The 230,686-nt window shown below is 41.7% G+C and carries 214 protein-coding genes, 3 tRNA genes, 2 pseudogenes and 1 riboswitch (1 of these 220 cut by a window edge); of the genes and pseudogenes, 84 read left to right on the top strand and 135 right to left on the bottom strand.

What is annotated here, in order from left to right; translation table 11 throughout:
• The 6 genes in view from EES38_RS08645 to EES38_RS08620 are tightly spaced (at most 16 nt apart) and all read left to right on the top strand, a layout consistent with a single transcriptional unit that may run on beyond the window.
• On the top strand, nucleotides 1-495 hold the 3' portion of the coding sequence (locus EES38_RS08645; RefSeq protein WP_124936783.1) for an ABC transporter permease. 363 nt of this gene lie to the left of the window's left edge; only the last 495 of its 858 coding nucleotides appear in the window; its start codon lies off the left edge, out of view; it ends in the stop codon at nucleotides 493-495.
• Between the two features lie 2 nt (nucleotides 496-497).
• Nucleotides 498-1,262 (top strand): ABC transporter ATP-binding protein, encoded by a 765-nt coding sequence (locus EES38_RS08640; RefSeq protein WP_124936782.1) that lies wholly within the window; start codon nucleotides 498-500, stop codon nucleotides 1,260-1,262.
• A gap of 16 nt (nucleotides 1,263-1,278) precedes the next feature.
• Nucleotides 1,279-2,595: a histidinol dehydrogenase gene (gene hisD, locus EES38_RS08635; RefSeq protein ID WP_124936781.1), complete on the top strand. Its 1,317-nt coding sequence runs from the start codon at nucleotides 1,279-1,281 to the stop codon at nucleotides 2,593-2,595.
• 1 nt (nucleotide 2,596) lies between these two features.
• Entirely contained in the window at nucleotides 2,597-3,895 is a 1,299-nt protein-coding gene (locus tag EES38_RS08630; protein WP_124936780.1) for a hypothetical protein, read from the top strand.
• A 10-nt stretch (nucleotides 3,896-3,905) separates the two neighbouring features.
• On the top strand, nucleotides 3,906-4,871 hold the full coding sequence (locus EES38_RS08625; protein WP_124936779.1) for a zinc-dependent alcohol dehydrogenase: 966 nt from the start codon (nucleotides 3,906-3,908) through the stop codon (nucleotides 4,869-4,871).
• A gap of 13 nt (nucleotides 4,872-4,884) precedes the next feature.
• Nucleotides 4,885-5,640, top strand: a complete 756-nt coding sequence (locus EES38_RS08620; RefSeq protein WP_124936778.1) for an SDR family NAD(P)-dependent oxidoreductase — start codon at nucleotides 4,885-4,887, stop codon at nucleotides 5,638-5,640.
• Nucleotides 5,641-5,681: 41 nt separating this feature from the next.
• Here EES38_RS08620 and EES38_RS08615 read toward each other — a convergent pair whose 3' ends face one another.
• Nucleotides 5,682-6,818, bottom strand: a complete 1,137-nt coding sequence (locus tag EES38_RS08615; RefSeq protein ID WP_124936777.1) for an alpha-hydroxy acid oxidase — start codon at nucleotides 6,816-6,818, stop codon at nucleotides 5,682-5,684.
• Nucleotides 6,819-6,990: 172 nt separating this feature from the next.
• Here EES38_RS08615 and hutC point away from each other — a divergent pair, with 172 nt between their 5' ends.
• On the top strand, nucleotides 6,991-7,752 hold the full coding sequence (gene hutC, locus EES38_RS08610) for a histidine utilization transcriptional repressor HutC (RefSeq protein ID WP_124936776.1): 762 nt from the start codon (nucleotides 6,991-6,993) through the stop codon (nucleotides 7,750-7,752).
• Nucleotides 7,753-7,764: 12 nt separating this feature from the next.
• On the opposite strand, the gene EES38_RS08605 is transcribed toward hutC, so the two are convergent.
• A complete protein-coding gene (locus tag EES38_RS08605) occupies nucleotides 7,765-9,120 on the bottom strand; it encodes a formimidoylglutamate deiminase (RefSeq protein ID WP_124936775.1) in 1,356 nt (451 codons plus the stop codon).
• Between the two features lie 86 nt (nucleotides 9,121-9,206).
• Here EES38_RS08605 and hutG point away from each other — a divergent pair, with 86 nt between their 5' ends.
• Nucleotides 9,207-9,998, top strand: a complete 792-nt coding sequence (gene hutG / locus EES38_RS08600; protein WP_124936774.1) for an N-formylglutamate deformylase — start codon at nucleotides 9,207-9,209, stop codon at nucleotides 9,996-9,998.
• 35 nt (nucleotides 9,999-10,033) lie between these two features.
• Here the strand turns inward: hutG and EES38_RS08595 are convergent, their stop codons facing one another.
• A complete protein-coding gene (locus EES38_RS08595; RefSeq protein ID WP_124936773.1) occupies nucleotides 10,034-11,149 on the bottom strand; it encodes a 4-hydroxybutyrate dehydrogenase in 1,116 nt (371 codons plus the stop codon).
• Between the two features lie 430 nt (nucleotides 11,150-11,579).
• On the opposite strand from EES38_RS08595, the gene EES38_RS08590 reads away from it, so the two are divergent.
• Complete coding sequence (locus tag EES38_RS08590; RefSeq protein WP_208020418.1) at nucleotides 11,580-12,347, top strand: DUF2076 domain-containing protein; 768 nt, start codon at nucleotides 11,580-11,582, stop codon at nucleotides 12,345-12,347.
• Nucleotides 12,348-12,411: 64 nt separating this feature from the next.
• Here the strand turns inward: EES38_RS08590 and EES38_RS08585 are convergent, their stop codons facing one another.
• On the bottom strand, nucleotides 12,412-13,320 hold the full coding sequence (locus EES38_RS08585) for a LysR family transcriptional regulator ArgP (RefSeq protein WP_124936772.1): 909 nt from the start codon (nucleotides 13,318-13,320) through the stop codon (nucleotides 12,412-12,414).
• Nucleotides 13,321-14,425: 1,105 nt separating this feature from the next.
• On the opposite strand from EES38_RS08585, the gene EES38_RS08580 reads away from it, so the two are divergent.
• Nucleotides 14,426-14,593, top strand: coding sequence for a DUF4223 family protein (locus EES38_RS08580; protein WP_124936771.1), 168 nt, complete (start codon nucleotides 14,426-14,428; stop codon nucleotides 14,591-14,593).
• A gap of 220 nt (nucleotides 14,594-14,813) precedes the next feature.
• Here the strand turns inward: EES38_RS08580 and EES38_RS08575 are convergent, their stop codons facing one another.
• The 4 genes from EES38_RS08575 to EES38_RS08560 form a co-directional block, all read right to left on the bottom strand.
• The gene (locus EES38_RS08575) at nucleotides 14,814-15,050 is read right to left on the bottom strand and encodes an Arm DNA-binding domain-containing protein (RefSeq protein ID WP_124936770.1); all 237 of its coding nucleotides are present in this window, start codon (nucleotides 15,048-15,050) and stop codon (nucleotides 14,814-14,816) included.
• 312 nt (nucleotides 15,051-15,362) lie between these two features.
• Nucleotides 15,363-15,450, bottom strand: a tRNA-Ser gene (locus EES38_RS08570).
• Between the two features lie 131 nt (nucleotides 15,451-15,581).
• Entirely contained in the window at nucleotides 15,582-16,031 is a 450-nt protein-coding gene (locus EES38_RS08565) for an L-alanine exporter AlaE (protein ID WP_124936769.1), read from the bottom strand.
• A gap of 241 nt (nucleotides 16,032-16,272) precedes the next feature.
• Complete coding sequence (locus tag EES38_RS08560) at nucleotides 16,273-18,699, bottom strand: hybrid sensor histidine kinase/response regulator (RefSeq protein ID WP_243694171.1); 2,427 nt, start codon at nucleotides 18,697-18,699, stop codon at nucleotides 16,273-16,275.
• 168 nt (nucleotides 18,700-18,867) lie between these two features.
• On the opposite strand from EES38_RS08560, the gene EES38_RS08555 reads away from it, so the two are divergent.
• Entirely contained in the window at nucleotides 18,868-19,428 is a 561-nt protein-coding gene (locus EES38_RS08555; RefSeq protein WP_124937186.1) for a UPF0149 family protein, read from the top strand.
• 34 nt (nucleotides 19,429-19,462) lie between these two features.
• On the opposite strand, the gene nadA is transcribed toward EES38_RS08555, so the two are convergent.
• The 16 genes from nadA to cysS all read right to left on the bottom strand — a co-directional run bounded on the left by nadA (nucleotide 19,463) and on the right by cysS (nucleotide 33,437).
• A complete protein-coding gene (gene nadA, locus EES38_RS08550) occupies nucleotides 19,463-20,524 on the bottom strand; it encodes a quinolinate synthase NadA (protein ID WP_124936768.1) in 1,062 nt (353 codons plus the stop codon).
• Between the two features lie 150 nt (nucleotides 20,525-20,674).
• Nucleotides 20,675-21,442, bottom strand: a complete 768-nt coding sequence (gene ybgF, locus EES38_RS08545) for a tol-pal system protein YbgF (protein ID WP_124936767.1) — start codon at nucleotides 21,440-21,442, stop codon at nucleotides 20,675-20,677.
• Nucleotides 21,443-21,462: 20 nt separating this feature from the next.
• Nucleotides 21,463-21,981: a peptidoglycan-associated lipoprotein Pal gene (pal, locus tag EES38_RS08540; RefSeq protein WP_124936766.1), complete on the bottom strand. Its 519-nt coding sequence runs from the start codon at nucleotides 21,979-21,981 to the stop codon at nucleotides 21,463-21,465.
• 33 nt (nucleotides 21,982-22,014) lie between these two features.
• Nucleotides 22,015-23,370: a Tol-Pal system beta propeller repeat protein TolB gene (gene tolB / locus EES38_RS08535; protein WP_124936765.1), complete on the bottom strand. Its 1,356-nt coding sequence runs from the start codon at nucleotides 23,368-23,370 to the stop codon at nucleotides 22,015-22,017.
• An 18-nt stretch (nucleotides 23,371-23,388) separates the two neighbouring features.
• Nucleotides 23,389-24,468: a cell envelope integrity protein TolA gene (gene tolA / locus EES38_RS08530; protein WP_124936764.1), complete on the bottom strand. Its 1,080-nt coding sequence runs from the start codon at nucleotides 24,466-24,468 to the stop codon at nucleotides 23,389-23,391.
• Nucleotides 24,469-24,481: 13 nt separating this feature from the next.
• Complete coding sequence (locus EES38_RS08525; RefSeq protein ID WP_124936763.1) at nucleotides 24,482-24,925, bottom strand: ExbD/TolR family protein; 444 nt, start codon at nucleotides 24,923-24,925, stop codon at nucleotides 24,482-24,484.
• Nucleotides 24,926-24,927: 2 nt separating this feature from the next.
• Nucleotides 24,928-25,617 (bottom strand): protein TolQ, encoded by a 690-nt coding sequence (tolQ, locus tag EES38_RS08520; RefSeq protein WP_124936762.1) that lies wholly within the window; start codon nucleotides 25,615-25,617, stop codon nucleotides 24,928-24,930.
• On the bottom strand, nucleotides 25,617-26,012 hold the full coding sequence (ybgC, locus tag EES38_RS08515) for a tol-pal system-associated acyl-CoA thioesterase (RefSeq protein WP_124936761.1): 396 nt from the start codon (nucleotides 26,010-26,012) through the stop codon (nucleotides 25,617-25,619). The genes tolQ and ybgC overlap by 1 nt, the downstream gene beginning before the upstream one ends.
• 145 nt (nucleotides 26,013-26,157) lie before the next feature.
• Complete coding sequence (ybgE, locus tag EES38_RS08510) at nucleotides 26,158-26,454, bottom strand: cyd operon protein YbgE (RefSeq protein WP_124936760.1); 297 nt, start codon at nucleotides 26,452-26,454, stop codon at nucleotides 26,158-26,160.
• Nucleotides 26,447-26,554, bottom strand: coding sequence for a cytochrome bd-I oxidase subunit CydX (gene cydX / locus EES38_RS08505; protein WP_124936759.1), 108 nt, complete (start codon nucleotides 26,552-26,554; stop codon nucleotides 26,447-26,449). The genes ybgE and cydX overlap by 8 nt, the downstream gene beginning before the upstream one ends.
• Nucleotides 26,555-26,572: 18 nt before the next feature.
• On the bottom strand, nucleotides 26,573-27,709 hold the full coding sequence (gene cydB / locus EES38_RS08500) for a cytochrome d ubiquinol oxidase subunit II (RefSeq protein WP_124936758.1): 1,137 nt from the start codon (nucleotides 27,707-27,709) through the stop codon (nucleotides 26,573-26,575).
• Nucleotides 27,710-27,727: 18 nt separating this feature from the next.
• Complete coding sequence (gene cydA / locus EES38_RS08495) at nucleotides 27,728-29,314, bottom strand: cytochrome ubiquinol oxidase subunit I (RefSeq protein ID WP_124936757.1); 1,587 nt, start codon at nucleotides 29,312-29,314, stop codon at nucleotides 27,728-27,730.
• 442 nt (nucleotides 29,315-29,756) lie between these two features.
• Nucleotides 29,757-30,761: a Holliday junction branch migration DNA helicase RuvB gene (gene ruvB, locus EES38_RS08490; RefSeq protein ID WP_124936756.1), complete on the bottom strand. Its 1,005-nt coding sequence runs from the start codon at nucleotides 30,759-30,761 to the stop codon at nucleotides 29,757-29,759.
• Nucleotides 30,758-31,381, bottom strand: a complete 624-nt coding sequence (gene ruvA / locus EES38_RS08485) for a Holliday junction branch migration protein RuvA (protein WP_124936755.1) — start codon at nucleotides 31,379-31,381, stop codon at nucleotides 30,758-30,760. The genes ruvB and ruvA overlap by 4 nt, the downstream gene beginning before the upstream one ends.
• 68 nt (nucleotides 31,382-31,449) lie before the next feature.
• A complete protein-coding gene (gene ruvC, locus EES38_RS08480) occupies nucleotides 31,450-31,971 on the bottom strand; it encodes a crossover junction endodeoxyribonuclease RuvC (RefSeq protein WP_124936754.1) in 522 nt (173 codons plus the stop codon).
• 83 nt (nucleotides 31,972-32,054) lie between these two features.
• A complete protein-coding gene (gene cysS, locus EES38_RS08475; RefSeq protein WP_124936753.1) occupies nucleotides 32,055-33,437 on the bottom strand; it encodes a cysteine--tRNA ligase in 1,383 nt (460 codons plus the stop codon).
• A gap of 156 nt (nucleotides 33,438-33,593) precedes the next feature.
• On the opposite strand from cysS, the gene EES38_RS08470 reads away from it, so the two are divergent.
• The 5 genes from EES38_RS08470 (at nucleotide 33,594) to EES38_RS08450 (ending at nucleotide 37,862) form a co-directional block, all read left to right on the top strand.
• Complete coding sequence (locus tag EES38_RS08470) at nucleotides 33,594-34,088, top strand: peptidylprolyl isomerase (protein ID WP_124936752.1); 495 nt, start codon at nucleotides 33,594-33,596, stop codon at nucleotides 34,086-34,088.
• 61 nt (nucleotides 34,089-34,149) lie between these two features.
• Nucleotides 34,150-34,878 carry a UDP-2,3-diacylglucosamine diphosphatase gene (gene lpxH / locus EES38_RS08465; RefSeq protein ID WP_124936751.1) on the top strand — a complete coding sequence of 243 codons (729 nt, stop codon included), beginning with the start codon at nucleotides 34,150-34,152 and terminating at the stop codon, nucleotides 34,876-34,878.
• A gap of 76 nt (nucleotides 34,879-34,954) precedes the next feature.
• On the top strand, nucleotides 34,955-36,166 hold the full coding sequence (locus EES38_RS08460; RefSeq protein ID WP_124936750.1) for an EAL and HDOD domain-containing protein: 1,212 nt from the start codon (nucleotides 34,955-34,957) through the stop codon (nucleotides 36,164-36,166).
• Nucleotides 36,167-36,170: 4 nt separating this feature from the next.
• Nucleotides 36,171-36,575: a YchJ family protein gene (locus EES38_RS08455; protein WP_166434225.1), complete on the top strand. Its 405-nt coding sequence runs from the start codon at nucleotides 36,171-36,173 to the stop codon at nucleotides 36,573-36,575.
• Nucleotides 36,576-36,644: 69 nt separating this feature from the next.
• Nucleotides 36,645-37,862, top strand: coding sequence for an EAL and HDOD domain-containing protein (locus tag EES38_RS08450; RefSeq protein WP_124936748.1), 1,218 nt, complete (start codon nucleotides 36,645-36,647; stop codon nucleotides 37,860-37,862).
• Nucleotides 37,863-37,884: 22 nt separating this feature from the next.
• Here EES38_RS08450 and EES38_RS08445 read toward each other — a convergent pair whose 3' ends face one another.
• Entirely contained in the window at nucleotides 37,885-38,535 is a 651-nt protein-coding gene (locus tag EES38_RS08445; RefSeq protein ID WP_124936747.1) for a DUF2057 family protein, read from the bottom strand.
• Between the two features lie 94 nt (nucleotides 38,536-38,629).
• Complete coding sequence (locus EES38_RS08440; RefSeq protein WP_124936746.1) at nucleotides 38,630-39,634, bottom strand: porin; 1,005 nt, start codon at nucleotides 39,632-39,634, stop codon at nucleotides 38,630-38,632.
• 505 nt (nucleotides 39,635-40,139) lie between these two features.
• On the opposite strand from EES38_RS08440, the gene dinG reads away from it, so the two are divergent.
• The 4 genes from dinG to xthA are packed head-to-tail and all read left to right on the top strand — an operon-like array spanning nucleotide 40,140 to nucleotide 43,835.
• A complete protein-coding gene (gene dinG / locus EES38_RS08435; protein ID WP_124936745.1) occupies nucleotides 40,140-42,224 on the top strand; it encodes an ATP-dependent DNA helicase DinG in 2,085 nt (694 codons plus the stop codon).
• A 55-nt stretch (nucleotides 42,225-42,279) separates the two neighbouring features.
• Nucleotides 42,280-42,834: a primosomal replication protein PriC gene (gene priC / locus EES38_RS08430; protein WP_124936744.1), complete on the top strand. Its 555-nt coding sequence runs from the start codon at nucleotides 42,280-42,282 to the stop codon at nucleotides 42,832-42,834.
• Between the two features lie 2 nt (nucleotides 42,835-42,836).
• Nucleotides 42,837-42,995, top strand: a complete 159-nt coding sequence (gene rsmS / locus EES38_RS08425) for a pleiotropic regulatory protein RsmS (RefSeq protein ID WP_124936743.1) — start codon at nucleotides 42,837-42,839, stop codon at nucleotides 42,993-42,995.
• Nucleotides 42,996-43,022: 27 nt separating this feature from the next.
• Nucleotides 43,023-43,835: an exodeoxyribonuclease III gene (xthA, locus tag EES38_RS08420; protein WP_124936742.1), complete on the top strand. Its 813-nt coding sequence runs from the start codon at nucleotides 43,023-43,025 to the stop codon at nucleotides 43,833-43,835.
• 45 nt (nucleotides 43,836-43,880) lie between these two features.
• Here the strand turns inward: xthA and EES38_RS08415 are convergent, their stop codons facing one another.
• From EES38_RS08415 to EES38_RS08395, 5 genes are all read right to left on the bottom strand, one after another.
• Nucleotides 43,881-45,110, bottom strand: a complete 1,230-nt coding sequence (locus EES38_RS08415) for a DUF2254 domain-containing protein (protein WP_124936741.1) — start codon at nucleotides 45,108-45,110, stop codon at nucleotides 43,881-43,883.
• 106 nt (nucleotides 45,111-45,216) lie between these two features.
• Nucleotides 45,217-45,894, bottom strand: coding sequence for an ABC transporter permease (locus EES38_RS08410; RefSeq protein ID WP_124936740.1), 678 nt, complete (start codon nucleotides 45,892-45,894; stop codon nucleotides 45,217-45,219).
• 2 nt (nucleotides 45,895-45,896) lie between these two features.
• Complete coding sequence (locus EES38_RS08405) at nucleotides 45,897-46,637, bottom strand: ABC transporter permease (RefSeq protein ID WP_124936739.1); 741 nt, start codon at nucleotides 46,635-46,637, stop codon at nucleotides 45,897-45,899.
• A 98-nt stretch (nucleotides 46,638-46,735) separates the two neighbouring features.
• Nucleotides 46,736-47,512 (bottom strand): ABC transporter substrate-binding protein, encoded by a 777-nt coding sequence (locus EES38_RS08400; RefSeq protein WP_166434224.1) that lies wholly within the window; start codon nucleotides 47,510-47,512, stop codon nucleotides 46,736-46,738.
• A 45-nt stretch (nucleotides 47,513-47,557) separates the two neighbouring features.
• A complete protein-coding gene (locus tag EES38_RS08395) occupies nucleotides 47,558-48,328 on the bottom strand; it encodes an ABC transporter ATP-binding protein (protein WP_124936737.1) in 771 nt (256 codons plus the stop codon).
• Nucleotides 48,329-48,942: 614 nt separating this feature from the next.
• Between EES38_RS08395 and pflB the strand changes: the two genes are divergently transcribed.
• The gene (gene pflB, locus EES38_RS08390; RefSeq protein WP_124936736.1) at nucleotides 48,943-51,219 is read left to right on the top strand and encodes a formate C-acetyltransferase; all 2,277 of its coding nucleotides are present in this window, start codon (nucleotides 48,943-48,945) and stop codon (nucleotides 51,217-51,219) included.
• An 82-nt stretch (nucleotides 51,220-51,301) separates the two neighbouring features.
• Here pflB and EES38_RS08385 read toward each other — a convergent pair whose 3' ends face one another.
• Nucleotides 51,302-53,182, bottom strand: a complete 1,881-nt coding sequence (locus EES38_RS08385) for a methyl-accepting chemotaxis protein (protein ID WP_124936735.1) — start codon at nucleotides 53,180-53,182, stop codon at nucleotides 51,302-51,304.
• 210 nt (nucleotides 53,183-53,392) lie between these two features.
• On the opposite strand from EES38_RS08385, the gene pflA reads away from it, so the two are divergent.
• The 5 genes from pflA to EES38_RS08360 all read left to right on the top strand — a co-directional run bounded on the left by pflA (nucleotide 53,393) and on the right by EES38_RS08360 (nucleotide 60,009).
• The gene (gene pflA, locus EES38_RS08380; RefSeq protein ID WP_124936734.1) at nucleotides 53,393-54,133 is read left to right on the top strand and encodes a pyruvate formate lyase 1-activating protein; all 741 of its coding nucleotides are present in this window, start codon (nucleotides 53,393-53,395) and stop codon (nucleotides 54,131-54,133) included.
• A gap of 206 nt (nucleotides 54,134-54,339) precedes the next feature.
• Nucleotides 54,340-54,840, top strand: a complete 501-nt coding sequence (locus EES38_RS08375; RefSeq protein ID WP_124936733.1) for a YfbU family protein — start codon at nucleotides 54,340-54,342, stop codon at nucleotides 54,838-54,840.
• A 285-nt stretch (nucleotides 54,841-55,125) separates the two neighbouring features.
• Nucleotides 55,126-57,060 carry a PrkA family serine protein kinase gene (locus EES38_RS08370; protein WP_124936732.1) on the top strand — a complete coding sequence of 645 codons (1,935 nt, stop codon included), beginning with the start codon at nucleotides 55,126-55,128 and terminating at the stop codon, nucleotides 57,058-57,060.
• Between the two features lie 134 nt (nucleotides 57,061-57,194).
• Entirely contained in the window at nucleotides 57,195-58,466 is a 1,272-nt protein-coding gene (locus EES38_RS08365; RefSeq protein WP_124936731.1) for a YeaH/YhbH family protein, read from the top strand.
• A gap of 10 nt (nucleotides 58,467-58,476) precedes the next feature.
• Nucleotides 58,477-60,009: a SpoVR family protein gene (locus tag EES38_RS08360; protein WP_124936730.1), complete on the top strand. Its 1,533-nt coding sequence runs from the start codon at nucleotides 58,477-58,479 to the stop codon at nucleotides 60,007-60,009.
• A gap of 56 nt (nucleotides 60,010-60,065) precedes the next feature.
• Here EES38_RS08360 and kdsB read toward each other — a convergent pair whose 3' ends face one another.
• From kdsB to EES38_RS08335, 5 genes are read right to left on the bottom strand one after another with little or no spacing between them, the layout of a single operon-like run.
• Nucleotides 60,066-60,815 (bottom strand): 3-deoxy-manno-octulosonate cytidylyltransferase, encoded by a 750-nt coding sequence (gene kdsB, locus EES38_RS08355; protein ID WP_124936729.1) that lies wholly within the window; start codon nucleotides 60,813-60,815, stop codon nucleotides 60,066-60,068.
• The gene (locus EES38_RS08350) at nucleotides 60,815-60,994 is read right to left on the bottom strand and encodes a Trm112 family protein (protein WP_124936728.1); all 180 of its coding nucleotides are present in this window, start codon (nucleotides 60,992-60,994) and stop codon (nucleotides 60,815-60,817) included. Before EES38_RS08350 ends, kdsB begins: the two co-directional genes overlap by 1 nt.
• Nucleotides 60,984-61,982 carry a tetraacyldisaccharide 4'-kinase gene (lpxK, locus tag EES38_RS08345; protein ID WP_124936727.1) on the bottom strand — a complete coding sequence of 333 codons (999 nt, stop codon included), beginning with the start codon at nucleotides 61,980-61,982 and terminating at the stop codon, nucleotides 60,984-60,986. The genes EES38_RS08350 and lpxK overlap by 11 nt, the downstream gene beginning before the upstream one ends.
• 5 nt (nucleotides 61,983-61,987) lie before the next feature.
• On the bottom strand, nucleotides 61,988-63,736 hold the full coding sequence (gene msbA / locus EES38_RS08340) for a lipid A ABC transporter ATP-binding protein/permease MsbA (RefSeq protein WP_124936726.1): 1,749 nt from the start codon (nucleotides 63,734-63,736) through the stop codon (nucleotides 61,988-61,990).
• A 32-nt stretch (nucleotides 63,737-63,768) separates the two neighbouring features.
• Nucleotides 63,769-66,012, bottom strand: a complete 2,244-nt coding sequence (locus tag EES38_RS08335; protein ID WP_124936725.1) for a DNA internalization-related competence protein ComEC/Rec2 — start codon at nucleotides 66,010-66,012, stop codon at nucleotides 63,769-63,771.
• An 8-nt stretch (nucleotides 66,013-66,020) separates the two neighbouring features.
• Here EES38_RS08335 and EES38_RS08330 point away from each other — a divergent pair, with 8 nt between their 5' ends.
• Nucleotides 66,021-66,530: a DUF2062 domain-containing protein gene (locus EES38_RS08330; RefSeq protein ID WP_124936724.1), complete on the top strand. Its 510-nt coding sequence runs from the start codon at nucleotides 66,021-66,023 to the stop codon at nucleotides 66,528-66,530.
• Between the two features lie 164 nt (nucleotides 66,531-66,694).
• On the opposite strand, the gene lolE is transcribed toward EES38_RS08330, so the two are convergent.
• From lolE to lolC, 3 genes are read right to left on the bottom strand one after another with little or no spacing between them, the layout of a single operon-like run.
• Entirely contained in the window at nucleotides 66,695-67,939 is a 1,245-nt protein-coding gene (gene lolE / locus EES38_RS08325) for a lipoprotein-releasing ABC transporter permease subunit LolE (RefSeq protein WP_124937185.1), read from the bottom strand.
• Nucleotides 67,940-67,948: 9 nt separating this feature from the next.
• Nucleotides 67,949-68,626, bottom strand: coding sequence for a lipoprotein-releasing ABC transporter ATP-binding protein LolD (lolD, locus tag EES38_RS08320; RefSeq protein WP_124936723.1), 678 nt, complete (start codon nucleotides 68,624-68,626; stop codon nucleotides 67,949-67,951).
• Nucleotides 68,619-69,827 (bottom strand): lipoprotein-releasing ABC transporter permease subunit LolC, encoded by a 1,209-nt coding sequence (gene lolC / locus EES38_RS08315; RefSeq protein WP_124936722.1) that lies wholly within the window; start codon nucleotides 69,825-69,827, stop codon nucleotides 68,619-68,621. Before lolC ends, lolD begins: the two co-directional genes overlap by 8 nt.
• Nucleotides 69,828-69,982: 155 nt before the next feature.
• Here lolC and EES38_RS08310 point away from each other — a divergent pair, with 155 nt between their 5' ends.
• From EES38_RS08310 to EES38_RS08300, 3 genes are read left to right on the top strand one after another with little or no spacing between them, the layout of a single operon-like run.
• Nucleotides 69,983-70,549: a PilZ domain-containing protein gene (locus EES38_RS08310; protein WP_124936721.1), complete on the top strand. Its 567-nt coding sequence runs from the start codon at nucleotides 69,983-69,985 to the stop codon at nucleotides 70,547-70,549.
• 18 nt (nucleotides 70,550-70,567) lie between these two features.
• Complete coding sequence (mfd, locus tag EES38_RS08305; RefSeq protein ID WP_124936720.1) at nucleotides 70,568-74,026, top strand: transcription-repair coupling factor; 3,459 nt, start codon at nucleotides 70,568-70,570, stop codon at nucleotides 74,024-74,026.
• Nucleotides 74,027-74,065: 39 nt separating this feature from the next.
• The gene (locus EES38_RS08300; RefSeq protein WP_124936719.1) at nucleotides 74,066-74,836 is read left to right on the top strand and encodes a peptidoglycan binding protein CsiV; all 771 of its coding nucleotides are present in this window, start codon (nucleotides 74,066-74,068) and stop codon (nucleotides 74,834-74,836) included.
• Between the two features lie 27 nt (nucleotides 74,837-74,863).
• On the opposite strand, the gene EES38_RS08295 is transcribed toward EES38_RS08300, so the two are convergent.
• The 7 genes from EES38_RS08295 to hinT form a co-directional block, all read right to left on the bottom strand.
• Nucleotides 74,864-76,153: an NAD(P)/FAD-dependent oxidoreductase gene (locus EES38_RS08295; RefSeq protein WP_124936718.1), complete on the bottom strand. Its 1,290-nt coding sequence runs from the start codon at nucleotides 76,151-76,153 to the stop codon at nucleotides 74,864-74,866.
• A gap of 327 nt (nucleotides 76,154-76,480) precedes the next feature.
• Entirely contained in the window at nucleotides 76,481-77,023 is a 543-nt protein-coding gene (ycfP, locus tag EES38_RS08290) for an alpha/beta hydrolase YcfP (protein ID WP_124936717.1), read from the bottom strand.
• Nucleotides 77,024-77,082: 59 nt separating this feature from the next.
• Nucleotides 77,083-77,943 (bottom strand): phosphotransferase, encoded by an 861-nt coding sequence (locus EES38_RS08285; protein WP_124936716.1) that lies wholly within the window; start codon nucleotides 77,941-77,943, stop codon nucleotides 77,083-77,085.
• Nucleotides 77,944-77,954: 11 nt separating this feature from the next.
• Entirely contained in the window at nucleotides 77,955-78,545 is a 591-nt protein-coding gene (gene lpoB, locus EES38_RS08280; RefSeq protein ID WP_124936715.1) for a penicillin-binding protein activator LpoB, read from the bottom strand.
• Nucleotides 78,546-78,567: 22 nt separating this feature from the next.
• Nucleotides 78,568-78,963: a YcfL family putative periplasmic lipoprotein gene (locus tag EES38_RS08275; protein WP_243694170.1), complete on the bottom strand. Its 396-nt coding sequence runs from the start codon at nucleotides 78,961-78,963 to the stop codon at nucleotides 78,568-78,570.
• On the bottom strand, nucleotides 78,960-80,375 hold the full coding sequence (locus EES38_RS08270) for a COG3014 family protein (RefSeq protein WP_124936714.1): 1,416 nt from the start codon (nucleotides 80,373-80,375) through the stop codon (nucleotides 78,960-78,962). The genes EES38_RS08275 and EES38_RS08270 overlap by 4 nt, the downstream gene beginning before the upstream one ends.
• A 76-nt stretch (nucleotides 80,376-80,451) precedes the next feature.
• Complete coding sequence (hinT, locus tag EES38_RS08265; RefSeq protein ID WP_124936713.1) at nucleotides 80,452-80,802, bottom strand: purine nucleoside phosphoramidase; 351 nt, start codon at nucleotides 80,800-80,802, stop codon at nucleotides 80,452-80,454.
• Between the two features lie 376 nt (nucleotides 80,803-81,178).
• On the opposite strand from hinT, the gene EES38_RS08260 reads away from it, so the two are divergent.
• Nucleotides 81,179-82,339: a DUF1887 family protein gene (locus EES38_RS08260; protein WP_124936712.1), complete on the top strand. Its 1,161-nt coding sequence runs from the start codon at nucleotides 81,179-81,181 to the stop codon at nucleotides 82,337-82,339.
• A 56-nt stretch (nucleotides 82,340-82,395) separates the two neighbouring features.
• On the opposite strand, the gene fadR is transcribed toward EES38_RS08260, so the two are convergent.
• A complete protein-coding gene (gene fadR, locus EES38_RS08255; protein WP_124936711.1) occupies nucleotides 82,396-83,244 on the bottom strand; it encodes a fatty acid metabolism transcriptional regulator FadR in 849 nt (282 codons plus the stop codon).
• Between the two features lie 592 nt (nucleotides 83,245-83,836).
• On the opposite strand from fadR, the gene nhaB reads away from it, so the two are divergent.
• Together nhaB and dsbB are read left to right on the top strand one after the other, a co-directional pair.
• Nucleotides 83,837-85,432 carry a Na(+)/H(+) antiporter NhaB gene (gene nhaB, locus EES38_RS08250; protein WP_124936710.1) on the top strand — a complete coding sequence of 532 codons (1,596 nt, stop codon included), beginning with the start codon at nucleotides 83,837-83,839 and terminating at the stop codon, nucleotides 85,430-85,432.
• Nucleotides 85,433-85,508: 76 nt separating this feature from the next.
• A complete protein-coding gene (gene dsbB, locus EES38_RS08245; RefSeq protein WP_124936709.1) occupies nucleotides 85,509-86,021 on the top strand; it encodes a disulfide bond formation protein DsbB in 513 nt (170 codons plus the stop codon).
• A 33-nt stretch (nucleotides 86,022-86,054) separates the two neighbouring features.
• Here the strand turns inward: dsbB and EES38_RS08240 are convergent, their stop codons facing one another.
• Together EES38_RS08240 and lrp are read right to left on the bottom strand one after the other, a co-directional pair.
• The gene (locus tag EES38_RS08240; RefSeq protein WP_124936708.1) at nucleotides 86,055-88,814 is read right to left on the bottom strand and encodes a DNA translocase FtsK; all 2,760 of its coding nucleotides are present in this window, start codon (nucleotides 88,812-88,814) and stop codon (nucleotides 86,055-86,057) included.
• A gap of 190 nt (nucleotides 88,815-89,004) precedes the next feature.
• The gene (gene lrp, locus EES38_RS08235) at nucleotides 89,005-89,499 is read right to left on the bottom strand and encodes a leucine-responsive transcriptional regulator Lrp (RefSeq protein WP_124936707.1); all 495 of its coding nucleotides are present in this window, start codon (nucleotides 89,497-89,499) and stop codon (nucleotides 89,005-89,007) included.
• A gap of 150 nt (nucleotides 89,500-89,649) precedes the next feature.
• Here lrp and ald point away from each other — a divergent pair, with 150 nt between their 5' ends.
• A complete protein-coding gene (gene ald, locus EES38_RS08230; RefSeq protein WP_124936706.1) occupies nucleotides 89,650-90,771 on the top strand; it encodes an alanine dehydrogenase in 1,122 nt (373 codons plus the stop codon).
• Here the strand turns inward: ald and EES38_RS08225 are convergent.
• Together EES38_RS08225 and cysB are read right to left on the bottom strand one after the other, a co-directional pair.
• Nucleotides 90,768-91,979 carry a methyltransferase gene (locus EES38_RS08225; protein WP_124936705.1) on the bottom strand — a complete coding sequence of 404 codons (1,212 nt, stop codon included), beginning with the start codon at nucleotides 91,977-91,979 and terminating at the stop codon, nucleotides 90,768-90,770. The two genes, ald and EES38_RS08225, sit on opposite strands and share 4 nt — an antisense overlap.
• 61 nt (nucleotides 91,980-92,040) lie before the next feature.
• Nucleotides 92,041-93,015 carry an HTH-type transcriptional regulator CysB gene (gene cysB / locus EES38_RS08220; protein ID WP_124936704.1) on the bottom strand — a complete coding sequence of 325 codons (975 nt, stop codon included), beginning with the start codon at nucleotides 93,013-93,015 and terminating at the stop codon, nucleotides 92,041-92,043.
• A gap of 273 nt (nucleotides 93,016-93,288) precedes the next feature.
• On the opposite strand from cysB, the gene EES38_RS08215 reads away from it, so the two are divergent.
• Nucleotides 93,289-94,050 carry a DNA repair protein gene (locus EES38_RS08215; protein WP_124936703.1) on the top strand — a complete coding sequence of 254 codons (762 nt, stop codon included), beginning with the start codon at nucleotides 93,289-93,291 and terminating at the stop codon, nucleotides 94,048-94,050.
• Between the two features lie 138 nt (nucleotides 94,051-94,188).
• The gene (gene miaE, locus EES38_RS08210) at nucleotides 94,189-94,944 is read left to right on the top strand and encodes a tRNA isopentenyl-2-thiomethyl-A-37 hydroxylase MiaE (RefSeq protein WP_124936702.1); all 756 of its coding nucleotides are present in this window, start codon (nucleotides 94,189-94,191) and stop codon (nucleotides 94,942-94,944) included.
• 47 nt (nucleotides 94,945-94,991) lie between these two features.
• On the opposite strand, the gene pyrF is transcribed toward miaE, so the two are convergent.
• The 13 genes from pyrF to tig all read right to left on the bottom strand — a co-directional run bounded on the left by pyrF (nucleotide 94,992) and on the right by tig (nucleotide 109,150).
• Complete coding sequence (pyrF, locus tag EES38_RS08205; RefSeq protein WP_124936701.1) at nucleotides 94,992-95,687, bottom strand: orotidine-5'-phosphate decarboxylase; 696 nt, start codon at nucleotides 95,685-95,687, stop codon at nucleotides 94,992-94,994.
• 32 nt (nucleotides 95,688-95,719) lie between these two features.
• Complete coding sequence (gene lapB, locus EES38_RS08200; protein ID WP_124936700.1) at nucleotides 95,720-96,889, bottom strand: lipopolysaccharide assembly protein LapB; 1,170 nt, start codon at nucleotides 96,887-96,889, stop codon at nucleotides 95,720-95,722.
• Between the two features lie 25 nt (nucleotides 96,890-96,914).
• Nucleotides 96,915-97,187, bottom strand: a complete 273-nt coding sequence (locus EES38_RS08195) for a LapA family protein (protein ID WP_124936699.1) — start codon at nucleotides 97,185-97,187, stop codon at nucleotides 96,915-96,917.
• Between the two features lie 142 nt (nucleotides 97,188-97,329).
• The gene (gene ihfB / locus EES38_RS08190; protein WP_500691473.1) at nucleotides 97,330-97,695 is read right to left on the bottom strand and encodes an integration host factor subunit beta; all 366 of its coding nucleotides are present in this window, start codon (nucleotides 97,693-97,695) and stop codon (nucleotides 97,330-97,332) included.
• Nucleotides 97,696-97,700: 5 nt separating this feature from the next.
• The gene (gene rpsA, locus EES38_RS08185) at nucleotides 97,701-99,374 is read right to left on the bottom strand and encodes a 30S ribosomal protein S1 (protein ID WP_124936697.1); all 1,674 of its coding nucleotides are present in this window, start codon (nucleotides 99,372-99,374) and stop codon (nucleotides 97,701-97,703) included.
• A 111-nt stretch (nucleotides 99,375-99,485) separates the two neighbouring features.
• On the bottom strand, nucleotides 99,486-100,166 hold the full coding sequence (gene cmk / locus EES38_RS08180) for a (d)CMP kinase (RefSeq protein WP_124936696.1): 681 nt from the start codon (nucleotides 100,164-100,166) through the stop codon (nucleotides 99,486-99,488).
• A gap of 168 nt (nucleotides 100,167-100,334) precedes the next feature.
• Nucleotides 100,335-100,667 (bottom strand): ComEA family DNA-binding protein, encoded by a 333-nt coding sequence (locus tag EES38_RS08175; RefSeq protein ID WP_124936695.1) that lies wholly within the window; start codon nucleotides 100,665-100,667, stop codon nucleotides 100,335-100,337.
• A 132-nt stretch (nucleotides 100,668-100,799) separates the two neighbouring features.
• Nucleotides 100,800-102,662: a peptidylprolyl isomerase gene (gene ppiD, locus EES38_RS08170; protein ID WP_124936694.1), complete on the bottom strand. Its 1,863-nt coding sequence runs from the start codon at nucleotides 102,660-102,662 to the stop codon at nucleotides 100,800-100,802.
• Between the two features lie 155 nt (nucleotides 102,663-102,817).
• Nucleotides 102,818-103,090, bottom strand: coding sequence for an HU family DNA-binding protein (locus EES38_RS08165; protein WP_124936693.1), 273 nt, complete (start codon nucleotides 103,088-103,090; stop codon nucleotides 102,818-102,820).
• Between the two features lie 194 nt (nucleotides 103,091-103,284).
• Complete coding sequence (lon, locus tag EES38_RS08160; protein WP_124936692.1) at nucleotides 103,285-105,636, bottom strand: endopeptidase La; 2,352 nt, start codon at nucleotides 105,634-105,636, stop codon at nucleotides 103,285-103,287.
• Between the two features lie 118 nt (nucleotides 105,637-105,754).
• The gene (clpX, locus tag EES38_RS08155; protein WP_124936691.1) at nucleotides 105,755-107,035 is read right to left on the bottom strand and encodes an ATP-dependent protease ATP-binding subunit ClpX; all 1,281 of its coding nucleotides are present in this window, start codon (nucleotides 107,033-107,035) and stop codon (nucleotides 105,755-105,757) included.
• A 75-nt stretch (nucleotides 107,036-107,110) separates the two neighbouring features.
• The gene (gene clpP, locus EES38_RS08150; protein WP_124936690.1) at nucleotides 107,111-107,740 is read right to left on the bottom strand and encodes an ATP-dependent Clp endopeptidase proteolytic subunit ClpP; all 630 of its coding nucleotides are present in this window, start codon (nucleotides 107,738-107,740) and stop codon (nucleotides 107,111-107,113) included.
• A 105-nt stretch (nucleotides 107,741-107,845) separates the two neighbouring features.
• Entirely contained in the window at nucleotides 107,846-109,150 is a 1,305-nt protein-coding gene (gene tig / locus EES38_RS08145; protein ID WP_124936689.1) for a trigger factor, read from the bottom strand.
• A gap of 488 nt (nucleotides 109,151-109,638) precedes the next feature.
• Between tig and EES38_RS08140 the strand changes: the two genes are divergently transcribed.
• The gene (locus tag EES38_RS08140; protein ID WP_124936688.1) at nucleotides 109,639-111,432 is read left to right on the top strand and encodes a sensor histidine kinase; all 1,794 of its coding nucleotides are present in this window, start codon (nucleotides 109,639-109,641) and stop codon (nucleotides 111,430-111,432) included.
• A 4-nt stretch (nucleotides 111,433-111,436) separates the two neighbouring features.
• Entirely contained in the window at nucleotides 111,437-112,777 is a 1,341-nt protein-coding gene (locus tag EES38_RS08135) for a sigma-54-dependent transcriptional regulator (protein WP_124936687.1), read from the top strand.
• Between the two features lie 58 nt (nucleotides 112,778-112,835).
• Here EES38_RS08135 and EES38_RS08130 read toward each other — a convergent pair whose 3' ends face one another.
• From EES38_RS08130 to EES38_RS08100, 7 genes are all read right to left on the bottom strand, one after another.
• Complete coding sequence (locus tag EES38_RS08130; RefSeq protein ID WP_124936686.1) at nucleotides 112,836-114,197, bottom strand: TRAP transporter large permease; 1,362 nt, start codon at nucleotides 114,195-114,197, stop codon at nucleotides 112,836-112,838.
• Nucleotides 114,194-114,847 carry a TRAP transporter small permease gene (locus EES38_RS08125; RefSeq protein WP_124936685.1) on the bottom strand — a complete coding sequence of 218 codons (654 nt, stop codon included), beginning with the start codon at nucleotides 114,845-114,847 and terminating at the stop codon, nucleotides 114,194-114,196. Before EES38_RS08125 ends, EES38_RS08130 begins: the two co-directional genes overlap by 4 nt.
• Before the next feature lie 64 nt (nucleotides 114,848-114,911).
• A complete protein-coding gene (locus EES38_RS08120) occupies nucleotides 114,912-115,907 on the bottom strand; it encodes a TRAP transporter substrate-binding protein (RefSeq protein WP_124936684.1) in 996 nt (331 codons plus the stop codon).
• Nucleotides 115,908-116,132: 225 nt separating this feature from the next.
• Entirely contained in the window at nucleotides 116,133-117,383 is a 1,251-nt protein-coding gene (locus tag EES38_RS08115; protein ID WP_124936683.1) for an ABC transporter substrate-binding protein, read from the bottom strand.
• Nucleotide 117,384: 1 nt separating this feature from the next.
• Nucleotides 117,385-118,851 (bottom strand): ATP-binding protein, encoded by a 1,467-nt coding sequence (locus tag EES38_RS08110; RefSeq protein ID WP_124936682.1) that lies wholly within the window; start codon nucleotides 118,849-118,851, stop codon nucleotides 117,385-117,387.
• A gap of 2 nt (nucleotides 118,852-118,853) precedes the next feature.
• Nucleotides 118,854-119,576 (bottom strand): response regulator, encoded by a 723-nt coding sequence (locus EES38_RS08105; RefSeq protein WP_124936681.1) that lies wholly within the window; start codon nucleotides 119,574-119,576, stop codon nucleotides 118,854-118,856.
• 51 nt (nucleotides 119,577-119,627) lie between these two features.
• Nucleotides 119,628-121,103, bottom strand: a complete 1,476-nt coding sequence (locus EES38_RS08100) for a protein adenylyltransferase SelO (protein WP_124936680.1) — start codon at nucleotides 121,101-121,103, stop codon at nucleotides 119,628-119,630.
• Nucleotides 121,104-121,315: 212 nt separating this feature from the next.
• Between EES38_RS08100 and EES38_RS08095 the strand changes: the two genes are divergently transcribed.
• From EES38_RS08095 to EES38_RS08080, 5 genes are all read left to right on the top strand, one after another.
• A complete protein-coding gene (locus tag EES38_RS08095; RefSeq protein WP_124936679.1) occupies nucleotides 121,316-122,848 on the top strand; it encodes a bifunctional GNAT family N-acetyltransferase/carbon-nitrogen hydrolase family protein in 1,533 nt (510 codons plus the stop codon).
• 161 nt (nucleotides 122,849-123,009) lie between these two features.
• Nucleotides 123,010-123,147 (top strand): hypothetical protein, encoded by a 138-nt coding sequence (locus EES38_RS22145; RefSeq protein ID WP_166434223.1) that lies wholly within the window; start codon nucleotides 123,010-123,012, stop codon nucleotides 123,145-123,147.
• Nucleotides 123,148-123,238: 91 nt separating this feature from the next.
• Nucleotides 123,239-123,730, top strand: a complete 492-nt coding sequence (locus EES38_RS08090) for a putative pterin-binding protein (RefSeq protein WP_124936678.1) — start codon at nucleotides 123,239-123,241, stop codon at nucleotides 123,728-123,730.
• A 17-nt stretch (nucleotides 123,731-123,747) separates the two neighbouring features.
• Nucleotides 123,748-125,643, top strand: coding sequence for a putative bifunctional diguanylate cyclase/phosphodiesterase (locus tag EES38_RS08085; protein WP_124936677.1), 1,896 nt, complete (start codon nucleotides 123,748-123,750; stop codon nucleotides 125,641-125,643).
• Between the two features lie 4 nt (nucleotides 125,644-125,647).
• Nucleotides 125,648-126,214, top strand: a complete 567-nt coding sequence (locus tag EES38_RS08080; RefSeq protein ID WP_124936676.1) for an alpha-ketoglutarate-dependent dioxygenase AlkB family protein — start codon at nucleotides 125,648-125,650, stop codon at nucleotides 126,212-126,214.
• 7 nt (nucleotides 126,215-126,221) lie between these two features.
• On the opposite strand, the pseudogene EES38_RS22925 reads toward EES38_RS08080, so the two are convergent.
• Nucleotides 126,222-126,590 (bottom strand): annotated as a pseudogene (locus EES38_RS22925) (methyl-accepting chemotaxis protein); the annotation flags it as partial.
• A gap of 177 nt (nucleotides 126,591-126,767) precedes the next feature.
• Nucleotides 126,768-127,529 (bottom strand): annotated as a pseudogene (locus EES38_RS22920) (PAS domain-containing protein); the annotation flags it as partial.
• Nucleotides 127,530-127,856: 327 nt separating this feature from the next.
• Here EES38_RS22920 and EES38_RS08070 point away from each other — a divergent pair.
• Nucleotides 127,857-128,147, top strand: coding sequence for a YrhK family protein (locus tag EES38_RS08070; RefSeq protein WP_124936674.1), 291 nt, complete (start codon nucleotides 127,857-127,859; stop codon nucleotides 128,145-128,147).
• A 30-nt stretch (nucleotides 128,148-128,177) separates the two neighbouring features.
• On the opposite strand, the gene EES38_RS08065 is transcribed toward EES38_RS08070, so the two are convergent.
• Nucleotides 128,178-129,791 (bottom strand): xylulokinase, encoded by a 1,614-nt coding sequence (locus EES38_RS08065; RefSeq protein WP_124936673.1) that lies wholly within the window; start codon nucleotides 129,789-129,791, stop codon nucleotides 128,178-128,180.
• A 355-nt stretch (nucleotides 129,792-130,146) separates the two neighbouring features.
• Here EES38_RS08065 and EES38_RS08060 point away from each other — a divergent pair, with 355 nt between their 5' ends.
• Nucleotides 130,147-130,734 (top strand): class I SAM-dependent methyltransferase, encoded by a 588-nt coding sequence (locus EES38_RS08060; RefSeq protein ID WP_124936672.1) that lies wholly within the window; start codon nucleotides 130,147-130,149, stop codon nucleotides 130,732-130,734.
• A 73-nt stretch (nucleotides 130,735-130,807) separates the two neighbouring features.
• On the top strand, nucleotides 130,808-131,182 hold the full coding sequence (locus EES38_RS08055) for a hypothetical protein (RefSeq protein ID WP_124936671.1): 375 nt from the start codon (nucleotides 130,808-130,810) through the stop codon (nucleotides 131,180-131,182).
• 15 nt (nucleotides 131,183-131,197) lie between these two features.
• Here EES38_RS08055 and cueO read toward each other — a convergent pair whose 3' ends face one another.
• A complete protein-coding gene (cueO, locus tag EES38_RS08050; protein ID WP_124936670.1) occupies nucleotides 131,198-132,715 on the bottom strand; it encodes a multicopper oxidase CueO in 1,518 nt (505 codons plus the stop codon).
• A 158-nt stretch (nucleotides 132,716-132,873) separates the two neighbouring features.
• Complete coding sequence (locus tag EES38_RS08045; protein WP_124936669.1) at nucleotides 132,874-135,309, bottom strand: glucose/quinate/shikimate family membrane-bound PQQ-dependent dehydrogenase; 2,436 nt, start codon at nucleotides 135,307-135,309, stop codon at nucleotides 132,874-132,876.
• A gap of 284 nt (nucleotides 135,310-135,593) precedes the next feature.
• On the opposite strand from EES38_RS08045, the gene EES38_RS08040 reads away from it, so the two are divergent.
• Nucleotides 135,594-137,753, top strand: a complete 2,160-nt coding sequence (locus EES38_RS08040; protein WP_124936668.1) for a TonB-dependent receptor domain-containing protein — start codon at nucleotides 135,594-135,596, stop codon at nucleotides 137,751-137,753.
• Nucleotides 137,754-138,257: 504 nt separating this feature from the next.
• Here EES38_RS08040 and EES38_RS08035 read toward each other — a convergent pair.
• The 4 genes from EES38_RS08035 to EES38_RS08020 form a co-directional block, all read right to left on the bottom strand.
• Nucleotides 138,258-138,707, bottom strand: a complete 450-nt coding sequence (locus EES38_RS08035) for a C-GCAxxG-C-C family protein (RefSeq protein WP_124936667.1) — start codon at nucleotides 138,705-138,707, stop codon at nucleotides 138,258-138,260.
• Between the two features lie 352 nt (nucleotides 138,708-139,059).
• The gene (locus tag EES38_RS08030) at nucleotides 139,060-141,168 is read right to left on the bottom strand and encodes an NACHT domain-containing protein (protein WP_166434222.1); all 2,109 of its coding nucleotides are present in this window, start codon (nucleotides 141,166-141,168) and stop codon (nucleotides 139,060-139,062) included.
• 197 nt (nucleotides 141,169-141,365) lie between these two features.
• Entirely contained in the window at nucleotides 141,366-142,193 is an 828-nt protein-coding gene (locus tag EES38_RS08025) for a 5'-methylthioadenosine/S-adenosylhomocysteine nucleosidase family protein (RefSeq protein ID WP_124936665.1), read from the bottom strand.
• A 429-nt stretch (nucleotides 142,194-142,622) separates the two neighbouring features.
• Nucleotides 142,623-142,699 (bottom strand) — tRNA-Arg (locus tag EES38_RS08020).
• A gap of 202 nt (nucleotides 142,700-142,901) precedes the next feature.
• Here EES38_RS08020 and folD point away from each other — a divergent pair.
• On the top strand, nucleotides 142,902-143,759 hold the full coding sequence (gene folD, locus EES38_RS08015; protein ID WP_124936664.1) for a bifunctional methylenetetrahydrofolate dehydrogenase/methenyltetrahydrofolate cyclohydrolase FolD: 858 nt from the start codon (nucleotides 142,902-142,904) through the stop codon (nucleotides 143,757-143,759).
• Nucleotides 143,760-143,809: 50 nt separating this feature from the next.
• On the opposite strand, the gene EES38_RS08010 is transcribed toward folD, so the two are convergent.
• Nucleotides 143,810-144,781, bottom strand: a complete 972-nt coding sequence (locus tag EES38_RS08010) for a lytic murein transglycosylase (protein ID WP_124936663.1) — start codon at nucleotides 144,779-144,781, stop codon at nucleotides 143,810-143,812.
• 31 nt (nucleotides 144,782-144,812) lie between these two features.
• Nucleotides 144,813-145,088, bottom strand: coding sequence for a YcgL domain-containing protein (locus EES38_RS08005; protein WP_124936662.1), 276 nt, complete (start codon nucleotides 145,086-145,088; stop codon nucleotides 144,813-144,815).
• Between the two features lie 201 nt (nucleotides 145,089-145,289).
• Here EES38_RS08005 and minC point away from each other — a divergent pair, with 201 nt between their 5' ends.
• From minC to minE, 3 genes are read left to right on the top strand one after another with little or no spacing between them, the layout of a single operon-like run.
• The gene (gene minC / locus EES38_RS08000; RefSeq protein WP_124937183.1) at nucleotides 145,290-145,952 is read left to right on the top strand and encodes a septum site-determining protein MinC; all 663 of its coding nucleotides are present in this window, start codon (nucleotides 145,290-145,292) and stop codon (nucleotides 145,950-145,952) included.
• An 18-nt stretch (nucleotides 145,953-145,970) separates the two neighbouring features.
• Nucleotides 145,971-146,783 carry a septum site-determining protein MinD gene (minD, locus tag EES38_RS07995; RefSeq protein ID WP_124936661.1) on the top strand — a complete coding sequence of 271 codons (813 nt, stop codon included), beginning with the start codon at nucleotides 145,971-145,973 and terminating at the stop codon, nucleotides 146,781-146,783.
• A gap of 8 nt (nucleotides 146,784-146,791) precedes the next feature.
• Nucleotides 146,792-147,055 (top strand): cell division topological specificity factor MinE, encoded by a 264-nt coding sequence (minE, locus tag EES38_RS07990; protein ID WP_124936660.1) that lies wholly within the window; start codon nucleotides 146,792-146,794, stop codon nucleotides 147,053-147,055.
• 56 nt (nucleotides 147,056-147,111) lie between these two features.
• Here the strand turns inward: minE and rnd are convergent, their stop codons facing one another.
• Genes rnd through yoaA form a run of 7 tightly spaced genes read right to left on the bottom strand, consistent with a single transcriptional unit; the run spans nucleotide 147,112 to nucleotide 154,449 of the window.
• Nucleotides 147,112-148,239: a ribonuclease D gene (gene rnd / locus EES38_RS07985; RefSeq protein WP_124936659.1), complete on the bottom strand. Its 1,128-nt coding sequence runs from the start codon at nucleotides 148,237-148,239 to the stop codon at nucleotides 147,112-147,114.
• Between the two features lie 59 nt (nucleotides 148,240-148,298).
• Nucleotides 148,299-149,987: a long-chain-fatty-acid--CoA ligase FadD gene (gene fadD, locus EES38_RS07980; protein ID WP_124936658.1), complete on the bottom strand. Its 1,689-nt coding sequence runs from the start codon at nucleotides 149,985-149,987 to the stop codon at nucleotides 148,299-148,301.
• Nucleotides 149,988-150,040: 53 nt separating this feature from the next.
• Entirely contained in the window at nucleotides 150,041-150,889 is an 849-nt protein-coding gene (locus EES38_RS07975) for an alpha/beta fold hydrolase (protein WP_124936657.1), read from the bottom strand.
• Nucleotides 150,886-151,437 (bottom strand): Slp family lipoprotein, encoded by a 552-nt coding sequence (locus EES38_RS07970; RefSeq protein WP_124936656.1) that lies wholly within the window; start codon nucleotides 151,435-151,437, stop codon nucleotides 150,886-150,888. Before EES38_RS07970 ends, EES38_RS07975 begins: the two co-directional genes overlap by 4 nt.
• Before the next feature lie 25 nt (nucleotides 151,438-151,462).
• Nucleotides 151,463-151,774 (bottom strand): chromosome partitioning protein ParA, encoded by a 312-nt coding sequence (locus EES38_RS07965; RefSeq protein ID WP_124936655.1) that lies wholly within the window; start codon nucleotides 151,772-151,774, stop codon nucleotides 151,463-151,465.
• 37 nt (nucleotides 151,775-151,811) lie between these two features.
• The gene (gene tsaB / locus EES38_RS07960) at nucleotides 151,812-152,513 is read right to left on the bottom strand and encodes a tRNA (adenosine(37)-N6)-threonylcarbamoyltransferase complex dimerization subunit type 1 TsaB (protein WP_124936654.1); all 702 of its coding nucleotides are present in this window, start codon (nucleotides 152,511-152,513) and stop codon (nucleotides 151,812-151,814) included.
• A 13-nt stretch (nucleotides 152,514-152,526) separates the two neighbouring features.
• Complete coding sequence (gene yoaA / locus EES38_RS07955) at nucleotides 152,527-154,449, bottom strand: DNA repair helicase YoaA (protein ID WP_124936653.1); 1,923 nt, start codon at nucleotides 154,447-154,449, stop codon at nucleotides 152,527-152,529.
• A 258-nt stretch (nucleotides 154,450-154,707) separates the two neighbouring features.
• On the opposite strand from yoaA, the gene purU reads away from it, so the two are divergent.
• The 3 genes from purU (at nucleotide 154,708) to ansA (ending at nucleotide 158,683) form a co-directional block, all read left to right on the top strand.
• Nucleotides 154,708-155,541 carry a formyltetrahydrofolate deformylase gene (gene purU / locus EES38_RS07950; protein ID WP_124936652.1) on the top strand — a complete coding sequence of 278 codons (834 nt, stop codon included), beginning with the start codon at nucleotides 154,708-154,710 and terminating at the stop codon, nucleotides 155,539-155,541.
• Nucleotides 155,542-155,712: 171 nt separating this feature from the next.
• On the top strand, nucleotides 155,713-157,560 hold the full coding sequence (sppA, locus tag EES38_RS07945) for a signal peptide peptidase SppA (RefSeq protein WP_124936651.1): 1,848 nt from the start codon (nucleotides 155,713-155,715) through the stop codon (nucleotides 157,558-157,560).
• A gap of 109 nt (nucleotides 157,561-157,669) precedes the next feature.
• Nucleotides 157,670-158,683 carry an asparaginase gene (gene ansA / locus EES38_RS07940; RefSeq protein ID WP_124936650.1) on the top strand — a complete coding sequence of 338 codons (1,014 nt, stop codon included), beginning with the start codon at nucleotides 157,670-157,672 and terminating at the stop codon, nucleotides 158,681-158,683.
• Between the two features lie 56 nt (nucleotides 158,684-158,739).
• Here the strand turns inward: ansA and EES38_RS07935 are convergent, their stop codons facing one another.
• Nucleotides 158,740-159,036, bottom strand: a complete 297-nt coding sequence (locus EES38_RS07935; protein ID WP_124936649.1) for a YeaC family protein — start codon at nucleotides 159,034-159,036, stop codon at nucleotides 158,740-158,742.
• Between the two features lie 107 nt (nucleotides 159,037-159,143).
• Between EES38_RS07935 and EES38_RS07930 the strand changes: the two genes are divergently transcribed.
• The gene (locus EES38_RS07930; RefSeq protein WP_124936648.1) at nucleotides 159,144-159,968 is read left to right on the top strand and encodes a DUF2989 domain-containing protein; all 825 of its coding nucleotides are present in this window, start codon (nucleotides 159,144-159,146) and stop codon (nucleotides 159,966-159,968) included.
• 30 nt (nucleotides 159,969-159,998) lie between these two features.
• Here EES38_RS07930 and msrB read toward each other — a convergent pair whose 3' ends face one another.
• The gene (msrB, locus tag EES38_RS07925; protein ID WP_124936647.1) at nucleotides 159,999-160,397 is read right to left on the bottom strand and encodes a peptide-methionine (R)-S-oxide reductase MsrB; all 399 of its coding nucleotides are present in this window, start codon (nucleotides 160,395-160,397) and stop codon (nucleotides 159,999-160,001) included.
• Between the two features lie 332 nt (nucleotides 160,398-160,729).
• Here msrB and gap point away from each other — a divergent pair, with 332 nt between their 5' ends.
• The 6 genes from gap to EES38_RS07895 all read left to right on the top strand — a co-directional run bounded on the left by gap (nucleotide 160,730) and on the right by EES38_RS07895 (nucleotide 165,919).
• Entirely contained in the window at nucleotides 160,730-161,725 is a 996-nt protein-coding gene (gene gap, locus EES38_RS07920) for a type I glyceraldehyde-3-phosphate dehydrogenase (protein ID WP_124936646.1), read from the top strand.
• Nucleotides 161,726-161,856: 131 nt separating this feature from the next.
• A complete protein-coding gene (locus EES38_RS07915; RefSeq protein WP_124936645.1) occupies nucleotides 161,857-162,741 on the top strand; it encodes a D-hexose-6-phosphate mutarotase in 885 nt (294 codons plus the stop codon).
• A gap of 73 nt (nucleotides 162,742-162,814) precedes the next feature.
• Nucleotides 162,815-163,630: a 23S rRNA (guanine(745)-N(1))-methyltransferase gene (gene rlmA, locus EES38_RS07910; RefSeq protein WP_124936644.1), complete on the top strand. Its 816-nt coding sequence runs from the start codon at nucleotides 162,815-162,817 to the stop codon at nucleotides 163,628-163,630.
• 115 nt (nucleotides 163,631-163,745) lie between these two features.
• Entirely contained in the window at nucleotides 163,746-164,111 is a 366-nt protein-coding gene (locus EES38_RS07905) for a hypothetical protein (RefSeq protein WP_124936643.1), read from the top strand.
• A 176-nt stretch (nucleotides 164,112-164,287) separates the two neighbouring features.
• Complete coding sequence (locus EES38_RS07900; RefSeq protein WP_124936642.1) at nucleotides 164,288-165,055, top strand: ion transporter; 768 nt, start codon at nucleotides 164,288-164,290, stop codon at nucleotides 165,053-165,055.
• Nucleotides 165,056-165,220: 165 nt separating this feature from the next.
• Nucleotides 165,221-165,919: an HNH endonuclease family protein gene (locus EES38_RS07895; RefSeq protein WP_124936641.1), complete on the top strand. Its 699-nt coding sequence runs from the start codon at nucleotides 165,221-165,223 to the stop codon at nucleotides 165,917-165,919.
• Between the two features lie 75 nt (nucleotides 165,920-165,994).
• On the opposite strand, the gene EES38_RS07890 is transcribed toward EES38_RS07895, so the two are convergent.
• The 4 genes from EES38_RS07890 to EES38_RS07875 form a co-directional block, all read right to left on the bottom strand.
• Entirely contained in the window at nucleotides 165,995-166,924 is a 930-nt protein-coding gene (locus EES38_RS07890; RefSeq protein ID WP_124936640.1) for a TIM barrel protein, read from the bottom strand.
• A 29-nt stretch (nucleotides 166,925-166,953) separates the two neighbouring features.
• Nucleotides 166,954-168,393, bottom strand: coding sequence for a sugar porter family MFS transporter (locus tag EES38_RS07885; protein WP_124936639.1), 1,440 nt, complete (start codon nucleotides 168,391-168,393; stop codon nucleotides 166,954-166,956).
• A 269-nt stretch (nucleotides 168,394-168,662) separates the two neighbouring features.
• Nucleotides 168,663-169,697: a LacI family DNA-binding transcriptional regulator gene (locus EES38_RS07880; protein WP_124936638.1), complete on the bottom strand. Its 1,035-nt coding sequence runs from the start codon at nucleotides 169,695-169,697 to the stop codon at nucleotides 168,663-168,665.
• Nucleotides 169,698-169,888: 191 nt separating this feature from the next.
• Entirely contained in the window at nucleotides 169,889-170,233 is a 345-nt protein-coding gene (locus tag EES38_RS07875) for a hypothetical protein (RefSeq protein WP_124936637.1), read from the bottom strand.
• A 138-nt stretch (nucleotides 170,234-170,371) separates the two neighbouring features.
• Between EES38_RS07875 and EES38_RS07870 the strand changes: the two genes are divergently transcribed.
• Both EES38_RS07870 and EES38_RS07865 read left to right on the top strand, forming a co-directional pair.
• A complete protein-coding gene (locus tag EES38_RS07870; protein ID WP_124936636.1) occupies nucleotides 170,372-170,779 on the top strand; it encodes a GFA family protein in 408 nt (135 codons plus the stop codon).
• A gap of 159 nt (nucleotides 170,780-170,938) precedes the next feature.
• Nucleotides 170,939-171,733 (top strand): SDR family NAD(P)-dependent oxidoreductase, encoded by a 795-nt coding sequence (locus tag EES38_RS07865; RefSeq protein WP_124936635.1) that lies wholly within the window; start codon nucleotides 170,939-170,941, stop codon nucleotides 171,731-171,733.
• 9 nt (nucleotides 171,734-171,742) lie between these two features.
• Here the strand turns inward: EES38_RS07865 and EES38_RS07860 are convergent, their stop codons facing one another.
• Nucleotides 171,743-172,183: a YcgN family cysteine cluster protein gene (locus EES38_RS07860; RefSeq protein ID WP_124937182.1), complete on the bottom strand. Its 441-nt coding sequence runs from the start codon at nucleotides 172,181-172,183 to the stop codon at nucleotides 171,743-171,745.
• Nucleotides 172,184-172,328: 145 nt separating this feature from the next.
• On the opposite strand from EES38_RS07860, the gene EES38_RS07855 reads away from it, so the two are divergent.
• On the top strand, nucleotides 172,329-172,577 hold the full coding sequence (locus EES38_RS07855) for a YkgJ family cysteine cluster protein (protein WP_124936634.1): 249 nt from the start codon (nucleotides 172,329-172,331) through the stop codon (nucleotides 172,575-172,577).
• A gap of 30 nt (nucleotides 172,578-172,607) precedes the next feature.
• Here EES38_RS07855 and recR read toward each other — a convergent pair whose 3' ends face one another.
• From recR to EES38_RS07825, 6 genes are all read right to left on the bottom strand, one after another.
• The gene (gene recR / locus EES38_RS07850) at nucleotides 172,608-173,210 is read right to left on the bottom strand and encodes a recombination mediator RecR (protein ID WP_124936633.1); all 603 of its coding nucleotides are present in this window, start codon (nucleotides 173,208-173,210) and stop codon (nucleotides 172,608-172,610) included.
• 18 nt (nucleotides 173,211-173,228) lie between these two features.
• Nucleotides 173,229-173,558 carry a YbaB/EbfC family nucleoid-associated protein gene (locus EES38_RS07845; protein ID WP_124936632.1) on the bottom strand — a complete coding sequence of 110 codons (330 nt, stop codon included), beginning with the start codon at nucleotides 173,556-173,558 and terminating at the stop codon, nucleotides 173,229-173,231.
• Between the two features lie 101 nt (nucleotides 173,559-173,659).
• Complete coding sequence (dnaX, locus tag EES38_RS07840) at nucleotides 173,660-175,741, bottom strand: DNA polymerase III subunit gamma/tau (RefSeq protein WP_124936631.1); 2,082 nt, start codon at nucleotides 175,739-175,741, stop codon at nucleotides 173,660-173,662.
• Between the two features lie 21 nt (nucleotides 175,742-175,762).
• A complete protein-coding gene (apt, locus tag EES38_RS07835; protein WP_124937181.1) occupies nucleotides 175,763-176,308 on the bottom strand; it encodes an adenine phosphoribosyltransferase in 546 nt (181 codons plus the stop codon).
• A gap of 166 nt (nucleotides 176,309-176,474) precedes the next feature.
• Complete coding sequence (locus EES38_RS07830) at nucleotides 176,475-176,843, bottom strand: YbaN family protein (RefSeq protein WP_279432213.1); 369 nt, start codon at nucleotides 176,841-176,843, stop codon at nucleotides 176,475-176,477.
• 92 nt (nucleotides 176,844-176,935) lie between these two features.
• Nucleotides 176,936-178,039, bottom strand: a complete 1,104-nt coding sequence (locus EES38_RS07825) for a response regulator (RefSeq protein ID WP_124936630.1) — start codon at nucleotides 178,037-178,039, stop codon at nucleotides 176,936-176,938.
• A 272-nt stretch (nucleotides 178,040-178,311) separates the two neighbouring features.
• Between EES38_RS07825 and EES38_RS07820 the strand changes: the two genes are divergently transcribed.
• Nucleotides 178,312-179,187, top strand: a complete 876-nt coding sequence (locus tag EES38_RS07820; protein WP_124937179.1) for a LysR family transcriptional regulator — start codon at nucleotides 178,312-178,314, stop codon at nucleotides 179,185-179,187.
• Nucleotides 179,188-179,237: 50 nt separating this feature from the next.
• Here EES38_RS07820 and EES38_RS07815 read toward each other — a convergent pair whose 3' ends face one another.
• From EES38_RS07815 to fadI, 3 genes are all read right to left on the bottom strand, one after another.
• On the bottom strand, nucleotides 179,238-179,786 hold the full coding sequence (locus EES38_RS07815; protein ID WP_124936629.1) for an NAD(P)H nitroreductase: 549 nt from the start codon (nucleotides 179,784-179,786) through the stop codon (nucleotides 179,238-179,240).
• A 75-nt stretch (nucleotides 179,787-179,861) separates the two neighbouring features.
• Complete coding sequence (gene fadJ, locus EES38_RS07810) at nucleotides 179,862-181,979, bottom strand: fatty acid oxidation complex subunit alpha FadJ (protein WP_124936628.1); 2,118 nt, start codon at nucleotides 181,977-181,979, stop codon at nucleotides 179,862-179,864.
• Nucleotides 181,979-183,286, bottom strand: coding sequence for an acetyl-CoA C-acyltransferase FadI (fadI, locus tag EES38_RS07805; protein WP_124936627.1), 1,308 nt, complete (start codon nucleotides 183,284-183,286; stop codon nucleotides 181,979-181,981). The genes fadJ and fadI overlap by 1 nt, the downstream gene beginning before the upstream one ends.
• Nucleotides 183,287-183,990: 704 nt before the next feature.
• Between fadI and EES38_RS07800 the strand changes: the two genes are divergently transcribed.
• Nucleotides 183,991-185,238, top strand: a complete 1,248-nt coding sequence (locus tag EES38_RS07800; protein ID WP_124936626.1) for an outer membrane protein transport protein — start codon at nucleotides 183,991-183,993, stop codon at nucleotides 185,236-185,238.
• Between the two features lie 31 nt (nucleotides 185,239-185,269).
• Here the strand turns inward: EES38_RS07800 and EES38_RS07795 are convergent, their stop codons facing one another.
• The 8 genes from EES38_RS07795 to EES38_RS07760 form a co-directional block, all read right to left on the bottom strand.
• Complete coding sequence (locus EES38_RS07795) at nucleotides 185,270-185,734, bottom strand: low molecular weight protein-tyrosine-phosphatase (protein WP_124936625.1); 465 nt, start codon at nucleotides 185,732-185,734, stop codon at nucleotides 185,270-185,272.
• Nucleotides 185,735-185,887: 153 nt separating this feature from the next.
• The gene (locus EES38_RS07790) at nucleotides 185,888-186,244 is read right to left on the bottom strand and encodes a YibL family ribosome-associated protein (RefSeq protein WP_124936624.1); all 357 of its coding nucleotides are present in this window, start codon (nucleotides 186,242-186,244) and stop codon (nucleotides 185,888-185,890) included.
• A 129-nt stretch (nucleotides 186,245-186,373) separates the two neighbouring features.
• Complete coding sequence (locus EES38_RS07785) at nucleotides 186,374-186,934, bottom strand: hypothetical protein (RefSeq protein WP_208020417.1); 561 nt, start codon at nucleotides 186,932-186,934, stop codon at nucleotides 186,374-186,376.
• An 8-nt stretch (nucleotides 186,935-186,942) separates the two neighbouring features.
• Complete coding sequence (locus tag EES38_RS07780) at nucleotides 186,943-187,314, bottom strand: MmcQ/YjbR family DNA-binding protein (protein ID WP_124936623.1); 372 nt, start codon at nucleotides 187,312-187,314, stop codon at nucleotides 186,943-186,945.
• Between the two features lie 16 nt (nucleotides 187,315-187,330).
• Nucleotides 187,331-187,804, bottom strand: coding sequence for a hypothetical protein (locus EES38_RS07775; protein WP_124936622.1), 474 nt, complete (start codon nucleotides 187,802-187,804; stop codon nucleotides 187,331-187,333).
• A 60-nt stretch (nucleotides 187,805-187,864) separates the two neighbouring features.
• Entirely contained in the window at nucleotides 187,865-188,572 is a 708-nt protein-coding gene (locus tag EES38_RS07770) for an SDR family oxidoreductase (RefSeq protein WP_124936621.1), read from the bottom strand.
• Nucleotides 188,573-188,589: 17 nt separating this feature from the next.
• Nucleotides 188,590-189,909, bottom strand: a complete 1,320-nt coding sequence (locus EES38_RS07765; RefSeq protein ID WP_124936620.1) for a DASH family cryptochrome — start codon at nucleotides 189,907-189,909, stop codon at nucleotides 188,590-188,592.
• Nucleotides 189,910-189,979: 70 nt separating this feature from the next.
• A complete protein-coding gene (locus EES38_RS07760) occupies nucleotides 189,980-190,438 on the bottom strand; it encodes a copper chaperone PCu(A)C (protein WP_124936619.1) in 459 nt (152 codons plus the stop codon).
• Between the two features lie 185 nt (nucleotides 190,439-190,623).
• Nucleotides 190,624-190,813, top strand: a riboswitch (cobalamin riboswitch).
• 40 nt (nucleotides 190,814-190,853) lie between these two features.
• Between EES38_RS07760 and EES38_RS07755 the strand changes: the two genes are divergently transcribed.
• Both EES38_RS07755 and cobO read left to right on the top strand, forming a co-directional pair.
• Nucleotides 190,854-191,531: an energy-coupling factor ABC transporter permease gene (locus EES38_RS07755; RefSeq protein WP_124936618.1), complete on the top strand. Its 678-nt coding sequence runs from the start codon at nucleotides 190,854-190,856 to the stop codon at nucleotides 191,529-191,531.
• 154 nt (nucleotides 191,532-191,685) lie between these two features.
• The gene (gene cobO / locus EES38_RS07750) at nucleotides 191,686-192,291 is read left to right on the top strand and encodes a cob(I)yrinic acid a,c-diamide adenosyltransferase (protein WP_124936617.1); all 606 of its coding nucleotides are present in this window, start codon (nucleotides 191,686-191,688) and stop codon (nucleotides 192,289-192,291) included.
• An 87-nt stretch (nucleotides 192,292-192,378) separates the two neighbouring features.
• Here the strand turns inward: cobO and EES38_RS07745 are convergent, their stop codons facing one another.
• From EES38_RS07745 to apbC, 3 genes are all read right to left on the bottom strand, one after another.
• Entirely contained in the window at nucleotides 192,379-194,481 is a 2,103-nt protein-coding gene (locus EES38_RS07745) for an AsmA family protein (protein WP_124936616.1), read from the bottom strand.
• A gap of 86 nt (nucleotides 194,482-194,567) precedes the next feature.
• A complete protein-coding gene (gene udk / locus EES38_RS07740) occupies nucleotides 194,568-195,209 on the bottom strand; it encodes a uridine kinase (protein WP_124936615.1) in 642 nt (213 codons plus the stop codon).
• Nucleotides 195,210-195,374: 165 nt separating this feature from the next.
• Nucleotides 195,375-196,442, bottom strand: a complete 1,068-nt coding sequence (gene apbC, locus EES38_RS07735; protein WP_124936614.1) for an iron-sulfur cluster carrier protein ApbC — start codon at nucleotides 196,440-196,442, stop codon at nucleotides 195,375-195,377.
• A 158-nt stretch (nucleotides 196,443-196,600) separates the two neighbouring features.
• Here apbC and metG point away from each other — a divergent pair, with 158 nt between their 5' ends.
• Entirely contained in the window at nucleotides 196,601-198,634 is a 2,034-nt protein-coding gene (gene metG, locus EES38_RS07730) for a methionine--tRNA ligase (protein ID WP_124936613.1), read from the top strand.
• Between the two features lie 204 nt (nucleotides 198,635-198,838).
• Entirely contained in the window at nucleotides 198,839-199,645 is an 807-nt protein-coding gene (locus EES38_RS07725) for a hypothetical protein (RefSeq protein WP_124937177.1), read from the top strand.
• Nucleotides 199,646-199,706: 61 nt separating this feature from the next.
• On the opposite strand, the gene udp is transcribed toward EES38_RS07725, so the two are convergent.
• A complete protein-coding gene (udp, locus tag EES38_RS07720; protein ID WP_124936612.1) occupies nucleotides 199,707-200,474 on the bottom strand; it encodes a uridine phosphorylase in 768 nt (255 codons plus the stop codon).
• 149 nt (nucleotides 200,475-200,623) lie between these two features.
• Complete coding sequence (locus EES38_RS07715; protein ID WP_124936611.1) at nucleotides 200,624-201,040, bottom strand: CBS domain-containing protein; 417 nt, start codon at nucleotides 201,038-201,040, stop codon at nucleotides 200,624-200,626.
• A 300-nt stretch (nucleotides 201,041-201,340) separates the two neighbouring features.
• Here EES38_RS07715 and yvcK point away from each other — a divergent pair, with 300 nt between their 5' ends.
• Nucleotides 201,341-202,234, top strand: a complete 894-nt coding sequence (gene yvcK / locus EES38_RS07710; RefSeq protein ID WP_124936610.1) for a uridine diphosphate-N-acetylglucosamine-binding protein YvcK — start codon at nucleotides 201,341-201,343, stop codon at nucleotides 202,232-202,234.
• Here yvcK and EES38_RS07705 read toward each other — a convergent pair.
• The 3 genes from EES38_RS07705 to uvrB all read right to left on the bottom strand — a co-directional run bounded on the left by EES38_RS07705 (nucleotide 202,223) and on the right by uvrB (nucleotide 206,264).
• A complete protein-coding gene (locus tag EES38_RS07705) occupies nucleotides 202,223-202,564 on the bottom strand; it encodes an Hpt domain-containing protein (protein ID WP_124936609.1) in 342 nt (113 codons plus the stop codon). The genes yvcK and EES38_RS07705 overlap by 12 nt on opposite strands.
• Entirely contained in the window at nucleotides 202,564-203,973 is a 1,410-nt protein-coding gene (gene luxO, locus EES38_RS07700) for a quorum-sensing sigma-54 dependent transcriptional regulator LuxO (protein ID WP_124936608.1), read from the bottom strand. The genes EES38_RS07705 and luxO overlap by 1 nt, the downstream gene beginning before the upstream one ends.
• Nucleotides 203,974-204,227: 254 nt before the next feature.
• Nucleotides 204,228-206,264 carry an excinuclease ABC subunit UvrB gene (gene uvrB, locus EES38_RS07695; RefSeq protein WP_124936607.1) on the bottom strand — a complete coding sequence of 679 codons (2,037 nt, stop codon included), beginning with the start codon at nucleotides 206,262-206,264 and terminating at the stop codon, nucleotides 204,228-204,230.
• Between the two features lie 513 nt (nucleotides 206,265-206,777).
• Between uvrB and EES38_RS07690 the strand changes: the two genes are divergently transcribed.
• From EES38_RS07690 to EES38_RS07645, 10 genes are all read left to right on the top strand, one after another.
• Nucleotides 206,778-206,853: transfer RNA gene (locus EES38_RS07690), tRNA-Asn, on the top strand.
• 502 nt (nucleotides 206,854-207,355) lie between these two features.
• Nucleotides 207,356-207,937 (top strand): electron transport complex subunit RsxA, encoded by a 582-nt coding sequence (gene rsxA, locus EES38_RS07685; protein ID WP_124936606.1) that lies wholly within the window; start codon nucleotides 207,356-207,358, stop codon nucleotides 207,935-207,937.
• Nucleotides 207,937-208,524 (top strand): electron transport complex subunit RsxB, encoded by a 588-nt coding sequence (rsxB, locus tag EES38_RS07680; RefSeq protein ID WP_124936605.1) that lies wholly within the window; start codon nucleotides 207,937-207,939, stop codon nucleotides 208,522-208,524. Before rsxA ends, rsxB begins: the two co-directional genes overlap by 1 nt.
• 8 nt (nucleotides 208,525-208,532) lie before the next feature.
• A complete protein-coding gene (gene rsxC / locus EES38_RS07675; RefSeq protein WP_124936604.1) occupies nucleotides 208,533-211,145 on the top strand; it encodes an electron transport complex subunit RsxC in 2,613 nt (870 codons plus the stop codon).
• Nucleotides 211,146-212,192: an electron transport complex subunit RsxD gene (gene rsxD / locus EES38_RS07670; protein WP_124936603.1), complete on the top strand. Its 1,047-nt coding sequence runs from the start codon at nucleotides 211,146-211,148 to the stop codon at nucleotides 212,190-212,192.
• Between the two features lie 3 nt (nucleotides 212,193-212,195).
• A complete protein-coding gene (rsxG, locus tag EES38_RS07665; protein ID WP_124936602.1) occupies nucleotides 212,196-212,828 on the top strand; it encodes an electron transport complex subunit RsxG in 633 nt (210 codons plus the stop codon).
• Nucleotide 212,829: 1 nt separating this feature from the next.
• Nucleotides 212,830-213,528 carry an electron transport complex subunit E gene (locus EES38_RS07660; RefSeq protein WP_124936601.1) on the top strand — a complete coding sequence of 233 codons (699 nt, stop codon included), beginning with the start codon at nucleotides 212,830-212,832 and terminating at the stop codon, nucleotides 213,526-213,528.
• A 14-nt stretch (nucleotides 213,529-213,542) separates the two neighbouring features.
• Nucleotides 213,543-214,184 carry an endonuclease III gene (gene nth, locus EES38_RS07655; protein WP_124937176.1) on the top strand — a complete coding sequence of 214 codons (642 nt, stop codon included), beginning with the start codon at nucleotides 213,543-213,545 and terminating at the stop codon, nucleotides 214,182-214,184.
• Between the two features lie 10 nt (nucleotides 214,185-214,194).
• Nucleotides 214,195-214,614, top strand: coding sequence for a lactoylglutathione lyase (gene gloA, locus EES38_RS07650; RefSeq protein WP_124936600.1), 420 nt, complete (start codon nucleotides 214,195-214,197; stop codon nucleotides 214,612-214,614).
• Nucleotides 214,615-214,730: 116 nt separating this feature from the next.
• Nucleotides 214,731-215,168 carry a DUF2753 family protein gene (locus tag EES38_RS07645; protein ID WP_124936599.1) on the top strand — a complete coding sequence of 146 codons (438 nt, stop codon included), beginning with the start codon at nucleotides 214,731-214,733 and terminating at the stop codon, nucleotides 215,166-215,168.
• On the opposite strand, the gene motY is transcribed toward EES38_RS07645, so the two are convergent.
• Nucleotides 215,165-216,019: a flagellar protein MotY gene (motY, locus tag EES38_RS07640; RefSeq protein WP_243694179.1), complete on the bottom strand. Its 855-nt coding sequence runs from the start codon at nucleotides 216,017-216,019 to the stop codon at nucleotides 215,165-215,167. The genes EES38_RS07645 and motY overlap by 4 nt on opposite strands.
• A 213-nt stretch (nucleotides 216,020-216,232) precedes the next feature.
• Between motY and rnt the strand changes: the two genes are divergently transcribed.
• Nucleotides 216,233-216,892 (top strand): ribonuclease T, encoded by a 660-nt coding sequence (gene rnt / locus EES38_RS07635; protein WP_124936598.1) that lies wholly within the window; start codon nucleotides 216,233-216,235, stop codon nucleotides 216,890-216,892.
• A gap of 44 nt (nucleotides 216,893-216,936) precedes the next feature.
• Nucleotides 216,937-218,262 carry a Na+/H+ antiporter family protein gene (locus EES38_RS07630; RefSeq protein WP_124936597.1) on the top strand — a complete coding sequence of 442 codons (1,326 nt, stop codon included), beginning with the start codon at nucleotides 216,937-216,939 and terminating at the stop codon, nucleotides 218,260-218,262.
• 31 nt (nucleotides 218,263-218,293) lie between these two features.
• Here the strand turns inward: EES38_RS07630 and EES38_RS07625 are convergent, their stop codons facing one another.
• The 5 genes from EES38_RS07625 to uraH all read right to left on the bottom strand — a co-directional run bounded on the left by EES38_RS07625 (nucleotide 218,294) and on the right by uraH (nucleotide 222,705).
• Nucleotides 218,294-219,088 carry an ABC transporter permease gene (locus EES38_RS07625; protein ID WP_124936596.1) on the bottom strand — a complete coding sequence of 265 codons (795 nt, stop codon included), beginning with the start codon at nucleotides 219,086-219,088 and terminating at the stop codon, nucleotides 218,294-218,296.
• Nucleotides 219,066-219,860 carry an ABC transporter ATP-binding protein gene (locus EES38_RS07620; RefSeq protein WP_124936595.1) on the bottom strand — a complete coding sequence of 265 codons (795 nt, stop codon included), beginning with the start codon at nucleotides 219,858-219,860 and terminating at the stop codon, nucleotides 219,066-219,068. The genes EES38_RS07625 and EES38_RS07620 overlap by 23 nt, the downstream gene beginning before the upstream one ends.
• 3 nt (nucleotides 219,861-219,863) lie before the next feature.
• On the bottom strand, nucleotides 219,864-220,847 hold the full coding sequence (locus tag EES38_RS07615; RefSeq protein WP_124936594.1) for an ABC transporter substrate-binding protein: 984 nt from the start codon (nucleotides 220,845-220,847) through the stop codon (nucleotides 219,864-219,866).
• 139 nt (nucleotides 220,848-220,986) lie between these two features.
• Nucleotides 220,987-222,138 carry an FAD-dependent urate hydroxylase HpxO gene (gene hpxO, locus EES38_RS07610; protein WP_124936593.1) on the bottom strand — a complete coding sequence of 384 codons (1,152 nt, stop codon included), beginning with the start codon at nucleotides 222,136-222,138 and terminating at the stop codon, nucleotides 220,987-220,989.
• A 210-nt stretch (nucleotides 222,139-222,348) separates the two neighbouring features.
• A complete protein-coding gene (uraH, locus tag EES38_RS07605; RefSeq protein ID WP_124936592.1) occupies nucleotides 222,349-222,705 on the bottom strand; it encodes a hydroxyisourate hydrolase in 357 nt (118 codons plus the stop codon).
• 122 nt (nucleotides 222,706-222,827) lie between these two features.
• On the opposite strand from uraH, the gene uraD reads away from it, so the two are divergent.
• A complete protein-coding gene (uraD, locus tag EES38_RS07600; RefSeq protein WP_124936591.1) occupies nucleotides 222,828-223,358 on the top strand; it encodes a 2-oxo-4-hydroxy-4-carboxy-5-ureidoimidazoline decarboxylase in 531 nt (176 codons plus the stop codon).
• 111 nt (nucleotides 223,359-223,469) lie between these two features.
• Here uraD and purF read toward each other — a convergent pair whose 3' ends face one another.
• The 7 genes from purF to EES38_RS07565 all read right to left on the bottom strand — a co-directional run.
• Nucleotides 223,470-224,981 (bottom strand): amidophosphoribosyltransferase, encoded by a 1,512-nt coding sequence (purF, locus tag EES38_RS07595; RefSeq protein WP_124936590.1) that lies wholly within the window; start codon nucleotides 224,979-224,981, stop codon nucleotides 223,470-223,472.
• 38 nt (nucleotides 224,982-225,019) lie between these two features.
• A complete protein-coding gene (locus EES38_RS07590) occupies nucleotides 225,020-225,511 on the bottom strand; it encodes a CvpA family protein (RefSeq protein WP_124936589.1) in 492 nt (163 codons plus the stop codon).
• Nucleotides 225,512-225,575: 64 nt separating this feature from the next.
• On the bottom strand, nucleotides 225,576-226,166 hold the full coding sequence (locus EES38_RS07585; RefSeq protein WP_124936588.1) for an SPOR domain-containing protein: 591 nt from the start codon (nucleotides 226,164-226,166) through the stop codon (nucleotides 225,576-225,578).
• Entirely contained in the window at nucleotides 226,166-227,434 is a 1,269-nt protein-coding gene (gene folC, locus EES38_RS07580; protein WP_124936587.1) for a bifunctional tetrahydrofolate synthase/dihydrofolate synthase, read from the bottom strand. The genes EES38_RS07585 and folC overlap by 1 nt, the downstream gene beginning before the upstream one ends.
• 44 nt (nucleotides 227,435-227,478) lie before the next feature.
• On the bottom strand, nucleotides 227,479-228,393 hold the full coding sequence (accD, locus tag EES38_RS07575) for an acetyl-CoA carboxylase, carboxyltransferase subunit beta (RefSeq protein ID WP_124936586.1): 915 nt from the start codon (nucleotides 228,391-228,393) through the stop codon (nucleotides 227,479-227,481).
• A 154-nt stretch (nucleotides 228,394-228,547) separates the two neighbouring features.
• Complete coding sequence (truA, locus tag EES38_RS07570) at nucleotides 228,548-229,351, bottom strand: tRNA pseudouridine(38-40) synthase TruA (RefSeq protein ID WP_124936585.1); 804 nt, start codon at nucleotides 229,349-229,351, stop codon at nucleotides 228,548-228,550.
• 73 nt (nucleotides 229,352-229,424) lie between these two features.
• The coding region (locus EES38_RS07565) for a FimV/HubP family polar landmark protein (protein ID WP_279432211.1) at nucleotides 229,425-230,686 on the bottom strand (1,262 nt) is incomplete at its 5' end.

Raw genomic sequence — 230,686 nt, 5'->3', positions numbered from 1 at the left:
GTTAAAGCGGTAGTTGAACCCTTGGTAGACTTCATTCGCTATATGCCGGTTGTGGCATTCGTACCACTAACGATTCTCTGGACAGGTACTGATGACTTTCAAAAATTCTTAGTTATCTGGATCGGTACCTTCTTCCAACAAGTGCTGATGATGATCGACGCTGTGAAGCGTGTGCCTAAGGACTTTATTGGTCTTGGTCGAACTCTCGGCATGAACGACGGTAAGATTTTATTCAAAATTGTGTTACCTGCAGCTCTACCTAATATTTGGGATGCTTTGCGGATCAGTCTTGGTTGGGCCTGGACTTGGTTAGTACTTGCCGAGTTAGTCGCGTCAACATCCGGTCTTGGATATCGCATAGTGGTCTCTCAACGTTATTTCCAAACCGATACGATTATCGGCTACATATTGCTTCTCGGCCTTCTCGGCTTAATCACTGACCAGATCATGCGTGCAGCAGAACGTTTTCTGTTCCGCTACAACAAGCGAGGTTAATCATGGCTACTTTGACGATTAAAAATCTGGTTAAGAGCTATCCAGCAAAGAAACGCGAGCGAAACACGGTATTAAATAACATCGATTTGACTCTGGCGAATAATGAATTTGTCTCAATCGTTGGTTCATCAGGTTGTGGCAAAAGTACCCTCCTTTCCATCGCAGCTGGGCTGGAAGAATTTGATTCCGGTGACGTTCTCGTTGACGGTAATCCAATTCAAGGACCGGGTATAGACCGTGGGGTGGTATTTCAATCCTATACATTACTACCTTGGCTTACCGCACGCCAAAATATAGAGTTCGCTTTAAAAGCCGCCGGCTATAACAGTTCCGAAAGTAGTGATAGAGCCCAGCAACACCTAGAACTGGTAAAACTTGGTAATGCCGCTGATAAATGGCCAGCCGAGCTTTCAGGGGGGATGAAACAACGTGTTGCTATCGCTCGAGCACTCTCCTATCGACCTAAAATATTGCTGATGGACGAACCATTTGGTGCACTCGACGCCATGACCCGTCAGCAGATGCAACAATTGCTCCTAGAGGTGTGGGAAAAACATCGTCTAACGGTGATGTTTGTTACTCACGACATCGAAGAAGCAGTCTTTCTATCCGATCGAATCGTCATCATGAAGCCGGGAGCTATTGATGAAACTTTGGATGTCAATCTCGAACGTCCAAGACCGATATCGATTACTCGTAGTGACGCCTTTGCCGAACTACAACAGCATGTATATGACAGGATTAGTCAACCATTAGAAATGGTATAAAGATAAGGATTTACCCATGAATATTTCATTCTATGATTTAACGAACTCGACTGACATTCCAGCAGAACTACTGGCAAGAACAGAATCTGACTTATCTTTTTTCAGTGAAAAAGTGACGCCTATTATCGCGGCCGTAAAAGAAAAAGGTGATGCCGCTCTTATAGAATTTGCCCGTAATTTCGATGGCGTTATTCCAGAAACCTTTTCTGTTAAAGCGGAAGAAAGCGAATTTGAAGCCGCTTTCGCTAACCTCGATCCTGAATTGATTGAAACTATTAAGTTTTCAGTAGAAAACGTGCGTGCTTTCCACGCAGCGCAAAAACCTGAAGAGATGTGGCTTAAAGAAATGCGTCCAGGTGCATTTGCTGGTGATCGTCATGTTCCTATTGACGCTGTTGCTTGCTATGTGCCGCGCGGTAAAGGATCCTTCCCAAGCGTACTGATTATGACAGCGGTACCGGCTGTCGTAGCCGGCGTACCAAGACCAGTGATTATTACCCCACCAGGACCTGACGGTAAAGTCGATGATGCAACACTAGTTGCGGCTCAGCTGGTTGGTATCAAAGAAGTCTACAAATGTGGTGGCGCCCAAGGCGTCGCAGCTGTTGCTTATGGTACTGAGTCTGTACCAAAATGCTTGAAAATCGTTGGCCCGGGCAGTCCTTGGGTCGTGGCCGCGAAAAAACAACTCACTCACCTTATTGATCCGGGTGTGCCTGCTGGACCAAGCGAAAGTGTTATCTTAGCAGATGACACAGCAGACGGTAGACTTGCGGCATTAGATCTATTAATCGAATCCGAGCATGGTCCCGATTCATCGGCATTTTTGGTCACATCTTCGCAACGTGTTGTTGACGAAGCCCTAAGTGCTATTCCGGGATATTGGCAAGAAATGCCAGAGAAACGTGCAGAATTCTCACAAACAGTTTTATGTGGTGAACATGGTGGTATTGTGCTGACTAAAGATTTCGATGCTGCCATTGAATTTGTAAACCAATACGCGCCAGAACACCTGGAAATTTTAAGCGCTGAACCCATGGCTGACATGACCAAAATACGTAATGCTGGCGAAATTCTTTTGGGTAATCACACGCCTATTTCTCTAGGTAACTTTGTACTCGGTCCCAATGCTGTGTTGCCAACAAACGGCGCCGCCAAAACAGCGGGACCGCTATCAGTCTTTGATTATATGAAGCGCATTTCGGTCGGTTATGTAACCAAAGAAGGCTATTCCGAATTAGCGGAAAATGCGAAGCGATTAGCTGAGTACGAAGGTTTCGCAAGTCATGCACTTGCTGTATCTGACAAACGTACCAAGATTCTCGGAGAATAAGATGTCTGACACCATTCACAAAGAACCTCTCGCGGCTCAGGCCCATGTTTTAAGTAAAAGCGGCGATTGGGATGGTGCTCAGAAGAAGTTGATTGCTCTCATCGGTGAAATTACCGGTGCGAGCGTCACCACTTTGACCATAAACCGTGACCAATACAGTCTTAACTCATTGAATGGCTTGGTTTCAGTAAGTGACGGAAGTGATTATTTCTTCAAATACCATCATGAAGAAGGTGAAGAACAATCTATCGAAGAATACTATCGCGCAGAACTGCTGAAGCGCTATGGATTTCCTGTTGATGTGCCCGTTTTCGCCTGTAAAGAGCCCGGTAGACAAATTCTTCTCTATCGCCAGCGCGATGATAAGCGTCTTGCTGATGTATGTCGAAAAGTCGAATCTGAAGCGGCCTATCAGACGATAGACCCGATTGTGAACGCTCAAATTGAGTTGGATAAATTAACCCTAACTAAAACGCTTGAGTCTTATAAGCCCGTTACAGAAAATGAAGTCGAATCTGAAGCGATTCATCAGCTTTTCTATCGCCGCTTAGTTGACGGGCAACACCCTGATGGCCTAGGTGGTAGAGTTAATAAGTTTTACGTTGGTAAAATCTTTCAACTGGGCGACACAACACTTGACTGGGAAAACTTTTCGCAAGCGAAATGGTGCATTAACGGGGTTAATTACCCTTATTCCATTGAAGAATTGTTTACCCAATCAGCCAATACACTTAAACCAAGTCATCTGGCAGATCACGGCGCCGTGACGGCACATGGTGATGCCCACAACGCAAACGTATGGTACGAGAATGGTGATGTACCCAAATTGTCTATGTTTGACCCAGCCTTCGCCGGCGAACATATTCCAGCGCTGCTTGCTGAAGTAAAAGCAACGTTTCATAACATATTCGCCCATCCGTACTGGCTATATGAACCCAATCTGGTTGAAAAGAATTACCATGTTTCAGTTCAGTTCCACACTGAAAATAATACGATTTACGTCAAGCATGATTGGACATTGACCCAATTACGTCAGGCATTTTTAGACTCGAAAATACGCAATTATTGGCAGCCACTCATCCGTCATCTCGATGATTGCAAGGCACTACCATCTAATTGGCAAGAGATTATTCGTCTGGGTTTATTTTGCTGTCCAACGCTCGTAATGGATTTACGCGCTGATGGATTAAGTAACCATACCCCTTACAGCTCCCCCCTTGGTTTTGCGGTTGCGGTTAGTCTGGCTAATCCATCGCAAGAAGGTCTTAGTGCCTGGGTTGATGAATTACTAATATCTTAAGGAAGAGAATATGAAGGCAGCGAGACTTTACGGTATAGGTGATATTCGTATAGAAGATATCGCAGAAGATGAACTCAAAGATAACAGTGTTAGAGTAAAAGTGACCGCAGCCGGAATCTGTGGGTCTGACCTCCATAATTTCAAGACAGGTCAGTGGCTTGCTTCCGTACCCGTCACACCCGGTCATGAATTTTGTGGAACCATTACCGATATTGGTTCAAATGTTGAAAATTTTGCTATCGGCGACCAGGTTGTTGCGGATTCTCGGGCTTATTGTGGTCAGTGCCCGGCTTGTGAAGCACATCAGTTCAATCACTGCGAGTCACTCGGCTTTGTTGGCGAAGTCTGCAATGGCGGTTTCGCCCAATTTGTCACAATCGATGAGAAATCACTGATAAAAGTACCAACGAATGTCGCGCCTTCTATTGCTGTTCTGAGTGAACCACTAGGTGTCGCGTTACGCGTAGTGAACCAACTCAGTCCTGAACGGGGTGATGCGGTTAAGGTTTATGGGGGTGGTACCATTGGCGGATTAACAGCCCTACTACTTCAAGAACTTTATCAATGTCGTATTGATCTTGAAGAGCCAAATTCAGACCGTAAGCAACTGCTGTCTGATATAATTGATTTGGACACTGTTGAACGCTACCACTGCGCTGTCGATGCTACCGGTGTTCCAGCTGTTATCAACGAAATTATCTCGAATATTCAGGCTGGCGGAAAAGTCGCTCTAGTTGGCTTACCCCATGCGAATAAGGAAATTGATATTTTATCTATCGTCGAGAAGGAAATTCAGCTTATCGGGTGTAGTGTATTTCAGAATGAACAACATCAAATCATCGATTTTCTTGAACGATTAGCGCCTAAACTCGAAAAGCTCATTTCTGCACCAATTGCATTGGACAATATTGGTGAAACCTATCAGATACTGACGTCGCAACAGGTTCCTTACCTCAAAGCCGTCGTACAACCTTAAGCCGGAGTTATTTATGGATTCTTCACTTTTCTCTATCACCGGTAAAACAATCTTAATCACAGGGGCAAGCCGAGGTATTGGCCTTGCTTTGGCAAAAGGTGTTGCAGGGGCAGGAGCAAACGTCATTATTGCAGGCCGCTCTCAAAAGACTCTCGACGTTGCCCAAGCAAGTATTGGCGACGTTGCAGGATCAGTAAGCACTCTTGTTGTCGACGTAACCAGCCAGTCTAGTATTGAGCAGGCGTTTCAAAAAGTAGCCTCAATTGATGTGCTGATTAATAATGCAGGTACTGAACACGTCTGCCCATCTCTCGAACTCACAGAGGAAATATGGGACACCATTATTGGTACAAACCTAAAAGGTGCTTTCTTCTGCTCTCAAGCTGCGGCCAAAAAAATGCTTCCTACCGGACGTGGAGTCATTATCAACCTATGCTCACTCACCAGTGAAGTGGGTGTACCTGGCGCGGTTCCCTACGGTTCTTCAAAATCAGGCGTATTGGGGATGACTAGAGCTCTTAGTACTGAGTGGGCTCCCAAAGGAATCCGAGTCAATGGTATTGGTCCTGGTTACTTCCAAACTGAGATGACCGAAGTTTTCTATGAAAATAAGTCATGGTGCCAATCGATGCTCGAAAAAATCCCTCAGCAACGCTTTGGGGAATTAGAGGATTTGGTCGGAACAGCTATTTTCCTCGCCTCTGATGCGTCAAAGTACATTACTGGTCAGGTGATTTACGTTGACGGTGGCTACCTAGCCGCCATTTAATCCATTCTGAGAAAAACAGGAGGTTCACACCTCCTGTTTTTCTACATCTTGTGCAATAACGACGAATGAATATCGCTGATAGTCTTACAACCTAATTGAGCCATTGTTCGATCGACTTCTTGCTGTAACAGTGTCATCATCTTCTCCGCACCTTGTTGCCGTTCGACGGCCAACGCATACAGGAATGGGCGGCCGATCAAAACACCATTGGCGCCAAGTGCAATCGCTTTAACGATATCCGTACCTCGACGAAAGCCACTATCAACCCACAGCAACATATCATTACCGACTTCGTCGCGAATATCGGCCAACATATCCACTGGGCTAACCGTATAATCAAGCTGACGCCCACCATGATTGGATAAAACGATACCATCACAGCCAGTTTCTACCGCACGTTTCGCATCTGCTCGATTCATAATACCTTTTACAACCAACTTACCCGGCCAAAGCTCTCTTACCCATTTCAGCGTTTCCCAATCTAGGGTAGGGTCCATTTGTTCAGCAAAATAGGCGGCAGCCCCCACCCCTTTTTGATACTCCTTCGGTAAGTAAGGCACCAAATTCCCAAATCCAGGGACACCTTGCGGAACAATCACTTTACTCACCCACCAAGGGTGCATCGCAATATTAAAATAGCTTTTTAACGATAATTGGAAAGGTTTTGCATAGTGTCTTTTATCTCGTTCTCGATTACCAAAATACACTGCATCTGCGGAAACAACCAATGTTGAACAGCCTTGGGCACGTGCTCTATCCAAAAGGTTCTCTGTGACCTTTCTATCTCTTAATACATAGAGCTGAAACCAATGATTGGACAGTTTATGCTGACCAATGTCCTCTATTGAGCTGGTCGAGACCGTACTTTGGATATAAGGAATATTTTTACTCGCAGCAGCAAGTGCTAAATGTTCATCTGCTTTATTGCACAACATGCCATTATAGCCCGTCGGCGCGACGGCGAAAGGTGCTGAAAAAGTTTGGTCAAACCAAGTGACTGAGGTGTCTCGCTTATCGCAATCGACCAAAACAGAAGGGATAAAACCCCATTTAGAGAAAACATTACGATTGCTGGCCATGGCAGACTCCGTCTCTGCACCACCATCAACATAATCAAAAGCAAATTTGGGGAGAATCCATCGAGCCTTGCGGCGATAATCTTCGGAATTTAAATTCATGTACCGTCCTTTTACATGCACCACTTAAATAACAGACAATTTGCGCTCAAATTCATCAACATATGAGTACATCTTTGTCTAAATCATCATATTACACCTAACATGTATATACATCTAAAACTATTTCGCGTTAAGATAAGATTTATAACAATATCAATGAGGATCCACGTCAATGGCTGATAAACCGCTCGCAAAACATCTGGCGATTACAATGGAAGGAAATCCAGCACCAATTTACCAGCGTGTCAAAGATGCGATTGTCCACCAGATCACGAGTGGTGCATGGCAGCATAACCAAAAGATTCCATCCGAAAGCGATTTTGTTAACGAACTGGGTGTCAGTCGTATGACGATCAATAGAGCGTTACGAGAGCTAACTACCGAAGGCTATCTCATGAGAATGCAAGGTGTTGGTACGTTTGTCGCCGAAATAAAAGGCTACACCGCAATGCTTGAGGTTCATAACATCGCGGAAGAAATCGCTCAGCGCGGTCACTCGCACACAAGTAAGTTACTATCTCTTGCCGAAGTCAGTGCAGACCCAGAACAAGCGGCAGTTCTGGGCTTAAGTACCGGTGATAAAATCTTTTATTCTCATATCATCCACTATGAGAATGATATTCCGGTTCAACTGGAAGAACGTCTGGTCAATCCTAAGATGGCTCCTGACTATCTTAACCAAGATTATAAAAACCAAACTCCATACACTTACCTGATGAAAATTGCCCCCCTGACTGCTGGGGAACATATTGTAGAAGCCGTTATGCCGACCAATCGTCAGCGTTCTTACCTCGATATTGATGAATTCGAACCATGTTTACTCATTCGTCGTCAAACATGGAGCGATAACAAAATAGTGACCTACTCGAAGTTGCTGTACCCAGGTTCTCGATATAAGTTACTGGGTCACTTTAAAGGTGGTCACCATAGTTAATTGAAGGACGGCTTAATGGCTTAGCTGAGCCATGACGGCGGCAAACTCTTCTTTTATACGCTTTTCTGCCTGATGGGAACCTTGGTGAATCACACGTTTTCCCGCCACATAAACACTCTCAATCTGTGTTTTATCACCGCCGAATAGCCAGCGATTTATCCATTGTTCTGAAGGTAAATTCGTTAACCATTCATCGCTTTTAAGTTCGAGCCAATCCGCTCGATAACCCACATCCAAGCAACCCAAATCAACACCACATGCTTGCGCTCCGCCTTTTGCAGCCTGTATCCACAACAATTCACCGACCGATTTCTGACTGTCAGTGACCATTCGATTGCGCTTCTGTTGCACTAACCGCTGACCATACTCAAGCCAACGTAGCTCCTCCATGGCGTTTAAGGATACGTGGCTATCTGAACCCACGCCCCAGAGACCGCCTTGCTGAATAAAATCCGTTGCAGGAAAAATCCCATCGCCCAGATTCGCTTCTGTCGTTGTACAAATTCCGGCAATAGCACCGCTATCTGCTATGCGGCTAACTTCGCTATCATTGAGATGTGTTGCATGAATCAAACACCAACGTTTATCTACTGAGATATTGTCGTACAGGTATTCAACCGGACGTTTTCCGGACCAACTGAGACAATCATTCACTTCTTTCATCTGCTCAGAAATATGAATATGAACGGGAGCATTATCACTTAACCGAGCAAGTACCTGTTTAATCTGATCGATATTCACAGCGCGTAAGGAATGAAAACAAATCCCCGTAGTTAATAATCCTTGTTCTGATTTACACAAAGCCTGGCACTGGGCTATGTATTGATCCGTGGTTTGAATAAAGCGCTTTTGTAATGGCTGAGCGGGAAGATCGCCAAAACCACTGTAGGTATAAAGAACAGGAAGTAGAGTCTGCCCGATACCCGCTTGAAGAGCAGCATCACGAAGGGCGACTGACATATCATCACTTTCATACGCAGTACCACTTTGGTCATGATGAAGATAGTTAAATTCGGCGACCTGAGTGTATCCCCCTTTCAGCATATCGATATAAAGATAACTGGCTATCGTCTTTACCTGCTCTGGGCTAAGCCGCTCAACCAGATGATACATTTGTTCACGCCAGGTCCAGAAACTGTCCTGTGGGTCACCTGCGACTTCCGCTAAACCTGCCATCGCTCGCTGAAAGGCATGGGAATGTAAATTGGACATGGAAGGCAAAACGAGCCCTTTAATTTCAGTCGCATTAACATCGAAAGTATTATTAGCACTTACCTGACGAATTACCCCTTGTTCATCAAGGTCAATGATCACATCTTTTTGCCAGCGATCCTGAATAAAGGCATTGTGCATAAAAAAGCGCTTCATATTTTTTGCGTTCCCTGCTAATTTGTATATACATATTTATACTACAGCTATACAAATATGCAATACTCATCAGGAGGAGAATTGTCATGAATTCGTATCACTATATTCCAGGCTCGATTCCATTACTTATCAGTATCCCTCACGCAGGTACACAACTGACAGAAGAGGTCGCAGCGGGATTAACGGACAGTGCAAAACACCTTCCTGATACCGATTGGCATGTCGAAAAACTGTATCAATTTGCGCTGGATATGGGCGCACATATGATTGTCGCTGACTACTCTCGCTTTGTTGTCGACTTAAATCGCCCAGCTGATGATCAACCACTCTACACAACCGCAACAACAGGCCTGTTTCCTTCGACCTTATTTAATGGTGTGGAAACCTACCAAAAAGGTAAAGAGCCCAATCAAGAACATCGCTCCATGTGTCTAGAGCAAGTGTGGCACCCATATCATAAGAAGCTACAAGACGTTCTGATGCAGTTAAAGGCGGAATTCGGCTATGCAGTCCTGTTCGACGCTCATTCGATTGCTTCTAACATTCCCAGACTATTTGACGGCCAGCTTCCCGACCTTAATTTGGGCACCAACTCAGGCCAGAGTTGCTCGCCTTCAGTAGAAAAAACGCTGCAAACGATACTTGAGAAAACCGACTACACCTGGGTTATCAATGGTCGATTTAAAGGTGGCTATATTACCCGTGCCTACGGACAGCCAGACCAACATATTCATGCACTACAGCTTGAACTCGCACAAATCAATTACATGGATGAGAAACCACCGTTTGAATGGCGCGAAGACAAAGCGTCACACCTAATCACTGTATTAGAAGACATCGTTACTCAATACTATTCTACTATTACTACGCTCTATTAACGGTAAACAGCCCCCATGTCGGGGGCGTATAATAATTAGTATGTTTCTTTATAGACACTAGCCAGTTCATCTACTGAGAGGGGAACATAGTTGTTAGCTAACAAACGTACCTGCTTAACCGCAACCCCTTCGGCAAACTCAACGGTTTCGCTTTCGTTCATACCAAAGGTATTCAGTTTCTGTTTCTCCCAGATAAAATCAAATAATTCATCCATCACAGCATACACATCGCTCTTTTCGACGTTCAGAATCGAAGCGATCAACGCATTAAACTGACTGATTTTACCTTCAGGCGCTTTCTCATTATAAAGTTTGAACACGGGAGTGAAGAATTCATAATTACACTCTCCATGAGCGACATGGTAATTAGCCCCTAATGGGTAAGCTAAGGCATGAACTGCTCCAACACCAGTATTGCCAAACGCAATTCCTGCATAATTACTGCCAATCAAAAAATCTTCAATGATTTCAGAATAATACTCTTTACCTTTTTCCTTTAGCGTTAAATAACCTTGAAGAATAAGTGTAATCGCTTTTTCAGCAAACAGTTCTGTATAAGCATTCGAGTTAGGAGAAACGTAAGATTCAGAGGCATGAACCAAAGCATCCAGAGTGCTAAACGCAAATACTTTGTATGGCATGTCTTTAAGTAACTGGGGAATCATAACTGCGTGATCAGGCAGGAATTCGGGTATTGCAGTCCCCATTTTGGTCCCTTTGGACTTAATCTCCGCCACTGAAATGGCCGTCACTTCACTACCGGTTCCACAGGTTGTAGGAATAGCGATAAGTTCACGAATCTTTTTAAATGAGGTCCGATTCTCAAAAACATCCAAACATTCACTAATACCATCCAATACCAAAAATTTCGCAATATCCATTACAGCGCCACCACCGATAGCAATGACTCTTTGATATTGGTACTGAGCAGCTTCTTTAATCACACTATCAATGATTTCGTCAGAAGGCTCACCCTTGCCATATTTCTTAGGAGAGATAAATATGCTATTGAGATTAAGCTGTTTAATAAACTTATTGAAAATAGAATCGTTAACTACGATGACGTCTGTGCTGCTTAGGTTAAACTCAGTGGCAAACTCAGAGAACGCCTCAAATTTGTGAATCGTAGGTTGAATTTTAATTAGTTTCATAATTTCCCTATGTAACTCAGTAAGACTTATTGGTTATGACACCAACATACATGAGCATTTGCTAACGCAATTCACCTTTATGAATAATCTTCCTTTACTCCATTCCCTAGATATTATTGTTATAAATTAAGCAGTAACTGACCTGATTAATTTTACGCCTATAATAACCACACAAACTGTACTTAAAAGTGATGTATTTCCCAGTTAGACGTTATTACGCATAAAATTCTCTATAATTAACCTCTAGCTTCAACAGAATATGTGGCATTGGCACTATCCTAATTACCATTTCTCCCAGCAGGCACGACTAGCACGGAACTTAAGTAAAATTAAGGTCAAAAAATACCTCAACAAATAAAAAACCTTGAACTTCATCACATCAACCCAGACTAATATCAATAGCCGTCCTTGAAATATCGCAGAGGTCAAAATGATGGATAACAAGACACAAAACATTATCGATGGTTTATTCGAACGCCTAGAACAGGCAGAGAAGAACAACCCTGTACGAGACAACGCAGCTCAATCTCTTATCGAGAAGCATCTTGTCGCCCATCCGGCAGCACCGTATTACATGGCACAGACGATGATCATGCAGGAGGCAACGATTAAGCAGCTCAACGCGAAAATCGAAGCACTACAACAACAAACCGAACAAAACCAAAAATCATCGGGTGGCTTCTTCTCTGATCTATTCGGTGGTAATAATCAAAGTAGCTCAAACACCTCGAACAGAAACACATTCCAGAATTCGAATGGTCAACCTAACTATGGTCAAGCTGGCAACCAATATAGCAACGCAGCGAACCGAGGCTATGGCGGTTATAACCGTGGTAGCAGTTTTTTAGGTGGCGCATTACAAACAGCTGCCGGAGTCGCTGGCGGGGTTGTTCTTGGCAATTTAATGATGGATATGTTTAGTCATCATCATCCTGAAGAAATTGTGAATATCATTAATGAAGAGCCTATGCAGGACATGGGGAGTAATGCGGATACAAATTTCACAGACAACAATGATAACGACGCGGATTTTCTAAACGATAGCTATGCGAATTCGGACGTCGACCCCAATGATCAGAGTAGCGGGTTTGATAACAGCTTCACCGATTCGCCATTCGCGGGTGACTCAGACAACACCGATGGCGGATTCTTCGGCGGAGGTGATGGTGGCTTTGATGACTTTGACGACTGGAGCTAAACTATCAGCAACACAGTGTATCTGGTAGACAATCAGGCAGGGCATTATTAACGCCCTGCCAATATTAAACTTTGTCTGAATATAACACTGATGAGGACGCTGAAATAAATGAGTTCGTTATTTGCTTAAGTACTCGCGAACGTACCCCAGCATGTTGCCAATATAGCGGTTCGAATAGAGATATGTCTGGCGCAATATTAATCAGTTGCTTGCTTTCTATCGCATCACCAAGCAACCCTTCCGTCGTCACACACCACCCCATCCCCAATTTTGCTGCTTCAACCAATCCAATAGAGGTGGGCAGGTAATGCACGTTATTAGGCACAACGTCTTGTTTAGTTATCATCTTGACGAAGCGTTTTTGTAAGTAATCTTTATGGTCATAGTCCAACGTTGGCGCTTGCTCAAAGGCCTCTGCGGTTAGACCTTGCTTGAAATAACGTTCGTAGATATCGGGAGAAGCAATAGCACAGTAACGCATACTGCCTAACGGATGGACTTCACATCCTTGTAGTGCTTTCTTCTCCGATGTGAGAGCACCAATGACCTCACCATTTCTTAGATGATTAAGAGTAAAATCTTCATTATCCACGCGGATATCAAACCGGTGACCGTAGCCTTTGTAGAGTTGCGATAACGACGGTAACAACCATGAGGAAAGAGAATCTTCATTAACGGCAATAGAGAACATTTTCGCGTGCGTCGATTCAAGCTCATCAGGCATAAAATCTTCCAACACTTCGGCTTCGAGAAGAGACATGGGTTTTACGCGACTAAGTAATAATTCCCCAGCTGGTGTTGCTTTGCAAGGGGACGTCCGAACCACCAACAACTGACCAACACGGTCCTCAAGCTGTTTAATACGCTGAGAAATGGCCGATGGTGTCACAGACAGCCGCTTCGCCGCTCTCTCAAAACTGGTTTCTTCAATAACCGCAATAAATGCGACAACCTGAGGCGATAACAAACTCATAACGTACCGACATTAAACTTTCTTAATTTATAGCAAAGTATAAAGTATTTCTTAAAAGATGATAATGATACATTTAACTATCTCCCCCACCTGAACTCTCAAGGGAAAAAAGGCATACAATGCTAGAATCAAACTAACTAATGCACTCTGATTTGATTAGAATTATTTTTATTAGACTGATTTATGACATAAAACTGCAGGTAATGAGCAATTAAATAAGGTTGAAGAAAAACAACGGCACAAGCTTGGATAGATATCTGAAAATGACTCGTAATATAATCGTAAAGTCCACCTGTAAAGAGTGCTACTCCCCATGATAAAAGGCAGCAACATATAACGGCAAACTGGACCAAACATAAGACCATAATTGCCTTGGTAACTTTAGCTCTATCAGCAAACAGTGCAAAAAAGAATATATCAGGCATGAATCGCTCGTACTTTTAACTAAATAAAGTGAAGTCACAATCGAAATAGGAACCGCTATCAAAATGCTCATTGCTAGATACAAAGTATTTATGTAAATCGCATTCTCGGTGTGAACATAAAAAAATACTTTTCATTCATCATCACCAATTAATCGACTAAAGCATATTCATAATTTTGGTTAGATAAATCTACTATTTTCGGTGGTTCGTCTACTGAATCTCAATCATGCTACACAAGTAGGTAAACGTTAACAGCTAACGGCTTTATTTGCTCCCACACACTTACTAATCATTTCACTACAACCGTTGATTCATTTTCAAATAATTGCTTATAACTAACAATGAACTTGACTAAATACCTCCATAAATAGATAAAAAAACGGAATGAATGTTGGAATTAAATTTAAAAGCCAGTGAATAATGTGAGAATCACATGCTGCATAAAATATAGTCAAAGCAGAAATATTGATAAAAACAACAATAACAAATCTAAAGAACATATTTTTTAATAACAATCAACACAACTGATAAATAAATTTAAATTGTCCATTTTTAAGATTCTTGTGTTTTAAATATGCGACAAATTCCTATTGATTTTAATTATTTAGCTAAATAATCTGTACTCTCAGAACGTTTTATCCAATAATGCCGCTTCTTATTAATCTAAACGGACAATCAAAATGAAATCTTTCTCTAAACTAGCGATTATCGGTATGGCTCTAGCTGTGTTAGCAGGCTGCACAGGAACAACTTATAACGAAGACAGAAGCTGCTCAACAGATTACTTATTGATTCCAGCGATCTCAATTCCTAATGCAATTGGCGCATGTGATAATACAAACAAGTAATATCACAGAAATAATGAACACCTTTCTAATAGGTGTTCATTATTAATTTCCTCCCCCCTGAAAAAAACAATTTAGTCACACTTGCTGTGACCTCCTCTCTCAGGCAAGCTATAGTCTATTCGAATTACGATATCGCAATACCTTAAGTCAAAGCACCATTTCTAGAAAACTCAATGATAAACTTAGCTATGCGTTAAGCACTTTAGCTTTAGTTATTCTGTCAAATACTTGTGAGTTTAAAACTGACTTCTGCTAGCGTTATATCGGGAAATGTTCCAATCCCTATAAATGTCTTTTTAGAATCTGTAGGCTTCGCATAACGAAACTCCCAGCTTTTATTGCCATTTTTACGGATATAAAGATAAAGACCGCCACCATCAGATATCCGGTATGGTTTCAATTTTGCCTTAGCGCTTGAGACCTCACGAGCAGAGAGTTTATATAGTTTCCCAGCCATAAATCAGCCCTTAAGTGTATGCCGATTTTTAATAAAAACGGGTAAATTTCACGTTATACACTTTCGGTGATAATTCATTGATAATACTTGCTTTTATGATTATTTATTTTGCTAAACGCAGCTAATTCATTAACTCAAGACAACATCAAAAGTGTATGCCAAATCAGAGCCATAATATTAGGCATACGTTTTGGCATACACAAATGGACGGATAGGCGCAAACGGGAACGAACAGTGGCGGACAGTAATTAATTGAAAATCAGGGACTTAGAAAGAAAAAAGTCCGCAGACGAACGTCTACGGACTTGAATGTGGCGGTGAGTGAGAGATTCGAACTCTCGATACGTTGCCGTATACACACTTTCCAGGCGTGCTCCTTCAGCCACTCGGACAACTCACCGTATATTGAACGTGTCGTTCAATGAGCCGCTAATTTAATGATTCTATTCAACTTGGTCAAGTACAAATCTAAAAAAATCGCGTCTAAACGGTTTGATTGACGATATATTAACAACTTTGGTTAAAAATATATCACACGGCAGGTGCATAACCAGGAACACGAAACCAACGACGGCATGTATCAAGAAAGTACCCATATACCACACCCATCGCACATGAGATTGCTGCATTACTTGATACGGCGGTCAAAATTTGCTCAGATGATGCGCCGACAGTAAAAAGTATCGCAGCATACACCGGTGACTGGAATAAGACATAAGCAACGAGGTCACTTACGTTTTTCATGAGTTTTCCCGAAGAAAGTCGGCTACCGAGTTTTAAAATGAAGTCTCTAAAGAAACCATAAGGCCAAGCTATAACAATATTGACGGGAATCGAGAGCATTCGTGATGCAAGAGATTGTTCAAAAGTCATACCTGAAACAAAAATCTCAATTAACATACCAAATACAAAGCAAAAAACGACCATAGCAAAAGTGTCTGCGATAGCATTTCTAATATTGAAAGTACCTTTGATTTTCATACATTCTAATTCCTCAATATAAATCACTATATATTTTTATTATTTCTAGTTAATCAAACTACAATGCGATTTAATAACTAGAATTTATGGGAATTAGAACATAGTATTTTTAGATTTACTCACCAAAGTTAAAACAATTTCATGAATAAACAGCTAAAAAATGAAATGAAATTAGCATGCATAACTGGCATGTTATCAAGTTGTTTCATTTGATAAATAGCGGTATCTAAGACGTAAATTATCATAGGCAAAATTGACTGAGTAACACGGTAAATTGGTCCATACGATCTTTATCAGGGAGCTGTTCTCGAGATAGCATTTGAATAAAATTCTCAACGATGTCCATCGTTTCACTGGGGATATCATCAAACGACTCTAATAGATCTCTAATACTGTTCGCGTGTGTCAACGCTGCTCGAACATCTTTATTTTCGACCGCCATACAAAACCCTACTAATAGCGATTCCATCGATTGCAGCTCTTCAGATAAAGCATCGTAACGAAAGAGTCTCTCTTTATGCTTAATCAATAGAGATTTCAATTGGGCTTCTTCTACCGGCTTAAAAATAATATCGTCTCCGCCCGCCGCTATCATATCTTTCTTAGCGTCTTCTTGTATGTCGGCAGTGCAGCCAATTATTAATACGTCTTTAAAACTTTCCCGGGAATCACGAATGGCTCGGATACACACAATCCCATCCATTACTGGCATGTGGTTGTCCATCATGACTAAATCAATTCGTGTTTGCTTGAGTTCTGACATCGCCTCTAAACCATTAGCCGCAGTTAGGCAAGTAAACCCCATACTGGATAAAAACGTTTTTAAGATAATGGCATTCGTTCTGTTATCTTCAACGATTAGCGCACAAAGATGATGACAATCAGGCAACTCTTGCAGTTCGCTTTTGAGTGAAGGTTTTTCCAGCTTCGCTGGCTTATTCACTTTAAGCAGGACTTCAAAAGTAGTCCCTTTGTCTACCTCACTGGTAAGAGTGATATTTCCATCCATTAAGTCACAAATACTTTTTACAATCGAGAGCCCTAAACCTGTACCACCGAATCGTCTAGTAGTACTAGATTCCGCCTGTTGAAACGGTTCGAATATAAGCCCCTGAGCATTTTTAGGTACGCCTATACCTGAATCAGATACACTGATATAAAGAAATATATCTCCCTGCGTCTCTCTCTCTGAAAAATGTACCTGTATCGATCCTTGATGTGTAAATTTAACCGCATTACTCATTAAGTTAAAAACAACCTGCTTTATGCGAGATATGTCCGACTCGTAACATTGTTCCTCTGCAATATCCGAGGTTATTGTGAGGCTCAACCCTTTTTCTTTACAAAGATTGCGATAAATATTTTCGACTGCGCTTTGGATTTGCGAAAAGCTGAATAAATGAATATCGAGACGGAACTGACCTTTTTCAATTTTTGAAAAATCTAATATCTCGTTGAGTAACGTCATCATATGTTGACCCGAATCGTATAATTGCTTTAATTGCTGGGTCTGCTGATTATTAAGATTACTTTTTAGAAGTATTTGTGCATTACCCAGGATACCGTTCATGGGGGTTCTGATCTCATGTGACAACGTTGCAAGAAAAGCACTTTTTGCTTCCGTCGAGGCTTGTGCTTTTAGCTTTTCTTCTTCTAAATAGATCGTTTTTTCGTTAAATGCCTCAACCAGATAACGTAATTCATCCTTGCCACGAAACGGAAGATCGATTAATCCACCCTGTTTAGATTCCTGGACCTTTTGAGACAAACTGACGATAGGAGAAATAACATGATGACTGATGAAGTAGTACCCTAGCAACATCCCACCAAACAAAAGCGGAATTAACCACAGTTCAATTTCTGTCACAATACCGAATATCTCATCAGAAACGAGTCGATCGGCATTTACAATTTGAATGTACCAATCAAATTTACCAAAGGTTTCGCTACTAATATAGCTCCCGTCTCTGACACGAAAATTATGAGAGGTAATAATATTGCCATCTTGATCTTTAAGAGACACACCTAACCCTGTGCGTTCAGCGTGTTTTGTAATAAATTCGACTAATCGATTCAGAGATAAGTCAACGGTTGCCACTCCAGCGAAAGAGCCATTGATATAATAAGGTGCCGACGCGGTTATCATCTGAACATGAGTGTAAGTATCGATGTACACTGGCGACCAAGATACTGTGGTTTTGGGCTTATCAACAACAGATGTGTACCAGATTTCTTTGTCGTATCCCCCATTTTGTTTGTTATTCCAAGAAAAAATTTGATCAACTTGACCGTCAACTGAACGATTGAAAAACATACTATTGTATTGTTTATCACCGCTTATCTCTTCAGGAACGGGCCACAAACCACCACTGACGACTTCTCCGTCTATACTGCCGAATAAATTCTTGAGCATGACTTCCTGTTGGCTCTGCGATAAATCAGTCTCACCAACACTCGATATCGCTCTGAGAATGCTCAGCGCACTGTCTAGCGGCTCTGAAATCTTTGTTGAAAGTAATTCAGCCCTGGTATCGAGGTTTTGTCTTAGTTCTTCACCTAAAGGGACTCTAATAATTTGATAGGCCAACACTCCAATAACCGTGATAAAAACAAATGAGTATATGACCAATACCATTAGCGTTTTTTGTTTGAGTGAAGTCCTATTCATATACAACAGTTCGAAACCTAAATTAGAAAGATGTGATAGGTAATTTTTTGCCCATAATTAAGCAAATAGCAACATTTATAACGAATTTTCCTAGTGTACGCAGTCTAATTCCAATACCATATTGCTAATCGTATGAATAACAGGTGCTTTGTTTTGACTCAAAACACAATGACATTAAGTGAATTTATTACCACAACACACAATGAGGAATCGGTGTTAAACGAAGCTAAAACACACGGCTTTCTGACAGCTTTAGCAGTTGCACCCAACCTGCTACCACCAACAGAGTGGCTCCCTTATTTATGGGGTGGCACTGAGCAGGCTCCTTTTACTGATGGAGAAATGCTAGAACAGTATATTGATATCATTGTTGCGATGTGGAATGGGCATCGTTCAGCCGTTCTTGATGGTAGTTGGAACTGGCCTGAAGGTTTTGTCCTTGATGAAGATGAGATTGTCTCAGTACCAGTGCGGGATCTATGTGAAGGTATACTCCAGGGCTGGCAATTAACTGCTGATGACTGGAATGTTATCATGCCTGAAGAGACTGAAGATGGCGCTTTACTTGGCGGGTTTCTGTTATCTATTTCTATGCTATTCGATCCAGATACGGCGATGACGACACTCACGGAACACGGCATAGAAGGACTTGACCAATTTGAGGAAATCTATGATGCAGTGCCCCAAATGCTAGTCGGACTGGCGAAGAAAGGTGAACAAGCAGAATAAAAAAAGCGCTGAGCTAAGCTCAGCGCTTTTCCAATTAGGCATTACCTTTTACTTTAAGGTTCAGCTCTTCAGCAAATTTAAGCATCCGGTTTAGAGGAATCAGTGATTTTACACGAACGTCCTCATCGACAAATATTTCATGCTCTCGTCCACCCGAAGTTAACGCATTTTCAATTGCTTTTAACCCATTCATAGCCATCCAAGGACAGTGAGCACAACTTCTGCACGTTGCCCCAGCTCCAGCTGTTGGTGCCTCAATTAGCTCTTTCTCTGGTACCAGTTGCTGCATTTTATAGAAAATGCCTCTATCAGTTGCGACAACCAACTGTTTGTTGGGGAGCGCTTTTGCCGCTTTAATCAATTGACTAGTTGAACCTACCGCATCAGCCAACTCTACAACACTGGATGGCGATTCTGGGTGTACCAGAATTGCTGCATCTGGATAGAGCGATTTGATTTTCTTCAATGATGCAGCAGAAAATTCATCATGAACAACACACTCGCCTTGCCAAAGGAGCATATCTGCACCAGTTTTATGCTGAATATAGGAACCCAAGTGTCTGTCTGGTCCCCAAATAATTTTACGGCCTTCAGAATCAAGGTGTTCCACAATTTCAAGAGCAATACTTGACGTCACAACCCAGTCAGCGCGAGCTTTTACAGCCGCGGACGTATTAGCATAGACCACAACAGTATGGTCAGGGTGTGTATCGCAAAATTCAGTAAACTTATCGACAGGGCAACCTAAGTCAAGTGAACATTCTGCATCTAAGGTTGGCATTAGAATTCGCTTCTCGGGAGTCAAAATTTTTGCTGATTCACCCATAAAACGAACACCTGCAATCAAAAGCGTTTTAGCGGGGTGCTGATTACCGAACTTCGCCATCTCCAAAGAATCACCAACAAATCCCCCCGTCTCCTCGGCTAGCGCCTGGATTTCTGGGTCAGTGTAATAGTGTGCAATTAAAACCGCATCCTGTTTGATTAATAACGACTTTATACTTGCTTTATAAGCCGCCTTTTCATCATCACTAAGAGGAATCGGCTTTGGGGGAAAAGGATATACAGTTTCGATTTGATCAAGAATGTGGCTCATTGCTCTGCTCTATGCAACTTCCGATATTATAAATCCGATCATTGTACTCTGAATGGACCTAGAACCAAAGTGGAGATTGAAAACCAATGAATTTGAATAGATAGAATGAAGGGAGAATACTATTTCTCCCATAATTTACAAAGAGTGAAACTAATTAGCTAGTTTACTCTTAGCCGTTTTGGCTGATGCACTATTCGGATACTCTTTTACAGCCTGTTTATAATACGCTTGCGCTTTCTCTGCATTATTATTTCGTTCTTCTAAATCACCGAGCTTAACTAAAGCATCTGCTCTTTTATTAGAAGATTTAAACGTTAACACAGATTCGAAACTACTGATCGCTTTCGCATTATCCTTTTGCGCAAAGTATAACTGCCCGAGCCAATAGTACGCATTAGGCGTAAATGTGGAGTCTGGATAGTCTTCTCTAAACTTATTAAACGCAGCTATCGCTCCGCTGTAATCACGTTTTTTTAGAATGAGATCGACTGCATCCTGATAAGCCTGCTGTTCTGTACCACTTGCCACGTAGTTACTGCTGTCCCCAGTGTCATCTGGTGTCGGTGTGACTTCTGCCTTCGGAGCTGACTGTTGCTGGCGTAATTTATCCAGTTCAACGAAAAGCTCTTTTTGACGATCTAGGATTTGAGATACGTCGTGCGAATTACGCTCTACCTGACCACGGAGGTTTTGGATTTCTCCAGTCATATCATCCAATTGTTGCTGCATCTGCAGCTGAACATGGTTCTGATTACGAAGAAGTCTTTCGAGTCGTTGTAGCGCAGTTTCCGGCTGGGAGCTGGAATTGCTCGATGAAGAAGAATCAATATCTGTGACTGGAGCAGGTGCAGCGAGCACTGAGCTCGCTGCACTGGCAAGTAACACAAACGCGGTTAATCGCTTGAAGTTACTATACATATCAAAAAACCCAGTAGTAATTAGTATACGATTACTGCACGACGGTTTTTAGAGTAAGCTGATTCGTTGTGTTCACGAACTAGTGGTTTTTCTTCACCGTAGCTTACGATAGACATTTGGCTAGCTTGAACACCTAAAGCCTGAAGGTATTTTTGAACTGCTTCAGCACGACGTTCGCCTAGCGCGATGTTGTATTCTGGAGTACCACGTTCATCAGCATGACCTTCAATAGTCACAGTAATGCTTGGGTGGCTAGTAAGATATGCTGCGTGTGCTGAAAGCATATCTTGATAATCAGAAGAAATAGTAGAGTTATCGAATGCGAAGAACACTGTTTGCTCTTGCATTACTTTGTCTTTTAGTTCTTGCTCTGTTAGTTGTCCGTATGAAGACATTGGAGAAGAAACAGTTGACGCAGATGAAGTTTGGTTAGTTTCCGCACCAGAAGACTTCACAGCATCATCACTTGAACTACATGCAGTCATTGCCAATACTGGAAGCGCAATCAGTAGCCCTTTAAGAACCTTGTTTACTTGCATCTTGTTTTTCCTTACTTTTTATTAATTGTTTAATTATAAAAACGGTGACCACGCTGGCGCGACGACGCGTCCATTGGTTTCGGGTAACCTGGCTTTAAACCGTCCGTCGATGGAAACCATCGATAAAACATTGGTTTTGTTGTAAATCGAACTGTAGATAACCATACCACCATTAGGCGCTATACTTGGAGACTCATCAAGCAAAGTCTTTGTTAAAATTTGCAAAGATCCGGTTTCTAAGTCCTGTTTAGCCAAATTAAAGCCTGAATCACTCTTGTTTACCATTACCAAAAAGCGACCGTCTGGCGTTAATTGTCCACCTAGGTTTTGAGACCCTTTCCAAGTAAGACGTTTTGTCTGACCCGTAGATAAATCTACTTTATAAATCTGCGGTTTACCACCCCGATCCGATGTAAATATTAAAGATTTTCCATCTGGATACCAAAATGGTTCAGTGTTATTCGATCTATCGTTCGTCACTGTTGTTAATTTCTTCGTCGCCAAGTCCATAACGTAAATATTCAGTGAGCCTGATTTAGACAGAACCATCGCTAATTTCTTACCGTCTGGACTGAATTTCGGAGCTCCATTATGTCGAGGATAAGAGGAAATTTTCTCTCTTTTACCGGAATATATATCCATGATATAGATTTCGGCTTTGCCATTCTGGAAACTAACATACGCAAGCTTGCGTCCGTCTGGAGACCAGTCCGGCGACATGATTGGCTGTCTAGAACTTAAAACCAACCTTTCATTGTAACCATCATAATCTGCAATTCTTAATTGATACGGGTATTGTTCTTGCTCGTTAACGACGACGTACGCGATACGAGTCAAAAAAGCCCCTCTTTCGCCCGTTAGCTTCTCATAAACGAGGTCAGATATTCTGTGAGCGTACTCTCTCATCCGACTTGCGGGAACCGTCGCAACGTTATTCAGTAGCAGATGATCTTTTGATGGAACTAATTGCCCATCTGATGTTAAAGATTGCTGACTACCCGTCTGATTAAATTGTCCTTTAATCAAATCAACTAATTGGTAGCGGATGACATAATCGCCTTGAGGATTCTGCTCAATCGTACCTGTTAGTAATGAATCAACACCTAACTTCGTCCAATCAGCAAATTTTACGTCTGACTCAGAATACGGCGTTTGTGGCATTTTATCAGTAGGTACAGGACTAAATTTTCCACTTCGTTGCAAATCTGAAGCAACAACTGAAGATATATCCTCTGGAAGAGCCTGACTACCCTTCCACTGAAACGGCACGATCGCTATAGGGCGCGCTGAATTGATACCATCAGTAATCACCAGCTCTAGCGCAGCGTTCGCAGACTGAGCCACCAACGAGATTAAAAGCACACAACTTAGAATAATACGTTTTAACACGATTTCTTCCTTCAATTCTTATTCCGGTACTACCATCAAATTAATATTTTTTAACTTAGCAACAACATCTGGATCATCTTTTGGCATTGGGAAGGTATCTACCTGAGCGATCGCACGCTTAGTCGCCGCACAGACCGAACTATCACCGTCTAATACACTCACCCCGCCAACAATCCCACCAGTTCCGGTAGGGATCAGTTTAAGATTTACTTTACACGTTCTTCCCTTAAACGAATCTTCGATACGCAGATTTTGCTGAATCAACTGTTTGTAAATCGCACCGTATTTATCAACTTCGCTGGCGACATACTGTCCACGAGCACTATTGATTTTTTGGTTTTCACTCTCTAAACCATCGAAAATATCGCTGAGAGCGTCTTCACGTTCCTTTTTCTCCTGAGCAAGCCGCTTTAATCTTTCCTGCTCTTTACGCGCTTTTTCAGCGGCTGCCTTCGCCGCCTTTTCCTTCGCTATTTTTGCTTGCTCTGCCTTTGCAGCGGCTTCTTTTGCGGCTTTTTCACGCTGAGCTTTCTCTGCAGCTTGTTTGGCCGCTTTTTCTTTTGCCGCCTTTTCTGCAGCAGCTTTCTCTCGAGCTATTTTCTCTTGCTCTGCCTTTGCTGCCTTTTCTTTGGCTAAACGTTCCTGCTCAGCCTTTTTCGCTGCCTGCTCTTCACGAGCTTTCTTCTCTGCAGCGGCTTTGGCTACTTCTGCCTCACGTTGCTTTTGTTGTTCAATTCGAGCATGCTCAGCTTCACGAGCTGCCTGCTCTTCTTTGGCCTGCTGTTCTTTGAGCTGCCGAATTCGCTCTTCTTCTGCTTTACGGTTTGCTTCAAGACGTTCGCTTTCTTGGCGAAGCTTATCTAGCCGGTCCTGTTCTTCTTTTGCAGCCGCTTGTCTTTGCGACTTAATCTGTTCAGCCTGCTTGTGAATTGCATCAGGATCAATCACAACAGCCTGAACCATACTGCCCGAAGGTTGAGGTTTATCGTCAGAAAAATATCCACCGAAAATCAGCGCACCAATTAATACGATATGCAATACCAAAGAAATGATAATTGGCTTGCCTAAATTGTTAAGTCCTTTCTTTTTTAACTTCATATGAAATACAGGCCTACTCCCGAATTTCTGTTAATAAGCCAACTTTAGGTATACCGGCCTGACTTAATTGATCCAATACTTGAACGACATCCGCATAAGGAGTAGCTGAATCCCCTCCTACAGCGACTGGTGATTTAGGATGAAGCGATAACTCAGCTTTCACCATCACGATTGCGTCCTGTAATGAAAGCCCTCGCTTAAATGGATCGTTGTTTAGACTAACGCCTAGGCTGCCATCTTTTGTAATTTCAACAATGATAAAGCCACCATCGCCCTCTTCAGCCAACTCTGATGCTGGTTTCGCAGTTTCAGTTTTAGGTAGGTCAACATCTACCCCCTGCGTGATAAACGGCGATGTCACCATAAAGATGATCAACAACACCAACATAACGTCGATATAAGGAACAACGTTAATTTCTGCTGTCATCTTCCTCTTTTTTGGTTGATAACCAGACATACTTACGACTCCTTAGAACCTGAAATCGTTTGTCGTTGTAAAATGCTATGGAATTCTTCGGAAAAAGTAGCGTAACTCGTCTCAATCTTACCTAGCCGGCTGCTAAGACGGTTGTAAGCCATGACAGCTGGAATTGCGGCGAATAGCCCCATTGCAGTCGCAACTAGAGCCTCAGCTATCCCTGGTGCAACCATGGATAGAGTGGCTTGCTTGACAGCACCCAAAGCGATGAAAGCATGCATAATCCCCCACACCGTTCCGAACAGACCGATATAAGGGCTAATAGAACCCACTGTAGCTAAGAATGGTAAGTGTGTTTCAAGCTCTTCAACTTCTTTTGAGATAGATACTCTCATCGCGCGAGCCGCGCCATCCATCACAAATGTAGGCTCAACCGAAGCGCTCTTACGTAAGCGAGCGAATTCTGTAAAACCATTATAAAAAATTTCTTCACTACCGCTTAAAGAATCACGACGAGCTTTTAGCTCCTGATATAGATTCGTCAAGTCAGTACCTGACCAAAACTTATCTTCGAACTTAGATGTAACGCTTTCAGCATTAGAAAGAATTTTGCTGCGTTTGATAATAATTGCCCATGACATAACGGACATACCAAGCAAAATTAACATGACAAGCTTAACTAAAAAGCTCGCCTGTAAAAAAAGGTCTAAAATTGAAATATCAGAGTTCACTACTTATTCCCCGAAAAGAAATCACTAGGCATTGAGATGGGTTTCATCTTTTTATTATTAATACATGCTACCTTAACTATTGCTTTACACAATACTTCACCTGCATCATTAACTAGCTCCTGACAAAAAGTAAGCGAAACCTTTTTCATTTCACTAATATGTGTCTTGATCGTCAGCTCGTCGTCAAGCACGGCAGCTTTTACGTAATCAATTGTTAAACTTCTGACAACGAAGCCTATATTTTGTTCCAATAGAACTTGCTGTGATATGCCTTCACTACGGAGCATTTCAGTTCTAGCACGTTCAAAATAATTTAAGTAATTAGAATGATAAACAACACCACCAGCATCGGTGTCTTCGTAATAGACTCTTATTGGCCAATCAAAGATTTTCATATTTCTTCTTTAAATTTAAACAACTTAATATCGTCGATTACTATAACCTATTCGTGAAGCACTTTTACAGCCTGTTTAACTTCAATTACGAAAATTGCACAAAAAAAGCGCTGCATAAGTGCAGCGCTTTTACTTCGAAACTATTTTAAAACCGTATTATGGTGAAGTACAGCAAAATTATAAAAGAGATGTAAGGACTGAATATAATTTTAAACAGCGTCATTCTAGGTTTAAAACCAACACCGAAAATCATACTCGAACACATTCCCCAAATCAGAAACCAAACTTTAGCAAGATTAAAACCGCCGATGGTGTCTGCATACACGTTAGGCTCCCACATGAGCAGCCCAACGTGATACATCCCCATTCCAATTAATAGTAGTCTGAAATACCATCTATCAATCGGTTGATAAATTTTGTCTAGTATACTTCCCTCACTCACCGTCTTTATCCATCATCTCACTGTGTTCTAACCACAATGCGTTGATGATGCCAAAAGCACAAGCAAGTAAGACACCTAAAATCCATGCAAAATACCACATATTGATGTTTCCCCTAGCTTAGTAAAGTGAGTGTTTATTGTCTTCAATATATTTGTTATTCAAACGTCCAAACATTTTGTAGTAAGTGAAGAACGTGTAAGCAAGAATAACAGGAACCATAACAGCAGCAACACCAGTCATTAGTTTCAATGTGAGTTCACTTGAAGTGGCATCCCACATTGTCAAACTGCTGTTTGGTGACAAACTTGAAGGCATTACAAATGGGAACATTGCGAAACCAGCTGTTAAAATAACACCAGCGTTAGTCAGGCTAGACGCAATAAACGCTAGCCAGCCCTTCTCAAGGCGAGATGCCAATATAGCGACTAACGGCATCACGACACCAAGTATCGGTGCAGCCCACAATAATGGATACTTATCAAAGTTCGCCATCCACGCTCCAGATTCACGCACAACTTCTTTCGTTAGCGGATTCGATGCTGCAGCTGTATCAACAACACTTTTAATCACATAACCATCGATATTTTGTACCCAAAACCCTGCGATAACGAAGAGCACAGCAACAAGAATTGCGCTTAGTTGAGAAACACCTTTTGCTCGGTCGTGAACCGCTCCAGCCGTTTTCATCTGTAACCAACTAGAACCTTGTAGAAGGAACATGAATAGGCTCACTAGACCACACAAAAGAGCAAATGGATTCAATAAACCGAAGAAAGAACCACGGTAGTAAGAAATGAGTAACTCATCTAACTCAAATGGAACACCTTGCAATAGGTTGCCAAATGCCACACCAAAAATAATCGGTGGAACGAACCCACTAATCGCAATACAAATATCCCAAGTACGACGCCATTTTGGATCTTCAATTTTTGAACGATAATCAAGACCTAGCGGACGCAGCCATAACGCCGCTAACGTAATGATCATTGCAAAGTAGAAGCCAGAAAATGCTGTCGCATATACCTGAGGCCACGCGGCAAATAATGCACCACCTGCGGTGATTAGCCATACTTGGTTACCATCCCAGTGAGGGGCAATTGAGTTAATCATGACACGTCTTTCAGTATCAGATTTTCCTACAACAGGAACTAGAGCACATACACCGATATCAAAGCCATCAGCTACGGCAAAGCCAATGAATAGCACACCGATCAGTACCCACCATATAAATCGTAAGACTTCGTAATCAAACATTATCTTATTCTCCTTGCCTTAAGCTTCTACTTGACGGTTAACTTGATCAGTTGCGGAGTTACCGCCCTGCTCAAAGTGATAGCGACCTGTTTTAAGGCTACTAGGACCTTTACGTGCAAATTTCACCATTAAGTAAACTTCAGCGATAAGGAATGCAGTGTATAACGCCAAGATTGCAAATAGAGATGTCCATAACTCACCAGTAGTTAGCGCTGAGTTTGCAACACTCGTTGGTAAAATTTCACCAACAGCCCATGGCTGACGACCGAACTCGGCAACAAACCATCCCGCTTCAACAGCAATCCATGGTAATGGAATACTGAAAAGAGCTGCTTTTAATACCCATTTATTAGAGGTAATTTTCTGACGGCATACTTGAATAAATGATGCTGCGAACACAAGTAACATTGCAACACCACATGCAACCATGATACGGAAAGACCAGAATAGCGGCCATACCGTTGGAATTGAATCGTCTGCTGCTGCCTGAATTTGCTCTTCAGAAGCATCAACAACGTTGTTAGTATAACGTTTCAAAAGAAGACCATAACCAAGATCGCCTTTCACTTCGTTAAATGCTTCTTTAGTCTGTTCAGATTGATCACCAGAACGTAATTTCTGTAGCAATCCATAAGCGTCCATACCATTACGAATACGGGCTTCATGCTCTGATCTTAGATCTCGTAGACCAGTAACTTGCTCATCAAGTGACCGTGTAGCAATGATACCTAACGCCCAAGGAATTTGAATAGCGTATTTCGTTTCCTGTTCTTCTTGGCTAGGCAGGCCGATTAAGGTCCACGCGGCTGGAGCTGGTTGAGTTTCCCATTCACCTTCGATTGCAGCGAGCTTCACTTTTTGAACTTCACCCAATTCATAGCCTGATTCGTCACCTAGTACGATAACTGACAATACTGCAGCCATACCAAAAGATGCTGCAACAGCGAACGAACGACGAGCAAAAGCGATATCACGACCTTTAAGAAGGTAATATGCACTTACACCAAGAATGAAAATCGCGCCAGTTGTGTAACCAGATGCAACCGTGTGCACAAATTTAACTTGCGCAACTGGGTTAAATACAACATCAGCAAAGCTCACCATCTCCATACGCATACTTTCGAAGTTGAAATCTGAACCAACTGGGTTTTGCATCCAGCCGTTCGCAATCAATATCCAAAGTGCGGAGAAGTTTGAACCAATCGCAACAAGCCATGTTGTCATAAGGTGTTGACGCTTAGATAATCGATCCCAACCAAAGAAGAATAAACCTACAAAAGTGGATTCTAGGAAGAATGCGACTAATGCCTCTATGGCAAGTGGAGCACCAAAGATATCACCTACATAATGAGAGTAATACGCCCAGTTGGTACCAAACTGAAACTCCATTGTAAGACCTGTTGCTACACCAAGAGCGAAGTTAATACCGAAGAGCTTACCCCAAAACTTCGTCATATCCTTATAGATTTGCTTGTCTGTCATCACGTAAAGTGATTCCATGATAGCGAGTAAGAAAGTCATCCCGAGTGTTAGCGGGACGAATAAGAAGTGATACATCGCAGTCATTGCAAACTGCAATCGCGATAGATCCACTATATCGATCATGTGTACTCCTTTGTGTCGGCTGAAGACACTTACTATTAAGAGCAACTTTGGGTTGCTAATTTATACAAAATGAAAATTGAAACTGGGTGTAGAGTCCGAGTAAAACGAAAATTTTTATCTAAAGACACTCGTACTAAATTGGCAAAAATATTACTTGCAAACCTCTTATGTTTCAAAGGATTTATCGGGACCCCACGCTTTGATCTGCATCAAGTCAATCACTCGGATCTGAAACAACAAAACATCAAAATGATTTAGATCAAGCTAATGTACGGAATAATGTTGGTTTTTAGTAAAATTTGAAATAACGAAGCCGATTTTTTCCACATTTGGTTAACAAACACACTATTATTGATATAAATCACAACTTATTTTGGATTCAATTTTTGTGATAATGATCACAAATTATTAGCCATTTGTTGAACGATTCAATTTCAGAATCTTACTTCTCGAAGTTGAAATGCAAATAAGCTCGTTCAGTCGCGATTCTTCCTCGAGGTGTTCTTTGTAAGTAACCTTGTTGAATAAGATAAGGTTCTAATACATCTTCTATGGTATCTTTCTCTTCGCCAATTGCCGCAGCAAGGTTATCAAGTCCCACCGGTCCGCCCGAAAACTTCTCAATAATTGCGAGCAGTAATTTACGATCCATATAGTCAAAACCAAGTACGTCCACATCCAACATATTCAGGGCTAAATCAGCCACTTCTGACGAGATATGTCCATTGCCCTTCACTTCTGCATAGTCCCTTACCCTACGCAATAGACGATTGGCAATACGTGGCGTACCGCGCGCGCGACGTGCAATCTCTAACGCCCCATTGGCATCCATTGACAAGCCAAGACAATCTGAACTACGTTTCACAATACTTTGCAGATCACCAACGTTGTAGTACTCCAGTCGCTGGACAATACCAAATCGATCTCTTAGAGGGGATGTTAATGAACCAGCCCGAGTCGTTGCTCCGATAAGTGTAAAAGGCGGCAAGTCTATCTTGATAGAACGAGCTGCAGGACCTTCACCAATCATGATATCCAGCTGATAATCTTCCATCGCCGGATAAAGCACTTCTTCAACTACAGGACTAAGACGATGTATTTCATCGATAAAAAGAACATCATTCTCTTCCAAGTTAGTCAGTAATGCGGCCAGATCGCCGGCTTTTTCCAAGACTGGGCCAGAAGTCGTTCTTATGTTAACGTTCATCTCATTGGCGACAATATTTGCCAGCGTTGTTTTGCCTAAACCAGGAGGACCAAATATCAGTAGGTGGTCCAACGCTTCGCTACGCATTTGGGCCGCCTTAATAAAAATCTCCATCTGCTCACGAACGTGATCTTGCCCCTGATAGTCGGCTAGAGACTTTGGCCTGATCGCGCGATCAAATACTTCCTCATCTTTAAAAGTCTCCGATTCTGCAGAGACTAGACGATCTGCTTCAATCATAACATGGATCTCAAGGCTTCTTTGATGATGGACTCACTCGTCATATCGGAAGTTGCAACTTGAGAAACGACTTTCGAGGCAACCTGCGGCTTATAACCAAGTGCAATAAGGGCACTCACGGCTTCTTCATCTGGAGCCGTTTCTGGGGCGACTTTAGCCACTCCTTTTGATTGTGGTGAAACCGTGGAAGGCGTCTGGAACAGATCAAATGAATTCCAACCTTTTAAACGATCTCTCATTTCTATAACCAATCGTTCTGCTGTTTTCTTTCCCACACCAGGAAGTTTAACCAGTGTCGATATATCTTCTCTTTCGACACAGTCCACAAACTGACTTGCAGTCATCCCAGATAAGATAGCTAAACCAAGTTTTGGGCCGACGCCATTTGCTTTAATCACTTCGCGAAACAAAGCTCTTTCTTGAACAGTATTAAAGCCATAAAGTAGCTGAGCATCTTCTCTCACGACAAAATGAGTGTAAATCGTAATCTCTTGATTAACTTCGGGAAGCTCATAAAAACAGCTCATTGGCATTTGAATTTCATAGCCTACACCACTCACTTCAACTAATAGCTCTGGTGGTTGCTTTTCTAACAACGTTCCACGCAAACGGCCTATCACGATTAACTATCCTTACTTATTAAGTTATGAGACAGATGATAATAAATAACTGGATAGATAGCCAGTATTTAACGATAACGCCCCCTCTTAGCGCTTGTCGCTTTACCCGCTAATGCTAACAACGTTTTATTTGTATTCGCATGACATATAGCGACACCTAGGGCATCAGCAGCGTCAGCTTGAGGCTTTGCAGGAAGAGATAACATTTGCTTCACCATATGCTGGACCTGAGTTTTATCCGCCGCCCCTGTACCGACAACAGCCTGCTTGATTAACCTTGCTGCATATTCATATACAGGTAAATCCGCATTCACTGCGGCAACAATAGCGCTGCCTCTTGCTTGCCCCAATTTTAGGGCAGAGTCAGCATTTTTTGCCATGAAGACCTGTTCTATCGCAAATACATCAGGCTTAAATTGTAGAATAATCTCGCTCACACCCGCATATATTTGTTTTAAACGAGCTGGTAAGGCCCCGTCTCCAGTGCGGATACATCCACTACCCAGATACACCAGTTGGCGTCCTTTCTGATGAATGACACCGTAACCCGTTATTCGCGAACCAGGATCAATACCAAGTATGATGGACATTCGATTTCTCTTTATATTGACTTATTTTTATTATGACAAAGGGGGCAATGCCCCCCTTTAATATTCAACATGATAACTAGAGATTATTTGCGGCGCCAAGTTGTCCCGCCTGGACCATCTTCTAATATAATGCCCATTTCATTGAGCTTATCTCTAGCCATATCAGCGTTTGCCCAATCCTTAGAAGCTCTAGAATCGTTACGTAATTTAATTAGAGCTTCAATCTCTTGAACATCGTCAGAACCCTCAGCATCACCCTGTAAAAATGCCTCAGGATCTTGGTATAAGATACCAATAACATCTGCTAGTTCTTTAAGTCTAACACCAAGATGACTGGCTTGAAGCGTATCCTGACCTTTTACTCGGTTCACTTCTCGCGCAAGGTCAAATAGCACAGAATACGCTTCCGGTGTATTGAAGTCATCATCCATTGCCTCTTTGAATCGAGCAACAAACTCATCACCACCTCGCGCTTCTACCGTTAAATTTAAGCCACGTAATGAGGTATAAAGACGTTCAAGAGCAGAACGAGCCTGATTCAAATTCTCTTCACTATAATTTAGCGAACTACGGTAATGACCTGACATCAAAAAGTAACGCACGGTCTCGGCATCATAGTGAACTAATACATCGCGTATCGTAAAGAAATTACCCAGCGATTTGGACATTTTCTCTTTATCGACCATCACCATACCACTGTGCATCCATGTATTCACATATTGAGTTCCATGCGCGCAGCAAGATTGTGCGATTTCATTTTCATGATGAGGAAACTGAAGATCAGAACCTCCGCCATGGATATCAAAATGATCACCAAGAATAGAAGAGTTCATCGCAGAACATTCAATGTGCCATCCTGGACGACCTAGCCCCCAAGGAGACTCCCATGATGGTTCTCCTGGTTTAGACATTTTCCATAAAACAAAATCAAGTGGACTTTTCTTACTTAACTCGACCTGGACGCGAGCACCAGCTTGCAGCTGATCTAGGTCTTGTTTTGATAGTTTCCCGTAATCGTCATACTTACTAACTTCAAACATGACGTCGCCGTTATCAGCTACGTAGGCAAAACCTTTGCTAACCAATGTTTCTACCAGTTCGATAATTTCCTTGATAAATCGAGTCGCTCTAGGCTCAACATCAGGCCGCAGAATATTAAGTGCATCAAAGTCTGCATGCATTTCACTGATCAGCCTCTCGGTCAAGCTATCACATGACTCTTCGTTCTCGGCAGCACGTTTGATTATCTTGTCATCAATATCTGTGATATTTCTTACCAGTGTTAAATCATAACCGCTATAACGAAGATAACGAGATACGACGTCGAATGATACGAAAGTACGACCATGACCAATGTGGCAGAGATCATAGATAGTGACACCGCAAACATACATACCTACTTTACCTTCGGTAATAGGTTTAAATTGTTCTTTTTTCCTTGTTAGCGAGTTATATATCTTCAGCATGATCTCTATCTATTAAAGTTAGTTAAACAAAACGACCTCGATTATAGCAATGCTAATTAGGTCCGGTCACCCTTAATCTTCAATAACATTGATTTGCTTGTATAAATAACTACGCTAAAATGTGATTTCAAGACAACATATAAAAAGGTAATAGTTATGATCACCCTTCACACGAACTTCGGTGACATTAAAATTCAGCTGAATGAAGAAAAAGCTCCAGAAACAAGCGCGAACTTTCTTCAGTACTGCAAGGATGGCTTCTACGACAATACGCTTTTCCACCGTGTCATCGATGGCTTTATGATTCAGGGCGGCGGCATGACATCTGGTCTCAAAGAAAAGGCAACAAGAGCACCGATTAAGAATGAGGCGAATAACGGTCTAAGCAACGCAGTTGGCACATTGGCTATGGCCAGAACTATGGAACCTCATTCAGCTAGCTCGCAGTTTTTCATCAATGTAAACAACAACACATTCTTGGATCACCGCGCAGAATCGCTCGACGGTTGGGGTTACTGTGTTTTTGCTGAAGTTGTTGACGGAATGGATGTTGTTAATCAAATTAAAGGCGTAAGCACAGGCTCTTACGGTATGCATCAAGACGTTCCTCTGGAAGACGTTGTAATCACAGGCACAACGATTGAAGAATAAGTGACCTGACTTTTCCCGAGAGAGCACCCTCGTGCTCTCTCTCAGCCAAAATTGAAATTCAATGCATACATTATTTATTTCTGACCTCCATTTATCACCTGATAGACCCGACCTAACAACAGCGTTTTGCTCATTTGTTACAGATTACGCTTATAAGGCAGATGCGCTCTACATTCTGGGAGACCTTTTTGACTTTTGGGTTGGTGATGATGATCAAAGCGACTTTGCAAAGCAGGTAAAAGAAGCGATTTGTCAGCTAATCGACTCAGGAGTTCCTTGTTATTTCTTACATGGAAATCGAGACTTTTTAGTTGGTCAAAAATTCTGCCAAGACACTGGATTAATTACGCTTCCAGAAGAAACGGTGATTAAGCTTTATGGTACTTCAACGTTATTAATGCACGGCGATACACTTTGCACTGAGGACATAAAATATCTGGCATTCAGAGAAAAAGTTCACAAGCCATGGTTACAAAAGCTATATAAATTATTGCCCTTTTCACTAAAACTGAAAATCGTTGCTAAAATAAAGGGGTCCGTCCGGGAAGATAAGAAAACAAAGCAATTGACCATCATGGACGTTACACCATCTGCGGTTTCTAATGTCATGAAAAAATATGGTGTTGATTATTTGATACACGGTCATACTCATCGCCCAGATCATCATGTAGACGGAAAAGATTCGTCAAGTGAGAAGCATCGGATTGTTTTAGGTGATTGGAATAAATTCGCTTACGCTCTAAGGGTCGATAACAACTTTGATATGACCACAATCAAATATGAGATCTAAAACAAAGCGCGCGGTATCGCTTGATGAGATCTTCATGTTTAAACTGTTCGCTAATGTATAACGAGGGAGAGCGAGTTTGCAGTACACATTTATTGCCAGACAACCTATTTTAAGTAAAGATAGTAATCTATTTGGTTATGAGTTGCTGTTTCGAGATGGTCCTAATAATAGCTTCCCTAATATCGATCCGACATTAGCGACAGGTAAAATTATTACTGATAATTTCCTCAACGTTCACAATCGAGTATGTGGGGACACATTTTCCTTTGTTAATTTTACCTATGATAGTTTGATTCAGGAAATTCCTACGCTTCTTCCAGCCAATAAGCTTGTAATTGAAATACTGGAGACTTGCCAACCTACAGATGAACTGCTTTCAGCAGTCAAATCGATGCGTAGTAAAGGGTATCATTTAGCTCTTGATGATTTTATACCCGCCCCTGAGTGGCAACGTTTTTTACCGTACATTGATTTTATCAAATTTGACATATCTACCTTCCCAATTAAGAAAGCACAATCTATCATAAGAAAATTATCGCTAACCAAAATTCGCTTTCTAGCAGAACGAGTCGAAACACATGAAGAATTTCAGGAAGCCATTCTTGCTGGATTTGACTTATTTCAAGGATATTTTTTTAGTAAGCCGGAGTTATTAAAGAATAAAAAGCTCGAAGCAGCTGTGATGAATGTACTCCATCTATTTAAACAAACGACTAAAGCTCCTCTCAATTACGATGTCATCGAATCCATTATATCTCGTGACCTAAGCTTGTCTTATAAACTGTTAGCTCTAGTTAATAACTCTCCCGCCATCCAAGTTAAGATTAACTCCTTCAAACAAGCCATTGCTTATCTCGGAGAAGAAAAACTTCGTAAATTCATCGCTTTGCTAGCAATCACTAATGTGGGTAAAGATAAGCCACAATACCTTTATGGGCTATCAATTCAAACAGCGCGATTTTGTGAAAGAATCGCATCAGAAACGAAAGTGGCTGATTCCGGTAGCGCTTTCCTCACGGGAATGTTCTGCTATTTAGAAACACTACTTGAAATACCACTCTCTTTCATTCTGAATGAACTTCCCATCGAAGACGAGGTGAAGGCCGCCTTGCTCGGAAATGAGACTGTATTAGGTAAACTGCTTAAAATCGCTCTTTGCTACGAGCATGCGGATTGGATTTCATTAGAAGTTCTAGCAACGGAGTTTAGCCTAACAGAAAACCAAATTTCGAATTATTACGCAGAAGCGATACAATGGACGTCTGAATTATTTGTCGATGCCGAGTAAAATTATGCGTAATCAATGTCCTTGTGGCAGTAAAAAAAGATATAAAAACTGTTGTGAACTCATTCACAAGGACCACTCAAAAGCCCAGATACCTGAACAATTAATGCGTGCAAGATATTCAGCTTATGCTTTAGGTCTTATTGACTTTATTATAAATACATACCCACATGAAATTGCCACGACACTTCCACGTAAAGAAATAGAATCTGGCACATTACTCACATGGACAAAACTCGTCATAAAATCCTCATCTCTATCCCAAAATGAAACTGAGGGCTTTGTTCACTTTAAAGCATTTTATATAGAAAATGGCGCATCGTATGCATTAGAAGAATTATCACGTTTTCAAAAAGTTAATGGGCTATGGTTCTACGTTGATGGAACTTTCCCTGAGTCATCTTGCAACTGATAATTTTATTGCCATATGTTCATAAGTTTTATACGATAATTCTATCGTCTTGATATAAGGATCAGTCTGTTGCAGTATTCATACGTCGCCCGACAGGCAATATTTAATCCAGCCAAAAACGTCCTTGGCTATGAATTGCTGTTCAGAGATGGACCTGAGAATTTATTTCCAAAAATTGATTCAGACCAGGCAACCAGCAGATTATTATCAGAGCACTTCTTAACCCTGCATAATCGCGTTGCTGAAGGCCTTCTAACCTTTGTAAATTTTCCCTATAAAAGTTTAGTTTCCCACGTACCAACCCTGCTGCCCAAAGAACGTTTGGTCGTGGAAATATTGGAAGATTGCAAACCAACCCAAGAGCTCTTAGAAGCAATATCTAAAATGTCTGGCATGGGCTATAAATTGGCATTGGATGATTTCATTCCTAGTTCGGAGTGGAAACCATTTTTACCGTTTGTTAATTATATCAAATTTGATATTACAGAAGTTTCTCCCCAGAAAGCTAAAGTGCTTATTGATAAGTTGGCAAAAACCAATATTAAGTTTATCGCTGAAAAAGTAGAAACTTACCAAGAATATCAAGAATGTATCGAAGTGGGATTCCATTTATTTCAGGGTTACTTTTTTAGTAAGCCTGAAATGATTCGTAAAGAGAAAATAGACCCCTCTTTAATTGCAACAGTGCAATTATGTGAGCAAATGGCTAAACCGAATATAGATTTCGACCGCGTTGAAAGTATTATATCCCGAGATGTGAGCTTGTCTTATAAGCTCCTCACCTTAGTTAATAATTCACCCAATGTTCTGGTTAAGATTAAGTCGTTTAAACAAGCGATCACCTATTTAGGCGAAGAAAGGCTTCGCCAATTTGTTTCGCTTATAGCGATTGCCGCCAGTGCAGAGGGAAAACCTAGGCATTTATTTACTCTATCGTTACAAAATGCCTACTTCTGTGAAGAAATATCTAAACTCATCATAACGAAAACAGAACCTGGCAGTGCTTTCTTAACTGGCATATTCTGCTATCTAGATAGCATCATGGATCAATCTTTAGAACAGCTACTCAAGGAAATACCATTATCTAAGGAAGTGAGCAATGCTTTGCTTAAAGGAGAAGGGAGCTTGGGTGACGTTTTGTCCTTAGCTAAAGCCTATGACCATGCAGAATGGAATACCGTACAAAGCATGACCTGTAAACTTGGGATTTCCTTGGAGCTAACCGCTCAGTGCTACGATAGTGCTATCACAAAGGTTTCTGAAGTAAGTCGTTGCCACGCAATTTAAAAGCATGGCAACTTACATCTCACTATTTCTGCGTTGCAATCCACTCTTGAATACGAGCTTTTTGCGTAGGTGTTGCGTTTTTATACAGTAACTGAATTGTTTGGATTAGCGTATCATCGGCAGGATTAGTCTGAATCGATTGATTTGCTATTGCTGGGGCGTACTGAACAGGCACAGGGGCAAATTGATTATTTTGCTTTTTATTGTAGTCAGCAACAGCATCTTCAATGTCAGCAAATGGAGCGATACCATTTCCTTCAAGCTCTTCTGCGGCTAGAACGATATCTTTATTATTTAATTCGGCTTTCCACTCCACATCACGGCGGAAATACGCTTCTGCTTGTGAATATACAGAAAGTCTTGGAGCTAGAATATTCAGCGTATCATCTTGCTTTAGGTCCACTTCAGCTACGTAAGGCAGAGAGCTGTAGACGACTGACTTTTGGCTACCCTTACGAACATTGCCATAATAACGAAAAACGACCTGGTGCTTACCTTGCTGTAGTTGAATGCCATTATGAGCATCGGACGCCTCTACCTCGGCTCCATCTAATGCAAGAAGCTCAATCGAAGAACTGGTCTGAACAGAAGCTGCCTGCGACGTTAGTGAAAATGAACCGAATACAAACCCTAATACAGGAATTAAAAAAGCGAATCGCTTATGAGACTTCATCTGTCTTTCCTTTATTTCAAAAATAGATAACGATCAGGTAAATAAAAAGCCGCCTAAAAAGGCGGCTCTTAGTATAAATCAATTTTACACTAGATTAGAAAGAAACTTCCATACCTACAGTGTAAGCTACGTCAAAATCTGGATCCGCAGCAGTGTCTAGATCTACATCATAGTAACCTAGTTCAGCGTATGCACGTACGTTAGCATTTAGTTGGTGAACAACAACACCGTAAATGTTGTTTGACTCGCCAGCGTTAGTACCTTCGTCTTCGTTAGCATATACGTAGCCTAGAGAGAAAGTATTTTTATCTACTGCGTAAGAGCCAACAACTTCAAATACTTTTCTGTCACTTACTTCAGCATTGTTAACATCTTTATTTTCGTTACCGAAAGATGCAGCCATAGACCATTGGTCATTGAAAGTATAAACAGCTTCTAGGTTGTAAGAATCTTCGTCACCAGTGCCGTAAGAAGTGCCTAGCAAATCGTTACCAAGAGATACAGACTCACCAGAGTAGATGTATAAACGTGCGTCTAAACCACCCATACGAAAACCGAAGCGACCGTCAGTTGAAGTTTCGTCAGCAGTTGAACCTTCGCCTTCATCTAGATCGTGAGAAAGACCGAAGTAGTATTGGCCATTGTCGTAAACGTATTTGATCACGTCAGAACCAATTGTTACGTCTTGACCATACTGAGCTGCACCTACTTCGAAGTCAGCGCCGATACCAGAATCATCAGTGATTAGGTACTGACGACCGAAAGTTAAAGTACCAAATTGAGCACTTGCTAGTCCAACGTATGAACCGTCAGTAGAAACTGTGCCTGTAGCATTGTCATCGCTTTCAAAAGTCTGTTTAAGACCAGCTACTGCAGTTAGGTCTTCAGTCACTTCAACGCCAACCATTACGTTTACTTGAGCGTCGTCGATACGGATTTTTGAAGATACATCGTCACCGTCAGCTTCGTAATCTTGGTAGTATTGAACTTCACCTGCACCAGAAACAGATACAGATACGCCGTCGTTGTTGTAAACTTCTGCTGCGTTTACTGAACCAGCTGCCGCTAGCACAGCTAAAGCTACTAGAGTCTTTTTCATATTAATCCACTGCCTTTTCTTAAATTTAGGAATTCCTTTTTTGGATCCCTTTTCTTTTTTTGATGACAACTAACCGTAATCAGCTGTCTCCTTAAATTCGAAACCTAGATTGCAAGAGAAATCCCCTATTGTCAAATATTATAAAAAATATAAAAAAAATATAAAATAGAACATTAAATCAATAACTTATACAAAAAAGACAACACCACCAAAACTAAAAATAGCGACAGTGTCACAAAAATGACATCCTATTATTCTCATTTATTTAGCATTTATATCTGTTTAACATCATTATTTATATAAATTTTGGGTTTTTATAAAACATTTACCCTGAATGTATAGTGATAATATTTTTTATCCCCTAAATTTATATTAAGTATCTGTCTTAGCGATTTTTTTTGTGAATTAGATCTAATTTTTAACGCCAAATTTGAATTTTTAGGGAACTTCCTCAGTAAAACAGGATTGTGATAATATCCCGAGGCCTACTAAATTGGATTCACTCATGCTCACACCCAAAATTCAAAAGTCGATACAACAGAGTTATCGAAACCTCCAATCGAATCTAGAGAAGTTTGTTCCGCGTCGAGCTCAAAATTATTTGACATCTGAAATCGCAAAAGCCTTATCGGGCGAATACAATAAAACTAATAGAGTGTTGGTGGCAGAAGCCGGCACAGGAATTGGCAAATCACTTTCGTACCTGATGGCAGCCATTCCTGTGGCCGTCCTAAATAATCGTAAACTTATCATTTCGACGGCAACAGTCGCATTACAGGAACAACTGATCAGAAAAGATCTACTTCTTCTACGGCGTATTTGCCCAGTTAATTTTGAGTTTCGTATAGCAAAAGGCAGGCAGCGCTACTGTTGTAAAGAGAAACTGGCCGCGGTAGCCAGGCCGGATGAAAGCGACCAACTTGTGCTTTTGGAGACAAAACCAGACGAAAAGAGTAAAGTTCTTTTTGATGAACTCTACACTGCCTTATGCAAGAGTAAATGGGACGGCGATAGAGATAACTGGCCGACACCTATTCCTGACGATCAGTGGAATCTTATTGTCAGCGATAAACACTCATGCAATCACGGCTTTTCTAACCACCATAATTGTCCTTATTTAAAGGCAAGACAGGAAGTCGAGATAGCTGATGTTATTGTCGCAAATCATCACTTAGTTTTAGCTGATGCTGAACTCGGCGGAGGTATCGTCCTACCAGAACCAGAATCGTCTATCTATATATTTGACGAAGCGCATCATCTTGCTCCCATTTCTCGAGATAGCTCAGCTGCATCAGCAAGTCTAAAAGGTTCAACGAACTGGTTGGAAAACCTGAATAAAGCCACCGCTAAATACCTTTCGCACTTAGACGAATCCCGCTCTTACCGGTTTAGAAATGAGCTAAATGCAGCTCTGCAGGAAATCATTCCGTTGCTACGGGAATTATTATCCTTCGTGTCACCATTACCATATGAAGAGCATGTTTGCCGATTTGAGCATGGTATTCTTCCAGAGTGGCTTGAATCTCGAGCTAAGGATTTAAAAGTTCTCACAAAAAAAGCTAATCAAAATTTATCTAAATTAGCCGATCTTTTCGCGGAACAAATCAAAGAAGGAAAGCTAAGCTCCAGAATAGCTGACCCAATTTTATCAGAATTAGGATTCTACCTTTCACGTACAGATAATTTATCTCGAGTATGGAGTATGATGGCCACGCCGAGTAGAGAGTACGGTGCCCCCTTGGCGCGTTGGATAGAAAAAAGAGATGATGGAAGCGAAGATTATATTATCAGCTCATCGCCATTAGAAGTGGGTTGGAAACTCGACCAACAACTGTGGAGTCGCTGCGTTGGATCTGTATTCGTTTCCGCAACATTGCGTGCCCTAAATTCATTTGATCACTTTTGCTATCAAACAGGAATTAGTACTAAGCCTGAAGATGGAGTACGTTTTCTTTCTCTCGCCTCTCCATTTGACTATAAAAATAACTCAGAGCTAATCGTTCCTACAATGATTAACGAACCTTCAGCCGACCAATTTACAGATGAATTGGCAGAAAAAATACCGACATTTATTCTCGAAAAGAAAGCAAACCTAGTTTTATTTTCATCTTATTGGCAAATGGAATCTGTTGCAAAAAAGATATCAAAAGAACTAAAAAAGAAAGGCTGGAGCCTTTTAATACAAGGTAAGTCCTCTCGAGAATCACTTCTAAAAACACATGCTTTTACTATAAAGATGGGCGGCACATCGGTTTTATTTGGCACAGGAAGTTTTTCTGAAGGGTTAGATTTACCAGGAGAACTGCTAGAAAATGTGATCATCACTAAAATACCCTTCTCGGTTCCAACCTCCCCCATCGAACGAGCGCATGCTGAATACATAGAAAGTAAAGGCGGGAATGCATTTCTGCAAATATCCGTTCCTGATGCGAGTAAAAAGTTAGTGCAAAGTGTTGGTCGTCTGATAAGAAAAGAAAGTGACACCGGGAGAGTAGTTGTTCTGGATCGAAGAATTATTTCAAAGCGATACGGAAAAGCCCTGTTAGATTCATTACCACCAATGAAAAGAGTCGTACATTATACAAACTAGCACTACAACCATTTTCGTGCCATCCTGACCCTAATAACATCGATAATGAAAACTTATGGACAATACCAAGCTCATCGAACTTGCCAACCACATTGATACGCTGAAAAGTCAGGCAAAACATCTTGACGAACAAAAAGGCGAGCATGTTTCAGAACGATTTGATAGAACGCTATTTAAATGTAATTCACGCTTACTGTTACCTTGTGTGAATGAGCTAAAACAAACGCTCGCTGAACTTCAACATGTAGTGACCCAGCGTGGTAGTCAGTACGAGTCATCTGTAAGCTACCTGAGCGATCGGCTCATCAATCAAATGGGCGCAATCCAACGTGAACTTGCGACTCTCAACTTGCGTCAATACGAGCCTAAGTTTCATAGTAAAGACTACTCACTAAACGGATTGTATCAACAACTTGCCCAGCATCAGGATTGGGAGCGACGATTACAGCTCATGTTAATCGACAAACAGGAACTTTTGGTCGAGTCTAAATCGGATAAAAGACAACTCATCCAGCAGCAAATTTTAAACGTCGAGCAACGACTTTCCCGTTGCCAGCAATCTAAAAACAAAATTGAAAATCAAATAGCGAAAAGAGAGCGCAAAGGATAACCATGTCAGATTCCAAACAAAACCTAAAAGATGCGCCAGAAGAAATTCAGTTGGCCGTTGACCTAATTTACCTTCTTGAACAGAATAATATTGAACCAGAGATTGCACTGAAAGCTCTCGACATCGTTAAAAACGATTACCTAAAAAAAATAAATAATTAACAGCATCCGCGAAGGACATTATTACCAATGAAAATCATCAGCTTTAACATAAATGGCCTAAGAGCCAGACTTCATCAACTGCAGGCAATCATTGATAAACACTCTCCGGATATTATTGGCCTCCAAGAAATCAAAGTACATGACGAAGCTTTTCCGCTAGCCGATATAGAAGCCATGGGCTATCACGTTTATTTTCACGGGCAAAAAGCGCACTATGGTGTCGCACTACTCTCTAAAAAGCCGGCATTGTCGATAACTAAGGGGTTTCCGACCGACACAGCCGAGCATCAAAAACGTATGATTATTGGGACATTTGCTACAGAAAATGGTCAGAGTATTTGTGTCATGAACGGCTACTTTCCCCAAGGCGATAACATAAGTCATGAGACGAAATTCCCTTATAAGCGAGCATTCTATTCCGACCTGAATACCTATCTTACTGAACATCACTCGAACGATGAAAACTTAGTCATCATGGGAGATATCAACATCAGTCCGGAAGACAAAGATATTGGCATTGGTGAAGTTAACCGTAAACGTTGGCTAAAAACTGGGAAATGTTCATTCCAACCTGAAGAGCGTGAATGGTATCAAAAGCTATGTGACTGGGGTTTGAAAGATACTTATCGTCTCGTTAATCCAGATGTGACTGAACGTTACTCATGGTTCGACTATCGTTCACGTGGATTTGACGATAACAGAGGGCTGAGAATAGACGTCATTCTCGCGACTGACTCTGTGGCCAAACAATGCGTCGAATCAGATATTGATTATGAGCTTCGAGGAATAGAAAAACCCTCTGACCATGCTCCGATTTGGTCAGTTTTTGCGGACTTATAGACGATATGAAGGGTGGTGACTCACCCTTCCCTCGTTTCATTCATCCTATTTTTGACTTACGCTACAGAGCTTTTTCTTCAGAAACTGCTTTTCTCTACAGTGTAACTCTTCCCAACTAATCGTATCTTCCAGATAGGTGATAATCTCTTTAAACGCAATATTATGTGTTTTATCCATGTTTACCTGAGCAATACGTAAAGCGTCAAATAACGCCGCGAGAACAAAGATATCTTTGTTTGCATAGGATTTTAATGATGCAAACGTATCAAATAAAATATCCCCCATTGGTTTACGCTTCATATGCCAAGAACAATCGTCAGATTTAAAAATAAAATCGCCGTCAGGGATTTCAGCTAACTCTCGGAGCACATCTCCAATGTAGTGAATAGCATGAATGGCAGTATTAGGATCATTAATACCCGGAGAAATAGCTTTCAGAGCCACTTCTGCAAGTTTCTCAACAACGAAAGAGGGATCTTGGATAGAGGAGCGATTTTCTCCAATGGTAAAAAGCGATGTTTGCGTTTTCATTTCATCGCATTTCCAATAGCCTAAAATATCGCCTTTCGCGACAAAATCGCCTACTGCAACATAGGATTCAAAGTCATGCTGTGAGTCTGCCAACTTTTCTTTCAGGAAGAGCTGAATATACCCAGTTTTCTCCGCATAAATAGGAACGGAATCAAACGCGCTTCCGTCAGGCTTTGAATCGATAAAGACATCATTTCTATCCAATGTCTCTCTCTGCTCATGGATAACCGATAGTGCTTCTCTATGAAGAGTAGAAAGCAACCTTTCGGCTTGTATCGAAACACTGATCGTCTGAATAAATTTTACGAAAGCCCAAATAGATAGAATGACCAACGCGACGATAACAACAGAAGCAATAACTGAGCTTTCCTGTTCTGCCCGAATCAAAAAGAGATTCGATATTCCATAGATGGTGGTCAGTATAAAGAGACCCAACGTGTGTTTGGCCGTAGAGTTGGTTAGAAAATTATTGATTGTTCGAGGAGAAAATTGCGACGAATACGTCGTGAGCACCATTAGAATGGTCGAGAAGCTGAACGTCATCATTGTCATGAGGCTAGTAAACGATGCCGTTAGTAGAGACGCAGCGGAATCCTTTTCAATATAAATAAAATGCGGTAAATCATGTCGAAAATAGATGCTGGTTAAGTGTGTAAATATGGTAAGGACAAATCCCCCCACACCATAAAGAAAAGGAACAAACCAGGCACTATCTACGAGGAGTAATCTTATTCTTTTTATCATTGAGTTACTGTCTATTTGGATTCAATATCATTACAGTAACACAGAAAATGTTGCAATGTAGCGACACAACTGAGGTTGTAACACAACACTCAGCTGCACATTTGAGTTAACTTCTTGGACGCATATAAGCCAATAAATATTTCTCTAACTGCTTAAACGTCGCCAGTATGATGAACGTAAGCATCATATAGAATAGTCCAGCAGTGAGAAATGCTTCGAAAGGTGCATAGTAACGAGCATTCACCAGTCTAGCTGCACCAGTAAGATCAATAATCGTTACAATACCCGCAACCGCACTACCATGGAGCATAAATATAACTTCATTGCTGTAAGCGGGTAATGAGCGTCTGAGAGCACTGGGTAATATAATACGTTTGTATATTTGAACGGTTGACATGCCAAAGGCCTTAGCGGCTTCGATTTCTCCCTTAGGAAGACCGTTGATAGCCCCTCTGAATATCTCAGCAGTATAGGCTGATGTATTTAAGACAAAGGCCACTAGAGCGCAAAACCATGCGTTCTCCCACAATGTATCTTTAACGGGTATAAACTGGTCCATGCCATAGTAGATGAGATACAACTGGATAAGTAATGGTGTACCGCGGAAGAAATAAATATAAAGCCAAGCCGGTTGGGATAAAATCAACCAGCGACTATTTCTAGCCAGAGCAAGAGGTATGGCAATTGTAAAACCGATGACAAGCGATAGCGCCACCAGCCAGGTTGTTGTCCAAAGGCCACCCAGGTACATCGGCCAAGTATCAATAATTATTGAGAAATCCATAGCTATTTTATGTGTGCACTGTATTTTCGTTCTACAACACGGAGTAATCCCGTAGAAACGCTAGTAAAAAAGAGAAAAATAATCGCCACTGTCATATAGAAGGTAAACGGCATTTTCGTAGAACCCGCTGCAATAGCGCCCATTCGGACCATATCTTCAAGCCCAATAATGGAAACCAACGCCGTTGTTTTTAGTAAGACAAGCCAGTTATTACCAAAGCCCGGTAAAGCATGTCGTACCATTTGGGGGAATAAGATTCGGCGAAAAGCAAGTGCTGGACTCATGCCATATGCTTTTGCGGCTTCTAACTCTCCCGAATCCACCGCTAGAATAGCGCCACGAAACGTCTCAGCCATGTATGCTCCAAAAATAAAGCCAATGGTTAATACACCCGCAATAAATGGGCTTACATCCAAATAATCAGGTAGGTAAGAAGTCCATTCATGACTTGAATCAAGCATGGATATCGCACCATTTATCCACTCATTAATATTATAAAGGCTACTATTAAGAAAAATCTGACCGCCAAAAAATATCAACATCATCAAGACAAGATCGGGAATACCACGAATAGCGGTGGTGTAGACAGTCGCAATGCCTTTAGCCAAGTGATTTGTGGACAACTTTGCCAATGCGCCCAGCATACCCAATATCACAGCCATGACTAATGATAACAAAGCAACTTCTATAGTTAACAGAGCACCACTGAATATGGCCCCCTCGTATCCTTTAAGATCAAACATGTAAATTATCTGGTATTCATAAATAAAGAAAAACAACAGAGAAGCGTTCTGCTCTCTGTTGTTTGAGACTGTAAAAGCACTTTTAGATTAAAAGTGAACTAGTCGCCGTAAACGTCATAGTTAAAGTATTTCGCTTCGATTTTCTTGTACTCGCCGTTTTCGCGCAACGCCTTAATAGCATCATTCAGCTTCGCGGTAAGCTCTTTATCTTGTTTACGTGTTGCGATACCAAAGCCATCCCCAAACCATTTAGGATCGGTCAAAGATGGGCCAACAAATTCATAGTTATCGCCCCCCTCTTTGTTCAATACGCCTTCTTCAAGCGCAGAGGCATCACCCAGAACAGCATCAATACGACCGTTAGCAAGATCTAAATACGCTTCATCAAAAGAGCCATAACGAACGATATCAACTGAATCGCCGTAATTATCAGTCAAGTACTGATCATGTGTTGTTGCTCTCTGTACGCCAATTTTTACCCCTTTAAGGCCTTCTTTGGTGAACTCTAACTTAGTCCCCTTTTTAGCAATAAATTTGTTAGGAATCAGTGCATATTTATCCGTAAAATCAACTTTCTTTTTACGTTCCTCGGTAATGGACATGGCAGCGATAATAGCGTCATATTTACGAGCTAACAGAGACGGAATAATACCATCCCAATCTTGTTGAACTATTTTACATTTAACCTGCATTTGCGCACATAATGCATTCGCCATGTCCACATCAAAACCTTTCAATGAACCGTCGGCTTCTGTCCAACTAAATGGAGGATAGGCACCTTCAGTACCAAATCGAACAACCTTCCAATCCTTTGCCTGTACGACTCCAGTTGTTGTTACCGCTGCTATCGCAGCCATAAGTAACCACTTTTTCATTTCCATACTCCTGTCTTTATAGTTGTTATTTAAGTTTTAATTATTCTAGTACACTGTCGATATAAATTGTTTTAACCGAGGCGATTTTGGGGAAGTGAACAGTTGCTCGGGAACACCCTGCTCTTCCACTTTACCTTCATGTAAGAACATCACATGATTTGAAACATCCCTCGCAAATGCCATCTCGTGAGTTACCACAAGCATCGTCCGCCCTTCATTGGCCAAATCCTTCATTACTCCTAGCACTTCTCCTACTAACTCAGGGTCGAGAGCTGAAGTAGGCTCATCAAATAACATGACTTCCGGGTTTACCGCTAATGCACGAGCAATTGCTGCTCGTTGCTGCTGCCCGCCCGACAAATGACTCGGATAGTAATCCTTGCGTTCCAGCAGACCCACTTTGAGTAATATTTTTTCGGCGTTCGCTATAGCTTCATCTTTATTAATGCCAAGAACATGTACAGGCGCTTCAATCACGTTTTCTAAAACAGTCATGTGTGACCAAAGATTGAAGCTTTGAAAAACCATCGCTAATCGGGAACGAATTCGTTGAACCTGTTTCTGATTCGTTGGCAAGTACAGTCCTTTACTATTCACTGCCATTTCAATTTGCTCGCCGTTCACCCAGATATCACCAGCAGTTGGCGTCTCTAACAAATTGATACAGCGTAAAAATGTACTTTTCCCTGAACCAGATGAACCTATAATCGATACGACATCCCCTTTAAAAGCTTCAAGAGAGATGCCTTTCAAGACCTCATTGTCACCAAACGTCTTATGTAAATTATTAATAGTAAGCGCTGGACTTCGACTCATGCGCTAGAACTCCCCGATAATATGTTGTGCCTGAGGCTCGATAATATTTTTTAAACTAGCACTCCGCCCAAAAACATTCAACAAATTATTAACCTAGCAAGCCGACATAAGTAAATATAATATATGAGTATATATTCAAAATATGGCATAAAATTTCGATAAAAATGCTCTAAATCAAATTTATCATGATGAATCGATAACGACAGCTAAAATTAATGCAACAATTTTGATACATAATGATAATTTTATACACAACTGGTTGATGCTGTATCAAGATGAGGGTAGAAGTGATCACAAGAAGAGAAATAACACTAGTTGAGTAACAACGCTCAAATAACAACCAAGAATTCTGCGCTTTTTTTAAGATTTATTGATTTAGTTTAAGGTTTGCTCCTTTTTTTTAATCTAACCTAGGTCTCGTGGTTTAGTTACAAAGAATTTATGTGCTTCAACCAATTGAGTTAAGAAAGACAATATCAAAAGTCGATTTCACGTCATATTGACTGTTTATATTGTTTTTTAAATCAGAGAGTGCACTGTTCCTTACTCACAAGGAATGCTTGCTCAACAGCAACAACAGTGCGTGTTTTTTCTACTAATAAGGTAGGTATGTCATGGCAGAGCAATTTGCTAAAGCTTGGGAAGGTTTTGCTGAAGGTGATTGGCAAAACGAAGTAAACGTTCGCGATTTTATTCAAAAAAACTACACTCCTTATGAAGGCGACGAATCTTTCCTAGTTTCTGAAGGTACTGAAGCGACTAAAACGCTTTGGGCTAAAGTAATGGAAGGTATTAAACAAGAAAACTCTACACACGCTCCTGTAGATTTCGATACTTCTGTTATTTCTACCATCACTGCTCACGATGCAGGTTACATCAATAAAGATCTAGAAAAAATCGTTGGTCTACAAACTGAAGCTCCTCTAAAACGTGCGATCATCCCTAACGGTGGTGTACGTATGATCGAAGGTTCATGCAAAACTTATGGCCGTGAACTGGATCCACAAGTTTCAAAAATCTATCATGAATACCGTAAAACACATAACCAAGGTGTTTTCGACGTATATACTCCAGGAATCCTAGCATGTCGTAAATCCGGCGTTCTGACTGGTCTTCCAGATGCTTACGGCCGTGGTCGTATCATCGGTGACTACCGTCGTATCGCTCTTTACGGTATCGACTACTTGATGAAAGATAAATTCGCTCAATTCACTTCTCTTCAAGAGCAAATGGAAAACGGCGAAGACCTACAAGCAACTATCCAACTACGTGAAGAAGTTGCAGAACAACACCGTGCTCTAGGCCAAATCAAAGAAATGGCTGCGAAATACGGTTGTGACATTTCTCGCCCAGCTGAAACAGCTCAAGAAGCTATTCAATGGACTTACTTCGGTTACCTAGCTGCTGTTAAATCTCAAAACGGTGCAGCTATGTCTCTAGGTCGTACTTCTACATTCCTAGACATCTTTATCCAACGTGATATCGACGCAGGTAAAATTACTGAAGAAGACGCTCAGGAAATGATCGACCACTTCGTAATGAAACTGCGTATGGTTCGTTTCCTACGTACTCCTGAATACGATGACCTATTCTCTGGCGACCCAATCTGGGCAACAGAATCTGTAGGTGGTATGGGTCTTGACGGACGTACTCTAGTTTCTAAAACTAACTTCCGTTTCCTAAACAGCCTATACACAATGGGTCCTTCTCCAGAGCCAAACATCACTGTTCTTTGGTCTGAAAAACTACCTGAAGGCTTCAAACGTTTCTGTGCTAAAGTATCTATCGATACTTCTTCTATCCAGTACGAAAACGATGACCTAATGCGTCCAGACTTCGAATCTGATGACTATGCAATTGCATGTTGTGTATCTCCAATGGTTGTTGGTAAACAAATGCAGTTCTTCGGTGCTCGTGCGAACCTTGCTAAAACTATGCTTTACACTATCAACGGTGGTGTTGATGAAAAATCTAAAGCACAAGTTGGTCCTAAAATGCCTAAAATCACGTCTGAAGTTCTTGACTACGATGAGCTTTGGGACAAGATGGACCACTTCATGGACTGGTTGGCAAAACAATATGTTACAGCATTGAACTGCATCCACTTCATGCATGACAAATACAGCTATGAAGCTTCACTAATGGCTCTACATGACCTACACGTGAAACGTACTATGGCTTGTGGTATCGCTGGCCTATCTGTTGCAGCTGACTCACTATCTGCAATCAAATACGCTAAAGTAACACCAATTCGTGACGAAGACGGCGTAGCGGTAGACTTCAAAATTGAAGGTGACTATCCAAAATTTGGTAACAATGACAATCGCGTTGATGACATTGCATGTCAATTAGTTGAAACTTTCATGAACAAAATCCGTTCATTGAAAACATACCGTGATGCAATCCCAACACAGTCAATCCTTACTATCACTTCTAACGTAGTGTACGGTAAGAAAACTGGTAACACACCTGACGGTCGTCGTGCTGGCGCTCCATTTGGTCCTGGTGCTAACCCAATGCACGGCCGTGATGAAAAAGGTGCAGTTGCTTCATTGACTTCTGTTGGTAAACTACCATTTGCGCACGCAAAAGACGGTATATCTTATACTTTCTCTATCGTACCTAATGCACTTGGTAAGGAAGAAGGTTCACAACGTTCTAACCTTGCTGGCTTGATGGATGGTTATTTCCACCATGAGTCTGGAATCGAAGGTGGTCAACATCTAAATGTTAACGTGTTAAACCGTGAAACTCTTCTTGATGCAGTGAAACATCCTGAGAAATATCCTCAGCTAACAATCCGTGTTTCTGGTTATGCAGTTCGCTTTAACTCGCTAACAGCTGAACAGCAACAAGATGTCATTGCTCGTACTTTTACTGAGTCAATGTAAGCTCGCTGAGTTTATAGCAGTAACAAAAAACCCGCAATTTGCGGGTTTTTTATTGTTTCTGAGTTAAGCAGAACAATCTGACCTAAATAGTGAATTTTTGGCAATCTCTAGATAGCCCCGTAGAACGTTCATCAACTACCTGACTCGTTTTGCGCAGTGCTTCGTTATTTGATTCAAGGTCTTTCATCAGCGTCGATATTTCTGACATGTTGTCAGCCATAGAGTGACTCGTCTGCGCCAATTCTTTTATTGAGGAAACTATGACTTCCGTCTGGTACGTTGCCTCTTTAGCTTTCTCAGTAATTTCGCCCAGAGCCTGACGCGCTTCAAGGCCTTTTTCTTGACCTATCTTAACCGTTCCCTCAGACTGCTCAATATACTGAATCACTTCTCCACTCTCGCGTTTCATCGTTTCAATCGTGTGAGTAATATCGGTTACAGCATCTACTGTCCTTACAGCCAAACTTCTTACTTCATCTGCAACAACAGCAAAACCACGGCCTTGCTCACCAGCTCTTGCTGCCTCGATAGCCGCATTCAAAGCAAGTAAGTTGGTTTGCTCGGCAATACTGTTGATAATCTCCATGACCGAATCAACTTTCGCAGACGCCTCTTCCAACTGCTGAGTATGACTGGTTGCTCGTTGTAAAATACTGCCAACTTCTTCCAAACTTTTAATTGCAGATTCGATTACGATACCACCATTTTCCGCAGCAGTAGTTGATTGTCGGCTGACATCTGAAACAAATTCGAGTGAATTAGATACTTCTTGCGCTGTAACACTCACTTCTTCTGTTGCTGAGGCAAGAATTTCTGTTTGATGCAATACGTTCGACTGAGCTTCGACTAACTGATCCAATCCATTATTTAATGATGCCGAATCTCCTGAAAGCTCTTCACTACTTGATTGAACACGACGAACCAACTTGCCCAAATGTTCACAGGTATCGTTAATCGCTAAGGCTAACTGATTAAACTCGTCATTCTTGTTGTCAGACACAGGAAGTCGTTGAGATAAATCCCCCGAGGATAGCTTATCCAGTACCGTCTTGGTTTGCTTTAACGATTTGGTCAATGAGATGCTGATCATAACAAAGATGAGAACGGTAACTACCGCAAGAATAAAGCATGCGATTAGTACGGACAGCTGAGTTTCACTCGCATCGTTACTGGCTTGAGTCTGATATTGATCACTCATACTAATGAGCTTACCCGAGGCTAACTCAATCGATTTAAGTACACGATTTTGGGCAGACTCCACTTGTGAGGTAGTGTCTTTTAATTGATTGGTGAGCTCTACAGAACGAGAAAACGCTTTTTCTAAAGCATCAAGGTCCTTTTCGTACAAATTCAGCATTGCGTAAGTTTTTGAAATATTAATAAATTGCAGCTTTGCTCTTTTCAGTAACTTTTCGTTCTGCTCTGTTTGTGCTTCTAAATATTTTTGCTGAGATTTGACCATCGCTTGGAATTCACTCACGACAGTGACCATTCCAGTTTCCTGAATTTTATTCTCAATAGCTGCGATGTTAGTTTGAATCTGACCAGTAACACCTTCATCTTTGGTAAAGCCTAATTCCGCCTTCATTTTGAGCCATGGCGTCAGAGCCTTGTTATAGTCATCCATGGCCTGTTCAAAATCCTGCCCTTCTTTGGTAAAACCAAACTGATTGAGAAATTCGACATCTTCTTTGACTTCAGTGCGAACATTCTTAATCATTGCCTCAAAATTGGAAACATTGGTGCTTTTCAATTTGTCAGCTTCTGACCCGATCTGGAGCAACTTGGCCTGAGTCTCAAATAAAGTTCCTGCACCTTGAGAAATAGTTCCACTCTGCTCGTACTGCTTAGTCATGTCTGATAATTTGGACGCAATAAAGGTGGCCATGACAATAAAACCAATACAGAGCAAAACTGTAAAAGCAGTAAGCTTTTGTTTTTGCGATAAGTTTTTAACAAACATCGATTGCTAATCTCCCGAGTTTTATTCTATCTACAACACATAATCCAGTATTTTGGTTGATATATTTATAATTAACATTGTTATAACACAAAAAAAACATAATTTTATCGACTACTAACATTAAATATTGAGGAACTGATTTAACTCAGTGCTACATAAAAGTATTTAATTGTAATAAAATAACCACAAATGAAGTATTGAGATTAAGTTATGTCAACGATAGGTCGTATTCACTCGTTTGAATCTTGTGGCACAGTAGATGGCCCAGGAATTCGTTTCATTGTCTTTATGCAAGGCTGTTTAATGCGTTGTATGTACTGCCATAATAGAGATACTTGGGATGTACATAGCGGCAAAGAGGCCACGGTAGAAGAGATTATTACTGAAGCGAAGTCATACAAACACTTTATGAGAGCTTCTGGTGGAGGTATCACGTGTTCTGGTGGTGAGGCGATGCTACAACCAGAATTTGTCCGTGACTTGTTTACTGCTGCGCACGCAGAAGGTATTCATACATGTTTGGATACGAATGGATATATTCGTAAATATACACCAGTCATCGACGAAGTACTGGATGTAACAGACCTGGTGATGCTTGATATCAAGCAAATGAAAGATGAAATACACCAGAAATTTATCGGGGTATCAAACCGAAGAACCTTAGATTTTGCTAACTATCTTCATCAACGTGGGCAAAATACTTGGATTCGCTACGTTGTCGTTCCAGGCTACACAGATGATGATGAATCTGCTCATATGCTCGGCGAATTTATCAAACCAATGACAAACATTACTAAAGTTGAGCTTCTTCCCTACCACAAACTAGGTGCTCATAAATGGGAAGCTCTTGGCCTTGACTACCCACTTGATGGCGTAAATCCTCCGTCTAAAGAGACCATGGATCGTATCCAAAATATTCTCAGTCAATATCAAGAAAACGTAAAATACTAAGACTACTAGAATGTACAGCAGTTGTTACTGGCTGCTGTATCTTTTATCTCACAAATTAAAATTTCTAACCTGTATCAATTTCTCATTAAAAATCCATTTTTATATGCACAAAAGACGTGTTCAGATCATGTTTCAAGCACGTTGTTGACGATATTCTAACTGCAGAAAATTTACCGATTACTAATGAATATTGATAGGTTGCTACTATGGAAATGACGAATGCTCAACGACTCATTTTATCAAACCAATATTATTTGATGTCTCAGCTCGACCCCGAAAATTCAAAGAAATACAAACGCCTACAAACTATTGTGGAACGTGGTTATGAGCTAAATATGAAAGAAATGAACAAAGACTTTGGTTGCCTTCATGACGACGAATGCAAAGAGATACTCGATATTTTAGAGATGTATCATGCAATGCAAGAGAGTCATAAAAATCTGCCTGCAGAACAACAACTAAACGTTGATGTGCGAAGACTTCAATTCTTAGGTTTCGATCTATCCTCGGAACCTCAGCTCGTTAACTACGTACGCTTCTTAATTGATTCAGAAGGTATGTATAATCAATTTGATAGAGGCGATCACTATTTTAATAGCCAAGTCCCTATGCTCGATAAATATCAACGCATGCTAAAGACTTGGAAAAACTGTCCACGACAATATCATCTTTCTCCATCGGAGTTCGGACAAATCTTTTGTGCTTAGTCTAAACAATGAAGAGATTCTGTGAATCTCTTCATTTTCTTATTTCCTCTCCAGTAGTCTACTATTTACTCAAAATATTATTCCCACAACGAACTATTTATACCGTCGATTCTGTTGTAATAGACCTTCTCACCGCATGCCATTCGGTCATCAAATTGATCGGTTTTTTGTAAATAAACACATATTTTTTAAGCAGAATTGGTAAACAAGGACTAGGCTTAAAGTGTTAACGGTTTGCGTTTAAGCGGTTACATGTCATTTCGACATTTTAGAGGGGAATTAACTATGAGTATTTTTGACCATTTCCGATCTCGCTACGAGGCAGCAAAAGAAGAAGAACTGTCTTTGCAGCAATTTCTTGATCTTTGTAAGGAAGACAAAAGTGCTTATGCCAATGCAGCAGAACGTTTGCTCATGGCTATAGGTAAACCCGAGTTAGTGGATACGTCTAAAGATCCTAGATTGAGTCGTCTATTCTCTAACCGAGTGATTGCTCGCTATGACACCTTCAAAGATTTCTATGGAATGGAAGAGGCCATCGAGCAGATAGTTTCATACTTGAAGCATGCAGCACAAGGATTGGAAGAGAAGAAACAAATTCTTTATTTATTAGGTCCTGTTGGTGGCGGTAAATCGTCCCTAGCAGAGAAACTAAAAGCATTAATGCAACTTATGCCTATTTATGTACTCACAGCGGATGGAGTCAGAAGTCCAGTAAATGACCACCCATTCTGCCTGTTTGACGTTAATGAAGATGGTGAATTGCTGCAAAAAGAATATGGTATCGATAAACGTTACCTCAAAACCATTATGTCTCCGTGGGCAGCAAAACGCCTACATGATTACGGCGGTGATATTTCGAGATTCAAAGTGGTCAAGGTGAGACCATCAATTCTCGATCAACTTGCCATTGCCAAAACAGAACCTGGCGACGAAAACAACCAGGATATCTCTTCCTTGGTTGGTAAAGTCGATATTCGCCAATTAGAGCATTTCTCACAAGACGACCCAGATGCTTATAGCTACTCTGGTGCACTATGCCGTGCAAACCAGGGTCTGATGGAGTTTGTAGAGATGTTCAAAGCACCAATCAAAGTGCTTCACCCATTATTAACAGCAACTCAAGAAGGAAACTATAACGGTACTGAGGGGCTGTCAGCATTACCATTTGAAGGGATGATTCTTGCTCACTCAAACGAATCTGAATGGCAAGCGTTCCGCAATAACAAAAACAATGAAGCGTTCCTTGACCGTGTTTACATCGTGAAAGTGCCTTATTGTTTACGTGTTTCCGAAGAAGTTAAAATTTACCAAAAACTCCTGGATCACAGTGAGCTTTCCAACTCTCCATGTGCACCAAGTACGTTAGAAACTCTGGCTCAATTCAGCGTTCTTTCACGCTTGAAAGCACCAGAAAACTCATCTATTTTCTCCAAAATGCGAGTTTATGATGGTGAAACATTAAAAGATACCGATCCTAAAGCGAAAAGCTATCAGGAGTATCGCGACTATGCGGGTGTGGACGAAGGGATGGCAGGGCTATCAACACGTTTCGCATTTAAGATACTTTCACGTGTATTTAACTTTGACCAAACTGAAGTTGCCGCTAACCCTGTTCATTTGTTCTACGTTATTGAACAACAGATTGAACGTGAACAGTTCCCTCAAGAAACAGCCGAACGCTATCTAGAGTTCTTAAAAGGATACCTAGTTCCTCGATTTGTTGAGTTTATAGGTAAAGAAATTCAGACTGCTTATTTAGAGTCATACTCTGAATACGGACAGAACATCTTCGATAGATACGTAACCTATGCCGACTTCTGGATCCAAGATCAGGAATATCGAGACCCTGAAACAGGACAGTTATTCGATCGTGCTGCTTTGAATAATGAATTGGAGAAAATCGAGAAAACAGCTGGTATTAGTAATCCGAAAGATTTTCGTAATGAAATCGTGAATTTCGTTCTACGTGCGAGAGCGAATAACAACGGTAACAATCCAGTATGGACGAGCTACGAAAAACTGCGTACTGTAATTGAGAAGAAAATGTTCTCAAACACAGAAGAGCTACTACCTGTTATTTCGTTTAATGCCAAAACATCTTCTGATGAGCAGAAAAAACACGACGACTTTGTCGCGCGTATGATGGAAAAAGGCTACACAGAGAAACAAGTCCGACTCTTGTCTGAATGGTATCTTCGTGTACGCAAATCTTCTTAATTCTCATCAATAATCATGATGTTGAATTAATGCACTTCACAAAGAAAGGGGGGGACGTCCTCCCCTATCAAGATTGTTTGGAGTGCGTTTCTGAGTAAGAGTCGATCTCAGAAACAGAATATGAGGGGAATTTCATGGCGCAATTTATTGATAGAAGGCTGAACGGTAAGAATAAAAGCGCGGTAAACCGCCAGCGTTTCTTACGTCGCCATAAACAAAAAATAAAAGAGTCGGTCGCAGATGCCGTCAATCGCCGTTCAATCACAAATACTGAAACTGGCGAAGAGGTTTCAATTCCTAAACGCGATATTAGCGAACCTATTTTTCATCAGGGCAAAGGTGGCTTTAAAGAGCGAGTACACCCTGGTAATGATCAATTCATAACTGGTGATAAGATTGACCGCCCTCAGGGTGGTGGAGGTCAAGGCGGCGGTTCTGGTGAAGGTGATGCAAGTCAAGACGGGGAAGGCTCAGATGATTTCGTATTTGAAATTTCAAAAGACGAATATCTGGACATACTCTTCGAAGATTTAGCTTTGCCTAATCTAGAAAAACGCCAAATCAATCGTATCACCGAATGGAAAACGCATAGAGCTGGTTATCAAACCGCGGGTATGCCTTCCAACATTTCCGTTGTTCGTTCTCTGCAGCAATCTCTTGCACGAAGAACAGCCATGACGGCTGGGAAACGCAGGCTCGTTAGCGAACTTGAAGCTGAGCTTGAACGTATCGCGAAATGTGAGCCACCAGAGTTACTGGAGGAAAGGCGACTCAAAGAAGAGATCGAAGAGCTACGCAGTAAAATTGGCAGTGTGCCATTTATTGACACATTCGATTTAAGATATAAGAACTACGAAAAACGCCCTATCCCTTCAAGTCAGGCAGTAATGTTTTGTCTGATGGACGTGTCAGGTTCAATGGATCAGGCAACTAAGGATATCGCAAAACGCTTTTATGTATTGTTGTATCTGTTCTTAACCAGAACTTACAAAAACGTAGAAGTGGTCTTTATTCGTCACCATACCCAAGCAAAAGAGGTGGATGAGCACGAGTTTTTCTACTCACAGGAAACCGGTGGAACCATTGTTTCCAGTGCCCTCAAATTAATGAAAGAAATTGTTGAAGACCGTTATCCAGTCGATCAGTGGAACATTTATGGTGCACAAGCATCGGACGGAGATAACTGGGCAGATGACTCCCCTAGATGTCGGTCATTGCTTACTGACGATATTCTTCCGAGATGCCAATATTATGCCTACATCGAGATAACTCGTCGTTCGCATCAGACATTGTGGCATGAATACCAAAAACTCGAGTCTCTAGATAACTTCGACATGAAAAATATCCAGTCTGTGGACGATATATTCCCTGTATTCAGGGAGTTGTTCCACAAAGAAACTGTTTAAGGGGGACGCAATGGCGACAAAAACGAAAGAAGCTGCTCCAAAGAATAAGAGTAAAATGCTCCCGGATGGTCCTGACTGGACGTTCGAGTTACTCGATCAATATCATACTGAAATAAGACGTGTAGCTGAGCATTACAAGCTGGATTTTTATCCAAACCAGATCGAAATTATCACATCAGAGCAAATGATGGACGCATACTCAAGTATTGGTATGCCTATCAACTATAACCATTGGTCATTTGGAAAGAAATTCATCCAGACGGAGCAAGGATACCGTCACGGTCAAATGGGTTTAGCTTACGAGATTGTTATTAACTCAGACCCCTGTATCGCCTACCTCATGGAGGAGAATACAATTACGATGCAGGCGTTAGTTATGGCACATGCTTGCTACGGACATAATTCTTTCTTCAAAGGTAATTATTTATTCCAAACTTGGACCGATGCCAGTTCGATAATAGATTATCTTCTTTTTGCCAAAAACTATATTTCAAAATGTGAAGAGAAATATGGGGTTAAAGAGGTCGAGGAGATATTGGACTCATGTCATGCCCTGATGAACTACGGTGTTGATAGATATAAAAGGCCTGAAAAGATCTCGATTGCAGAAGAAAAAGCGCGACAAGAAGAGCGTGAAGCTTATCTGCAGTCACAAATAAATGATCTGTGGAAAACACTTCCCAAGGTTAAGGAGAGGGAAGAAGACCAACAATTCCGGTTCCCGAGTGAACCTCAAGAAAACATTCTTTATTTTATCGAAAAACATGCCCCATTACTTGAGTCTTGGCAGCGGGAGATTGTTCGAATCGTTCGAAAAGTTAGCCAATACTTTTATCCGCAAAAGCAGACACAGGTGATGAACGAAGGCTGGGCAACTTTCTGGCACTACACAATACTTAATCATATGTATGATGAAGGACTAGTCTCAGATAAGTTTATCCTTGAATTTCTACACAGTCATACAAGTGTAGTCGCTCAACCGTCCTATAATAGCCCCTACTATAGTGGTATAAACCCCTATGCTCTTGGGTTTGCTATGTTCCGAGATATTCGTAGAATTTGTGAAGAGCCAACAGATGAGGATAAAGAGTGGTTCCCTGAGTTAGCTGGAAGTGATTGGCTAGAAGCAGTTCACTTTGCTATGCATAATTTCAAAGATGAAAGTTTTATAAGCCAATATCTTTCCCCGAAACTTATGCGTGATTTTAAGCTCTTTTCAATCTGTGATGATGATGTTAAAAACTACATAGAAGTCAGCGCAATACACGATGAGATGGGGTATAGAAAAATCAGAGAAAAACTTGCAGCGCAATATAATCTGAGTAATTTAGAGCCGAATATCCAAGTGTATAACGTTAACGTTCGTGGAGACCGTTCGCTAACATTGCAATATGTTCCTCATAACAGAGTTCCATTGGACCCAAGCTATAAAGAAGTATTGAAACACATGCACCGACTATGGGGCTTTGATGTAATTTTACAGGAAAAAATGGAAACGGGACGTTCTGAAATTCTCGCAACCTGCCCTTCAAAGCATGATTAAAGGCATGAACAATTGAGCCAGAAAAAAGGAGCAGATGCTCCTTTTTTATTCTGATGCTATTTGTTCTTAGCGACGTACTGGCGAACTGCTTCTAAATCGGCAGGTGTATCCACACCGGCTGGAGGCGCAATTTCGGCTATATCAACGTGTATTTTCTCACCGTGCCAGAGAACCCGAAGCTGTTCCAAACTTTCGATTTTCTCAATCGGACTTACCGGCATATTTAAATATTGTCCGATAAATCCCGCTCTGTAAGCATATATGCCGATGTGTCTCTTAAGAGGATGAACCACTTCATGCGCAGCGAAATGCTCTCTATCCCAAGGAATTGATGCCCGACTAAAATAAATTGCGTATCCGTCTTTGTCAGTGACTACTTTTACTGCATTCGGATTAAAAACTTCGTCCGTATCCTGTATTTCCACCGCCAAAGTCGCCATTGGCGCAGTACTATTTGCCAAGTTATTCGCGACCTGACGAATAATTTTAGGTGGTATCAATGGTTCATCGCCTTGAACATTAACAATAATGTGACTCTCTGGAATCCCCATTTTATGAACAACTTCCGCTAAACGCTCAGTCCCTGATTCATGTGTAGTTGCAGTCATGCATACCTGACCACCAAACGCTTCAACTGCTGCACGAACCCTTTCATCGTCAGTCGCAATGATGACATCATCAGCACCCGACTGAACTGCCTGCTCATAAACCCATTGAATCATCGGCTTATTATCTATCAATTCCAACGGTTTACCTGGCAATCGACTTGATTGATATCTAGCAGGAATGACAACAGAAAAAGACATTATCGTCCCTCATCCATAGACATGCTTCTTGCTTCCGGCTCTAATAAAACGGGAATCCCTTCCTTAATCGGATAAGCTAAACGGTCAAATTTACAAATCAGCTCCTGACGTTCTTTGTCATAGGTTAACTTACCTTTACAAACGGGACATGCCACAATCTCTAATAGTCTATGATCCATAACTTGCAATGACCTCTTCAATTCTTTTCGTTATTTGTTCTGCTTCCTCAGAACTAAATTGAGCACTCACGGGTAAATACCACCAGTTAGCTCTAGCAAGCTGTTTACATTTTACTGCATCTTTTTCTGTCATGATAATATCACCATCATGCTCTGCAAAAGGCTTTAATGTTTGTTCGTCGAAATCCTGATGATCAGCAAAAGATACCGTTTCGACCGGGTTGGCACCCAATTGGTTTAGTGTAGAGAAAAAACGTGGGGGATGCCCGATACCAGCGAACGCCTTTAGGTTTTGCAGCTGAGACACCGATTTTTTTTCACCATTAACAAGGTTGATAGCGAGTTCAGGTACGAGAATCATCGATAACTCACCCTCATCAGCCACTCCACCATTATTAATAACGAAATCAACCGATGACAGCCTGTCTAGCCCTTCTCTCAGTGGACCTTGCGGTATGAACTTTCGGTTTCCAAAACGTCGCTTACCATCTACAACGACAAACTCGATATCTCTATCCAGAGCATAATGCTGTAAACCATCATCAGAGATGATCACATCGACTGACTCGAGTAAAAGCTGTTTAACTGCCTCAGAACGAACAGGATCGACCGAGACTGGCACCCCTGTTCTACTTGCTATTAACTTTGGCTCATCGCCACATTGGTTAGCGTTAATTTGATCGGTCACATTCAAAGGATACGTGTCAGACTTACCACCATAACCTCGAGAAACGACGCCGGGTTTAAATCCCATCTCTTTTAAACGTTCAACAAGCCATATCACTACTGGTGTCTTCCCATTCCCACCAGCAGTAATGTTGCCAACGATGATAATAGGAACAGGACTCTTGTAACGACTTTTCATTCCTGAGAGGTAAGCATTTCGGCGTCGCTCACTAATCATTTTATAAAGCTTACCTAACGGAAGCAGTATGGGATATAGAAAAAAACCTAATAATGAACGCTCGTACCAAAGTTTTTCTATCACGCGAACTACTCACCAAATTGAATTTTATAAAGCTGTGAGTACGGCCCATCATGAGAAACTAACTCATTGTGAGTTCCTCTTTCAACCACCTCACCTTCATCGATGACCAAAATTTCGTCCGCTTTTTCAATGGTTGAAAGACGGTGCGCTATCACTAGCACCGTTTTATCCTTTTGTAGCTCATCTAAAGCAGCCTGAATAGCTCGCTCAGATTCGGTGTCTAACGCTGAGGTTGCTTCATCCAAAATGAGAATAGAGGCATTACGAAGTAATGCTCGGGCAATAGCAATTCGTTGACGTTGCCCACCAGATAAACTCGCACCATTTTCACCAATCAATGTATCGAGGCCATCAGGCATACGTTCTATAAAATCCATTGCGTGAGCGAGCTTCGCCGCCTTTTCAATTTCCTCTCGAGAATAGGTCTCGGTAGCGGCATACGCGATATTGTTTGCTATGGTATCGTTGAATAGATGCACATTTTGCGAAACAAGGGCAAAGTGACTTCGTAAGTTCGAGAGTCGATACTCCTGAATATTATGTCCATCTAACTTAATCACGCCACTATCAACGTCGTAAAAACGAGTAAACAAATTCGCTATGGTACTTTTACCTGACCCCGAACGTCCCACTAACGCAAGCGTTTTTCCTTTAGGCAACTCAAAGGACACATTATTCAGAGCGGGCTTTTCCTTTCCTGAATACGTAAACGTAACGTTTTCGACACTGATATCACCCTGAATGTCGTCTTTCTTCAGAGTTCCTGTATCTTTTTCGGTTTCTAAGTCCATCAAATCAAACAAAGTTTGACTTGCAGCCATACCACGTTGGAAATCAGACGTAACACTTGTTAGACCTTTTAATGGCCTCATCAGTCCAAACATCGCAGAAAAGACAACCGTAAATGTACCTGCAGTCAGTTGGTCTCGAATGGAATCAACACTGGCAAGAAACAGAACCGTGACAACCGCTATAGAAGCGATCATCTGAATCACAGGGTTAGCAATTGACTGAGCCGCAACGAGTTTCATCGTTTGCTGCCTCATACGATTACTCACCGAATCAAACCGCGCACGTTCAACGGAGTGTCCTCCATAACTCAATACGACTTTATGTCCTTTTAGCATCTGTTCCGCAGAGGAACTTACTTCGCCCATTGCCGATTGCATATTCTTGGAGATATGACGAAAACGTTTTGATACCACACGAATAGCGTAAGCAACCAGAGGAGCGACTACAAGTAATACCAGTGACAACTGCCAGCTGTTCCAAAACATTAGGAATAGTAGACCAATGATACTCGCCCCTTCCCTAACAATACTAACCAGAGCTCGGCTCGTCGCGCCTGCTACCTGCTCAGAGTCGTACGTGATACGAGATAACAACCCTCCAGTGGATTCTTTATCAAAGAAACTGACGGGCATATGCATGAATTTATTAAATACGTTGCGCCGCATTCGCATAACGACATGACCAGACACCCAGCTCAGGCAATAACTGGATACGAAGCCACTTGAACCACGGAGAAATATCATTCCGAGAATAATAAAAGGAAGCGTTCGAAGAAAAGTTGAATCAGCCGATCCAAAACCCTCATCAAGAAGTGGCTTGAGCAATGACACCATATAAGTGTCAGCAGAAGCATTAAGAATCAACGCAATAGTAGCGACAATTAGACCCGACTTATAATCACGAATGTAGGTCCATAGACGCTTAAACGTAGTCCAGGTAGTTTGATCCGTCTCGTTAGACATATATTATCGAATTCTCTTTTTTAATTGAGGCGTTATTCTACCTTTTTACGTAGCATCTGCCTATACCATGGTTGGACAGACATTGAGCGAGAAGTTCCGATTTCATAACCATCTGAATAAAAAGTGATATCAATTGATCCCGACATCCCTGTATCCATCCATTTTACGTTTTCTAGGGCGTAACTTTTCGTCGTCTCTGCAGATGGAAATCCCCAGAAGTTATTGTAAGCCAGATTTGCAATCGCTAATTCGGGTTCAACCAACTCAATGAAGTCTCTCGAAGACGATGTTTTACTCCCGTGATGGGGTACGATCATAACATCAGATTTAACGCGCCTCTTTGAATGAACGAGTGTCCACTCCTCTATTTTAGAAATATCGCCAGTTAACAACACAGAATTCCCGTAAGCATCACTGACTCTAATGACACAAGAATCTTTGTTTCGAGGATTTGCTACGAGGGTAGTTGGCCAAACAACATCAAATGTGAGGCCAAACCATAAAAAAGTATTACCTTGAACACACGGGCGTTGTTCTTGTGTTGATCGGCTCGTCATTAGCCAGTCAGGTTGCCATTCAGATAGAATATCTTTTTCACCGCCTGAGTGATCATTATCATTATGACTGATAATAAAACCATCAAGTTTCTTGGCTCCTCGATAGGTTAATACAGGAGATATAACAGATTCTGCAATGCTACCGCCTTGCCAACTTTTCCCTGTGTCATAAAGGATATAATGACCAAACCGCTCGATAAGCAACGAACTTCCTTGCCCCACATCAAGCACGGTCACCTTCCATACATCTTGTCGTTGAGTATCAACCATCAGTAAAGAAAATACACAGCAGATACTCCACAGTATTATTTTAGGTCCCAATACCCTACGAACCATAAGCAATATAACGATTGCAGCTGTAAATAAGACCAGTGAACCAGATACGGCAATCCAACCAACATCTGCATCTCGGGTTAACCAAGGGCCGATGCTCAATAACCTATCCCAACTTATCCACATCCAATTTGCCATATCTGGCACAAGCACACTGGTTCCCAATAACAAAAATAATAAGGGAATGATCGCCAAAGTATAAAGTGGGATAAGAAGGCTGTTATAAATAGGAGAAAATAAGCTAACACCACCAAAGAAAAAACCTGATATTGGCAGAATAGCGATACTTAGCAATCCATTGAGCAATATGATCCGACCCCAGTGGTTTTTTATATCCGGCATCCACTGTTTTTGAGTAAAGACAACCGCCACAGCTCCGAAAGACAACCAAAAACCTGAAGATAGGAAAGCAAAAGAATCGATGACTAAGACAAATGATAATGTGATGAGCAGTCGAGTCGTAAGAGAAATTTTAACTCGAAATATCAGTATACCAATGTTGACTGATACCATAATGAGAGCTCTTATTGTCGATATACTGAAGCCAGCTAACCATGCATATCCGAGCGCCATTAATGCACCAAAAATAATAGGTATCCATAAAGTGAGGTTACCTGCTCGAACAAATAATTTGCCAAATCCAAAGCCGATCAAGTAAGCGATTCCGATGTGCAGACCAGATATCGCAATTAAATGTGCAATTCCAGCAGACTTTAATGATGTCCATTGCTGCTGAGTGAGATTGGTTCGGTCAGAAAAACTAATGGCATTCGCAAGTGCCTTATTACTGAGTTTAGAGGTTTGACGAGTAAAACAGTCATATAACCATTGACGCAACGAATAGTGACTTTCAATATCTCGATTGAGTTCCTTTACCACAAAGACTTTTGCTAATACTGAATGAGAAAAATAGTAACTTTCAGCATCAAATCCAGTCTCATTTTTTAGACCCACAATGGGTTTGATCTTAGCGGAAAATGAAGCTGTTTGATCCAGTGCTATCATACTCTGAGAGTATAACAAGACCTTAGGTCTCAACCCCACTGGGAATCGGTGTCTATTTACCTGATGTACCTCAAAGATGCCCCTAAAACCAAAGTTATTTTGTTTAAAAAAGCTGCCAGCTTTACCATTTATGATAATATTCTGCCCATTACTGGTAAGGTGTTCGTGTTGGTACTCAATGATATTTCCCTTTGCAATAATAATGATTAGTGCGACACTTATCCCAGATATCCAGTGAAACTGGAAAAATGTCATATTAACGAAGACAAGCAGGCAAATAATAACAATCCATTCTTTAGATGGCATCATGGTCCAATAAGGTATGGTGAAGAACGTCATGCAAAAAGAACTGAGTCTCCAAAAGTTCTTAATAAGAGTCATAATTTCAGATGCCTAGAAAATTTATTAAACGTTTCATGCCAGATCGTGAGTTGATTAAAAAGCAAAAAGCTCTCAGGGTTTTTGGCAGCCTTTTATATAACCCAAATCTGTGGTGCTTAAATCGGCGTTCCGCAGCGGGCGCATTCGCTATCGGTCTGTTTATTGCTTTTGTTCCATTACCTAGCCAGATGATCATGGCTGCAGGAATGGCCGTTCTGTGCGGAGTGAACTTACCTTTATCTATCGCTTTAGTTTGGGTAAGTAACCCAATAACGATGCCCGTTCTTTTTTACTTCGCATATAAGCTCGGGGCTTGGGTTCTCAATGAGCCCCCGGTCCACTTTCACTTTGAACTCACTTGGCAGTTTCTTTGTGATCAAATGTCGACAATTGCGATTCCACTCTTTGTTGGATGTATGATTTGTGGTGCTGTATGCGCGATTATCGGGTACTTTGGTATTCATGGGCTTTGGCGTTACTCTGTTGTGAGAAGCTGGCAGAAACGTCAATTACGCTAGAAATGATGGATAGGATAAGAGCAAGTCGAGTTTCAGTCGTGAAGTGCATTTGCGACTTCGACCGAACAAGAACAAAAATATGCAAGCAATAAGATATTTCAGTAGAGAAGAGCCTTAGATCGCAAAGTCTAAGGCTTTTTTAATGAGGTTTTAAGAAGCGATGGTTACTTACTAGATAACACTCTCGCAGGATTGAGTTGGCTTGCTTTGGACGCAGGATACAGTGTGGCCAGAATACTCAGTAAAATCGCAGTGCCAGAGACAACTGAAATATCGACTAAATGAACTTCGGATGGCAAAAAGTCAACGAAGTAAATATCACCAGATAAGAACTTATGTCCAACAATAAACTCTACGCCACGAATAATCGTTGTTAAGTTAAGTGCAACGACAACGCCAATGGTCGCTCCGGCAATCGAACCAATTGCCCCAGACATGACTCCCTGCCAGACAAAAATCTTTTTAATCAACATGTCGCTGGCTCCCATCGTACGTAAAATCGCTATCTCAGAAGAACGATCTTTGACGGCCATCATAAGAGTCGAAACGATATTAAAAGATGCGACACCGATGACTAAAAACATAACTAAATACAAAATAGTCCTAACCATTTGAATATCGTGATATAGATAGCCGTATTGCTGCTGCCAGTTTTTTAGATAAACATATGTTTCTAGGCGATTACCGAGATCTCTAACAATAGAAGAGGCATTAAATACATTATCAACCTTCAACTCTACACCGGTGACCGCTGCACCTATCCGGGTATAGGCCTGAGCATCAGACAAAGGTAATATCGCCATATTGTGGTCGATTTGCCCACTTAATACTAATAATCCAACTACTTTTAGACGAACTCTGCGCGGAGACTGCAACTTCCCCGACTCATTGTCTTGCGGAATCATCAATGTCATAAAATCACCAACATTGATGCCTAACTTATCCGCAACACCTTTACCAATAATGATAGAGTTCTTACCGGGCTGAAGATTTTTCCAATCATTACCGGCAACAAATTTATATAAGTCAGAGACCGATTCGCTTTTTTCTAAATCGACCCCCCTGACTTCGATCGCTTTCAGTTTATCTGCTTTTTCAGCCAAACCAGTAAATCTAACGTAGGGCGCACTCGCAACAACATGAGAATCTTTTGCAGCTAAATCAATTATGGGCTGCCATTGTTGAATAGGCCCTTTTACACCTTCAAACTCTCCATGAGGGATGACAGCAAGAACTCTTTTTTCTAATTCGGATTGAAAGCCATTCATTGCAGATAAGCCAATAATGATAACTGCAACGCCAAAGGCAATACCTAGAGTAGAAGAAATTGAGATAAAGGAAACGAGCTTATTGCGCTTCCGAGATCGGCTAAAGCGACGACCAATAGTTAACGCTAGCGAATCAAACATCATGACCTCCTAAGCCAATTCGCCATCTTGCATTAAGACTTTACGATCCATCTTATCTGCAAGTTCGTTATCATGCGTAACAATTAAGAATGCTGTTCCAGAATTTCGGTTGAGATCGCGCATGAGGTCATAAATCGCTAGCGCTGTTTTATGATCAAGATTACCAGTCGGCTCGTCAGCCAAAACAACTTTCGGGTTATTAATGATAGAGCGAGCGATAGCAACCCTTTGTCTTTCACCTCCAGATAACTCACTAGGACGATGCTCTCCACGGTGAGTTAACCCAACGAGTTCAAGTAACTCTTTCGCTTTAGACTGGGCCTCTTTCGGTTTTTTGCCCGCAATCATCATAGGCATCGCTACATTTTCTATGGCGGAAAAATCAGTAAGCAAATGGTGAAACTGATAGATAAAACCGATGTGTTCATTTCTCAATTTAGCCTGCTGACCAGATTTCATCTCGGTTAATGATTTCCCCATCAAAAACACATCGCCTGATGTTGGGGTATCCAGCGCACCCAATATATGCAATAGCGTACTTTTACCCGATCCAGAACTACCGACAATTGAAACGAGCTCTCTTTCATCGAGCGAAAAGTTAACGCCTTTCAATACACTCGTTGTCAGGCTGCCTTCCTGATAGTTTTTAACTAAGTTATTACAGTTTAGAAGGTAACGACTACTCATAACGTAATGCCTCTGCAGGTTTAACTGTGGATGCTCGATAAGATGGGTACAATGTGGCGACAACACTTAATAAAATGGTCAAAACTTCAACCACAAAGATCTGAACTGGATTCACCAATATGGGTAATTCACCGCCAAAACTCAGTAAATCAGCACCAACAAACATTAAAATAGGGTTAAGATTCAGGGCTACAATCACTCCTAGCAGACCACCAACAATCGCGCCGACAACACCACTGCTTGCACCCTGAACCATAAAAATCGATTGAATCTGATAGTTCGTCATACCCTGAGTTTTTAAAATAGCGACTTCAGACTGCTTTTCCATTACGACCATGATAAGCGCAGATATGATATTGAAGGCTGCGATAGCAATAATCAGCCCCAACATCAGCCCCATCATATTTTTCTCCATACTAACTGCTTGGAATAATTCTCCACGCTGATCTCGCCAATCGGTCCAATGCCAACCATCGGGTTGCTGTTGATTCGAATATGATGAGATGTCAAAAGGGTCATGAAAATACAGACGCCAGCCTGACACTTGGTTCTCTTTCAGACGCAGTAGCTTTTGGGCGTCACTCATATTGACATACATAATCTGCGCATCAACATCAGAACCCGTATTAAACAGACCAGCTATTTCAAAATTACGTTGACTAGGGATGCGTCCAAGTGGGGTGAAAACGCTGGCATCAGTCACAATAAGTCGAACAGTATCGCCAACGGAAACATTGAGTTGCCGAGCCAAACGATACCCCAACACAACCCGATACTTTCCTGCCTCAAGATTTTTCAGCGAACCTGCTATCATATATTGCTGAACCGAATCATCTTTTTTTGGGTCAACACCTAACATATACCCAGCAGAGAGTTCTTCCGGACTTTGAATTACCGCTTCACCGCGCACTATCGGTGTAGGCTGCTTTGCAACTGACCATTTTGCATACTGCTCTGGAAGAGATTTGGAAAGATCAGTTTTACCGTCAACTTGAGTGACAACAGCCTGAGGCAAAACACCAAGGATTCTTTGTTTGAGCTGGGCTTCAAACCCATTCATAACAGAAAGTACTGTTATCAATGAGAGCACACCAATCGTGATTCCAGCAGTCGACATGTAAGAAACGAACCGACTGAACTTGTCAGTGGATTGCCCTTTGAGGTATCTCAACCCGATAAAAATAGATAGTGGATGATACATGTTTCTAAACAGCTTTAATTATGTGACCTGTACTTTAACGGTTAAATCTAGCAGGTTGTAGCTTTAATTTGGCAAATCCTTGTAAATTCTTAGAGATACCTTGATAAGTTATACTTTTTATTGATAATCACTAAAAAGCCTACAGGATAACACTCATGGTCGATCAAGAATATTTTACAGTACATCATGCTCTTAAAGTAAATATCGAAGCCTTGCAGCATGACTTCACGTTACCTGAACAGGCTATTTTCGAGGCAGAGATCCCAACACCCTTTTTAGTAGCAAACGAATTCAGCCAGCTAGATTCGTTAGGTGATCTGGCTCGACAAGAATTAAAAGACAGTGAGTTTAAACATGTTTTGCAGTTACTCGAAGCTCAAAACAACAAATTAAACCTACTTCTGAATTACATGTTAACTCAAGAGGGAGAAGATGAGTCGCGCTATACAACCCTCTCTTTTGGCGCAAGTCAATTTACCTTTATTAGCAAAGACCCGTTCGAAGTGAATTCGCCTTTACGAGTTAAACTCTTTCTGGAACATCCTGCAGCTGCAATCTACCTATACGGACACGTTGCAGAGATAGCGAGTGACAGTCATGCATACCAGACAACGGTAAAATACGACCTATTAAGAGAAAGTGATCAAGACTTACTCATCAAAGCCGCACTTTTTCAACAACAGAAACTATTACGCCAACGTTCAATAGACAGAAATAAATAAGAGTATCGCCACACTAATATGAACAAGAATCGATCTTTACCTTTCTTAGCGGCGGATAAATCCGGCGACAAAAAAATGAATGGTGGGTTAATTGGTGCAAGTTTGTCTCTTGCTGTTGCAAACGTCGCCAACTCATCACAAAAACATACTTTGGTCATTGTCCCGGACTCACAAAGTGCTGTGCGCTTACAAAATGAAGTGAAGCAGTTCTCCCAAAGTGACGTTAATTTGTTCCCGGACTGGGAAACGCTCCCATACGATAGTTTTTCACCTCATCAGGAAATCATTTCCGACCGAATTTCTCGCTTGTACCAACTTCCAACGCTAAATAACGGTATCACTATCGCCCCGATTAGTACGTTATTGCAAAGACAATCACCTAGAAGTTATCTGCTGCAGCACACGCTAATGGTTAAAGCAGGCGATCTGTTTTCATTAGATAAGCTTCGCACACAGCTAGAACTGTCTGGATATCGACATGTAGACCAAGTTTTTGGGCCAGGCGAATACGCAAGTCGTGGTTCCATACTTGATCTCTTTCCTATGGGCAGCCAACTTCCCTATCGAATCGATTTCTTTGACGATGAAATTGATACTATCCGTACATTTGATCCAGAAAATCAACGTTCGATAGAAGAAATTTCTACGATTAGACTCTTACCAGCTCACGAATTTCCCACCTCAGAATCTGCTATTGAGGAATTTCGCTCTCGCTGGCGCCAACGTTTCGAAGCAAGACGAGAACCTGAATCCGTCTATATGCAAGTTTCGAAAGGCACATGGCCCGCAGGGATAGAATACTGGCAGCCTCTGTTTTTTGATGAAACTGAAACGCTATTTGACTACCTACCAGATGAAACTCGCGTTGTGGTTATTGGTGACGTAGAGCCAGCGATTGACGGTTTCCTGAGTGATGTTGATGCACGTTATGAGCAACGTAAAGTGGACCCTTTACGACCACTCTTACCTCCAAATGAATTATGGCTAAAAAAGGATCAGTTTTTTAGCCAAGTAAATCAGTACCCGCAGACTTTCTTCTTCCGTGATGAAATCGAAGAAAAGTCAGGTCGCATCAACCTATCCATCGCTTCGCTGCCCGATATAAAGGCGAAACACAGCACAAAAGAGCCTCTGGCTGATCTTCGTCGCTTCTGTGAGTCATTTACAGGTAATATTGTTTTTTCTGTTGAGTCGGAAGGACGACGAGAAGCGTTAAAAGAGTTATTAGCCCCATTAAAAATCAAACTCACAGAAGCGAATAGCCTTGATGAAGCTGAATCGAAAAAACTAAAGTTTACTTTAATTATTGGTCAGGCCGAAAAAGGGTTTATTTTCCCTGATGGGAAAACAGCTTTCGTTTGTGAGGGCGATATTCTTGGCGACAGAGTAGTACAGAGACGTCGCAAAGATAAAAAATCAATCAATAGTGACGCCGTTATTCGCAACCTTGCAGAATTAAAGCCCGGCCAACCCGTTGTCCATATTGACCATGGTATCGGTCGTTACATTGGTCTACAGACGCTAGAGGCAGGTGGCATAACGACTGAATATGTTACTCTTGAGTACCAGAACGAGGCGAAACTGTATGTCCCAGTAGCCTCTTTAAACCTGATCAGCCGATATTCTGGTGGGGCAGAAGAAAATGCCCCGATTCACAAGCTTGGAGCTGACTCATGGAGTAAAGCACGTAGAAAAGCAGCTGAGAAAGTTCGAGATGTTGCAGCTGAACTACTGGATGTTTATGCCAAGCGTGAGCTCAAACCCGGCTATAAATTCCACCTTGACCGCGAGCAATACAGTACGTTTCGTGCAAACTTTCCGTTTGAGGAAACCGATGATCAAGCAATGGCCATTAATGCTGTGTTATCGGATATGTGTCAACCTAAAGCGATGGATCGTCTGGTTTGTGGCGATGTGGGTTTTGGTAAAACTGAAGTGGCAATGAGAGCCGCATTTGTCTGTACAGACAATAGCAAGCAAGTTGCGGTCTTAGTTCCCACAACGTTACTCGCTCAGCAGCATTTTGAAAATTTTCGCGATCGCTTCGCAAACTTACCTATACGAGTCGAAGTTTTATCTCGATTCAAAACCGCAAAAGAACAAAAAGCGATTATTCAGGATGTCGCCGATGGCAAAGTGGATATCCTTGTAGGCACGCACAAGCTTTTATCCAGTGACATCCAGTTTAAAGACCTCGGTCTTCTAATCGTTGATGAAGAACATCGCTTTGGTGTAAGACAGAAAGAAAAAGTCAAAGCAATGCGCGCTGACGTAGATATTCTTACACTAACGGCAACTCCTATACCCCGCACACTCAATATGGCAATGAGTGGTATGCGAGATCTATCTATCATCGCGACGCCTCCGGCTCGCCGTTTAGCTGTAAAAACCTTCGTTCGCCCACATGATAATAACGCAACCAGAGAAGCGATATTACGTGAAATCATGCGTGGCGGTCAGGTTTACTATCTCCATAACCAAGTAGAAACGATTGAAAAAGTCGCCTCGCAGTTACAAGAGCTTGTTCCGGAGGCGCGAATTACAGTAGCCCACGGACAAATGAGAGAGCGCGAACTAGAACGAATTATGAATGATTTTTATCATCAACGATTTAACCTTTTAGTTTGTACCACTATTATCGAAACAGGGATCGATGTGCCGACGGCAAATACGATGATTATCGATCGCGCTGATAAGTTCGGCCTTGCTCAACTACATCAGCTCAGAGGTCGTGTCGGACGCTCTCATCACCAAGCTTATGCGTACCTTCTGACGCCACCACCTAAAGCATTAACAAAAGACGCCGTAAAACGTCTTGAAGCATTGGCTTCGCTAGAGGATTTAGGGGCTGGATTTACGTTGGCAACACATGACCTTGAGATTCGTGGAGCAGGAGAGCTCCTGGGAGACGAGCAGAGTGGTCAAATTCAATCTGTCGGCTTTACACTCTACATGGAAATGCTTGAACAGGCAGTTGAAGCACTCAAATCAGGCAAAGAACCAGCATTGGACGACTTGTTACGAGAGCAGACAGAAGTCGAACTGCGTTTACCAGCGCTCCTCCCCAATGACTTTATACCCGATATCAACACGCGCCTTTCAATGTACAAACAGATCGCAAGTGTCGATTCCGTTGATGAATTAAATGACCTCAAAAGTGAAATAATTGATCGATTCGGCAAGCTACCTGATGCCGCATTAAACCTACTGTCAGTGACTAAACTTAAGTTGAATGCGGCTGAGATGAAGATTAAGAAAGTCGAAGCTCATCAAAAGGGTGGATACATTGAGTTCTATCCAAATGCTGACATAGACCCCGGATATTTAGTTAAACTATTACAATCTCAACCGAAGCAATTTGCATTGGAAGGACCGACAAAATTTAAGTTCAGTATTCCTTTGTCAGACAGCGCAGAACGGATAGAATTCGTCAGCAATATCCTGAAAGAATTTCAAAACAACCGGTTGGCAGCATAAGCTGCCAACCATAATAACAAGACCATGTATGGAGCAATAATGAAACGACTGGTCCCACTTCTTATGCTCATGTTTGCGATGCCAGCAATGGCACGTCAATTTGATGTAGAAGTCATTATCTTTAAACGCAATGTAAACGCTGAACAGACCCAAGAGTCCTGGCCTAACAATTTACCTGCTATCTCGCTCGATGGTGTAGGAAGTCTTGGTTCGCAAGCTTATATGGAAAGAAAAGGAGTAACCTTACTACCCCACTCTTCCTATCGACTGAATGAAGCAGAACAGAGACTGCGTAACCACGCAGGCTATCGTGTTTTAATGCATACAGCTTGGCGACAAGGTGACCAAAGTAAATATAGTGCACCAGTTTTTCACATTTTAGCTGGACGCGATTTCTCAGGTCAGTTTAATCATAATGGTACACCAGTCGGCAGTGATAATGATGCTACTCCGATTTCTGGCGTCACAGAGAATAGCGTTCCTTCAGCGTTGTATGAACTTGACGGTAAATTGCAGGTTTATGTGCAGCATTACCTCTATGCTGATGTTGAGATGGACTTGAAAGAGCCTAGCAAACGGGAAGTGGCACTAAGAAGCGTTTCAGCTATCGAGCCGCAAGATACCAATAATAGTACTGGCGATAGCATAGTAAGACTTGGAAATTTGCAAAATGTCACCCCAGAAGTAGAAACTCAAACATTTCTCAAACCTTATCGAATGAATCAGAAACGACGAATGCGCAGTGGAGAGATTCACTACTTTGATCATCCGCTAATGGGAATGATTATTCAGGTCAGAAAAGCCTATTAAAAAAAGCGCCTTAAAGGCGCTTTTTTCTTAGTGTAATTTGAGTTTTGGTTTAAGGACTCGGTTTATCCGACCGACTAACATCATAAGACCGGTTTTAAAATATCCGTGAATAGCAATGAGATGCATCCTATAAAGAGAGATATAAACCACTCTTGCAATTCGGCCTTCTACCATCATTGATCCGCGAGTCAGGTTCCCCATTAAACTTCCTACAGTAGAGAAGCGACTCAGCGATACTAGTGAGCCATGATCCTTGTAGACATATGGCTTCAATGAACGTTCGTTAAGCATGGCAATAATATTCTTAAACGTATTTGACGCCATTTGGTGTGCAGACTGAGCTCGAGGTGGAACAAATTTACCGTTAGGCTGAGTACATTGCGCAAGGTCACCAATAACGAAGATATTATCGTCGACCGTAGACTGTAGCGTATCTTTAACTACAATTTGGTTAATTCTGTTTGTTTCCAAACCACCGATATCTTTCATAAAGTCCGGAGCCTTGATCCCCGCAGCCCAAACCATAATTTGAGCAGGAATTTTTTCACCGTCTTTTGTCGTCAAACCATCAGGTTCAGCTTTGGTAACCATTGTTGAAGTACGAACGTTCACACCAAGCTTAGACAATTCAGAATGCGCTAATCCTGAAATACGTGGAGGTAGCGCAGGAAGAATGCGTTCACCGGCTTCGACAAGGTTAACATTGAGTTTACTTGAATCGAGATCCCCAAAACCATAATTTTGTAATTGCTGTAGGGCATTGTGTAACTCAGCTGAAAGTTCTACGCCTGTTGCACCTGCACCGACAATCGCAATATCTACCGTGCCTTCTCCGCGACGAGCATGAAGTTTAAGAAACTCATTATTCATTTCTGTACGGAAACGATGTGCTTGTTCTGGACTATCAAGGAAGATACAGTTTTCTTTCACCCCTGGCGTATTAAAATCGTTTGATGTTGAACCGATCGCCAAAACCAGAATATCGTATTCAATTTCGCGGCTAGGAACCAAAAGCTCATCGTGTTCGTCCTTCAAGTCATCTAGAACAATCACTTTACGTTCACGAACTATATCTTTCAGGCTCCCCATCTGAAAATCAAAGCTATGATTTTTCGCGTGAGCTCTATAGCTCAGACCGTCAACCCCCTCATCTAGTGATCCAGTTGCTACTTCATGAAGCAATGGTTTCCATAGATGACTTGCCTTGCGATCCACAAGTGTCACATGTGCGCGTTGTTTTCTACCTAAAGTTCGTCCCAATTTGGTTGCGAGCTCTAAACCACCAGCCCCACCACCAACAACTACAATACGAGTCACAAAAAAACCCTCAACAAAATGTAAAAATATTTCGGTCCGGTAAAGCACCAGACCGTTCGAATTCGTTTTTGCTCACGGAGAATTAAGGATATTTGCAGCTCTAACGCAGCAATCTAAAGCGACTTTGTGAACAATTTATATGCAACAGTGAGTTCACTTCTCACTTTCATTTTTTTTGATTAACATCAAGTCTAATTTCTCCGGATATTATATAGAGCTTAATACCCTATGCAACTAAAGATTCATTCGAAAAATGTAAAAAAACGTGGACTTAAAGATAAAAAAAAGCAGCTTAAATGCTGCTTTTTATTTAATAAAATAAAATACTTAATTACTTTCTTTAAATGATTGAATTTCTTTTAGATGTTGAGAAATTTTTTTAAATTTATGACTCTGCGACTCATCCCATATGATGGGGTAATAGTTAGATAATTCCTGCTCTATTCTCTGAATATCAAGTAATTCATCTTGTTTTGATAAAATCGCTAAACAGCGTTTACTATTTTTTTCTCTAAAGTTATCAACGCACTTAGTTGAAATGTCCAGATATTCCTCTGGTCTGTCAATCAAACCAGGCATATTTTCATGAGGGAAAAGATTGGGATTAAAAACGACCTGCTTAATACCACAAAGAAATCCAATTCTTTCTGACCAATAACCACCTAATCCAACACCACAAATTAGTGGCTGCTTATCGTCAGTCGAATCGAGGAGTTTCGACACTTCTTTCAGTAGGTGCTGCATATCATGCTTAGGGTGTAACGTGCTATAACTGATGAATCTGACATCATCGTCAATGAATTGCAGTTGCATGACTTTTTCATGGTTACCCGGGCTTGTCGAGTCAAATCCATGTAGATAGATTATCATTTTGACTACTCCATGTTTTTGATACTTTTAATCTACCACAAAAAGAAAGGATATATTACTTACTCTTGCAGTCGGTTGAATATTTCCTCCGCCGAAGATAAATACTCTTCGCCACACCCATGATGATACGCAACGAGATACCATAACAGAGCCATCAGATTGACCCTTGGCATCCACGCTTGTACTCCATCAATCCAATTATCAATATTGATGTATCCAGCCAACTGACAGTAGCGTGCGACAAAAGAAACCACATCAAAATCTTCCATCGACAAGGTCATCGCTAAATCTAAACGAGGGTCAGCTAGCGTAGAGTATTCCCAGTCAATAGCACACAAGCCTTTTTGATTACGAATAAGGTTATGTTTCCCTAGGTCTAAATGACATAAGGTTGGTTTTAACGCGATAACTGAAGGAGCAACTCTTAACTTGTTATAGAGGTCTTTATAGCGGGATAAATCAATATTATTTGATTCTAACGTTAACCAATAATGGTCTACTCGAGCTGTGTAATTAAATTGAGAGACTGGTGAGTGAAAAAGATCTTGATGATGAATGTCGTGCAACAATCTGACTAGATCCATTTCTTGCACTGTTTTGACTGGCTCACCCGAAAGCCATTCGACAAGTATGCCTTCAGGCTGACGGGATATTGGTTTGGGGCTAAAGTAACAAGCATTTTTTTGCAAAGCCCCCAGAATCAAATACTCTTGCTGACGAGAGATCGCTAACTTACGCGTAAGGCTTGTGACTGGTCTCCAGATAAACTCTTGACCATCATGGGTATGTACCTTCCAACAGCGATTTGTAAGACCTCCAGTAAGCGTTTCAACATTGGGCGGGATTACGTCAAAAACCCGCCCAAGAGCAAGGAGAGTTGGATCAAATTCGCATGCTTCATCCCATGGTATTTTTGCCATAAAACGCTACGTTATAACCCGAGAAAACTTCTCGACTGTTCTTTACGAATTTCTGTCTCATCAGCCCATTCAATGAGACCTGATTTTAAATCCATTAATCGCATCGTCATCTTGTAATATACGTCTTTATCTCGTCCCGCCTCTTTCACGATACTCGATAGATTGCCGTACAACATGTACTGAGCGCCAACCATTTTACCAAACTGAATTGAACTACTTTTATCTACTAGTTCATCGTTGTTTTGGAATTGCAGTTGTTTCCTAACGTCTTCGACTCTATCCATGTCCACAAAACGGAACTTCCCAGAATTCAGCATCTTTGTACTAATAGTATCAGTAATGGACTCGGTATCGATATGTTCGCTAGTTTTGTTTTTTATACCGTCAACAAAAACGATTGGACGTGAATTTTGCGTGATCGCAGCAACAGACCCAGACATCATCATACTATCCACCATGTCTGATGCGATTTTCTGGAGGTCGGTAGAACCAAAGTCAACGGTCTTGGTTTCAACAGATTGAGCATCACCGTATGATACGGTATTTGCACAGCCCGAAAGGACCGAAGCAACGCCTAATAGAATAATTACACTCTTCTTCATTTTATACTCCTTCCTTTCAGGTCTAATGCGAAGCTCTTACCTGAAGTCTAAAATTTTTACCTTTTGGCGAAACAGATACCTGTGATAAAGAACTCATCTCTTTACCGCCAATAATAACCTGCTTCCAAGCTCCGGGCTTGGTATTCACCTCTAACCCATTATCGTCATACCAAGAAAAACGATATTCTAGCGTTCTGGTATAGTCATCCAAATTCTCGAGCTTAACCACGCCTCTGGTGTGGCCGTTTACTTCTTCAGTCGAGATATCATCAACGCGGAGATATGAAGACATTGAACTATCACCGAATAAGACTTTTTGATACTCGCTATCAACTGACAGGCCCGATGATTTCGATCCAGCACACCCTGCCAGCATTACCATACTGATAAAAATAAAAATTAGTGACTTTTTCATCATAGCCTTCCTAATTGTTTATGCCAAATGACACTGTTTGGCCCTTGTTGAGATACCCACACAAAGACGGTTATCCCGCCTTCTACATTAAATTCGTAATTTTTATTACCCAGACTTATTTTCTGTTCTCCTGGCGCAACCATTTTTTCTGAAACTGAAACGCGAGCAGGCAACGTTTGCCAACTTCTCGTATCAGGCTGCTCTGTCAGGGCATTCCATACACTAACCATGAGACTCGCTAATTGATTATCCTTAGCGAGTTGCTGACGTACTTGATCTTTTAAGACCAGTCTCATCACCTGACGGAAAATGGTTTTCACTATCCGCTCTTTTAGTGCATACGCAGCCATCTGATTAACATCAACGAGATCATCGAAGTGTATCGATTGTTGGTTAATCGTTAGAGGGATTGAAGGAACCTCGGTAGAATTACTTGGGTAATAAGGCAACGCAAGAGAATAGATGACTGCACGACCACGACTGTCAAAAATGGGTAAAGATTGCTTCCAGCTACGCATAGCTTCAACTACCCCACTTTCACGAATAATAATAATACGAGACTGGTCGTCTCTTAACTGCTGTCTACCTCTATCTTTATAACGTTTATTGAGCAACGCTAAATCATCTTTCATACCTAGCTTATGTGCACAACGATAGACTGAATCTAAAATAACCTGATTATTGGGTTCAACAGCCAATGCTCTGCGATAATCTACATAGGCATCATTGATGTCTTTATTTGCTTCATACATCAGCCCAGATAGAAAAAACAGATAACCATTTTGGACCGATGAAAGGACCGAACTGCTCCCCGGATAGTTTGCGAGCACGCTAGCAACATTTGGGATAATCCCCTGACCTGATAGAGTTTCCTTTTCCTGATCTAAAGTATCTTCGCGTATTTTCTTTGCTTTCTCTTGGACAGCATTTGCCCGGCGGAATTCGACCATCGCATCTGAAAGTTTATTCTGCTCTATATAATCAAGAGCCATATAAAGATGCAAAAAACCCGTTTCGTAATCTGTAGGTTCATACGTCGTCAAATTATCATTCACTGCAAGCGCACCAACGGATTCAGCGCCTTCACTCAAAGAAATCAGTGCTTTTTCTTGCTGCTTTTTCAACGCAGCATCGCTCTTATCAAAAAAAGACAAACTCTGACTACTGTTTCCAGCCAACAAATTTAGTCTGCCTTTTTCAAAGTTTGAGAGAATATCACCAGCACCGTCTGCATCGAGACTCGAAAGCGCTGCATTGTAATCACCAGAACTCAATTCATGATGCATCTCTTCATTCTGAGCACTATAGTGACTAAAGAAATTACCGGCGCTAAAAGTTGAACAGCCGAATAAGAATAACGACAGGAGGAGAATAGAAAAGGCTCGAACCAAAGATAAGTTAGATGCTTTTGTCATTTGATACCAAAAATTGTCTAAACCTAAGCGTTATCGAAATATCATAGAATAACGCCAGGCTGTAAATCTATAGCACTTAACCCATTAGAAGAGGACCAAGAGGTTTACCACCAAGAAGGTGCATATGAATATGATAAACTTCCTGACCACCATGAGTATTACAATTCACAATTAGACGATATCCATCTTCGGCTATCCCTTCTTCGGCAGCTAACTTTCTCGCGACAGTGAATAGACGTCCAAGTGCCAATTCGTCTTGTTCCTCGACATCATTAACGGTAGGAATAAGCTTATTAGGTACAATAAGGATATGTGATGGCGCTCTGGGGCTAATGTCTCTAAAGGCGGTGACCAATTCATCCTGATAAAGAATATCAGTTGGTATCTCTTTTCGAATAATCTTACTAAATATGGTTTCTTCTGCCATGAAACTCGTCCTCCAGGATGGATTATACACACGATGAAATAAAGCATATGTCGTGTGCTTATAGCGTCAAAAGTATGCGCTAGGCCGATAAAAAGCTCAACTAAAACTCTTAAAAAATATCGAGATACCCCAAATTGAGACTTTATAGATGAATAAATAACCACATAGTTATTCAACTTATGAATGACAAAATATCTTACGTTTTATAATTATTACTAACCTCGTGTAATCATTGTAAATTTGAAGTAAAACATTGGGCAAAATGTGGGATTTATTTAAATCGCTCTTGTTTTTTGGACATAGTGACTTTATATCTAGAGAAGCTTGCTACCTTTTACTTGTCTCCTTTATTGCAAGCGAAATTTGAGGATAATCTATGACCATTCATGTTGGTATCATTGACCAAGATCCCGTTCGTTTGGTAACACCATTACTTGATCATCGAAGTACTGCTACGAGCATTGTTCTTATTGGCGACGCTTCCCAAAAGCCTGTATTTTACCGTATTAAAGGCGTACTCGATCAGCGAAATATCACGACAGAGTTTCATGAAATACCTTGCAGCTCAAATATCATGTCCATCAAACGTTCTATCGATGAGTTGGCAAAAAAACTCGTTCATAGCAGCGATAAAATACGCTTAAACGCAAGTTGCGGTTTAAGGCATCGTCTCTTGTCAGTTTATGAAGTATTTCGTAGCTATGAGTGGCCCATTTTCGTTGTAGAGCCTAATAGCGACCGATTATGTTGGTTATTCCCAGAACATTATCAAGATACTCAAGTACAAGATAGAATCACCATTTCCGATTACCTGACTATGTTTGGAGCGAAGGGTGAATTTTTAGAACCGGAGATTGCTCCAGCCCTTGATAAGACGCTTTATGAACTCGGTGAACGCTGGGCCGGAAATGCGCTAGAGCTAGGTCCAGGGCTTGCAACACTAAACTACCTCGCAACAACATGCCGGAAAGAGCAAAAACTCGATGTCGAACTCTCAGAAAAACAACAGGGTTACCGCGAGCTCAATATGCTTATCACCGATCTTGTTAATGCTGAAATTGCAACTTACGAAAAAGGCATTCTCACCTTTGCCAACGAAGATGCAAGACGCTTTTCTAATGGTGAATGGCTAGAAACATTGGTGCACAGCACGGTTAAGCAACTGCAAACCGATATTCCGACTATTCAGGACCGTTCACTCAACGTACAGGTTTACCGCCAGCTAGGGGAAAGAGAAGTCAGAAATGAACTCGATGTGGCGACGGTTGTGAATAACAAACTGCATATTATTGAGTGTAAAACAAAAGGTATGCGGGATGACGGCGATGATACGCTCTATAAATTAGAGTCTCTAAGAGACTTGCTCGGTGGTTTACAAGCAAGAGCAATGTTGGTGAGCTTCCGACCTTTACGACATAATGATATTACGAGAGCACAGGATCTTGGACTCGCACTAATCGGTCCGGATGAACTTAAAGATCTCAGAACTCACTTAAGAAACTGGTTTATGGAAGCGGGTGGTAGCGATCCTGAATAGTAGTAGAGAATTACTACAAGCATGATAAAAAAACCACCTTAACGGTGGTTTTTTTATCAATGTTCATCTTCAGTAAAACTGGTTGGCAGATCCACTTTCATACTCTGCCAAACTGCAGCACTGTCTCTACCATATTGGCGAATAAGTATATCAAGATCCTCTTTCAGCTCTTTACGCGAACCCTGGCATAACCTCAATAAATCTTTATAGAATCGCAAAGCTAACTCACGCGCTTGAGGATTTGAAAAATAGTAGCTCCCTACTCTGTCATAAAGCTTCTTTAATCCATTAAAGATGAGACCGTAGATCTGATTTCCTGAATGGAATGCAAGTCTCTGAAACAGCATATAGTCATAAAAGTTAAACGCTTTTGCGAAGAGAATCGTTTCCCTTTTATCTGCATCTTTTTCTGTATCTTCTCTCACATGCTGTAATAGCTTCTCAGCATAAGGGAAACTTTCGATGAAGCCTTCCCAAGATGAAGATTCTTCAAGCTTTTCGCAGGAATCAATGACGCGTAGAATCGTTTTTTCAGACTTCTCTGGATTTGCCTTGAGAGCATAACGCATAAAAATAGGACTAATGTTGCTGCGAGCAGCAAGCAAGTCTTCTACTATAGTCGTGGCATTATCAGTATCCAATGTCATGAGTGTATCAAGAATATGCAGACCGGAAGTCTCCATGAACTGATTCACTTTTGTTGGCTTTCCATGTTGGATAGTCAACCAGCCATCTCTCGCTAATCTTTGTAATACTTCACGAAGAGTAGTCCGTGTAACGCCAATCAGCTCAGATAATTCTCTTTCAGCTGGGAGGATCGAACCCGGTGGAAAACGACCATTCCAAATACTTTCAATAATGTATTTTTCAGCAAAACCTGCTGGGCTTTTTGCCTTAATAACCATTAAACACGATTCCAGATGTCTCTCTGTTTGAAAGGCACTCATCATACCACTAGTTTTTACATATCGTAAACTTATGGTCCCAAAGTTAAAACGTAATTTGTCTAATCGTTAATCAAAGACTCTCAACAAAGTCGTTTTTAGGCCAATAAATTGATTTAGCTTAATAACGAGAATTTGAAATAATCCTAAACTCCTAGAGCACTAAATAATAAAAACAACAATAATTAGCCTAAAATTGTGTTGTTTATTTAAAAAATTTGTTATTTAGTTAGATTTCATAAGATCGAAATCAACAAGGAATGCAATAGAATGCTCGTAAATAAGTTGAGTATTCTGTGCTAATATGATCTCGTTTGAAAAATAAAAGTAAATATAACTTTGAATTTTGGTTCTTTTTTGGTCAAGGAACAGAACTAAGTTGATTGTCGCACGTCATTTTGTTGACATGCGAATCGGGACGCGGTAAATCTCAGTAAATTCGCAGAGTTACTGCAAAATCACTACTACTGAATGGATCGTTCGTATTTGTTTCGAAAAAGATTTGACGAGAACGTCGATATCTATTCACAACAACTATAAGAGTAAAAACACCATGCCGATATCGTTAGGAAATGCATTTATCAAAAACTTTCTTGGTAAAGCGCCAGACTGGTACAAATTGGCGATAATTGCGTTTCTAATTATAAACCCTATCATTTTCTATATGGTCAGCCCGTTTGTTGCAGGCTGGGCACTTGTCGTAGAATTTATTTTCACTCTGTCGATGGCGTTAAAATGCTACCCATTGCAACCGGGTGGACTTTTAGTAATTGAAGCAGTCGCTATTGGAATGACATCTGCCGAGCAAGTGAGTCATGAACTTTCATCAAACCTTGAAGTCTTGCTCCTTCTTATCTTTATGGTTGCTGGCATTTACTTCATGAAGCAGCTTCTGCTATTCATGTTCACAAAAATTCTTCTTGGAATTCGCTCCAAAGTTGCACTTGCTCTCGCTTTTTGTGTCGCAGCTGCTTTTCTTTCTGCATTTCTCGATGCTCTAACTGTTATTGCTGTCATTATCAGTGTTGCGGTTGGTTTTTATTCTATCTACCACAAAGTCGCATCTGGACAGAAACTGTCAACTTCTCATGATCATACACAAGACGACCAACTAAACGATTTAACTCGTGAAGATCTGGAACAGTATCGTGCCTTTCTTCGCTCATTATTGATGCATGCAGGTATTGGTAGTGCTCTTGGCGGTGTGATGACTATGGTAGGTGAACCTCAGAATTTAATTATTGCTAACCAGGCTGCTTGGCAGTTTGGTGAGTTCATTATTCGTATGTCACCAGTCACATTCCCCGTTTTCATCTGCGGTATTTTAACCTGTGCTCTGCTAGAAAAGATGAAATGGTTTGGCTATGGTGCAGAACTACCTGATCGTGTCCGTGATATTTTGGTCGAATTCGAGAAGGAATCAGCGAACCATAGAACAAATTTAGACGTTGCAAAGCTTTGGGTTCAAGGCGCTATCGCGGTATGGTTAATCGTCGGGTTAGCGTTACACCTAGCCGCTGTTGGCCTGATTGGTCTGTCTGTGATTATTCTGACCACTTCTTTGATCGGTGTAACCGAAGAACATGCGCTTGGTAAAGCATTTGAGGAAGCATTGCCATTTACAGCCTTACTATCGGTCTTTTTCTCTGTTGTTGCCGTTATTATCGACCAACATTTATTCAAGCCTGTCATTGACGCTGTATTGCACATTCAAAATGCTGATTTACAATTGGTCTTGTTCTATATTGCAAACGGAATACTGTCGATGGTATCCGATAATGTATTTGTCGGTACCGTCTATATAAACGAAGTTAAAACAGCATTGATGGAAGGGATTATCAATCAGCAACAGTTTGAATTATTGGCTGTCGCTATTAACACCGGAACAAATTTACCATCGGTTGCAACACCAAATGGTCAGGCTGCATTCTTATTCCTGCTAACATCAACACTCGCACCACTCATTCGCCTTTCATACGGTCGCATGGTTGTTATGGCATTACCGTATACGATAGTTCTGGCGGTTGTTGGCCTACTGGGCATTATTTTCTTTATTGACCCAATGACAACCCATTTCTATGAGTGGGGATGGCTGAGTGAACCAACTGGCGAAATGCTCAAGAATGCGGTTTCAACCACTGGTCATTAAATGTATTGAGAATTGAACTAATTCGATGTAAAAAGCTCTGAATAATCAGAGCTTTTTTATTAGGACTGAACAAATTATGCTTTCAACATTAAAAAAAATATCAACCGGTAAAACGGCATGGCGACTTCTCTTTATTAGTGCCTTAGCCTTTGAGTTATGTGCGCTTTTCTTTCAACACTTCATGAAACTCGAGCCCTGCGTTATGTGTATCTACGAACGCGTTGCAATGTGGGGAGTGGCTATTGCTGCTTTGATCGGAATGATGGCTCCCAAAGTGTCAGTTATCCGATGGTTAGGGTTGCTTGCTTGGCTAGCGACATCGATAAAAGGAACGACGTTGGCATGGCAGCACGTTCAGTACCAATTACACCCTTCTCCATTTTTTACCTGCGATGTATTTGTCCAATTCCCACAATGGGCACCATTAAATAAATGGATACCATGGATGTTTGAAGCTTATGGCGATTGCAGTGATATCGTATGGACTTTCCTAACGCTTTCTATGCCTCAATGGCTAGTTGTCGTATTTTCTGCCAATGTGCTGTTTGCTGTTATCTTCCTAATCTCTCAGTTCAAGAGCCGTAAATAAAAGAATAGCCAACTTCGGGTTGGCTATTTAATCTTAGTTATTGTCTCTTTTTGGTGATGGGGCGAGCACTTCCCTATTACCATTATGGCCTGGAGGACTTACTATTCCTTGGGCCTCTAACTGCTCAACAATACGCGCGGCTCTGTTATAACCGATTTTAAAACGTCTTTGGACTCCTGACACCGACCCTCTTCGACTCTCAACAATGTACTCAACAACCTGATCGAATAGTGGGTCCATATCTTCGTCGTCTTCCATTTTTTCACCTGGAAGCAAGGCATCAGGCCCTTGGTCGCCATTAGTAATTTCGTCAATATAGTTTGGTTTGCCTCTCGCTTTCCAGTTATTAACCACGGCATGAACATCATCATCTGAAGCAAACGCGCCATGCACCCTGATTGTATGACTGGATCCTGGTGGAAGATAAAGCATATCTCCCATACCAAGCAAAGATTCCGCTCCTCCCTGATCAAGAATCGTTCTGGAATCGGTTTTAGTTGATACCGTAAACGCAACACGTGTTGGAATGTTAGCTTTGATTAAACCAGTAATAACATCAACAGAAGGCCTCTGTGTAGCAAGAATAAGGTGAATACCAGCAGCACGAGCCTTTTGAGCTAATCGTGCGATCAACTCTTCAACTTTTTTACCGACCACCATCATAAGATCGGCAAACTCATCAATAATGACGACAATATAGGGTAGCCTTTCAAGCAACGGAGGTTCTGAATCCATACTGTCGCCTTCTTGCCATAGAGGATCGTGAATCGGGTGACCCGCGTCAGCTGCCATCTTAAGCTTCTCATTAAAACCTTTGATGTTACGTACACCAAGCATCGACATCAGCTTGTAACGCCTTTCCATCTCAGCCACACACCAACGTAGCGCGTTCGACGCATCCTTCATATCCGTGACGACTTCCGATAGTAAGTGAGGTATTCCTTCGTAGATAGAAAGCTCCAACATTTTCGGGTCTATCATAATGAAACGAACATCTTCCGGAGTCGACTTGTAAAGCATACTCAGAATCATAACGTTTACACCAACAGACTTACCTGAACCTGTTGTACCAGCGACAAGCACGTGCGGCATCTTAGAGAGATCGGCGATTACGGCTTCACCGGCAATGTCCTCCCCAAGCACAATTGTCGTTGGAGACTTAGATTTCTCAAACTTCTCGCTGCTGATTACATCGGATAGATACACTGTTTGCCGACTTGTATTTGGTAATTCCAAACCAACATATGGCTTCCCTGGGATAACCTCAACAACCCTTACCGCAGCAGCAGAAAGAGAACGAGCTAAGTCCATAGAAAGACCAGAAATACGGCTTACCTTAACACCTGGGGCCAAGTCTAATTCAAATCGAGTAATAACAGGTCCCGGATAGATACCAACCACTTCAGCCTGTATTTTATAGTCAGCCAACTTAGACTCAACGAGGCGAGCGATTTCTTCCAGAGCCTCTTTATCGATAAAGTTTTCCCTGTGCTCTGGAGAATAGAGTAGCTCGAGGGTTGGCATTGGTTCTTTCGGCTTAGGCAAGTTCTCAGTTGGTCTGGCTAAAAATGGATTCTGCTGTGCAATATTCGCTTTCTGCGCATCCGACACCATATTCTGAAAGGCAACGACATCGTCATCTTCATCATAGTCAGTGTCGTCATCTCCCCCAAATTCGGAAGAATCGTCTTCATCAACATCGGGAAGCGTAGACATTGACGGATAATCATCGTCTTCAACTTCATAAGACGTCATACTTAATTCAGGTTCGTGATCAGATTCAATGCTATCAGTCTCCTGATAATCATTCTGTTGATCTGTTAGGCCGACATATTGATCGGCATAATCATCGTCATCCCGAGCGTGTTGTTCAAGTTCTTCAATTGTTGAACCCAAATCAGGACCGCCAACATCAGATGAGTCAGATTTTTTAAAACTTGGCATATGAATACTAAAACGACGACGGGAATCTTCCTCTACATCGCTCAAATCCATTTTGACGTCGTCGCTTTCGGGGACCTCAGGAGCAAGCTCGAACGCCTTTTTCTCTGAAGCATTAGTTCGCTCCACTATTTTGTTTTTTAAATGCTCTTCCGTATCACGCGTATCAGCTTTGAATAATACATCTTCGTTTGATTTGCGCCCTCTCATGCGCTTGACCAACTTCGCAGCCGCATGAATTGCATTTTCACCAAGCCAATCGACAATTCTTAACCATGATATTCCCGTGAGCAAGGTAAAGCCCGCCCCCCAGAAAAAAAGTAAGATTAGAGTTGACCCAAGAAGATTAAATGTTGGGATCGCAAGTGTCGTAATAACATCACCAACAACGCCGCCAGATGAGAAATACCACAGATCATCAAAGTTGATATCCGCTAAACCACAACTTGTAATAAGCAACACAAATAGTCCGAGAAGGCGCGTTCCCCAAAGCATAAAGTCGAAAGATTCAGATTCGTTTCGCTTACGAAGCGTTACCCAACCTCCGAGCGCTATAAGGAATGGCAACGGATAGGCAAGTGAGCCAAACGTGAAAAACAGCGTATCCGCGATCCAAGCTCCAATGTAACCTCCGGCGTTGTGCAATTGCCCGCCCCAAGAAGTTTGAGACCATGATGGATCAGCCGGACTAAAGGTGAAGAGTGATACAGCGAAGAATATCGCAACAAGCACGGCGATAATAAAGCCACATTCCCGAAGACGTTGAAGACCATTTAACCTGAAAATATCGTCATTTTCGGGTTTAGTTTTTATCACGGTATTGATTGAATTGTTTTTATTCTCTTTGAACATAACCAACTTTACGTTCCTGATTACAGCCTAGTGACAAGAGTATTTTACCACTAAGTTAGGTAAAAACAGTCCGAGCGGCAAATGCCGCTCGGATTAATATTAAGAATTTAACCATATTGGTTAATAAAACCCAATCTGCTTACGTCAGAATCAGGAAAAAGTTATTTAAAAAGAGTAAAAAACCAACAGTTTATCTCGTTTTGATAACCAACTGATTTGACTGCTTAACTTCTTCCATTACCACATAAGTACGAGTATCGTTAACGCCAGGTAAACGCAGCAGCGTGTCACCAAGCAATTTACGATAGGCACTCATGTCAGATACACGTGTTTTTAACAGATAGTCGAAATCCCCCGAAACCAAATGACACTCTTGAATATCATCGAGTTTTTGCACTGCCGTGTTAAATTGTTCGAATACATCAGGCGCACCACGATTTAACGTGATTTCTACAAACACTAGCAATGACGCATCTAAATACTGAGGATTTAGTAACGCTGTATAACCAGTGATGTAGTTTTGACGTTCCAGACGTCTAACACGTTCAAGACACGGTGTTGGGGAAAGTCCCACGCGCTTTGATAACTCGACATTTGAAATACGACCATCTTTCTGTAACTCATTAAGAATATTACGGTCTATACGGTCTAAATCCTTGGACGGCTTTTTATAATTGTCTGCCATTTTTATTCCACCTTATACTTCCTTGCAAAATCCAATTACAACTCATTAGTAAAAGTAGCTCAATTTAAAAGACTATTACTATACTAGTTATATGTTCGTTATCTTATCCAAACATCCAGTGAATACAACCAAAAAAATAAAGGAGCCAGGATGATTATTGGTGTACCGAAAGAAATCAAAGATCACGAGTATCGAGTCGGCTTGATTCCATCAAGTGTCAGAGAGCTTACCGCTCTTGGTCACCAAGTGCTTGTTGAGTCCCATGCCGGGTATGGGACCGGTTTTCCAGACGATGAATACATCGCTGCAGGCGCATCCATTCTTCCTACTGCTGACGAGGTGTTCTCTCAAGCAGAGATGATTGTAAAGGTAAAAGAACCTCAGGCTGTTGAACGAGCTAAACTCCAAAAAGGGCAAATATTATTTACTTACTTACACCTAGCTCCTGATTTTCCACAAACTGAAGAGCTAATCAAGAGCAAAGCTATCTGCTTAGCCTATGAGACTGTAACAGATTATATGGGTAATTTGCCACTATTAGCACCAATGTCTGAAGTTGCAGGCAGAATGTCTATTCAATCCGGAGCATATTCTTTACAAAAAGCAAATGGTGGAAGAGGCCTTCTGCTTAGTGGTGTTCCGGGTGTTGCCCCTGCTCATGTCGTTGTCATAGGAGGAGGTATAGTGGGATCCAATGCAGCTCGAATGGCAATTGGACTCAAGGCAAGAGTGACAATTTTAGATAATAATATCAATACCTTAAGAAAACTAGACCAAGAGTTTTCTGGTCGAGCAGAAGTCATATTCTCTAATAAGGAAAATATAGAGAATAATGTAATGGACGCTGACCTGTTAATTGGTGCCGTACTGATTCCAGGCGCACAGGCACCGAAATTGGTAAATGAAGCACTGGTAAAAAAAATGAAACCAGGCTCGGCAATCGTCGATGTCGCTATCGATCAAGGTGGTTGTATTGAAACTTCTCATCCCACAACACATTCTGATCCAATATATATTAAGCACAATGTTGTCCACTATTGTGTTGCTAATATGCCCGGAGCTGTGGCACGAACGTCAACAATCGCTTTAAATCACGCTACTCTGCCCTACGTGCTTTCTATTGCGAATCAAGGAATCGCGTTAGCTCTGAAAGCGGACGAAGGATTACGAGCAGGAGTGAATGTTTTTGAAGGACACCTAACAATAAAAAGTGTAGCAAGTCAGTTTAGCCTGCCCTTTACACCGTTAGAGGAAGTTCTCTCAATACTCTAGTTTGTATCAGCGCGTATAGCCTGAATTAGATAGTTTCTTGGGGTGATGTGTTCCGGGCAAAAACGACTTACCGACACATCATACCCTTGCTGTTTCAAAAAGAGAGCTTTGTCATAGATAAGCCAAGCTTCAAGAAGTGACTGAAAAAGCGATTGAAGTAAATTTAAGCGCTCCATCACTTTAAACTGACGTATTCCCATATCTTGATAAGGTTTGAGATCGACTTCTGCGTCTAAATCCCAGCCCTTATATTTGAATGCCTCACGACAGAAAGATTCAAATCCATATTTCAACACAGACTTTTTGATACTAGGAAATGGGACATAGTGTTCAGCCAGCCCCTTTTCTTCAATCAAGGCTTGCAAGCCAAGGCGAAAGGTCATCTCGAGAAAACGGTGCTTTTCTACTCGCATCCCTCCTGTCACGACTTTCTGTAATGGAATCCTCAGTTCCTTTTTAGATAGACGGATTCCAGATGCTTGTGCTTCAGACGAAAGAGGTTGATAGAATTCATCTCGAATAAGATGGAAACAACAGGGAGATATCGAGATCGCAGGCAAACGTTTTTTTGTAGCAAGTTTGATTAAGTGGCAATGTAAATCACCGCATGCGTGTAAAGCGACTGCATGCTGGTTGACGTTCATAAGTTGTATTACAGATTCATGGAAAACATCAATTTGCTGAAAGCGAATGTCTAGGTTGTTTTCCTCAGCATAAATCTGCCCTGCTTCGCACAAACTATGTTGAAACTCCAAACTCTTCACAGGCTTGCCTGAATCAAGGTGTAACACCCTTCCCAGATATCCCTTTCCCGCACACCACTCCAACCACTCAGAACCGATGTTTTTCTCGGTTAAGCGATGGGTAAATTCGCGAATCTGAACTTGCTTTCTACCTGGAATACCAGAAAACTCGAAGTTTGATGCTACGTCAGTCTGTAAGGTACCCTCAACGGTTAGGTTGATGGTATCGTGAAGTTCCTTTAATCCTGGCAAAAAGCGGGCTGAATCTTGAATAAAGTCGCTAAGGTCTTGCTGATAACGTTCTATTTCATTATCTGAAGTAGAAAGTAACCAATTTTTTAAATCAGAATGATGTTCAAGAAATTGCTGTGGCAAGTCATGCTGGCAAAGAATAAAGGGTTCAATCGACCAAATATCTCGATAGCGCTGGAGAAACTGGCTTAATTGCGTAAATTCTGGCTGCATTATGACTCGTTCGAACAAAAAAGACGCAGAATTGTAATCACCTCAATTCAGAAATCAAGAATTATCGTATCGGTAACACAATGTCTCGGAACATCTCTTCTATTTCAGCGTTGGATTTCAGAGATACGGCTTGTTCGACGACTGCGCGCGTTAGATGAGGAGCGAACCGTTCGATAAAGTCGTACATGTAAGAGCGCAGAAAAGTCCCTCTCCTAAAGCCAATACATGTCGTACTTGATCCGAAAATTTCGCTCGCATCAATAGAAACCAGTTCACTATCCTCTTCTCTATCTACAGCCATGCTTGCAATAACACCTACACCCATACCCATCTTTACGTATGTTTTGATGACATCGGCGTCGGTAGCGGTGAACGCGACTTTCGGATTCAATCCTGCGCGACGAAAAGCATTGTCTAACTCTGACCTACCTGTAAAACCAAATACGTAAGTAACTAAAGGAAACGCAGCAATATCTTCAATCGTCACAATACTTTTTTTCGTTAACGGGTGATTTTTAGGGACAATAACGGAACGAGTCCAGTGATAACAAGGCAACATTACAGCATCTTGATATAAATGAACCGCTTCTGTTGCGATAGCAAAATCGGCTAAACCTTTAGAGACCGCTTCTGACATTTGCTCCGGAGTCCCTTGGTACATATGCAGAGAAACCTTAGGGTAGCGCTCGGTAAATCCCTGAATAATAGTCGGTAACACGTAGCGAGCTTGTGTATGGGTTGTAGATATAAGTAACTTCCCCATTTCAGGGTGAATATGCTGATTCGCAACCGCTTTAATGCTATCCACTCTAGACAGCACGTCTTGTGCAATATCAATTATCTCTTGACCTGCCTCGGTCAACTGAGTCAAATGTTTGCCACTTCGCTCAAATATCTGTACGCCAAGCTCATCCTCCAACATCCGAATCTGCTTGCTTATGCCGGGTTGTGATGTGTAAAGGCTATCGGCAGTAGCAGATACATTTAAACTATGATTAACCACCTCGACAATGTATCTTAACTGCTGTAATTTCATGCATGGCTCCAGTCAAAGTAAATTAGCACACTGCGTGGCTAGCGAGCTGATATTGCAAAGCTTACTAATAAGAACGCAAATTGTTGTATATACTAAATTGTAAAGATTATTTGAATTTACCAAGTATTTTTCAATACTAACGTAGCTTTTTAGTGAATTTATGCCACAGTTTAGTGAGTTTTACTTTAAATTTTATAAGTTTATTGAATAAATAAATCTATAAATAGTGTATTCTTTAAAAGTACATTTAATTAGGATTAAGAATCAATTGATATGAGTATCGGATTAATCATTACATTGGTGGTCATTCTTCTTGTTTTGGTGTTGGGGTATAACATCATGCTGCAGTTCAAAGTAAAGGCTGACAGCGCCAAGAAACAAGAATCCGCTCGATATGTTGCAATTATTGATGCCACTGAAGATCTAATTGGTAATGCTCACCATGTCCCATTTAGTAAAGATCTTCTACTCTGCTTGAATAATCGCATTCTCGATTCACTACAAAACATGCATGAGCTCGATCCTAAAAATAAATCCCTTGCACAAAGACTCGAAGATGTTAAAGGACAAGTAGCTTCGTTGAAGCAGGCACAAAACTCTGAGAGTACAACGTTTAAGTCTCCAACTAGCGATAAGCAAGCAATCGTGATGCTCAAGCTCGTTAAGCGGCTCCGCGATACTATCCGCAGTGAGCACAACAAAGGAAGAATGGATACTCAGAGCTACGTCTCTGAAAATGCTCGTCTCGAAGGTATTCAAATTCGAATAAATATAGAGAACGTCATCAAACGTGCGAACGAATCTATGGCAAGAGGGCAACCCGGAACAGCAATCCAGTTATTGAAAAAAGGTATTGATGTCCTGAGTACCAAAAACGATGCTTACTCAAATCAGGCTCGTGAGAAGCTCCAGACCATGTACGATGAGCTAGAACAAAAAAGACAGGCCAAACGCTCTGATGAGAATGCTGCAAATGCAGAAACAGAGAGAGATAGTGATATGGAAGCACTGTTTGGTGAAAAGAAAAAATGGTAAACGTCATTATAGATATTTGCTACGAAGCCATCTTAAAGATGGCTTCTTTGTTTCCATACAAGGAAAATTGTTAAGCTATTGCCCGCCTAACCTCGCGTGGTAGAATCCATACAATCAGAATACGAATCTTAGCAACCCATGTACCAAGAACTTTTAGAACCTATCCATCAATTTTTAGCCGTTAAAACACCTCAATCATGGTTAGATAAAGCATCACAACGAGCAAACCTACCAGTCATTCTGCGTGATCATATGCTATGTGAGCTTAAAGCAGCACAAAGCGCGCTATTCTTAATACGTAAGTACGCTGTCGATGATGAGAGTAAGCAAATCCTTCAAGACTGGATTTCACCTTTCGAAAATTATGCTTATCGCTACCTTGGTGACATGGAGTCATTAAAAGGCAAGGCGCAGATTTCCAAAAAACTGCAACCAAAGAGTGATAGTAGCTATAGCCAAGATTTAATAGATAAAATGGTCTTGTTAATAAAAGAAGAATTACACCATTTTTATCAGGTACTCGAGATCATGCAGAAAAACGCGATCTCTTATGAGAACGTGCCTGCAAGTCGGTACGCTAAAGGCCTTATTCGTCACGTGAAAACCTATGAGCCAGATGCTTTAGTCGACAAATTAATCATTGGCGCCTTTATAGAAGCGCGTTCATGTGAGCGATTTGCTAGTCTGGCACCCTATATGGATGAATCGATTAAACGATTTTATATCTCATTGCTTCGCTCTGAAGCGCGTCATTACCAGGACTATCTAGCCCTTGCTCAGTCGATATCAACTAATGATATCTCCGAGCGCGTAGAATATTTCAGAAATATTGAAGCCGAATTAATCACAAACGAAGACGATGATTTCAAGTTCCATAGTGGTACTCCAGTATAAAAAAAGAGGCTTGATTAGCCTCTTTTTATCTATCTGAAAAGCAACAACTATCTCAGCGAGTCATTAATTTTCTGCAAAACATCGAGGGGATTGTCAGCTTTTGTGATCGGTCGGCCAATAACCAAATAATCAGACCCTGATTGAACAGCATCGAAAGGAGTCATGATTCGGCGTTGATCTCCAGCATCTGAACCTAATGGACGGATGCCCGGTGTAACAAGTTTAAAATCTTGGCCTAATGCACTCTTAAGCTGCGAAGCCTCCTGAGCGGAACAAACAACGCCATCTAGACCGGAATCCTTGGTTAATGACGCCAAGCGCATTACCTGTTCTTGAGGCTCACAGGTAATGCCTATTCCACTCAAATCAGACTGCTCCATACTCGTGAGAACGGTAACCCCAATAAGCAGAGGCCTATCGTTTCCGTATGGCTCAATAATGTTTCGCGCAGCTTCCATCATTCGCATTCCGCCACTGGCATGGACGTTTGTCATCCACACACCCAACTCTGCAGCAGCTCTTACAGCTTTTGCACATGTATTAGGAATATCATGAAACTTGAGGTCTAAAAATACATCAAATCCACGACTATGCAGAGAACGGACGAACTCAGGCCCAAAGAGAGTAAACATCTCTTTACCTACTTTTAATCGACACGCTGTAGGATCAATACGATCAACAAACGCTAAAGCGTCTTTTTGGTTATCATAATCTAGTGCAACGATCACTTTAGGGTCGTTCATCTTATCTCCTAATCTTTACTCGATATTATTTTTTATTCACCATCTAAGCCACGAATAGGCTTGATAGTTCCCCATCCTTTGCAAGACGGGCAGTGCCAATACATTGAATGAGTGGAAAAACCACATTGCCTGCAACGGTAGTGAGGCTTTGCTTTAAGCTGTTCTCCAACCAAGATTTGTAATGCAGTTAAACTTTCCTTCGCTCGCCCTTCTTCTGCTTCACTTAAGTGATAGTCCATCAAACGATAAAAACCTTTCATCGTGGGATTTTTTATCAATTGACGAGTCATAAGGTCGAGGGCATCTTCAGTCCCTTCATGTTTCGCGACCAGATTAGACAGCATTAATTCAGCCGTTGCCCCTGCTTTGTTTTGAATACACTCACGCAAAAATTCAACAAGCTCTTTTTCTTGTCCTAAATGGTGATAACATTCAGCAATAATAGGCAGAACTTCCGATATAAAATCAATATCTTGTTCCAAGACATGCTTCAAGTGCTTAATAGTCAGCTTATAATCGGATTTCTCTAGATATAGCTTGCCCAACTCGATAGACGCTCTAACACAATCTGAATCTTCTGAAAGCGCCTTTTTATAAAGATGGATGGCTTTTTGCTCGTCTCTAACAGCATTGGCATCAGCGGCTAATTCGCAATAAAAATGAGCGATATTAGCGCGCATTTTTTTACTTCCAAGTTTGACTAGACTTTGGGCAGCATCAATCGCCTTGTACCATTCCCGAGTTTGCTGATAGATTGAAACTAATTGGAGTAAAGCGGATTCTTTTAAATCTGGTTCATCAAGTAACTGTTCGAAAATTTTCTCAGCTCGGTCAAGAAACCCTGCAACCATATAGTCTTTCGCTAATTGTTGTAGAGCTAAACACTTCTGTTCAACCGTTAAACCGGATCTTGAAATTAGATTCTGGTGGATACGAATTGCCCTATCCACTTCACCTCGTGAACGAAACAAGTTACCTAACGCCAGATGGGTGTCAATCGTCTCATCATCAACCTGAAGCAGCTCAATAAAATGGTCAACTGCTTTATCAGATTGATCAGACAGAAGCATATTCAAGCCGGCCACATATTGGCGGGAAAGCTGATGTGATTGTTTCTGTTTATTCTGTTGCGCACTTCGATGCCCCATGTACCAACCATACGCGGCAGCAATTGGTAGCAACAAGAATAGAATTTCTAACATTAACGAATTGACCTACGTAACGAGTTTATTCGGCTTTAGTAGCGATTTCTGTTCCTTCGTATTGTTTCAGCTTTTTCGCTAATCTTCGAGCTTTAATATTCGCTTTCAGATGCAAGCTACCAAAAATTAACCAAGAAATGAAGAATCCGAAGATAAAGACACCACCTAATAACCACGCTAAGTGAAAATCACTCTTCGCGATCAAATAATTAAACTCAACTAACACTTGATTTTGAGCGCCAAGTGCCAAAGCGATAATAAACACAATCAACAGAAGAATTATTTTTATTGCTTTCATGATTAGAAAACCCTTTTAGTTATTGGCTCCATCGATTATGCAGGAAAAAGTCATGCGAAACCATGTTTAAGATTAAGATGTTTCGCGAAAAAGGCGGCAATCTATTACGATTAGCCGCCTTTAAAAATATCAAAAAATTTGATTATATACCGCTATTTACGCGTTCACGTAGCTCTTTACCAGGTTTGAAGTGAGGAACGTATTTACCTTCCAATTCCACTTTATCACCAGTTTTAGGGTTGCGACCCACACGAGGCTCACGATAGTGCAATGAGAAACTACCAAAACCGCGAATCTCAATTCTATCACCAGTTTCTAATGCAGAAGCCATATGTTCCAGAATATCTTTCACAGCGTCTTCTATCTCTTTTGCTGACAGATGTGTTTGTTCAGCACATAATCTCTCGATTAATTCAGATTTCGTCATAGTTTCCCTCTCATCATTGCAATATCGATAATGACATTGTCGCGAAAAAAAAGGAGCCCATCGGGCTCCCTTTCTAGCGATTATAATTATTCGCTCTTAGCAGCAGCCTTGAATGCATCAGCCATAGCATTACCAAACGCAGCATCATCTTGCTTGTTCAGAGAAGCCATTGCTTCTTGCTCTTCCGCTTCATCTTTAGCTTTGATAGATAGGTTGATTACACGATTCTTACGGTCAACACCAGTAAATTTCGCTTCAACACTGTCACCAGCGCTTAGGATTAGAGATGCGTCTTCAACACGGTCACGTGAAACTTCAGATGCACGAATGTAACCTTCAACACCATCTTCTAGTTCAATTGTAGCACCTTTCGCATCAACTGCAGTAACAGTACCATTAACTAGAGTGCCTTTTTTGTTATCAGCAACATATGCGTTGAACGGGTCGTTTTCCATTTGCTTAACGCCAAGAGAAATACGCTCACGTTCTGCATCAACAGCAAGAACAACAGCAGAGATTTCGTCGCCTTTTTTGTATTCACGAACAGCTTCTTCTCCAGGAACATTCCAAGAGATGTCTGATAGGTGAACAAGACCGTCGATACCGCCTTCTAGACCGATGAAGATACCAAAGTCAGTGATAGACTTGATCTTACCAGTTACTTTGTCGCCTTTAGCCTGAGCTTCAGCGAAATCTTGCCATGGGTTAGTCTTACATTGTTTCAGACCTAGAGAGATACGACGACGTTCTTCGTCGATATCAAGAACCATAACCTCAACTTCGTCGCCAACATTAACAACTTTAGATGGGTGAATGTTCTTGTTAGTCCAATCCATTTCTGAAACGTGAACTAGACCTTCAACGCCTTCTTCGATTTCAACGAAGCAGCCGTAATCAGTTAGGTTAGTTACGCGACCAGTTAGTTTGTGACCTTCTGGGTAACGCTTAGCGATTGCTACCCATGGATCTTCGCCTAGCTGTTTAAGACCTAGTGATACACGAGTGCGATCACGGTCAAACTTAAGAACTTTAACTAGGATTTCATCACCAACGTTTACGATCTCAGATGGGTGTTTAACACGCTTCCAAGCCATATCAGTGATGTGTAGAAGACCATCTACGCCGCCAAGGTCAACGAATGCACCGTAATCAGTAAGGTTCTTAACGATACCTTTAACTTCAGTACCTTCTTGTAGAGTTTCAAGAAGCTCATCACGCTCAACACTGTTTTCAGACTCGATAACAGCACGACGAGAAACAACAACGTTGTTGCGTTTTTGATCTAGCTTGATTACTTTGAACTCTAGCTCTTTGTTTTCTAGGTGAGCAGTGTCACGGATAGGACGTACGTCTACTAGAGAACCAGGAAGGAATGCACGGATACCGTTAAGTTCAACAGTGAAACCGCCTTTCACTTTACCGTTGATGATACCAACAACAGTTTCAGCTTCTTCGTACGCTTTCTCCAGAACGATCCAAGCTTCGTGACGCTTAGCTTTCTCACGAGAAAGTTGAGTTTCACCGAAACCATCTTCAACAGCGTCTAGGGCTACGTCTACTTCAGAACCAACTTCAACTTCAAGTTCGCCAGCAGCGTTCTTGAACTGTTCAGCAGGAATAGCAGACTCAGACTTAAGACCAGCGTCAACAAGAACGAAACCGTTCTCGATAGCAACTACAGTACCTTTAACAATAGTACCAGCTTGGAATTCAGTCTCGTTTAGAAACTCTTCAAAGAGTTGAGCAAAAGATTCAGTCATTTAATTAATCTTCACAATGTGTATAAACAACCACGGGCATCCTACCGCGTGGGGTTATGAATTTCGCCAACCACCATCCTTGCGGTCAACGTTCTACACTGGCAGACTGTATTAATCTGACAGCTTTGATCTTGTATATTTTAGCGCATTTTCGAGAACTTCGTCGATAGTCAGCTGCGTTGAATCTAACACAAGTGCATCTTCCGCTGGTCTTAGTGGTGCCACCGGACGATTCCTATCACGATCGTCACGTTCTTGAATTTCGCTTAAAAGGTCGTCAAAGTTAACATCTAAACCTTTACTTTGCAACTGTTTGAATCTTCTTGACGCTCTTTCTTCTGCACTGGCATCTAAGAATATTTTTACTGGAGCGTCAGGGAATACGACGGTCCCCATATCACGACCATCAGCTACCAACCCGTAACCCTTGGCAAAAGATCGCTGCCTACGTAAAAGTGCTTCTCTTACTCTAGGTAATGCCGCTACTTTTGAAGCCGCCATACCTGTCTGTTCTTTTCGGAGTTCGAGGGAAACATCCTCACCTTCAAGTATCACTTTAACCAGATCCCCTTCTGCAATAAATTCGACATCCACATGCGTCGCTAGAGGAACTAAGGCATCTTCCGATTCAAGATCAACAGCGTGGTGGAGTGCTGCCAAGGCTAAAACACGATAAAGAGCACCTGAATCAAGTAATTGGAAATTAAGTTTCTTGGCCAATAACATACACAATGTGCCTTTACCGGCCCCACTGGGCCCGTCTACCGTGACTACTGATGTAACAGAGGACATATTTTGCTCCAATTTTCTGCTTTCGGATAACAGCTCCGATTAATTCAGCGACAAATTATAATGGCTAAGAAGTTTATGAACCACTCGTTATTGGAATTAGTTACGAAAAACAGATCTTTGAAACAGAAATTGAGCGTACTGCTCAATTTCTTGAATTACGGATAGGTATTAGAGAGTGATACGTTCACGATTTTTGTTAACCGTCGCGGCACCAATCCCTTTAACGTCCGCTAATGACTCGACACTACTAAACAAGCCATGCTCCTGCCTAAAAGTTACAATCGCTTGCGCTTTGGAGGGACCAATACCGATTAATTTAGCTGCGATTTCCTCAGCACTAGCTACGTTAATGTTAACAATAACGTTTGCCTGATTCTCCGATTTTACTTGTTCTGACAGAAGGTGTTCATTTGGACTAGTTTCAGCTTGCTCTCCAGCTTGTGACGCAGAAGAAAAACACACCATGAGTAAAATGGGTAATACTAAAGATATAAATTTCATTAAATTTCTCCGTTGATTTTGACCAGGAGACAATAAATTGAAACCAGCATATGAGTAAGCTAAAGCAGATAAAAAAACGACGAACTCACGAATGTGTCCGTCGTTTATTACATTGTTCTAAACAGAAAGTGCTTAGTTAGTCGCACTTAAATGATATTCGATATCTGCATTCGCGCGTAAAACACTCACAATACCTGTGGCGTCTAGTTGGCGATTAACCCGCACTAACTGACTCTCTACCTGCTTAATGAATTGATCCTGCGGTGAAGACTCAACTTTACTCAATGCAACAATCACAACATTACCCTGCTGATCTTGAGTTTGAGCATAGCTTGTCGATTCCTTAGTAGGCTTTTTCATTTCAAACACAGCTTTGGCTAGTGGTGAATTACGATCAATAACCTCTTCTTCACCGAAAGACAGATTATTCTGTTCTAGCACGGATGAATCGTTTTTATTTAGCGCAGCGATTGTTTTCTGTGCTAATGCTTTTGCTTCTTGTTCTGCCTTAACATTCGATAGTTTTTCTTCCACCTGAGATCTTACCTCTTTGAGCGGCAACACTGTTTCAGGACGAACCTCATCAACTCGAACGACAACGACATCTTCAGGACCAACTTCTAATACCGAAGAGTTCAAACCTTGCTCTTTCACATCATCACTGGTTAATGCGTCTTTAACCGCAGTAGAAGAAAGCAATTCTGGTAAATCATCTAGCGAAATAAAATCAGTGTGCGTTACCTTACCTTTAACCGCCTCAGCCGATGGTTCTAATGAATCCGGACTTTCAAAAGCAACTTTTTCCAAGTCATTTTGCATGGTGTAGAACTGGTCAACCGCTTTTTCTTGCTGGATACTAGCAATAATATCGTTCTTTACATCATCAAATGGCTTAGCTTGAGCGGCTTTAATATCATCTAATTTGATAATGTGATAACCAAAGCTGGACTTAACGACATCTGAAATATCCCCTGTATTTTTAAGAGCAAATGCTGCCTTTTCAAATTCAGGATCCATCACACCTTTCTCAATCCATCCTAAGTCGCCACCTTCTTTTGCACTACCAGAATCTTGCGATTCTTTTTCCGCTACTGCTGCAAAGTCAGCACCATCACGTAATTCTTTAAGCACTGCCTCAGCCTTTTTCTCATCATCACCTTTGATGAGAATGTGGCTAACGTGGCGTTGCTCTTTGGTTGAGTACTGATCGATATGTTGCTGATAATAATCTTTTGCTTCTTTGTCGGTTACTTGAATAGCGTTTTTCAACTTATCTGCAGACAATTCTAAATAAGATATTTTCATCTGTTCAGGACGAGTAAAGTCATCTTTGTGCTCATCGTAATACTTTGATACTTCGTCATCACTTAAGGATACGTTTTTAGCAAGGTCATTGACGTTAAGCGTAATGGTTTTAACCGTTCTTTTTTGAGCGAACAATTCAGCCTGTTGCTTAGCCTCATCTTTTAGAGTGAACTCACTTGCTTGGATTGCACCTAAAAGTTGTTGCTTGAGCAGATCTTTACGCATATATGATGCGAATGAGTCTGCAGAGAATCCAGCGCGAGTAAGCGCGTTCTTATAGAGCTCTTGGTCAAACTTGCCATCAGTTTGGAACTGAGGAATATCCAAAATAGCCTGGCTAACTTGAGCATCACTCACTCGGAGTCCAAGAGATTTGGCATGCTGCTCTACTAATACATCATTAATCATTCGATCTAGGACCGAACGGCGAAGCGACGCTACATAATTAGGATCAGCCAGAAGGTTTGAAAAATAATCACCCAACTGAGACTGCATGCGATTACGTTCGTTCTGGTATGCTTGCTCGAATTCAGCTCTGCTGATTTTAACACCATCAACTTCAGCCGCAGCATTACTGCCACCACCAACTAGGTAGCTGCTAACACCAGCGAAAACGAACGACAGGATAATTATCCCCAAAATAATTTTTATCGCGAGACTACTTGCGCCCTCGCGTAACCGATCCATCATAATAAAACTACTCTCCGAACAGGAAGATTATGGTTAATTTTCTATTTCTATAAACTAAGTCAACGGATGATATCAGAAAAAAGAAATGCGCATCACTAAGATGCGCATTTTTTCAAATGGTTCGATATAAATTTATCCTAAAATCGGAAAATTTATTAGTTACAAGCGTCTTTAAGCGCTTTACCTGCTTTAAAAGAAGGAACTTTAGCTTCAGCGATTTGAATTTCTTCCCCTGTTTTCGGGTTACGTCCAGTACGTGCCGCACGAGTGCGCACGCTGAATGTACCGAAACCTACTAACGCAACTTGATCGTCAGCTTGTAGCGCACCACCAACTGCTTCAATGAATGCATCAAGAGCGCGGCCAGCTGAAGCTTTTGAAATATCTGCGTTAGCAGCAATTTGTTCTACTAATTGAGTTTTATTCACTGTTATACCCCTTTGGCGACCTGTTATTATTTTTTAAGGTGCCTACTAGTTCCATTAATGTTATTAAAACAAGCCTAAAGCCTTGGTATGGCTGGATTTAAGCTGTAGTCGATAAACTTAGCGTCCAAAAAAAACGCTGACAAGCCTTTTTATGCGAATCAGCGTAAAGTTTTAGTTATTTTTGCCACATATCACTATTTTTGTGACACAAATTCAACTCCTGACGGATCTCTTTCAAGCGCAATTTTCAAAACATCATCAATCCATTGCACAGCAATCACATCCAGATCGGCGATGACATTTTGTGGTATTTCTTCCAGATCTCGCTCGTTATCTTTAGGGATAAGAACAGTCTTGATACCGCCACGGTGAGCAGCTAAAAGTTTTTCTTTCAAGCCACCGATAGGAAGAACTTCACCGCGTAATGTAATTTCACCCGTCATAGCAACTTCAGCTTTAACTGGATTACCTGTTAAGCTCGAAACTAATGCAGTACACATGGCTATACCTGCACTCGGACCATCTTTAGGCGTCGCCCCTTCAGGCACGTGAACGTGAATATCACGTTTTTCGTAGAAGTCTTCATTAATTCCCAGCTTAGATGCACGAGAGCGAACAACGGTCATCGCTGCTTGAATAGACTCTTGCATTACATCGCCGAGAGAACCTGTCTGAATTAGTTTACCTTTACCAGGCATAGATTGAGTTTCAATGGTAAGTAAGTCACCACCAACTTCCGTCCATGCAAGTCCAGTCACTTGTCCGATTCGGTTACTATCTTCTGCTTTTCCATAGTCAAAACGCTGTACACCTAAGAACTCTTTTAGATTGTCTTGGTTTACCACGACTGTTTTGCTGTCTTTATTTAGAAGAATTTTCTTAACCGCCTTACGACAGATTTTCGAAATCTCACGCTCTAGGCCACGCACCCCAGCTTCTCTCGTGTAATAACGAATAACACCAACTATAGCCGAATCATCAATGTCTATTTCAGACTCTTTTAGACCATTACGTTTGATCTGCTTAGTAACAAGGTGACGTTTAGCTATGTTCAGCTTTTCATCTTCGGTATAACCCGCAAGACGAATGACTTCCATACGATCTAACAATGGGCCAGGGATGTTCATTGAGTTTGAAGTCGCTACAAACATCACATCAGATAAATCGTAATCCACCTCAAGGTAGTGGTCGTTAAACGAATTATTCTGTTCTGGGTCAAGAACTTCAAGCAACGCAGATGCAGGGTCACCACGCATATCTGATGACATCTTATCGATTTCATCGAGAAGGAATAGCGGGTTCTTAACGCCAACTTTGGACATTTTTTGAATCAGCTTACCGGGCATGGAACCAATGTAAGTCCGTCTATGACCTCGAATCTCAGCTTCATCTCTGACACCACCAAGCGCCATACGCGTGTATTGACGACCCGTTGCAGCTGCAATAGAACGACCTAGAGACGTTTTACCCACACCAGGAGGACCAACAAGACACAGAATAGGTCCCTTGAGCTTATTAATACGATTTTGTACCGCGAGATATTCCAAAATACGCTCTTTTACGCGTTCAAGACCGTAGTGATCAGCATTAAGAATTTCTTCAGCTTTCGCCAAATCCTTTTTAACCTTGGAGCGTTTATGCCATGGAACACTAACCATCCAATCGATATAACCACGAACGACTGTCGCTTCAGCAGACATCGGAGACATCATTTTGAGCTTTTGCAGTTCTTGTTCGGTTTTCTCTTTTGCCTCTTTAGGCATTTTGGAGTCTTCGATTTTCTTTTTCAGTGCTTCAAATTCATCAGGAGCATCATCCATCTCACCAAGTTCTTTCTGAATCGCTTTCATTTGCTCGTTCAGATAGTACTCACGCTGAGATTTCTCCATCTGCTTCTTAACGCGGTTTCGAATTCGTTTCTCAACCTGAAGAAGATCAATCTCCGATTCCATCTGGCCCATCAAGAATTCGAGACGCTCGACTACGTCCAGAATTTCCAGCACATTTTGCTTGTCAGCAAGCTTTAGAGGCATGTGGGCTGCAATGGTATCAGCTAAACGAGCCGCTTCATCGATACCATTTAAAGAGGTTAAAACTTCAGGTGGAATTTTTTTGTTGAGCTTTATAAAGCCTTCAAATTGGCTAATTGCACTGCGAACAATAACTTCCTGCTCTTTTTCATCAAGCTCAGGTGTTTCAAGATACTGGGCGTTCGCAAGGAAGAAATCATTTTCGATAAAAGATTCTATTTTAGCGCGCTGTTGACCTTCAACCAGAACCTTTACGGTGCCATCAGGTAATTTCAAAAGCTGTAGGATAGTTGCAACTGTACCCACTTCATACAAATCGTTCATGGTGGGTTCATCAGTATCAGCCTGCTTTTGTGCAACTAATAAGATCTGTTTATTGACATCCATTGCCGCTTCAAGACACTGGATAGACTTTTCTCTACCTACAAACAACGGAATCACCATGTGTGGATACACCACTACATCGCGCAAAGGTAATACGGGAATCTCAATACGCTCGGAACGTTCCAAGTTCATATGCTTCTCTCTTCCGCTTTTAAGTATATATGGGAGTATATGGGGACTAACTAACTGGTTTCAATGACAGAATTAAAAAAGGAGGAAATTAATTCCTCCTTTTTGAACTTTTTTGTGACTATTCGGCGCCAGCGGCCTGATTTTCGTTACTGGAATAGATGAGCAGCGGTTTTGATTCTCCGTTAATAACGGTTTCATCAATTACAACTTTGCTCACATTCTCTGCAGAAGGTAAGTCATACATTGTTTCAAGTAAAACACCTTCCAAAATAGAACGTAAACCACGAGCACCTGTTTTGCGTTTCATTGCTTTTTGAGCAATTGCCTTCAGAGCATCTTCTCTAAATTCAAGTTCGGCGTTCTCAAGCTCAAACAATGCTGCATACTGCTTGGTAAGCGCGTTTTTCGGCTCACACAATATCTGAATAAGAGCTTCTTCATCTAGCTCTGTCAGTGTCGCAGTCACAGGAAGACGACCGATAAACTCAGGAATTAAACCATATTTAACAAGATCTTCTGGTTCAACCTGACTAAATAGCTCACCAATAGTCTTCGATTCAGATTTAGAACGCACCTCTGCGCCAAAGCCAATACCAGTACCCGTTGCAACTCTCTGCTCAACCACTTTGTCAAGCCCAGCAAATGCACCACCACAAACAAATAGTATCTTAGAAGTATCAACTTGTAAGAACTCTTGCTGTGGATGCTTACGACCTCCCTGAGGAGGAACTGAAGCGATAGTACCTTCGATAAGTTTTAGCAATGCTTGCTGAACACCTTCACCCGAAACATCGCGTGTGATTGATGGGTTTTCAGATTTACGGGAAATCTTATCAATCTCATCAATATATACGATGCCACGCTCTGCTTTAGCAACATCGTAATCGCATTTTTGCAGTAGCTTCTGGATAATGTTTTCAACATCTTCACCAACGTAACCGGCTTCGGTTAGTGTTGTGGCATCTGCCATTGTAAACGGAACGTCCAGAAAGCGAGCCAGTGTTTCTGCAAGTAGCGTTTTACCACTACCTGTAGGGCCAATAAGTAGAATGTTACTTTTGCCCAGTTCAACACCATCACTGGTCTTGTCTCCATTGCGTAACCGTTTGTAGTGGTTATACACAGCAACAGCTAGCACTTTCTTTGCATGATCCTGACCGATCACATAGTCATCTAAATGTTCACGAATCTCTCTAGGGGTAGGTAGAGCAGTTGATTCTTTCTTTGGAAGAACATCTTTGATTTCTTCACGAATAATATCGTTGCAAAGATCGACACATTCGTCACAAATATAAACCGATGGACCTGCGATCAGTTTGCGAACTTCGTGCTGGCTTTTGCCACAGAAAGAACAGTACAACAGCTTGCCACTACCGTTCTCTTTGTTTTTATCTGTCATTCGCTAACCTCTTAGCTTTCACTCATACACTGAGTTTATAACAATTCAAACCAAATTGCGTCACTCTATTTGACTCTATTTGTCAGCTCTATGAGTCAAGACGGCGTCAACTAGCCCATAATCAGCAGATTGTTGCGCAGACATGAAATTATCACGGTCTGTATCACGCTCAATAACTTCAAGTGGCTGACCAGTGTGTTCTGAAAGTAACGTATTCAATTTTTGTTTGATACTTAGGATCTCTTGAGCATGGATCTGAATATCCGAAGCTTGACCCTGGAATCCACCAAGCGGTTGGTGAATCATAACTCGGGCATTTGGAAGCGCATAACGCTTGCCTTTAGCACCACCAGCGAGTAGAAAGGCACCCATTGAGCAAGCCTGACCCATACAAACTGTACTTACATCAGGTTTAATATATTGCATTGTGTCATAAATTGACATACCCGCAGTCACACTACCACCAGGAGAATTGATGTATAGGAAGATATCTTTGTCAGGGTTTTCTGACTCAAGAAACAGTAACTGTGCAACAACAAGGTTAGCCATGTGGTCTTCCACTTGACCAGTTAGAAAAATAACACGCTCTTTTAGCAAACGAGAATAGATATCGTAAGAACGCTCTCCGCGTGAAGTCTGTTCGACCACCATTGGCACTAACGCGTCAATAATTGGTGACATCGCATTTTTTTCTTGGTAGCTCATATTCTTATGTCCCTAAAATAAATGGCCCGGATGATGGGTATCATACGGACCATTGTTAGCAGAATAGTTCACCTAAAGTCAACCATCTACGCTACATATTGCTTATTAAGCCGCAGCTTCAGAGTTCATTAACTCATTAAATTTCATTTCTTTTTCAGAAACTTTTGCTTTAGCAATAAGTGCGTCTACCGCTTGCTCTTCAAGAGCTACGTTACGCATGTTGTCCATAAGCTGTTGATTTTGCTCATAGTAAGCCACAACTTCAGAAGGATCTTCGTAAGCAGATGCCATTTCTTCAATCAGAGCTTTCACTTTTTCGTCGTCAGCTTTGATGTCTTCAGCTTTGATGACTTCGCCTAGAAGGAGACCCACAACAACGCGACGTTTTGCTTGCTCTTCGAACAGTTCGCGAGGAAGCTGTGCTGCAGCTTCTTCATTACCACCAAAACGCTGTGCAGCTTGCTTACGCAATGCACCGATTTCTTGGTCGATAAGGGCAACAGGTACGTCGATATCATTTTCTTTAACTAGGCCATCAATCGCTTGAGTCTTGATGTTTTGCTTAATCGCTTGCTTAAGTTCGCGTTCCATATTTTTACGAACTTCAGTTTTCAGAGCTTCAATGCCACCTTCAGCAACACCAAAACGAGCAACGAATTCATCAGTGATTTCTGGAAGCTCACGCTCTTCAACTTTGTTTACTTTGATAGCGAAAGTCGCCGCTTTACCTTTCAGGTTTTCTGCGTGGTAATCTTCAGGGAAGTTTACTTCGATTTCGAATTCCATACCCGCTTTCTTACCAGCGATACCGTCTTCAAAACCAGGAATCATACGGCCTTGACCCATTTCTAGGTTGAAACCTTCAGCTTTACCACCTTCGAATTCTTCGCCGTCAATACGACCTGTAAAGTCGATATTTACGCGAGTGCCTTCAGCTGCTTCTGCGTCAGACTCTTTCCAAGTTGCTTGTTGTTTACGAAGAGTTTCAAGCATTTCAGCAACGTCTTCGTCTTTAACAGTCACTGCTGGTTTCTCAACAACGATGTTGTCCAAACCTTTCAACTCAACTTCTGGATACACTTCAAAAGTTGCTGTGAATACAAGGTCTTTACCTTCTTCGTTGTCTACAGGAGCGAACGTTGGTGCACCTGCTGGATTAATTTTTTCTTTAACGATAGATTCGATAAAGTGGCGTTGCATTACTTCGCCTAGAACGTCTTGACGTACTGCTTTGCCGTACATTTTTGCAACCATCTTCATCGGCACTTTGCCTTTACGGAAACCGTCGAAACGACGATTTTTAGCGATGTTGCGTAGTTCTGCTGTTACAGCATCTTCGATGTTTGCAGCAGGAACAGTAATATTCAGACGGCGCTCTAGGCCTTCTAGCGTTTCAACAGTAACTTGCATTGTATATAAACCTCAAAACTCGCTCATATAAACGTGAGCATCATGAGCTTTAGTCTCACTCGAACTAAAGCCTCATCCATGTTTTGTACCAAAGGTACTCATTATGATTTTTTACTCGTCCTCAAACACAAGACACGAATAAAAGGGTATTCGATACACGTTTGCGAACGGAGATAAATCGTCTTTAGACAAATTTCCAGACGCGACATTCTAACGACCAACTTTCCAACTGTCGAGCCTAAGCCCGTTCAGAGGTGAATCTCTAAGCAAAAATCAGAAAAAAGTCGTCATTTGGCGCAAAATATAACTTGTATCGCTAAAAAATGGGGACAGTATCTTAATTTTCAAGACAATCGAACGATTTTTTTAACCCTCATTTTAAAAAGAGATCTGGCTCAGATTTTAATTCAAAGTTCGCAATGTTATTTCGTCGAACCATTCCTAAAATTGTATTCTCCTTTAAAGTCGTAACTATACAATGGTGTTATATGTGGTCGATTAAACGAATCAATATTATTTTTGCCTTGTTAGTTGCACTGTTAGTGACTGTCGGCGCCAACATAGTTTGGCACCATAGCTATCGGTCACTAATATCCGAACACCAATTACAACTTGAGCGATTCTCAAGCCATATTACAACCACGATTGATAAGTACTCACATATACCTAAACTCTTATCAAAAGACAGACAACTGATTGATGCCTTGTACCAACCCAAGAACTCAGCTCAAATCGATATTACAAATCGCTATTTGCAGGAGATTAATCAAATCGTTAACGCCTCAGACACGTATCTTCTTGATGCGAATGGTACAACTATTGCTGCTAGTAACTGGCAAAACGATAAAACATTTCTTGGCCGGAACTTCGAATGGAGACCCTACTTCCAACAGGCATCGAAAGGCGAGAGTAGCCAATATTTTGCTCTTGGTTCAACTTCTGGAGAACGTGGTTACTATTACTCAAGCCCAATAGTGCACGCAGGTAGTGTGCTCGGTGTGGTCGTCGTAAAAATGGATCTGTCCTCTATCGAAGAACATTGGAAAAATGATGGTAGCTATTTTGTCGCAACAGACACCAATAATATTATTTTTATGTCGAGCCGAGCGGATTGGCTGTTTAAGAGTTTAACGCCTATAAACGCTATAAAAATGGAAGCCATTAAGCAGTCACGTCGCTACCTCAACCGTGACATTGAGCCATTACAATTAACGATAAACCGCCATATAACCCACAATGAGTGGTTGGATAACCGAATTGACTGGATGCAGGGAGACTACATTGTTTCCAACAAAGCACTAACAAACATCCCTCTCATTATCAGAGTCGTCACACCCAAGATTTCCGTATTTTGGTCGAGTTTCTCATACATATTATTATCTCTCATGGCTTCTCTAATTTTATATCTTTCCATTCTTCTCTTACATAGCCGTCGTGTCCGTCAACGACATATGGAACTATTGCAGGCGGAAGCAAAACAAAAACTCGAATTTCAGGTAATGGAAAGAACGGCTGACTTGCACAGCGAAATTATCGAAAGAGAAAAGACAGAACAGCAGCTACGCAAAACACAAAATGAACTTATTCAAGCGGCTAAACTTGCTGTACTAGGCCAGATGTCTTCAAGTGTAAGTCACGAGCTTAATAATCCTCTTGCCGCAATCCGGAGCTATGCCGAAAACGGAAGGCGCTTTCTGACTAAAGAGAAATACGAGCGGGTTGACGACAACTTAATTCGAATTTCAGCACTGACAGAGCGTATCGCTCAAATTAGTACGCAACTCAAATCCTTTTCACAGAGGTCGAATCAACAACGCAAAAAGTGTCTGGTCCTTCCTCTTATCTTGTCAGTCAAAGATCTCCTGCAACCGCAGCTTAAAAGTCATCGAGTGAATTTAACTCTGGATGAAAACACACCTGATATCTACCTTTACGTGAATCCAGTCGAATTTGAGCAAGTTTTAGTCAACATAGTGACCAATGCTATTCAGGCCGTAGATGAAAAAGAAGATAAAAAGGTTCACATTGGTGTTTCAACTCATCAGGACGAATGCAACATTACTGTTGACGACTCTGGACCAGGAATTCAAGCTGATGACACAGACAAAATATTTGAACCCTTTTACACTACGAAAAAGAATGGACTTGGATTGGGCCTATCTATCTCGATGCAAATTGCAGAGTCCATGGACGGTACAATTATCGCGTGCTCAAATGAAAATGGTGGAGCCAGGTTCATACTTACCCTCCCCTTATTGCGATTAACTAAAACACAAGGATAATTCTATGTGCGATGTGTTTTTTATTGATGATGAAGATGACATCAGAACCGCAATGGAGCAAAGTTTTGAGTTGGCTGAACTTTCAGCATTGTTTTTTGCGAGTGCAGAAGATGCATTAGTTGAGCTTAAACGTGGTATTACCCCAACCGTTGTGGTGAGTGATATTAAGCTTCCGGGCCTGAGTGGCGTTCAGTTGATGAATTCAGTGTTGCATCACGATCCAGACATCCCTGTGATTTTAATTACCGGTCATGGGGACATATCTATGGCCGTACAAGCGCTCCATGACGGAGCTTACGATTTTATCGAAAAGCCGTTTTCAACGGAGCGGCTCATTGACTCAGTTAAGCGAGCTCATGAAAAACGCTCACTAGTTATAGAAAATAATCAATTAAAACAGAGTTTAAAAGAGACTAAAGCGCTAGGTCCAAGAATCATTGGCGATACTGACTCAATAAAAGATCTTCGTAAAACCATTACTCAGATCTCATCGAGCGATGCCGATGTTCTACTCTTCGGTGAAACTGGCACTGGTAAGGAGTTATTTGCTCGTTCTATTCATGAGCAGAGCCCCAGACGCGAGAATAACTTCGTCGCTGTCAATTGCGGTGCAATGCCAGAAAACTTATTAGAAAGTGAACTCTATGGCCACGAAAAAGGCGCATTTACCGGTGCCGACAACAAGAGGATCGGTAAATTCGAGCACGCTCAGGGAGGAACGCTGTTCCTTGATGAAATCGAGTCAATGCCAATGCCGGCGCAAATTAAGCTTCTGCGCGTTTTGCAAGAAAGGATGGTTGAAAGAGTTGGCTCCAATGACCTTATTCCGCTTGATATCCGTATTATCGCAGCAACAAAAGTAGACCTCAAGCAAGCAGCAGAAGCCGGCGATTTTCGCTTAGATCTTTACTATCGTCTTAATATTGTCACACTGAACATTCCTCCTCTAAGGGAACGAAAGGAAGATATCCCTACCCTTTTCCACCATTTTTTACTCGTAGCCGCAGCACGATATGCAAAAACGGCTAATGCGCTATCAAATCAGGAAGTGCACACCCTACTAAGCCATAATTGGCCAGGAAATGTAAGAGAGCTGCGTAATGCAGCAGAACGATTTGTGCTGTTGGGAAAATTGATTCAGTTAGATATGGCTGAACATCCAACCGATAGTGCGTTGAATCTTAATGAACAAGTCGCCGAATATGAGAAGTCACTGATTGAAAATACGCTCATAGAATCTAACGGAAGCATTAAGTTAACTATGGAAAAACTTCAAATCGCCCGTAAAACTTTATACGACAAAATGCAGAAACACCATCTCAACAAGGATCACTATAAACCCTGAATAAAAAACGGTGCCACTCATTGAGTGGCACCTTAGAACGAGATAAAGTTTGTTTAAACTATTTCGTGATAATTTCTGGTCCCATCAATGTCGTAGGTAACCAAGTCGATACCCAAGGTACGTAAGTAACGATAATCAGGAATAGGAACATGATTGCGACCCAAGGCAATGCCGCTTTCACTACGTTCATCATCGACATTTTTGCCACACCCGCGGTAACAAACAGATTGAGTCCCACTGGTGGGGTTATCATCCCTATTTCCATATTCACAACCATCATTATCCCCAGGTGGATTGGGTCAATACCAAGTTCTATAGCGATTGGAAATACTAACGGAGCCACAATGATCAACAGCCCTGATGGTTCCATAAATTGACCACCTATGAGCAGTAAGACGTTCACCACAATTAAGAATGTGATCGGTCCTAAGCCCATGGATAACATCGATTCTGTGATCATCTGTGGAATCCGTTCTTCCGTTAAAACATGCTTCAGAATCAAAGCATTAGCAATGATAAACAGTAACATGATAGTCAACTTACCTGCGTCATAGAGTGTCGCTTTCGTATCTTTGTGCACAAAGGCCTGAGCAACTTTTGCTAATGCTGGAAGACGGTTACTCTTGTCGGCAAATGGACCCATGTCTTTGTAGATGAAGTTTGCAATAAGAAACGAATAAACTGCCGCAACAGCCGCTGCTTCCGTTGGAGTAAAGATGCCTCCATAAATACCACCAAGAATGATCACAACGAGTAATAACCCCCAGACGGCGTCTTTTGCAGCGCTAAACGCTTCACGCCACCCAACAAACGGCTGTTTGGGAAGATTTTTGACCTTAGCTGCAATATAAATGGCGATCATCAACATGACACCAGCAAGCAGACCCGGGATTACTCCCCCAAGAAACATACGGCCCACGGACACGTCTGTAGCCGCAGCATAGACCACCATAACGATTGAAGGTGGAATAAGGATACCAAGTGTTCCAGCATTACAGATAACCCCTGCCGCAAACTCTTTGGTATAGCCATTCTTAACCATCCCAGCGATAACAATACTTCCAATCGCAACAACGGTTGCGGGAGAAGAGCCAGACAAAGCAGCAAACATCATACATGCGACAACCGACGCCATCGCTAAGCCACCTGGAAACCAACCTACCATGGCAATCGCGAATCGGATGATGCGTTTAGCAACCCCCCCAGTGGACATAAAGCTCGAAGCCAAAATAAAAAATGGGATAGCCAGTAATGTGTAGTGACCGGCAAATGCATTAAATAACGTTTGGGCAACAGACGCTAAAGACGCCTCTGAATGCATCATTAGAAATAGGATACTTGATAAGCCTAAAGAGACGGCGATCGGAACGCCAATCAGCATGAAGCCAATAACGAATATAAACAGTAAAAGAATACTCATTTCGAACCTCCGTTATTGTCCTGATCATTTCCATTCAGAACTTGATCTTTTAACTGTTCCAATTCTTCTTCCGCTTCGTGCCCAGCAATTAATCTATCGATATCACCTTTAAGAATTTGAATTGTCATTTGCACAAAACGGAATGTGAGTAATGCCATACCAATCGGCAAAGCGGCATAAGGAATAAAACGGGGTAATTTTTCATATCGTTCCCCTTCATTTAAAACATCCGCTAAAAATTGGAGAATTTCTGGCATGGGAATGTCATCTGTTTCATACCATGCTCGAGTTGTGATAAAAGGATGCCAATAATTCCACGCACCAACGAGAAGCAATATGGAAAAGGTTAAACAGCACAGTGCAGCCAATATTGCGTACGTTTTCCTAAGCCCATCTGGTGCCATATTAATAATAACGTCAACACCAATGTGGAAGTGTTTCTTGACACCGTAAGAGGCTCCAACCAAAACCATCCAGGCAAACATGAATACGGTAAGTTCTAGCGCCCATAAGATGTTGTCATTAAATACGTATCTCAGCACAACGTTAGCAAATGTGAGCAACGTCATTGCCCCCAAAAAAAAGGCAATCAGGAACTCTTCTATAGAGTCCGTAATGGCGCCAACACGATTAAAGAAGTTACTTTTCATCGTCGTAGTCTCATCGTTTTTATAATAGCCTCACCCAAAAATACTTAGGTGAGGCGCAGGAGGATTACTGATTCGATGCGAGTGCAGCATCAATCAAATCGGAGCCAATGTCCTTTTCAAACTTCTGCCAAACGGGTTTAAGCGCCGTTACCCATTCTTCCCTCTGCTCAGGAGTCAGAGTACGAATTGTTCCTCCTGCATCAATGATATTTTGCTTATTCGCAAGGTTTACTTTCATCGATTCTGCGTTACGTTCTTCGGTTACTTCCGCAATGATAGTGCCTAGCTGCTGACGAGTATCTTCTGGAAGATCATTCCAAAAGTCTGTCGATGTGACGACAAGATAGTCTAGAATCCCATGATTGGTTTCCGTTACACTGTCTTGAACTTCAAAGAATTTCTTACCGTAAATGTTTGACCAAGTGTTTTCCTGCCCATCAATTACCTTAGTCTGAAGACCGCCATAAACCTCTTTAAAAGACATTTTTTGCGGATTAGCGCCAAGCTGCTCAAACTGTGCAACTAAAACATCACTGGCCTGAACGCGAAATTTAAGACCTTTTGCATCTTCAGGATGAATTAATGGCTTATTCGCAGATAACTGCTTCATGCCATTGTGCCAAAAAGCAATGCCCTGAAGACCTCTTCGACGCATGGCATTTTTAAGCTTTTCACCGGCATCCGAAGTCTGAAAGCGGTCGACTGCATCGACATCTTTGAACAAGAATGGCAAATCAAAGAGACGATATTTTTTGGTGAACTTTTCGAACTTCGACAGCGATGGAGCAGCAAGTTGGACATCCCCATTAAGAAGAGCTTCGAGGACCTTATCGTCATCGTAAAGAGTGGAGTTAGGGAAGACTTGCATACATGCTTTGCCATTCATTTCTTCGTTTACTCGCTTTTCAAGTAACGATGCAGCAATACCTTTAGGATGCTTGTCAGCGTTGGTTACATGACTGAATTTAATAACCACCTCACCAGGATCACAATTGGCGGAGGCGCCAAAACTGGTAGCAGCTAAAATCGAGGCAGCGAGTAGAGCAAGAGGCTTTTTCATTATTGTTCTCCTTTGATTAACCTTTAAAGCATTGTTGCTAGAGGGTTAGACTTATACAGCAATAGTTAAGCCAAATGACAAAAATGATAATTATTTTAAATTACATCAATAATTTAAATACAAAGGCAATTATTCAGACAGAGCAGTTATGGAAAATATGGGTGGGATTCTACTCGTAATAAAATAATAAATGGGTAGTTTTCCACCCATTTCTAGACAGAGAGATTACATCGCAGCCTGAACAGCTTTAGATAAGCGATAAGCTCCGAGTTTAGGATCGGAGTTAGGGTCATGGAAAAAACTCGAAATAACATCATACATAGCACGTTCGACATAACTGGTTGTTGCCATCCCATGAGCCATGCTGGGTACGAGAGTGTTATTCTGTGATGCTTCAATGAAAGCATAATGAGATTGGAGTGCACATTCATCAAAACCCTCCAGGGAAACATCTTTTCTCACCGGGATAGACCCCTTATTGAAGTTAAAGACTCGTTGAAAATCGGGCGTCAAAACCGTTTTGGCTAACGCTTTTTGTGCTTCAATATCGTCTTGCTTTTCTAACTGAAAGAACACAATACTGTCTACGTTGTAGATAAAAGCACCGCCCGTATTAAACGCTGGAGTACATTCGTAGTCTTCTCCAGCTCTAAGATGAAGCGAGTCAAATTCTCCTTTTGCCCAATCTCCCATAATTTGCATCGCGGCTTTACCTGAAGCAAGTAACGATGACGCTTGGTTCCAGTTTCGACCGCGAGACTTGGTATCGACATAGGATGACAGTTGTTTAAACTTGCTGAAAACCTCAACCATTTTAGGACTATTCAAGGTTGAAGAATCGAGATCGACAAACGCTTTACGGTACCCATCCACGCCCAAGGTATCTAACGCGACAACTTCAAACAAAGTAGCGTCCTGCCATGGTTCTCCTCCGTGGGCAAGCGGCAAAATTCCTTTGGATTTTAGAGTTTTAGCGACCTTGAAAAAATCATCCAATGAATGAGGGACTTCTAAATGAAACTTTTGAAAAATGGCGGAGTTTACCCACATCCAGTTAATACGGTGAATGTTTAAAGGCACCCCAACATAACGGCCATCAGATCTCATTATGTTGGCAATCAGTGGCGGCAATAATTGGTCCCAATGTTGTTGGTTGGCGACATCATTCATATTCGCGAGTAAACCTAAACTCGCCCAATCTTGGATATCTTTTCCTTTAATTTGCGCAGCCGAAGGCGGGTTACCTGATATTGCCCGGGTTGCCAATACGGTCATCGCACTCTCACCCCCACCTCCTTCAATAGCAAAATCTTTCCAATGATGTCCCTGCTGGCGTAATTTATCCTTTAGCAAGTCAATCGATTTAGCTTCGCTGCCTGAAGTCCACCAATGAAGGACCTCCACTTCCCCAGGAAATACACTCGTAGAGAAGCAGATCACAATAATCAACATGAGGATTCTATTCACATATTTCATGTCATTCACTTACTAAAAGACGTTCAGTATTGGGAAGCGTCACGGTAACACGCAAACCTGTTGGCTCTAGGTTATTGAGTTCAATACTACCACCGTGCCCATGAATGATACTGCGACAAATCCCCAGCCCTAATCCATGTCCAGTATCGTCTTTAGCTAACCTAAAATAAGGCTCAAAAACCGCCTCCAGCTTCGATTCATCTATCCCTGGGCCTTTATCGGAAAACGACAAGTATATCCATTGCGGATCGCTATCAACCAGTATATCGACGCGCTCTCCATACTTAATGCCATTCTCAATCAAATTGGCGCACACCCGACGAATAGCCAGAGGCTTACCCATCATTCTGACTGGTGCGTTGGAGTAGAAAAACACTTTTTGCTCATCGATATTATAAGCTTCTGCTATCGACTGAATTTCTCTGACAATATCAATTTCAGCATCATTCTCATGCAAATCAGTATCCCTAAGACACTGCAATGCGCCTTTCACCATCATTTCTAAATCGTCTAAATCATGATTGAATTTTTGTCTTTTGACATCATCATCCAAAAGCTCTGTACGTAGGCGAAGCCGAGTAATTGGCGTTTTTAAGTCATGAGATATAGAGGAAAATAGCTTTTCCCGGTCAGATATATACCGTCTGATTCTCAACTGCATGCGATTAAAAGCTCGGGTTGCCATAATCACTTCTTCAGCACCCTCTTCTTTTAGCAGCGTTGGCTCATCGACCATACTCATTTCATTTGCTGCTCGAGCCAATTTTCTCAGAGGCCGAACTTGACGACGCATCAGAAGAAACGTCAGCATGAGTAACAACAGTGTCGACATTATTAATGAAAATAATTGCTCTTTACCAATGAAAGGGATACTTAAATTCATATAGGGTGACGGTAATAAAGCCGCTATGTAAATCCACTCGTCAGCTTTGAGTTCGATTTGAACGACCAAAACCGGGGGATTGAGAGGCTCAAGGGTTAGCGTTTGATACGCCCATGAGCGAGGCAGATCAGATAGAAAAATATCGTTCTTTATTAACCGTAACCGTTCAGGCTTAGAAAATTCGACATGAATTGACTCGACATTCGCCAATTTCTGCTGCAAAACATCCTTCACAGTACGTATTGATGTCTCTTTCAAAAAAGTATCTGCAACAGGTTCAACAATCAGTTGTTCTTTGTTAATCGAGACAAAAAAACGAGTTCCCCCCATATTGCGCACCTGATCCAGAATAATATGGCGGTATTTTACGGGAAGAGACTGGAAAAACGTCACCGTTGAAGCAAACATACCAGCCATATTCGATGAAACAGACTGAACCCCTTCGATATGTTGCTGCCGAGTATCACGATACATCACTGTCATGACAATAACCTGAGCGATTACCACAGCAGAAAGGGTCAGTAATAAAGTCCGGTTTACGAGTAGATTAGGATTGAATACATACCAAGACGAGTGTTTTGCCATGATTACCGCTCATAAGTGACTGGGACAGATAGAATATAACCACTACCCCTCATCGTCTTGATATACGATGGAAACACCTCACTAGTCCCTAAGCGCTGACGTAACCGACTTATCTGTACGTCGATACCTCTTTCATTGGGTAACGTTTCTCGGCCACGGGTTGCGTAAGAGATTGTATCCTTGTCTAGTACTTCTTTGGGATGTGTCAGAAACAGAATTAAAAGCGAGAATTCACCACCCGAGAGATTATGTTCATTCCCATCAATATCGACCATTCTTTGCGACAGAGTATCGAGAGTCCAGTCACCAAAACGAATGGTTTTAGGTAGCGCAATTTCTTTCTTTTCGCTCATGAGTTGGACGCGACGCAAAACCGCATTAATGCGAGCAACAAGCTGACGAGGATTAAACGGCTTGGCAATATAGTCGTCGGCGCCAATTTCCAATCCTTCGATCTGATCCGCTTCGTCAGATACAGCAGTAAGCATAATAATGGGTACAGATGAGTTCTCTCTTATCTTCTTACATAACTGAAACCCATTGGAATCTGGTAACATCACATCCAATAAAATCAGATCGGGGTATTCATTTTCATCGAGATAGCGGAACAAATGACGACCATTTTCTGCGGTATCGACCAAAAATCCACTTTGCGACAGATATTCCTGCAACAATTCGCGGATTTCCGGATCGTCATCGACGACTAATATTCGGGCACTTAACACGTTCAAACCTTTTGTTATTGATCATCCCTGATGCGCAATATCAACGGATGGCTAAGAAGAGCAGCTGATCTCCAGATGTTTGCCCCAATCAGGTGGCAATTTGGCGTACTCGTCAAATTCGGGCTGTTCATCGAATGGTCGGGACAACACCTTCAACAACCTGTCAATTTCGGAATAATCACCTTCTTCTGCTAATGATATCGCCTGTTGAGCCAAATAATTTCTTAATATGTATTTTGGATTTATGGCGCGCATTTCATCACACCGTTCAAACACGCTTTTTCTTTGATTAGTCACATTTGACTCTGACTCACAGCGCAGAATATACCTGTTTATCCATTTCTCTGCACTGACGCGATCCACAAATAAGTCAATAACATGATCAGCAGACTGCTGGTCCAACATAGATAACTGTCTAAAAAACCTTGTATGATCAACATGGTCTTTTTCCAATAATGCGAAGCAATCTGAGATCAAATCACCATCTCCAGCACTTCGCTCAATCAGGCCAAATTTTTTACGCATGATTTCACTGTATTTATGGTTTAACGCATCATCATATGATGCTAGCGCCTCTTCTAATTGTGTTTTTTCTATTAGTGGGGAAAAAGCCTGAGCTAATGCGGTTAAGTTCCATAAGGCAATTCGGGGCTGCATACTAAAGGAATAACGCCCCTGATAATCCGAGTGATTACAGATAAAATTTGGATCATAATCGTCAAGAAATGCATAAGGACCATAGTCGAAGGTATCACCAATAATAGACATATTATCGGTATTCATTACACCGTGACAAAAACCATAGGCCTGCCACAATGCAATCATATGAGCGGTTTTCTTCACAATAGCCGTAAATAAAGCGTCGTAAGGTGCTTCTGCTTTCGCACATTCAGGATAAAGCCACTCAATAACGCTGTCAGCCAACAACTTTAATTCATCATGTTGCTGGGTGTAATAGAAATGCTCAAAATGTCCAAAACGAATGTGTGTTTTTGCAATTCGGAGCAGCATAGCGCCAGTTTCTTTGCTTTCACGATAGACTGGTGTCTGACTGCTCATCATAGCAAGGGCTCGAGTTGTAGGTATTCCCAAGGCACTCAATGCTTCGCTACCCAGATATTCACGGATGGTTGAGCGCAGCACAGCACGCCCATCTCCCATTCTGGAATAAGGTGTTCGCCCAGCTCCCTTAAGATGAACGTCCCAAATAACACCCTCGTTATCTTCTATTTCAGTCAGCAATAAACCGCGGCCGTCCCCGAGATCCGGATTATAAACACCAAACTGATGTCCTGCGTATTTCATTGCTAATGACTGATTACTTTCTGATGACAGAGGCTCAGAACCAGATAGCTGATTGACCAGCTCTTTCGTAGGTTCTGGAGGAAATCCTAACTTTTTCGCAATAGCGCTATTCCATACCACCAACTCAATATCATCGAGAGGTTCAGGTTGCTGTCGGGTGTAAAATTGAGTCGGTAGAGAAGCATAACGGCGATGGAACTTTAGAGGGAACGAAAGAGTCATTGAAATACACTTAATTGCTAAGAATCTTAATTTCAACACTAGCAAATACCCGAGTAAGTTACTAGGTTATAATGCTTTAAACCTAAGCAGTCGCAGAACACCAATAAAAGGAACATATATTTTCCCACGGCATAATCAATAACAAAACAGTCCTTGAATTAGATGCTTAGGTTGTTCAAGATGAAAAGAGATATTAAAAGGAGTACTCCCGAATGAGAACGGCAACGCCAAGATTAACACTACGCGTTATAGAAAAAAGTGATTACGACGAACTTGCGGCATTGATGGATTTAGTGTTCCCGGATGTCGGCGGAGCGTGGCCAAGAATGACGATTATGGACCTAATCCATCAGTATCCTGACGGTCAAATATGTATCGAAGACGATGGAAAAATCATTGGTGGCGCCCTGACCATCAAAGTTGACTATAATCGTTATTCTTTACCGCACTTCTATACAGACATTGTCAATGAGCATAACGTCATTCAGCACAATCCAAATGGTGACGCACTATACGGCTTAGATGTGTTTGTTCATCCAGATTATCGTGGTTTGCGCCTCGGTAGACGGCTTTACGAAGCGCGTAAAGAACTGTGTCGCAATGATAACTTAAAAGCCATCCTCTCAGGTGGTCGAATCCCGGGCTATAAAAAATACGCTAAGGAGATGGAAGTTATTGACTACATAAAAAAAGTAAAACGCAAAGAAATTCACGATCCTATTCTTTCATTCCAACTTGCGAATGATTTTGACGTAAAACGCTTGATGAAGAAATATCTTCCAGAAGATAACAGTTCTCAGGGTTACGCAACGCTTCTTGAATGGGACAACTTCTATTACGAAGGTGATTTACACTCAATCCACGACGCAGAAAAAACCATTATTCGTTTAGGTATCATCCAATGGCAGATGAGAAAGGTTGCCAGCGTAGAAGAACTGTTGGAACAAGCTGAATTCTTTATACAGTCACTTTCCAATTACAAAGCCGATTTTGCATTACTACCTGAATTTTTCAACGCACCGTTGATGGGTCTACAGCATGGTCAGTCGTCCGTTGAAGCGATTCGATATCTAGCGTCTTTTACCGAGCAAATTAAAAATCGCTTTTCTGAAATGGCTATCACCTACAATATCAATATCATCGCGGGTAGTATGCCAGAAGTGAAAGACGACCAACTTTATAATGTCTCTTACCTTCTTCATCGCGACGGAGATATCGACGAACAGGCCAAAATTCACATTACTCCACACGAGGAGCGTGAATGGGTTATTGATGGTGGCGACAAAATTCAGGTATTTGAAACTGATGCAGGCAAAGTTGGCATCCTAATTTGTTATGACAGTGAGTTCCCTGAGTTAGGCAGAATCATGGCTGAGCAAGGGGTGCAGATTATATTCGTACCATTCTGGACTGATACGAAAAACGGTTATCAACGAGTAAGACTTTGTTCTCAAGCTCGAGCAATCGAAAATGAGTGTTATGTTGCTATTGGTGGTAGCGTTGGCAATTTGCCACAAGTGGATAATGTTGATATTCAGTACGCGCAGTCTGCAGTATTTTCGCCATCGGACATTTTCTTCCCTCATGATGCAACCATCACTGAAGCCAATCCAAATACAGAAATGATTATTTTTGCAGATGTCGATCTGGATAAGTTAAAGCAACTTAATACAGAAGGCTCAGTAACCAACCTGCGTCACCGCCGTTTAGATCTCTACGGTAAAACATCTAATGCAATAAAATAAGCATCCTGAGCATCTACTACAGGCGAGTATGAATAAATTACTCGCCTGTTATTGCAATACCCGTCACCTCTTTTTGGTAATTCTTGACCTCACGTATGGCTTATATTTTGCATTACCTTAACAAAGTGCCGTTAATTCGTTGCAATTTGAGAGAGGTTCTTATGAGATTACATAATAAAGCACCCAAAATAATGACTTGCTCTGCCGCGATACTGATCATTACCGCAGTCACGCTGCCGGTATATCTGATTGAAGATGTTACCTACAAGAAACCATCGGCAATTCACATAGACAAATAAAATCATGAAAGCGAATTGAAGAAATACCAATAGTTGCCTATCAATTAATAATAACAATAACGCTCATTGCATATCACTCAAGGTATCTGTAATGCAAAATATACTCAGCCCGAAATTTTGTCTTTCTCTAGTCATCGCCTTTTGCGCTCTTTTTTCATTTACAATTAATGCAAAAGAAAACTCAATTCTAACTTTTGAGATTAATAATGAAAGTTATCAATATACGTTGGATGATCTTACTCAGATGTCTGATACTGAGTTTAAAACTGAGACCCCGTGGACCGCGGGTAAAACTGACTTCTCCGGTGTATCGTTAAAAAAACTCGCTCAACAGCATAATATCAGCTCCGGAACGTTCAAAGTCATTGCTCTCAACAATTATTGGTCAGAAATACCTTATTCAGACATCGACAACTATGATCCAATCATTGCGATAAAGAAAAATGGCAAATTTATGCCAATACGCGATAAAGGGCCATTATGGATCGTCTACCCATTGTCTCAAAAAGGTGAAGTCAATAATGAGCTTTTGCACAGCCGAATGGTTTGGCAGACCTCAAAAATTGAATGGACCGCAAATTAAAATAGATAACGATAACTATGCTCAGCCGTAAATTATTTGGGTTAGTAAGCCTTCTAACTCTCGTCCTGATATTTTGTCTTTGGACTGTTTATAAGTTAGAAGGTTCTTATAATCTTCTAACCAAACATACTCAGCTTTCCGCTTGGGCTCTCGCCAAAATGGGACTAGAGACAGAAGATTTAGTTCGTGCCATTGAGAAAAACCAATTTGGTGAAGCTGGCGCGCAACAAGACCTGCAGCTGAAATATGATATTTTATGGAATCGCTACTCAACCTTCCTCACCAGCAAAGAAACAGCTCAGATGAGAGCAAAATTTAATGCAAAAGAAGAAGTCACAACCGCATTTAATAAACTCAAGCTATATGAAACCGCTGTAATTACAAACGACCTGAGAGCACAGGCTCGGATGTTAGACGACTTCAATCAGGTGGAGAAAGATATTCGTGATCTGATTATCATCAGTTTCACTAGTGAACAATCTGTCCAACAACGCGAATTACTTTCTAGAAATAAGAATGAAACTTCACTCTATATTCTGGTCATGTTGTTGGTCTTTATCGTTCTGTCTTATATGGTCTACAAAGATGCAAAAGCGCAGCAGTTTCTAGCGTGGAAAGACCCATTAACTAAGCTCGGTAACCGAAATGACCTGATGCGCTTACTCAAAGAAGAGTCTTCTAATTCGAATTTTCATCTTTTGTTGTTTGATATTCATGGTTTTAAAGGACTCAATGATAGTATCGGATACGAATATGGTGACCAGTTATTAGTTTCTGTAGCCAAACAGCTTATGGCTATTTCTGAACAATACGAAATTCACTGTTTTCGTATTGGCGCAGATGAATTTGCCATCACGTCACTCAATCCGGATTTAGAAGTAAAATCCTTTGCAAAACGCTTGTGGAACAAAGTGGACGCCTGTCTCAAAGAACTTGATCCAGCCAAAAGGATGACTTTGTCAATGGGTGTCGTCGCAAGTTCCGCACTCTTAAGTAACTCCCAGCACATTCGTCGCGATAAGCTGATTTTGAACCACGCAGAATTAGCATTAAATCGTGCCCAGAAAGCGTTAAATGGTCCTATAGTTTACTTCGACCAAGACATTGAGCAGGAGACCAGAAAACGGAAAAGATTAACTGATGACCTGTCACTGCTGTTATTAGAAGGCAATACCCAGACTCAGCTCTACCTTTGCTATCAACCGATAGTTGATATTAACCAGCGAGAGAAAATAGGATGTGAGGCTTTACTCAGATGGAGCCACCCAGATTTTGGTATGATTAACCCAGAATACGTTATTTCGATCGCTGAAGAGGCTGGGTTAGGTCAAAAGCTTGGATTGTGGGCTATCCGCTGTGTTAGGGATGTACTTTTGGATAAGTTGAAGCCGTATTCTGAACGAGTCGAAATATCGGTAAACTTGTCAGATTCACTTTTTAATACAGACCTATCCTCGACTGTTTTAGATATCTTTGGCCGAGACAACGAACACCTTTTAAAGTCGGTGATATTTGAAATAACAGAAACAATGACTCTGGATGATTTACCCCTGAGCCAAGCCGTTATACAAGACTTAAAATCAATTGGTATCCGTACGGCCTTAGACGACTTTGGTACTGGATGGTCTTCTATGTATAACCTGAATCACTTGAGTTTCGATAAAGTGAAAATCGACCGCTCTTTTATCGTCAATATCCATGAACTCGATAAGCAAAGCCTGTTCACTTCCTCTATTGTGTCACTATCTCATGGCCTCGGTATCCGCGTCGTAGCGGAGGGCGTGGAGAAAGTAGAAGAGTTAGACAAATTAAAAGAGCTCGGCATAGATGAGTTTCAGGGATTTTATTTCTCAAAGCCAGCCAAGATCGATAAATTTATCACTTATTGCCAGCAATATTTAATAACTGTGTAAGCTCATGCAACGAATTGAGTTATTGGACGGTTACTTGGACTATCAAGAGGAGTGGATAGAAGACCCTCTTAACCTTCTTGCCTCTATAAAGAGAGACCTTGATTGGCAACAAGGGCAGATAACTCTGTTTGGTAAACAACACAACATACCACGACTTCAGTGCTGGTACGGAGAAAAGGCGTATACCTATTCCAACACTACGCTGCCAGCCAAACAATTTGCCCCCCTGTTACGTCCTATTCTTGATAGGGTCAACTCATTCTGTGATAAACAATTTAACAGTGTATTAGGCAACTGGTATCAACATGGTAAACACTCCATGGGATTTCACGCCGATAATGAACCAGAACTCGGTAAAAACCCGATTGTTGCAATGATCACACTCGGAAAATCAAGACCCCTATTATTTAGGCATAACAACGGCATTGATAAGTTTTCGATTTCCCCATGTTCGGGGTCATTGTTGATTATGGGGGGACAAATTCAGCATTTTTGGAAACATGGACTCAATAAAAGCCAGAGAGATATGGATGACCGAATCACTCTGACTTTTCGAACCATTCTAACTTAAATCACCACTAACTCGCCAGGTTAAGCGCACTTACAGAATTAGAGATATTTTCTGCACCGCGATAGATTTCATCAATTACACTGGTAACTTGGCTAATCTTATCTTTGCCTAGCTCCGAAATAGTATCCACTTCCTTCATTGCACTGGTTGCTGAAGCCATAAGGACATTGGTTTCCTGTACGACTTTTGCGATTTCCTCTGTCGATTGCGACGTTCTCGATGCTAACTTACGCACCTCATCAGCGACAACCGCAAACCCTCTCCCTTGCTCACCGGCACGAGCGGCCTCTATTGCTGCATTGAGTGCCAATAAGTTAGTCTGCTCTGCTATCCCACGAATGGTTGAAACAATTTCTTCAATATTCTTTGACTTAGCATTAAGCGACTGAATCTTACTCGATGTTTCCTGTACTTGTAGTGCGATATTTTTAGACACTTCGACAGCATCATCTAGCTGCAATGCACCTTCTTTAGCAATCTGTGTCGTTTCAACCGCAGTGCTTAGCGCAAGATCAGCCGAATGCGCGATAGCAATATTGTGTTCTTCTTTAGCCGTGATATCAGACGCAAATTTAATGACACGGACAACATTACCACTTGCATCAAAAATGGGGTTATAGGTCGCCTCTAACCATATTGTTCTACCTGACGCATCAATCCGTTTAAATTTACCCGACTGATACTTACCAGCCCCCAGATCACGCCAAAAATGAGGATGAGAAGAGAAAAAGGCATCGTCACAGAACATTTTATGATGCTTACCTTTGATCTGCTCTAATCGATATCCTACGGTGCTCAAAAAATTCTGATTTGCATCAATGATGGTTCCATCAGGTTCAAATTCTATCACCGCCATAGAGCTATCTAGTGCTTTAATGATACTCTCAGTAGCATACTTTTCTTCCATTTGAGCGGTAATATCACACGCAATTTTCATAATACGAATGACTTTGCCTTCATGCGTTACCGGAAAATAGTTCGCCTCAAGCCATACGGTATTTCCATTACTATCTTTACGTTTAAAGGTACCTCGCTGTTCAATACCATTCGCAAGCGACTGCCAGAATGTCTTGTATTCTGGTGATGACGTCAGTTCTTTAAAACAAAACATTGAATGGTGTTGTCCAACCACATCTTGCTTTTGATAACCGACCACTTTTAAGAAAAGATCGTTGACGTCCATGATCTTGCCAGACGTATCAAATTCGATGGTCGCCATGCTATTTTGAATCGCAGCAATCGTGCTAGTAAGAAAAGCCTTCTCCTGCTCGCGCGCCAACAATTCTAATTTTTGTTTTTTAAATAATGAAAACATAAGCCACCACCAGTGAATGAATGTTTGAATCAGCGGGCTACAAAAGGTTGTGCCCAACTTTACTAGCTTATGCAAGAAGTGTGACAAAAATTGGTATCACATCACGTTTTAATGAGTAATATTCAATAAATGATTTAAATAACAAATGATTAACATTAACAACATTCAGTTCATCTTTCGGAGTTCACAAAATGACCAGCTACTAAATTACAAAATCGCAAATCTAAATTCGCATATTGCAAATTTAAATTTGCGATTTGATCCAGATGTTTGTGTAATTAAAACAGTGGTGTTAACGTCGATACAATACAAAAACAAGGAGTAATGATGATAAAGAAACCTAGAGACATCGATATTCCCATTGGTCATGAGCACTTAGTTATTCAAAGCCGCTACGATGCATTAGGTGCTCTGAACGATTTTCTTATCGCCGTATGGTTCTTAATTGGCAGTTTTTTCTTTCTCAACGATTCATTGATGCAAAGTGGAACCTGGCTGTTCATTGTCGGCAGTGCCCAACTAATTATTAAGCCAGCAATAAAGTTAACCAGCCTGGTTCACTTAAAAAATATTCGGAATAACTATAGACGCAAGATACCTGGTAGTAATATTGATTGAGGCTCTATCGCCCCAATCAAATGTTAGTCGCTAGCTTTTTAAGTGTTCAACCGCCGCGCGCTCAATTGGTAGTCCTGCTCGATAACGCTCCATAAAGGTTTCAAATCCGACTACGTCGTCTAAATCGGGCTCGACTACGGTTTCGTGGCTATCGACAAAAACATGGCTAGACAGATAATTTTCTAACGTCTGACCCTGCTTTTTATCAATGACGAATTTTGCTAACAGCGCAATGCCCCAAGCCCCACCTTCCCCTGCGGTATCATCCATGACAGCTACAGGCGCATTAACCGCTGCGGCCATGAAACGTTGTCCCACACCGGCCGTTTTAAAGAGACCACCGTGTCCAAGCATTTTATCTAGCTTGACGTTTTCTTCCTTGAGAAGGATATCCATTCCTATTTTCATAGCACCAAGAGAGGTTTGTAAGTTGACCCGAATAAAGTTCGCTAAGTTGAAGTTACTATCTGAGGTACGTGTAAACAGGGGACGTCCTTCTTCAAAGTGCGTCATATGTTCTCCAGAAAGATAACCGTAAGCAAGAAGGCCACCACAATCTTTGTCCCCTTCCAGTGCTTTATTGTATAGCGTGCTATAGAGGGTATTCATATCAACACTAAAGCCGAGTGCCTCTGTCGCTTCCTTGAATACTTTGATCCAAGAATCAATATTTGAAGAACAGTTATTAGAATGGGCCATAGCAACGAGTTTTCCGGTAGGCGTAGTGACCAAGTCAAGTTCTGGATGAAGTTTCGATAAATCTTTTTCTAAAACGACCATAGCGAAAATTGATGTGCCCGCCGAAACGTTACCAGTTCGCTCAGCAACGCTATTGGTTGCCACCATCCCCGTACCCGCGTCCCCCTCTGGAGGACAAAGAACACCCCCTGATTGCAAACAGCCGCTAGGATCCAGTAGTTTTGCTCCCTCTTCCGTTAGTCTCCCTGCCGTTTCACCTGCAACTAACACTCCAGGCATCACATCCTGAACCTGCCAGGAATAATGATGCTGATTCACCAATTCATTAAACTGCTCGATCATCCGCTGATTAAATTGCTGCGTTTCAATATCGATTGGGAACATACCAGAAGCATCACCAACCCCCAGAACTTTTTCACCCGTGAGTTGCCAATGAACGTAGCCAGCCAACGTCGTCATATAGTTTAGATCCTTGACATGACTTTCATTATTTAAGATAGATTGGTAGAGGTGTGCAATACTCCATCTTTGTGGTATCGGGTAATTAAATGTATCCATCAAAACCTGAGTCGCGTCAGAGGTAAAATTATTACGCCAAGTACGAAAAGGGACTAACAACTCATCCTGTTTATTGAAAGCGAGATAGCCATGCATCATGGCACTGAAACCTAAAGCGGCTAACTGAGTCAGTTCAACATCGTACTTACTCTTAACATCAGCAACCATAGTGCGGTAGCTTTCCTGAATACCATGCCAGATGTCTTGCAAAGAGTATGTCCATACTCCCTCTAGATAAGCGTTCGACCATTCATGGCCACCAGTGGCTATCACGTGGCTTTCTGTGTCAAGGAGTACCGATTTGATCCGAGTCGAACCAAGTTCTATCCCCAGAGTTGCTTGGCCATTCAAAATCAGTGCTCGAATTTCAGAGACGGGTAACGTCATAGGAGTGCTCCGTTAAATCATATGTGCAAGTAATAGGTATAACCGAGCGGTTTGCTCAAATGATGGCACGGATAGAATCGACAACAGATAACGTGTTTTTAAAGGCGAAAGAAAGCCCCTCTAAAAAAGTAGAGGTCTACGTTTCTATTGTGTCGGAATTATAATTATGAAATATAAGGAGACATGTGGCGCAGCTTTGCTGCTTTAAATTTAGTTTTTGCTCGACACATTTGGACATTATCAAATTTAGGCGCAGGGTTGTGTGAAGAACCTCTAAAATTCATAAAGCCCCTTAGGTTGAATTCAATATTGTCTCGCCTTACGATATATTAGAAATAACTAATAAGGAATATTTATGTGGGATGATATCTACAATAATGAAGACTACGTCTACGGTAAAAGTGCAAACGACTTTTTAGCCAATAACGTCCACATTCTTCCCGCCAATGGAAAGATCCTCTGTCTTGCAGACGGTGAAGGTCGCAACTCGGTATTTTTAGCCCAGAAAGGGTTTGATGTCACCGCAGTTGACCTGTCCGAGGTCGCTTTAATAAAAGCACAAGCGCTGGCAAACGATCATGGAGTTGATATTAAGTTTATTAAAGCCGACCTAGAACAATTCGATTTAGGAAGCCATGAGTGGGATGGCATTGTTTCTATATTCTGCCATCTTCCTGGTGGTATAAGACAAGCGCTCCACAAGCGAATTGAGCTCGCGCTGAAACCTAATGGAGTTTATCTAGCTGAATCCTATACTCCGAAACAACTCGAATTTAAAACAGGGGGACCGGGTAATCCAGATCTAATGGTCACACAAGAGATCCTATTAAATGAACTACCTAAACTGTCATTCACCCTACTACATGAAACTGAGCGCGTTATACATGAAGGATTTAAGCATAATGGACAAAGTCATGTTGTTCAGGCAATAGCAACTAAGTGATTACTTTAAGCTGTAACACATTTGACATAAACCGTGTAAATTAGATTACGGTTATATCATTGGGAGGAGCTTGATGAACGTACTTAATCTTTTATATATTTCGAGAATATGGCGACTAAGTCTCTTTGTAGTCCTTCTAATTACGTTATTTATAGGCGCATTTTTACCTCAGGTTGGTCAAGCTGCCGGACCATGGCATAGCCAACTTCATATTCTCGCCTACGCTGTTGTTGGCTTCGTTACCTACTGGTCTTTTACTAATATAAAGGCGTTGTGGAGCGGAACCATTATTCTTTCCATCCCAGTATTGCACGAGGTACTTGAAATTTGGGGTCACCATCATCAACTTGAAGTACATGATATCCTACTCAACTTAATTGGCGTCGTATGCGGTTCTCTTATCGCTTATTTCATACTGAACGGTGCGAAATCAGTGTTGGGAAAATAAGTTAGTTCGGGAGAGCTAACTTACCGTAAATGACATCATCATTCCGGTATCTTCATGTTCAAGCAAGTGGCAATGTGCCATATATGCGTGCTGCTGACTTGCTGTATGATCAAATCTAACGAGGATTTTACTCTCAGAACCGTTAATCAACACAGTGTCCTTCCATCCTTGACGGTGTAGCTCAGGAGCGACGCCATTTTCTGATATAATCCGAAACTGTGTTCCATGGACATGAAAAGGATGCAGCATCATTCCAGAAATGTGCCAAACCTCATACTGTCCTTGCTTAACATCAAAAGCAGGCTGTCCCATTTCATAAGGTTTGTTGTCAATAGAATTACTACGTAATAGCTGTTCTGTTGTTGGCTCACTATCATCGCTCATCATCCCCATCATTCCTCGTCCACCTTCATACTGTTCTCGGAACTGGGACATCCCATACATATGTAATTGGTGATTCATGGTTAATTGAATCGTTCTATGTTTTACGTCTGAAGGAATATCAACGTCAGGAACATCGGCCAGCGAATTAGGTAAACTGGTATTATTTCGAGGTAAGGTTGGATTACAATGTAATACCACAACGGGGCTATCAAACGGTGGTAATGTCATTCCGATCTGATTTGTTGGCAACGCAATAAGTTGAAAGGGCTTCCCATTACTCGTATCGATTATAATATCAAATCGTTCTCCCATCATGATTGGTAGTACATTCTGTTTCACTGGACTGGAAAGTAATCCTCCATCACTTGCGATAACATACATAGGCCGTTTATCAGAAGTCGCAATGGCGAGCACCCGAGCATTACACCCGTTTAATAGACGCAATCTAACCCAACCTTTCGGCACTTCTTTTTGTGGCTCGATAACGCCATTAGTTAACATCGTATTACCAAACCATCCTACCGATGCAATAACCGGATCGAGGGTATAATCAACATCCCCACTATCCGTTAGCCTTTTGTCTTGTAGGACTAAGGGGATATCATCAACTCCGTACTCTTTTGGTAATGGCAGCTCCTCGCTGCGCTTATCGTCGATAATAAACATGCCCCCGATACCCATTGCGACTTGGCGTGCCGTCGCATGATGTGGATGCGGATGGTACCAGCATGTCGCTGCCGGTTGGTTAATTCTAAACTCGGTTTTCCAGGACTCTCCAGGCTTTACCATTTGCTGGGGACCACCATCACAATCACCAGGAGCCAGTAATCCATGCCAGTGCATAGTCGTGGTCTCATTTAGACGATTAGTCAGCTTAATTTTGACAACATCATCTTGTTTTACCCGAATTGTTGGTCCAAGAATCGGACCGTTGACACCATAGGTTTTTCCCTCAAGTGTCTCGTCCCAACGGGTGTGCCCTTCTTGAGTGATTAGATGAAAATAACCATCACCGTCTGGCGTCAATATGGATGGAACTGGAAGATTGGGTCGGCTCAATGTATTCGCTAAAGCAAATCGAAAAGGAAGCGGGATTAACCCCATCATTCCCAAAGCTGCCCCACCTCGAAGTACGTCTCTACGTTTCACAAGTTTCCCTTCCTAAAAATATCTTTAGGTTAAGCATAAAGCTTACCCTTGAGGGAAGGTCAATACACCAGAATCAATACTAGCGAAAACAATATTCAATAAAAAACGGCCCTATTAGGCCGTTTATCTTGAAAATGAAGAGGAAAATCTCGTACAAACTACTTATTGTCTAACGCATAAGCAATCACATAATCACCTCGGTCAGGAGACTGTCGAGAGCCACCTGCAGAGATAATAATATACTGCTTACCTGTTTCTGGAGAAACATAGCTCATTGGCGATGCACCACTCCCAACTGGAAGTCGAGCTTTCCACAGCATCTCTCCTGTCGACGAATCGTAAGCACGTAAATAGTAATCCTGAGTCCCAGCAATAAAGACTAAACCACCTTGGGTTGCCAAAGTGCCGCCAAGCGTTGGCATACCAATTGGCATTTTCATACGCATTTTTATGCCGAATGGACCTGTATCCTGAACACTACCAACAGGCATTTGCCACACTACCTTACGAGTTTTCAGGTCGATTGCGGACAACGTACCAAATGGTGGTTTTTGACAAGGAATACCGACCGGTGATGTGAATCTGTTTTTATTGACTCCATAAGGCGTGCCTTTTAGAGGCACAGCCCCCATCCCAGCATTAACAGACTCACCACCATCACTGGTTTTCGCTTTACTATTGTCTTGTGGAATCATTTGTACCCAAAGACCAATTCTCATGTCATTAACAAAGGCGTAATGGTTATTAGGGTCAAATGAAATACTACCCCAGTTCATACCGCCTAGAGAGCCTGGGAAGCTAAGCGATAAATCGGTTCCCGGTGGTGTAAACAAACCATTGTAACGCATTGATTTAAAGCTGATACGACATGCAAGTTGATCGAACGGAGTCGCTCCCCACATATCAGATTCAGTTAATGTCTGATTACCAATTTGAGGCATTTCTACAGAGAAAGGCTGAGTCGCAGAGTACTGCTCATTGGGTATTTTACCAACCTCAACCGGCTTTTCTTCCACTTTAGTCAGTGGCTTACCAGTCATTCTATCTAAGACAAAAATCTGTCCGGTTTTCGTACCCACAACAACGGCTGGTTTGGTCGAGCCATCTTTCATTGGGAAATTGACTAGACTTGGCTGCATTGGAATATCAAAGTCCCACAAATCATTGTGAACCGTTTGATATACCCATCTTTCTTTACCTGTTGTTGCATCTAATGCCAGAATTGACGTGGCATATTTATGATCCAACGGCGTCCTGTCTGCACCCCATAAATCTACCGATGAACTGCCCATTGGAATAAAGACCGTATTCATCTTTGGATCGTACGACATAGCCGCCCATGAGTTTGGTGTACTACGCGCATACTGTTGATTTGGATTGGGTTTTAAAGTCGGGTCTTTTTTACCCGGATCAAATGCCCAACGCATTTCACCAGTAATAACGTCAAATCCACGCATAACGCCACCAGGCATATCGGTTGATACGTTATCGGCGACTCGCCCACCCACAACAACAGTTGTCCCTGCGAGTGTTGGCGCAGCTGTCAGCTGATACTTAGGATCTCCAGCATCACCCAAGCCCTTTTTCAAATCAACAGTACCGTTATCACCAAAATCTTGGCAGGTAGCGCCATTGTCCGCGTTGAATTCCATTAAACGTGCATCAATCGTATTCATGATGATTCTACGTTCACATTTATCGCTTGAAGCTAACTTAGGTAAAATAACCGGGTCTGCATCTTTAATCGTCGGTTGAATAATCGGTTTGGTTGCGTCGAAATAAGCTAATCCACGGCATCGATTCCATACTTTGGATTCCGCATTAACTTTGTGTTCCCAAATTTTCTTACCGCTATCAACATCAACCGCAATTACATTATTATGTGGTGTACATAAAAAGAGTTTATTTCCAACCTGAAGAGGAGTTTGTTGATCTTCTGCACCATTCCCCCCCGGACTTAATGGAATATCTCCAGTATGAAATGTCCAAGCAACCTTTAAATCTTTGATATTATTTCTATTGATTTGGTCTAATGCGACAAACCGGTCACCCTCAGGGGTATTACCATAATTTTCCCAGTTTTTCTGTTGTTGAGTCTTATCTACAGGAATAAGCGGTAATTTTTCTCCAGAAAACGCAACGGTTGGATGAGGTTGAAACATAGAATAAAAAGCAGCCAACAAACCGACCAACAAAATAGCACTACACCCGTAGGATATTTTAGTAAGACTTTGTTTTCCTTCGTATCGACGTAGAACTGGCCATGACAAAAATCCAAATAACATCAAGCCAGCAGGCACCATCAGGCGAGACTCTAATGGCCAAAATTCAAAGCCAGCATCATAGAGAGCCCAAACAACACTATAAATAAACGCTAAAATTAAAAGAGAAATGGATATGGATTTCTTTCTGAATAGAGTAATAGCAGATAATAAGAAAATGATGCCAGAAAGAAGAAAATACCAACTACCTCCTAAAGATATCAGTTCGACGCCACCAATAACAAAGTAGCCGCCGGTAAACAAAAGCAATATCGAGAAAACATAATACCAAAGCGTTAAAAGCGTTGGCCTCCTTTTTGAATCATCATTCATGTTTTACTTTACTCCACTATTTATAATTTAGATTTATACTTTATTTAATTCTTTTATATTATCTTCCTAATTAAAACTAAAATCAAAATTTAAAAAAACAATAAATACCTATATAAATAAAGTGGTTTTTATTTTCTTGATTGAGATATTATCTTGGATATAACATTTAATGACATAATAAAACCAAATAATTTAGAATATATATCATTCAAAAATAAATTATTTTATATTTTTATTGAATACGATATTTATTTTGATTTATTTAAATCACTCATAAAATTAAAATGAAAAAAATACTATTCAGCAGTCTCGCTGTTTTATTTCTACCTGCGGCTCTGCATGCCGAAACGGACCGTACAAAAGATAAAACAGACTCAACACAAAATCTTGATACCATAGTGGTTACCGCATCATCTGGCGCGCTATCTGAATTTGATACCCCCGAATCTGTCACGATCAAATCGGGAGATGAATTAAGAAAAGCCACACCAGCAATCAACTTATCAGAAAAATTAAAAGACATTCCCGGATTACAGGTAAGAAACCGCCAAAATTACGCACAAGACCTACAAATGGCGATTCGTGGCTTTGGAGCTAGTGCGAAATACGGTGTGAGGGGAATAAGAATCTATGTAGATGGTATTCCTGCCACTATGCCCGATGGACAAAGTCAGACATCCAATATTGATATCGACACCATTGATAACGTCACCATATTACGAGGCCCGTTTTCAGCTCTCTACGGAAATTCTGCCGGTGGCGTGATAAACATAGAAACAGAGACAGCGGTAAACCAACCAAATAAGATTGAAACCAGTCATTACTACGGCAGTTACGGCACATGGAAAAGCGGCGTAAAAGCCGTTGGTAAAACGGGAACTGGTAATCAAGCGGGTGATATGACCTACACACTATCCACCTCCAGGTTCTCGACTCATGGATTTCGTGAACATAGTGCAGCGGATAAAGACATCGCCAACGCCAAGTTGGGTTTTATCATCGATAACACTAGTAAGTTAACGCTGATTCTTAATTCCGTGGACCTCGATGCCAATGACCCCGGTAGTTTGAATTATTCTTCATGGCAAGAAAATCCGAGCCAAGCTAGAGATGCGGTCAAATCCTACAACACCCGAAAGTATGTTAACCAAACACAGTTTGGACTACGTTATGAAAAAGAATTAACTGACAACGATAGTCTAAGTTTCACTGGTTATGCTGGTGAACGGAAAATGCGATCCTACCTTGCAATCCCTTATTCAACTCAAGAAAACAACCCTTTGCATGCAGGTGGAGCAATCATATTAAAACGTGACTATCAAGGTATTGATTCTCGTTGGACTCACCAAGGCTACCTATCCGATATTCCAATGACCGTCACAACGGGTATTGATTATGAAACGATGACCGAACGTCGCCGTGGCTTCGAAAATTACACCGAGTCTGATGGTAACTACACAACTGGCGTTCTTGGTAGTCTGCGCCGAAATGAACGGAATTTAATGTGGAATATTGACCCTTATATTCAGTCTAGTCTTAGCCTGACCGACAAATTAAGACTCGACCTCGGTTTGAGGTATAGCTCCGTCTACTTCGATTCAAACGACTATTATATTACCGATGACAATGGTGATGATAGTGGCGACACCAGCACTCATAAACTTCTCCCGGTTGCCTCACTACAATATTATCTCACACCAGACTGGAACGTTTACACGTCCATCGGGAAAGGGTTTCAAAGTCCAACCATTACCGAGCTTTCCTATCGTAGCGATGGTACTGGTGGTTTAAATCTTAATCTAAAACCAACGACAAATACGAGTCTTGAAATCGGAACCAAAAAATATTTTGGTCAAGATTTGCTGTCATTGGCTCTTTTCCAGATTAATACTAAAGATGAAATCGTGGTTGACCAAAGCTCTAATGGCCGCACAACCTATAAGAATGCAGGAAAAACACGCCGCCAGGGAATTGAAGCGTCTTATCAACATGAATTTGCGCCTGACTGGAAACTGCAATTGTCTTGGACACTCATGGATGCAAAATATCGTAGTGATGAATGCAGTACCAGTGATTGCTCTAGCGATACAAGCATTCGCTCTGGCAATAAACTGACTGGAATCGCTGACAACATCGGCAACCTCTCTTTCGGTTTCTTACCTGAAAGCGGTTGGTATGCACAAACCAACATTCAATATGTTGGAGAAGTACAGGTGAATGATGCCAATACCGATCATGCACCAGCCTATTCTGTTACCGATTTTAGTGGCGGTTATAAATACGACTTCAAAGATTGGCAATTGGACATTTACGGCAGAGTAAATAACGTCTTTGACAGAAACTACATTGGTTCCATCGTCGCTAACGATAGCTATAGTCGTTACTACGAACCCGCTCCAGGCAGAAATTACGGCGTCGGACTGAATATGAGTTACAAATATTAAGAGAGATTAGATTATTCTCAGGCTTTGCTCCGTAAAAATGCCTGAGAATGTCTCTCACACTTTATGATCCTGAGAATCAGTTAAAAGAGAATTTGAATCAAAAATAAAATGCTCAACCTAGAGCTTAACTTCCCTCTCCTAAGCAATCCTGCCTTCGAGCTTTTCTATGTATTAGAAGATCAGATGTTAGAAGTTCTATTTGAAATGGATAATAGAGTTCTGCGTAACCTTGGTATCACGACTACTTAACGAATGGGCAAGAACAACGACAGTTACTACCGAAGATATTTTTATTAATGATGCAAACACTATAAACAGCGATTGGCCTTATTCTTCCCACAGGGACAACCGTATCGATGTACATTGAAAAAGGGTTAAGGCTGTTAAGCAAGGAGGAGAATGCCAACACGTTTATGGACAGAAGTGAGTTTGACTGGGTAACGCAATAGTTGCTATTCGGATACCACTAAGTATTTCAAAATCTGGAAAAACCGTAATACTTGGCTAGCTATTTTTGCTCAAAACCTGTACTGCAATCTCTGCTGCTTTACCAGTATATTTAGTACAGTTAACTCGAAGGTTTTGAGCCTTAAATTGTTCCATTCCTCTTTTAGTGCTTATGTCGCAACCCAATAGCTTATGGCAGTCCCTTGCTCCAAACTCATTTTCAAATCGTTGAACCAACTCTTGGGTCGCTTCATATGCTTCTGTCACTGTGTCGTCTTTTGAGTCACGTCCCAAAGCTAGACTTATACCCATAACGGCACCAGATAGAGCACCACATTGTCCACACGTACGTGCCATACCTCCGCAAAATGCCGTTGCCATTTTAGATACGAGTTTATTATCTACACCGTGATAATCCGCAATAGCCGTAACTACACTTTCTGCACATAAAAGCCCATTTTCAAAGTGTGATTCTGCTATTTTTCCAATGTTTTTCGCGTCATCCATGATTGCTAATCCCATATATTTAAGCTATTCCTGTAAGACAAGGTCATTTAATACTGGTCAGAATGTCACCTCATATAACAAATTATATTGATACGGGTCTTAAAACTGAAAGATTATTAAAAAGCTAAGGTGAATGAGGGACATTTGAAAATTAGATATATACAACCGTCAAATTGTAAAGGGGCTGATTCGTGCCAACGAAGACCTCGCTGACACGTTGATGGACAAAACCTTGTTAGTATTTTTCATCTAATCATGAGTTTTAGATAAGGTTTGTTATTGCAAATGTCATAAAACATGCGACCAAACCTCTATTAATATGGCCAAATTCGATTAACCACTATAAGTTAATCTATTTAGCTAAGCAATCTACAATATTATTCAAAGTTTTTGGAAATCTTCCTAAAGTAATGTGTGGTAAATCATCATAGTAATCTTTATTTAATCTAAAATATCCATTTTTATCAACTTGAATAAATCCAAGTTTCTTTAGCTCATCAATAAAACCTTTATGTGATTTGTTCCAATTAACGGTTGTATTAAGTTTTATCAAGTTAAAAGATCTTTGTGTAGTACCTATATACTTTGCAATCGATATTATATTCGATTTTATGTTCTCTTTTTTCTTCTTATTTTCATCAGACTTAGTATTTAAAACACTAACAATATTGCATTTTTCAAATTTACAGGAATTTTCAAAAAAGCAGTTTTCTAAGTCCCCCACTTTAGCTATATTTATATTACTAAAGTTACAAAAAGAAAATATATACTCATTTTCTTTTCCGAAATGACAGTCACTTAATTTATTATACTCATTGAAAGAAGAGTTCATAACCTTATAAGAATCAAAACCAAGTGAATAAAAATCCCCATATATATGCAAACCATCTATAATGTTATTCTTGCCCCCTAATAATTTATAAATATAATCAGATCTTTCATTTTTATCAAATGATGATTTGTTACTTAATAAAGCATACAGCAACGAAGATATGGCTTTTCTATATTTTAATTTATCATAAGTTAATTCTGTTTTAACTTCAGATTCTTTTAGTTTCTTGATAAGCTTAGTAGCATTAAAATCAAAATCAGTGTTATCAACAAATTCTCGTAGAGTATTATAAGTATCTCCAGATCCTTTATAAGAATCTTTCAATATATCACTGATCTTTTCATACCGAGAAATGTCATTTTTTAATAGGTAGATGAGATATCGACTTTTAATTAACGATGTCAACGCTTCTTCTTTTATTGATATAAAGTTATCTCTGACATTTAAAAGAGGATTCTTTAGGAATTTATCACCATTTTCGTTAAAAGTAAGCTCTACATATTCGTTAAGATCATTAATGCTCATTTTATTTTTATAGTCAATGACTATTTCAGAAAGCAACTGAAATAGGCCATCAACTGTAGTATTTAGTTTTTGCTTATCAATTTCTCTAGTTAACATGTATTCTAAAATTGAATCATATACGTGAGTCCCAATTAAGAAATCAGATTCACTTTGATAACCTTGTACTATATGTTCATCAGGACTATCTAAAACCGCTTGACATGCTAAATTGATAATAACTGGCAAAGAGAACCCATTATTTTTAAGCTTATTCACCTCTAGTAATTTATCAAAATTTGCTTTCTGAATATCGTTACTTAATTTAATTTTCTTATATTTTTCTATATCCTTTTCAGTAAACCCTTTTAATTTGAACTTTCGTATCAAAGGGGATGCTGAAACTATATTTTTTTCAAAGTAGTCACGTGTAGTTAGAATTATTTTAGTGTTATGGAAACGGTCATCTAGATCAGACAAAGAGCTAAAAAACTTTTCTAAATTGAACCTTTCACCTAGTGCACTATCAATCTCGTCTAACCCATCAATTATTACCAATATATTTCCACAGGAATAATTAAGGCTAAAATCACTTTTTGATAAAGTAGATAGATTGCTTTCAACTTTAAAAGCTTCAAACAGATCCAAAATAGATTCAATATATATATCATTGAAGTTTACAAGATTACTAATTTGCTCTCCTTTGATTAAAAAGACACCTTTTTTATTTTCACCTGTATCAATTTCATTTTTTAAAGCATCACAGAAAGTTGTTTTTCCTACACCACCTCGTCCAAAAATAACAGAAATACTACTACCAAACTTATCTGACAGAACTCCTTTAAAATAATCGATTCCTTGGCCTAAGTTTTCAGGTTCTTGAAAGTATGTAAACAAGTCTTGATCTATATAGTCGCTTCTTCGATGGTGTTCTTCTTTAATATAAGATCTTAATGTAGAATCCCAAATAACTTCTTCTAAATATGATACACCATCATATATTTTTTTTGATAATCCCCTTTTCGAACACTCTTTGTCAAGGTGCGATATCCTATCGATCTGTCCATTATTATTATACTTTTTATTAACATATAAGTTTAGAATATCCGGAACATCAAAATTATCCACAAAGTGATCTAATGTGTTAGTTATTGTGACATTTTTTCCTATAAATAAAAAACCTTCAACTCTGCCTCGATCTTTAAAATGGAAATATTCATAATAGATTTTCTTTTGGTATATCTTTATTATTTCTTGGGTGTCTAAAACTCTATCTAGATCTCGCCTACTTACAAAGAGGGGCAGAATGTTACTTGCATCTAAATTTACTTCTGGTAGATCCTTTTTTTTTTATGTGCGGACATGTTCAAACTCGTAAAAGCATGACTTGAGTCCAAAACTTTATTAAGAAAAGAGAAGGCTATATGTGCACTTTCTTTTTGAAATGACTTCTCTTTTGTTCCATCAGCCCAATCGCATATAGACTTTAAAATAATCCAAGGAATATTATCATTATTACAAGCTGAATAAACTCCAGCAGCTTCCATTTCTCCGCCAATAGCATCAGGGAATTGAGTTAAAAGTTCTTGTTTAAACTCAGCGCTATCAATAAGCTTTTCTCCAGATAAAATAGGACCAGCTATAACAGCTGCGCTTTTGTCATGACCTTCAAAATGGTACTGATGATTAGTATTTTGAGTAAAACGATTTAAAAGCGTACGATTAGACTCTGGTTTTATGCCTCTGTACTCTACTGTACCATCACTATTTATTCTTGCTTGCTCATAAAACACAAGAGATTTACTAATCAACAAATCACCTAGCTTTTGCTTCGTTTTCGACTTCCCTAGTGCTATTCCCGCCATAATTACAGCTTTGGGCCTAAAAGTATTTATTGCATCTTGAGTCGTCTGCAACGCAGCTCCTGAGGCAATTGCTCCCATATTATTTGTTTTAACGATAGCACAAAGAAATTTTCCATAAATACCAATATAATAGGTATTTGATGAATCATAAGAGACTAAAATTTGCTCATCAATTGGCTTAAGGAAAGATTTCGCAACCTCTAGTTCAATTTGGGTCGCAGTTAATATTACGACGTTAATATCATAAGTGTCTCTTATGTCATTTATATCGATTTCTTGTCCAATCATTTATAAATCTCCTATGCGCCAAATCGAATAACCTTAGAATTATGAAATCAATATAACACAATGACAAGAGTTATCTAACATTCAGATTTCATTGCGAAAGATCTTCAAGCTTCTTGTAGTCTTCGCAATATACTAGTCTCAATGTATCGTACTAGATTTCAAAACAAAATCAGCACTTAGATTAGAAAATATCAGAAGGAGTCTATTGCCGTGCACTTCGCTCATTGCACTAGCTAAGATATGTCAAAACAGCACAATTAGGAAATCAAAAAGGCTTTACTCTAACCAGTAATGGAGCAAAAATAAGTTACGTTGAAATCAAACTCAGTAATAGCACTGTGAGTAGTTAGAGAACTATCGCATTTATAGAGTATCACCATAAACGACAAAACCCCGATAACTCATAGAGCTATCGGGGTTTTTGAATAGTGGCACGCCCTACAGGATTCGAACCTGTGACCACCTGCTTAGAAGGCAGGTGCTCTATCCAGCTGAGCTAAGGGCGCGCTATGGGGATGAATTATACGAGTTAAACTGACGAAATCAATGCATTTATCTAATATTATGATTTGAATGCTTAAAAATGGAACAATACTGTTTTGAGTGCTGAAAAAGCCTCCAAAGCAAACGTTTGCCTATAGAAGTTACTTGCAGAATCTGCGACAATGCGCAAAAATTTTTTTGCTTATTATTTTTTAAAGGAAAGTCATGACTGCTCAAATCATTGATGGAACTCTGATCTCCAAAACAGTACGTTCTGAAGTTGCTGCTCGCGTTAAACAACGTCTTGAAGCTGGCTTGAGAGCACCTGGGCTGGCTGTTGTTCTTGTTGGCGAAGATCCTGCTTCTCAAGTCTACGTTGGAAGTAAGCGCCGCGCTTGTGAAGAAGTTGGCTTCATTTCTAAATCCTATGACCTTCCTAAAACGGCAACTCAGGACGAACTTCTCTCTCTAGTCGATGCATTAAACAACGATCCTGAAATTGACGGTATCCTGGTTCAGCTTCCTTTACCTAAGGGACTCGATTCAACGCTTATTTTAGAACGAATCTTACCAGAGAAAGATGTCGATGGTTTCCATCCTTATAACGTTGGACGCCTAGCGCAGCGTATACCTAAGCTACGTTCATGTACTCCAAAAGGGATCATGACTCTGCTAGAACGTTACGATGTCGATATCAAGGGTAAGCACGCTGTCATCGTTGGTGCTTCTAACATTGTTGGGCGTCCAATGACACTTGAGTTACTGCTAGCGGGTTGCACGACCACAACATGCCATCGTTTCACGAAAGATTTGGAATCTCACGTACGTCAGGCAGATATCGTTGTCGTCGCAGTAGGTAGAGCAAACTTTATTCCAGGTGAATGGATTAAAGACGGCGCTATCGTGGTCGATGTCGGTATCAACAGACAAGAAAACGGCAAACTTGTAGGCGATGTGGATTTTGCAGTAGCAAAAGAGAAAGCAAGCTTTATTACCCCAGTTCCTGGTGGCGTAGGTCCAATGACGGTGGCGAGCCTAATTGAAAATACCCTATTTGCTTGCGAACAATACCATACAAACTAACCATTGTTGGCAGAATCAAGAAAGGACCGAAAACGGTCCTTTTTTGATATCTATAGAATAATACGATCCGCCAGATGCGTTACCGCCAAAGCGAAATAATAAGAACGATTCCACTTCATCAGCACATTGTAGTTATTATAGACCAAGTAGACTCGACCATTCTCATCATCCGGAGCAATTAACCAAGCTTCAACGTCATCGGTTGGCGTCGGTAGTGGCTGACCGTTGTATTTCATTACACCCAGTTTTGCCCACTCACTCAACATCTTACCTTTGCCTTTTTCACGGCCTTGTTGCGACATATCAAACCCTTGTGGGACTTTAACCTGTCTTCCCCAGATATGATGCTTATCCCAACCTGATTGAGCTAGATAATTTGCGGTGGAAGCAAAAACGTCAGCAGGCGTTTTCCAAATGTCTTTCTTGCCGTCGCCATTACCGTCCGCAGCGAAGGATAAAAATGAAGTGGGCATAAACTGACACTGCCCCATTGCACCGGCCCAAGAGCCTTTCATATCTTGCGCGCTAATATGACCTTCATCGATAATTTTTAAGGCTGCCATTGTCTGGTCACGGAAAAACGCTTCTCTACGTCCATCGTAAGCCAATGTACTTAGCGCATTGATCACCTGATAGCCGCCGGTGTACTTACCAAAGTTACTTTCAACACCCCATAAGGCGACAATGTATCTTGGCGATACTCCGTATTGCTCACCAATACGGTTTAACTCAGCTTCATGCTCTCTGTAGAGTTTCTTTGCCTGCTCAACTTTCCAGTCCGGAACGGCTCTTGGGATATATTCATCCAGAGTCAGTCTCTTTTCTGGCTGGTTTTTGTCAGCAACAATCGCTCTGGGCTTGTATTCAACCTTAGCAAAAGCATCCTGAATAGTTTTCTCTGAAATGCCTTTGGCTTTCGCTTCTGTTTTTAAGCTGTTCACATAATCTTCAAAACTGACCTGATTTGCATACGATGAAAAGCTAAGGAGCACTCCCAAACCAACTGACATTATCTTTTTCATTTTTCCTCCTAAGCCGAGGCAACGTTTATGTCTACGATTGCTTTGACTTTAGCGTTTTAAATTCTTCGAGAACATTCTCTGGCGGTGGTGGCAATTGCAGGAAATAGCCTTGTTCTTCCAGAGCCTCTTTTACTTTTTCTGTGTCAACTCTTGCAAGAGTCTTCCCATCCAGCTTCATGGTCATCACCAAGATAGGCTTGCCAAACATGTCTAGCAATGGCTGAGGGACCTTTGTAAAATCATCCTTCTTAACGATGTAGAGGTAAGCACCCTCTTTCTTGGTACTACGATAGATAGAACAGAGCATAATTCGCCTTTAAACAATTCCATTTTGTCGACAGAATTTCACTGTCGCAAAACATAAACTTAACTTAATTTTGGGAAGAAAACAGTCAATTAAAAGTAAGATAACTTGCTGACTTCATTCAGTGACTATAACATGACAGCCCTAATCACAGGCAATGCCATTTGTAAGCGTTATTTTCAGCGTCGAGGTTTTAATTTACCAATGTCAAATACACCTGATTTGAAAGGTAGCAGTTTTACGCTGTCGGTTTTACATCTTCCCGATGGTGACATCAATAGTAGTATCGAATTTTTAAAAGAAAAAGTGGAACAGGCCCCAGCATTTTTTGCAAATGCTCCAGTGGTCATCAACATTGCTCAAGTGAAAAGAGATATCGATTTTGCAGAGCTTAAGAACGGTATTTCTAAATCAGGAATGGTTCCGGTAGGTATTACTGGAACAAAAGATAAAAGAACACAAACTTTAGCTTCAGAAGCAGGATTTGCCGTTATGACGGCAAGTAAATCGCCACAACAAGCTCCACAGCAAATGACGCCAACGAAGGTTGTCACCACACCGATTCGCTCGGGTCAGCAGATCTATGCCAAAGATTGCGACCTAGTTGTCATGAATAATGTCAGTGCCGGTGCGGAGGTCATTGCAGACGGATCAATCCACATATATGGTAGTTTACGTGGCCGTGCTATTGCTGGTGCTAGTGGACTTCAAGAAGCTAGAATATACTGTCATGACCTGCAAGCTGAGTTAGTCTCTATTGCAGGCAATTACTGGTTAAGCGACCAAATTACGAGTGAATATTGGCAAAAGAAAGTGATGCTTAGTTTAGCTGGCGAAACACTACACTTCGAAATATTTACAGCTTAGTTTTAATAAGGGAAACAAATGTCACGCATTATTGTTGTTACGTCAGGAAAAGGCGGCGTAGGTAAGACGACGTCGAGTGCAGCTATCGCGTCTGGTTTAGCACTTAAAGGTAAAAAAACCGCGGTTATCGATTTTGATATTGGTTTACGAAATCTTGATCTTATCATGGGTTGTGAGCGCCGCGTTGTTTATGATTTCGTTAACGTTATTAACGGAGAAGCAACTCTTAATCAGGCTCTGATTAAAGACAAACGCTCTGAAAACCTGTTTATTTTACCTGCTTCACAAACCCGCGATAAAGATGCACTAAGTACCGAAGGCGTAAAACGTGTGCTTGATGAACTGAACGAAATGGGCTTCGACTTTGTCGTTTGTGACTCACCAGCCGGTATTGAACAAGGTGCTTTAATGGCACTGTACTTCGCAGATGAAGCTATCGTTACGACCAACCCAGAGGTCTCCTCGGTAAGAGATTCAGACCGCATCCTTGGTATCCTAGACTCGAAGTCACTACGCTCCGAAAAAGGTTTAGAACCTGTTAAACAGCACCTACTGTTAACGCGTTACAACCCTAGTCGAGTCACTCAAGGTGAAATGTTAAGTGTTAGCGACGTAGAGGATATTCTTCATATTCCGCTTATCGGTGTGATTCCGGAAAGCCAAGCGGTACTGAACGCGTCGAATAAAGGTGTGCCAGTCATTTTTGACGAACAGTCAGATGCAGGCCAAGCTTATCTTGATGCCGTTGATCGTTTGTTAGGTAACGAAGTCGAGTTCCGCTTCCTAACTGAGCCTAGAAAAGGCATCTTTAAACGACTGTTCGGGGGCTAAATTACATAATGTCATTATTACAGTTTTTTCGATCCAATAAGAAAACCTCTGCCAGCCTTGCAAAAGAGCGGCTTCAAATCATTGTTGCAGAACGTCGAAGTCAAAACGACCCGGCACCTAATTATCTGCCACAGATGAAAGAAGACATCTTAAAAGTCATCGCCAAGTATGTGGCAATCGACCCAGATATGGTCGAATTGTCTCTGGAGCATAAAGACGATGATATCTCGGTGTTGGAGCTGAATGTAAAGCTCCCAGACGAAGAAAAGTAATTCATAAGTAAAAGCCGGAGTCGAACTCCGGCTTTTACTTAATTCTTGTCTCGTGATTAGTCTCGATGATCAATCATCGTATTAAGAGTGTCGCCCAACATATCTTTGCGCCAGCTCTGCATTAGCTCAGGCAATGGACCCGTTTGTCTATCACATTTCCATACCCAACTAATAAGCTGATTAATCTGCTTTTTCGATGCCAAAAACTCAGTTGCTAAGCCAGTTGTATGAGAAACCTTCTTAACTTCATCTTTGAGCCGCTTAAACAGGTGCTTATAGCCTCGATAATCATGAATTGGCACAATTAGCTCTGGATATTCGCTTTCAGCTATCTTGTAGCTGTTCGCAACGATTTGACTAAGCGTATTCCCATGACGTTGTATAGAGCGAACATCTGTCGCGACTTCTTCCATTCTTTTAGGGCTCACTAAACCGAGCTTGGCAATAGTCAGTAAATCTTGTTCCTTTACGACAAAATTCAGCGCCAAATCGCGCCTTCTTGCTTCAGAATAGCGCCAGCTCGCCAGCGGTTTTAGCGTAGCCAGTTGCTTTCGATTCAGCTGCCAAGCGCCTTTTACATCCTGATATGCATTATCAATATCGTATTCTGCCACGCGCTTATCAGCCTGGAGCTGTGCTTCATCCAACACAGCTTGCCACCAATCCTGAGCAACAATCTGCTGTTTTAGGTGATCGTAAATAGGTTGAAGGTAATAAACATCACCCGCTGCATAATCGAGTTGCTTATCACTTAAAGGACGAGCTAACCAATCAGCACGAGATTCTGATTTATCAAGCTCGAGATCGACAATATCTTGTACTAACGTCGCGAACCCCGTAGATAAACCATACCCTAAAAATGCCGCCATAATTTGTGTGTCGACGAAAGGCTCTGGTAGACAACCAAAGCTGTTTTGAAAAACCTCTAAATCTTCTCCACACGCATGAAGCACTTTCATGACTGACTTATCCTGCAGGAGCTGAACGAACGCCGTCATATCAGATAGAGCAAGGGGATCAATTAGCGATACCTGATGACCATCATATAACTGGATCAAGCCAAGCTGAGGAAAAAAAGTGCGTATACGGACGAATTCGGTATCAAGCATGACAGCTTCCTGCTGCCTTGCTGCTGTACATACATCTTCTAACTGACTCACTTCTTTAATAATATTATATTTCACGCTTGACTCACTTTAGCAAAAGTCTCAGGTCATCGTTCGTGGATTCACACCAACAATAACTACGCCTGAGCCTGTAAATTTTTTTCGTTTTGTTCACGCAACTCACGTCGCAAAATCTTTCCAACATTCGTCTTAGGCAGTTCAGTTCTGAACTCAACAAGCTTCGGTACTTTATATCCTGTTAGATGCTGACGGCAGTGCTGAATAATATCGTCTTTGGTTACCTTATCATTTTTAGCAACAACAAACACTTTTACTGCCTCTCCTGTCGCATCACTTGCCTGACCAATCGCTGCAACTTCAACCACATGAGGATGCATCGCTACCACTTCTTCAATTTCATTTGGATAGACGTTAAAGCCAGAAACAAGGATCATATCTTTCTTTCGATCAACGATGAACACCATACCATCTTCATCAACTCGAACGACATCACCTGTCGACAGCCAGCCTTCAGAACACATAACTTCTTCAGTTGACTCAGGCCTGTTCCAATAACCTTTCATTACCTGAGGTCCGCGAACTTGCAACTCCCCCGTTTCAGTAAAAGGAACAACATTGCCCTCATCATCTACCAATCTTATTTCCGTTGATGGGACAGGTAGACCAATGGAGCCAGTGTAGTCTTTAACGTCGTAGGGGTTGCCTGTCACAAGAGGTGAACATTCTGTCAGTCCATATCCCTCAAGCAAGTGAATACCCGTAATCGCTTTCCATTTTTCGGCAACAGAACGCTGAACAGACATGCCACCGCCAACGGATAAATGCATGTGTGAAAAATCCATCGACTTAAATTCGTCGTTATGAACAAGAGCATTAAATAGTGTATTGACACCCGTAATTGCCGTAACAGGATGCTTTTGAAGCTCTTTTACAAAACTGTTCATATCTCTAGGATTGGTAATAAGTAGGTTTTTGCCACCCATTTCAATAAATAAAAGGCAGTTAACGCTAAGCGCAAAGACATGATAAAGAGGCAATGCCGTGACGACGAGCTCTTTACCCTCTTTAAGTAGGCTGCCATACGCACCTTTAGCCTGCGCCATATTCGCAACCATATTACGGTGGGTTAAAATGGCGCCTTTGGCGACACCTGTCGTACCACCAGTATACTGAAGAAATGCGATATCATCTCCAGTAATGTCGGGTTTGACATATTGCTGTCGACGACCAATACGAATCGCTTTACGCATAGAGACGGCATTAGGTAAATGATAGCTGGGAACCAACTTCCTTACGTATTTCACTACGAAATCGACCAAAGTCCCCTTAGGCTTCGGCAACATCTGCCCGAGGCTCGTGATCACAATGTGTTCAATAGGCGTCTGCTTGATGATTTTCTGCAATGAATGAGCAAAATTGGATACGATAACGATTGTTTTGACTTCTGCATCGGTTAGCTGGTGCTGTAATTCTCTGGCGGTATAGAGCGGATTTACATTGACTGCGACCATACCTGCTCGCAGTATTCCAAATAGAGCAACAGGATACTGTAATAAGTTAGGCATCATTAACGCGACGCGATCGCCTTTTTGCAGCCTTAGGTCATTCTGAAGATAGGCGGCAAATGCACGACTTCTTTCTTCAAGTTTACGAAACGTCATTACCGTACCCATATTGATAAAGGCAGGCTGATCAGCAAACTTGTTTACTGCATTTTCAAACATCTCTAACAGAGACGGATACATATCTGGATCGATGGTTTCCGGCACACCACTAGGGTAACGACCAAGCCATGGTTTATCCACTCAGATACTCCTCGTAAAAACTGAATCTGTTCTTTCTTATAATATTGATATGTTTAAAGCGAATGACTGGGTACCACACGCCGCACTAAATCTTGAATAATGTTATTTACTGCGTCTGGTGACTCAATATGACAATGATGCCCACCAACAACAGTTTCAACCACAACGTCTTTTTTCAATCTTATCGCTGAAGTCGATTTTAGGTGCTCGTAGCCTGATTCACCCAGTATAATTGCATACGGACACTCGATATGATCCACTATTTCCTGTGCATGCTCGTGTGACATACGAAATAAAGACTGACAACTCAACTTGGGATCTGCACGCCAATACCAGTAGCCATTATCTTCAACCAAACCACGTCGTACTATCGGCTCCACAATTGATTCAGATAATGCTGAACTTTTACTTCGATGAGCCAATGCTTTGGTAAAACTAGGATATCCTTTGCGTGTTTTTTTTCGCATCCGCTCACGATTTTCTAGCCCTTTTCGTAATCTGACCACACTCATTTCCGGCGGTTCACTTAAAGGACCTTTCCCCTCAATCTGAATCAGTCCCTGCACCTTTTCAGGAAAGGCGGCACTATAGCAACTTGCAATCAAACCACCAAGTGAATGTCCAACTAAAATACAAGGATTTTGCTTAAATTCGGCTAAAACCTGATTAAGATCGTCTAAATAGTCGTGAAATGGGTAAAAGTAGTATTCACCTTTATGCATTGAATAGCCGTGGCCTGGTAAATCAAATGCACATAAGTGAAGATCATCTCTGGTAAGGAGGATTTTCTCCATTAAGCGAGAAAAACTGGCGGCATTATCCAGCCAACCGTGGATAAAAATAATGGAGACTTTCGCAGTAGCAATGTCTCCATATTCAATACGTGCTAAGGGGGATCTCATTTTACGACTTGTATCACTCTGGCTCGGTTAAATTGATCATCTCGACACAGCATCGTATGACAAGGTCTCAGATACGAACCCATTCGATCGACAACAACTCTTTCTTCGATACGCCAAAGATGATAACTATCAACGTTCATCACTGGGAACTGACCATTAAACTCGCCCACCTTCGACTCTTCTGGTGCCTGAGAGGTTCCTAACATGGATAATAAGCGCCCCTTGGACAAGGTAACAGGATCGATGAATCCGTTTATGTAAGCAATAAATCGCCCCTGTGGCTCAAAGTTTAGATTCGGTCTTCCAGCGGAGGTCAATGGCAGATTAACCACTTCAATTCGGGTGCGATTCTTAAGATTTGTCACACTAGCGATAACTCCGCCAAGCCTCACTTGTGTTCCTGCCGGCGTTTCTTTTAACCATCTCGAATAATCAGTAATGACATTAGGGTTTGTTGTCGTCAACTCAGTTGGCATTGTAACGCAGCCACTCAAAACCAAAGCTAACGCACTGATGATAACGGTGTGAATAGAAAAAACAGAACGCATCGAACCTACCTCTCGAAATGAGTAATTAAATATAGATATCGACTCCTAACATCTGAGCAAGCTCATCACGTTTCGCTTGATTATAAATGGCATAATATTCTTCCAGAGCTCTCCTAGACTTTCCTTCAGGTAGATCATACTGAATACGATTACCTTCAATTTCAGCCTCATTCATAGTGCGAAGAGACTGAGAAACAGCGCTAGCTACTCTGGTTGGCTGAGTGCTGCTGCTAGCTTCAGAAGATGAAGTCTGAGCATCATGACTCTTCTTTGAACGAGACGCTTTGTTCGTTCTGGATAAGCCTGACGATGGTGGCAAACCATTAATTGAAACCATAACCGTCCTCTTAACTCAGACTACTCTAATAAAATAATTATTCCTTACCGGGCAGCTTTTTCCACGTAACGTTGTCACGGAGGTAGACCGGTGCAGCGTCCTCAGCGGACACAGTGTTTCCATTAAGCCATTCAAATCGTGCAATATTAGCGATATCCTCAGCGTCAGGATATAAAACTTCACTGGCGGTTGTGTCAAATGGGAGTCCGGAAAGCGTATCCCCATAGGTTTCCCAACCCGTGCCGGCGGATACCCACGTTTCACTATCACCAGCTAATGAGTCCACCAACAATTGCGGCGCAATAACAGCTTCTTGATCAATGATAGTCCACTCACCATTATCTTGACGAGCATAACGAGCCCAATAAACTTCAGCCATGCGTGCATCAATAGCGGGCGCTACAAATTTTGCACCAGTGGTTCTAAAGCAACCTTGTGCCATTGCTTTTAAAGTGGAAACTGGAATCAGTGGTAAATCAGCACCAAAAGATAGCCCTTGGGCAATACCAATACCTATACGTACCCCAGTAAAGCTACCAGGACCACAACCAAATGCTAAAGCATCTAAATCCTTAAGGGTCAGCTGAGCTTCTTTTAATAACTCATCTACCAACGGTAATACCTTTTTGGTGTGATCTCTGGGTGCGACACTTCTGCGAACATAGCACTGCTCGTCAATCATCAGTGCTACAGAGCAATTTTCTGTTGAAGTATCAATGGCTAAAATTTTTGTGCTCATTCTGGTCTCTAACTTACTTTTTTTGAGATAGGGTTTCTAAAAATTCTTGAATATTACTTAAATCACGTGTCCTGGGAATCGCAGGAAGACTAGCCAAAAATAAACGGCCATAATCACGTGTCACTAATCGATTATCACAGATAATCAACGCGCCTTTATCTTCGGCATCCCGGATTAGACGACCCACTCCCTGCTTTAACGTAATAACGGCTTCGGGTAATTGTACCTGCTGAAAAGGGTCACCTCCTTGCAGGCGACAATCCTCTATTCGAGCCTTGAGTAATGGGTCATCCGGTGCGGTAAACGGCAATTTGTCGATAATAACACAGCTTAAGGCATCGCCCCTAACATCAATACCTTCCCAAAAAGCACCAGTCGCAACCAACAAAGCGTTCCCCAGGGACATAAATTCAGCGAGCGTTTTCTGCTTACTGGTCTCTCCCTGCATGAGTACCGGAAGATTCAACGTAGCTCTAAACATCTCACCCAGTTGTCGCATCATTTGATGTGACGTACAGAGAAAGAAACACCGACCTTGGTTCGCTTCAATAACTGGCCCGAGCATCTCGGCTAACTTTTGTGCCATTTTCGGGTGGTTAGGTTCTGGCAGATAACGAGGAACACACAAGCGTGCCTGATTTTGATAATCAAACGGGCTGGGCAAAGAGAACTGCTTGACTGGCTTTAGCCCTAATCGATGGGAAAAATGGCCGAAATCGTCGTTTACCGCTAGCGTTGCAGACGTAAAGATCCAACTTCCCTGTTTTTGTTGCATCTGGTCATTAAACTTGTCCGCGACAGATAGAGGTGTGATATGCAAACTAAAATGTCTCGGTGTCGTATCAAACCAATAGGAATAACCTGTGATAGACACATCGCAAACACGGTTCAGTCGCCCCAGAACAGTCGTTGCTCGTTCATAGGCTGAATCAAGCAACTGACTGCGCCCTAAAGCGAGCTTAAGCACGTCTATCGCGAATTGAAGTGTTTCACTTAAACGTTCAATTGCGCGTTGAATTCCTGGGCGTTTAACGACTTCTCGCCAATTACCACGATAGCCAGTTTCTCCGAGCTCCAAACGCATATCCATTGATATCGTACGAAGCTTCTCAGCCACTTTTTGCAATTGACGCATGTCTTTGGCTTCGGTTCTATAACCAATCTCGATATCTTTCGATAGCTCGTGAATTTGTCTGCTAGACAAGGACTGTCCAAAGTACTGACTGGCGATATCTGGTAGCTGGTGAGCTTCGTCAAAGATAAACACATCGGCTTCAGGTATTAACTCACCAAAGCCTGTTTCTTTTATTGCCAGATCAGCAAGGAATAGATGATGGTTAACCACCACAACGTCAGCGTCCATCGCACGCTTACGAGCTTTCGAGACAAAGCAGTCATTAAATTTAGGACACTCTTTCCCCAAACAGTTTTCATTGGTTGAAGTAATCGATGGAATGACCTGACTGTCTTCAGGCAAAGAGTCACACTCACCTAAATCACCTGTTTTCGTTTCTGACGACCACTGTCTAACTTTCACCAATTCAGAAAACTGGCTAGTATCGACTTCGCCAGTGTGGCTCTCCAGAATTTGTCTATCCAGCCTTTCCAAGCACAAGTAATTAGCGCGACCTTTAAGAAGTGCGACATGGCCAAAAAATTCGAGTGCTTTAACGATTAAGGGCAAGTCTCGGTGAAATAACTGCTCCTGCAGGTTTTTTGACCCAGTGCTGATGATAATCTTTTTACCACTTTTCAATGCTGGGACTAAATAGGCAAAGGTTTTACCTGTACCGGTTCCAGCTTCGACGACCAGTTGCTGCTCATGTTCAATCGCTTCATTGACTGCCTCAGCCATATCTATCTGAGCCTGACGAGGCTGAAAGCCAGGGATAACCTTGCCTAACGCACCTTGTGGAGAGAAAATCTTTGCGACCATCGAACCGATTCTTTGACATTAACAGGCCGCAAATTATGGCAGTTTTCAGCGTTTAGAGCGAATCTTAATCTCAGTAAAAAGGCTCATTTTGCAGCAAAACGAATTAAACAAAGATTCATTGATGAAAATTAGTTACGGGATTTTGTTGAATATCGACGCGATTTAGATTAATTATACCCACTATCTTGAGAGCGTATTCTCACCCAATACGCATCAAAACCCTATTTTAGTTTCAAAATTCGTCGGAAATCATCACTAATGGAAAAGAAAACCCTTCTCACGCATTGCAAAGATGCACCAGGTCTGATCGCTAAAATCACGAACATTTGCTATAAGCATCAGTTGAATATCGTTCACAACAGAGAATTTGTTGATACTTCAAGCAGCGATTTCTTTATGAGAACAGAACTGGAAGGCTACTTTAACGATCAAACGTTCCTTGGGGACATCGAGCAAGCATTACCACAAGATACTAAGTACAAGCTCATTAGCTCCGGCCGCAAACGTATCGTAATACTGGTAACAAAAGAAGCGCATTGCCTGGGTGATATTCTGATGAAAACCTTTGATGGTAGTCTTGATGTCGAGATTGCCGCTGTCATTGGTAACTACGACAAGCTACAAGGCCTAACAGAAAAGTTCGGCATTCCTTATCATCATGTTTCTCATGAGGGCGTGAGCCGCGAGGAACATGAACAATTGTTACTTGCGCAAATTAATCAATATGAGCCTGATTTTATTGTGTTAGCTAAATACATGCGCGTATTAACGCCAGGTTTTGTAGAAAGCTTTCACCATCGCATTATTAATATCCATCATAGTTTCTTACCTGCATTTATCGGCGCAAAACCGTATCAACAGGCATTTGACCGTGGTGTTAAAATCATTGGTGCAACAGCTCACTTTGTTACTAACGATTTGGATGAAGGTCCAATCATTTGCCAAGACGTCATTCCTGTAGACCACACGTTTACTGCCCAATCGATGGCTCAAGCGGGTCGCGACGTTGAAAAGAATGTCTTGAGTAAAGCATTGACTAAAGTAATTGACGATCATGTCATGGTATATGGTAACAAGACCGTTATTTTATAATTCCTTTCAAACGGGATGCATTAATGTGTCCCGTACTTCAAACCTTTGTTAATTAATCTATTCTCTCCTGTTCAACTGGTTGTCCATTATTTCGTTATAACGTACGATTACCTTCAGTCATCCATCCCTAGGAAGCGATAGCTTCTCATGGCAAAATCTAACGGAGAGAAAATGAAGCCAATCTTCAGATTTATCGGCCTAATTTTCAAAATACTTTGGAAAGCAATTAATTTTATCCGCAAAGCGTTTTTCAACCTTATTTTTCTCGTCATTATTGGCGCTATTTATTACGCTTATACGGATACCACCAGCTCGCCCGAACCCACTCTAACCAAATCTGCGCTGGTCCTTGATCTAGAAGGTCCTATCGTCGAGCAAGCGAGCTATGCCAGCCCAGTTGAATCGCTGAATCATTCTGTATTAGGTAACTCTCTGCCTAAGGAAAACGTATTATTTGATATCGTCGATAAAATTCGTGCTGCAAAGGACGATAAAAATATTACAGGTCTCGTTCTCTCACTCTCAAAAATGTCTGAGACAAACTTAACCAAGCTCAGATACATTGCAAAAGCTATTAATGAGTTTAAAGCAACTGGCAAGCCTGTGATAGCTGTTGGTGATTATTACTCACAGAGTCAATACTATCTTGCAAGTTATGCTAATAAAGTTTTCCTTTCTCCCGATGGTGCAGTATTACTCAAGGGCTATAGTACTAGCGGTATGTACTACAAAACCTTACTTGATAAGCTCAACATCAACACACACATTTTCAGGGTCGGCACTTATAAATCTGCCGTTGAACCGTTTATGCGTACCGACATGTCTCCTGCAGCAAAAGAAGCAAACCAACGCTGGCTGGGACAACTATGGAACGCTTACATCAATGACGTAACTGGAAATAGGCAAATTGAACCATCGACATTACAGTTCGATATGAATGAGTTTCTGACCAAGCTTAAAGCCGTAAACGGAAATATTGCCCAACTGTCTCTCGATATGGGGTTGGTTGACCAACTGGTTACGCGCCCGCAAGCTCGCCAGCTTTTGGCCAAAACATTTGGTAGTGATGGCAAAGATGGCTTTGAAGGTGTGAGTTTTTATGACTATATGGGTACGACTCAGAAAGGAACTTTCTCTGGTAATCAAATTGCAGTCGTAGTAGCAGACGGCGCAATTATGGATGGCGATCAGCCAAGAGGAACGGTCGGAGGAGACTCAACTGCAGCACTACTACGCGATGCACTAAACGATCCAAGAATCAAAGCAGTTGTGCTTCGAGTGGATAGCCCCGGAGGCAGTGCTTTTGCTTCTCAAGTCATTCGTAACGAAATTCTCGCCCTGAAAAAAGCAGGTAAACCGGTTGTGGTATCGATGTCGAGTTTGGCAGCATCAGGCGGGTATTGGATATCAATGAGTGCGGATCAAATTATGGCTCAACCAACGACCTTAACAGGCTCAATTGGTATATTCAGTGTCATTACGACATTTGAAAAGGCGTTGGATAATATTGGTATCAGCACTGATGGCGTGGGCACAACACCATTCTCTAATCAGGGGCTAGCATCTGGTCTATCAGATGGTGCCAAACAGAGCATTCAAATGGTAATTGAGCACGGGTATCATCGATTTATCAGCTTGGTTGCGCAAAGTAGAAATATGTCTCTTGACGATGTAGATAAAATTGCTCAAGGACATGTATGGACAGGGAAAGATGCACTTGACTTAGGTCTTGTCGATAAACTGGGTGATTTCGATGATGCTGTCGCTTTGGCCGCAAAATTGGCGAAAATTGATCATTACGAACTCGACTGGATGGAAAAACCACTTTCCACATTCGAACAGTTAATGTTTGAATTTACTCAAAGCGCAAAGGCGTCAATTGGCTTCGACATCAGCAGTCTTTTACCTGAGTCATTACAAACTTATGCGAAAGCGGTATCGGGTAATCGCGAGCTTATTGATATGCTCAATGATCCAAGAGGTCAGTACTCGTTGTGTCTCACATGCGATGTTAAATAATGTCAAAGCTTGAGATAACAGAATAAGATACGGGGGGAGTTTGATCTCCCCTTTTTATTACCTGATAATCGGCTATAATTGTCCTCCTGTTCCCTAAATACAATTAGCCATGTCTAGAAAACATATTTATATCGCCTACACTGGCGGCACCATTGGAATGCAAAAATCAGATCACGGATACGTTCCAGTTGCTGGTTTTATGGAAAAACAGCTGGCTGGAATGCCAGAATTCCATCGTCCAGAAATGCCTGAGTATACGATTCATGAGTATTCACCTCTCATCGATTCTTCAGACATGACGCCTGCGCACTGGCAACAAATAGCCAATGATATTCGCGATAATTACGATAATTACGATGGTTTCGTCATTCTCCATGGTACTGACACAATGGCATATACAGCATCTGCTTTGTCATTTATGTTAGAAAACTTGGGTAAACCCGTTATCGTAACAGGCTCTCAAATTCCTATCGCTGAACTTCGTTCCGATGGCCAGGCCAACCTGTTGAATGCATTGCATATTGCAGCTAACTACCCGATTAATGAAGTCACGTTATTCTTTAATAACCAATTAATGCGCGGAAACCGCAGTACCAAATCTCATGCCGATGGCTTTAATGCATTTACTTCACCTAACTTGCCTCCTCTACTCGAGGCTGGCATCAATATTCGTGTCAGTAATGGCGTCGAAATCGACAAAAAGCCTGAAGGCAAGTTCCGTGTAAGTGATATAACACCTCAGCCAGTAGGTGTGATCACAATGTACCCAGGAATCTCATTCGAGGTTATTCGCAATACCCTACTGCAACCAGTTAATGCCATGATCCTGTTGACGTTTGGAGTCGGTAATGCGCCACAAAACCCCGAGATTCTTGAGCAACTCGAAGACGCATCTAAACGTGGTGTTATCGTTGTGAATCTAACTCAGTGTTTGGCTGGGAAAGTAAACATGGGTGGATACGCTACTGGGTGTGCTCTAGCAGACGCTGGGGTTATTAGTGGTTACGATATGACACCAGAGGCCGCTCTGGCAAAATTACATTACTTGCTAAGCAAAGGTCTTAGCTATGAAGATGTTAAGCTAAAGATGCAAGAAGTGCTTCGCGGTGAAATGTCTAAATAGATACCTATCAAAAAAAGAGCCACTCGGCTCTTTTTAACTTCAACACCTCAGAAAACCTACGAATCAGACTCATTTGGATTGATCGATAATATTTTTTCGTGAGCTATATCTTCTTTAAACTGTTGCTTTAATTCAGATTTTGACTTAAAACAGAGTTCGCCACCAGCAGCGACTGTCATATGTTGAGGTTCTAGATTATGCTTAGATTGATAAAGCATAACTGCTTGTAAACAGGAATCTCTTTGCTCTTGAGACAGAATATTGCCTTCAGGCCACTTTCCAGTTTCGACAGCAAAAAGAAGTCGCTGATAAGCTTCGGGAGTAATCGCATCGATTAATTGTTGATTATTCATTGATGATTTTAGGCTCTTTTGTTTCGTATTTATGTCAACTTAAACCCAATGTTCGGTGAGTCAAGAGACGACCTGGAAATTGTAGTAATGGATCACAAGCTTACACTATGACAAAACTAAAATTAACTGTGCTTGCCGTATGTATTTGCTCACTAACAGGCTGCTTTGAAAATACCAGAAATACGGACGAACTCTGCGCCAATAATCCGCAACTAAAATGCGATGAACTCAACATTAATGATGGTCAATGTCGTATTCCTCGAACAAATCTCATCTGGCACCGTTATGAGGTCAGTAAAGATGCAACAGACGCAAACAAAATCCAAGAGTACACGTTAACTCAGGAATACCTCAAATGCTTAGAAGTGGCAGCTCAAATTCAACCTATAGAACAAGCCAAGCTAAAACAGCAACGATTTAATGCCTTGGTGAATGCAGGTGATAGTCTCAAAAGACTCGAAAAGGAACTCCATAATTACAACACGCCCAAATCACTCTATTTCCTTTGGAGTCAAACGGGAGATACCGAAGCTAGAAGAAGCTTTCTCCAGCTAGAAGGAAAAAAAGAGCTGGATACACCGGATATGCAATATGCTTTAGCGACATTTTACATAGACCGAGACCGACAAAAAACGGTCGGGCTACTTAATCGGTCTATCGAACTGACTAAATCACCTGAAAACATTAATGTAAGCGCTTTGGAATCGCTGGCGAGTGTGTATAAATTACTACGCCAGAGGGAAAAATCCTACATCTGGGCGATGACAAGCAAAGCGTTTGGTGCTCCTATCGTTTCTGACAAAGAACTATCTCTCCTCTATGGATTTGATGAAGAGAAGAAAGAAAAACTGGATACGATTGCAAACACAGTAATAGATGCTATCAATGATGGCGATTACCGCTCATCATTGATTCCGGAGACATTTAATTAAATTACAACCGGGTGCAGTTTTTGGTGCTTTTTAGTCATTTTTGTTGAAAACTAACGACACCGAATTAACACAGTATCTCTCACCGGTTGTGTCTTGCGGGCCATCTTCAAATACGTGTCCAAGGTGGCTATCGCATGCATTACAGCGAATTTCTGTCCGCGTCATACCAAATGATTTGTCTTCTAAATATCGAATGGCATCTTCATTAACTGGTGCATCAAAACTTGGCCATCCACAGCCAGAATCATATTTATTATCAGACGTAAATAGCGGCGCATTGCAGCATGTACAATGATAAATACCCGTTTCTTTATTGTGTAGTAAGGTTCCTGTATAAGGGGCTTCTGTTCCATGTTCGCGACAGACACGATAGGCCTCGTCGCTGAGTTTTTCACGCCAGTATTCATCTGGCTTATTTATCTTATCCAACTTACTTTCCTGTTACCTTTTTCGAAAATGATTATTTGTGTAAGGAAAAACTTGCGCTTTACTTCATTTGTGGCACATACTTTCAACCCTTAACATTTTCAGTTAAGATTTAACAAAATACCATGGATTTATTAGGTATTGAAATGAGCTGTTAGTATACAGGGACTGAATAAGTTTAAAAAATAAACATTTGCAAAGGCCAGATAAAAAAAGCAGTGCTTTTTTTTGACTTTGAACAATATAAGTCGGATTATCTGTTGCAGATTTTGCTGGTTTCTGTAATTTTACTACCAGTTATCTTTAATCAGAAATTAAGTTGTGGAGCAACTATAATGACTATCAAAGTAGGTATTAACGGTTTTGGCCGCATTGGCCGTTTTGTTTTTCGTGCGTCTTGTGAACGTGATGACATCGAAGTTGTAGGTATCAACGACCTTATCGACGTTGAATATATGGCTTACATGCTAAAATACGATTCAACTCACGGTCGTTTCAAAGGTACTGTTGAAGTTAAAGACGGTAACCTAGTAGTGAACGGTAACACAGTTCGCGTAACTGCTGAGCGTAACCCAGAAGATCTAAAATGGGATGCAATTGGTGTTGACGTAGTTGCTGAAGCAACTGGTATCTTCCTAACTGACGAAACTGCTCGCAAACACATCACTGCTGGTGCGAAGAAAGTTGTTCTAACTGGTCCTTCTAAAGACGCAACTCCAATGTTCGTAAACGGCGTTAACTTCGACAGCTACGCTGGTCAAGACATCGTTTCTAACGCTTCTTGTACTACTAACTGTCTAGCACCTATCGCTAAAGTTCTTAACGACAAATTCGGTATCGAATCTGGTCTTATGACAACAGTTCACGCTACTACAGCGACTCAAAAAACTGTTGACGGTCCTTCTGCTAAAGACTGGCGCGGTGGTCGTGGTGCTTCTCAGAACATCATCCCATCTTCAACTGGTGCTGCTAAAGCTGTAGGCGTTGTACTTCCAGAAGTTAACGGCAAACTAACTGGTATGGCTTTCCGTGTACCAACTGCTGACGTTTCTGTTGTTGACCTAACAGTTAACCTAGTTAACCCAGCTTCTTACGCTGACATCTGTAAAGCAATGAAAGAAGCTTCTGAAGGCGAACTTAAAGGCGTTCTAGGCTACACTGAAGACCAAGTTGTTTCTCAAGACTTCATCGGTGAAACTTGTACTTCAGTTTTCGATGCTAAAGCTGGTATCGCTCTAACTGACAAATTCGTTAAAGTTGTATCTTGGTACGACAACGAAATCGGTTACTCAAACAAAGTTCTTGACCTAATTGCTCACATCTCTAAGTAATTAGTTGACGTAAAGTCTAAGAATGAAAAAAAGGCGGCCTTGAGTCGCCTTTTTTATATCTCAACTTTGATCTCTACATAACGATAAGTCTAAAGTAGAGGTTTACATCGCCAAACGAAAGGAATGATGTTATGGAATTACAATCATTGCCGGCTATCAGCGTCTTGTCAGACAGCATCAGTGTGGTACAAGTAGACCAAGTTAAAGTCCTTAGAATTTATCATGAAAAAGCCACTGCGGCGATTTCGTTATTTGGTGCACACATCATCTCATTCCAACCCAAAGGGCAAAAAGAGTGTTTGTTCATGAGCAAGCAAGCAAAATTTGATGGTAAGACTGCCCTCAGAGGGGGAATTCCACTCTGCTGGCCTTGGTTTGCGCGCTTAGCAGAACCAAGTCATGGATTTGCTCGTATTACTGAATGGCAGCTAGTCGAACATCGCGAAAATGAAGACGGTGTCATACTAACATTGCGCCTTGAACATAATGAAGAGACTCGCCATATATGGCCTTATGAGTTTGCAGTCTCAATAACGATTGAAATAACAAACTCACTGTCTGTAAGCCTGAGCATCAAGAATACCGATGAACGTCCTTGGACATTCTCCGGTGCCTTGCACAGTTACCTAAATGTTGGTGACATCGAAAAAACTCAAACCAAAGGATTGGGTATTCATTATTTGGATAGTCTGCAAAGCGGAAAAGAGTGTGTTGGTGAAGAGACGCTAGTACTCACTGACACGATTGATCGTGTCTACACTCAGCCAGACCCCGTTATTACCGTGCACGACGAAGAGTGGGATCGTACATTGGTGGTTAAAAATGGTGGTGATAATTCTGCAGTCGCATGGAATCCATGGCAAGCTGGTGCAAAAGGCATGTCGGATATGAACGACGATGGTTTCAAACATATGCTCTGTGTGGAATCCACACTCTATTCAAATTGCCTATCCGCAGGTCAAACGCTGCAACCAGGGGAAACCTATACGCTATCGACTAATATAGCGGCAAAATAATGACTTTTAGGGCGGCAATTTACCGCCCTTTTTAGTAGAATCTCGCCTTAAAAACTCCAATGAGGCAATTTCAGTGTATCAATGTCCTTTATGCCACGAACCTTTAATAAAAAACCAGAATAGTCTGACCTGCAATAATCGACATCAGTTTGATTTTGCAAAAGAAGGTTATATTAACTTAATGCCGGTGCAGCATAAGCGTTCAAAGGATCCTGGTGATAATAAAGAGATGATGCAATCCAGACGGCGTTTTCTGGAAAAAGGATTTTATACGCCCATGCGTTCTCAGGTGACGGCAAAACTCAGTCAATATGTTACCAACCCTTGCGCTAAAGTACTCGATATCGGCTGTGGTGAAGGTTTTTATACCAATGACTTTGCGCTCTCCTTTTCTAATCAACAAGACACAAGTGTTTTTGGCCTCGATATATCTAAAGTCGCCATAAAATATGCCGCTAAACGGTATAAGCATTGTGAGTTCTGTGTCGCTTCAAGTAACCGCCTTCCATTTGGAGATAAAGAGCTTGATGCCGTAGTGCGTATTTATGCGCCATGCAATGGTGACGAGCTACAGCGCTGTATAAAATCGAACGGCATAATAGTTACTGTAACTCCTGCTGGTAGACATCTTTATCAGCTAAAAGAGCTGATCTATAGTGAGGTTCATTTACACGACGAAACCCCAGAGTCTATTGATGGGTTTGAACTAATTGCTGACGATAACTTACATTACCCGATGAGCTTAGATGGCGAATCTGCGTTTGATTTACTACAGATGACTCCGTTTGCTTGGAGGGCATCAGAAGAGATAAAACAAGATTTAAAATCTCGAAGCGAGTTCCACTGTGAAGCCGATTTTTCCATAAGAGTATTTCGCAAGATAAACTAGGCACACATATTGCTATAAATCTTCTATCAGAAATATGTCTTGAATTCGTAAATTTTCATTCAAGTTTTTCAAAAGCGCTCCGATAACACATTTAGGAGATTGGTAGGAGAACGTTATGGATCCAGTAAGAGTTGGTTCATCCACGTCATTATATTCACCTCAATCAGTGAAGTCGCATTCTCTTGCAAAGCCACAGTCGGCAGAGCAGCAAGCAAGTTCACTTATGAAAGTGGAAGACAATAAAGTTACCCTTTCCGATGAAGGGAAGGCGCTTTTAGAAGCTTTAAAGCAAATTGATAAAGAAGGCAAAGTAGAAACAAAAGATAAGACTGTTGGCGACAAAGTTGAATCATTTACCTATGGTGCGCTTGGGATGGAACATCCAGACAAGATGAAAGAAGATGATGACAGCTCTTATTCTGCGGGGCAATATCTTTCCGCAGCGGCAACGGTTGGTACAATTTTACTTGCGCTTGTCTAATGCGCTTTCACTGCTAGTGTATCGTTCAGAGCAGCAGTCCCGATACACTAGTCTTTTTTAATTCATACACCATCCAAAAGCTGTTTTATTTTCTAATTGTAACTGTAAGCGAAACTAGCCGAGTAAAAGTGGTATGCTATCAAGCAAGATATATCGTTCCTTGCAGGAAAAGCACCATGACCAGAAAAAAAATTCACACTCCAGAAGGTGAAATAGGTCCTTTCCAAATTTTCACTCTAATATTGTCCATATATGTACTACTTGCTTTGTGTGCTGAAGCGCTTTTCCCAATATCGACAGATACAAAAAAAATCCTACGAATCACTGATAATATAATTTGTATCTTCTTTCTTATCGATTTTGTCATTCAGTTCAGAGCGGCACCAAATAAACTAAAATTCATGAAATGGGGTTGGATAGATCTCATCTCTAGCATACCAATGCTCGATATGTTTCGGTATGGGCGAATTTTTCGTGTAATCAAAGTATTGCGAGTACTTCGTTCAACCAGAATCATTGTCTATTTTTTATTTCGCAACAAAATGCACGGTACTTTTTCCCTCGTTTCTTGTGTTTCTATCATCCTTGTAATCTTTGGAGCAATCTCCATTTTACAATTAGAAAAAGGAGTGCCGGGCGCCAATATTCAAAGTGCAGGAGATGCTCTGTGGTGGGCATTTGTTACTATAACAACGGTAGGATATGGTGATTTCTATCCAATAACATATGAAGGAAGAATAGTCGCCGTTATCCTGATGACAGCGGGTGTCGGGTTATTTGGTACCTTTACTGGTTTTATCGCATCTTGGTTTCTCGAAGATGATGACAGCAAAAAAGACCGCCATGTTGTTACCAACCTGAATGATCAAATTACTGATCTTAAGCAAGAAATCCAAGACCTCAAGCAACTTATCGAGCAAAACACTCACAATCAACCCAAGTAGATTTGCTTTACCTTACTTATTTAGGGTCCAAATAATAACTTCACACAGTTAAGCTCATGTTTAACTGTGTCTTTACATTAATTCCGACAAAACCCAACACAAATTGAGATGTAAGTGATACGCTACTATCATTAGTTCGACTCACATCACATAAAATAACACTACATGTACAATTTTTTCATTTCATTGATACTTCTTTTAGCGTCATTCTCCAGTGATGCTACGTTGGTTAAGCAATCTAGCAGCGGAATATGCCATGATACAAATTCGCCCTACTACAATTCAGTTAAGTCTTATACGTCATTTAAAACAGTAAAAGCTTGCTTGGCACATAATGGAAGACTCCCAAAATCAATCAAATCCAATAACAAATCGTCCTCTGTATCAAACTCAGGCTACTCTCGATCACAGTTTGGTCATGGCTGGGCTGACAATGATCATGACTGCCAAGATAGCCGTCAAGAAGCTCTTATTCGCCAGAGTACGTCAACCGTGACCTACAACTCATCCAAGCAGTGTCGTGTTATTCGTGGCAAGTGGATATCTCCTTATTCAGGTAAAGTAATTTATAAGGCTTCTCAAATCGATATTGACCATATCGTACCGCTAAGTTGGGCATGGCAACACGGTGCCAATAAGTGGACAAAAGAGAAACGGCAGTCTTTTGCTAATGATCCAGCGAATCTCGTTAGCGTTGAGGCATCACTGAATCGCCAAAAAGGGGATAAAGGCCCTGATGAGTGGTTGCCGCCTAAAAATCGCTGTAGCTACGTAGCTCGATTTGTACGCATTGCTAAGAAATATCAACTCCCATTTAACGCAGCTCATGTGAATACCCACTGTACAACGGCCGCTTTAAACTAAAGCACCACATATAGATATAGGGCTCGTTAGTATTAACGAGCCCTATATTCATCATCCTTATCACTTTCTGGGGGATTAAGCGTTGAATCCAACGGAAGTCAGATACTCTAGACTTGCAGTAACGTCCGCAAGGCTACCGTCTGCATCTCTGGGATCTCTCTCTTGCTCTATGGTAATCCAACCCTGATAACCTTTTTGCTGTAAAAAGGCTTGGATAGCGGGATAATCAATATCGCCTTTGCCTATTGGACACATTACCCCTTCTCCACATGCAGCAAAGAATTCGACTTGACGAGCTAACGCATCTCTATATTTATCTGCATCGACATCTTTAAAATGGATGTAATCAACTTTCTCGAAATATTTATCGAGATAAGTGATTGGATCCATTCCAGAGTAATAAAGGTGTCCTGTATCCAGACATAAACCAGCAACATCGTATGGAATATCTCTTACCAGCTTTTCGATTTCATCAGAGAATTCAATCCAACCACCAGCATGAGGATGAATCACTGGTCGAACGCCATACTCTTCCTGAGCAATCCTCGCGATGATTTTAATGTGCTCCATCATCGTTACCCATTTCTCATCAGCAAGTCGTGGCGAGATCTCCACCTGCCCAGCAAGTTGTGCTCGGTTTTTATCACCCCAGTCGATAATGACGAGATAAGGTGGCTGCTTATTCACCCCATCACAGGTTTGAGCCGTCGGTATCTGAGATAAATTGCGGCAAATATCATGAGTAAGTTGTTTTATATACTGGAAATTACTTTCACTGACCAAATCATCAAATATCGTCCCCGCGACTATCGAAAGACCATACACATTCAAAGAATGTGTTAGCTCTTTTGGATCTGTCGGAAGAAAGGTCCATGGCCCTAATTCGATACTTTTATACCCTGCTGAACTCGCTTCCGATAATACCTTTTGCCAAGATGGCAAATAAGGATTTTGGGGGTCATCAACACCCCAGCTACAAGGAGCATTAGCAATACTGATTGTCATAATAATTTCCAACTTTCTCGATGTTAGGTTTATGAAATAACTCGTTCTGTTGATACTTCTGCTGCTTTATTTGGGTTGTTTCTGTTTAAAACTAAATCCTCCATTTTTTCAAGCTGTATACCTTTGGTTTCTGGGACAAACACTTTCACAAACCACCAAGAAACCAGACAACAAACAGCAAATAATAGGAGTGGAAAACCACCATGAAATTTGTCTGTCAGCCAAGTGCTTTGGTTCATCATTGGGAAAGTTTGGCTTATAACGAAGTTCGCAATCCACATCGTAGCAATTGAGACTCCCATACCAACCGCCCTTAGTCTGTTTGGGAATATTTCACCAATAACCGTCCAAACAATTTGTCCCCAGGTAATGCCGAAAATGAATTCAAAACCAAATAGTCCGATGACCGATGTAAATCCTTTCACTCCGTAGTAAAACGTAATAAAGGTCGCAAGCAAACAAACTGCTGAACCAATTGATCCCCAAAGAAGTAAAACTTTACGACCCAGAGAGTCGATAAGAAACATCCCGACGCAGACCCCGACAAACTGAAGACCTGCGAGGAAAATCGTCATATACATAGCTTGCTGTACTGTATCCGTTACGTTCATCAATAGTGAGGGACCGAAGTACTGAATAACATTAATCCCCGTTAGTTGGTTAAACACAGCCAGTCCAATACCAATTACTAGGAAGATCATTGTTTTACGATTAAATTTTACACTCTCAACTTGCTGCGCACTTTGTCTGTCTTGATGAAGCGACTCTTTAATCTCGGCCAATACCTGCCTTGCATGTTCTGCCCCGGAAATGCGAGTCAGTGTTTTTAGTGCTCCAGCATCATTGCCAGCCATGACACTCCAACGTGGAGATTCAGGAATTAGACCAACAAAAACTAAAAATAGAATACACGGAATAAATGCAGAACCGAGCATCCAACGCCATCCTTCCGAAACTAACCATTCATTGGTCGCACCTTTTGCGATTAAGTAATTGGTAAGAAGAACAAGTACTTGACCACCAACGCAGCAAATCATATTCATTGTCATCGCTCTGCCACGAAAATCTTTAGGTGCAACCTCCGCAATATAGACAGGAGAAATAACAGAAGCGATACCGATACCGAGCCCACCAATCATACGAAATATAACAAAAGCACTAAAATGTGTTGCTAAAGCGGAACCTACAGCCGAGACAATGAACAGTAGTGCTGTCACAACCAGAGTTTTTTTTCGTCCGTATTTATCAGCAATCTTCCCTGCAGAAAAACACCCAACAACACAGCCAATAATAACGTTTGATACAGCCCATCCTTCAGATGCGGGAGTAAGCTGGTAATATTCACTTAACGGCTCGATTGCTCCAGAAATAACAGATGAATCAAAACCAAATAGTAGACCGCCTAACGCAGCGACCAAGCAGATATACATGACATAAATAACGTTATGTCCCGAAGATTGAGATCGCATGGTGTCCTCCCTAAATACAGCGTAATTAAACTCCCACATGCAATGTGGATATTAAATCACCGCAGAAGAAACCAAACAAATGTAAAGCAATCAAACCATGATTGAGATCTTCAAAATTTTTTTCACCTTGATGCCTTAGAATCAAATAGGCGAACCGAAAAAACAAATTCCCTAGAAAGCATGTTTTGCCACCAATCAGTGGATAAGAATATTCATGTGCCACATGTCACAAATAAACAATTTCCTATTTTCAACATGCTAAATAGTCATTAGCAGTTTTCAATCGTAACCAACTCAAAACCAACGCTAACATTTAAAAATCCGCACTCCCGATCACTGAAGACTTTCTTACATGCCGCCATGGTGTAATTAGAGAACTCATCCAAACGATGTAAAAACATCACATCAATTGTCCCGTCAATAAACATTAGCTGCTGTTCATTTAAAGGACCATGACACAATAGTGTAACTTTACGCTGTATCTCTAGCTCTCTAAGAGCTCGTGCAATCCCTTCCACACCACCACATGGCGCATAGATAAGGGTAATATCTGGATGTGCATCAAATAGTTGCATTGTTTCTTTGTATGCCTCCTCGATATTTTCACAGGTCTTTTTAGGTTCAAGTACCAAATGGTGCATGCCGTTCTCGCGCAGATAAGAGCGGAAACTTATCTCACAGCTCTCCTGGCATAGAAAACGGTTATCACCAATAAATATGGCAATTTTCCCTGCGTCTGGATAAAGATGCTCAACCACCCAAGCAGCTGTTCTGCCGGCTTTTTTATTATCCCAACCGATATAAGCAGCCTGTTTACAAGGAGATAGGCCTGATAACATAGTGATGACCTTAGTCCCATCTTCTGCCACTTCGTTCACCGCATGACGGATTAATGGATGATCTTGTGCCACAACGCCTACGATATCGACAGACTTTGAAAAGTTGATAATTGCTGTAGCAGCTTCTTCGATTTGATTAAATGCTAAAAAGACAAACTCAGGCTCAATATTAGTGTATCTTTTTGCCTGCTTTTTCAGAGAATCAGATAGCGTTCTATAAAATGAATAACTTTCTGAAAGCAGAACAAAACCAACCCTAAAAGCCCCTTTTACGTCTTGAGGTTCAGGCTCTTCTACAACCAAGATTTTTGATTGCTTATCACGGTAGCCCAAATCTCTTGCCGCTTTTAGAACCTTTGCAACAGTCGCTGGTTTAGTTGAGCTTCTGCCATTAAGAACTCGATCGACAGTTGCTGTCCCTACCCCCGCAGATTTTGCTATATCGGAAATAGTCACATGTTTCATTTTTATTGCTCTTATGATTTTTTTACATCAAAAATACATCACGTTATTAAGATGTTTAACATCATAGAAACATAGTTATCAATTGTAAAAATTTTATTCTAAAAATGTGGAGTCTGACAGGAACAGCTTCTCTGAAATGAGATCAACCCGCCAGAATGACGGGCTGATCGGAGTATGAAAAGAACAATAAATTAATGCTTAAACGTGTTTGCCCCTGATGGACTAAACGCATTTAAATCTCCTGACGGATTCATGAGATGAGGTAATATTTTGGGTAAATTAAGCTCGATATCCTTATCTGTGACAGGATTAATCACTTCATTATACCAACCGAGTAGACCCAGAACGGCATAGCCAACTGCATCGTCATCCTCACGGTGTTCCAGAATGATCTGTAGAAATCGCAGTATTGCCCTGTCATTTGTTTTTGCCACATCCAGAGTCTCATGGAACACGGCAGTTGACTCTGCAACCAACCCGTCATATTGAGTCTCTATCGCTAGGCGGAAGGAACCACCATCAACGGAAATTTTCATAATATTTAACCTTTTGAGCTAACTATCCATAATGTTATCTCAGTTTGTTTTCACTGTCTTTGAGATCACGACATAAATAAGTTACATCCCCAGATGATTGGAGTATGATTTTTAAACAGTTAAGCAAAAGGACGTTATATGCAAAGGACAATCTCGGGTAGTTGTGTGTGTGGTGCGGTTCGTTTTGAGGTCGAAGACGATTTTCAGCATTTTTATTTTTGCTATTGTGAACAATGTCGGCGAATGACTGGTTCAGATCATGCGAGTAATCTATTTACCCGTATAGATAATATTCGTTGGATCAAAGGGGCGGAGCTTACCAAGCGATATGAGCACCCAACACGAACATTTTCGCAAGTTTTCTGTACTGAGTGTGGCTCCCCTCTTCCCTATCTTTCTAAAAGTGGTAAAGCACTGATTATCCCAGCGGGAAGCTTAGACTCGGAACCAACACGAAAACCAGATGCGCAAATATTCTGTAGTGAACAAACGCAGTGGCATATAGATGGAATCGAAGCGAAAAGGTTTGATGGCTTTCCTGAGTGATAAAGATCAACATGTCGAGTAAAAATCTCACGGCTTTGTGTAATGCGGATTTTTATTTTGTGGATACAGATTGAAGCTTTGCCTAAAGCCTTTGTAAGTCTAAAAGCAATGTTGTTAGCGTAAACGCTTGCAAAAAACAGACTAAAATCAGGACGACAAATGCAATTCTCATTTAATGGAAAAAACTGTCTTATCGTCGGCGCATCGAGTGGCATTGGTTTAGAAATAGCAAAAGAGTTCCGAAATCTGAACGCGAATATGTTCATTGCCAGCGCAAACAAGGCTAAATTGCAGGCCTCATACGAAACTTTGAGCTTAATAGAAAATCAAGGTCATCTATTCCAGCTTCCAGTAGACATCTCTGACAGTGAAGGAATAAAATCTCTCGTAAATCAAGCTGCTCTCGCCATGGGATCCATTGATATACTAGTCAATTGTGCTGGCGTGTCCATTTCTAAAACCATGGACAAGTTAACTGTAAATGACTGGGATAGTGTTCTTAACATCAATCTAAAAGCCGCCTACCTTCTTGCGACTCAAGTTGCTCAAACAATGGTTAATTCGGGTATAGAACATGGCAAAATCATTAACATTTCATCTATTGCTGGAAAGGTTGGTGAATATGGTAATGGTCCCTACTCAATCAGCAAAGCCGGTATTAATAGCCTAACTCAGGTGCTGGCAAAAGAACTTGGTTCTCATGGTATTTGTGTTACGGCAGTCAGCCCTGGTTTTACTGATACTCAGCTGCTGCGAGATGCACTCAGTTCTAGAGCCCCACTAGAAGGCAAAACTCCGACAGAGTATATTGAAGAATTAAAATCCACTGTCGCATTAAAACGCTTCGCCGAGCCAAAAGAAATAGCCTACGCAGTGTTGTTTCTTTGCTCCCGGTATGCGAATTACATATCGGGAACTACGCTGACCATTGATGGTGGGAAATCACTAACATGAAATCACAAGTTAGCGAGAATTGGGATGATTGATGATGTGGTCTTCCCAATCGATCACTTCGATTTCATAGACGACGCGGTTCCTTACGCTCTCTCCAGCCTTATGCATCGCTGATTTCGACCCAGTGATTAACGGATGCCACTGTGGTAAAGGCTGGTCCTGAGCAAGAAGGCGATATGCGCAGGTGTCCGGCAACCAGTTAAACTCACTAATTTTGTCTCTGGTTAATTTTAAGCATTCTTCACCGGACTGAAAACGATTAGAATAATCCTTGCAGGAACATGTATCGCTATTCAGCCAGCTACAAGCTACGTTGGTGTAGTAAACTTCGTCGGTGTCTTCATCCATTAACTTATGCAGACAGCACTTTCCACAGCCGTCGCAGAGAGATTCCCATTCATCCTCGGACATCTCTTCCAGTTTTTTTTGTTGCCAAAATGGTGTATTCATCGACATCGCTCTATTAGTTTTGGGGAGTTCGAGGGGCGTGTTATACCGATCTGATGAAAAAAGTTCAAGCTTAAACATTAACCGTTCATCTTTCTCTACAATTTTGCTAGACTCGCCGCCCTCAGATCATTGTAGCGAGAAAATCATGAATTGCCGACTAGGCTGCGGAGCATGCTGCATAGCGCCCAGTATTTCATCCCCTATCCCTGGAATGCCCAATGGCAAGCCTGCAGGAGAGCGTTGCATTCAGCTAAACGACGACAATCTATGTAAATTATTTGGTAAGCCCGAAAGGCCCAAAGTGTGTCATGAATTTAAAGCATGTGATGATGTTTGTGGTGCCACAAACCAGCAGGCTCTGGACAACCTTATCATGTTGGAAAGTCTTACGTAGTCAGCCACCTAAGCAGCCAACAACGTTGAATTAATACAGCTTTTGTCTACCAAGAATTGAATGTGATAACGTGGTACCATCCACAAACTCTAGCTCACCACCAACTGGCACACCATGAGCAATTCGACTTGCTGGAACTTTATGTTCCTTGCATAACTCAGCAATGTAATGAGCCGTAGCCTCACCTTCTACAGTCGGGTTCGTTGCAAGAATCACTTCCTGAATATCCCCACGCTGCAAACGATAATCGAGTAGGTCAAGGCCTATATCGCTCGGACCAATTCCGTCTAGCGGTGACAAATGCCCCATTAGAACGAAGTATCGTCCTGCATACTGACCTGTTGATTCAACGGCCGCAATATCCGCAGGGCTTTCGACCACACAAAGCTGACCGTTTTCCTGACGCTTGGGATTTTTGCAGATATGACAAACGTCTTCCTCAGTAAAAGTTCGGCACTCTTGGCAATGACCAATTTCAGTCATCGCTTTTGATAGCGCATCCGCGAGCTGTAAGCCGCCTTTTCTATCACGCTGTAACAAATGAAAGGCCATACGCTGAGCCGACTTGGGGCCAACCCCAGGCAGACAACGTAAGGCCTCCATCAATTGCTCCAGCATTTGACTGGTTCGCATTGAATACCTTCTCTAAATTTAGAATGGCATTTTCATACCTGGTGGTAACTGCATACCGCCAGTCACTGAAGACATCTTTTCTTTCTGGGTTTCTTCAACACGGCGAGCCGCATCGTTGAACGCAGCAGCAATCAAGTCTTCTAGCATTTCTTTATCGTCTTCCATCAAACTTTCATCGATTTCAACACGACGGACACTGTGACTACCCGTGATAGTGATTTTAACTAAACCAGCACCAGACTCGCCAGTCACTTCCATATTCGCTATTTCTTCCTGAAGCTTTTGCATACGCTCTTGCATTTGCTGGGCTTGCTTCATTAAGTTGCCCATACCGCCTTTACCAAACATGTGTGTCTCTCTAGTACTATTTGACTGATGTAATAATTGTGGGGGTTATATCGTAAAATTCAACCCTGCTCTATCAAATCGACCTTCTCAATAATTGAGATTTAGATCGGTCTGATGGTGTCTTTATCTAATTCCGCGCCGAACCGCTTTTCAATAAATTGAACTATTTTATCTTGCTGCAGACTTTGATATGCCTGATGCAGATGTTCCTGATAACAAAGCTCTCTCAGTTCAAGAGGCGTCTGCCCAATGTCCCCTATAGAGATATTCAGTTGACACGACTCACCGATGGCTTGAGAAATTGCTTGTTGTAGCTCACCATATGCTTTTTCTGTATTAAGGTGCTGCTGATTAGCTCGTAGTGTGAGATTCACTGAGTTTCCCTGTTTTTGATAGGCAGAGTTAAGTGCTAACTGTTCCACTAGCTTAGGAATTTGCATACTTTGAATCAGTCTGGACCATTCATCTTTCGCATTCACTTCTTCAATCAACTTAGCTGCCATTTCGGGCGTTTTTTCATGCTCTACCGCCTGTTTTAACTCTGATGGCGATAGTGGCTGATTGATCTCTTTTTCAGAAATTTCATCCTCGAACATTGGCATCCAACGATATGCTTCATCGGATGAAATATCATCATTGGCTTCAGTTTGAGGGACCGAAGGGCGCGGCATATCAACATTATGTTGAGTCGCTATATTGGCAAGTCGATCAAATACCGACTCCTCTTGCGATGCCGCTTTAGGCTTTTTTCCCGAGGAATTCCCTTCAGACGAATTACTGTTGCGCTGTGAGCGTAACTGATGTCTTAAACCACTGATTGATGAATGAGCTGTTGCAGGTTTCGACTCTGGATCCACCATGGCTGGAGTCTGTGGCGGCTCAGTAACAGTAGGTCGATTCTGAGCTTCGACCTGTTGCACTGGAGTTCTCTGTGTATCGTACACAGGAATAGAATGAGTCTGCGTACTCTCGCTCGGACGACTGGTTTCGGGTTTTCTCTGTTGCTCAGGTTTAGCTACACGACTTGCGCTCTGTTCAATGTGTGAATCAGACGGATGAATAGAGGATGGCTTCTCTATCGAGCGCAAGGGTGAGGCTGGTACGGGTCTAAAGGCAACCATCCGCAAAAGTACCATCTCCAAACCAATTCTTGGTGTTGGTGACAGTGGGATATCTTGTCGTCCTTTAAGCGCGATTTGGTAATATAACTGGACCTCTTCAGGCGATATAGCCTGAGCAAGCAGACGGATTTTCTCTCCATCCGGAGAAGATTTATCAACAGATGCAGGTAAAACCTGATACATCGCTAACCGATGCAGTTGTTCACACAACGACTTGAGTAGTGAGTCCCAATCAACACCATTTAACGCCAATGATTCGACTTGATCCATAATGACTTGCGGATCATTGTGACTGATTGCATTGAGAATGTGCAAAGCTTGATCATTATCGATGGTTCCCAGCATATGGGATACCTGCTCAATATTGACCTGACCATTTCCAAGGGCTATCGCCTGATCGGACAAGCTTAATGCATCTCGCATACTGCCATCAGCGGCATGCGCTAACAAGCTCACGGCACGAGGTTCAAACGATACCGACTCTTCATCAAATATATGTGCTAATTGCTGCTCTATATTTTCGACGCTGATCGGCTTCAAATGAAACTGAAGACATCTAGAAAGAATCGTAACAGGAAGCTTTTGTGGATCGGTTGTCGCAAGAAGAAACTTCACGTATTCCGGCGGTTCTTCGAGTGTTTTTAACAGGGCATTAAAACTATGACGAGAGAGCATATGGACTTCGTCAATTAAGTACACCTTAAATCGTCCACGCGCAGGTTTATATTGAACGTTATCTAGCAGTTCGCGAGTGTCTTCAACTTTAGTTCGGGAAGCGGCGTCAATTTCTAATAAATCAACAAATCTGCCTTGATCGATCTCTCGGCAAGTTTGACATTGTCCACATGGATGGGACGTAATGCCAGTCTCACAGTTTAGCCCTTTTGCCAACAATCTACCGATTGTCGTTTTACCAACACCACGAGTACCGCTAAAAAGGTACGCGTGATGCAGACGATTCTGGTCTAATGCATTTTCTAATGCCGTTAACACATGTGACTGACCAACAACTTCAGAGAAAGTTGTTGGACGCCATTTTCTTGCAAGTGCTAGATAACTCATCAATGATCCCTGGTGTCTGGATTAATGTCCTTCAAAGTCACAGATACTGTAAACATCCAAACCAAGCGCTTTCAGGCGATCTCCACCACCAATCTCTGGCAAATTAATCACGAATGCAGCGTGAGTCACCTCGCCACCTAAACGACGGATTAGTTTTGTAGTTGCTTCAATCGTACCGCCAGTCGCAAGCAGATCATCGACCACAAGTACTTTATCGCCCTTCTCAATCGCATCAACGTGGATTTCTAACGTATCTTGGCCGTATTCAAGTTCGTAAGACTCCGCAACCGTCGGTCTTGGTAACTTGCCAGGCTTACGAACGGGAACAAAACCAATACCCAGTTCAATGGCTAACGGTGCACCAAACAAAAAGCCACGAGCTTCTGTACCAACGACTTTGGTAAAACCTAGGTCCTTGTACTTTTCAACTAAAAGCTGAATTGTTGAACGGTACGCTTCCGCATCCTCTAAAAGACTGGTTACGTCTCTGAAGATGATGCCTGGTTTTGGATAGTCAGCAATACTTTTGATACTGGCTTTAATTTTTGAGATTGTTTCAGTTGTCATAACGTCATAACTTTCTTTAACAAGGTGTTTCAGTATAGTGCTTCGCACATCAGAGCACCTTAAGCAGAAACAATAAACTTTACGTTCTGCTAAAAACACAAACGCCCACTAAAATCAGTGGGCACACTTCGGCGTAATGCTATTGATTTTTTGCTCTTTGATCAACCTAGTCATTCACCTTGAGTCGAAGAAAAAAGGTTAACCCAATCAACATACCGATAAATAGTGCAATTTTCACCCAGAATATAGGCACAACCCATATGGACCAACAAAAACTGATCAGCATAACAATCGCACCGCGGCGCTTAACTTTAGAACTTACTGAACGGTTCTGCTGCCAGTTATCGATAATCGGACCAAAAGTTGGATGAGAAATTAACCAATGATGGAACCTAGGGCTACTTTTCACAAAGCAAGCACTAGCTAAAAGAAGAAACGGCGTGGTAGGCAAAAGGGGGAGAAATATTCCCAGAATTCCTAATGCGATGGAAAGCATCCCTGTGAGTATAAGTAAAACTCTCAACAATTGAAACAGCCCGCGTTCTACGTTTAGTGTTAAACAATATAACACGTTAGAAACACGCAGTGTGTCAATAAAAATTAACCCACTGGTGCTTCTATTTCCGATTAATGTGTATCACGGCGAGAGAGTTCTAAGACAAATGAGCTACTCCCAATCCGATTAATCGCGAGTTGTGTTTTACTTTTCATCGGGAGATCTTTTGTCATGAAGTTTTTCATGCAATTATCACCAAGATTCCGCCCACCCTCAATACGCAATGATTGACTACCATTCGACCAATTACAGTCCAAACCAGCAGGCATGATCGATAGCTGCCCGTAGGTAAGGTCCGCCAATCCAATCAAAACGGATGCTTTAGTCGTATACTCAGAGCACTGTAGTCCTTTCTCTAAAATTTCTGCTAAGTCTTTCAGATCAGCGCTATACGTTTTTAAATTACGCATGTAGTCGTGGAAAAGAGCCCTAACCATCAACGTCGTCGCAACGGTATTTTCTTCCTCTTCTGAGTCGACTACATAGAATGCATACTGACCATTAATCGACCACACATAGTCAAAGACAATCGGCATCGCCTCTGCAGGTTGCAAAAGGCGATAATTACAATGCCACACACCTTGCGACGAATCGTTATCAGGCATCAACGCATTTAATAAATCTCTGGCGGCACTAGGGTTCGATTGCAAATATTGCAGATGCCAATGAAGCTCCTGCTCTTCTGCTAAATCCCCCCCATCATCAACCCTGAACCATTGACTCGAGAAATCTCGTTGGTCCGCGATATGATTATCACTATCTTCAAGTGTATTGACGATAGCATCGGACAGATGCACAAAATTATTGATTGGTTTGGGCAGGAAATCTTTAATTCCGTACTTTAACGCTTTCGCAACCTCAGACATCTGCTCTGTTGCAGACACTACAATAAGAGGAAGTGATGGATAAGCCATACTTACTTCTTCAACGAATTCCACACCATTTAAAATTGGCATGGCCAAATCACACAGAACCAAGTCCGGGCTTTCGGATTTAAGCTTTCGCAGCCCTTCTAATCCATTTTCAGCCTCGCAAATTTCACAGCCCTGCGCACTTAAAAAACCTCCGGTGATACGTCTAAAGATAGGATCGTCATCAACAATTAAAATCGTTTTACCAGCCAGCACTTCCGCCTTAACCGCAGCCTCACTAGCTATGTGACTAGGTTTCAACATATTACAGCCTCACTAAATGCCAAATACAGAGCACAAGTTTTCAAAAAATTTGTCCGTAGCAGTATAGATTATTGATATTTTTAAAACCGCTATATTAAAAGTAGAACCAGTTGGGTATTTGTACAAATAATCGAGAATAAATGAAAACATTTATCTTGTTTTGTTTTAAGATTGAAAAATGAGTTTTCAGCAAACATGTTGATGTGACTCAAAATTTGACAATTCACTTACGTATACAGTAATTAAACCTCAATAAAGATGTATCAGTGGACATGAAATTAGACGATCTCAATCTATTTCGCTTAGTTGTCGAGAACGGTAGTTACACAGCAACGTCGCGCAAAACGATGATTCCTGTTGCAACCATTACTCGACGTATTCAAGCGTTAGAAGATTCACTTAACCTGCGCCTTCTCAATCGTCATGCTCGCAAGCTTTCGTTAACAGAAGCGGGAGAAATGTTCTTCAAAGAATGTTCTCCATTATTGCAACAGCTTTCCATCACCGCTGAAGAGATAAGTGATGATTGTCGTGGCGCATCAGGCAAAATACGTATTAATGCACCATCAAATCTTACCAAAAGAATGATGATGCCAATGTTTAATGAATTTATGAAACAGTATCCGGACATCAATCTGGAGCTAACAACAAATAACATGGCGGATCAGCTTGATCCGACTGAATGGGATGTCATTTTTAGAGTGGGTCCGCAAAGAGACTCTTCACTCATCGCTCGCAAAATCAATCAAGTAAAAGATATTTTGGTTGCCAGCCCGGATTATCTGGTCAAAAAACCAGCGCCGAGTCATGCCGAGGAGCTTCACGAACATTCATTACTTAAAGGCTACCCATTGATGAAATGGCAGCTGAAGAATAGTAAGGGCGAGACCATTATTAACACGGATAAAGGTCGATTTCAGGCGAATACCCTAGATGTCGTCAGGATGGCATGTTCAGAGGGCCTAGGCATAACATTAATGCCAGATGTCATGATCAAAGAATATCTGGAAAATGGCTCATTGGTTAGAATTTTGGGTGACTGGAGTGCCAACGCCAGAGAAATTTATATGCTTTACAATCACAAAGATCACCTTCCAGAAAAAGTACGCTTATTCATCGACTTTGTCATTTCATATAACATTCATTAACCACCGATGGTGTTGTGCATTAGCACAACACGCGTCGATAACGTTACTCATCAGATATATTTAACGAACTCAGACATGGCTCGTTCTGGCGCTTTCATCGGCTTGATACCGGGTTTACCCAGGTAAAGAAAACCAACAATTTCATCATCGCCATACACATTGAATGCTTCTCTGACAACAGAATGGAACATCCATTTACCTGAACGCCAAATACCCTGATAACCTTGGGCTACTGCAGCCATTTGCATCGCCTGCACCGCACACCCGGCAGACAAGACTTGCTCTAATGCCGGTACTTTTTCGTGAGGGGTAACACGAGCAATAACCGTAATCACCATTGGCGCTCTAAATGGTGCATTTTTAACTTTTGTTAGCGTGGCTTCGTCACCATTCTCTGACTCTACGGCTTTAGTCAGTATCGATGACAACTTTTCCAAACCTTTACCCTCAGCAATAACAAATTCCCAGGGAGTCAGATTTCCGTGATCAGGCGCTCTCATTCCTGCTCGAAGAATGTTTTCCAATGCTGTCCCATCAGGAGCAGGCGCTTCTAATCTTGCCATTGAACGTCGGTTCAGAAGTAAATCTAACGCTTCCATGTCTTTGTCCTTATTATTGAAAACGGAATAATCAACAAGCATACACTATTCGATACCGAGTTCTCAAAGCAAGATCTAATAGAATGACTCTCCTTTCATTTTCATTGACACTAACTCGGTATCGGGCTCGTAAAATGGCCCAAACTTCTTCGAGTGTAACTGCATTTTTTCTACTATTGAGGCTATCCCTCTTGTATTCATAAAATAAAAAGGGCCTCCCAAAAATGGGGGAAAACCAATACCTAATACGGCACCGAGGTCGCCATCTTCTGCTGTTTCAATCACTCCGTCTTTTAAACAACGAGTAGCTTCATTGAGCATCGGTAATAAGCAGCTAAGTACAATTTCTTGCGCCTTCATCTGCGGACTAATATCGATACTTAAAAGTTTATAGATCTTATTATCGACCCTTTTTGTCTGACCATAACGATAAAATCCTAGACCCGATTTTCGACCTTTGCGACCATCCTCTAGTACTGCCTCAAATATTCCGTCGGATGCAAAACGGTCCCCCAATGCCGCCTGTAAAATAGGCGGGATTTTACCTGCCACATCAAACCCAACTTCATCAAGTAACGCAAATGGACCCACAGGAAAACCAAAATCTTCCAGTGCATTATCAATCACATCTATAGGTTCACCCGCTTTGAGACAACGAAATGCACCCTGAATATAAGGTACGAGAATACGATTAACGTAGAAGCCGGCACTATCTTTAACCTTAATCGGAGTTTTCCCTTGTTGATACGCTAATGCGAGCGCTGTAGCAATCGTGGCCGGATTGGTATTTTCGTGAGGAATCACTTCGACCAAGGGCATTTTTTCCACTGGGCTGAAGTAGTGAATACCAATGATTCTCTCAGGATGTATCGCCATTTCCGCTATTTTGCTGATGGGAATGGATGAGGTATTAGACGCTAAAACCGTTTCAGATGAACACACCTCTTCACAGTCTCTGACTATCTGTTGTTTTAAGTCCATATCTTCAAAAACAGCTTCGACAATAATGTTGCTCTTCCCTACCCGAACGTAATCTGTACTACCCGTTAGATTAAGCAGTGTCTTTTTCTGCTCAAAGCGCGTCATTTTTCCTGAGCGAATTTTGCGCTCCAGTCGCTCTGCTGAGTATTTTATCGATTTTGATATTGCGGCATGCTCAAGATCTTTAATGTGAATAGGGAGCTTCGCTACCGCCAGGGTCACAAAGCTAATTCCAGCCCCCATGAGACCGCCACCAATAACCGAGACCTGTTTAATCTCTTGAGCATCCTGTTCGAGTCGATACCGTTTTTTAGCCGCAGTAGTCAGAAAAAATAACCGTCTTAAACTTTCAGAAACCGGCGTCATCGCTAATTCACCAAACGCTTCCGCTTCATTGCGAATGCCTTTCTCAAATCCATTTTCTAGACCAAAAAGAATGCAATCGAGAATTTTATCTATTGCCGGATAATTATAGTGTGCTTTGTTTTGAGCTTTTCGCCTGGCTTGACGAATGATGAATTTACGAACCCAAACATTATTAGATAAATGAGTATTGAGTTTGGCGATAAATGAGATACGTTTTGTAAAGCGGATTTCAGAAACTATAACGTGTTGACAGGTATTGATAAGCGAATCTTTATCAACTATTAGATCGATTAGACCCAATTTCAACGCTTTTTTTGCGGTTATCTGCTTCCCAGTCAGGATAAGATCTATTGAGGGAATTAAACCGATTAACCTAGGTAGTCGTTGAGTCCCCCCAGCTCCGGGTAATAATCCTAGCTTAACTTCAGGTAAACCCAGCATTGTTTTAGGTTCAGTGGTACCAATACGATAATCACAAGCCAAAGCGAATTCTAAGCCGCCACCCAAACATACTCCATCAATTGCGGCAATCGTGGTAAAAGGCATTTTTTCTAAACGCTCAAAAATGGCCTGAGCGCCCGAAGCCAGTAAGTCAGCCTGTTCCGCAGAATCACAACTATCAATCATTTCAATATCGGCGCCAGCGATAAAACAGTTCGTTTTACCCGAATAGATAACCAAGCCCTTTAATTCATGGCAATGAAGATCTAACTGCTCTAAAACTTCGGACATATCATCTGCAAATGATTTGTTGAGTGTGTTAACTGACTGGTTCTCAATGTCAATTTTCAACCAAGCAATCTCTAACTCATCTATCGTGAGTTGGTAATTACGATGCTTACTCATTATTCTGACTCCAGTATTATTGATGAACCAATACCACCAGCAGCACAAGATGCAACAAGACCGATACCTTTACCACTACGTTTAAGCTGATACAGTAATTGGGTAATCATCCTTGCCCCTGTTGCAGCAAAAGGATGCCCGTAGGCAAGTGATCCGCCCTGTATATTCATCAGTGTAGGGTCAATATCCCCCACGGCTTGTGATCGGCCAAGTTGCTGTTGAGCAAATAGATCACTTGAAAGACACGCCAGATTTGCCAACACTTGAGCCGCAAATGCTTCATGCATTTCCATGAGTTCGATATCTTTAATACTCATACCCGCTTTTTCCAATACCCTTGGAATCGAGTATGCCGGACCAAGCAACATATTTTTTTTCACACTTATTGCGCAAAAATCATAAGCACGAATATACCCAAGCACTGGCAGATTCATGGCTTTCGCAGTGTCTTCTCTAACCACAAATAAAGCTGCGCCGCCGTCTGTTAACGCACTACTATTTCCCGCGGTTACTGTTCCAGCGTGACGGTCAAATACCGGACGCAACTTCGCATAATCTGACAACTGAGAACTATGGCGCAGAACGTTATCCTCTGTCAGGTGAAATTGATGTGGGTGGGGATGAATTGGTTCGACTTGCTTACATAACAGAGAATCTTGCCATGCATTACTCGCTAAAATATGAGAGCGATGCGCATATTCATCCTGAGCAAGACGACTGATGGCGAATGTTTTTGCCATCTGCTCGGCTGTCTGACCCATCGATAATCCAGTCGAGAACTCTGCGACTGGCGGAGGAGATGGAATGAGATGGCTTAACTTAAGGTTTCGTAAAATCTGCAGTTTCTGCGGTAGTGTCTTTGCCCTAAAAAGGGATAATGCCATAAGCCCCATTTCAGCCGACCAGGTAAAAGGTAGATTTGACGCAGAATCAGCACCACCTACGATGGCAGATTCTATCGAGCCACTACAAATATTTTGTACCGCACAGATTAATGCTTGTTGACTGGTAGCACAGGCCCGACTGACACTAAACGCATCAACGCGATCCCCCATTCCACAGATCAAAGCAATCTCTCGGGCAATATTAGGCGCATCCGCTTTGGGTATGACCTGACCAAATACAATTTGATCAACTTCATTCTCTTTCACATCATAACGATTGAGCAGTGTCTTTACCGCATGAGCACCAAGATCGATGGCAGACAGCGCCTTCAATTCTGAAGACTGCCTAGCAAAGGGGGTTCTCACACCATCAATAATTGCTACCCTTGAACCTTGATAATCCACGACCTGTTGATTTTTCATTGTTTGGCCACACCGTTACCCTGTTTACAAAAAGCTTAGTAAAAACAAAGGGCCATTCCAGTCAGCAGATAAAGATGAGTGTTAAAGTGAGAGTTAACGTGGATTTTAAGGCAAAAAAAAACCACACAAAGGTGTGTGGTTGGAAAAATTTTATAAAGCAATTAACTTACGCCAATTGAAAATCAGTTTCCTGATTAGGAGAAAGTAAAGTCAGCCTTCAAAAGGAAGTGTCATCTTGCTCAACATGTCAGTCTCACGACTAACCAGATGACAAGGACCAATATACGTCCTTTGAGTTTATGGATATTGAAATAGATCAATTTTATTTCTATTTCGTTCGATTCCGGAAAAAAAGTTTCTTTCAAACCTTTATAAGCCTTGGAATTCAACACAATATCAACTTATGTTTTCATTTTTAAGAGAGAATTTAACTTACATAATATTGATTTTTGTGCACTAATCGCCCTGTATTTTATACGTTAACTCTATATAGAACGGCATTTCAATACACATCCTTATCCCCGTAAAAAAACATACCAACCTATCACTTTACAAACTTTCTTCACCAACTGGTCAATGGTCGGATTTGTAATCGAAGCGTAAAAGAATAGTATCAGCCGCCCAATTGAGTATTTACTCAAATATAAACAAAAATAATGATTTTAGGCGATCTTGCTCGCCATTTTTAGATAGGAACTCACGCAATGAACTCTTCACCTTTATTTCGCCGCTCACTGCTGGCTGTGGCACTATCGATCACAGCTCAGAATGCTTTGGCAGCAGGTTTCCAGGTAAATGCTCAGTCGGCAACTGGACTCGGTCGTGCATTCGCAGGTGATGGAGTTATTGCGGATAACGCATCAGTCATTGCTCGTAATGCTGCTGCGATGGCGCTATTTGATGATGTATCAATGTCGTTAGGTTTCGAAACGATCACAACATTAATCGACGTAAAAAACGCCACCTATCAAAACGTTGCAGGCGTATCAACTGATGCCTCTTACGATGATGCAGGCGACACATCAATTGTTCCTAACTTTTATCTGGTTGTTCCAGTCAATGAACAGTTTGCCTGGGGCGTGAGTGCCTATTCAAACTTTGGTACCAAAACGTCTTTCGCAGACGATTACAAAGGATATGAGTACGGAGGAAATACCGATGTCGCCAGTATGAATTTTGGTCTGACTGGATCATATCGTATTGATGAACAGTGGAGTATCGGTGCTGGAATTGATTTTATTTACGGTAAAGGTAAGTTATCACGCAACGCGCAATCTACTCTGGCAGCGGCTGCTTTCAGTGGACAAGATGAAGCGCTAAATGCTGACGCTGATGGTTGGGCACTAGGTTATAACCTTGGTGCTGTTTATGAACTCGATGAAAATAACCGTTTTGGTCTTGATTATCACTACAGTCCAGATCTGAAAGCAGACGGAGATATCAGCTATATTGGTTATACTGGAGCAAACGGTGCCATTTCAGATACTTTGGTCATGCCACTACCGGATATAGCAGAGTTTTCGGGCTACCATCGTCTTAACCAAAGCTTCGCTGTGCATTACAGTATTCAGTGGATTAACTGGTCTGAATTCGATGTTCTAAACGCGGATACGAGTGGTACGTTGAAAACCTACCAATGGCAAGATGGTTGGCATTATTCCGTGGGTGGTACCTACTACCTGAATAATAAATGGACGCTTCGCGCTGGGTATATGTATGACACTAGTGCCCAAGATTCCATTACTTCGATATCTGTACCAGACTCAGATCGTCAGTGGTTTTCGACCGGATTTACTTATCAGCTAACAGAAAAATCAACGGTAGACTTTGGTTTCACTTACTTGGTAGGTAAAGATGTACATGTTTCTGAGACAAGTACTCTTTCTAGTCTCACCGCAACAACACACGCAGATGCTGTGCTGATGGGTCTGCAATACAGCCGCTCATTCTAAAATGACTAAGCTCGCCTTACGGCGAGCTTTTTTATACCTTGGTCAAAATCGATTCCGCTGCGTCCTCAATTAAATCCAGGACCAACTCGAAGCCGTTCTCGCCACCATAGTAAGGGTCTGGAATTTCTTTATAATCCGAATGACCGTGACTTAAAAACATAGAAAGCTTATGTTGATATTCAGATGGGCACCGTGATTGTAAATCACGTAAATTATCTCTATCCGCCGCTAGTATCATATCGAAATCGATAAAGTCCTGTTCCGTTACCTGCCTAGCTTGCATACCAGAAAAACTGTAGCCACGTTTTTCTCCCGCAGCTCGGGCTCGAGAATCCGGGGGGTTACCCTGATGATAAGCAATAGTGCCTGCTGAATCGATATAAACATCTTTTCCAAGCTCAGCGGCTTTGGCTTTCAGTATCGCTTCTCCTGTAGGAGAGCGGCATATATTCCCCATGCAGACGACTAGAATTGATGTTTTATTTTTGCTCGTCATAGCGCAGCGTTCCTAGGTTTATTGATTTCGTCAATTGCAGAGTATGATATTCCACCATTGAATGGAACCCCTGAATGCATCCAGCTTAGTACCACGCAAAAGCAACAAAAGCGCCCTTAGGCGCTTCTGAATATGGAAATCTAGCTATACGATTTAGAATGGTTTAGGTGCAAAGCCAGTCATAACATCAAGGCGCAGTTCTTTACCCAATTTTGTCATTGGATGAACCACAACTAATCCCTTCACCGATTTTTTTAGCTTGCCTAGGTCAGCCTGTTCTGCCTTGGTAATCTCTCGTGAAAATGGCATATTTAACAAACTCTTACGTTCTTTATTCATGTCGTATTGCTGCTTATGCTTAATCGAGTTTGCTTTTTTAGTCAGCTTTTCCATTTCCTCTGTAAACTTAATGACCATTTCCTGATCGTCACGACTCTTCGCTGCATCTAATTTACGCTGACAGGTTTGAAGGCGATTATGTAAGTTTTGCAATTCTTGCTTGAGGCTCATGATGGTATCTCTCAGAAATGGTAAAGGGCGGCGAGTTTAGCATAACCAAACTCGTCGCCCTAATTATAATCTCATTTCATCAGCCACAAAATACTAAGAGCAGGCAGTAACGATATTTAGCAAATGATATCAGTCTTGGCGGGTCAAACACGCTAACTCAAAATAGTGGTTATCATTGAAGTGGAATTCGTTGATCACGTCGAGTTTCAATTTTCTCTTGTGAGCCTCGTAGGAGCGACGATTATTTTGATTAATAAATGTAACTAATACTGGATAGCGATGCGACATATGAGCTTTCGTAAATGCAAAGATATTTTCTAACACCCCTTCCCCTCGAACTGACTTATCAATACATATCGGTCCATATTGAAAAGAATTGGCGGTATCTAAGTCATATCCTTGATAATGTAAACGAGATAGATCATTGATCATATGTGCGAATAATGGCCAAGCTGACCAGTATTGCCAAGACGCCACCATGATATAAGCCACAACATTTTTTCCAGCTTTAGCAATGACCAAGCCATTTTCTCGTACAATCAACTCAGAAAGCTGCTCTCGACTAAAGAGAGTCGTAACAAAGCCATCCTTTCTATCGTTCTCGTTAATTGAATCAACATGATATTTAGCTTGTAACATCATAACATCATCAATATCCGATAATTTTGCTAGTTGGATACTTATCTCCATAGTCATCCTTATTCAGTCGAAATAGTGAGGCCTAACGTTTCACGTGCTTTTTTACTTAGACCAGCTACAACCAATCGATAGGATTCAGACAGATAATATTTCAGTTCTTCATCTCTTGGTGTAACGCTCTCAATCATTTGAATCCACAGCATTCCCCTACTCGCAAAGTATGGAGCGGGTATATATCCCTCAGACTCTCGCAGAAAATGAAAATTACGTTCAGATACCTTAAACGTATAGGCATCATCACCTTGTTTACTTTTTGTCCCAATGGCAAATACTTTGCCTCCGACTTTCCATACTTCGGAGTTCCCCCATTGCACTACGTGAGTCACAGATGGTAGTGAACTGCAATAAAAGTTAAATTCGCTATGATTCATCAAATACTCACTGTGTTTAATCTTCTGAAATATCTGGCGACTCTGAGCACATGCCCGGCGATTTCTTTAAGTCTGTATTATTCAGACCGACTCTTGCTCCACATGAAAAAATTCGATTACAGTCAAAATTAGCATCTTCAATGTGTAGTACATCACCTTTAAGCTTCATTTCTAACTTACAGTAAATATCGTACTCAGGATCCGACTCGGTATAAATAAGGCTGTCCCCGACGCGGGACATCGATAAAGGATTATCCGTGCCTTCTTCAGTAGACTGAATATAACAAATGTGAAAGTTACCACCCCATAACACGCCTCTAACTAAATAATCCGATTCATTACGAGAGATTTTTACATAGCTGATTTTCTTTTCATGAGAACCGGAAACAACATCCGTTATAGCTTCCTGATGGGCATAACAGCCATCGAATGAAGTTGCGAAGGCAAAACAGGGAAATAATAAGGCAGTTATCGGCAAGTATTTGAACATAGGGGCGCAAACAAGTTAGTGAGGTAATGATGAGGGATAGGCTAGTTACAGCATATTACTCTACCACTCAAGTATCTGGCCATCATAGCTCATAAAAGCCCCACTTTGGATATCAGTACTCCGCTCAATGATATCAATTAGCATTTTTGCGACTTTTCCGGTTGGAAATAGTTTTCCTTCAGGAACATTATGCTGAAATGGTTTGGATAACTCAGTATCCGTAGTTCCGGGATGAAGTGCGAGTACCGTCCCTTTCTTAACAGAACGTCGCCATTCAATAGACATCGTTTTAATGATCATATTGAGCGCTGCTTTTGACGCTCTATAGCTATACCAACCACCTAATTGATTATCGGTGATACTCCCCACTCTCGCAGACAAAACGGCAAATTTAGGTTGAGAACTGAGCTTGAGTATTGGTGTGAAATACTTTGCAAGCAGTAAGGTGGGCAGCGTATTAACCGCAATGTTATGTTGGAAAAAATAGGCATCTACCGCCTGAAGACTCTTTTCCGGCCCCATACTAGAGTGCAACATGCCAACACAGTTGATTAGCCAGTCCAGAGTATCAAACTGCTGACTGAGTATTTCTATTTCTTCAGCATTTGTTACATCAAGCAGAAACCAATGAACCCGCTCATGCTTCTGATCTGCTGGTGGGTGCTGATGGTAGGTTGCATAAATAGTTGCTTCGGGGTATCGCTGGAGAAGGACATCAACGATTGCCGAACCAATTCCACCACTTGCTCCGATAACTAAAACATTCATCGTATGTCTCCACAAAACTATACGACTGGCCAGTCGACCATATCAACATCATCCATCGTTGACAGTCCATTATCCCCTTGCCACTGTTGGATAAATTTATTTTCAGGGTCGTACAGTTCGGTTTGTTTTTGCAGATTAAACTGGCGACTTCCTCTTGGGTCAGCCCCGACTCCGGCCAAATATTGCCAATTACCCCAATTCGAAGCGACGTCATAGTCAATTAACTGTGTTTCAAAGTATGCTGCGCCATAACGCCAATCGAGCTGAAGTTCGTTAACCAAACAACTCGCCACTAATTGTCGTCCCCGATTGGATATAAATCCTGTCGCCTTCAATTGATTCATACAAGCATTGACAATTGGAAATGGGGTTTGGCCATGTTTCCAGGCTAAAAATCGCTGACCATAAAAACTGGTAAGCGGCTTGTCTTGAGTAATACCGGTAAAACTGAACAGGGCTTTTTCATATCGTTTTGCATACCAATAGAAATATTCACGCCACAACAATTCAAAGTAAATCCAGTACGTAGACTCGTTTGCGCCATACTTAGACTCATACATCTGTAGATGCTGATAAATTATTTTGGGCGATAGGCAACCATGAGCCAACCAAAGTGAAAATTTTGTCGTTTCATACTGCCCATCTAAAGCATTTCTCGTCTCTTTGTAATAGCTTGGGTACCGTGTCGAAAAGTATTGAGCACAATGTTCCTCTCCGGATAATAAACCGCCACGATAAGAAGACGAGAGAGTTGAGGGATAAACAAGAGCAACACTCTCTGGCGAATGCTTAGGATAAGGTGGCAAGCGTCCATGCCATTCATAGGGTTTGTTGGGCTTTATATTGGCTTCCACCAACTTACGAAATTGGGTGAAAGAAGTCGGCAGATTCTCTATTGAAAAGGGTAATTGTTCTTCATCGAATAGCGTTGAATTTCCTTGTTGAAATACTTCTAGATCGGATAATTGATGCTGTAACTGTCCAACAATCTTTTGTTCGTCACTACCACTAAAATGTTCGCAGTATAAAGAGGTAACACCAAACCTCTTGATTATGCTGAGTAACTCGATATAAGCATGTTCAGGCGTGGCAATAATCAGCTTTTGACCAAATTTTTCCAGCTCTGCACCCAGCTCCCATAAGGATTCGATGATAAATTGCTGCTTAGCTTTGCCAAAGCTATATTCTTGCGCATATCGGTGAGTAAACGGTGAAATTTTGGGTAGGCAATAAAAACATAGCAATTCATCAACTTGCTGTGCAGCTAACCTTAATAATTGGTTGTCATTCAGTCGTAGGTCATTCGTAAACCAGTATAAGCCAACACGCTTATTCATTGATGCTTATCCCCATGATTCAATTCAACTCATGTACTCATTATGGCACCGCTATTCCAATTACTAAAATTTACCGAATCTTATGTGGAACAACTTCTAACAGAACAAAAAATGTTCCCTGATTTGTCTGAACCACCATCTTCAAAAATTCACCTATATTAAAGGTACGCTTAGGTTGCATGAACATCAAATGAATGCCATTTGCGGTTAACCTTTGACGCTTGCCATCAGCAATCATGAGCTGAGGTATTTCTTCCATTTTCTGTACACCATTCTTAAATGATGTTTTGTGAATCATTACTTTTTCAAACCCTTCACACTCAGCATGGTTAATGAACAAGGGTTTTCCAGTTTGATTTTCTATTGAAAGCCGCGCACTGGTGCTTGTCGCTCGGTCTAACATCTGCAGTAATTGCGGATGAGAAATAACGACGTGCTGTTGTAACCAGGAATCAGTCTGGGCTTGTGATGAGAAAGGTAATATAAGAGACAAAAGAAGAATGAAAGAACCTAATTTTCTCAGACACATAATATCTACACCTTATTTTGCATATACAATAATTTATTGATTAATAAAGAATAAATACTATATCAATCCAATATAAGAAAGGTAATGACTTCAATATAAATAAACGATCACCAAGGTAGTTATTGATTTAAGTCAGCATCGGGAAGTTCTGAAAGAATATACTTCGTGGATGAAATCACGTCGTTTCATATCAGGGATTGAATGATAAGAACCTGTTATCTACTAGGAAAACTGTTCGCTTAATGGATTGAGTCAAACAGTTACTGCCCCCGCAACGGTATGTACATCATGGAAGTAATATAACTGGCCACTGGCAAAGCTGGGAAGGACAGTTAGTGGTACTAAGTCCGGACACTAGATTCAATCTTATCTTCTTTGTTCAAACCTACGGGGATGTAGGAAACAGGAGTCATATATGCATATTGAGCCGGGAATAGTCAGCCCAGATAAAATAATACTCAGCTACGCGACAGCGGCCTTCGCAATCGGCTATCTCACCAAACAAGTCCGATCTGACATCAACAAATCTGGCAGTTTTTCATTTATTCTGAAATCAGTAATTTCAACATTATTGGTCTTAAGCTTTTTCCAACTTCTTCCCCACCAGCCAATTGGCGTATCCGAAGTTCATCTAATCCTTGGTTCATCTTTGTTTCTGATTTTTGGATCTGCAGCAGCCGGGACTGGGTTGACCTTAGGATTACTGACGCAAGGTCTTGTGTTTGCACCGTTCGACCTGCCTCAATTTGGAATGAATGTAACAACTCTACTAGTTCCACTCTTTGCAATGTCAGTCTTTGCCAATAGGATGGTGGATGAGAGTATTGCTTATGTCGATATTAAATACAGTCAGGCACTGCGCCTTTCTGTTGTTTATCAGGGTGGAATTGTTATTTGGGTCGCTTTTTGGGCCATTTATGGACAGGGGTTTTCGACGCAAAATATTCATGATATCGCCCTATTCGGTGGCGCTTATATGAGTGTTATTTTTGTTGAACCTGTCATTGACATTGTCGTCTTGGCAATTGCAAAACGCCTGCATAAACATACTCCTGAGCATCTTGTAGATTACAGGTTATATAATGTTGTTTAAGTTCAAAACTGTCTTTTTCCATTTACGCCCTTTATTAAAGGGCGTTTTTTTAACTTGTTATTTTCTAATCTATAGACCGCGATTATTTCAAGGTTTTTGCCTGATTAAAGTTACGTTAGAATGACACTAGCAGACCGAAGAAAGGATTGAGTTGATGTCGAACGAAGACGCCAAAAGTCAGAGATATAAAGAAAGACAACAAAAAGTAAAAGAGCGCGTAGATGCTAAAGTTGCTGCTGCGCAAGAAGAAAGAGGGCTACTCTTGGTCGTTACTGGTAACGGCAAAGGAAAGTCGACCGCTGGATTTGGGATCATAACCCGCGCAGTAGGTCACGGACAAAAATGTGCAGTTGCTCAATTTATCAAAGGGACATGGGATAACGGAGAAAAAAATCTCCTGGAAAAGCTTGATGTTGAATTTCAGGTGATGGCAACAGGCTTTACTTGGGAAACCCAAAATAAAGAAGCTGACACCGCAGCGGCACAAGCTGTTTGGCAAGAATGTAAGCGCATGCTAAAAGATGAGTCTATTGATGTCATCTTGTTTGATGAGCTGACATACATGGTTAACTACGGTTATATTGAGCTTGAAGAAGTTCTGGAAGCGTTAAAAACCCGCCCAGAAGAGCAGTCCGTTGTGATCACGGGTCGTGCTGCACACCGAGAAATTGTCGAGCTTGCAGATACGGTATCCGAAGTTAAGAACGTGAAACATGCTTTCGAATCGGGTTTAAAAGCCCGCCGAGGCATCGACTGGTAATAGCTAGAAACACGGTTGTACGTTATCGTTGAAAAAAAGCCTGAACATAATGATGTTCAGGCTTTTTTACTCTTATGAAGAGCGGGTTTACTTGAGTAGACCTTTTAGTAAGCTGTTTACAGCCTCTTTTGTTTTTTCATCTTTTATCTTGCCATCCAATTTTTCCAATCCTCGATCCAGTTCTTTGTTCGCTTTTTGTTTAAGCACATCATCAAAAACTAATCGATACTTTGGCTTCGCCCATGGACCAGTGACTTTAATTGGAATCGTTACATCTCTTAGCTCGTCAATACTTTTTCCACCCTGACCTTCCAATGACTTCACGACAGAGGTACGTACAAGGAAGTCAGTCGTTTTCTCAATGTAGTTGGCACTGCCCTCCCCATGTATACGTAAGAGGGGTGATGACATCGCAAGGTTCGATGTTGAAGCTACACCGCCCTTGAGATTGATCGTTGAGGTTAGTGAACTAAAGTCAGTTTTCTTAACCGTATCTTCTTCGGAGAGTGTTTCCCCTTTAAACTTGGCGTAATTCACTCGAATCATTTGAGGGACGTTGATACCGTTGATCGCACCATCTGAGAACTTAACCTGAATCGTTCCAAGTAGGTTTTTCATCAGTTTATCCGAAATTAGACTACTTCCCGTGATAGATGCTGTAATATCTCCTGTTCCTTCCAAAATATCATTATCAGCCGCCGCAACCAGCAATGGTTGAACCTGAACACTTTTGATATCAGCGTCTAAACTATATGTGGGAGTCGCTTTAGTACCATTTAATAATGCTTTCGCTGTGATGGTTCCATCATAGAGATCGGCGCCAAATTTACTCAGCGTTGCTTTACCATCATTAATCTGCATTGCAGTCGTAATATTGCTTAATTCTATGTTGCTCGCCTTAAACTTATCGACTCGTAAAGAACCCGCAATATCAAGTTGCTTCAATATAGAAAGATCCGGCTCTTTTTCAGCCACTTTCGTTGTACTACCGCTTCCGGTCACTTCTTTAGCACCAGTAGATGCTTGACCAGCTCCGTCTTTTTGACCTAATAAGCTATCAACATCAAGTTTATTACTATGAAAATCAAAACGAACTTTAGGAATATCACCAAGCACAGCATTCATTTGCCCATCCAAACTCATATCATTAACAAGGAGCTGAGGAATGGTCACAGACACTTTTTGAGCTGAGTTGTTAAAGCTAATATCCGAATTTAAATCAACTTCTACTTTATTTGTCGGTAACGTATTACCCGACAAATCCCCTTTCAAAGCCAATCCAGATAAACGAATCACATCAAATGCGGAATCAATAGAAAGAGTCGTTTGCCCTTGAATCTTACCTGCAACGCCATCACCTTTCATCGAGACGTTCATCTGAACGGGGCTCGGTTTTCCTAGCTCAAATGAGGCGATACCCAATGTAGCCTCATCGATATTCAAGTCAGGAGTCTTATAGTTTGCACTCAGTTCAACATCTTTAAGAGCATAGTTTTTTACTTGCTGATCAACTTTAAACTCACCCTTGCCTTCGAGACCAAACGTCTGATCGTTCAGGCTTCCAGTAACGTTAAATGAGAAAGGAGACCATGCATCGAACTGAAAGTCCCTAACACTAAAAGTCAGGTCTTTTATGGCTGTTGTACTGTTTGTCGATTTATCAATCATGGCAAACCTGGCATGATTGATAGCAACACCTTCCACTTCAACTGCCCAGGGATTACTTTGGGCGTCAGACTCAGACGTGGTGTTCACAGATGTATCAGAAGTCGATACCTCAGATGTTGCCTTTTTATCTGATGACGAAATCTCGTAGTTAGTTTTACCTGATTTCAATTTTTCTAACTGAATATCAGCCTCATCGAGGTTAACTTCCCCAATTTTTAGCTTGTTATCCATCAAAGGAACCAAAGCGACGTCAACAGAGACATTACCTACTTTGGCTAAATTAGGACGGCTAAACCCCTCAGGGTTCTTAACTTGAATCTCGCCAAGTTCAAGGCCAAATGTTGGGAAGAATTTCCAACTAATATCGCCGTTTATAGCTAAGTCAAACCCAGTGGATTTTTTAACTTCATCTACAATCAAAGGTTTAAATTGATTTGGATTAACAACAAAAACCAGTGTCGTGACCGCAATAACGATGAGACAGACTAAAACAGCAAACGTAATCAGTAATTTCTTTATCATCAGTACCTGACCTCAGCTAAAAAAAGTGGCACTCCACGGTGCCACTATTAAAAACAAAAATAAAGTATTGTTATGTATAAAAAACGTTAAGATTTTAATAATCTTGCTATATGCGCTTTCAGTACGTCAATCGCAATTCGGTTTTTACCACCGCGAGGCACGATAATGTCTGCGTATTGCTTAGACGGCTCAATAAACTGTAAAAACATAGGGCGTACCGTCTTTTGATACTGAGTCAGAACCGATTCCATCGTTCTTCCTCTTTCTTCTACGTCACGTTTAACACGACGCAGAAGGCATATATCGAGTGGCGTGTCCATAAAGATAGTCGCATGCATCAACTTTCTCAAACGAGGATCGGTTAAAAGCAGAATACCTTCAAGGATAATAACTTTCTTCGGTGTCATCGTCTTAGTGTGTGAAGTACGAGTGTGCTCCGAGTAACTGTATTCAGGTACATCAACAGCTTCACCACGCATCAATTGCTCTAGATGTTCACAGAGCAGGTTATGATCGAGTGCACTCGGATGATCGTAGTTTGTTTTAACTCGATCCTCCATACTAAGATGGCTTTGATCTTTGTAATAGCAATCTTCCGTGATCACTCCAATTTGATGGTCGCCGACTTTTGCACGTAATTCGTTATAGATAGTGCTTGCTATAAGGCTTTTTCCTGAAGCAGACGCGCCAGCAATGCCGATAATGACGCATTGATTGTTTTCAGACATGTATGTGCACCCAGTCAGTGATTTGGTGTGGAATGAATTCGCGCGTGATTATAGTAATAACCAACCAGCGATACCAGTTCAGTTTAACTAAAAGTATCAATTAATTATGGTCTAAAAAACACCAGCACGCATACAATCGATTACATCAATATGTGCCTATTTGCATCATACGGTCATAACTGGAATCTCGTCTGGTTTAACCTTGCCTTGCCAGAATAGCTGACTCGCTAATAATTCGGCCAACTCCAGATACATCTGACTATGCTCAGACTTTGGACGACGAATAAGCGTAGGACGCCCTTCATCAATATCTTCTCGAATATCGGTATGCAATGGGAGTTTAGCTAGGACTGGTAGACCAAAATCCTGAGCTAATTTATCAACGCCACCATGACCAAAAATATCGTCATGATGACCGCACTGACTGCAAATATGATAACTCATGTTCTCAATAAATCCGGCCACAGGAACATGAACCTTTTCAAACATTGCTACGCCTTTTTTCGCATCTGCTAACGCCAGATCTTGCGGTGTTGTGACGACAACAGCCGTGGTAACCGGTATTTGTTGTGCCAAGGTCAGCTGGATATCGCCAGTACCCGGCGGCAAGTCGATGACCAGATAATCTAAATCCTGCCACAATGTTTCGTTGAGCAACTGCTGCAGCGCTTTCGATGCCATTGGACCTCGCCATATTGCAGCTTCATCATCGCTCACCAAATAGCCAATAGAATTAGTGTAAATACCATGGGCTAAGATAGGCTTCATCCATTTCTCTTCTACAACCTCAGGGGATTGAGATTTCGTACCCAGCATAAGTGGCACGGAAGGACCATAAATATCCGCGTCAAGCAAACCCACCTTGGAATTAGCTGAAGATAAGGCTAACGCCAGATTGACTGCAGTCGTAGACTTACCAACGCCACCTTTGGCCGAAGAAACCGCAATAATGTTCTTTACACCACGAGTATACTTACCCAAAGAGGTAGTGAGTTGCTTCACTCGGCATGTAACGGAAAATGGGAACGACACATCCAACTCTGCCTGCTGAGCCAATATCCAATCAGTAAGTTCTCCGACTAATGAATCCGCTGCAAAAGGAATCGATATATCAAGTTTGTCATTAGTTATACTTACAAAACCGGGAACCGTTGCCCACCCGGGAATAAGAGAGAAGTGATAAAATTCACTCAACCACTCAACAAAATCTTCTTTGCATTTAAATTGTCGCATACCCGCCCTCCTGTTTCTGGTATGCTACCACCACTCAATGCAATACAGAACCCTGAAAAAATTGAGGTAATCCCCCCGCTGAACCTTGGCGTGTAACGCCTCATCGGTTAGTATTGTCGGACACATTTATACCTATCAAATAAAGCGAATAATTAAGTATGGCAACTGATCCAAGAAAAATTTTGGTAACATGCGCCCTGCCGTATGCAAACGGCTCTATTCACCTTGGACATATGCTTGAGCATATCCAGGCGGATATTTGGGTACGTTACCAACGCCTGCGTGGCAATACCGTAAACTTCATCTGTGCTGACGATGCCCATGGCACGCCAATAATGCTTAAAGCTCAACAGATGGGTATGACGCCTGAAGAAATGATCGCTTCGGTTAGCGCAGAGCACCAGAAGGATTTCGCTGGATTTGATATCAGTTTTGATAACTACCACAGTACTCATAGTGATGAAAACCGCGAGTTATCGTCTCACATATATCTCAAGCTAAAAGAAAATGGCTACATCTCAAGCCGCACAATTTCTCAGCTTTACGACCCGGAAAAGGAAATGTTCCTTCCTGATCGTTTTGTTAAGGGCACTTGCCCTAGCTGTAAATCAGAAGATCAGTACGGTGATAACTGTGACGCCTGTGGTGCAACCTACAGCCCTACCGAACTTATCAATCCGAAATCAGCCGTTTCTGGTGCAACTCCAGTTTTAAAAGACTCAGAACATTTCTTTTTTGACTTACCAAAATTTGAAGACATGCTTAAAGCATGGACTCGTTCTGGCTCACTTCAGGCAGAAACTGCAAATAAGATGCAGGAATGGTTCGAATCAGGTCTACAACAGTGGGACATTTCCCGTGATGCGCCTTATTTTGGCTTTGAAATTCCTGGTGAGACTGGTAAATATTTTTATGTTTGGCTAGATGCGCCTATTGGTTATATGGGGTCGTTCAAAAACCTATGTAATAAACGTGGTGACATTAACTTTGACGAATACTGGAAGCAAGATAGTTCAGCAGAGCTATATCACTTTATCGGCAAAGATATTGTTTACTTCCATAGTCTATTCTGGCCGGCGATGCTTGATGGTGCAGGTTACCGTAAGCCAAACAACGTATTCGTTCACGGCTATGTGACTGTGAATGGTGCAAAAATGTCAAAATCGAAAGGCACTTTCGTTAAGGCTAGCACGTATCTCAACCATCTTGATCCTGAGTGTCTTCGTTACTACTACGCTGCTAAATTAAATAGCCGTATTGATGATCTTGACCTTAACCTTGAAGATTTCACTCAACGTGTCAACGCCGATGTTGTTAACAAGATCGTTAACCTCGCATCTCGAAACGCTGGCTTTATCGCTAAACGATTTGACGGAAAACTGTCTGCAACCTGTGTTGAACCAGCTCTTTACAACGAGTTTGCGGCGGCTGCAGAGCGTATTTCTGAGTTCTACGAAACACGTGAGTTTGGTCGCGCGATTCGTGAAATCACTGCACTCGCTGACAAAGCAAACCAATACGTAGATGATAAAGCGCCTTGGGTTATTGCAAAACAAGAAGGCAAAGATCAGGAACTGCAAGATGTATGTTCAGTTGGTATTAACTTGTTTAAAGTTATCATGACTTACCTCAAACCTGTCATGCCAGAACTTGCGGCTCGTAGTGAAGCATTTTTGAACCAAGAACTTAGCTGGGAATCATTGAGTTCTCCTCTGGTTGACCATGAGGTAACCAAATTTAAAGCTCTATTCAATCGCATTGACCCCAAAAATATCGAAGCGATGATAGACGCATCTAAAGAAGATGCTGCCGCGGAAAAAGCATCGGCTCAGCCAGAAACAGAATTGAGTAAAGATCCCATCGCGGAAGAGATTAGCTTTGATGATTTCGCCAAAGTCGATTTACGTGTTGCAAAAATTGTTTCATGTGAAGCTGTACCAAAAGCTGACAAACTTTTGAAGTTCCAGCTTGATATTGGTGGTGAAATGAGACAAGTATTCTCAGGAATAAAATCAGCATACAAGCCAGAAGACTTGGTGGGTAAACTTACTGTCATGGTTGCGAACCTAAAACCGAGAAAGATGAAGTTTGGTATGTCTGAGGGGATGATACTAGCGGCAGGCCCTGGTGGCAGCGAATTGTGGATACTTGAACCACATGAAGGTGCTCAACCTGGCATGAGAATTATGTAATCGCTAATAAATCCCCGATATATCTAATATCGGGGATTTTCAATTAAGGAGGCACTAATCAAAGCGATCCACAACGTCAACTTGCACCAAAACAAAGCAAATCAATTGTTAACCATAAGTTAAACCATTGATTTGTATAAAGTATTTTCCTGGCACCATCTATGCATAGAAGGAATTAGTATGGATACTAGCAAGGAGTTGGTTATGTTTGTTATCGTTTCGATGTTGATATCAGTAGGCATATTGGGGTTTATGTTCTATCTGGCCAAACAGCGTGAATCAACTCTTCAAAAAAAATTCGAACTCCTTATCGATCTACGACAGGTATTATACCTGTGCCGTCAGCATCGAAGTGCGACTCATCACTCATTAATGTTCGGTGAGCAAAGAGAATCCGAGGTCGAACATCTTCAGGATACTTTGATAGATAAGACGAACCATCTGATATCGATTGCTCCTGGTGACAATAAACCTATGTACCGAGTTTTGCAGTTAAAACTTAAAGCTTTGGTCACGGAATGGGAAGATCGCAATATTGCTCGAAACCAGATGGTTCATGGTAAAGCAATACGGCACTGCATGTTTCTTATGGATGAAGTAATGCTAGCATGGCTGGTCGACGTCAATCGAGAAGACCTAAGTGACGAATACCATATGAACTGGCAGCAGATCATCGATACAATGGATGCTCTCACTCAACTTCGTATCTGCATAGAAGATATGGAAACTCAAGAAGGCAGGGTCCGTTTACAACATTATTCTGATGTAGTAAGACGCAAATTAAATCATATGGCGTTAATCAGCCCACTTTCGATTTCTGCCCCATCCTGCGCAAAAGCGGTTCAAGTTTTAGCTGAATTGCACGATGACGTTAATCTTGAGCTGACGATGAGTGAAATGTATCAGTTAACAGCAGACATATCATTGAGCATTGCTCACGTATACGATCATATGTTGACTGAGCTGACTGAAACTTTGTACCAACCTCTCCCAAAGTTAATGACAGCTTAAACTAGAAAAGCGAAAGGGAGATATGACATATCTCCCTTTTTAATTCATTTCAATGTGCAGTTTAAGCTGTTTTGAGTAACTTAGCTGCTGCTTTTATAACGACCTTAATTGAATTTAACTCTGCTGCTTTTGCCAATTCATGATCGGGCGTTTCGGCTAGAGTACGATTAACAATAACGCCCGCCACACAGCCAGCCCTTAATCCCGAGCTAGCACACATAGTGAAAAGAGTAGCTGCCTCCATCTCGAAGTTAAGCACTCCCATTTCTTGCCACTCTTTCATGGATCCTTGGAATCGTCTAACGACTCTTCCTGAAAACGTATCGTATCGCTCTTGCCCTGGATAGAACGTATCGCTTGATGCCGTAATACCGGTATGACCTTTGAGATTGAGTTCATCAACCGCCGACTTAATAGCAACCATAACATCAAAGTTCGCTACCGCAGGAAACTCCATAGGTGCAAAATGCAAACTGGCTCCATCTAAACGAACAGCCCCTGTGGTAACAATTATGTCTCCAATAGAAATATGAGGCTGAATTGCTCCCGTTGTGCCCACACGAAGAAATGTCTTTACACCCAATTGAGCAAGTTCTTCAACTGCAATTGATGTTGATGGCCCCCCAATTCCCGTTGAACATATGACTACTGGAAGTCCATTAAGTTTGACCAAGTAGCTGTTATATTCTCGATGTCTCGCTAGTTGAACTGGCGAGTCCATATGAGCTGCAATCTTCTCAACCCGATCTGGATCTCCAGGCATAATAGCGAGCTTAGCCCCTTGCAAGTCTTCGCTACTAATTCCAAGATGAAAAACGGTTTGTGACATTAATTCCTCCAAATGCATCAACTATGCTCAAGCACAACCATACCGTTTAGCATGGAGGGATAAAGCACCATAAATCACACTTTCAATTAAACAGAAAAACAGGACGACAATTATATGTGATATATGTCACAAACCCCTCAATATTCAGGTTATACCTGATGAGAAAAACAACTTTTCAGATTTTCATTAATTGCCTTTAGCACCGCACGACGATTGATTAAACCGACTAAACGGGAGTCTGCAACAACTGGGTATACTTTAGGTTTACCCACTTTCATCAGATCAGCCAACTCAATGATCGGCATATCGATGTTGACCGACAATACGTTGTTGCTCATACAGTCACCTACTACATAGCTATCTTGACAGTAGTAACTTACCTTAACGAGTTTATCTAACAGGTCTTGCTCTGAAATAAACCCAATCACATTGCCAATATCATCAACGACCGGACCACCCAGACTGTCAGACTCAATCAGTTTGTCCAATGCAGCAGTTAGCGACATCTCCTTTGTAAAGGTAATTGGATGATGAGTCATGTAGTCTTTAACTTTTAGCGATTCCATATAATCTCCTTAGCACGGTAGATATGCTTTGATCGCTTTAAGTTTGATCGAATTTTGTAAAAATACTAAATGGAATTATCCAATTTCATTGATAGATGTTATCTATAGAACACTTTAAATGTTTACTAAACGTAACTTTTGACACTGATTTGAAATTTAGCACACAGGATTTGGGGAATAATTCTTTAATCTCTGCCAGCAATATCATTTAGCTCTATGTAATTCATAAAATTTATCACTTTTCCTTCAATATCCGCTAATCTATAGCTTAGATAAGTGGGTTGAACATAAATAGAAGAAATGAATAAGAAAATTGTTGCTATTGGTGGCGGGCACGGCTTAGGTCGAGTTCTGTCTGCTTTAAAAGATCACGGAACAAACGTAACCGGAATTGTGACGACAACCGATAACGGGGGCTCAACAGGTAGAATACGTGAAACGCGAGGTGGTATAGCTTGGGGTGACACGAGAAACTGCATTAATCAATTGATTACAGATCCAACGATTCCTTCAATGATTTTCGAATATCGTTTTCGTGGCCATGGTGAACTCGAAGGACATAATTTGGGTAACCTAATTCTTACCGCTTTGGATGATCTTTCGGTTAGGCCATTAAAAGCAATCGAACTGATTCGAGACCTACTCCAGGTCGACGTCAATATCGTACCAATGTCAGAGCATCCAGCGGATCTCACTGGTATCACAAAGACCGGAAAGTCAATTTATGGAGAGACCGGTGTCGATGCAAGTGAAGAAGCACTTCTCCACCTTGATTTAAGTCCCAATATCCCCGCAACAGAGGAAGCCGTTACTGCAGTTAGTTGTGCGGATATTATCATTCTCGGACCAGGCAGCTTTCTGACTAGTGTAATGCCACCACTTCTTCTCAAAGGGATTAGTCAAGCAATTGCTCGTAATAAAAAAGCGAAACTACTATTTATTCAGAATCTTGCACCAGAATATGGGCCTGCAGGAAAGATGACATTTGAAGAAGAAATCAACTGGTGTGAGAACGCATGTCACGGAAGAAAAATAGACCTGATTATCGGAGAAAAAGTCCCCTCTAAGCAGTTGCAGATTCAATTTGTAGAAAAGCCTCTGGCTTCTTCTGGTCGCCGTTGGCGCCACGACCGAGAAAAGTTGCGAGAGGCTCTTAACGAGATAATATTCGAACCTGAAATATTAGCTCACTGAGCGCTCATAGGTCGATCTGGTCTCTTCTATTAATTGGGTCAACGCTTTAACTTCACTGTTAATGTCGCTCAGAGTATCTTGCTTAGCTTTGCTATCAATTGATATCGCGAGCTGACATAATGCATCTGCCCCAAAGCTAGCAGCGCTACTTTTTAATGCATGACTGATGTCCGTTAGATGAGTCACTTTTTGTGAATCTTCGCAGTGATTGAATATATCAAGATACTCAGAGAGCTCATTGAGAAAAATGGCCAAGAGCATAGGAATATTCTCTGCACCAATTTCATTTGCTAATTCATCAATAGTTTGTTGATTCTTGAGTACTTCCATCAATCACTCTCTTTCGCGTTCCAAGACTGTAGTTTACGATAAATTGTTGAGGGACTGACATCAAGAAACCCTGCTGCTTTAGGTATATTCCCATCGCAGGCATCAATAGCTCTCTCTATCGCTAATTTTTCAGTCATCCAAAGCGGCATAATATCCTGAATTGAAATTTTTTTCTCGCCAATCACAGAAGTGAGTTCAGCTTCAGATTTTAACTCTGGCTTAGAAGGTCTATTTAACGGTGGTGGTAACATCTCCAAAGTAATATCTTTACCTTGGTTCAACACTACAACATTTCTCAATACATTCTGTAGTTGTCTAACATTGCCAGGCCATTCATATTGAATAAATCTATCGATAACCTGAGGGTCGAGACGAACAAAATCTTTACCTTCTTCTTTGGCCATATAACCAAGCAATGAATAGGCGATTTCAATAACATCATCGCCACGTTCACGAAGAGGTGGTAGATGCAAAGGAATGACGTACAGTCTGTAATATAAATCTTCCCGAAAACGACCTTCTTCGACTTCTTTCCATGGATCTCTATTCGTCGCGCACACAAACCGAACATTAACGCTCTTCATTTTTGAAGAGCCAACTTTTTGGAACGTCCCTGTCTGAATAAATCTTAACAATTTTGTTTGTAGGTCCAGATCCATCTCACACAGTTCATCGAGAAACAGTGTTCCTTCGTCAGCAAGTTCTGCCGCTCCTTGGCGATCAGTAGCGGCACCAGTAAAGGCGCCCTTCACATGGCCAAAAAGCTCACTCTCAATAAGATCTTTTGGAATTGCGGCACAGTTGATAGCAATGAATGGCTTATCACTGCGTTTACTCGTGGCATGAATTGCCTCAGCACACACTTCTTTACCGGTACCACTCTCTCCAGTGATAAAAATACTGGCTTTACTTGAAGCTGCCGAGTCTATCGTTCGATATACCGCCTGCATTGTTTGGCTGCTGCCAATAAAGCCTTTGTAATTTTGCCCTAAGCTATTTTCACTCTGAGCTTTTATTCGACTGGCCTTACGAATCGCATTATTCACCGTAACACGCAATCGGTCTGCTTCACATGGCTTAATTAAAAAGTCTTGGGCACCAAAACGCATTGCCTGAACAGCAGTATCGATAGAACCATGGGCGGTCATAAAAATAACGGGGACATCTGGGTTACGACGTTTTACTTCTTTTAAAACGTCCATCCCTGTCATATCGGGAAGACGGAGGTCGAGCAGTATTAAATCAGGCTCTCGGAATTCGAGACTCTCCAATGCATCTTTACCCGTACCAACAATATTAATGTCGATATCGAGTGGAGTGAGATAAGAGCGGTATAGTACTGCAACGGATGCCGTATCTTCTACCATCAATACATATTTTGTCTTCTGCGAAACATTTTCGAGTTGCATATTCTAGCCGACTTTTTAATTGCATTTTGCAATATAATTGCATCTCGATTTGCAGTTTGCAAATTAATTTATCAAAAAACTTTGAAACAAGCTCTCATTATGACATTTATTGACAAAAAAACTGGCACGGTAAATGCTTTATATAAACTGACCCGAAAGGGTCACCTAGCCAACTGACGTTGTTAGTGAATAATTATTCACAAAATGATAGCCAATAGAGAGTTTCTATTGGCTTTTTTTTTCGTACGAGATAATTAGCTATTTTCAATAAACTGTTCACGTAGTGCCTGAATCTCATCTCGTTTCTGAGCGGCGAGTTCAAATTCTAAATTTTGCGCATGCTGATACATTTCTCCTTCCATACGCTTAATTTCTTTATCAAGTTCCTGTGGTGACATTGCAGCATATCCCGCAGCGTCTTCAGCAACTTTAGATAATGGCACCACTTTGGATTTGCCACGGCTTTTACCGTGAACTTTCGCCACCGCACCCAATTCCATGATATCTCGGACATCACGCCTTAATGCCTGTGGTTCAATACCTCTTTCTTCATTGTATGCTTGTTGCTTCTCACGACGTCGGTTCGTCTCATCCATCGCTCTTTTCATTGAGCCAGTAATACGATCTGCATACAGAATTGCTTTACCATTGATATTACGGGCAGCACGGCCAATCGTTTGGATTAACGAACGTTCAGAGCGTAAAAAGCCTTCCTTATCTGCATCTAAAATGGCAACCAATGATACTTCTGGCATATCTAACCCCTCACGCAATAAGTTAATACCAACTAAAACGTCAAACTCACCCAGACGCAGGTCTCGTATGATTTCAACCCTCTCTACAGTATCAATGTCTGAATGCAGGTAACGCACTTTAACATCATGCTCTTGAAGGTACTCAGTCAGATCCTCGGCCATTCTTTTAGTTAGCGTGGTGACGAGAACTCGCTCATCTTTAGCTGCTTTAATACGAATTTCAGACAGCAAATCGTCGACTTGAGTAGCAACTGGTCGAACTTCTAACTCAGGATCCAGTAACCCAGTCGGTCGCACGACCTGATCTGCAATCTCACCGTCTGACTTTTCTAACTCGTAAGGACCGGGCGTTGCGGAAACGAAAATAGTCTGTGGCGCCAGCGCTTCAAATTCATCAAATTTAAGAGGCCGGTTATCCAAAGCAGAAGGCAAACGAAAACCAAATTCAACCAATGTCTCTTTTCGAGAGCGATCCCCTTTATACATTGCTCCAATCTGAGGGACGGTAACGTGTGACTCATCGATAATTAAAATACCATCATGGGGTAAATAGTCGAAAAGGGTTGGTGGCGGCTCACCTTCTTCTCGACCACTAAGATAACGAGAGTAGTTTTCAATGCCAGAACAGAAGCCTAACTCATTGATCATTTCTACATCGAACTGTGTTCTCTGACTGATACGCTGCTCTTCTAACAGCTTATTGTTATCTAGAAAATACTGTTTGCGACCACGTAGTTCATCTTGAATTTTATCAATGGCTTCCAGTAAACGCTCACGAGGTGTTACGTAGTGTGTTTTAGGATAGACGGTGAAACGAGGCAAATTATTTTGCACGACGACTCCGGTTAACGGATCAAACAGGCTGATATTTTCGACTTCATCGTCGAACATCTCAATCCTAACCGCTTCTTGATCAGATTCTGCAGGAAATATATCAATAACTTCCCCACGAACTCGAAACTGTCCACGTTCGAAACCCACGTCATTTCGCGAGTATTGCAACTCAGCAAGTCGACGTAACATATCACGCTGATCGTATACGTCACCCCGGCGAATATGTAACATCATTTTAAGGTAAGAGTCGGGATCGCCAAGACCATATATCGCTGACACAGAAGCAACTATAATCGCATCTTTACGTTCTAGTAGTGCCTTGGTTGCCGAAAGTCTCATTTGCTCGATATGCGCGTTTACAGAGGCATCTTTTTCGATAAAGGTATCAGTTGTCGGTACATAAGCTTCTGGCTGGTAATAGTCGTAGTAGGAAACAAAGTACTCGACCGCATTATTAGGGAAGAAGGATTTCATCTCTCCATAAAGTTGCGCTGCAAGCGTTTTATTTGGAGCCAGTAGGATAGCAGGCCGCTGAGCTTCTGCTATTACGTTCGCTAGGGTAAACGTTTTACCCGAGCCAGTAACACCGAGAAGGACTTGATGCGCCAAACCAGAGTCGATACCGTCAAGCAGCTTTGCAATCGCAGTAGGTTGATCTCCCGAAGGTGCATAAGCAGACTTAAGTTCAAACGCTTTACTCATATTTCATCCGTAGCCTAAGATACATAATTGTTCAATTATCCCTGCAGAGAGGAAACCGATGCAACTCTTCTTTGTCAGAAATTTAAATTTTCTAGTTTTTCTTATAGCCTTCCTAATTAAGCTTTGATATTATTCTTTCCCCTTCCGGATATCCTCATCCAATTTTAGAAAAAATAATCCACCGCTTTTCCCCAAAATGACTTAGAAATGTCAGATTCATGTCAATATCTATCTCATAAATACGCATAGTTTAAAATGTGGATAAAAAATTAATAACAATAAAAATCAGATAGATACAAACAACATTACTTGCAAAAACACCTACTCTCTCCTTCTGGCATTTATTTTAATCAGACTTCATCCACACACTTATCCACAAAATCAGTGGATAAGCATATGTAGCTGAGAACACGTAAGGGCTGCAGAAAAGTAAAGAATTATTTTTAACTTTTTTTATTTTGATTTCGTTGACATCTCAGGGTGGGATCGTTAACATTCGCCGCGTTTGAAAATTCCCCCTTAGTTCAGTCGGTAGAACGGCGGACTGTTAATCCGTATGTCGCAAGTTCAAGTCTTGCAGGGGGAGCCATATTCTGAGAGCCCAGTCAGTCGACTGGGCTTTTTCATTTCTAAACTCCGTGTTCAGAAATAATTTTCCGCTGCATGCAATTAAGTCTGTCGAACACTCAATAGTAATATTATTGATTGCTGTGTTGTTTAGACGAGTCACTCTCCATAACTTGCTTATCCGACTCGTTTATCCGACCGATAAATGACGCCCTTTTGATTTCTACTTTTTAGACTGAATATGTTAAACTTAACGCTATACGCATAGGTCATCGCTTAACTACAGATCACAGCTTAAATCTCCATAATTAAATTATGGATTAATCCTTTTTCTGGATAGGAATTTTCTTAGGTGTGTTGCATAGGCGCATGAATCTATTACTACTTTTTTTCTACATCTGTGTATTTATCGTAAGTTTTGCGTTCATTAAATGTTCAGCCGCTAAAACCTTAGTTTTCCCTGGTTGTTATTGACTCTACAAGGCGCGATAATAATGCGATCGGACTATCACACTTAAATAATTATGACCGAATATATTTTGTTGTTAATTGGTACTGTACTGGTTAACAACTTTGTACTGGTAAAGTTCTTGGGCCTCTGCCCATTTATGGGCGTCTCAAAAAAACTTGAAACAGCAATTGGTATGGGGTTAGCAACTACATTCGTGTTAACCCTTGCCTCTGTGTGTTCCTACTTGGTTGAAACCTATATATTGCAGCCCTTAGGGATCGCTTATCTACGAACCATGAGCTTTATTCTCGTTATTGCGGTCGTAGTTCAGTTTACAGAAATGGTTGTCCACAAAACCAGTCCGACGCTCTATCGGTTACTGGGTATTTTCCTCCCCTTGATTACAACCAACTGTGCAGTGCTCGGGGTTGCGTTACTTAACGTCAATGAGAATCATAATTTTATTGAATCGATAATCTACGGGTTTGGAGCCGCACTTGGCTTTTCGTTAGTCTTAATTCTCTTCGCTTCAATGCGTGAACGTATCAGCGTTGCAGATGTTCCTGCTCCGTTTAAAGGTGCTTCCATTGCAATGATTACTGCTGGCCTTATGTCACTTGCATTTATGGGCTTTACAGGGTTGGTGAAACTTTAATGAGTACAATACTAATTGCCGTATTAGCAGTAGTAGCACTCGCTGCTATTTTTGGTGCGATTCTTGGTTTTGCCTCAATTAAATTCAAGGTTGAAGCCGATCCAATTGTCGATCAAATCGATACTATTCTGCCCCAGACTCAGTGTGGTCAATGTGGATATCCAGGATGCCGTCCTTATGCTGAAGCAATTGCAAACGGCGACAACATCAATAAATGTCCTCCTGGCGGTCAAGCAACTATAGAAAAGCTGGCTGATCTAATGGGTGTAGACGTTCCTGAGTCAGCACACGATCTCGAAGAAGAAGTAAAGAAAGTCGCTTTTATTCACGAAGATATGTGTATTGGTTGTACTAAGTGTATTCAGGCATGTCCTGTTGACGCGATTGTCGGAGGGACCAAAGCACTTCATACGGTGATCAAAGACGAATGTACGGGTTGTGACCTGTGCGTCGCGCCATGCCCAACTGACTGTATTGAGATGATCCCTGTCAACACAACACCAGAAACATGGAAATGGCAGCTAAATGCAATTCCGGTTGTTAATGTTACTGAAGCTGAGCAGCACGCTCAGACAAGCGTGAAGTAAGGTCAGGTATGTTGTCATTAATCGAGCAAATTAAATCCGGTAAAATTTGGGACTTTCCTGGTGGGATCCATCCACCCGAAAATAAGAAACAATCCACAAAAAAACCGCTGGCTGTTGCCGAACTTCCCGATGAATTAATTCTTCCTCTAAAGCAACATATAGGCAAAGTGGGAGATCTTCTGGTCCAAACTGGGAGCAAAGTTCTTAAAGGGCAACCACTTACGAAGTGCCTTACCGCCTTCAGTGTTCCTGTTCACGCACCGACTTCAGGCACTGTCACGGCAATTGAGCCAAGAACGGTCGCTCATCCATCAGGACTAGCAGAGCCTTGTATTATCATTAAGCCTGACTTTAAAGATACATGGGGAGATAAACACCCTATACCTAACTTTAAGGATTACTCGGCAGAAGATCTAATAGAAGCTATTCGTCAGTCAGGCATTTCAGGTATGGGTGGAGCTGGTTTCCCTACAGCGAGAAAAATTGAATCTGGCCAATCAAAAATAGAAATGTTGATCATCAATGCTGCGGAATGTGAGCCATATATCACAGCAGATGATGCATTGATGCGAGAACACGCTGAAGAAATCATCGCCGGTATCGAGATCGTAGAGCACATTCTTTCACCTAAACTGACGATAATCGGTATCGAAGATAATAAGCCTCAGTCGATTGCCGCATTGAATAAAGCCGCTGCACATCGAGATGATGTCGTCATTCGTGTCGTTCCAACGAAATACCCATCAGGTGGCGCAAAACAGCTCATTAAGATTCTGACAAACTTAGAAGTACCTAGTGGTGGACGATCCACTGATATTGGGCAGATGGTACTTAACGTAGGAACCGTCCATGCCATTAAGAAGGCGGTACTCGACGGCGAGCCTCTAATACAGCGAGTTGTCACCCTTACAGGTAAAGCCTTTAAGCATCCGCAGAACGCATGGGTACGCTTGGGCACACCAATACAGTCATTGCTGAATCAATTTGGTTACAAAGAGGATAAGAAACTGCCTCGTTTGATTATGGGTGGACCACTAATGGGATTCAGCTTACCTCACAGTCAGGTCCCCATAACAAAAATCGCTAACTGCATACTTGCCCCTACACGACGTGAACTTTCAGGTTCCTCTGAAGAGTTAGCCTGTATTCGATGTACAGCGTGTGCAGAAGCTTGCCCTGCTTCACTTTTACCCCAACAACTTTTTTGGCATGCAAAAGCGGAAGAATTCGAAAAGTGTGAAGAGCTTAATTTAAAAGACTGTATTGAATGCGGTGCCTGTGCGTATGTTTGCCCGAGTGAAATTCCGCTTGTTCATTATTATCGTCAGGCCAAAGCAGAAATACGCACCAGAAAGGCAGACGCTATTGCCGCAGAAAGAGCAAAAGAGCGCTTCGAAGAGAAGAAAGCTCGTATGGAAAGAGAAAAACAAGAGCGAGAAGATCGCTTCCAGAAAGCAGCAGAACAACGTCGACAAAAAATGCAGCAGGAGAACGGTGGTGAGGATGCTATCGCGGCTGCAATCGAACGTGTAAAAGCAAAACAGACTACCGTAAGTAGTAATCAGCCTAAACCGGCTGTAGCTGCAGCTATCGCTAGAGCGAAAGAGAAGCAAAATAACGCAGTAAAAGAAAATTCAGAAATCCCAGACAATTCTGAAATGATGAAGCTCAGAGAAGAGCGAAAACGTCTTGCTCGAGAAAGAAAGGCCGAAAAGGCCAATGAAACATCCGAGTCAGAGACGAACGCAGATCAGGATAAAAAGTCTGCTGTCGCAGCGGCTATTGCGCGAGCCAAAGCTCGTAAGGCTCAGCAGGAAGCAACAACCGAGAGCGACCAACAAGGCGCTACCGACGTAGCCTCATCGGCTGACACTCAAGATGATCCGAAAAAAGCTGCAGTCGCGGCGGCCATTGCCCGAGCCAAAGCTCGTAAGGCTCAGCAGGAAGCAACAACTGAGAGCGGCCAACAAGGCGCTACCGACGTAGCCTCATCGGCTGACACTCAAGATGATCCGAAAAAAGCTGCAGTCGCGACGGCCATTGCCCGAGCAAAAGCTCGTAAGGCTCAGCAGGAAGCAACAACTGAGAACAGTCAGCAAGACGCTACCGACGCGGCATCATCAGCTGATACTCAAGATGATCCGAAAAAAGCCGCTGTCGCGGCGGCTATTGCCCGAGCTAAAGCTCGTAAGGCTCAGCAGGAAGCAACAACTGAAAGCGACCAACAAGGCGCTACCGACGTAGCACCATCGGCTGATACTCAAGATGATCCGAAAAAAGCCGCTGTCGCTGCGGCTATTGCCCGAGCTAAAGCTCGTAAGGCTCAGCAGGAAGCAACAACTGAGAGCGACCAACAAGGCGCTACCGACGTAGCACCATCGGCTGACACTCAAGATGATCCGAAAAAAGCCGCTGTCGCAGCGGCCATAGCCCGAGCTAAAGCTCGCAAGGCTCAGCAAGAAGCAACAACTGAGAGCGACCAACAAGGCGCTACCGACGTAGCACCATCGGCTGACACTCAAGATGATCCGAAAAAAGCTGCAGTCGCAGCGGCTATAGCCCGAGCCAAAGCACGTAAGGCTCATCAGGAAAAAGAAAAAGACTCAGAGGAGAATAAATAAGTGGCGTTTTTCATAACGAGTTCCCCTCACACGCATACAAAAAGAAAAACTTCAGATGTGATGAAATGGGTTGCAATCGCAGCCCTTCCCGGTCTTCTGGCTCAATGCTATTTTTTTGGATGGGGAACGTTAATTCAGCTCATTTTTGCTATTGTATTCAGTTTATTTTTGGAACTAACCATAGCATTACTGCGCAAACGCAAAACGACAGCGTACATTAGGGATTACAGCGGTATTGTCACCGCGTGGTTGTTAGCGGTCTCTATACCACCTCTGGCTCCATGGTGGGTTATCACCATCGGTCTTCTCTTCGCTATCGTTGTTGCAAAGCAACTTTACGGAGGATTAGGACAAAATCCGTTTAATCCAGCCATGATCGGATACGTTGTATTACTTGTTGCCTTCCCGCTGCAAATGACCAGTTGGCTACCGCCCGCTGATTTGCTGGGTAACCCAACGTCACTGTCAGATTGTTTAAAAGTGATTTTTACTGGCTACAGTGGTAGTGGCCTTTCCTTGCAACAGCTTCGTCTTAGCGTGGATGGTATCACAATGGCGACGCCACTTGATACGATTAGAACGTCTTTACACGCCGGGCACTCTATGCAAGATGCGCTTTCGACACCGCAGTTTAACTCACTGGCTGGTATCGGTTGGCAATGGGTAAATATTGCCTATCTCATCGGTGGTTTACTGCTACTTAAACTTAGAGTGATTCAATGGCAGATTCCGACAATGGTGTTAGCTGGCATTTCTCTCTCGAGTGCTATTGGTTGGCTAATCGCTCCAGAAACGATCTCATCACCTCTAATACATTTACTCTCTGGAGCAACGATGCTTGGGGCCTTCTTCATTGCCACTGACCCAGTAACGGCATCAACTACGGTCAAAGGCCGTATTATTTTTGGTTGTTTTGTTGGTGTCATGATATTCGTGATTAGGGCTTGGGGTGGATTCCCTGACGGTGTTGCTTTTTCCGTTTTGCTAGGCAACATGTGTGTTCCGCTGATCGACTACTACACAAAACCAAGAACTTACGGGCACTAACTAATGATTAATGCGATCAAAAAAAATGGATTAATTTTGGCTATTTTTGCCTGTGCCTCAACAGGGTTGGTTGCAGTAACGCAATATTTTACTGCAAACCAAATCAAGGAACAGCAACGAGTACAACTTCTAGCCGTTCTGAATCAAGTCATTCCTAAAACGGAGTTTGACAATGATTTGTATAAGTCTTGTACACTGGTTACTCTCGATTATCTGACTAAGGCCCCCAAAGTTCACGCGTATATAGCGCGCAAAAATGGTGAACCAACAGGTATGGCAATCGAATCCATAGCACCTGATGGATATAACGGTGAAATCAAATTAATCGTTGGCGTCAATAATAAAGGTATCGTGACCGGTACTCGAGTGTTATCACAGCAAGAGACACCGGGATTAGGTGACAAAATTGACCTTAGGGTTTCTGATTGGATTCTTGGATTCACAGGCAAATATCTTACTGCAGACAATCAAGCCATGTGGCATGTACGTAAAGACGGTGGGCAATTTGATCAGTTTACTGGTGCGACAATTACACCGAGAGCAGTAGTCAAAGCGATCAAGAATACTCTTGAATTTGTCGCGAGTAATCGTGACAAAATATATTCGCAGCCTCTTGACTGCTCAACAGGAGATTAAGATGAGCGCAAACAAAGAATTAATGACCAACGGTATGTGGAAAAACAACCCGGCACTGGTTCAGTTGCTCGGCTTGTGCCCGCTTCTTGCTGTGTCATCAACAGTCACAAATGCTCTTGGTTTAGGGGTAGCAACACTTTTAGTCTTGGTTTGCTCTAACGTGACCGTCTCTCTGGTAAAAGATTACGTTCCTAAAGATGTCCGTATTCCGATTTTCGTTATGATTATCGCCTCTCTGGTTACTTGCGTTCAATTATTGATGAACGCCTATGCCTACGAACTATACCTGTCACTTGGTATTTTCATCCCCTTGATCGTAACTAACTGTATTATCATTGGTCGTGCAGAAGCCTATGCATCAAAAAACCAACCCATTCCCGCTGCACTAGATGGCTTTTGGATGGGGCTAGGGATGACCGCCGTATTAGTCGTATTAGGCATGATTCGGGAGGTTCTAGGCCAGGGAACATTGTTTGATAACGCGAATTTACTCTTGGGTGATTGGGCTAAATCCCTCAGAATTGAAGTCGTTCATTTAGATAATGGTTTTTTACTCGCCATGTTACCGCCTGGTGCGTTTATTTTTGTCGGCCTGCTAATTGCAATAAAAAATGTCATCGATAGTGGTGTTGCACAGAGAAAACCAAAAGAAACTAAACCTAAAATTGAGAGAGCACGAGTGACTAACGTTACTCAGTGATATCAACTATTCCTATGAATAAAGAAAAAAGAGTAGAAATTCTCGAACGCTTGCGAGCAAATAATCCAAAACCAGAAACCGAACTGGTTTGGACAAATCCATTTGAGCTTTTGATATCCGTTTTACTAAGTGCACAAGCTACCGATGTTAGTGTCAACAAGGCCACCGCGAAACTGTATCCAGTAGCAAATACACCACAAGCCATTCTTGACCTCGGCGTTGATGGCGTAAAAGACTACATAAAAACTATCGGTTTATTTAATTCTAAAGCTGAAAACGTAATTAAGACCTGCCGAATGCTAGTTGAAAAACATGGTGGTCAAGTTCCTGAGGATAGAGCTGCATTAGAAGCCCTTCCTGGCGTTGGAAGAAAAACGGCGAATGTGGTCCTAAACACCGCTTTCGGCTGGCCAACAATAGCAGTCGATACGCATATATTTCGTGTCTCTAACCGCACCAAATTTGCGGTTGGTAAAAACGTAGATGAAGTAGAACAAAAACTGTTAAAAGTCGTACCGAAAGAATTTAAAGTGGACGTACATCACTGGTTGATCCTTCATGGTCGCTATACATGCATAGCGCGTAAACCACGTTGTGGCAGCTGCATAATAGAAGATCTTTGTGAATACAAAGAGAAAATCTACCCGGAAAGCTAGGAGCAAAGCTATGTCAAATACAAGACTTCTTCATACCATGTTACGTGTAGGCGATCTTGATCGTTCTATCGCATTCTACACTGATGTAATGGGTATGAAATTACTTCGCAAAAGCGAAAACGAAGAATACAAATATACTCTTGCCTTTATTGGCTATTGTGAAGAGTCAGAAGGTGCTGTTATCGAGTTGACGTACAACTGGGGTACTTCTGAGTATGATTTAGGTAATGCTTACGGGCACATCGCAATTGGTGTTGATGACCTTACTGGTACATGTGACCGTGTGAAAGAGATGGGTGGCGTAGTGACTCGCGAACCTGGTCCTGTAAAAGGTGGTACGACAAATATCGCATTTATCAAAGATCCAAATGGTTACATGATTGAGCTGATTGAAAATAAATCAGCAGGGAAAGGTCTCGGTAACGACTAACCAAAAAACGAATTTTTAATCTAAATAAAGCGGCCATCGAGCCGCTTTATTTTTATCTTTACATGATAATGATTATCATTTATTTTATTGGAATCATCGTTAGAGGAGCGAATAAGATGACTATGTTGCAATGGGAACAACACACCCTAATCGCCGAAGATGCGTTAAAGAAGAACGACTTCATGAACAGTATTTTGCATTACCAGCAAGCTCTGGCGATCAGTGATGAATTGCAGCAGTCTCAAGCACTATCCTTAGATGATAAACTCACAGTTTCCATCTACTCTTGCCACAATATGGCCAAGCTATGGCGTAGTATCGGTGATCAAGAGTTCGAATTGAAATACTTGCAACTGGCTTCTGAAAAAGTACTGATGCTAGTGCCACAATGTCAGAATCGTGAGTGTGATTCATTTATTGATTCATTAGGCTGCTGTAAAAAGGCGCTTATCGAATACATGAAGCGCCACCCTAATCCTGCTATCGCAAGTGTCGTACAAAATATAGAGACAGCATCGAACTGTAATCTAATCAAGCGATTTAAACTCAACTAGACTTGTGAACGACCTAAAGAAATAACTACGCGGCGGTTTTTCTCTTTACCAACAGGAGACGCATCGTCAGCAATAGGTCGTCTTTTACCATAACCTTCTACTTGAATACGATCGCCAGGAAGTCCCAACGATTGGAAATATTCTTGTAACACTTCTGCCCGTCGCTCGGATAAATCCTGCCGCTCACTTTTAGTTCCATCGCCATCGGTATACGTGGAAACCAAAACCAAATCGATATCCTGATTGTAACGGATATACTCAGCAATCTGCGCCAAACGCTTTTGAGAAGCCTTATTCACTTGAAGACTATCTCGATCATAATGAAGAATCGTAAAGGAAATATCCTCAAAGCTGTACGGCAGTAAACGACTGATACATTGGCTAAAGTCGTCGTATTTTTGTTGGAAAAGTACTGACGATAATGCTACTTCAATGCGTTTATCCTTCCGTTGCCATTCTTGATAGCTAAAGGTTGGGAAACGGCCTCTTTCTAGTTCGGTCAGCATAAGCCAAGCTGTCTGGCCACCAATATAACCATCGAACTGCTGGAAGAACTTTAGGTTCTCTACTTGTTCAGCACGCTCTCCCGGCCTCCAGGAAGGTGGCATAGACACTAAAGAAACCTGTCTTGTCTCGCCCATCGGACGATTCATCTTTAGTTCAAAGTCAAGGTTGAGCTTTTTGCTTGCTCGGGCTGTAAATTGAGCGGTACCATAATGAGGAATAGGATGGACAAGTTGGCACTCCAGTGGCGTGTCCTTGAGCATATCCCAATGCGACTCAGTAGGTTTGGCGACGTAACGCGTATCCATCGCATAAGCAGTAGTCGCAGATACGACCGCAATTCCTATCGATACTTTTAGAAACCACTTATTCTTCACGTTAAATACTCCAAACAACAACCCAAAGCGGCAAAAAAATGCCGTTACAACTCAACCCATAGAGATATAGCAAGAACCAGACCAAATAAAATAGGCAAAAAGCAGCAATGTTTTTCGATCAGGGTTTTGCTAATCTCCATTATCTGTAATAATGCCTCCCCTATTTTATAATCTAGGGCAATCATGGCAAATCACAGCGATACCTCTCTGTTAAAAGCACGTTTCCGTGGCTATTTACCTGTTGTTATCGACGTAGAGACCGCAGGCTTTAATGCTGAAACCGATGCGTTACTCGAAATCTGTGCGATTACAACCAAAATGGATGAGCAGGGATATTTACAACCAGCCACCACGATGCACTTTCACATAATGCCATTCGAGGGTGCTAACCTAGAAAAAGAAGCGCTTGAGTTCAATGGTATTCGAGACCCTTTTAGCCCTCTTCGAGGGGCGGTCAGTGAAGAAGAAGCGCTTAAAGAAATCTACAGACAAATTCGCAAAGAACAGAAGGATGCAGGTTGCCAACGCGCAATTATTGTCGCCCACAATGCTCATTTCGATCATAGCTTTGTTAAAGCCGCTAATGAGAGAGCAAAACTTAAAAGAGTTCCTTTTCACCCGTTTGCTACATTCGATACTGCAACATTAGCTGGACTGGCTTACGGTCAAACCGTTTTAGCTAAAGCTTGTAAAACAGCAGGTATGAAATTTGACGCAAAAGAAGCGCATTCAGCGCTATATGACACGCAAAAGACAGCAGACTTATTCTGCGGAATCGTTAATAAGTGGAAAGACCTTGGTGGCTGGCCTCTGATTAGCGATGATAACGAAGATAATAATTAAAAATATTTTTTACATTTAGACTAAAAATAACAGACGAGAGTAGTATGAATCCTGTTGTAATATCCGTTTGCATTATGCTGATTTTGGCATTGATGCGGGTAAATGTGGTCGTTGCACTCACATTTAGTGCCATCATTGGTGGCTTATTTTCAGGGATGTCCCTTAATGATGCTGTCGCAGCATTTGAAAGTGGCCTTGGTGGAGGCGCTAATATTGCCCTGAGTTATGCAATGCTCGGAGCCTTTGCTGTGGCAATTTCCAAATCGGGTGTAACCGATTTAGTTGCACAAAGTGTTGTGAGAAAGATTTCTGGTAAAGACCATAATGCAGCTAGTCTAGGATTTAAATACGCTATGCTGTTTGCATTAGTTCTTGTTACTATGTCATCGCAAAACGTTATCCCAGTCCATATCGCATTTATTCCCATTTTAATTCCACCTCTTTTAGGCGTTTTTGCGAAGCTAAAGATAGACCGTCGTCTTATCGCTTGTATCCTGACCTTTGGTTTAATTACCCCCTATATGGTTCTACCAATTGGCTTTGGCGGTATATTTCTTAACGACATACTATTGAAAAACCTTAGAGACAATGGACTCCTTCACGTAACAGCTTCTCAGATTCCTACAGCAATGCTGCTACCAGGAGCAGGAATGGTCTTTGGTTTGCTCATGGCTGTCTTTTTCACTTATCGTAAACCTAGAGAATACGAAGAAAATGATTTGACGGTGGTGAACGCAAGTGACGTTACGATTAATAAGAAAAACATTATCGTTGCAATTATTGGCATCATCGCGGCTCTATCTGTTCAGCTGACTACAGAGTCTATGGTCGTGGGTGCTTTGACGGGCTTCATGGTGTTTGCTTTTGGTGGTGTCATCAAGTGGAAAGAGACTCAAGACGTATTCACTCGCGGCGTACATATGATGGCAATGATTGGTTTCATTATGATTGCTGCTGCGGGTTTTGCTGCAGTTATGAAAGAAACTGGCGGAGTTGAAACACTGGTACATTCTCTATCAGATAGTATCGGTGACAATAAACCACTAGCAGCTCTACTGATGTTAATCGTCGGTCTTTTGGTCACAATGGGCATCGGTTCTTCATTTTCGACCATCCCTATCATTGCCACTATTTACGTACCATTAGCTCTGGCATTTGGATTTTCACCAATGGCAACGATTGCTCTTGTTGGAACAGCGGCAGCACTTGGCGATGCTGGTTCCCCTGCATCCGACTCAACCTTAGGACCTACAGCAGGCCTAAATGCCGATGGTCAGCATGAACATATTTGGGAAACCGTTGTACCCACATTTATACACTACAATATCCCCTTGGTTATCTTTGGCTGGATCGCCGCGATGACTCTTTAATAAGAAGAAGGCTTCCGAGGAAGCCTTTTTTTTATTTTTTCTTTTTGGGCAAGCTCCATGGAAACAACCAAACTTGAATCCATTGTACGGACTTAAACAGCAGTAAGCTGATCGCCGCCAGAAAGAACAAACCGGCAAAGGCTTGCGGTATTTTAAAATAGGACGTCGAGAACTGGATGAAGTAACCAAGTCCTTTATCTGCCGCAACAAACTCCGCGACCACTGCACCGATAATAGCCAGAGTAATAGAGACTCGGACGCCACTAAAAATATGAGGAATCGCATAAGGGATGCGGATTTGCCAGGTTTCTCTGTATCTTGGCGCTCTCAATGACTGACTTAATTCAATTAATTCAGGCGGTGTTTCCAGTAGTCCAGTCGTCGTTGAAACGACTAATGGAAAAAACGTAATAAGACAGGTAATGAGAATCCTTGATGGGTCTTCCGTACCTAAAAGCACAATGATAAGTGGTGCAACAGCGACTACAGGTGTTGACTGAATTACGATTAGTACCGGATATAACGTTCTGTTGAGCAACTCGGATCTCACCATACCGATCGCAAGTGGAATGGCAATGACCAAAGAAACAATAAACCCACTCAATGCCACTCGGAGCGTAGCCCACAAATGATCTAACCAACGAGTGATTGGAACATTAAAAAAGGCATCCACAATAGCACTAGGTGAAGGCAATATGTAACTGGGAACCGAGCCTACTCGACAAATAAACTCCCATGCCAATAAGAGAAAGATAAAGAAAATGACGGGTGCCATGCGATACGTTTGCTGAGCAATCCAGGATTTAGATTGATACGTTTGGCTCATAGATATGCCCCCGAATAGTATCAGTAAGTTCTGCAAAACGCGGATCATTGATCGTTTTACTCGTGCGTGGTCTTGGAATATCAACATCAATTAAATCGAGAACGGACCCAGGACGTTTACTCATGACTAAGACTCTATCGGCCAGCAATACAGCTTCACTAATTGAGTGCGTAATAAATAAAACCGTTTTCGGGTTATCATTCCAAATTTTTAACAAGTCGAACCCAATTTGCTCTCTCGTTAATGCATCTAATGCAGAGAATGGTTCATCCATCAATAAAATATCCGGATTAAGCAATAGCGCCCTTATAATCCCGACTCTTTGCTGCATTCCACCAGACAACTCATCCGGCATCTTATCGGCGAATTGACTCAATCCAGCCATTTCCAAAAGCTCATCCGTACGCTTTTCGTCTTTTTTCGAGTAACTCCCATATTTGTGTTTTAGCGGGAAAAGAACGTTCTTTCTCACAGTCAGCCAAGGAAGTAAATTGGGCTTTTGAAAAACAATACCGACATCTTCTCTCGGTTCAGTCACTGGGCGATTAAAAACCGACACCTCTCCATGAGAGGGAATTAACAACCCAGAGACCATACGTAACAGAGTTGATTTACCACATCCTGATGGACCAACTACTGCAACGAATTCATGACGATAAATATCTAAATCGATATGCTGTACAGCCATCACATCATTGACACTTGGGTCATAACAATGGCCAACATTTTTCATGCTTACGTAAGACGTTGGTGCACTCGTACTACTTTCCATACCCTACTCCGCTAGAAATGATGTATCGATAATTTTGGCTGGCTCCAGAGAATCTTCGCTCAACTCATTTGCAGCCGCGACATACTTCCATGTCTGCTGCACTCGTTGTGGTGAAAAGTGGCCGATACCATCCTTTTCAGATATGTCGTTGTAGACTAATCCTTTGATACTGGTTATTTGAGCTGCGACAATCTTAGCGTCAACTTCTGGGACCATTTTATGTAGATCATCGCCAGCTTTATCGGGATGAGCATAGGTAAACTGAACAGACTTGTTAAATGCTTCTACAAAGCGCTTAGCGACATCAGGTCTTTGTTTTAGAAACGTTTCCGATGCTAATAATGATGAGCTGTAAAGTGAGAGTCCAGCATCAGACCAAGGAAGCTCAACCACTTTCTTGCCTGCGCTCTTAGCTTGATCACGGAATAATGCCGTATTGGTTACCCAGGCAATAATTGCGTCAGTATTACCGGTAATCATCATCGGACCTAACGCACCAGGATCCGTTTTAACAAGATTAATTTGCTTTTCGTCGAGACCATTTTCTTTAAGAACAAGCGGTAAAAAAGCATTAGATGACGTAAAAGGCGAAGTCGCTACTTTCTTACCTTTAAGGTCTTTTATCGACTTTATGCCCGATCCTTCCAGTGCAAAAAATGCGTGAGGGGCTTGGGTAAAATAAGACGAAATAGCGACAACTGGGATATCATCCTGAGCTTTAGCTGCCATTAATGCCCCAATATCAGCCGAGCCAATATCCGCATGGCCTGTCGCAATTTTGGTCAGAGCATCGGTTGAGCCTCGTCCATTTGCAATAGACACATCCAAGCCTTTTTCAGCAAAGAAGCCTTCTTGAATGCCGACGTAAACAGGAGCCTTATCGCCTCCAGGAAGCCAATCAAGTTGAAACGTAACTTTATCTGCGGCATTTGCAATTGAACTGATAGCCAAGCCTGCTAATAGTGATATCCGAAGAACTGATCTCATATATACTCTCCTAGTGTTATTTACCACTCTTCCTGACGCGGTCGTTTCCATTTTATGTACATTAGCAACGAACGTAACATTTCAAGACGCACGACTGCCTGTATCTGTTGTTTTTACTGACTTTACTTATTTAGGTAAGTTATAACGGTCCACCCATAATGGTTTTTTGTAAACCATCCATTATATTTTCGCCCGTTTCCGCTCGTAGTTCCTGATACCAAGCTTCTGTAGCTTTAGGTTCCATTCCATGAGTGACGTCACAGCGCTTACGTGCTTTCAGTACTAAATCTTTAACTCTGTCGACTCGTTGCTCCTGATAGTGCTGAAGCGCTTGTTCCACCGTTACGTTATCTGTAAAACACTTTCCTAATACAACGGAATCTTCTAAAGCTGCACATCCACCCTGCCCGATATCGGGAGTCGTACTGTGTCCAGCATCGCCAAGCAGTGCAACTCGACCTTTGACTAGTGGTTCAAATGGCTCAATATCGTGGATCTCTATCCGGTTTGTTGTTTGCGGATCAATAGCATCGATAAGCGTTTGAACTGGCTGTGACCACCCTTCAAAGTAACGTTTAAGATCGGAAATTAGCGTAGTTCTATCTTCCTTTAACCCCAATGGCAAAGGGACATCAAAGAAAAAGTAAAAACGATTGTCCGCGATAGGCATGACGGATACACGTTTGCCATCAGCAACGAATGTCGTCCATTGGTCTGCCGGTGCGATAGACTCATCTATCTCTACCAATCCATTCCAATTAACGTAGCCTGCATAACGTCGCTCAACTTTATATCCAAGTACATATTCCCTAGCAACTGAATGTGTACCATCTGCCGCAATTAAAAAATCGGCCGTTGCTGTTGAACCATCAGTGAAAGTAACAGTGACTCCTGTAGAATCTTGGTCAATCTCAGCCAGTCTCTTACCAAAATGGATTGATTCGCTACCCCACCAATCAATCATACTTGCCTGTAAATCTGCACGTGAAACCGGACAAGGACGTTCGCCAACTAATTCAACCAAAGGTTTCAGACTAAACTGAGTCATAACTTCGGCCGTTTTACCTTCTTTATAGGCCATATAATGCATCGGTCCACCAAGTGCATCCATAATGCTCCCCATCCCAAGATGGTTCATGCATTTGACGCCATTAGACCAGACCGATATCGCCGCCCCCACCGGCTTAATATCTTTAATTGCCTCAAATATTTCGCACTCAATACCTTGCTTTTTCAATGCCGCGGCAGCCGACATACCACCAACCCCAGCACCAATAACAATTGCTTTCATTCCGATTTCCTTCCTAGATATTTCAAAGCACAAAAGTCTATTGGCAAGATTTGTACCCAAAACGATCGTTTCTTGTATACAATCAACCTGAAACAATGGTTTCAGGGGTTTGGCTAGATTTAAGTGAAATTTAGCGATGAACTATTGGGGATGTGTTTGTAAGGAATTGCACCACTGTTGCACATCAAAGCCCAACAAGGTGCATAAAAATCAACTACCGCGATAGGTACTGTAAGAATAGGGAGTAGCAATGATGGGCACGTGATAATGGCTTAACTCGTCATCGATACCGAAGCGAATCACGATGACATCGAGAAAACGGATTTGCTCGTTTAGGCCTTGCTGCTGACTAAAATATCGCCCCATATCAAATTCCAATTCATAACGGCCTCGCTGAAAGTCATCACCACTCAATAGAGGTTCATTACAACGTCCATCATCGTTAGAAACGGTTGTCTTGAGGAGATGCTTGGTCTGGTTATCCGCCAATCTGTACAGTCGAATCGTCACACCTCTAGCTGCAATACCCTGTGTTGTATCCAATATGTGTGTGGTTAAGTGACCCAAAATACCTCCTTGTTTATCAAAACGTCTTAATTTACTTTAGTAATAAATCACGTTAGAACAAAATGTATGCCATTATCAAGCTATTGTTGAATATCGATACAAAAACAAGAAAAGGAATTTCTATGCAGCTCAACAGCCAGGTAGTTAACGATTTAGATCAGGAGCAGTTTGTAAATATGTTCGGGGATATTTACGAACATTCTCAGTGGGTGGCGAGAGAACTTTGGGAAATAAAGCAAAAAACAGATTGTGAGGAAGTGACTTTATCTCAAGCATGGATACAGTCGACTATGGTTCGAATCGTTGATAATGCCTCTGAGCAAACGATACTGTCGCTGCTTTGTGCTCACCCAGATCTGGCTGGTAAAGCTGCTCTAGCTGGAGACATGACTGATTCGTCTATATCTGAACAATCGGGAGCTGGGTTAGATCAATGTACAGAAGAAGAGCTAACGAGCTTTACTCAGCTAAATGATGCTTATCGAACCAAGTTTGGTTTTCCATTTATTAAGGCCGTGAAAGGAACAACTAAAGATATTATCTTGGAAGACTTCAAATTACGTTTACAGAATACGCCTGAGGTTGAGTTTGAACTTGCTATGAATGAAGTTCACAAGATTGCAGGCTTTCGGTTAACCACACTGTTTAATTAACATAAAAAAACCAGATACAGAAAATGTATCTGGTTTTTCCTGCATCTCAGTATTTTGGCTATTCCATTACTGAGATATATCCGTCGCTAGCCAACAACGTCGTTTTTATAATTAAGCTTCGTTATACAGCTCTAAGTTCGCTAAATCTTGCTGAATTTCACGCTGAACTTTTGCATCATCGCTACGCATAGATTCCAAGAACTCAAGATATTCATGATCGATATCGCCCGTAACGTATTCACCATTGAACACTGACGTTTCAAAACGCTCAACACTTGGGTTACCTTTACCTACAGCTTCGACTAAGTCATCGAGCTTTTGGAAGATTAACGCATCGGCACCAATTTTTTCACAGATTGAATCAACGTCGCGACCATGAGCAATCAGTTCATGAACACTTGGCATATCAATACCATATACATTCGGGAAACGAATTTCTGGTGCAGCAGATACCATGAATACTTTGTTCGCACCTGACTCACGAGCCATTTCTACAATCTGCTCAGATGTCGTACCACGAACAATCGAGTCATCCACAAGTAGAACGTTTTTATCTTTAAACTCTGAACGAATCGCGTTGAGTTTACGACGTACAGATTTAACACGTTGCTGCTGACCTGGCATAATAAACGTACGGCCGACATAACGGTTTTTTACAAAACCTTGTCTGTATGGCTTCTCAATAGCTTGTGCTATTTGCAGCGCAATATCATTTGATGTTTCTGGGATTGGGATAACAACATCAATATCAAGCTCAGAGTATTCAGTCTTGATACGCTCTCCCAACTTTTTACCCATTTCTACGCGAGCCGCGTATACAGAGATCTCATCAATAAATGAGTCAGGGCGTGCGAAATATACGTACTCGAAAATACAAGGGTTCAGAGAAGGGTTATCTGCACACTGCTTTGTAAACAGCTCACCCTCGAATGTCGCGTAAATCGCTTCACCTGGAGCAACATCACTAACAAACTCAAAACCGATCGCATCGAGAGCCACAGACTCAGATGCAACCATGTACTCTGTTCTGCCGTTTTCAATTCTTTTACCTAGGCATAGAGGACGAATACCATGTGGGTCACGAAACGCTATCATTCCATGACCAATTATCATCGCAACAACAGCGTAGGCACCACGGATAGTACGATGAACGTTGGTCACTGCACGGAAAACATCATCGTCGGTAACGTTACCTTTAACCATGTCGATTTCGTGTGCCAGTACATTCAAAAGTACTTCAGAATCAGAGGTAGTATTGATATGACGACGATCTTTCTCGAACAACTTCTCACGAACTTCCTGAGCATTTGTCAGGTTACCGTTGTGTGCAAGTGTGATACCGAAAGGCGAGTTTACGTAGAATGGTTGAGCTTCTGATGCGCTGGAACTACCCGCCGTTGGATAACGAACATGGCCAATTCCAACTGTTCCCTGAAGACGTTGCATGTGCTTTGCAGCAAATACGTCCTTCACTAAACCGTTCGCCTTACGTTGACGAAAACGATTGCTATCTATGGTACAAATACCAGCGGCATCTTGGCCACGATGCTGTAAGACCGTAAGAGCGTCATAAATTGACTGGTTTACAGGTGATGTACCAACGATTCCAACAATACCACACATGTGTTAATCCTCGATTTGCGACAATTAACAGGCACCGTCTAAACAGTACCTGATAGAAAACTTGATGAAGTTTTTAAATGGTCAAAGAACCATACAATTATCCAACTAAATTGTGGCACCAATTGCGAATTCTTCCACCATTCTGAACTTGGGAATGCTGTAAATGCATCCATAAAAAATAGGATCGCGGCGACAATTAAAACGCCCCGTAGCCCGCCAAAGACGACGCCAAGAACTCTATCCGTTCCGGACAAGCCCGTCTTTTGGACTAATTGACCAACCACATAGTTGACAATCGCTCCTACAATCAGCGTAGCAACAAACAACGCTGCAATCGCAGCACCATTACGAAACATTTCGTCTTTAATATTAGAAAAATAAACCGCTAGTTTAGGGTAGTAATGACCCGCAATAAAAAAAGCGCCTATCCAAATTATCAATGACAATGCTTCTTTTGAGAAGCCACGAATCAAGCTAATCAGCGCTGACAGGCCGATCACACTCAAAATGACAATATCTAACCAATTCATATGTGCATTTACATCTTAAGTTGGCGCGCATTTTAACAGAAAAAACGCGCACGCAAACGTTTTCTTAAGGATTTAGTGGTTTAAAATTAATCAATCGACCTTTTGCACCGGTAATTTTTTCCAATTCGGTCAATTGGCGTTCGAGCTTACTCTTTGAAACATCAGGACCTATGATAACTCGGGTAAAGCCATTTTCTACTTTTGTATGGGCTTGGTAACCACGCTTTTGCAAATCAGCTACGAGCTTTTTCGCATTATCGGCATTCTTTAACGCCATCAGCTGAATAATCCACGCACTATCCTGATAATCATTGGCTTCTGGAACATTACGCTCTTGAGTTTCAACAACCTGAGTTTGAGGGTTAGCCAGAACGGGTGCCTTATCTCGCTGAGGCTCTGGAGAAGATTGCACCGACTTATCCTGCTTCGGTTGTTTTTCCGTTACCGGCGCAGGTGGAAGATCCGCTTTATCCGTTTCAGGTTCAAGCATTTCATAAGTCTCTGTACTATCACCCACATCAGGCTTTAGCGGAATGCTTGCTACATCTTCCTGATAATGTGTTTTCTTGCCATCAAACACATCAGGTAAAATAATCACACCGATAGAGACAAGAATAATGGTACCAACTAAGCGACTTTGAAATCGACTTGCCATTACTTATGTTTCTCCTTACTTTGCCAATACTCTAAAACCTCTCCAACAGTATGGAAAGAACCGACGACAACAATGACATCAGTCTCTTTTGCTTGTGTCAGAGCGGCATTAAAAGCGGCGGCTGGATCAATATATTCATTCACTTTACCAGCAATATGACAGCTTATCTCTGATGCTTTCGCTGCACGTGGTCCAGTAAGCGAACAAGGGTACCAATACGAAACAGAAGGAGTTAACTTCGCCATCGTCTCTTTGATATCTTTGTCATGTAGCATACCAATAACAGCATGAACGGTTTTATTCGGGTATCGTTTGCCAAGCTGCTCAGCAAAATATTGTGCAGAATGAGGATTATGAGCAACATCCAGTAGAATCGTTGGAGATTCAGATAACACCTGCATGCGCCCTGGTAACTGAGCCCTTTTCAGTCCGTTTATAATATTTAAATCGCTAATATCTAGACCAGAGCAGCCCAATGCCATTAAGGCTGTCGCGGCGTTAGGCAAAGGTAGACCTGGTAGAGGTAAATCGACCAAATCAAATGCACCACTTTTCCAATCCCAGCTATCTTGTTTAACCTCATAGCTAAACTGAATCCCAACCTGATGAAACTCAGCTTTGATATCGTCAGCATGTGCAGCAACGGTTGCTGGCGGATTAGGCTGTCCACAAATAGCAGGCTTACCACTACGAAAGATCCCAGCCTTTTCAAATCCAATAACATTAATATCACTACCTAACCAATCGACATGATCGACTGCGAGACTGGTAATGACCGAAACATCATGATCAACTACATTGGTTGCGTCTAAACGTCCACCAAGTCCAACTTCTAATACAACCACATCAACCTGATGAGTTCTAAACAACTGTAAAGCTGCCAGAGTACCGTATTCAAAAAAGCTCAGACTTGTCTTTCCACGAATCTCTTCAATATAGTGGAATGCCTCAACATGCTCTTGCTCTGACAACTCAGAACCATTAATACGCACGCGTTCAGTATATCGAATTAAGTGGGGGGAGCTGTATACACCGACTTTATACCCTGCATCAATCAGGATGGCTTCCAGCATGGCACAAGTAGAGCCTTTGCCATTGGTTCCGGCAACAGTAATAACAGTAGGGGCAGGTTTGGTTAAATTTGCTTGATTAGCAACGACTTGAACTCTATCTAAACCGAGATCAATAGCAGACGTATGGATGCTATTAAGATATTCAAGCCACATCGATAGAGAGGATGTGGCTTGAGGTACTTGGATTTTCGTCATCTAACTCTTAAACCATCAGATTATGGATTTCGTTAGCGACTACTTTAACCTTTTTTCTCTTCTTCTGATACATCAGAAGCGGCATCTTCTTCAGTTTGTACTGACGGTGATGCAGAATTAGTCAGCTTAGCAATTAGGCCACCAATCTTGGCTCTCATTTCGCGGCGGTCGACAATCATGTCAATCGCACCATGCTCAAGAAGAAACTCACTACGCTGGAAACCTTCTGGTAAGTCTTCACGTACGGTTTGTTCAATAACGCGACGTCCTGCGAAACCAATCAATGCTTTAGGCTCACCAATATTGATATCACCTAACGTTGCTAAACTCGCTGAAACACCACCCATTGTCGGGTCAGTCATGACTGAAATAAAAGGTAGACCTTTCTCAGACAACTTTTCTAGCGCCGCACTGGTTTTCGCCATTTGCATAAGCGACATTAGAGCCTCTTGCATACGTGCACCGCCACTTGCAGAGAAACAAACTAGACCACAGTTATTTTCAATTGCAGCATCAACCGCTTTAACAAAACGAGCCCCCACGACTGAGCCCATTGAACCGCCCATGAATGAGAATTCGAATGCACAAGCAACCAACGGAAGGCCAAGTAACTCACCTTTCATTACGATAAGAGCATCTTTCTCACCGCTAGACTTTTGAGCCGCAGCAATACGCTCTTTATAACGCTTAGAATCTTTAAACTTTAATTTGTCTTGTGGTTCAAGCTCGTCCCCTAGCTCAACCCGGTTCCCTTCATCTAAGAAAGTCTCTAATCTTTTACGCGCTTTCATACGCATATGGTGATTACATTTCGGACAAACTTCTAAATTACGCTCTAGTTCAGCGTAGTAAAGCACTTGTTCACAAGACGTACATTTCGTCCATACCCCTTCAGGTATTGACGCTTTGCGTGAAGTAACAATGTTGCTTTTCTCTAAAATCTTTTCGAGCCAACTCATGGAAGACCTTTCTCTCCTAACCTTTCATGCTTAAAAAAGGCATTCTTTCGGAATAAAACGCACCGGATTAAACCACATTAATCGCTGCGTGTAGACAAAAAACTGGTTGTACCTATTATGGCACAAATATTACATCTGACTGATTTGAGTTATATTAAACCAAAGAGTTCAGATTATCAGGTAAAAACAAGGGTCCGACATGCTCGCGAGGAAGACCAAATTCGTCAGGATAATCAACCTGCACTAAATACAATCCTTCAGCTTTCGCAGTCGCTGACGCAAGTTTTCTATCTTTCGCACCAAGTAACCACTGTATCCACTCAACAGGCTGCTCGCCTTTACCAACAGTAATTAAACTTCCAGCAATATTACGTACCATATGATGGACAAATGCGTTCGCCTTTATATCGATAACGACGTAGTTGCCAGAGCGAAAAACATTAAGATGCGATATATTACGCCAAGGGCTTTTCGATTGACAGTGCACAGCTCGGAATGAGGTAAAGTCATTCTCACCCAAAAGAAACTGACCTGCTTCATGCATTTTTTTCTCATCAAGCTCACCATGATAATGACTCACTCCTGAAGACAGTATCGCCGGACGGAGTTTATGATTATAAATCACGTACCGATAACGCCTTGCCGTCGCAGAGAATCTAGCATGAAAGCTCTCTGGGACTTCTTTAGCCCATCTAACGGCGACATTATTTGAAAGATGGGCATTGGTCCCCATCATCCAAGCGATTAACTTCCGATCGACATCAGTATCAAAGTGAACGACCTGTCCTGTCCCATGCACACCTGCATCAGTTCGCCCGGCACACGATACCTCTACTGGATGATTAGCAATTTGTGATAATGCTGTTTCGAGTTCTTGTTGAACGCTCACAACATCTCTCTGCCTTTGCCATCCATAGTAATTCGCACCATTATATTCTATGCCTAAAGCGATTCTCATCTAATTTATCTCTAGAAAATGGGGTCGGAAGTATAATATTAATTATTAAAAATATCTAACCTACTTCCGAAACCTAACCTCTGTTAATTCGGTCAATCAGTTTCTTCGCTTCCTGACGTATAGAATCGTCTCCATCAACGATAGCTTCTTCGAGCAGTTTTATTGCTCCCTGCTCATCATTCATCTCCATATAGATTTTCGCTAAATCTAATTTTCCAGATGCTTCAGCATTACTGTCTACATCAATATCACTAATATTGCCGATAACGTCAGGAAACTCATTTAATCCTACATCTAACTTGAGATCTTGCTCTTCGAACTCGCCACCTTCAGCGTCAACCTGAGCCATTAGCTCATCAATGGTCATGTAACGTTTTTCTTTAGGGTCACTGTCAACCACGCTTTCCTGAATAGACCAATTCTCATCTTCCAATTCAGGTTCAGCAGTTTGTACGGCGTCATTCCAGATATCTTGCTCGTCTTCTGGAATATCCGATGGCAAGGAACCCTGATGTTCAGGTGATAGTTTAAAGCCGTTCCAGTCTTCACCATCCATGCCTTCAAGCATGGTATCGATATTCATACCTGCGCTATCGATGAAGTCATCATCCATAGGTTGGGACATACTAAATCTTTCTGAGGCCTCGTCTTCCGAAAGCAATTCATTTAAAGCTTTCTCGTCAAACTCTCCTCTTGGAATTGACTTATCACTTTTCTCCGGCTCAGGTGTAACTAAATCTTCTTCACCAAACTCGGGAAGATCTTCATCCGCAAGTTCTAAACGACTTCCATCACTCTGTTCGAGTATTTCACTATCGTCTTCTGCATCTAACTCATAGCTATCTGCTGCGTCTTCTTCACTGAATTCAGGCAATTCGTCATCCGAAAGTGCGTCTTCTAGCGTTGAACCAAGACCATCATCTTCGAGATCTATTTCCTCATCGATGAGTGCTTCATCATCAGTAAGCTCCGCCAGTACATCTTCCGGCTCGACTTCTGCAGGTGCACTCTCGTCAGCATCCGCTAACTCAGATGGCTCTAATACCGCTTCTTCGAGTAGATCGTCTTCGCTTAATTCTGGTAGCTCTTCACCCGCGATAGCATCAACGTCTTCAGCAGTGGCTTCGTCAGTCTCTTCCTCTGCTTGTGACTCGGCTAACGCATCGCCCTCGTCAAATTCAGGAAGATCATCATCAGCAAGCTCCGCCAGTACATCTTCCGGCTCAGCGTCTCCAGGCTCGCCACTCTCGTCAGCATCCGCTAATTCAGATGGCTCTGATGCCGCTTCTTCGAGTAGATCGTCTTCGCTTAATTCTGGTAGCTCTTCACCCGCGA

The sequence above is a fragment of the Vibrio viridaestus genome (assembly GCF_003856525.1).
GTDB lineage: Bacteria > Pseudomonadota > Gammaproteobacteria > Enterobacterales > Vibrionaceae > Vibrio > Vibrio viridaestus.
This window is presented reverse-complemented; position numbering and strand designations above follow the sequence as displayed.

What these genes read in the sequence shown, in the direction of transcription:
- EES38_RS08640 (WP_124936782.1), top strand. Translation starts at nt 498, where the DNA reads ATGGCTACTTTGACGATTAAAAATCTGGTTAAGAGCTATCCAGCAAAG.
- hisD (WP_124936781.1), top strand. Translation starts at nt 1,279, where the DNA reads ATGAATATTTCATTCTATGATTTAACGAACTCGACTGACATTCCAGCA.
- EES38_RS08630 (WP_124936780.1), top strand. Translation starts at nt 2,597, where the DNA reads ATGTCTGACACCATTCACAAAGAACCTCTCGCGGCTCAGGCCCATGTT.
- EES38_RS08625 (WP_124936779.1), top strand. Translation starts at nt 3,906, where the DNA reads ATGAAGGCAGCGAGACTTTACGGTATAGGTGATATTCGTATAGAAGAT.
- EES38_RS08620 (WP_124936778.1), top strand. Translation starts at nt 4,885, where the DNA reads ATGGATTCTTCACTTTTCTCTATCACCGGTAAAACAATCTTAATCACA.
- EES38_RS08615 (WP_124936777.1), bottom strand. Translation starts at nt 6,818, where the DNA reads ATGAATTTAAATTCCGAAGATTATCGCCGCAAGGCTCGATGGATTCTC.
- hutC (WP_124936776.1), top strand. Translation starts at nt 6,991, where the DNA reads ATGGCTGATAAACCGCTCGCAAAACATCTGGCGATTACAATGGAAGGA.
- EES38_RS08605 (WP_124936775.1), bottom strand. Translation starts at nt 9,120, where the DNA reads ATGAAGCGCTTTTTTATGCACAATGCCTTTATTCAGGATCGCTGGCAA.
- hutG (WP_124936774.1), top strand. Translation starts at nt 9,207, where the DNA reads ATGAATTCGTATCACTATATTCCAGGCTCGATTCCATTACTTATCAGT.
- EES38_RS08595 (WP_124936773.1), bottom strand. Translation starts at nt 11,149, where the DNA reads ATGAAACTAATTAAAATTCAACCTACGATTCACAAATTTGAGGCGTTC.
- EES38_RS08590 (WP_208020418.1), top strand. Translation starts at nt 11,580, where the DNA reads ATGATGGATAACAAGACACAAAACATTATCGATGGTTTATTCGAACGC.
- EES38_RS08585 (WP_124936772.1), bottom strand. Translation starts at nt 13,320, where the DNA reads ATGAGTTTGTTATCGCCTCAGGTTGTCGCATTTATTGCGGTTATTGAA.
- EES38_RS08580 (WP_124936771.1), top strand. Translation starts at nt 14,426, where the DNA reads ATGAAATCTTTCTCTAAACTAGCGATTATCGGTATGGCTCTAGCTGTG.
- EES38_RS08575 (WP_124936770.1), bottom strand. Translation starts at nt 15,050, where the DNA reads ATGGCTGGGAAACTATATAAACTCTCTGCTCGTGAGGTCTCAAGCGCT.
- EES38_RS08565 (WP_124936769.1), bottom strand. Translation starts at nt 16,031, where the DNA reads ATGAAAATCAAAGGTACTTTCAATATTAGAAATGCTATCGCAGACACT.
- EES38_RS08560 (WP_243694171.1), bottom strand. Translation starts at nt 18,699, where the DNA reads ATGAATAGGACTTCACTCAAACAAAAAACGCTAATGGTATTGGTCATA.
- EES38_RS08555 (WP_124937186.1), top strand. Translation starts at nt 18,868, where the DNA reads ATGACATTAAGTGAATTTATTACCACAACACACAATGAGGAATCGGTG.
- nadA (WP_124936768.1), bottom strand. Translation starts at nt 20,524, where the DNA reads ATGAGCCACATTCTTGATCAAATCGAAACTGTATATCCTTTTCCCCCA.
- ybgF (WP_124936767.1), bottom strand. Translation starts at nt 21,442, where the DNA reads ATGTATAGTAACTTCAAGCGATTAACCGCGTTTGTGTTACTTGCCAGT.
- pal (WP_124936766.1), bottom strand. Translation starts at nt 21,981, where the DNA reads ATGCAAGTAAACAAGGTTCTTAAAGGGCTACTGATTGCGCTTCCAGTA.
- tolA (WP_124936764.1), bottom strand. Translation starts at nt 24,468, where the DNA reads ATGAAGTTAAAAAAGAAAGGACTTAACAATTTAGGCAAGCCAATTATC.
- EES38_RS08525 (WP_124936763.1), bottom strand. Translation starts at nt 24,925, where the DNA reads ATGTCTGGTTATCAACCAAAAAAGAGGAAGATGACAGCAGAAATTAAC.
- ybgC (WP_124936761.1), bottom strand. Translation starts at nt 26,012, where the DNA reads ATGAAAATCTTTGATTGGCCAATAAGAGTCTATTACGAAGACACCGAT.
- cydX (WP_124936759.1), bottom strand. Translation starts at nt 26,554, where the DNA reads ATGTGGTATTTTGCATGGATTTTAGGTGTCTTACTTGCTTGTGCTTTT.
- cydB (WP_124936758.1), bottom strand. Translation starts at nt 27,709, where the DNA reads ATGTTTGATTACGAAGTCTTACGATTTATATGGTGGGTACTGATCGGT.
- cydA (WP_124936757.1), bottom strand. Translation starts at nt 29,314, where the DNA reads ATGATCGATATAGTGGATCTATCGCGATTGCAGTTTGCAATGACTGCG.
- ruvB (WP_124936756.1), bottom strand. Translation starts at nt 30,761, where the DNA reads ATGATTGAAGCAGATCGTCTAGTCTCTGCAGAATCGGAGACTTTTAAA.
- ruvC (WP_124936754.1), bottom strand. Translation starts at nt 31,971, where the DNA reads ATGTCCATCATACTTGGTATTGATCCTGGTTCGCGAATAACGGGTTAC.
- cysS (WP_124936753.1), bottom strand. Translation starts at nt 33,437, where the DNA reads ATGCTGAAGATATATAACTCGCTAACAAGGAAAAAAGAACAATTTAAA.
- EES38_RS08470 (WP_124936752.1), top strand. Translation starts at nt 33,594, where the DNA reads ATGATCACCCTTCACACGAACTTCGGTGACATTAAAATTCAGCTGAAT.
- lpxH (WP_124936751.1), top strand. Translation starts at nt 34,150, where the DNA reads ATGCATACATTATTTATTTCTGACCTCCATTTATCACCTGATAGACCC.
- EES38_RS08455 (WP_166434225.1), top strand. Translation starts at nt 36,171, where the DNA reads ATGCGTAATCAATGTCCTTGTGGCAGTAAAAAAAGATATAAAAACTGT.
- EES38_RS08445 (WP_124936747.1), bottom strand. Translation starts at nt 38,535, where the DNA reads ATGAAGTCTCATAAGCGATTCGCTTTTTTAATTCCTGTATTAGGGTTT.
- EES38_RS08440 (WP_124936746.1), bottom strand. Translation starts at nt 39,634, where the DNA reads ATGAAAAAGACTCTAGTAGCTTTAGCTGTGCTAGCGGCAGCTGGTTCA.
- dinG (WP_124936745.1), top strand. Translation starts at nt 40,140, where the DNA reads ATGCTCACACCCAAAATTCAAAAGTCGATACAACAGAGTTATCGAAAC.
- priC (WP_124936744.1), top strand. Translation starts at nt 42,280, where the DNA reads ATGGACAATACCAAGCTCATCGAACTTGCCAACCACATTGATACGCTG.
- rsmS (WP_124936743.1), top strand. Translation starts at nt 42,837, where the DNA reads ATGTCAGATTCCAAACAAAACCTAAAAGATGCGCCAGAAGAAATTCAG.
- xthA (WP_124936742.1), top strand. Translation starts at nt 43,023, where the DNA reads ATGAAAATCATCAGCTTTAACATAAATGGCCTAAGAGCCAGACTTCAT.
- EES38_RS08415 (WP_124936741.1), bottom strand. Translation starts at nt 45,110, where the DNA reads ATGATAAAAAGAATAAGATTACTCCTCGTAGATAGTGCCTGGTTTGTT.
- EES38_RS08410 (WP_124936740.1), bottom strand. Translation starts at nt 45,894, where the DNA reads ATGGATTTCTCAATAATTATTGATACTTGGCCGATGTACCTGGGTGGC.
- EES38_RS08405 (WP_124936739.1), bottom strand. Translation starts at nt 46,637, where the DNA reads ATGTTTGATCTTAAAGGATACGAGGGGGCCATATTCAGTGGTGCTCTG.
- EES38_RS08400 (WP_166434224.1), bottom strand. Translation starts at nt 47,512, where the DNA reads ATGAAAAAGTGGTTACTTATGGCTGCGATAGCAGCGGTAACAACAACT.
- EES38_RS08395 (WP_124936737.1), bottom strand. Translation starts at nt 48,328, where the DNA reads ATGAGTCGAAGTCCAGCGCTTACTATTAATAATTTACATAAGACGTTT.
- pflB (WP_124936736.1), top strand. Translation starts at nt 48,943, where the DNA reads ATGGCAGAGCAATTTGCTAAAGCTTGGGAAGGTTTTGCTGAAGGTGAT.
- EES38_RS08385 (WP_124936735.1), bottom strand. Translation starts at nt 53,182, where the DNA reads ATGTTTGTTAAAAACTTATCGCAAAAACAAAAGCTTACTGCTTTTACA.
- pflA (WP_124936734.1), top strand. Translation starts at nt 53,393, where the DNA reads ATGTCAACGATAGGTCGTATTCACTCGTTTGAATCTTGTGGCACAGTA.
- EES38_RS08375 (WP_124936733.1), top strand. Translation starts at nt 54,340, where the DNA reads ATGGAAATGACGAATGCTCAACGACTCATTTTATCAAACCAATATTAT.
- EES38_RS08370 (WP_124936732.1), top strand. Translation starts at nt 55,126, where the DNA reads ATGAGTATTTTTGACCATTTCCGATCTCGCTACGAGGCAGCAAAAGAA.
- EES38_RS08365 (WP_124936731.1), top strand. Translation starts at nt 57,195, where the DNA reads ATGGCGCAATTTATTGATAGAAGGCTGAACGGTAAGAATAAAAGCGCG.
- EES38_RS08360 (WP_124936730.1), top strand. Translation starts at nt 58,477, where the DNA reads ATGGCGACAAAAACGAAAGAAGCTGCTCCAAAGAATAAGAGTAAAATG.
- kdsB (WP_124936729.1), bottom strand. Translation starts at nt 60,815, where the DNA reads ATGTCTTTTTCTGTTGTCATTCCTGCTAGATATCAATCAAGTCGATTG.
- EES38_RS08350 (WP_124936728.1), bottom strand. Translation starts at nt 60,994, where the DNA reads ATGGATCATAGACTATTAGAGATTGTGGCATGTCCCGTTTGTAAAGGT.
- msbA (WP_124936726.1), bottom strand. Translation starts at nt 63,736, where the DNA reads ATGTCTAACGAGACGGATCAAACTACCTGGACTACGTTTAAGCGTCTA.
- EES38_RS08335 (WP_124936725.1), bottom strand. Translation starts at nt 66,012, where the DNA reads ATGACTCTTATTAAGAACTTTTGGAGACTCAGTTCTTTTTGCATGACG.
- EES38_RS08330 (WP_124936724.1), top strand. Translation starts at nt 66,021, where the DNA reads ATGCCTAGAAAATTTATTAAACGTTTCATGCCAGATCGTGAGTTGATT.
- lolE (WP_124937185.1), bottom strand. Translation starts at nt 67,939, where the DNA reads ATGTTTGATTCGCTAGCGTTAACTATTGGTCGTCGCTTTAGCCGATCT.
- lolD (WP_124936723.1), bottom strand. Translation starts at nt 68,626, where the DNA reads ATGAGTAGTCGTTACCTTCTAAACTGTAATAACTTAGTTAAAAACTAT.
- lolC (WP_124936722.1), bottom strand. Translation starts at nt 69,827, where the DNA reads ATGTATCATCCACTATCTATTTTTATCGGGTTGAGATACCTCAAAGGG.
- EES38_RS08310 (WP_124936721.1), top strand. Translation starts at nt 69,983, where the DNA reads ATGGTCGATCAAGAATATTTTACAGTACATCATGCTCTTAAAGTAAAT.
- mfd (WP_124936720.1), top strand. Translation starts at nt 70,568, where the DNA reads ATGAACAAGAATCGATCTTTACCTTTCTTAGCGGCGGATAAATCCGGC.
- EES38_RS08300 (WP_124936719.1), top strand. Translation starts at nt 74,066, where the DNA reads ATGAAACGACTGGTCCCACTTCTTATGCTCATGTTTGCGATGCCAGCA.
- ycfP (WP_124936717.1), bottom strand. Translation starts at nt 77,023, where the DNA reads ATGATAATCTATCTACATGGATTTGACTCGACAAGCCCGGGTAACCAT.
- EES38_RS08285 (WP_124936716.1), bottom strand. Translation starts at nt 77,943, where the DNA reads ATGGCAAAAATACCATGGGATGAAGCATGCGAATTTGATCCAACTCTC.
- lpoB (WP_124936715.1), bottom strand. Translation starts at nt 78,545, where the DNA reads ATGAAGAAGAGTGTAATTATTCTATTAGGCGTTGCTTCGGTCCTTTCG.
- EES38_RS08275 (WP_243694170.1), bottom strand. Translation starts at nt 78,963, where the DNA reads ATGATGAAAAAGTCACTAATTTTTATTTTTATCAGTATGGTAATGCTG.
- EES38_RS08270 (WP_124936714.1), bottom strand. Translation starts at nt 80,375, where the DNA reads ATGACAAAAGCATCTAACTTATCTTTGGTTCGAGCCTTTTCTATTCTC.
- hinT (WP_124936713.1), bottom strand. Translation starts at nt 80,802, where the DNA reads ATGGCAGAAGAAACCATATTTAGTAAGATTATTCGAAAAGAGATACCA.
- EES38_RS08260 (WP_124936712.1), top strand. Translation starts at nt 81,179, where the DNA reads ATGACCATTCATGTTGGTATCATTGACCAAGATCCCGTTCGTTTGGTA.
- fadR (WP_124936711.1), bottom strand. Translation starts at nt 83,244, where the DNA reads ATGGTTATTAAGGCAAAAAGCCCAGCAGGTTTTGCTGAAAAATACATT.
- nhaB (WP_124936710.1), top strand. Translation starts at nt 83,837, where the DNA reads ATGCCGATATCGTTAGGAAATGCATTTATCAAAAACTTTCTTGGTAAA.
- dsbB (WP_124936709.1), top strand. Translation starts at nt 85,509, where the DNA reads ATGCTTTCAACATTAAAAAAAATATCAACCGGTAAAACGGCATGGCGA.
- EES38_RS08240 (WP_124936708.1), bottom strand. Translation starts at nt 88,814, where the DNA reads ATGTTCAAAGAGAATAAAAACAATTCAATCAATACCGTGATAAAAACT.
- lrp (WP_124936707.1), bottom strand. Translation starts at nt 89,499, where the DNA reads ATGGCAGACAATTATAAAAAGCCGTCCAAGGATTTAGACCGTATAGAC.
- ald (WP_124936706.1), top strand. Translation starts at nt 89,650, where the DNA reads ATGATTATTGGTGTACCGAAAGAAATCAAAGATCACGAGTATCGAGTC.
- EES38_RS08225 (WP_124936705.1), bottom strand. Translation starts at nt 91,979, where the DNA reads ATGCAGCCAGAATTTACGCAATTAAGCCAGTTTCTCCAGCGCTATCGA.
- cysB (WP_124936704.1), bottom strand. Translation starts at nt 93,015, where the DNA reads ATGAAATTACAGCAGTTAAGATACATTGTCGAGGTGGTTAATCATAGT.
- EES38_RS08215 (WP_124936703.1), top strand. Translation starts at nt 93,289, where the DNA reads ATGAGTATCGGATTAATCATTACATTGGTGGTCATTCTTCTTGTTTTG.
- miaE (WP_124936702.1), top strand. Translation starts at nt 94,189, where the DNA reads ATGTACCAAGAACTTTTAGAACCTATCCATCAATTTTTAGCCGTTAAA.
- pyrF (WP_124936701.1), bottom strand. Translation starts at nt 95,687, where the DNA reads ATGAACGACCCTAAAGTGATCGTTGCACTAGATTATGATAACCAAAAA.
- lapB (WP_124936700.1), bottom strand. Translation starts at nt 96,889, where the DNA reads ATGTTAGAAATTCTATTCTTGTTGCTACCAATTGCTGCCGCGTATGGT.
- EES38_RS08195 (WP_124936699.1), bottom strand. Translation starts at nt 97,187, where the DNA reads ATGAAAGCAATAAAAATAATTCTTCTGTTGATTGTGTTTATTATCGCT.
- rpsA (WP_124936697.1), bottom strand. Translation starts at nt 99,374, where the DNA reads ATGACTGAATCTTTTGCTCAACTCTTTGAAGAGTTTCTAAACGAGACT.
- cmk (WP_124936696.1), bottom strand. Translation starts at nt 100,166, where the DNA reads ATGTCCTCTGTTACATCAGTAGTCACGGTAGACGGGCCCAGTGGGGCC.
- EES38_RS08175 (WP_124936695.1), bottom strand. Translation starts at nt 100,667, where the DNA reads ATGAAATTTATATCTTTAGTATTACCCATTTTACTCATGGTGTGTTTT.
- ppiD (WP_124936694.1), bottom strand. Translation starts at nt 102,662, where the DNA reads ATGATGGATCGGTTACGCGAGGGCGCAAGTAGTCTCGCGATAAAAATT.
- lon (WP_124936692.1), bottom strand. Translation starts at nt 105,636, where the DNA reads ATGAACTTGGAACGTTCCGAGCGTATTGAGATTCCCGTATTACCTTTG.
- clpX (WP_124936691.1), bottom strand. Translation starts at nt 107,035, where the DNA reads ATGACAGATAAAAACAAAGAGAACGGTAGTGGCAAGCTGTTGTACTGT.
- clpP (WP_124936690.1), bottom strand. Translation starts at nt 107,740, where the DNA reads ATGAGCTACCAAGAAAAAAATGCGATGTCACCAATTATTGACGCGTTA.
- tig (WP_124936689.1), bottom strand. Translation starts at nt 109,150, where the DNA reads ATGCAAGTTACTGTTGAAACGCTAGAAGGCCTAGAGCGCCGTCTGAAT.
- EES38_RS08140 (WP_124936688.1), top strand. Translation starts at nt 109,639, where the DNA reads ATGTGGTCGATTAAACGAATCAATATTATTTTTGCCTTGTTAGTTGCA.
- EES38_RS08135 (WP_124936687.1), top strand. Translation starts at nt 111,437, where the DNA reads ATGTGCGATGTGTTTTTTATTGATGATGAAGATGACATCAGAACCGCA.
- EES38_RS08130 (WP_124936686.1), bottom strand. Translation starts at nt 114,197, where the DNA reads ATGAGTATTCTTTTACTGTTTATATTCGTTATTGGCTTCATGCTGATT.
- EES38_RS08125 (WP_124936685.1), bottom strand. Translation starts at nt 114,847, where the DNA reads ATGAAAAGTAACTTCTTTAATCGTGTTGGCGCCATTACGGACTCTATA.
- EES38_RS08120 (WP_124936684.1), bottom strand. Translation starts at nt 115,907, where the DNA reads ATGAAAAAGCCTCTTGCTCTACTCGCTGCCTCGATTTTAGCTGCTACC.
- EES38_RS08115 (WP_124936683.1), bottom strand. Translation starts at nt 117,383, where the DNA reads ATGAAATATGTGAATAGAATCCTCATGTTGATTATTGTGATCTGCTTC.
- EES38_RS08110 (WP_124936682.1), bottom strand. Translation starts at nt 118,851, where the DNA reads ATGGCAAAACACTCGTCTTGGTATGTATTCAATCCTAATCTACTCGTA.
- EES38_RS08100 (WP_124936680.1), bottom strand. Translation starts at nt 121,103, where the DNA reads ATGACTCTTTCGTTCCCTCTAAAGTTCCATCGCCGTTATGCTTCTCTA.
- EES38_RS08095 (WP_124936679.1), top strand. Translation starts at nt 121,316, where the DNA reads ATGAGAACGGCAACGCCAAGATTAACACTACGCGTTATAGAAAAAAGT.
- EES38_RS22145 (WP_166434223.1), top strand. Translation starts at nt 123,010, where the DNA reads ATGAGATTACATAATAAAGCACCCAAAATAATGACTTGCTCTGCCGCG.
- EES38_RS08090 (WP_124936678.1), top strand. Translation starts at nt 123,239, where the DNA reads ATGCAAAATATACTCAGCCCGAAATTTTGTCTTTCTCTAGTCATCGCC.
- EES38_RS08085 (WP_124936677.1), top strand. Translation starts at nt 123,748, where the DNA reads ATGCTCAGCCGTAAATTATTTGGGTTAGTAAGCCTTCTAACTCTCGTC.
- EES38_RS08080 (WP_124936676.1), top strand. Translation starts at nt 125,648, where the DNA reads ATGCAACGAATTGAGTTATTGGACGGTTACTTGGACTATCAAGAGGAG.
- EES38_RS08070 (WP_124936674.1), top strand. Translation starts at nt 127,857, where the DNA reads ATGATAAAGAAACCTAGAGACATCGATATTCCCATTGGTCATGAGCAC.
- EES38_RS08065 (WP_124936673.1), bottom strand. Translation starts at nt 129,791, where the DNA reads ATGACGTTACCCGTCTCTGAAATTCGAGCACTGATTTTGAATGGCCAA.
- EES38_RS08060 (WP_124936672.1), top strand. Translation starts at nt 130,147, where the DNA reads ATGTGGGATGATATCTACAATAATGAAGACTACGTCTACGGTAAAAGT.
- EES38_RS08055 (WP_124936671.1), top strand. Translation starts at nt 130,808, where the DNA reads ATGAACGTACTTAATCTTTTATATATTTCGAGAATATGGCGACTAAGT.
- EES38_RS08045 (WP_124936669.1), bottom strand. Translation starts at nt 135,309, where the DNA reads ATGAATGATGATTCAAAAAGGAGGCCAACGCTTTTAACGCTTTGGTAT.
- EES38_RS08040 (WP_124936668.1), top strand. Translation starts at nt 135,594, where the DNA reads ATGAAAAAAATACTATTCAGCAGTCTCGCTGTTTTATTTCTACCTGCG.
- EES38_RS08035 (WP_124936667.1), bottom strand. Translation starts at nt 138,707, where the DNA reads ATGGATGACGCGAAAAACATTGGAAAAATAGCAGAATCACACTTTGAA.
- EES38_RS08025 (WP_124936665.1), bottom strand. Translation starts at nt 142,193, where the DNA reads ATGATTGGACAAGAAATCGATATAAATGACATAAGAGACACTTATGAT.
- folD (WP_124936664.1), top strand. Translation starts at nt 142,902, where the DNA reads ATGACTGCTCAAATCATTGATGGAACTCTGATCTCCAAAACAGTACGT.
- EES38_RS08010 (WP_124936663.1), bottom strand. Translation starts at nt 144,781, where the DNA reads ATGAAAAAGATAATGTCAGTTGGTTTGGGAGTGCTCCTTAGCTTTTCA.
- EES38_RS08005 (WP_124936662.1), bottom strand. Translation starts at nt 145,088, where the DNA reads ATGCTCTGTTCTATCTATCGTAGTACCAAGAAAGAGGGTGCTTACCTC.
- minC (WP_124937183.1), top strand. Translation starts at nt 145,290, where the DNA reads ATGTCAAATACACCTGATTTGAAAGGTAGCAGTTTTACGCTGTCGGTT.
- minD (WP_124936661.1), top strand. Translation starts at nt 145,971, where the DNA reads ATGTCACGCATTATTGTTGTTACGTCAGGAAAAGGCGGCGTAGGTAAG.
- minE (WP_124936660.1), top strand. Translation starts at nt 146,792, where the DNA reads ATGTCATTATTACAGTTTTTTCGATCCAATAAGAAAACCTCTGCCAGC.
- EES38_RS07975 (WP_124936657.1), bottom strand. Translation starts at nt 150,889, where the DNA reads ATGAGATCCCCCTTAGCACGTATTGAATATGGAGACATTGCTACTGCG.
- EES38_RS07970 (WP_124936656.1), bottom strand. Translation starts at nt 151,437, where the DNA reads ATGCGTTCTGTTTTTTCTATTCACACCGTTATCATCAGTGCGTTAGCT.
- EES38_RS07965 (WP_124936655.1), bottom strand. Translation starts at nt 151,774, where the DNA reads ATGGTTTCAATTAATGGTTTGCCACCATCGTCAGGCTTATCCAGAACG.
- tsaB (WP_124936654.1), bottom strand. Translation starts at nt 152,513, where the DNA reads ATGAGCACAAAAATTTTAGCCATTGATACTTCAACAGAAAATTGCTCT.
- yoaA (WP_124936653.1), bottom strand. Translation starts at nt 154,449, where the DNA reads ATGGTCGCAAAGATTTTCTCTCCACAAGGTGCGTTAGGCAAGGTTATC.
- purU (WP_124936652.1), top strand. Translation starts at nt 154,708, where the DNA reads ATGGAAAAGAAAACCCTTCTCACGCATTGCAAAGATGCACCAGGTCTG.
- sppA (WP_124936651.1), top strand. Translation starts at nt 155,713, where the DNA reads ATGAAGCCAATCTTCAGATTTATCGGCCTAATTTTCAAAATACTTTGG.
- ansA (WP_124936650.1), top strand. Translation starts at nt 157,670, where the DNA reads ATGTCTAGAAAACATATTTATATCGCCTACACTGGCGGCACCATTGGA.
- EES38_RS07935 (WP_124936649.1), bottom strand. Translation starts at nt 159,036, where the DNA reads ATGAATAATCAACAATTAATCGATGCGATTACTCCCGAAGCTTATCAG.
- EES38_RS07930 (WP_124936648.1), top strand. Translation starts at nt 159,144, where the DNA reads ATGACAAAACTAAAATTAACTGTGCTTGCCGTATGTATTTGCTCACTA.
- gap (WP_124936646.1), top strand. Translation starts at nt 160,730, where the DNA reads ATGACTATCAAAGTAGGTATTAACGGTTTTGGCCGCATTGGCCGTTTT.
- EES38_RS07915 (WP_124936645.1), top strand. Translation starts at nt 161,857, where the DNA reads ATGGAATTACAATCATTGCCGGCTATCAGCGTCTTGTCAGACAGCATC.
- EES38_RS07905 (WP_124936643.1), top strand. Translation starts at nt 163,746, where the DNA reads ATGGATCCAGTAAGAGTTGGTTCATCCACGTCATTATATTCACCTCAA.
- EES38_RS07900 (WP_124936642.1), top strand. Translation starts at nt 164,288, where the DNA reads ATGACCAGAAAAAAAATTCACACTCCAGAAGGTGAAATAGGTCCTTTC.
- EES38_RS07895 (WP_124936641.1), top strand. Translation starts at nt 165,221, where the DNA reads ATGTACAATTTTTTCATTTCATTGATACTTCTTTTAGCGTCATTCTCC.
- EES38_RS07890 (WP_124936640.1), bottom strand. Translation starts at nt 166,924, where the DNA reads ATGACAATCAGTATTGCTAATGCTCCTTGTAGCTGGGGTGTTGATGAC.
- EES38_RS07885 (WP_124936639.1), bottom strand. Translation starts at nt 168,393, where the DNA reads ATGCGATCTCAATCTTCGGGACATAACGTTATTTATGTCATGTATATC.
- EES38_RS07880 (WP_124936638.1), bottom strand. Translation starts at nt 169,697, where the DNA reads ATGAAACATGTGACTATTTCCGATATAGCAAAATCTGCGGGGGTAGGG.
- EES38_RS07875 (WP_124936637.1), bottom strand. Translation starts at nt 170,233, where the DNA reads ATGAAAATTTCCGTTGATGGTGGTTCCTTCCGCCTAGCGATAGAGACT.
- EES38_RS07870 (WP_124936636.1), top strand. Translation starts at nt 170,372, where the DNA reads ATGCAAAGGACAATCTCGGGTAGTTGTGTGTGTGGTGCGGTTCGTTTT.
- EES38_RS07865 (WP_124936635.1), top strand. Translation starts at nt 170,939, where the DNA reads ATGCAATTCTCATTTAATGGAAAAAACTGTCTTATCGTCGGCGCATCG.
- EES38_RS07860 (WP_124937182.1), bottom strand. Translation starts at nt 172,183, where the DNA reads ATGAATACACCATTTTGGCAACAAAAAAAACTGGAAGAGATGTCCGAG.
- EES38_RS07855 (WP_124936634.1), top strand. Translation starts at nt 172,329, where the DNA reads ATGAATTGCCGACTAGGCTGCGGAGCATGCTGCATAGCGCCCAGTATT.
- recR (WP_124936633.1), bottom strand. Translation starts at nt 173,210, where the DNA reads ATGCGAACCAGTCAAATGCTGGAGCAATTGATGGAGGCCTTACGTTGT.
- EES38_RS07845 (WP_124936632.1), bottom strand. Translation starts at nt 173,558, where the DNA reads ATGTTTGGTAAAGGCGGTATGGGCAACTTAATGAAGCAAGCCCAGCAA.
- dnaX (WP_124936631.1), bottom strand. Translation starts at nt 175,741, where the DNA reads ATGAGTTATCTAGCACTTGCAAGAAAATGGCGTCCAACAACTTTCTCT.
- apt (WP_124937181.1), bottom strand. Translation starts at nt 176,308, where the DNA reads ATGACAACTGAAACAATCTCAAAAATTAAAGCCAGTATCAAAAGTATT.
- EES38_RS07825 (WP_124936630.1), bottom strand. Translation starts at nt 178,039, where the DNA reads ATGTTGAAACCTAGTCACATAGCTAGTGAGGCTGCGGTTAAGGCGGAA.
- EES38_RS07820 (WP_124937179.1), top strand. Translation starts at nt 178,312, where the DNA reads ATGAAATTAGACGATCTCAATCTATTTCGCTTAGTTGTCGAGAACGGT.
- EES38_RS07815 (WP_124936629.1), bottom strand. Translation starts at nt 179,786, where the DNA reads ATGGAAGCGTTAGATTTACTTCTGAACCGACGTTCAATGGCAAGATTA.
- fadJ (WP_124936628.1), bottom strand. Translation starts at nt 181,979, where the DNA reads ATGAGTAAGCATCGTAATTACCAACTCACGATAGATGAGTTAGAGATT.
- fadI (WP_124936627.1), bottom strand. Translation starts at nt 183,286, where the DNA reads ATGAAAAATCAACAGGTCGTGGATTATCAAGGTTCAAGGGTAGCAATT.
- EES38_RS07800 (WP_124936626.1), top strand. Translation starts at nt 183,991, where the DNA reads ATGAACTCTTCACCTTTATTTCGCCGCTCACTGCTGGCTGTGGCACTA.
- EES38_RS07795 (WP_124936625.1), bottom strand. Translation starts at nt 185,734, where the DNA reads ATGACGAGCAAAAATAAAACATCAATTCTAGTCGTCTGCATGGGGAAT.
- EES38_RS07790 (WP_124936624.1), bottom strand. Translation starts at nt 186,244, where the DNA reads ATGAGCCTCAAGCAAGAATTGCAAAACTTACATAATCGCCTTCAAACC.
- EES38_RS07785 (WP_208020417.1), bottom strand. Translation starts at nt 186,934, where the DNA reads ATGGAGATAAGTATCCAACTAGCAAAATTATCGGATATTGATGATGTT.
- EES38_RS07780 (WP_124936623.1), bottom strand. Translation starts at nt 187,314, where the DNA reads ATGAATCATAGCGAATTTAACTTTTATTGCAGTTCACTACCATCTGTG.
- EES38_RS07775 (WP_124936622.1), bottom strand. Translation starts at nt 187,804, where the DNA reads ATGTTCAAATACTTGCCGATAACTGCCTTATTATTTCCCTGTTTTGCC.
- EES38_RS07770 (WP_124936621.1), bottom strand. Translation starts at nt 188,572, where the DNA reads ATGAATGTTTTAGTTATCGGAGCAAGTGGTGGAATTGGTTCGGCAATC.
- EES38_RS07765 (WP_124936620.1), bottom strand. Translation starts at nt 189,909, where the DNA reads ATGAATAAGCGTGTTGGCTTATACTGGTTTACGAATGACCTACGACTG.
- EES38_RS07760 (WP_124936619.1), bottom strand. Translation starts at nt 190,438, where the DNA reads ATGTGTCTGAGAAAATTAGGTTCTTTCATTCTTCTTTTGTCTCTTATA.
- EES38_RS07755 (WP_124936618.1), top strand. Translation starts at nt 190,854, where the DNA reads ATGCATATTGAGCCGGGAATAGTCAGCCCAGATAAAATAATACTCAGC.
- cobO (WP_124936617.1), top strand. Translation starts at nt 191,686, where the DNA reads ATGTCGAACGAAGACGCCAAAAGTCAGAGATATAAAGAAAGACAACAA.
- EES38_RS07745 (WP_124936616.1), bottom strand. Translation starts at nt 194,481, where the DNA reads ATGATAAAGAAATTACTGATTACGTTTGCTGTTTTAGTCTGTCTCATC.
- udk (WP_124936615.1), bottom strand. Translation starts at nt 195,209, where the DNA reads ATGTCTGAAAACAATCAATGCGTCATTATCGGCATTGCTGGCGCGTCT.
- apbC (WP_124936614.1), bottom strand. Translation starts at nt 196,442, where the DNA reads ATGCGACAATTTAAATGCAAAGAAGATTTTGTTGAGTGGTTGAGTGAA.
- metG (WP_124936613.1), top strand. Translation starts at nt 196,601, where the DNA reads ATGGCAACTGATCCAAGAAAAATTTTGGTAACATGCGCCCTGCCGTAT.
- EES38_RS07725 (WP_124937177.1), top strand. Translation starts at nt 198,839, where the DNA reads ATGTTTGTTATCGTTTCGATGTTGATATCAGTAGGCATATTGGGGTTT.
- udp (WP_124936612.1), bottom strand. Translation starts at nt 200,474, where the DNA reads ATGTCACAAACCGTTTTTCATCTTGGAATTAGTAGCGAAGACTTGCAA.
- EES38_RS07715 (WP_124936611.1), bottom strand. Translation starts at nt 201,040, where the DNA reads ATGGAATCGCTAAAAGTTAAAGACTACATGACTCATCATCCAATTACC.
- yvcK (WP_124936610.1), top strand. Translation starts at nt 201,341, where the DNA reads ATGAATAAGAAAATTGTTGCTATTGGTGGCGGGCACGGCTTAGGTCGA.
- EES38_RS07705 (WP_124936609.1), bottom strand. Translation starts at nt 202,564, where the DNA reads ATGGAAGTACTCAAGAATCAACAAACTATTGATGAATTAGCAAATGAA.
- luxO (WP_124936608.1), bottom strand. Translation starts at nt 203,973, where the DNA reads ATGCAACTCGAAAATGTTTCGCAGAAGACAAAATATGTATTGATGGTA.
- uvrB (WP_124936607.1), bottom strand. Translation starts at nt 206,264, where the DNA reads ATGAGTAAAGCGTTTGAACTTAAGTCTGCTTATGCACCTTCGGGAGAT.
- rsxA (WP_124936606.1), top strand. Translation starts at nt 207,356, where the DNA reads ATGACCGAATATATTTTGTTGTTAATTGGTACTGTACTGGTTAACAAC.
- rsxB (WP_124936605.1), top strand. Translation starts at nt 207,937, where the DNA reads ATGAGTACAATACTAATTGCCGTATTAGCAGTAGTAGCACTCGCTGCT.
- rsxC (WP_124936604.1), top strand. Translation starts at nt 208,533, where the DNA reads ATGTTGTCATTAATCGAGCAAATTAAATCCGGTAAAATTTGGGACTTT.
- rsxG (WP_124936602.1), top strand. Translation starts at nt 212,196, where the DNA reads ATGATTAATGCGATCAAAAAAAATGGATTAATTTTGGCTATTTTTGCC.
- EES38_RS07660 (WP_124936601.1), top strand. Translation starts at nt 212,830, where the DNA reads ATGAGCGCAAACAAAGAATTAATGACCAACGGTATGTGGAAAAACAAC.
- nth (WP_124937176.1), top strand. Translation starts at nt 213,543, where the DNA reads ATGAATAAAGAAAAAAGAGTAGAAATTCTCGAACGCTTGCGAGCAAAT.
- gloA (WP_124936600.1), top strand. Translation starts at nt 214,195, where the DNA reads ATGTCAAATACAAGACTTCTTCATACCATGTTACGTGTAGGCGATCTT.
- EES38_RS07645 (WP_124936599.1), top strand. Translation starts at nt 214,731, where the DNA reads ATGACTATGTTGCAATGGGAACAACACACCCTAATCGCCGAAGATGCG.
- rnt (WP_124936598.1), top strand. Translation starts at nt 216,233, where the DNA reads ATGGCAAATCACAGCGATACCTCTCTGTTAAAAGCACGTTTCCGTGGC.
- EES38_RS07630 (WP_124936597.1), top strand. Translation starts at nt 216,937, where the DNA reads ATGAATCCTGTTGTAATATCCGTTTGCATTATGCTGATTTTGGCATTG.
- EES38_RS07625 (WP_124936596.1), bottom strand. Translation starts at nt 219,088, where the DNA reads ATGAGCCAAACGTATCAATCTAAATCCTGGATTGCTCAGCAAACGTAT.
- EES38_RS07620 (WP_124936595.1), bottom strand. Translation starts at nt 219,860, where the DNA reads ATGGAAAGTAGTACGAGTGCACCAACGTCTTACGTAAGCATGAAAAAT.
- EES38_RS07615 (WP_124936594.1), bottom strand. Translation starts at nt 220,847, where the DNA reads ATGAGATCAGTTCTTCGGATATCACTATTAGCAGGCTTGGCTATCAGT.
- hpxO (WP_124936593.1), bottom strand. Translation starts at nt 222,138, where the DNA reads ATGAAAGCAATTGTTATTGGTGCTGGGGTTGGTGGTATGTCGGCTGCC.
- uraD (WP_124936591.1), top strand. Translation starts at nt 222,828, where the DNA reads ATGCAGCTCAACAGCCAGGTAGTTAACGATTTAGATCAGGAGCAGTTT.
- purF (WP_124936590.1), bottom strand. Translation starts at nt 224,981, where the DNA reads ATGTGTGGTATTGTTGGAATCGTTGGTACATCACCTGTAAACCAGTCA.
- EES38_RS07590 (WP_124936589.1), bottom strand. Translation starts at nt 225,511, where the DNA reads ATGAATTGGTTAGATATTGTCATTTTGAGTGTGATCGGCCTGTCAGCG.
- EES38_RS07585 (WP_124936588.1), bottom strand. Translation starts at nt 226,166, where the DNA reads ATGGCAAGTCGATTTCAAAGTCGCTTAGTTGGTACCATTATTCTTGTC.
- folC (WP_124936587.1), bottom strand. Translation starts at nt 227,434, where the DNA reads ATGACGAAAATCCAAGTACCTCAAGCCACATCCTCTCTATCGATGTGG.
- accD (WP_124936586.1), bottom strand. Translation starts at nt 228,393, where the DNA reads ATGAGTTGGCTCGAAAAGATTTTAGAGAAAAGCAACATTGTTACTTCA.
- truA (WP_124936585.1), bottom strand. Translation starts at nt 229,351, where the DNA reads ATGAGAATCGCTTTAGGCATAGAATATAATGGTGCGAATTACTATGGA.